Here is a 230,686-nt window from a genome sequence, read left to right as displayed (position 1 = left end):
CCAAACGAGCATATCGCCTTTGCCGGCTGTCAAGGAGGCTTTTCCTTCGTGATTGCTGGTTTTGGTGGCTACGGTATAAAACTCTGCGTAATTGTATATTTTGAATTCGACGAGTGCATTATCCAGGGGAGTACCGTTAGCATCGGTTACTGTAATGGTAGTGGTGGCGGTAGGTGCATAGTTGGCTGTGACGTTGATTTCGGTATAACACTTGGTGGTTTCCATGATCTCTTCGCGACCGTTGTACCTGCCGAATACTTTGGAGTGCATGAGCATTCCCCGTGAGGCGGGTTCGTTGAACCAGGCGAGGTTAAGAATAGGTTCAGGTTCGCAGGCGCCGAAGAAATACCACCCGCCGTTTATCCAGGCTTCTACCCAGGCGTGATTACTGTCGGTATGTGCCCAACGTGGGGTATAGACTTGCCGGGCGGGGATACCAACTGCACGGAGGGCGGCAACGGTAAAGACGGATTCTTCTCCACAACGACCGTAAGCAGTCTTGACGGAGGCCAGCGGAGAGCTGGTACGGGAGTCGGATGGGGTATAGATTACTTTCTCATGGCACCAATGGTTGACTTCGAGTACGGCATCGTATACGGAAAGGTGTTTAACGCGGTCTTTGAGTTCGTTGTAGAATACCATGCGGCTATCGTCAAGGTTTTCGTTGTTGACACGTATGGGAAGAACGAAATGGCGGAAGATGTCTTCGGGGATGCTGTCTCCCCAGGGCATTTCTTGTTTAGCCTGGAAGGAGGAGCGGATATTGTCGAGATGGAATGCACCACTATAGTCGGTAATGTCGCCGATAGGGGAGTAGGCGTAGAGAAAAGTAAGGGCTTCTCTTTCTTTTAAGGTGAGTTCCTGATCGAAGATGTCGAATAGTTCACCGTTAGGCAGTGCTTCTTGTTTAGCAAAGAAGTCTTGCTCTATTTGTTTCCGGGCATCTTTATTGGTGATGAAATGTTCATTGCTTGTACATGCTGCTCCAAGAAGAGCAAGGGAAAGTATGAGTAGTAGATGTTTGGTCTTCATAGGCGGGCGACAATTTGTACAAATGTACAAATTTAATTGAAAGTTGAAAATTGAAAGTTGAAAGTTAACTATGCAGATGGCTTACTTTAGTACCAATTCAACTGCATGATTAACTTTCAACTTTCAATTTTCAACTTTCAACTTTCAACTCTTTTGTAGCTTAGCGCTCCGGATGGGCATTTGTCTATTTGTTCGATGAGTTGCTCGGTGGTTGCATTTGTAGCGGTGATCCATGGACGTTCGCAGGGTTTGTAAACGTTAGGTAGCATCTTTACGCATACGCCGGCGTGGATGCATTTGTCGGGTTGCCAAATGATGGTGAGTTCTCCGTTGGAGTATTCATGTACTTTTTTCATAATTATATGTTTTGAGATTATATGATTGCGATTAGTCTTTTCCACTCGGGGTTCTTACGGATATAGGCGGCAACGAATGGGCAAAGGGGCACGACGTGCATGTTGCTTTCTTCTATATCTGTGAGGGTTTTCTCAACGAGTTGGGAACCAACTCCCTGGCCTCCTAACTCGTAAGGGACTTCGGTATGGGTGAGGTAGACGTTTTCCTCGTGGTTGATGATGTATTCAATCTTAGGAACATAGTCTTCAATGTGAAACTCGTATTGTTTCAATTGTTTGTTGTTGATGAGTTCGTAATTTGCAGTCATAACTTTGGGGTTTAATGTTTATATGTTAAACAGATGAAGTTACTCTTTTGTTTAGTCTACTTTTTCTTTTGGCTTGAACCAAAAGAAAAAGATAGCAAAAAGAAAAGTTCAAGGCTGAATTTGTTACGCTACTCACAGTCAGGGCGAAGCTAAAGGGTCTCAAACTCGCTTCGCTCAAACAGAAGACCCTTTAACGCCTCACCCTGATTGTTCGTTTAACGCTGCACAAATTAGGCCGGAGGCCGTGCGGGGTGGGGCTATAATTTACCCCGACTACTCATTGTTCTGCAAATGAGTGGCCGGGGTACCGTGCGGGGTGATAGGGTAAATCGTTTACTGTAGGGGCGGTTCGCGAACCGCCCAAATGCAAGTGAATTTTGATTTTATTTTTTTGCAGTCGAGCACAGGTGGATTATTTTTCTTCGAGGGTGATGCCGTCCATGCAGAAGTAAGCTGCGGTAAGCATTCCATAATCATTATTATCTGTAGAAGATAAAGAAAAAGTAACTTTAATGGCATCATTAAGTTCACTCATATCAAACCATATCCAATCAGTAATGGGCTTGTCTTCATCGCTTTGGTAATTAGCTAAATAGATTTCGGTACTGCCTGTTTCAACATCGTTTGCTGTATATCCGGTTGCAGTTAATTTAAACCAACTGCCTTTTTTAAATGGTTTAGCAAAGTTATCACCAACGGTCATGCTATTGTATGCCCAAGTACTGTTTGTGACCCATGCACCTTTAATGCGATATACTTGAGGGGCATTAATCGTAAATTGAGCAGGAAGTGCATACATATCAGTATTTACTGTTAGGTATGTGGATCCAGCTTTCCCCTTTTTTGTAATTGCTGCAATACTATTAGATGCGGAATTGTCTGTTTTGTTAGTGTAAGTGAATTGAGAAAATGAATATTCATATCCTGTTCCCCAATTAGCATAACCATGTGGAAAAGTTATTGCACTGTTATTATCTTGAAAAGTAGTGCTGCCGCTTTCATTTAAAGCAAGATCTTCTTTAGCAATAAACTCACTATTTGCTTTAGTTAATTTTCCTTCGAAACTTGTGACTAGTGTAGCTTTATCATCGTCGCTACACCCCACAAATACAAATGCTGTTAGTAATAAAAATAGGATTGATAACTTTTTCATAATTAAATGTTTGAATATTAATATTAGTTGTTAAAATGTAAATCTTCAATGGTTGATATTTCTGTGGATGATTCTCCGAGCCATCCGCAGATTTGATTAACGGCAGTATAGATTTTGACGAAGTCAATACCGTCAAGAGAGACGGGAGTGCCATCACTGTTTACTGCCCAGTCTATTTTGAATTGGGCAAGTTCGGTGTTGTTGGGGTGATTGTCTGCATAGCCCCAGGCGTATGGGTATTGTACCCAGCCAACACCATCCTGATTGGTGGCATTGTCGGGTAGGCGACTGCCTTTGAACGTGATTTGATTATCTGCGATCCATGCCGGATAATATTCGTTGTCGGCATGGAAGGAGTTACGGGGAATGGTACCTTCAGCATTTTGATTGTCTGTCCACTGTATCTCTGATAGTGGGGCGGCGGGGCGGTAGTAGGTAATCTCGTAATTCCGGGTAATATTGTTTGAATGATATTCGCTTCCTGCGAGTTCGTACCATTCATCATCGGGTAGTCCGTTGCCGTTGGTGTCTTTGGATACGAGGACGATGCCGGGTTCGGCACTTCCGGCTTTGGCTCCGGTAAGGCTGCTGTTGTAGCTTGCATTGCCGTAGATTTTGAAATCATAAGCACCGCTGATGTTGGGAATGGTATGGTCGAATCCCAGGATGATGTATCCGCCGAATCCTCCTAAGGTAAGCAGAGAGCGATCTTTGATTTGTTGGGTGGCATAGGCTAGCACTTGTTCGGGGGTGTATCCTTTGCGGTAGGCGCTGGTGGTGGTGTTTATAAACTGTCCGGGAGCCGGTAGGTATTCCAACACGCGGGTGGCGTATGCCGATGGCGCATTCGGATCTTCCGGTTCATCGTCTATGATGCTTTGCGATGCTTTATCGCTGAATACGATGGTGTTTGGGTTGATTCCGATGTTGTTGATACGGAATTGCAGGTGCCCTTGCTGACTAAAACACAGGACATCGCCTCTCACTTTATAATCGTAAGCATCGGAAATATAGATGTTTCCGCTGTATGGATTGACTTTGATGGAGAAGGGGGTGCTGATTTGTGTGCCATCCTTGATGAAGTTCTCTTCTATAATAGATTCGTTGATGAGATCGTAAACTTTAACAGCAGACTGTTTAGTCGTATAACTGTAGCTATACAGGTAAGCAAATTCATTGTGTATGGCAAAATTCATTACCGGCTCATGGATGGTTTGGGAGATTTCATCTGTCTGGCTGTTAATCTGTACGAGATATTGTTGCCCGTCTGAAGATAATGTGCCGCGTACGGCTACGTATATATTTCCGTATCTATCGGGCAGGATCTTGCCGGGGTTATTGCCTATGGTGATCTTTTTAGCTTCTTTGAAGGTAGGAATGTCGATAACAGAAACGGTATTGTCGTAGTTGGGTTGGTCCAGTCCGCCGGAATTGGAGACGTAGAGTTTGTTGTTTTGCACGCAGATACCATCCGGGTTACGCCCTGCGGTGGTATAGGCTTCGATGGTGAGCGAGGTGGTATCTATGCGGGCTACCGTACCGTCGAATGAGCAGACGTAGGCTTTATTTTTGTCGAAGGCGATGGCTCTGGGCTGGCGCGAACTGCCGTTATCGGTTAGGATGGAGATGCGTTTCAGGGATTTTCCGGTGGGCAGGTCAATGACTTCTACCTGGCTGGATACGTTGACAACGATGTAGAGTTTGGAACCATAGATGGCCATGTCGTTGGCGGTATCTCCCAGTCCGCGTTGGTTGACTTTGAGGAAGTAGTCGGGCACGATTTTGTTGTTGCTGAACGTATAGCGTGCCAGGGAACTGTTGTTCAGGTTGAACAGTCCTTCGGAAAGAATGTAGAGTTCGGCGGTTCCGGTTTCGGTGATGTTTTCATTGCCGTCATTCGGAGCAGGAGTGATATCTTCCATATCGTCGCAAGCAGATAGGAGGATTAGAAGAAGGAATAAAAAAACTAACAGCCTCACCCCAGCCCTCTCCAAAGGAGAGGGGGAAGGGGTGTGGGGTATTTGGTTGTATGTACCTATATTTAAACTCATCATGTTGCTCTAGGAGTTTTCGAATGTTATTAAATACTTCAATAACCGTAGACTGCTCTCTTCTCCCTCTCCTTTGGAGAGGGCCGGGGTGAGGCTTTGATTGTAATCGTCGCCCTGACCGACCGTCCCGGCATCGGGAAATTGCGTACAATCTCATAATTCTTGTCCAGTAGGTTAAGCACTTCGACCCGCAAATTGGTCTTTATGTTTTTGATTTGGAAATCACGGTTGGCGGCAATGCTATGGTCGGTGTACTTAGCCAACTGGTTCTCGGACAGGTTTTGCCCCAGTACATAGCGCTTGCCGGAATGTACTATGGTGTAGGAGAGGTTGACCCACGGTGTTTCCATTCCCGCTTGCCCCGAACCGGATACGCGTGGGGTGTAGGCTATTTGCTGGTTGTATGTTTTACCATCGGGATCGGTTACGTCCAGTGCCCGTTGATAGGTGTAGTTTCCGGACAGATTCAGACGGATGTCTTGTAATGGCTCCAGAATGATGTTTGCCGTAGCATCCAGACCTTTGATTTCTACTTCGCCCAGGTTTACCATGCTCCATATAAATATATTCTTGGTTGGGATGGCTATGATTTTATCTTCCACCTTATTATAATAGGCATCCACGGTGGCGGAGATGTAAGGAATGAAACGGTTGATTTCCTTTCCGTAGGTTATTCCCAGGTTGTATTGGGTGGTTTTCTCGGGGCTTAGTCCGGTGTTTCCAACTTCGGTATAATACAGGTCGTTGAAGGTGGGCAGTCTGAATATATCTTTGTAATACCCGCGGATGCGCAGTTCTTCTGTTTTAAAAGGTTTGAATGAGGCGCTGACGTACGGGTTTAGTTTGCGGTGATTGCCGGCTACTGCGCCGAAGTGTGTGTGTTCGTTGATGACCGTAGCCAGTAGCGATACAGAAGCGGTAAGCCATTCGTTGACGTATTTACCGGCCAGGGCAGTGAGCCAGGAGTATCGTTTGGGAGCGGCAAAGTTATCCTGACTGGCGTTCAGGGTTTGCATACTTCCGTCGCTGGCCAATGAGAATGACAGGTTGTCCAACATGCGGTACAGGGCAGAAGCGGAGAGGTAGTACTCTTGGTTGTAGTATTTATTTTCTGTTTTTCCGGTTGATCCTTTATAGTCAGGATCAAGATAGCGCTGGTAATTCCAGTTCCATTTGGCAGATGTCTGGAATACCCATTTCCGGTTGAATTCCTTTTTATACTGGCTTTGTATGAAGGTGTTCTTGTCCCACAGATATTGCGAAGCGTAATCGTAGTACAACGTTGTCGCTCCGGGTAATCCGCGGGATGCCTGGTAATAGTAGGCTTTGAACCTCCATTGTTCCGTGTCGGAGAAATTACCGAACAGTCCGGCTTCGGCGCGCAGGGTTCTGACTTCCGTATTTTTACGTTTCTCTCTTGAGGTGCTGTCGTTCTGGTTTCCGTAGTGCATGGTGTATGGGTATCTTCCATCGGCCGACATCCATTCGGCGTTAGCCGAAAGCGCCCAAGTGTCGTTTATCTTTTGTTCGACCAGCAGGGAAGGGTTAACCAGTCCCCACGATCCGGTTTTGAATGACCCGTTCAGGTTGGTGTTTCTTCCTTTCCTGAACTGCGGAGTAAGCGTTTGTATGTTCAGCACTCCGGCCGAAGCAAACAGTCGGGCGGGTTGGAAGATGTTATCACTTTGTCCGTTGCTGAGGCTCAGGCGGTCTACATTGTCGAGCGAGAAGCGTCCGATATCCACCTGTCCGGTTTGCGAATCGCTTATCGTAATACCATCATAGCTAACGGCGGTATGTTCGGCTCCGAGGCTTCGGAGGGATACGGTTTTAAGTCCGCCAATGCCGCCATAGTCCTTTACCGTGACTCCGGCGAAGTGTTTTACTGCATCGGAAACTTGCAGGACGTTGAGGCTACTGAGTTGTTCTTTGGTGAAGACCTGTATGGGAGCCGTGGCTCTGACTTCCTGGGTTTGGTAGCGTTCGGAAATGGTGACTTCGGGTATATCGTATATACGAATCGTGTCGGGGGCTTGTTGTGCGTAAAGCAGTGCCGGGGTGAGTAGTCCGGCTATCCACACACAAAAAAATACACCAATAAATTTCTTGTTTTTATTACCCATAGCTATTCTTGCTCTTTCCTCGAAAGCAATCGTTTATGAATATCCCGTATGGCAGGTTTTCTGGCTTATCTCCGTTGAAAGCGCCTTCCCGGTTTTATTCAGTGGCTATGGTATATGCTTACAACGCTGAACGAGATTTACAGCAGCGGGACTGCTCAGGTTTTTCACCTGATTCCCTTTTAATCGTCTTCCCGTATAGTCGGAGAAGGGGCGAACCATTACGGCGCAAAGGTAAGGAAGTTATTTGGAAAAAGGCTCTGAAATGGATAAATAAAAACACTAGAGGTATAACCCTTGTTTTGCTAAGCCGTTGGCAGTGTACTGTCAAGCTGTTGGCAGTACACTGCCAACGAATAGGCACAGTACTGCCAACGGCTTGGCAAAACGATGGCAATAGCGTGGTTAGTATAAATTATTGTTAAGATATTGCTCCAGTTGTGTGAATGTAGCATCCTTTAGCAGAACGGTCTTGTTTTTATCTAACAAGTAGATGGACGGTATGGCCTTAAGGTCATACAGGTTTTTGTCGCGCATCACCGTACCCTTGTCATACCCATTAATCCAGTCGGATGGGAAATCGTTCTGGTGTTTTTTCCATTCTTCCAGGTCTTCGTCGGGGTAGACACAAAGAATGGTCATGCGTTTCCCGGAAAGAAGGTATTGTATGATTTGCGAGTTTCTCATGCCTTCGGTTATTTCGCCACAGGCACTGCACCCCGGATTATTGATATACAGCAGCGTATATTCGGTGTTTACACCATACAGTGTGCCTTGTTTTCCCGATTGCATGGTATAGGTAAAATTAAGCGCTTTCGTTCCCAGCCGATTCTTTTGCGCCAGTTGCAGGCGGTAATTTGGGCGCGTTTTCTCCGTATCGTCCAGCAGATTAGTTTCCATCATCTTTTCCAATACCACGATGTAAAGTTCTTCACTGCGGAATGGAGAGTTCGGATCGTATAGATACTTGTCGGAAAGGGAAACGAAATAATCGAATACTTTTTTGTCTTTCTCTGCATGGGTCATCAGGCGCTTCATGCCCTCAAAAGCCGATTCCATTGGAGAGTGGTTGATTACATCCAGAAAGTCTACATAAGCCTGTTCGGTGACTTCCGGCAAGTGTATGTAGCTGGTATCCGTAAAATCGAAATTGTCCCAATAGTGTTTTACCAAAAAGTCGGCCCGTTGCTCAGAGCTTGTATACATGGTGGGAATTTCGGGTAAGGTAATCTTTTTAGGAGTTTCTTGTGTTTCCTCTGTTGCTAATTTTTCTTTTGAAGAATTGCCGCTGTTACACGAAGTGCATATAATCAGGGCGGCTGCTAAATAATAGAATAATTTCATACCAAAATTGTTTGTGAAGTTATGGGCACAAACTTACAAAAAAAATGGAAGAGGCTATGTGAAAACTCTGAAAAAAGAATGTTTCACTTGTAGGAGGGTGTGTCATAATCCTCCCCCTACCCCCTCCGAAGGGGGATAGGCTGCGCTACAAAGCGTTTCTGCAAGGTATCCCCCGCTGGCGGGGGCAGGGGGTGGAGTTATGAAGTGACCCCCAATGCAAAAACAATTCATTTGTCTTTCGCCAACGTAAATATGAATTCCAGTCCACCGCCTTGGTTGCTTTTAGCGGAGATGTTCCCGCCATGTATAAGTACGGCATTTTTTACAATAGCCAGTCCAAGTCCCGTGCCTCCCAGCTTGCGCGACCGTCCCTTGTCTATCCGGTAGAAACGTTCGAACAGGCGTTGCATATGTTCAGACCCCACTCCAACCCCTGTGTCGGCAAAACTGAAATAATACAGACTTTCATCTTCGCGGAAACAGTTGACCGTGATTTGAATATGCGTCCCGGCGTAGGCAATAGAGTTGTCCATCAGGTTGCGGAAGATGGAATAAATCAATGAATAATTACCTCGTATCTGGACATTCTTTTTGATTGAGTTAACAGCCGTAATTTGCTTTTTGTCCAGATCAATCGACACTTCGTTGATAATCTTTTCGACCAGTGCACTGATGTCCACCTTCTCCATCTCGAGCATGTTTACAGCTTCATCCATGCGGGTAAGTACCGAAATATCGCGAAGCAAACGACTCAAACGGTTGCTCTGTTCATAACATCGTTGAAGGAATACACTGGCCTTTTCGGGCGAAATATTCTCATTGGTAACAATCGTTTCCAGATATGCCTGTATACTACTCACAGGAGTTTTCAGCTCGTGAGCGATGTTTTGTGTAAGCTGGCGTTTCAGTTGCCCCTGTTCCTCCTCCTGTGTAACGTCATTGATGGATATCTCAAAGCTAAAGTCCTGGAAGATAATGCATTCTATGGTGAAGTTACGCCCGTCTTTTGTTATCGACCTGGACATGCGCTTTTCCTCCTTTCCCGTAGGGCGGCTTTGTATCTTATTGATAAACTGGGTGATGGATTCGAATTCCGGTATATTGAATATACTTTCGGTTGTTTCCAGATTATAGTCAGAAATAATATTGCTGTACTGTGAGAATAAAGAGTTAACCAGAATCTCTTTTTTATCCCGGGTAAATACTCCCAACCCCTCACGCGACGTTTGAAGATGCGCAATCAGTTTCTCGCGTTCTATATATAACGCTTCTTTGGTTTCGTGGAGCCGCTGATAAATCTGGATAATATGCTGTGATATCTCCCCAAGTTCGTCATTAGAGAACGTTGCCAGGATATTATTATAATCGTAAGGCTCGTTGCGGTCTATATGAATGGCAAATTCCCGCAGATTATTAACCGATATTCCCAGCCTGTTTGTTGCTTTATAAAAGATGAAAATAAGAGCGAGTGCCACCAGAATAGCCAATCCGATATATTCCAGGTCTATTCGGAGTGATTCTTTCAGTTCCGTGTCGTAGGGTAGGGCCGTCCGGATAATATAATCATTGTAGCGCGTTGCAGAATAGAAATAAGTTATACCTGTCGACTCTGATACGCGGCGGACATCATGTCCATATCCATTGTTAATTGCCTGCTCAACTTCCGGTCTGTACAAGTGATTGGCTAACTGCATATTATTCGCCTCAGAGCTATCGTAGATAACATTGCCCTCAAAATCAATCACCGTAACCCGTAGTTCTTTTAAACCAAAGTGCTCAATAGGCAGATGGGAACATTCGGTTCCTTTTTCTTTATGCTCAGTTAAATCCCTGTGTATCCAGTCGTTGCAGTCCTGTAACTTACTGTTCAGTAACTCTACTTTAAACTCTTTTTCTCTTTGATATTGAAAAATGACAAAGATGGCCACGAAAGTTAGAAACAGTAACGTGACTGAAAGAAAGAGTTTACGGCCGAATGAAAAGGGAGAGATTTGCATTAATTTATAATTATGAATTATGAATTTAATTCTGCATAGAAACCTTGCCGCCCGCATGGTCACTTGGGTGCAGCGCCTCGCTGCCGCCTCGGGGCTATCGCGATTCGAAGCAGTAACCGTATCCGAGGCGGGTGACGATACATTTTCCGTATTCTCCGATCTTTTTCCGTAGACGGGTGATATTTACATCTATGGTACGATCCAGTACATATACTTCGTCGCTCCATATCCGGTTCAGGATATCTTCACGCGAGAATACACGCCCTTTATTTTCCAATAATAAGAACAGGATTTCGAATTCTTTTTTGGTCAGCGACACCTCCTGATCGTCAATGCTGACCTTCTTTTGCGGGATATCCAGAACCAATGTTTGATAAACCAGTTTCTCGGGTGCTTTGTCCTGCTTCTCGACCGATGTGCGACGTAATACAGCCTTTACCCGTGCAATAACCTCACGTAGAGAAAATGGTTTGGAGATATAATCGTCCGCTCCCAGGTTAAAACCGGTTACCGTATCATTTTCCGTATCCTTAGCCGTTATAAATATAATAGGTATTCCAGCCGTTTTTTTATCCTTTTTCAGCATGTTGGCCATCTTGAAACCCGAGATCTCGCCCATCATAACATCGAGTAACAACAAATCATAAACAGTGAGGTCCATTTTCAACGCCTCTTCGGCAGAATTGGCTGTATCTACCAAATAGTCTTCATTCTCAAGATTAAACTTAAGGATTTCACAAAGGTCTTCTTCGTCATCAACGATTAAAATGCGGTATTCGTTCATTGTTTCTTCTTATATGTGATACACAAAATTAGTCTTTATTTCTTGTCAGCACAAAGATGAGAAGGATTTGTTACGTGTTAGTGAAACAACTGTTAAGATTCTGTGACAATATATACGGAAGTAGAACCAATTTTAAGATAATTTCTGGAGAATATGAATTATCTTTGTTATATACTTTAGTATGATAATCTTATGGTGAAAAATATATGGATGCATCTTCGAAAGAAAAATGTGGTAGTAATAGGTGCTGCATTGTTTGTTGTACTGTCCGTCATTTTAATTTTGAAGATCGTTTCTCTTCAATCTGATTTTGAAATTACAGACGAGTTGGGAGGAAATATCTTTCCCTCGGCTATCCTATCCGTAGCAACTACCGATACACAAGTTATTGAACCCGCCGACTCCTTATATATAGGTAATCCGAAATCGTGTATTTCCGTTCGCGTAAAATCGACTTCAGCTTATTCCAGGGTACGCATTGAAGTGCTCGAAACCCCTTTCTTTGCTCAATCCATATCTGAATTTATTTTAGAAAAACCCCGTACGGCATACACCATCTATCCGGATATTATCTGGAAATATGATGCATTACGTGATAACAATCAGGCAGTTCCTATTAGTGTGGCCGTAAGTGTGGAACTAAATGGAAAAACGCTGGGGCAGCATGTCCGTACTTTCTCTGTACGTAGCCTGAATGAGTGTTTGCTTGGCTATGTGACCAATGGAAACAAATTTCATGATACAGGTCTTTTCTTTGCCGCTTATGTAAATGAAGAGAACCCTATGATAGATAAACTCCTGCGTGAGGCACTAGACACGCGTATTGTAAACCGCTTTCCGGGTTACCAGGTGACGTCCAGAGATAAAAACTCGGTCGATAAGCAAGTCTATGCCTTATGGAATGTATTGCAGAAACGTAATTTCCGTTACAGTTCGGTTTCGAATTCCAGTTTGTCTAGTAATGTGGTCTTTTCGCAGCGGGTGCGTACGTTTTACGATTCGCTGGAATCGTCGCAGATAAATTGCGTAGATGGAAGTGTACTCTTTGCTTCTCTGCTTCGTGCCATTAATATTGATCCGATTTTGATTCGCACTCCCGGACACATGTTTATAGGTTACTACACTGACTCCTCGCACAAGAATATGGATTTTCTGGAAACAACTATGATTGGCGATGTTGATTTAGATGAGTTCTTTCCTGATGAACAACTGGATTCAACTATGGTAGGAAAGTCGCAGAACCAAATGTCCTTATTAACCTTTGAGAAATCAAAGGAATATGCCCGGAAAAAATACTCCCAGAATGAAGAAGGTATTCATTCCGGGAAATTAAATTATATGTTTCTGGAAATATCCAGAGATGTGCGTCGGAGGATTCAACCGATAGGGAGGTAGTTGAGAGTTGAAAGTTGAAAGTTGAAAGTTGAAAATTACTATGCAGATGACTATTGCGCAGCCAACTTTCAACTTTCAATTTTCAACTTTTTTACAGCTGTTTGCTATAAAGAACTCATTTAGCAGATCAACATAGTTTCCTTGAATAACGATATGGTGATTGCCAAGTGGGTTTTTTAGAAAATATTCCGGTGATGTATTCATTTTGATACGCGCCTGAGTGCGGCACATATTAATATAATTCGGATTCTCTGTAAGTGTGCCAGACCCCAGATAATATTCATCCAGCGATTCGCCGCCACATTTCACTATGGTAACCTCTCCCGTTGGAAGGATACCCTGAATAGCGATACCGATTCCTGTTTCGAAATGACTACGGATAATATATTCTTCTGTTTGTTTGATACCTATCGTACAGTGCGCCAGTATGATTTCATTTGTTCGGGTATTAATCATTGACGGATTCGCCATGAAACCATGTTTACCCGTAAGAGAATGAACAACAAGCATGGTAAAGATAGACTGTAAATCCCCTTCACATCCGGCATAAATACCTTCGTCATTAAGCAATGCCAATGCCAGACATCCGGTCGTCTCCGTATGATCTATCAGTTTAAAGCAACTAACGGTGGTTGCTTGCAGATTTTCTTCTTCACATATCTGTTTGATTGCGCGGTATAGCCGCATGGCCTTTAGAATATCTTCGGGTGATCCTTCACGAATGGCAAGAGCCTTACTTGCAAATTCAGCACAAGCTTCTCCCACCTGGTCGTCGGTGATCTGGTCATACAAATCATGTACGCGATCTAAAGGAATATCTATGTACTCCACTCCCCAACGACGCTTGGCAAGTAGATAATCAACATTGCTGGCGATAAGCCAGGCCGAAGGAGTACCGATTACCCCAATGCGCATGCCTCTTAGCTTGCGTTGTGCCTGAAAGTTATTATAAAGAACTTGTATACGTTTGGCTATATTTACAGGTTCGCCGTGAAGAATTTCGCTTTTTGTTCCTCTTGTGCGTAACCAGGCAGAAACCTCCATTGCCGCAGCTAATGAATTTTGCATTCCATCGGCCAGAATAATGACAGGGCGTGGCAGGGATTCAAAATGTTGCATAACGTATCGCTCAACCCCACCGGTAGCGATAAAAACAATACTGAAATCACTTGGATTCAGCTTGTCAATTTCTTTGTAATCTATAAAATTAAGTGTGTAATAATTCTCCAGCTCACTGAGTACAGGTTCGTGCGCGCTACGCACCATTGAACTTTTGTGTACATTTGAAGCAAAAGTTATCAGATTTATCGTCATTATGGTATTATAATTTGGGTTCTGCACGGCAAATGTATTATTTTTCTTTCTATCTTTGCACCTCCATAACATAATAATTACTAAAATCATGCCAACAATTTCCATTCGCGGGAACGAGATGCCTGCATCTCCAATCAGAAAGCTGGCTCCTTTGGCTGACGCAGCCAAACAAAGAGGGACCCATGTGTTTCACCTGAATATCGGGCAGCCTGACCTGCCGACTCCTCAGGCCGCGATTGACGCGATACGTCATATTGATCGTAAGATATTAGAATATAGTCCTAGTGCCGGAAACAGAAGCTACCGGGAAAAACTTACAAAGTACTACGAAAAATTTAATATCAATCTATCAGCAGATGATATTATCATTACTACCGGAGGATCTGAGGCTGTGTTGTTTTCCTTCATGTCCTGTTTGAATCCGGGTGATGAGATTATCGTACCGGAACCGGCTTATGCCAACTACATGGCTTTTGCTATTTCTGCCGGAGCAGAAATCCGTACGATTGCTACAACAATTGAAGAAGGCTTCTCTTTACCTAAAGTCGAGAAGTTTGAAGAACTGATCAATGAACGTACGAAAGGAATCCTGATTTGTAATCCCAATAATCCGACAGGTTATCTGTATAGCCGTCGTGAGATGAATCAGATTCGTGATCTGGTGAAGAAATATGATTTATTCCTTTTCTCGGATGAGGTGTATCGTGAGTTTATTTATACCGGTTCACCCTATATATCAGCTTGTCACCTGGAAGGCATTGAAGAGAATGTAGTGCTGATTGATTCCGTATCCAAGCGCTATTCCGAGTGTGGAATCCGTATCGGTATGCTTATCACCAAGAATAAAGAAGTACGGAACGCGGTAATGAAATTCTGCCAGGCCCGTTTAAGTCCCCCATTGATTGGACAGATTGCGGCTGAGGCTTCATTGGATGCACCGGAAGAATATACCCGCGAGACTTATGACGAATATGTAGAACGTCGTAAGTGTCTGATTGATGGGCTGAACAGAATCCCAGGTGTTTATTCACCTATACCGATGGGAGCTTTTTATACCGTAGCCAGGTTGCCGGTCGATGATTCGGATAAATTCTGTGCATGGTGCCTGTCGGATTTCGAGTATGAAGGACAAACCGTATTCATGGCTCCTGCTTCAGGGTTTTATACCACTCCGGGTGCCGGTCGCAATGAAGTACGTATCGCTTATGTTCTTAATAAAGAAGATCTCACACGTGCGTTGTTCGTATTGGAAAAAGCACTGGAAGCATATCCGGGAAGAACCATTTAGATTTACAATTTACAATTTACTATTTACCATTTGATGCTCTTGCGTAATATACTCATGGTAATGGTTACAAATTGTAAATGATAAATTGTAAGTGTCAAATGGTAAATTGTAAGTGTCAAATGGTAAATTGTAAGTGTCAAATGGTAAATTGTAAATGGTAAATTGTCTAATTGTAAATGAGTCCTTCTTTTTTTCTTGCTCGTCGTATTTATCGGAATGAAGAGGGTGGGAAACAAGTTTCCCGCCCGGCAGTTCTCATTGCTATGGTTGGAGTAGCTTTGGGATTGGCTGTTATGATTCTATCTTTAGCCGTTGTTATTGGTTTTAAAAAAGAGGTTAGAGGAAAAGTTACAGGTTTTGGCTCGCATATTCAAATAACCAATTTCGAAGGTGTCCGTTCTTACGAGACAAAGCCTATAGCTGCCGGCGATAGTATATTTCATGCTTTATATGCGTATCCTGAGGTTAAGCATGTGCAACGGTTTTCGACCAAGCCGGGAATGATTAAGATGGACGATGCTTTTCAGGGTATGATCCTGAAAGGAGTGGGACAGGAGTTTGATGCTTCTTTTTTTCAAAATCATCTGGTTGAAGGTGAGATCCCGCAATTCTCGGATACTGCTGCGAGTAGTGAAATCCTTATATCCAAATCATTGGCTTCTAAACTAAAACTAAAGTTAGATGATAAGGTTTATACTTATTATATAGAAGGAGAGGTTCGTGCCAGGAGATTTACCATAAAGGGAATTTTTCAAACGAACTTCTCGGAATATGATAATAACTTCTTGTTGACCGATATTTATACAGTCAATCGTTTGAAAGGGTGGAAGCCGGATCAGGTAAGCGGATTAGAACTTCAGGTTAACAACTTTGATCTATTGGATGAGACTACCTATCAAATCGCAATAGATACAGATCGGAAACCTGACCGTTATGGTGAACCCTTTTATGTGCGTAATATAGAAGAACTGAATCCACAGATATTCGGATGGCTTGGCATGCTGGACCTTAATGTATGGGTTATCCTTATTCTGATGATTGGCGTTGCCGGCTTTACTGTTATTTCCGGATTACTTATCATTATCCTTGAACGCACCAATATGATCGGCGTACTTAAAGCTTTGGGAGCTAATAACCTGACCATTCGTAAAGTCTTCCTCTGGCTTTCTGTCTTTTTAATCGGCAAAGGGATGTTGATTGGAAATATACTTGGACTAGCGCTTTATTTTGTGCAGGTTCATTTCGGTATCTTCAAGCTTGACCCAGAAACTTACTTTGTAGATACTGTTCCTATGTCTTTAAATGTGTGGATATATCTTTTATTGAATATCGGTACATTGATCGTGTCCGTACTAATGTTAATTGGCCCATCCTACCTGATTACAAGGATAGAACCGGCCAACTCTATGAGATACGAGTAAAGAGTTGAAAGTTGAAAATTGAAAGTTGAAAGTTATACTATGCAGATGGAATGACTCTTATCGGCATCGTAACTTTCAACTTTCAATTTTCAACTTTCAACTATAATGACCCTATCGGGTCATTATATCCCCCTGCTTTCCTCCAAAAGCCCGGAACATCTTAAACTGCAACGATTGTAATGGTTGAAAGATATCAAATATAGGAAGCGTGAAATAATACCTTCTGTTTTCACCTAATTCTTTTGCTGTTTTATTGGTGATGAGTGCTTGAATGATAAAGCGAATCAGCCAAACTAACCCTCCGATTCCTACCACCAGCCAATGCTTATTCAGAATGCCCAAAGTGATAGTGGCAATAACAACAAGATAAAATAAGATTCGCGTAAGCGTTTCAAACCCCAGCATAAATCGCTGAGAACCTTTAAATCTTTGAGAAGTAGCCATGTAGCTTACTTTCTCTTCTTTCCAGTCCTTTTTATATTGAATGGGCTTCATACGAACCGTAGCATTGACATCGGTTTCTACACGCGTATTTTTGTTTGTAGCTATCTTATTAATGAATAAGTCATCATCTCCTCTTTGCAGATTTAAGTGAGCCGAATAACCTTTTTGTTGGAAAAATAACTCTCTGCGGTATGCCATGTTTCTTCCGATTCCCATAAAAGGCTTTTTGGCAAGTGCATATCCTAAATAACGCATAGAAGTAAATAGTGCATCAAAAGCAATTCTTTTGTGCATCCATCCTTTTCCTCGTTCATAGCCACTGTATCCAAGTACAATGTCTGTGCCTGGGGTGAAATTACGGGCTATCAGCCGTAGCCAATCCTTGCTCACCGGATAGCAGTTTGCTTCGGTGAATACTAACCATTCATGTTTACTGGCCTTGATACCTAAAGTAAGTGCCAACTTCTTATGGCTGATATAACGTGAATTCTCGGGAGTAAAACTATGGTATAAATGTGGGTAGTCTTTTTCCAATGCAGATAGTAATTCCTCACTTTCGTCTGTTGAACCGTCATTGACAACAATGACTTCGAATTCGGGATAATCCTGTTCCAATACTGACGGGAGAAAACTGCGTAGATTTTCGGATTCATTTTTGGCACAGATCACGATGGACAAAGGAGGAAGTGCTTCTGAGAAACTTAACTTGTTCTGTCTTACAGCTTTATTATGCGTATGTATCTGGTTATATAAAGCCAAGAAATAAATAACCTGAATAATAAATAGGACGCCAATAACTGACAATAAAATCAGTTCATGGGTATTCACCTCGATAAATTCCATTTAACAAAAAATTAGTGTTGCAAAAGTAACCAATTAGCTGATATCTTTCAACTACTTCAGGTATTCTTTTTTAAAAATGTTGAAACAGAGGATAAACATCGATAATAGGAGAGGACCAAAGATTATTCCCATGAAGCCAAAAAGAGAAAGGCCGATGACAACTCCGAATATGGTAATCAGCGGATGGATATCCGCCATTTTCTTTTGCAGTATCAAACGGATGAGGTTATCTACTTGTGAAACAACCAGCAGGCCATAGCAAAGTAACCCGATAGCATTAGGCCAGTCGCCTATTATGGCAAGATATACGGCCAGGGGAAGCCAAACCAATCCGGTTCCTACCACCGGAATAACTGTAGCAATACCGGTTAAAAGCCCAAATATCAGCGGAGCCGGAACACCAAATATATAATATCCCACTAATGCAATACCTCCTTGTATGATTCCCAGTAAAGGTATACCTATGGCATTTGAAGTTACAATCATATTAATGTCATGTAGTACTTCTTTTTTATTCTCCTCACTAAATGGCAAGATATCATAGATGTATGTTTCCATTCTTTCCCTGCCAACCAGCATGAAATAGAGTATAAAAATCAGAACAAATATATTTATCATGAAGCTACTGACACCATTCATCAGATATTGTCCTATCCTGGGAATCAAACCAAGCATTGTGGATAGGTTTTCTGTTTTAAGCAGATTGTAACCGGTCTTTTCTTGTATAAAGTTGGATATGTTTTGAATCGGGTCGATTAATTCTTGCGGATTCAGGTTCAAGGTACTGAATTTATCGACAATAATAATAGCCACAACAGTCAGTGGTATAAGAAAAACCAGAATGCTTTCTCCTAAAAGTATAGTTGCAGCCAATCCTTTTTTCATTTTCTTCTTTTCTGTGAGGTACTTCATTTGTCCTCTCAGAAGTATGTATATGGTCATAGCACCGAGTACCCCACTCATAAAAGGAATAGCTTCCAGGAAGATAGCGAGTCCCAGGATGAGTATGATAGCGATAAGCGAGTATTTCTTATATTGTTCTTTAAAGTTCATAGAGTCAATCTGGCAAATTTAGATTATGCGTATATATTAAATTAACAAATATAAAAAATGAAAGTTCGGAATGTTAATAACAATCTTTAAAAGAATGAAAATTTAATTTTTTAGTTTGCCCGACAGGCGTCCGATACTTAAACCCTGTACAATAATGGAGAATACCACAACATAATATGTACCTGCAATCAAAGCATCTCTGTATATATTATCTCCAATTGATAATGCCAAAGCAATGGAAACCCCTCCGCGAAGTCCACCCCATACCAAAATGAAGATGGAGCTTTTCGTGAATTTTTCATGAAAAGGAATAATGGCTGTAGGCAATTTGATAGATATATAGCGTGCAAATAGTACGATGAGAATAGCCAATATACCTACTATCCAATAGTTGCGCAGATCGGGCATAATGAGTAGTTCGAAGCCGATCAGCAAAAACAGGATAGCATTGAATATTTCATCAATTAGCTCCCAGAAAGTTTTGACGAATCCGAAATCCTTATGCTCTTCTTCGCTATATTTTCGTCCCCGGTTACCGATTAAGATTCCTGCCGATACCATGGTGAGTGGTCCTGATATTTCCATTGCTTGCGATATCATATATCCGCTGATCACAACGGAAAGGGTGATTAAAATAGATAGTTTATTGTCTGCTACAGTCCGGATGGCATATAAAGCGATGTATCCAAGTCCTAAACCAACAATAAATGCACCTACCACTTCTTTAATCAATAACCACGAGACTGTTGCAGGAGTAACATCCACAAGTTGTTCCGTTCCTTGTGAAATGCTATATAATAAAGAAAATAAAATAACTGCTACTCCATCATTGAATAGAGCTTCGCCGGTGATCTTTGTTTCTAATGATTTAGATACATTGCTTTTTTTTAGAATACTAAGTACGGCAACGGCATCGGTAGGTGAAATTAATGCTCCAAACAAAAGACAGTAAATTAATGGTGCCTGCATGGTCGATCCGATCAGTGGCAGGAGAATGTTCAGTATGTAATAGAGGGCAAAGCCGACCACAAAAGTAGAAATAATAACGCTTAGCGTTGAGAAAACGATAATGGGCAACTTTTGCTCTTTCAGATCATTAATATTGATTTGTATGGCTCCGGCAAAGAGAAGAAAATAAAGCATACCACCCATAAGGAGTTGGGTAAAGTTGATGTTACGAATAAGTTGGTAAACATCATTGAGTGGTTCTGAATTTATGCTTCCAATGATAACCAGACCTAGAGAAAATATGATTGTGACCACCATTATACCAATGGTAGATGGTAATTTCATAAAGCGTTCATTGATATATGCAAAAACCGTAGCTATAATAATTAATATAGATAACGAATAGAATAATTCCATAGTTGGGATTAAATAAATGATTTTGTAGAAATAACAATGAAACAATGATTTATGTTGCCCATTGATCTCTTTTTTTGAAGTTGCCGGCGTTTGTTTCATTAATGATGTTATCTTTGCGACTTATAAATGTAGTTTTTGATGCAGGAAGAGAAATCATCTAAAGATAAAGTGCTTGTTCGTACGTCTTGGGTCAGTACAATAGGCAATGCATTGTTATCTGCGGCTAAAATTGTTATAGGGCTGGTTTCCGGTAGTTTGGCTGTAGTGAGCGACGGAATTGATTCGGCTACAGATGTGGTAATCTCTATTGTGATGATTTTTACGGCCCGTATTATGAGTAAACCCCCAAGCCCTCAGTATGTTTATGGCTATGAAAAGGCAGAAGGAATTGCTACTAAGGTACTCTCTCTGGTTATTTTTTATGCCGGCGTGCAGATGCTGATTTCTTCGGTTCAGAGTTTGTTCGGTTCAGAAGGAAAAGAACTACCGGGAATTATTGCTATCTATGTTACGGTTTTCTCAATCGTAGGAAAGTTAGGTTTATCCCTTTATCAGTATCGGCAAGGTAAACGCATAAATAGTTCCCTTCTGATTGCCAATGCTAAAAACATGCAGAATGATGTGATCATTTCTGTTGGTGTACTTACCGGTTTATTTTTTACTTTTGTACTGAAACTACCTATTCTGGACTCTGTTACCGGACTAATTATTAGTTTGTTTATTATAAAAACTTCTATTGGAATCTTTATGGATTCGAATGTTGATTTAATGGATGGAGTAAAAGATGTGTCTGTTTATAATAAGATATTCGAAGCTGTCGAGAAGATACCTGGTGCGAGTAATCCGCATCGTGTACGCTCAAGGCAAATTGGTAATATGTATATGATCGCTTTAGATATTGAAGCGGACGGAAATATATCTCTGAATGAAGCCCATAATATAGCTGAGGCTGTGGAGGGCAGTATTAAGGAAACTATAGAGAATGTGTATGATATTGTTGTCCATGTTGAACCAAAAGGAACTCATCATTCAGAAGAAAAATTTGGTGTAAATAAAAAAATGATAAAGTGATATGACTATACAGCAATTAGAATATATCCTTGCTGTCGATAAACATCGGCATTTTGCGAAAGCTGCAGAGTATTGTGGGGTTACCCAACCAACATTGAGTGCAATGATCCAGAAACTGGAAGATGAACTTGGCGTGAAACTCTTTGATCGTCACATACAACCCGTTGCGCCTACTGAGGTAGGGAAGAAGATTATCCGGCAGGCCCGCCTTATCCAGTCACAAGTATCGCAGGTTAAAGAGATTGTGAGTGAGGAGATAAAGTCATATAGTGGAACTTTCCGATTGGGAGTTTTGCCTACCATTGCTCCTTATTTATTGCCTCGCTTCTTTCCCCAACTGATTGAGAAATACCCCGAAATGGATTTGCAGGTCTTTGAACGGAAAACACATGAAATAAAAGCAGATTTGCTTTCCGGTTCTTTAGATGCTGCAATATGGGCCAATGAGCCGGAAGAAGACTGGATTCTTGGCGATACTCTTTTTTATGAAGAGTTTTATGGATATGTATCATCTGGTGAAAAAGTATTCAGGAATGAACTGATTCGTACAAGCGAAATCACCGGAGAGCGTTTATGGCTTCTGGATGAAGGACATTGTTTCCGTGATCAATTGTTACGTTTTTGCCAGTTGGATGCTGTCAAGTTGAATCAGATGGCCTATCGTTTGGGGGGACTGGAAACTTTTATGCGTATGGTTGAGAGTGGACAAGGAATTACATTTATACCGGAACTGGCAGTTGCACAGTTGGGAGAGAAACAAAAAGAGTTGATTCGTCCTTTTGCTATTCCCCGTCCCGCCCGCCCCATTGTGTTGGTAAGGCATAAGAACTTTATCCGGAATACACTTTTAGAACTTCTGATCACTGAAATCAGAGCAGCTGTACCTCAACATATGTTGTCTCTGAAACCCATACAAAGTATGGTATAATTAAACCTATATAGTGGATAAATTTATTATTAATTTAAATGTTTAAAAAATGAGAAAGTACATTGCAGAGATGATTGGAACAATGGTTCTGGTTATGTTAGGTTGCGGAAGCGCAATATTTTTAGGGCATCCGACTGTTGGTGTTGCCGGAATCTTATCGGTAGCATTTGCCTTTGGTTTATCGGTTGTTGCTATGGCTTATGCTATTGGTGGAGTTTCCGGTTGTCATATAAATCCGGCCATTACGTTGGGTGTATTCCTTTCGGGACGTATGTCGGGTAAGGATGCAGGCATGTATATGCTTTTCCAGGTAATCGGAGCGATTATCGGATCAACGATTTTATATGCTTTGGTGCAGGGCTTTCCAACCGTAGGTACAACAACAGGAGCCAATGGATGGGGAGCAGAAGTCTCAATGACGACCGCTTTTCTTGCTGAAGCTGTATTTACTTTCGTTTTTGTATTGGTCGTATTAGGGGTTACCGATTCCAAGAAAGGAAATTCTTCACTGGCAGGCTTAGCTATTGGTCTTTCATTGGTATTGATCCATATTGTATGTATTCCAATTACAGGTACTTCTGTGAATCCGGCTCGTAGCATCGGTCCGGCCATCTTCCAGGGTGGAGAAGCTCTTTCTCAATTGTGGTTGTTCATCGTAGCTCCTTTTGTCGGAGCAGCTTTGAGTGCTTTGGTTTGGAAGTATTTGGGACGTCAAGATGCCGCTGCCTAGGTGGAAAGGTGCCGTTACCATTTAGTACAATATTAAAAATAAAAAGGGTGAGGCCATCGCGGACTCACCCTTTTCTACAATCAAGAGTATTTATTGATATGTGATTCCGGTAATAGTTGTACCCGAACCCGAAGAGAAACTTGTTGCTGTTGTTTCTTCTTCTTTAAAATCAATCTTCGTGTATTTTATGCCATCATATATACTTCTATAACGAATCTTTAATCCTTTCATTTCCTTTTCGGTGAAAGGTCCTTTGAAAGAAACAATTCCATCCAGATCCTCTGCTTCGTAATCTTCGTAGGCATTGTGGCGGAATTCCAGGCTGATATAGCCGGCTTCTTCATTTTCATTAGCACCTTCAATTTCATTACGTACCAGATTAACCATGTGAAGTTTCGATGGGTTGCGGGTTCCTTTAAACTTGAATCTGATATTCAGATAACCATCGCCGAACCATATGCCTGTAATATTGATCTTATCGTCGCCGATACTATCTACAGTCTCTTCATCCATAACGAATAACTCCTTGGTCAGAATCTTCTCGATACCTCTTACTTTAATGTTGTAATCGTATCCACTCACCTTTTCGTCCAGAATATCAAAGTATATATGAACTCTTTGACCATCTTCTAGCGTACTATAAGTGGCATGTTGCGGATACATTGTCTCACCATTATCCAGAACGAAATAGTTGTCGTTATTTTCAGCAGTTCTGAATGTCGCTATTGCCAGATAGTAATCGTCATCATCATCCAGACATGATTGCAAAAATGGTGTAAGAATTAAAGTTAAGGTTAAAGCTAAAAAAGCTGTCTTGAACTTCTTCATAATTATATAAATCTTATTTAAGTGAATAAAAAATGTATCTTTATATCAGGAAAATGCTGTCTGAGAAGGAATATTGCATGCTATATTGTTAAAGAAACAAAAGGAGCAAATTATTATAGATACGATGCAGTATTTTTGTTTCTCATGCATTTAGGAGATAAAGACGTGTCTAAGCGAATGGAAGAATTTGAGTTGTCCGAAAAGTGCAAGCAAGGAAACAACCTTGCTCGCAAGGAACTCTATGAGTTGTACTCAGGGAGGATGCTCGGAGTATGCCTTCGTTATATTGGAGATAGGGATATGGCACAGGACTTACTGCACGATGGTTTCTTAAAGGTCTATGCCTCGTTTGACAAATTCACGTGGCGTGGCGAAGGCTCGCTCAGGGCTTGGATAGAGCGTGTGATGGTGAATACTGTGTTGCAATATCTGCGTAAGAATGATGTATTGAACCGTACAACGGAACTAGACGGTATCCAGGATTCGTATGAAGAGCCTAACCCTTCTGATATTGAAACTATTCCGCAAAAGGTGCTGATGAACTTTATTAGTGAACTACCCGATGGTTATCGTACAGTATTCAATTTATATACGTTTGAAGAGAAATCACATAGAGAAATAGCTCAGATGCTGGGGATTAATGAAAAATCTTCGGCGTCCCAATTGTTTCGTGCGAAAGGGGTGCTGGCTAAAAGAATAAAAGAATATTTAAGAATGAATATATGATGAGACAGGATGAAGAATTGTGGATGAAAAAGATGAGGGAAGCCCTTAAGGACTATTCCGAACCGCCTGCTCCGGAAGGATGGAGTAAGCTGGAGGCGGAGTTGAGTCCGGTGGGGGAGAAGCGCATTCGTCCTTATACGTGGTGGGCTGTTGCTGCTACATTATTATTGGCAGTATCCGGGGTAAGCCTGTTCTTTATGCAGACTCCAACGGCAGATGATATACGTCATACAATGGCTCCTACGCTGGCTGTGACTCCTGATGTAATGCCAGTGACCCAGGAGCCGGAGATACAGATAACTGAAGTGAAACCGGATGATCAATCTGGCCCTAAGCAATATACCTATCTTTCGGATGCAACAAGTATAGAAAAGAAGGTTCAGGAAACAGTCTTGATTATAAGTGAGGATGATGTAAAACAGCGGGAAGAAGAACAGTATGTTGAAAATTCCACTCCTTCGGATAAGAATGAAACTGTTACAAATGAGGTAAAACAAAAAACAGATCAACAATCCAGTGATAAACCTGATGACCGTAGAGTTGTAAAACCTTCGGGGAAAGATAAATTGCACCTACCTGTTGTTTCAGAAAAGAAGCGTTCCTCTGAAGGTAAATGGTCTGTCGGTGCTTCGTTTTCAAATGGTACCAGTGCTTCGACAAGCCAGAGTCAGGATTATCTGTCTATGGCCGATCTTTCTACGTCTCAGAATGGCGGTTTAGCTTCCGGTATGATTTCAATTAATGATAAGAATGAGCTGGTTTTTGATGGTGGAATACCTTATGTGAAACAATCTGCTTCTATTACAGAAATCAAACATAAACAGCCTATAAGCTTCGGACTTTCGGTTCGTAAGAATTTATCGAATGGTTTTTCTGTGGAAACTGGGCTGACCTATACTATGCTTTCTTCGGAAGGAAAGTCTGTAACGAATGCCTCTAATAAGGTGGAACAGAAACTCCATTATGTCGGTATACCTCTTCGTGGAAACTGGAACTTTGTTGAATCTAAACGGTTTACAGTTTATCTTACCGCAGGTGGTATGGTCGAGAAATGTGTATATGGTAAGGTTGCAGGAGAAAAGGAAACGGTTAAACCTTTGCAATTCTCACTGGCAGGAGGAGTTGGTGGACAGTTGAACATAACCGATCGTATTGGGCTTTATGTTGAACCGGGGGTATCTTATTTCTTTGATGATGGGTCGGATGTAGAAACCATACGTAAAGAAAATCCCTTGAACTTTAATCTCCAAGGGGGGATTCGGTTTACTTATTAAATGGAGAATTGAGAATGGAGAATTGCTATGCAGATTTCACAGTTCTGAGTGTTGGTGAAATAACTCTAAGAGTTGTTGGGATAACTTCAAGAGTTATTCGGATAACTTGAGGAGTTATGCAGACAACTCTTAGAGTTATTACTTCAACTTAACTAAAACCTGGAGGCGGCACCTTGCCGCTGCCGCTGGCACGATTAATTAATATATACTGTGTTAAAATGGCGTCTGAATAGCTGAGCGGCCTGCTCTAGTTGTTCAGGCGTATTTTCATTTACTCCTTTCAGCAGATATTCCAGATTCATAGCTTCGTACTTGTGTACTCCGAGCTTATGGTAGGGTAGTATCTCTACACGCCCGATCATGTTATATTTACCTAGCTGTTCGCCCATGGCTTCAATGTCTTCGGCGAAGTCACTGTATCCGGGAACTAACACATAGCGCAGCCAAAAAGGTTTATTGTTTGCTTCTAACCAGGCGGCAGTAAGCAAGGTTTGTTCGTTGCTGTGCTTTGTCAGCGTTTGATGACGGGCCGGATTGAACTCTTTAATATCGAGAAGTACCAGATCGGTGAGTTGAAGCAATTCTTCTACGTCTTTATTCCATATGCTCCCGTTTGTATCCAGGCAAATATGAATTCCTTCCTCTTTAAGTCGGCGAAATAAGGGTAGCAATGCTTTGGCTTGTACGGTAGGTTCACCTCCGGAAAAGGTAATCCCTCCCTTTTTTCCAAAGAAAGCTTTCTGGCTTACTGCCATACGTACAATTTCTTCCGGATCTGTATCTGTTCCTCCTTTATACGCAATAGTGTCCGGATTGGCACAATACAAACAGCGGAAGTTACATCCTTGAAGGAAAACGACGAGTCGGAGACCCGGCCCGTCGTATGTTCCCATTGATTCATAAGAGTGAACTCTTATCAGTTGAAAGTTGAAAGTTGAAAGTTGAAAGTTATTTTGCATTGCTATTTAATGAGTTTTTGGTGGTCTTTACAATACTAGCTAATAATTTTATTAATTCTTTGCAGTCAGTGATTATTGACTCGTAAGAGTCTGGACTAATGTACTCACTGTCTTTTAACAGCCTTAACCAGTATTTTGTTTCATTTGCTTCTTTCAAAGCAATATTCATTTTACTCAGAAAATCAGGTCTGCTTTGTGCATGTTCTGCTTCTTGACATAAAGCACCAATAGCGGTTCCACACCTAAGCAATTGTTTCGCTAATACAAATTCTTTCTTATTCTCAGTGAGAAATTTGTATGCTTTTATGATTCTTAATGCAAATATATAGGATTTTTCTTCAACAATTGCTTTTCCCATCGGTAACATAATTTTCAGCAATAGAAATCTGCATAGTAACTTTCAACTTTCAACTTTCAACTTTCAACTAAGATTTTAAACCTTTGGGTTTAAAATCTTTCGTGGAAGCTTCTTGAAAGAACTTCGAGTTGGTGCTCACGGCTCAGTTTTACGAAGTTTACCGCATATCCGGAAACACGGATAGTCAACTGAGGATATTTCTCAGGATGTTCCATTGCATCTTCCAGCATTTCACGATTCAGTACGTTTACATTCAGGTGGTGTGCTCCTTTGGTGAAGTATCCATCCATCATGGTTACCAGATTTTCAACACGGTCTTCTGCTGTCGGGCCTAAAGATTTAGGAACGATCGAGAAGGTATTACTGATACCGTCTTGTGAGTCGCGGTAACGGATTTTGGCTACTGAATTCAATGAAGCGATAGCTCCTTTTTTATCGCGTCCGTGCATTGGGTTTGCACCTGGAGCGAAGGCAACACCTTTCGCGCGTCCGTCGGGTGTCGCACCAGTTTTCTTTCCATACATAACGTTTGATGTAATGGTAAGTACAGATAGAGTAGGGCGGGCGTTCTTGTAAACAGGAAGTTTTTTAAGTTCTTCGCTGAAGTAGTATACTAAATCTACAGCAAGTTTGTCTGCACGGTCATCGTCATTACCAAAGCAAGGGAATTCACCATCAATATCGAAGCTTTCTGTCAGGCCGATATCATTGCGGCGTGCTTTAACAGTAGCATAACGGATAGCCGAAAGTGAGTCGATAGCGATAGATAATCCGGCAACTCCATACGCCAGGTTGATGCGTGGGTCTGTATCAATAAGAGCCATCTGAGCCTTTTCATAATAGTACTTATCGTGCATATAGTGAATGATATTCATGGATTCATTGTATACACGGGCAATTTCTACCAGTACTTTCTTGTAGTTGGCCATTACCTCTTCGTACTTTAGCTTTTCGCCTGTCAGTACCGGGATGTCTTTTACCATTAGTGTACCTGTGTTTTCGCAGCGTCCACCATTGATTGCAAGTAAAAGCGCTTTCGCCAGATTGGCACGGGCACCGAAGAATTGAATCTGGCGACCTATATCTTGGTAAGAAACGCAACAAGCAATACCGTAGTCGTCAGACTGACGTACTTCGCGCATCAACTCATCATTTTCGTACTGGATAGAACTTGTATCTACAGAAACCTTAGCACAGAAGTCTTTGAAACCTTCGGGAAGTTCGGGACTCCATAGTACGGTTAGGTTTGGTTCGGGAGATGCTCCCAGATTATATAATGTTTGCAGGAAACGGAAACTGGTTTTTGTAACCTTATGACGGCCATCGTTGAAGCGTCCGCCCAGTGCTTCAGTAACCCAGGTTGGGTCTCCGGCGAAGATATCATTGTAAGATTGCATACGCAGGTGGCGAACCATACGCAGTTTAATAACAAACTGGTCGATCAATTCCTGTGCATAGGTTTCGGTAATTGTACCATTGTTCAATTCATATTCTATGTAAATGTCAAGGAATGAAGATACATTACCTAATGACATAGCTGCACCATCTTGTTCTTTTACAGCGGCAAGATATGCCATATATACCCATTGTACAGCTTCTTGTGCAGTGTATGCCGGACGGCTGAGGTCAATTCCGTAATAGTTGCCCATTACTTTCATTTCCTTCAGTGCCTTGATCTGTTCGGTTACTTCTTCACGTAAACGGATACGTGCATCGGTCATTGGTCCTAGCAGATTTTTAAGGTCTTGTTGTTTCGCTTCGATCAGTCGGTCGATACCATACAGAGCTAAACGACGATAGTCACCAATAATACGTCCGCGTGCATAGTTATCTGGCAATCCGGTGATAAAACCGAGTGAACGGAATGAGCGGATTTCGTCTGTGTATGCATCAAATACACCGTCATTGTGAGTTTTGCGGTAGTTTTTGAAGATATCCACCACTTTTTCGTCTATTTCTATTCCGTTTTCCTGGCAAGCACGCGCTACAACATTAATACCTCCATAAGGCTTGATGGCACGACGAAGCAATTCATCGGTCTGCAAACCAACGATCAGTTCGTTTTCTTTGTCAATATAGCCAGCTTTGTGTGAAGATATAGTAGATACGGTTTTGTTGTCCAAAGAACGTACGCCGTTGTTAGCTCTCTCTTCTTCTATGGCCTGGAGGCAGATGCCCCAGATTTTTTTTGTGCGTTCGGTCGGACCTTGTAGAAAAGATGCATCACCATCATAAGGAGTGATGTTCTTGCTAACAAAGTCCTTTACGTTAATTTCACTACTCCATAGACCGTCTTTAAAGGTTTTGTTCAATTCCATAATGTTTATTTTTGGGGTTAGTTTTCCTTTTGCGACTGCAAAATTACTGCCTTTTTTCCATATAAACAGTATAATATTGCAAAAACTTATGTTTTAAAACATAAAAATAGCATAGGTATGTTATGGAGTCATAAGAAGTAGGTATGGATATTATTGGGAATAGATTTTTATATAAAATGAGACTGTCCAAAAAGTTATTTCGTAGTACTTCATTGTGATGTTTACCAATGACAGAATCGATGAGTTGACTTTTTAGACAGCCCCATTAAAAGTTGAGAATTTAAAAGGAAAAATAGTTTATATTATTCTTTCACTTTTCCAGCTAACTTCTTTGTTCCGATAATATTTCCAGTAGAATTATCCTTGAGTATCACTTCGGTGTTTTTGACTGTTACTCCCGTCCACTTACCACCAAGTTTGACAGTTGCACCATATTCACTTCTATATACAGCTTTGTAATTAATGTCCATTTCATATTCTATACCTCTAACAATAATGGCATATGATGTATTAGGAGCTTGAACAAAGGAATATTTATCTGTTATAGCGAATTCCTTAGTTGTTTTCTCGGATGTAGTATAGCTCCAGTTTTTTTCTGTGGAGATAGTTGTTGAAAATTCACCTTGTACTGTAGGTATTCCTGTTTTTATAGTTGCGGTTGTACTGACTCCTAATTTGGTTCCTTCTGTTTTACTAAATTCGGATGAATCTATGTATTTTTCATTAATTGTAAACTCTCTGTTTGAATAAACTGGTAGCTCGTTTATAGAAGGCAAATCTAGGAATGTAACAACTCTTGGATTTTTTACTACTCCAGTGGCAAAGTCATATTCTATGCCTACAAGAGAGAAGCCCTCTAATGGTACAATTTCCCAAGCCTGCCTCTTATAATTTGTGCTATTTTTCGGCTCAAAGCATAGTGCTCCAGAAGTATTATCTACCGCAGATAGATAATAATAAACACCTGATTTTAAAAGACCTATTCTATAGTAATCTGTACCTTCTATATTATGGATATACCATTGTGGAGTACTCCCGGCATAATTGTGTAAGAGTGCTGGGTATTTCCAGTTATCATGTATATATAGATAACTGCCATCCCTAGGTGATGAATTAGTTTTTAAATCAAATGCTCCATTAGAAGAATAACGATCCCCCAATATAAACCATTTCTGCCACTCGTCCTTTCCTTCTTGAGTTAAATTGGCACTATTTGATTTTCTATGAGCAGATAAATATCTCGGTTTTCTGCTTGTATCTGCTAGACGAATATTGATTTCTAAACCACATAAATCTCTTATTTCCGAAGGGTTTGTAGAAGATCGTGTTGTTGGCTCCTGATTAATGTTTTGGATATCAAATTCATCTTTTTGACAAGACATTAGTACCAAAACTGTCATAAATAACAAAAGTTTTTTCATAATTTAATTTTTTTAATAATCAAAAGGGATTATTCCCTGTTGCAAAGGTATATGTTTCTTGTCTCATAAAACAAAGGATTGGGTGGGACAAATTACGTCTGAAATTAATTCATTAATTTGTTGATATATAGCAAACTAGAGTTTTATGGTGTTAAAAAGCGTGGACATGATGAAAAAAATATCATCAATGTTTGAGTGTTATTTCAAATATTGTTGATGTTACAGAGGATAATGAGAGAGTTAAAGTCTCTTTTCGATAAGGAGCATGTATGCAAATTTGCTTGGAGTAATACAATCGTACTCAATAATATCTAGATATTTAAGGAGCTAAAGGAATAGTGGTCGGGACTATTTTAGATGTTTTTTATGAAATTATTTGTTTGTACACATTTGCAAGCTGCCTAGTCAGTTTTTCATCTGTAAATCGCTTGACATACTCCTTTCCGTGTGCAATCATTCTCTCTCTTTTTTCCGGAGATGATAAGATCTCATTGAATGTATTTGCGAGTTCGTTTACATTATCGGGGTCGACATAACTAGATTCCGGTCCTCCCGCTTCTTCAAGGCATGATCCGGTTGCTCCAATTGCGGGTATACCCGAATGCAATGCTTCAATCATAGGTATACCAAAGCCTTCATATCGGGATGGATATACAAAGATTTCTGCTTGCTGATAAATTGCCGGGAGATCTTTAAAAGATACATTGCTATATATGTGTACTCTGTCTTTCAGTTTGTTGGCTTGAATAAAAGAATCTACTTTCTGAGTATAAGGGGTTCGTTTTCCTACAATAACCAAGTGAATGTTTTCAGGCAATTGCTTAAGAGCTTTGACGGCCAAAAGAACATTCTTTCTTTCTTCAATACTGCCCACATTTAATATGTATTTATCTGGTAAGTTATATCTTTCTTTGACCTCTTTCTTTTTTTCGGCGCTCGCTTCTTTATGAAAGCTTTCATCACAACCTTGATATATTACTTCTATTTTATTTTCAGGTATATTGAATAGTCGTATAATATCTCGTTTTGTGCACTCACTTATTGCGATAATCCTGTTTGCATTCTGACAGGCTTTTCTGAATTTATATGTATATATTTTCCTGTCAATAGGCTTGTAGTATTGTGGAAAATGAAGAAAGATCAGATCGTGAATGGTAACCACCGATTTAATCCTGGACTTACGTATGTTAATTGGAAGTTCATTGCTAAGTCCGTGAAAGATCTGGATGCCATCATTTGTAAATCGGGAAGTAACCCTCCATACCCTCCAAAGTGATGATAATTTTCTCCATATATATTGCATGGGGTATACTACCTGAATCTGCTTATATTCTTCAAACAAATGACTCAATTGCTCATTCACCCTTCTTTTAGGAGCAAAAAGAATATATTCATTTTGTGGGTAAAACCGGCAGAGGTTTTTAATGATATACCTACTATAGTTCCCTAATCCGGTGTAATTCTGTACAGCACGTTTCGCGTCAAAGCCTATTCTCATTGTTTAATACGTTTATTGGTGATCGGGGTAATCCCTATATGGAGTATTAAGATCCAGATAATAGAAATTATGTTGTCTTTGTTGATTGCTTTTAGGGATTTCCATATAATTCCCATATTTTTGTTCCAAATATATATGATATTTTTCTACTCCCATAATTTCTTTTCCCTCAAATAACACTGGGGTAGGGCGGCCCAATATCTCTTTATTCATAACTCCCCTTAACCCATCATCATAATCTGCTATAAATGTGCAATCTTCAAAATTGTATTTAGTCAGAATGTTTCTTATTGAACGTTGAACTTTATGTGTTTTAAACAATTTGCGGCATAATAACGGCATCCAGGAATTAACCCCTTTTCCATGTTTATATGGGTCGCGGAAAATAAGATATAATATTTTCTTATAGATGAAATACTTAGCAAAATGGATTCTTTGCAGTATTTTATTGTCAGGTACTCCATCTAGTGGAAATACATCGATGTAAACCCCACCAAGGTATTTTAGACCTATTCTTTCAATCAGTGTTGTATTCGAATCTTGTATTTTTGCAAAAGGTAAAGGGTAGTCCTTGTCGTTTTCCGCGCAAACAATTTCATAAGGAGCCGGAAGCCACTCTTTTGCATTTTTTATAAGGAGATCATAGTCTTTACGTGGCATCCCAATGTCTATATCATCGTCCCAAGGGATAAAACCTTTGTGGCGGATGGCTCCCAGCATGGTTCCTGCCATGATATAATAACGTAGGTTACGTTTTTTGCATACCGTATCTATGCCCAATAATATATTGAGTATGTGCAACTGCAAGGGACGGATATCGTAATTGGCCATTTAGTAAAGATTTGCTGGAATTAAGGCTTGAGCTTGCCGGAAGTCTTCTGCAGTATCAAGTTCTATCGAAAAACAGGTACTTGTGTCTACGGCATAAAAGTAATGCTCTTTTTTTATTAAACGTTCAAAAGCCTGTTCGTAGAAAACATTATCCAATCCTTCTTCTTCAATCATAATCTCCAGTTCATTGAATAATGCATTTATATAATCCTTATGCATTTTCTCAATGCCGATTGATTCGCCCATAGCTTCTTTAATAGAACAAGTCTTGCTGATTTCCAATACTTTCATGTCATTATCGACTATGACTTTAATTTCTTCCTCTCCCAATTCATGACAGTTTACAGCGAGTACGTTTTTGTCTTTTTCTTGTAATAATATGGATATGATTTGGGGATCAAAAACAATATCACTGTCTAACAATAGAACGTCTTCGTTATTGATAGAAGGACGTGTAAGATATAAGGAATATATATTGTTTGTAGTGCTATATTGAGAATTGTATATGAATGTTACAGACAAATCCGGATATTGTTGATTTATAAAATCAACAATCTGTTGTTGTCTGTATCCTGTTACTATGATAAATTCATTGATATTATTCTCAATCAATGCATCTAATGTGCGTTGTAGCAAACTACGTTCTCCTATTTTAAGTAAACACTTAGGTGTGTTATCTGTCAATGGGCGTAGGCGTGAAGAGATGCCTGCTGCTAATATGATGGCTTTCATTTTTGTGCAATGCTTTTTATGGTATCTCTTACTATTTTATTCTGTTCCGGACGTCCCAGAGTTATGCGAAGATGGGTATTGATATTAGGTTCATTCATAAACTTAATAAGATAACCCTCTTCTGCGAATGCTTTTTTAAGTTGATCTTTTAACTCAATCGGATACTTGATCAGAATGAAATTAGCTACGGATTTATATACAGTGAACCCTGGTAACCGGCCGATTTCTTCCTCGTATAATTTCCTATCTTTGTTTATGGCTATGGCTATATTACGATAGTAGTTATCTGATTTTAGTGCAGCAATTGCTATATCCTCTGATATACGATTGTATCCCAGATATTTATTGCTGTATTTAATGAATTTCTCCATGCCTTTGCTTGTAAATCCGAATCCCATCCGTAGTCCCGGCAGGCCATAAAACTTGGATAGTGTCCGTGTAATAATAAGGTTGGGGAAATTATCTACTAATTCTTTTATATACGCAGTGTCCTCCGAAACGTAAGAAGCATAGGCTTCATCTATAATCACAGTGATATTTGGCGATATGCCGGACAGTAGAGAATGTAGTTCATTTGGGGTGATAGCGTTGCCGGTTGGGTTGTTAGGCGAAGCTAATAATAAAATTTTTGGTTCTTCTTTTTGAAGTATTTCCTTCAATTCTTCCAGATTATATTTGAACTCATTTCCGTTTTCATAAAGCGGGTATTCTATTGTTTTTCCATTTACTTCGTCGGCGATGGATTTGTAGTACCACCACGAGTATTGGGGAATTAAGATTTTTTTATTTCCATCTTCTTCTGTCAGAAAGAAGTGCACAGCTTGCTTAAGGATGTCTTCTCCGCCATATCCCAAAAGGACTTGCGATTCGTCTATATTATATAATTGCGATAAGAATACTGAGAAAATACTTTTTTTTCCTTCATCGTATATGCGTGTATAGAAACAAAGTTTTCTTGTATCGAAGTTTTTTATTGCATGTATAACTTCGGGTGATGGTTCGAAATTAAATTCATTTCTATCCAGGAAAATGGTTTCTTTCATATAATTAAAATTGTTACTGAAAAATTTCAGGCGTTGTGAATTTTAGTAATAAACACTGCAAAGATAGTATTTTTATTTAAGGATGGATAAGCCATACTCTTATTGTGTTCTCTTATTGAATATAGGGTGGTAGATTATGGTTATTATTGCTTTATTTTTCTTCTACTGTGTTATCCTTTTATTTATTCTTCAGATGCACATTTCTTTCACATTACTATCTCTTTTTTAGCTATCATCAATATGAATGTGCACAAAGATATTGAATAAAATAATTTTTGCAGTGTTTTTAGAGTAGGAAAATGAGAAATAGCATGTTAGTTGTTTTTCTTTAATATGTCATTTGTGAATATGACATAAGAAAAATGCTGTGAATAAAATCAATTAATATTGGATATTGAGAAATAGAGGAAAAATGTTAACTTTGTCCAATTATATACCTCATTTGTATTAGAAAAGAGTTTTAACTAACCTAGAATTTGAATAATTAATATATAAGTTTTGACTTATATATGTAAAAAGCGCATATTATGATATCGGTAATAATCTGTTCAAAGTATCCAGATATATCAAGAGCATTGCGGAAGAATATACAAGAAACAATTGGCAGTGCTCATGAAATTATTGTCATAGACAATTCGAAAAACAAATATTCAATTTTTGAAGCGTATAATGATGGAGTAAGTAAGGCGGCTTTCGAATATTGTTGTTTTGTACATGAAGATGTATTATTTCATACTACGAATTGGGGAGCAAATCTAATCTCGCATTTTGAAGTTCCTAATGTTGGGCTGATTGGCCTAGCGGGATCTTATTACTTGTTGAATATTCCTAGTCTTTGGTTTAAGGCAAAGCCCTTTGTGAAAAACCTGATTCAATCGAATTTAGAAGGGGAAATGGTGAAAGTTTATAATACGGTTGAAGGAGTGTCGCAGGAAGTTCTTTGTGTGGATGGATTTTGTTTTTTTATTAAAAAGAGTTTGTTTGATAAAATAGCATTTGATACACAGACTTTTGATGGTTTTCATTTTTATGACTTAGATATATGTCTTCAAGTAAAATCTAATGGATATAAGGTTTTGGTTGTCTCGGATATTTTGGTTGAACATTTTTCTGGCGGATCATTAAATCGTGCTTGGTTGGAATCAGCTCTTTGCTTTTATGACAAATGGAATAAAATCTATCCCCTACAGGTAAATAGTAATATAAGGAGGCGTTTTCTTGGTGATACTATTGCGTTTAGAGAATTGTTATTGGTTGCAAGTAAAAATCGGATGGATTCTAAAACTATGAGCAAAATTAGGTCTATTGGGTGGGCACATATTGGTGTATATATATTGGTTGGATATATGTTGTATTATATAAAACGATTAACTAACACTGATAAAAGGTATAGGGGTTCACTCGATGTGTTTTTCTAACATAGGACTTAATCCACTCCATACTTTATCCAAAGTAATTAAGTCCATTTTTTGTTTATATGATAATTTTTTAGATATCGCTTGTTCTGGAGAAATATCCTCAAGTGCAATACCTTGGTAGTGGTCTGAATTGTTCGGTAACCATGTTTTTTTACTTATTCCGGGGGGGTAAATAGCAAATGATGGCACTTCTAGAGCCTGGGATATGTGTCTGGGGCCACCTTCGTTTCCAAAGAAAAAGCTTGAAAGTTTAATCATGCATGCAAGTTCTCTTAAGCTTTTCGCATCAATATTAGAAAATACCCGGAGGTGGTTATTCATTTCTTTATGAAGTTGCTCAGATATATCTTTTTCTTCTTTTCCTGCATAGTTGAAAATAAGCTGTACGTCTTTGTATTGATTAAGAATCTGCAATAATGTGTCTTTCATGAGTTGAAAATCCCACATTTTATGGGGTATTCTGGTTGCTACAGCGCATGTAATAATTGGTTTTTGTATGTTAACTCCTTTACTTACTAAATATTCTGAAAAAAGCGTTTTTTCATCTTCGGTAACATATACTTTGAAATTTCTGTTATATTTTATTTGAAACTTCTTCTCTAAAGGTTGAAGTAATTTTAGGGTTAAACATACCATATCGCTACCATCTCCATTCTTGGTAGTGTAATTTTGAACCAATTTGTTGTATGCTTTTTTACGCCCAACTCTATAAGGTGTTTTTAATGAGAAAAGACTGAACCAAAGAGTTTTGACTGTAGACCTTGTGTCTACAATCATATTGTATTTTCCTTGGTGCATTATATTTCTAATTTTTCTAGTATAATTCCATAAATTAGACATCTCCTTTTCATTAAAAGTGATAATGTTATCTATGTCTGGATGATATTGAAAGAGAGGTGCTATTCCTTCGTTCAGCACGTAATCAATAGATGCTTGTGGAAAAGAGTTTTTTAACGTGGAGCATAAAGCTGTCGAAAGTACAGCATCGCCAACTCGCCTAAATCGAATAACTAATATTCTTTTAACTTCATCGTTTTTTATACTCATTAGATTCAAAATATTATATTTAGTTTTTTGAAGCAGTACTATATTCGCTACAAAAGTATTAAATAAAATTATTCCCGCAATACATCTAACCCGATAATAACGCCTATCTTTGCCGTTATGAAGACAAATCTATTAATATTAACAGTAGCCATGTTATTAGCATCATGTGGTAATTCAGGAGAGGTATCCCGTGCAGAGTATGCGGGAGAGGATATTTCGGGCGTAGCCCGGATCGTTCGTGATAAACAAAGTAAAGCGGCATCATTGTCGATTGAGGTTCCCGGGAAATGGACACTATACGCGGGACCTTCGGTAGAAACTATAGATTTTTCTCGTCCGTTACTGGAAGGAGATGGTGCAGGCACATTCCCATTGGCAGTGTCTGATTCAGTTCGCAGTTATTTCCAATTAATAACAGAAAAAGGTAAAGCCATTCTGGCTGAGAGGCATTTGCCAATGACCGGTGGATACAACTTCCGGGATTTAGGTGGGTTTAAAACTACGGATGGGCGTTATGTAAAATGGGGTAAAATCATCCGTTCGGACGATTTATACCATCTGACAGAAGCGGATTTGACTTATCTGGCTTCTCTGCCTTTAATTTCAGTTGTTGATTTCAGAGCAGAGGCTGAAGTCAGTCAGGCTCCGGATAAACTTCCGGCAACAACAACGGGGCATTATCCATATTCCATAACTCCGGGCAATCTGACCGCTTCCATGGATCTTTCTTCTTTAAGTTCAAACAAAGGAGATAGCGTGATGATGGAGATTAACATCATGCTTGTGTCGGATACTGCGAGCATAAAAAGATATACTGATTACTTTACATTACTACAAAATGAAAAGGATATTCCTTTATTATTCCATTGTTCTGCCGGAAAGGACCGGACCGGGATGGCGGCAGCTTTAACCCTGTTTGCTTTAGGGGTAGACGAAGAAACCATAATGAAGGATTATCTTTCTTCGAATGTTTATCTGGGCGATAAGTATCGCGAATATATTGCAAAATATCCTGCTCTGAGATCCTTGTTCGAGGTGAAAAGTGAATATATCCAGGCGGGGATTGAATGGGTAAAAAAAGAGTACGGAACAGTTGAAAATTATCTGGGAAAAGTGCTCCATGTGGATACGGAGAAGCTAAAAGTAATGTATCTCTATTAATCGGTTAACACTCCAACTTTCTACGTTAACACGGCGACCTGCCGTGCTATACACCACTACTCGTGACGTTAACCCCCGAAGTTGACGTGTTAACGTAGCCAGCCAACGTGTTTAACAGAAAAGTAGCAAGAAAAAATACCCTAATCGGCATATATACAAAAAAACACGGACGGGAATTTCTCCCATCCGTGTTCAACCTTAACTTTAGCTACCTTATAAAAAGACTCTGTTAAAAGCCCGGGTCTATCACTTGACCATCATCGTTGTCACCTCCTCCCGGATTTGTGGCAGTGCTGCCGTTCGTATAGTCTGTGTCGATTGGTGCTACGCGGGTCACTGATACATCGCGAAGGAAATTTTTCAGCATCTTGCCCGGTACAAAATTAATCCGACGACGGTATACGGTTTCTGCGTTTACCGACTTCTCGTCGTCCTGCGCTTTTGCCCGGATGCCGGGACGCAAGATACCGAATTCTCCCAGTTGTACACTGTGGCCCATATCGAGGTTATTTACCAATACGTCCAGCAAGCCTTCCAGAATTAAGTTTGTTGTTCCCCGGTGCGTGCCGCATATTTCAGCAGTTTGCTTGCGTACTTTGTCAAAAGTAAGCATTTCACCTGTAACCGATTTGGCTACGTATTTTACAGTATTGGTTTTATCATAACCAAACACCTGTTTTACAATTTTATATTTCAAACTCATTTAATTTAAATATTTGTGAACATTGTGAGCGGATTCTTTCGCAAGCCGGCCGTGTTGTTACCGAATCTCCCTCACTTTGTTCGGGTTATTAATAAATTTAGTGTTTAACACTATACAAATGTAGATATAGGAAGAAAAAAATGATAAAGAATAGCGCGATTAGATCCGACATTTTGCCAAGAATCGGAAAAGAGGCTTTCTGAGGCTTCTGATAGGGAGCTCAGACCAAATATCCCAAATGGAATTTTGTTTTTTTGTTTATTGGAATGAGCAAATATGACGCTATTTTGTTTAGTCTACTAAACAAAAATGGTTTTTATTATACTTTGCTCCATTTCGCCTTTTGGTCCTATTGTATTAGTATAAAAGAGAGCCATTTTTAATAGAACTTACATGAAAATCGAAGATTTTTATGTAGGTTTGTAGTCATTCACAAACTTAACAATCATTATCATGATACCCAAGCATGTTAAAAATATACCTTATGGACTGACAGACTATGAAGCCATTGTCCGCGACAACTGCTATTATGTAGATAAAACCCACTTTATCCCCCGGATAGAGCAGGCGGCGCGCTTTTTTTTCCTCATTCGCCCACGTAGGTTTGGTAAGAGCCTGCTGCTCAATATGCTTGATTCATACTACGATATCAATAATGCCGAACGCTTCGAGGCGCTTTTCGGCAAACGGTGGATTTACCAGAATGAAACAGACATGCGGGCCAGGTTCCTGGTGATACATTTTAACTTCTCGGCGGTAGACCCCCGTCCCGAACGGTTGGAACCTTCGTTCGAAAGCCATTGTCATATCCAGCTTCTTGGGTTTATCAGACGCTATAAACGTTTCTTTCCGGCCAATTTTGAAGAAGAAGTAATGAAACTCCCGGTCACTGCCGATCGATTGCAATACATCAACAAAATAGCCAGCGATCTGGGGTTGCGTATTTATCTTTTTATCGACGAGTACGACAACTTCACCAATTCCATTCTCGCCACCATAGGACGTGATGCCTATCGCGATGCAACACATGGAGAGGGTTTCTTTCGCTACTTCTTCAACGTACTTAAAATGATGACCACCAGTAGCGGAGCAGCCTTGGAACGGATGTTCATCACAGGGGTAAGCCCTGTCACGCTGGACGATGTGACTTCCGGCTTTAATATTGGCTCCAACTTAACTATTGCACCGCAGTTCAACAACCTGGTAGGATTCTCGGAAAAGGAACTACGCACTATGCTCGACTACTACCATTCGGAGGGGGGATTGACTATGGGTGTCGACGAAATCGTAAACGAAATGAAGCCTTGGTACGATAATTACTGTTTTTCTGAAGAATGCCTGGGCGATAGTATGTACAACTCGGACATGGTGCTCTATTATCTTAACTGGTTGTTACAAACAGGCCGTCCGCCTCGTGAGATGATCGACAAGAACATCCGTACCGACTACGGCAAGCTACGCCATCTCATCAAGGTCGACAAAGGATTAGGGCCTAACTTCTCTGTAATCCGCGAAGTGGTGGAAAAAGGTTGGACCACGGCCAGTTTGAGCGATGCCTTCTCGGTAGAGAATATGCTGGTGCCCGACAATTTCAAGTCGTTACTTTATTACTTCGGCCTGCTAACTATACAGGGTACGGAAGAGGGTGAGGCCGTTCTGGCTATTCCCAACCACACCGTACGCGAACAGATGTACACATACCTCACCGAAAGTTTGGCCGATACAGATGTGTTCCGCGTTCAGCCCTACGAATTGGCACGGTTGATCAAACTCATGGCTTACCGTGGCGAGTGGCAACCGGTATTCGCCTACATCGCCTCCGAGTTGGAAAAACAAAGCCGCGTGCGCGAGTTTATCGACGGCGAAGCACACATCAAAGGCTTTTTACTGGCCTATTTGAATATGACACATCATTATATGGTACTTCCGGAGTATGAACTGGCCAAAGGTTATGCTGATTATTTCTTCCAACCCAACCCACGAATGACGGATATGCCATACGCCTACCTCGTAGAAGTGAAATACATGAAGCGGGGTGAGCCCGACAGTCGCATCCCCGACCTGAAAGCTGATGCCCGGGCGCAACTACTCAAATACTCATCAGATGAAATGATAACCTCCACCATCGGCCAGGCCAAACTCCGACTGCTCACTGTCGTGTTTCGCGGATGGGAACTAGTGGATATGGAAGAGGTAGAGTAGGGAGGAACAAGCAAAACTAACGAGTTAATCTATATAAAAACAAATAACAGATGGTACACACAAACAAAACCCGGTCAGTCATCACACTGCTGGCTCTAATCTTAGCTTTAAGTCTGAATTCCTGCAAGCAAACGAATACTGAAATAGTACCCTCTTCCAAGTTTGCTGCCTATGTAAATGCCTTTACGGGCGGTGTTATATCGCAAACTTCAGCAATTCGTATTGAATTGACCAAAGATTTGCCTGTCGTTGAACTCAACTCCGAGATATCCGGCAAACCTATCACCTTTTCGCCTTCACTTAAAGGAAAAGCCTACTGGGTGAGCAACAACACGATAGAATTTGTACCGGAAGAAGGCGAGTTACAGCCCGGCAAATTATACCAGGCCACATTTAAACTCGGCGACTATATGGAAGTAGAAAAAGAACTCCGTAAGTTCCAATTCACCTTCCGCGTCATGGAACGGAACTTCGCCATTGATATGAAGTCGCTCTTTGTTCATGCGTCTGATCCCGAAGTGATTACAATTAAAGGAGAAATACGCTTCAGTGATGTTATCGACACAAAAAAGATTGATAAGATGATCACTGTCCGAACAAGTGATAAACAAAACCTCACAGTGTCCATAGAAGAAACCGACAGTCCTACCGTATTCGGTTTTACCATTGCCGATGTAAAGAAAGGCAACCAGGACGAAACGGTTTACATCGAAATAAACGGTAAACCACTCGGCATTGATAATGTCATCACCAAAGAAGTCAAAATACCTGCCAAAGACCGCTTTACATTTATGGGTGCCAACCTGATCAAGGAGCCCGAAAACGGTATTCAGGTTATTTTCTCCGAACCCTTGGCAACCCCTCAAAACCTGAAAGGACTTATTGAAGTTGAAGGCGTAAAAACCACCCACCAGATAAGCGATAATGTGGTGAATGTTTATTTTGAAAAGACTCAGAGTGAGCTGAAACTCAATGTATTTACAGGTGTCAAGAGCGCTTCCGGTAAAAAACTGGAAGAAAACTCAAACATGGTTTTCAGTCAGGAAGCCATCAAACCTAAAGTAGAACTGGTAACAAAAGGCACGATATTGCCCGATTCCAAAAACCTGATACTTCCTTTCCGCGCTGTAAGCCTGCGTGCCGTTGATTTAAGTGTGGTTCGTATCTATGAAAGCAATGTACTTTCATTCCTGCAAGTAAACTCGCTCGGATCGTCCTCCGAGTTGCGGCGATCCGGCCGGCTTGTTTGCAAGAAAATGCTTCGGCTGGACGAAGATCCCGGCAAAGATATCACCCGTTGGGAAGACTATTCCGTTGATCTAAGTGAACTGATCCAACAAGAACCCGGAGCTATCTACCGCATCATGTTGTCTTTCAAACAAGAATACTCAGCCTATCCCTGTAGTGGCGAAGCAACAGATGCAAGTTCCGACAATACCTTTATGACCCGGCTCACTCTGGCCGAAGAAGAAGATGAAACTGTTTGGGATACTCCACGCAGCTATTATGAAATGGAATACGACGGTTACGATTGGGAAGAGTACGATTGGGCGGAGAGAGACAACCCATGCGATCCGTCATACTACATGAATACTTCACGGAAAGTAACCTGCAACCTGCTTGCTACCAATATAGGCGTCATTATCAAAAGAAATTCGGCTAATAAACTTTGGGTAGCCGTTAGTAACATTCTCGATACGGCTCCTATGGCTAATGTTGAAATGACCGTCTACAACTACCAACTGCAACCTATCGGAACCGCACGAACGGATCAGGATGGATTTGCTGTGATTGACTCCAAAGGAGTTCCCTTCGTGGTTGTCGCTTCCGATGGCAAACAGAAGACCTACGTAAAGGTGGCCGACGGAACGGAGAACTCCACCAGTCGCTTTGATGTAGGCGGAAAAGAAATAAAGAAAGGTCTGAAAGGATTCATTTACGGAGAGCGTGGCGTTTGGCGTCCCGGCGATACGTTGCATGTTTCTTTCATCCTTGAAGATCACGAAAAGCGTATTCCCGATAAACATCCGGTTTCCATCGAACTGTTCAATCCCCGCGGACAATTTTATGATAAACAAGTCTCTACAAATGGTTTGAATGGCTTTTATGCTTTCCACATTCCGACAAAGCAAGACGATCCTACCGGAACCTGGAATGCTTATGTCAAAGTAGGAGGAACCTCGTTCCATAAGTCATTGCGCATAGAAACCGTTAAGCCCAACCGGTTGAAAATTAATATAGAACTACCGGACAAAACCATCAAAGCCGGAGAGGGCGATGTACAGGCTGTTCTTTCTTCTTCCTGGTTGACCGGCGCCGTGGCATCCAACCTCAAAGCCAAAGTTGAAATGAAGTTAAGCAAAGTCTATACGCAATTCAAGAGCTATGACAACTACATTTTCAATGATCCCGCAACGGACTTTGCCGCAAGCGATATACAAGTGTTCGACGGCACGCTGAACGGCGAAGGGAACGCCAGCCTTACGATTAAGGTACCCGAAGCCTCAAACGCTCCCGGTATGCTTCGGGCTAATATTACCACTCGTGTTTTCGAACCCGGCGGAGATGCCAGTATCAATACCATGAGTGTGCCTTTCTCGCCGTTTGAATCTTATGTAGGTATCAATCTGAATCAACCCAAGAACCGTTATATCGAGACCGACCAGGATCATATCTTCGATATTGTGACTGTAAACACCGATGGTAAGCCGGTTAACCGTACCGACCTGGAATACAAAATCTATCGTGTGAATTGGAGTTGGTGGTGGGACAGAAGAAGTGAATCTTTTAAATCTTACGTCAATAATACATCCATTACTCCTGCGGCGCAGGGTACACTCAAAACCATAAATGGTAAAGCACAATTCTCCTTCCGTATCAATTACCCCGATTGGGGACGCTATCTGGTCTATGTGAAAGATAAAGAAAGCGGTCACGCCACCGGAGGAACGATATACATTGACTGGCCCGAATCGCGCGGACGCTCCAAAAAGACCGATCCAAGTGGTATCACCATGCTTTCTTTCTCTCTGGACAAAGAAACCTATGAAGTAGGAGAGACTGTAACGGCTATTATCCCCGCATCATCGGATGGTAGGGCATTGGTCGCTATCGAAAATGGTTCGTCTGTCATGCATCGCGAATGGATACAGGTTTCTTCCAAAGAAGATACGAAATACCAGTTTACAGTCTCCTCGAAAATGGCGCCCAATGTGTATCTGCATATCAGTCTGTTGCAACCCCATGCGCAAACCATCAATGATTTACCGATTCGCATGTATGGTGTCATGCCGGTCTTTGTAAACAATAAACTGACCATCCTCGAACCTCAGATCAAGATGAACGATGTGCTTCGTCCCGAACAAGAGTTTACGGTAACAGTCAGCGAGAAAAGCGGTCGCCCCATGACGTACACCGTTGCCATTGTAGATGACGGCCTGCTCGACCTGACCAACTTCAAAACTCCCGACCCCTGGAATGAATTCTATGCCCGCGAAGCGCTGGGCATCCGTACCTGGGATATGTTTGACGAAGTAATCGGAGCCTATACCGGTTCATTCGGTTCCTTGTTTAGCACCGGAGGCGACGAAATGCTAAAAGGATCTGATGCCAAAGCCAACCGTTTCCGTCCGGTGGTGAAATACCTCGGGCCTTTCTCTTTAAAGAAAGGGAGCAGCAATACCCATAAAGTCCAACTGCCGATGTATGTCGGGTCTGTGCGTACAATGGTGGTAGCAGGAGAGGACGGAGCGTATGGTAATGCGGAAAAGACAACGCCCGTCCGTTCTCCATTGATGATACTTTCTACACTGCCCCGTGTGATGAGTATCAATGAAGAAATATGGCTGCCGGTCAATGTATTCGCAATGGAGAATTCGGTGAAAGATGTAACCGTATCTGTAGAGACTTCCCAGAACGTGAAACTGGTAGATGGTAATCAGAAGAAAGTGACCTTTACCCAGACGGGCGATAAACTCGTTTATTTTAAAGTGAAAACCGGCTTTACCACCGGAGTAGAAACCATTAAAGTAAAAGCATCGGGAAGTGGACATTCCACTTACGAAACCATTGAGATAGATGTTCGTAATCCGAATCCGGCTGTAACTCTTTCCGATAGTAAAGTACTGACGCCCAATGGCAGTGAAGAGTTAAGTTACAACCTGTCCAATAACTCAAAAGATAATTGGGTGAACTTTGAAGTATCACGTATACCTTCTGTTGACTTTAGTCGCCGGTTCGATTATTTGACTCATTATGAGCATTATTGCACGGAACAAATAACATCTAAAGCCTTCCCATTGTTATTTGTCGCTACTTTTAAGGAAATCGACAAAGTAGAGCAGGACAGAATCAAGAAGAATGTGCAGGAAGCCATTCGCCAGTTGTATTCCCGTCAACAGTCCAACGGTAGTTTTATTTACTGGCCGGGATATTCTTCTATAAACGAGTGGGTGACTACATATGCAGGTACCTTCTTGCTTATGGCACAAGAAAAAGGATACGATGTGAATGAAAACGTAATCTCCAAATGGCGGGCTTACCAACGTTCTGTTGCCCAAAGTTGGACACCCATCAGCCGTACATCGACCTGGTACTACTGGCAGTCCGATTTACAGCAAGCCTACCGTTTATACTCACTCGCTCTTGCCGGAACCCCCGAATTAGGAGCAATGAACCGGATGAAAGAAGTGAAAGACCTTTCAGTACAAGCACTATGGAGATTAGCAGCAGCTTATGCTATAAATGGAAAAACCAATATAGCGAATGAGATTGTGTTCAATGCCCAGACCACAGTTAAACCCTATTCTTCCAATAATAGCGTTTACGGATCATACGATCGTGATGAAGCCATGATCCTCGAAACTCTGGTGCTTTTAGGCAAAGACAAAGAAGCATTGCTACAAGCGAAGAAAGTTTCTGAAAACCTTTCGCGGCAATACTATTTCAGTACCCAATCCACCGCCTACTCTCTGTTGGCTATGGGACGATTGGCCGAGAAGTTCGCAGGTTCTATAGATATAGACTGGTCGCTGAATGGTTCTAAGCAACCTAGCGTGAAATCTGCACGGGTAATGTACCAGACATCCATTCCTACTACGCCGCTTTCCGGCAAAGTATCGGTTAAAAATAATGGTACAGGTGCTATCTATGTTGATCTGATATCCCGAACCAAACTTGTAAACGATACCTTACCCGAAATAGCCAACAACTTACGTATGACCGTGAGGTATACAGATATGAAGGGTGGAAACATCCAGATTGATAAGCTCAAACAAGGCACAGACTTTATGGCTATCCTTAAGATAGAAAACATTAGCGGCGCCTTCGATTATCAGGATATTGCATTGACTCATATTGTTCCTTCCGGCTGGGAAATCTACAACGAAGGATTGTTTGGCGGCAATGCAGGCATGAATGCTTCTACCTACAATTACGATTACAGGGATATCCGCGATGATCGTGTTTTGACTTACTTTAGTCTGAACCGTAACCAGTCGAAAGAATTCAGGGTACGCTTGCAATCTACTTATGCCGGGGCATTTACTTTGCCGGCTATCCATTGTGAGGCGATGTATGAACCAACGGTGCAAGCCAGGACGAAAGCCGGGCATGTAACGGTAGAGAGATAAAACAGAGAATGAACCTACAGCCTCACCCCAACCCTCTCCAAAGGAGAGGGAGAAAAAGCATACGGCATCGGGCTCCCTCTCCTTTGGGGAGGGTTGGGGTGGGGCTGTTTATTCTTCTACTCATTCTTTATCTATTCTGCCTTCCCCGGCAACTTTTTAATGTACCCTATTCTACCGTAGTTGCCGATAAGAGCGGTCAGCTCTTAGGTGCCCGTATTGCAGAAGACGGGCAATGGCGTTTTCCTGCCAAAGGAGAAGTGCCCGATAAACTAAAGCAATGTATCATTGCCTTTGAAGATAAATCCTTTTATTGGCATTGGGGTGTAGATCCTTTGGCTATTGCCAGGGCTACTAAACAGAATCTTTCAATAGGAAAAGTGGTAAGCGGTGGGAGTACTATTACCATGCAGGTTATCCGGCTATCGCGTAATAAACCCCGTACTTTCAAAGAAAAGTTTATCGAAATTATTCTTGCTACCCGTTTGGAATTCAGGTGCTCCAAAGAGGAGATCCTAATGTTATACGCTTCTCACGCTCCCTTCGGAGGCAATGTTGTAGGACTGGAAGCGGCTTCCTGGCGTTATTTTGGTCATGCTTCCCAGGAGCTATCCTGGGCAGAAGCAGCAACACTGGCTGTTCTTCCCAATTCACCTTCCATGATCCATCTTTCTAAAAGTCGTGATGCTTTGCAGAAGAAACGCGATCGCTTACTGAAACGTTTATTTGAAAAGGAAATCATTGATGCCACTACTTATGAACTGGCGTTAAGTGAAATGCTTCCGGATGAACCGCTACCTTTGCCCCGTATTGCTCCACATTTAGTAGAGCAGTTTTATGGAACGCGAAAAGGCGAATACAGTATTTCTACCATCGATAAAGGTATACAGACCCAGGTTGAAGCTTTACTAGATCGTTGGAATAATGAATTTGTGCAAAGTGATATAAAGAATTTGGCGGCATTGGTTATTGATGTGCAAACCAACGAGGTATTGGCTTATTGTGGAAATGTGAAATTCAATGAGGGGCGATCCGGCAATCAGGTAGATATTATTCATTCTCCCCGAAGTACCGGAAGTATTTTGAAACCTTTCCTCTATTATGGTATGTTGCAGGATGGTGACCTGTTACCCCATACATTACTTCCTGATATTCCGATGAATATCAACGGTTTTGCTCCTCAGAACTTTAACCAGCAGTTTGAAGGTGCTGTACCGGCATCGGAAGCTATAGCCCGCTCGTTGAATATACCGAGTGTGTTTATGCTGCGCGAATATGGCGTTCCCAAATTCCATGATCTTCTTAAGCAAACCGGGTTAACTACTTTGAATCATTCTTCCTCTCATTACGGTTTGTCCTTAATTCTCGGTGGGGCAGAGGGTACTTTGTGGGATATAACTATGGGCTACACCCGTATGGCTCGTTCCCTTTCCGGTTTAACAAAAGATGATGTATTTCGACCGGGTGCTGTGTGGCAAACATTTGATGCCATCAAAGAAGTAAACCGCCCGGAAGAAATTGATTGGCGTATCATTCCTTCTATGCAAACGGTAGCCTGGAAAACGGGTACAAGTTATGGTTTCCGTGATGCCTGGGCAGTAGGAGTAACTGCTCGTTTTGTGGTAGGCGTATGGGTGGGCAATGCAACCGGCGAAGGAAAACCCGGATTAGTTGGTGCACGTACGGCTGGCCCGGTTATGTTTGATATCTTTAATATGTTGCCTTCTTCCAAATGGTTTGATATTCCATATCCGGAATTTATTGAAGCTGAAGTATGCAAAAGGTCCGGGCACCTAAAAGGGCGCTTTTGTGAAGAAACCGATACGATATTTGTTCTCCCTGCGGGGATGAAAACCACTTCCTGTCCTTATCATCATATAGTCAACCTGTCTGCTGATGGTAAATTCAGAGTGTACGAGGATTGCATGAATAGTGAACCTGCAGTGCAAAAAACATGGTTTACTCTTCCTCCTGTTTGGGAGTGGTATTATAAACAGTATCATCCGGAGTATAGTCCTTTACCACCGTTTAAGCCAGGCTGCGGTCAGGATTCCCGTTCGCCTATGCAGTTTATTTATCCTCAGATGAATGCACATGTCTACCTTCCAAAACAATTGGACGGCAGTCCGGGGGCGATTACCTTCGAGTTAGTACATAGTAATCGTAAAGCAACGGTATTTTGGCATTTAGATGAAGAGTATGTTACTTCTACGGAAGATTTTCATAAGGTTTCGATGATACCTTCACCCGGGAAACATTCAATAACGGTAGTGGATGACGAAGGGAATACGTTATCGGTTACGGTGTTTGTAGAGTGAATTAGATTATATTAATCTTAGATTATCAGGATTCCTTCGAGCATCTTCAAGTGATATAATAATTATATACTTTTCAGCTATTGTATAATATAAAATATTTAACGGTGTGATTACACATTTTCGTAATCTAGGTTCAGAGTTATCTATACAGAAAGAATATGGGTTATTAATTATAATCCTTAGACAACGGTCTATTTGAGATATGAATTTCTCCTGAACGATTGCGTTCCAATGAATAAAAAGATAATCGGCAGTTTCGGCTATCCTTTGATATGCCTCATCGATAACTATTAATTTGAACATGATGGTTTAGCGATTGCGTTGTTTTAACTTTTCCAGAAATTCCTCCATTTCCAGAAATTCTCCTCTTTCATATTGTTCCATACCAATCCTGAAATCTTCCAGAACATATTCAGGAATAGGTCTATCAGCAAGAGAGTAACTTTTCTTATATACAGGCGATGGTTCATTCAGCATATTTTCCTGTAGTTCTTCTTTTTCTTCTTCCGAGTATCTATTGTCCATTATATTTTGTTTTTGTTTCCGCAAAGTTAAATAAATAATCCAATAAATATAAAATCCCCCTAAGTCTTTTACTCTTAGGAGGATTCTATTTCATCGGCATCGAAACCTGGGTGCGGCACCTTGCCGCTATAGCGGTACGTATTCTACAAATGCCTCCATGGCTTCGTACGATGCTAATCCTAAACTGTCATACAGTGCTGCGGTTGCTCTGTTACGGTCTTCCGAACGTTGCCAGAACAGGCGTTCGTCGTTTCCGAGGAATGGTGCACTCTCCATCTGCGATTGATGCTTAAGGATGGAGTTGCGTTTTGCACGAAGTTCTTCCGGACTGATAGGCACAGCCATCTCGATATTTTCGATTTCCCATTCTGCCCATGCTCCACGATACATCCAGATGCGACAATCTTTGAGCCATTTGGCACCCTCCTCTTTCTCTATATCAATAGCAGCAAATACAGCATCCGTACACACTTTGTGTGTTCCATGTGGATCGGCCAAATCGCCGGCTACGAATATCTGATGAGGCTTCACTTCACGAATCAGTTTGAGAATGATTTCCACATCTGCTTCGCTGATCGGATTCTTCTGGATTTTACCGGTCTCATAGAACGGCATATCCAGGAAGTGGCAACGGGTAAGCGGTATATTGTTGAATGTACAAGCTATACGGGCCTCTCCACGACGAATCAAACCTTTCAGAGTCAATATATCGCGCGAATCCATATCTCCCTCTTTCTTCTCTTTCAGGAACTTACGGATTTCCGAATACTTCTCGTTGATAATTGCATTCTCACCATTATCAAACAGCTGGTTAAATCCATTGATAAAGTGCAGGAAGCGTATTACCTCTTCATCACCTACGGCAATATTACCCGAAGTCTGATATGCCACATGTACTTCATGTTTCTGCTCAACCAAACGGCGAAGTGTTCCTCCCATGGAGATTACATCATCATCCGGGTGAGGGGAGAAGATGATCACGCGTTTTGGATATGGTTTTGCACGTTCCGGACGATGAGTATCATCCGCATTTGGTTTTCCTCCCGGCCATCCGGTGATGGTATGTTGGAAGTCGTTGAATATCTTGATATTCACATTGTATGCAGAACCATAAAGCGCCAATAACTCACTCAGCCCGTTTTCGTTATAATCCTTATTTGTTAGTTTGAGGATGGGTTTTTTAACGATAGAACATAGCCAAACGATAGCGCTACGTATCAACTTGTCGTTCCAGTCACATGATGTAACCAACCAAGGGCGCTGTATACGAGTCAGATTTGATGCTGATGATAAGTCTACATAGATGCGTGCATGGTTGTGTGTTTGTAGATATGATGCCGGAATGGTATCGGTAACATTACCTTCCACACATTCTTTAATCATTTTAGCCTTATTTTCGCCCCATGCCATCAGGTAAATGCGCTTAGCCGAAAGAATAGTAGAAATACCCATGGTAATGGAACTTACCGGGGTGCTCTCTATATTTCCAAACGTATGTGCGGCATCATTTCGTGAATCTGTATCCAACAGAATCAACCGGGTAACTGAGTTTATGCGCGATCCGGGTTCGTTGAATGCAATATTACCTACCCGTCCGATTCCAAGTAGTGCTGCATCGATCCCTCCAAAACTCTCGATGCGTTGCTCATACAGGCGGCAATATTCAATGATGGCATCTTTGGCGATAGTACCATCCGGGCTGAAAATATTCTGTTTATCAATATCCACATGATCCAGTAACATCTCTTTCAGTGAGTTGAGGTTACTGTTAATGGCATCCGGTGCCAGAGGATAGTATTCGTATAAGTTAAATACTACCACATTGCGAAAGCTGAGCTTTTCCTCTTTATGCATACGAACGAGTTCGCTGTATACATTTCGGGGCGAGTTACCGCCGGCTAGCGCCAATATACAAAAACGTCCGTCTCTTTGTTTGTTGCGGATAGCCTGTGCAATTTCTTCAGCAATGTGTTTTGAGCCTTCCTCCCCAGACTCATAGATTTCAGTAGGAATTTTCTCGAATCGGGTCAAAGCCGATAGCTCAAATGCATTCTCAGGGCGGTAGTATCTGGGGGACACCCTATTGAGACTGATTTGAGAAGTTAAGTTCGTTTTCATAATTCTCTTTTTAGATTATATCAATTAAAGTCGTCAACTGTTTTATGAACGACAAAGATACAAAAGAAGTTTAGCATGAAAACTACCTATTAATTGGTATTGTTGCAAAAGAAATATGGTTTTAACATTTGTTTTGAGATGTATGTATGCTTTTAATGCGCAAAGGCTGCCTTTTCTCCGAAGAGTAAGACAGCCTACCACTATTGCACAACCATGTGGATGATTAAAAAGGTGATGATGTGTGCATCTTTAATTTCCGGTACACTTTACGGGTATACTTTGAATTGTATTATAGAGTAAGGTTAGAAATACAATAGCTACAAATATCGTTCTAATGAAAGAGATTTGTACTACGGGAAACCGTAGTTTTGGTGCTAATCTACTTTTTACTGCGCTTACGCCGGAATACAAACCATACCACAAAAGGCAATGATATGATAAGAACGGCAGTCAGATGCTTTCGCAGGTTTTTCCTGAAACGCGCATCTGAGTTTTCTTTATCAGGGGTTTGTTCTTCTGAAAAGAAGCTAGTTAATATCTGCTTTTTCTCACTAATAGCCTCTTTTTGGGCAGTCAGTGCCTTTTGTCTATATTCCGATACCTTTTCCGGTTCCTGCTCTTTTTCATAGCATGCAGCAAGGTTTTCGTATACTTCATAATTCTCGGCTTCGAGCAGGAAATGTCGGGGATTGTTGATATATTGGTCTACATAAAGCTCATAAAGTACAATGGCCTGTTTGTATTGTTCAGACTTCATATATGTATTTCCTTTATGTTTTAAATAAGGTCCTAACGGAAGAATTTCGCTTGCGTTTTCAGTCAACTTATATGCTTTTTCCAGATATTCTGAACAGGCATGCGGAGTTCCATATAAATCAAAAAGTATGGCTGTCTGGATATAATTGTTGTAAAGTGCCTGACGATCATCCATGAACCACTTGCGGTATTCGGATAATTCTTTTGTCCCGATTGTCAGGATATCTATATTCGTTATTTTGCCTCCGGCTAACTGTTCCTGTTCATAGCTTTTGCACCTCAACGCAATGTGGGTATTGAATATACTTTCAAGGGGAACGAAAGCTTGGATATCAAGGCATAGTTGCATGGCTTGATTGTTGTAGTGCAATGCAAAATCATATTTATCACAAGATGCATATAATAGAGCGATCTGGTTCAGGATAAGGCTTTGAAGCATAGCGTTCTTACCTGTTTCATCGTTTGTTTTAAGCGCATTATTAAAGTGGATCATAGCCGGGAGATACTCTTTCTTTTTGCAACATAGAAGTCCCTTGTTAAACAGAACTTTAGTAGTGAAATCTGAGTCCTTGATAGCCAAACTGCCGATAACCTGCTTTTCGGATAGATTTATATAATACTCAGCAGAGTCCAGTTGATTTAGATATATATACGATTTCCCGAGGTTCAGGAATAAGATACCATTATCCTTTCTTTCTTCGGGCACTTCTTTTGACCATTCCAGAGCATCGGTAAAAAGAATGTGTGCGGTAGGAGCATGACCAACAGATAAATATCCATGCCCAAGGCTTGACATAGCTTTTATTTGTAGGGGGATGTTGTTTGCTTCTGTGTAGAGTAGAGAAGCATTTGTATAATTTTCAATGTATTCTTCCCAGCCCATGATGAATAATCCGGCTTCGGCAAGATGCGAGTAAGCGTTACCCTGTTCTAGTTCATTCTTTTCTTTCTTTGCTCTTTCCAGAGCAGTAGCCGAGTATTTAATGAATAGGTTGGGGTAATTATATGGCTTGTTGGTTTGGTATTTTCTTTGGTTATAATAATCGGCTACTTTATTCCAATTCGAGGCTGAGTTTGTTTGCTCGGCCAGTCTGATCAGGTCTTTTATGTCGGTAGCAGTAGAATAGGATGAAAATGTGAACAATAATATAAAGAAAATGATTGGAGAGTGCTTTTTCATCATATCATATTTATAGTATAATGTTGTCTAGCTTTGAATTTCAAACTTATCTGCATCCAGCCATACCGGAAATTTCTGCCGGAAAGCATTCAGCTGATCTAAACTCAAGTCCATTGTAATAATATCTTCCTGGTCGTCTGTTGCCATTGCAATGGCTTTTCCTTTGGGCGAATAGATGGCACTTCCTCCGTTGTAGTTAAGCTTATTGCCATCTGTTCCTACCCGGTTTGCTCCACATACATAGGTCATGTTTTCTATGGCGCGGGCAGCCAGTAGCGTATCCCATACCAGGCGGCGGGCGGTAGGCCAGTTGGCTACGTAGATAAGTAGATCGTATTCGTTTTGAACATTCCTGCTCCATACCGGGAAACGCAATTCATAACATACCAAGAGGCAGATGTTCCATCCCTGATAGGGGATGATGATCTTCTTATCGCCGGCGGAGAAATATTCTTCTTCATGCCCCATGCGGAACAGGTGCTTCTTGTCGTAATAAAATGCTTCGCTATTGGGGGTGAGAAAGAATGCACGGTTATAGTAATGCCCGTTGTCATAAGCGATGTAGCTTCCGACTAAGGCTATTCCATATGCTACTGCTAAGGAACGTAAGGTAGTAATTGTATATCCATCTACAGGTTCGGCCAGCTCTTTGCTTCGCATGGTGAATCCGGTCGAAAACATTTCCGGTAGTATGGCAATGTCTGTTTTGCCACGTAACTCTTCCAGTTTATTGCGGAGCCGGTTCAGGTTATCCTCTTTGTTTTCCCATATTATGTCTGTCTGTAGAATGGATATCCTCATATTGCGAAATTCTCGGGGTGTCTTCCTTTGAAAGCCTGGAAGTAGAGTTTAATCTCCTGCATATCCTTATCTATATCTCCTGAGGGGAATATGGATTTCCCTTTGGTGATTGTTTTCTTGCTGTAATCTATACCAATAAGCACAATAGGCACCTGTGCTTTCTGGGCGATGTGGTAAAAGCCTTTCTTCCAGTTCGGATTTGCTTTGCGCGTGCCTTCGGGAGTGATAGCCAGGTGGAATTTTTTCCTTTTGTTGAATATGGCTACCATTTGGTCTACTAACGAAGTCTTACGACTACGGTCTACCGGTATTCCGCCTGCGGCTTTAAAGAAAAGGCCCAATGGAAAGAAGAACCACTCTTTTTTCATCATAAAGCTTGTTTTTCCACCCGTTGCACCGTAGAATAATTTTCCGATAAAAAGGTCCAGGTTAGAAGTATGAGGGGCGGCACAGATTACGCATTTATCATAATCGGGAACGGTAACTACTGCTTTCCACCCCAGAATCTTAGTATATATGAAATTGTATATGGCTTGTTTAATCTTCATTCTAATTTAATTTCGTGATAGCATCAACAATTTCATCTACTTTCGCATTGAAGTCGCTGCGGAACTTTTTATAGAATCCTTTTACGTTTCCTGGTTCTGTGTGACTGATGCGGCTGATGAACTCGTCTTGCATAACAAGTATCTGAGTCAAGATCTCGTCTGCTTTTTCCTTGTTTGCCTTACTAGTCATGCCGCTTAACAGGCATTCTGCGAATAGTTCTCCTGCAATATAATTTACGTTTTTCTTAAGTTCTCTTCTACTTGCCATGATGTTTGGTTTTAAGTGATTAATAGGTTAGAGTTGCTTCAAAAATAACTAAAGTTAAATGGAATGCAAACTCAAATCGGGGGTAAAGATACAACTTTCGAGGAATGAGTGTGTCATATCTGTGGTAAAAATCTACAAAATGTGGAATAACTCCACAACTCGCTTTATTAACAATTGTGCTATAATTCCGCCGGATTGTCTGCTATTTCGGGAGTTTTAGTGAATAATTCTTAATTACCATATAGAAATCTTATGAAAACTTATCTTTATTCTTTTAGGATTGTTAATTGTTAGTAGACTTCAAGAGTTAAAACCGTTAATTTTATAAATAGGCATGAAACTAGTTTTCCCAAAAGGTGATATCAGGATTAATAAGAAAAGAGCAGCTATTGCTATTGTATTGTTGGCTGCTTTAATAGGAATATACATTTATGTGTCTCGTCCGCGTAAGGCAGCGCCGGAGTTACCGGTTGTTATGGTAGAACGGGTGCTTAATGAAGATGTAGAGATTTTCGGCGAATATGTAGGGCGTATCCGTGCCCAGCAGTTTGTGGAAATCCGTGCGCGGGTAGAAGGTTATTTGCAGAAAATGCATTTTGCCGAGGGTACCTATGTTAATAAGAATCAGCTTTTGTTTGTTATCGACCAGGATCAATATAAAGCGAAAGCCGATAAAGCCAAAGCGCAATTGAATAAAGATAAAGCCCAGGCGTTGAAAGCCGAAAGGGATCTGGAGCGAATCCGTCCTTTGTTTGAGCAGAATGCAGCCAGTCAGCTGGACCTGGATAATGCTGTTGCTGCTTATGAAACGGCTGTGGCCTCTGTTTCGATGAGCGAAGCCGATCTTCGTCAGGCGGAAATGGAACTGGGGTATACTACGGTTCGCTCTCCGCTGGCCGGGCATATCAGTGAACGTAATGTGGATTTAGGTACGTTGGTTGGCCCGAGTAGTGGTAAATCATTGTTGGCTACGGTTGTAAAGAGCGATACGGTGCTGATTGATTTCAGTATGACTGCCCTTGATTATTTGAAGAGTAAGGAACGGAATGTTACGATTGGACAGCAGGATACTGCGCGCTCCTGGCAGCCTAGTGTGACTATTACGCTGGCGGATGGCCGTGTTTATCCGTCGGAAGGTATTGTTGATTTTGCCGATCCGAAGGTAGATCCCGAAACCGGGACGTTCTCGGTGCGTGCCGAGATGCCTAACCCTGAGCATGTACTTCTGCCGGGGCAATTTACTAAGGTGAAGATGCTTCTTGATGTACGTGAGAAGGCGGTGGTTGTTCCTGCTAAGGCGGTTATTATAGAGAAAGGTGGAGCTAATGTGTTTGTTATGCGGAAAGATTCTACCGCAGAAAAGCGCTTTATTGAACTGGGTCCTGAGTTTGGCAACAATATGGTTGTTGAAAGAGGCTTGCTCGCGGGAGAGAATATCATAGTGGAAGGGTATCATAAGTTGACTCCCGGGGCGAAGGTGAGAACGGTGGAGTAGTTTTGAGTTATGAGTTTTGAGTTTTGAGTTGCGATTCAAAACTTACTACCCAAAACCTATTGCTCATAACCCATAACCCATAACCCATTACTCACTACTCATAACTCATAACTCTTAACTCAAAACTCATAACTCAAATGAATGTAAACTTTTTCATAGACAGACCTGTCTTTTCGATCGTAATATCCGTACTGATCGTACTGGTGGGGATCATCGGCTTACAGATGCTCCCTGTGGATCAGTACCCCCAAATAACGCCTCCTGTGGTAAAGATTGGTGCCTCTTATCCCGGTGCCAGTGCGTTGACGGTGTCGCAGGCGGTGGCAACTCCTATTGAGCAACAAATTAATGGTACTCCGGGCATGATATATATGGAGTCCACCAGTTCTAATTCGGGAGGTTTCTCGGCTACGGTAACCTTTGATATTTCTACGGATGTGGATTTAGCCGCAGTTGAAATCCAGAACCGTATCAAGTTGGCCGAGTCTAGTCTGCCGGCGGAGGTGGTACAGAACGGGCTTACCGTTGAAAAGCAAGCACCGGGGCAGTTGCTCACCATTGCTTTGACTTCCAACGACCCGAAGTTTGATGAAATCTACCTGAGCAACTTTGCTACGATCAATATACTCGACGTTATCCGCCGTATCCCCGGCGTAGGTCGTGTGTCGAATGTGGGAAGCCGTTATTACGCCATGCAGATTTGGGCGCAGCCCGATAAACTGGCCAGCTTTGGACTAACAGTTCAGGATTTGCAGAATGCCTTGAAGGATCAGAACCGTGAATCGGCAGCCGGTGAGTTGGGTAAACAGCCCGTTCAGGAGTTGGATATTACGATTCCTATTACTACCCAGGGGCGTTTATCGACCGTGAGTGAGTTTGAGGAAATCGTGGTTCGTGCCAATGAAAACGGCTCGGTTATCCGTTTGCGCGATGTAGCCCGTATATCGTTGGAGGCTTCTTCTTACAATACGGAGAGTGGAATGGATGGTGGAAACGCTGCTATTCTACGAATATTTCTGCTTCCGGGAGCGAATGCGCTTGAGGTTGCCACGAATGTGAAAGACGCCATGCAGTCTATCAGTAAGGATTTCCCCGAGGGGTTGAACTATGAGATACCTTTCGATATGACTACCTATATTTCGGAGTCTATCCACGAGGTGTATAAAACCTTGTTCGAGGCTTTGTTTCTGGTTATTGTCGTGGTGTTTCTGTCTTTGCAAAGCTGGCGTGCCACGCTGATTCCGGTCATCGCCGTGCCTATTTCTTTGATTGGTACTTTCGGCTTTATGCTTATTTTCGGTTTCTCGCTGAACTTGCTTACGCTTTTAGGTCTGGTGTTGGCTATCGGTATTGTAGTGGATGACGCCATTGTGGTGGTCGAGAATGTGGAGCGCATCATGGAAGAAGAGAAACTGGGTGCTTATGAAGCCACGAAAAAAGCAATGAAAGGTCTTTCCAGTGCGCTGATTGCTACTTCGTTGGTGTTGGCAGCGGTGTTTGTTCCGGTAAGTTTCCTTCCCGGAATCACCGGACAGTTGTATCGTCAGTTTACGATAACGATTGTGGTATCTGTGTTGATTTCTACAGTTGTAGCGTTAACCCTTAGTCCGGTGATGTGTTCGTTGATTCTGAAACGTAGTACAGGTAAAAAGAATATCGTTTTCCGTAGAATTAATTATTGGCTGAATCTGGGCAATAACAAATATGTAAAGCAGGTTAATAGGGTAGTCAAGCACCCTAAGCGGGTATTATCTACGTTTGGGCTGATGTTGGTTATCATCTTTATTGTGAATAAGATTATTCCGACGAGCTTCCTTCCGGCCGAAGACCAGGGTTACTTTACCGTAGAGTTGGAACTGCCCGAGGGTGCAACCCTGGAACGGACCCGTGTGGTAACGGAGCGCGCCATGGCTTATCTGGAGCAGAATCCTGATATAGATTATGTGTTGAATGTAATCGGCAGCAGCCCCCGTATCGGAAGTAATCAGGCGCGCTCCGAGCTTACCGTAATCTTAAAGCCGTGGAACGAACGTGAAAGTTCTTCTATTGACGAGATTATGGATGATATCCGGAAGGAGTTAAGCCAATATCCGGAATCGAAGGTTTATATAACTACGCCCCCTGTTATTCCCGGACTCGGTTCTTCCGGTGGATTTGAAATGCAGCTGGAAGCCCGTGGCGATGCTACCTTTGACAATCTGGTTGAGGCTGTAGACACCTTGATGTATTATGCTTCGCAGCGCAAGGAACTTGCTGGTTTATCTTCTTCGCTTCAGGCGGAGATTCCACAACTTTATTTTGACGTGGATCGTGACCGTGCCAAGATGTTGGGCGTGCCGATGGCGGATATATTCTCTACCATGAAAGCCTACACCGGTTCGGTATACGTAAATGACTTTAATATGTTTAACCGTGTATATAAGGTGTATATCCAGGCTGAGGCTCCCTATCGTGAACACAAAGAGAATATCAACCTCTTCTATGTGAAGGCGGCAAACGGTTCGATGATACCGCTGACTTCTTTGGGAAGTTCATCTTATACCACCGGCCCCGGTAGCATTAAGCGATTTAATATGTTTACAGCATCCGTGATTCGTGGCGGGGCTGCCCAAGGGTACAGCTCGGGACAGGCGATGCAGATCATGGAAGACCTGGTACGTGAACATCTGCCCGAAAACATTGTCGTAGAATGGAGCGGTTTATCCTATCAGGAAAAGCAGGCCGGGGGACAAACGGGCATGGTCTTGGCACTTGTGTTCTTGTTCGTGTTCCTCTTCCTGGCGGCACAATATGAAAGCTGGATGGTGCCTATATCCATCTTGTTGTCCTTGCCAGTAGCGGCGCTGGGTGCGTATCTGGGTGTGTGGGCGTGCGGATTGGAGAACGATGTGTATTTCCAGATCGGATTGGTGATGCTGATGGGTATGGCGGCCAAGAATGCAATCCTGATCGTAGAGTTTGCCAAAGAGCAGGCGGATAGGGGAGTAGACTTGGTGAAATCGGCCGTTCATGCGGCACAGCTTCGTTTCCGTCCGATCCTGATGACCTCGCTGGCGTTCATTCTGGGTATGTTGCCGATGGTTATTGCCAGCGGACCGGGCTCGGCCAGCCGTCAGGCTATCGGTACGGGGATATTCTTCGGGATGATATTTGCCGTTGTGTTTGGTATCGTGTTGGTTCCGTTCTTCTTTGTTCTGGTATATAATGCAGCCACAACGTGCCGTAACGCTATTTATAAATATAAACCGATGAAATTGGGTTTCAGGAAATTGAAAACGAAATAGAAATACAGCCTCACCCCGGCCCTCTCCAAAGGAGAGGGGGAAAGGGGGTACAGTTAACGCGCGAATAGCGCAGCCATCCCCCTCTCCTTTGGAGAGGGCCGGGGTGAGGCTATAAATTACAATTATGAAACAAAAGATTACCTATATATCAGCCTTCCTTTGTTGTGCCCTGTTTCTGGGCACGGCATTTACTTCGTGCAAAATCGGGCATAGCTATACACGCCCCGCTATGGAGCTGCCGGATAGCATTTGGACCAAACAAAGCTATTTAAGCATTGCCGACCTGAAATGGTGGGAAATGTACACCGATGGTCCCCTGCGGAACCTCATCGAGAGAACCCTGGAACACAACAAAGACCTGAAAATAGCCGCTGCCCGGGTAAAGGAAATGGCGGCTCAGAAGCGAATAAGCGTAGCGGGATTGCTCCCTCAGGCGGGTGCCGATATCTCCGGCAACCGTGAGTTTGAGAATGACGGGGGAGATAATTCAGTACAAACCAACACTTTTGAAGGTAAACTCGTACTGTCGTGGGAGTTGGACCTTTGGGGCAAGCTTCGTTGGGGCAAGGATGCTGCCGTAGCCGAATACCTGCAATCGGTAGAGGCGCAGCGGGCTTTGCGAATGACGATTATTGCCGAGGTAGCTCAGGCGTATTACGAACTGGTGGCGCTGGACAATGAGTTGTCCATCGTCAGACAAACCCTGAAAGCCCGTGAAGAAGGCGTCCGGATTGCCCGCCTGCGCTTTCATGGCGGATTAACCAATGAAACGGCCTATCAACAGGCGCAGCTCGAAGTGGCCCGTACGGCGACTTTGGTTCCCGACCTGGAACGGAAAATTGCATTGAAGGAAAATGATATTGCTTTCCTGGCGGGAGAATTTCCCAATCAGGTAGAAAGAAGCCATCTGTTGCAGGAATTCAACTATGCAACGATGTTGCCGGTGGGATTATCTTCTGATTTATTGGAACGCCGTCCCGATATCCGCCAGGCAGAGCAAGGACTGATTGCCGCTAATGCCATGGTGGGCGTATCGTACACCAACATGTTTCCAAAACTGTCATTAACCGGGCAGTACGGACTGGAAAGTTCCGAGTTGTCCAGCTTCCTGAAATCTCCTTACGCCTTTATTGAAGGGGCTTTGCTGGCACCTGTATTTTCCGCCGGGAAGAATCGTGCCCAGTGGAAGGCGCAGAAGGCTGTTTACGAACAATCTTATTATGGTTACGAAAAGGCGGTATTGAATGCCTTCCGCGAAGTGCAGAATTCAATCGTCAGTTATAATAAGGTACGCGAGATGTGCGAGTTGCAAGGCCGGTTGGAACGCTCGGCAAAAAGTCACGTAGATATGGCACAACTGCAATACATCAATGGGGTGACCAATTATCTGGATGTGCTTGATGCACAGCGTGGCTCTTTCGATGCGCAGATAGCCTTGAGCAATGCCATTCGCGACGAACTGATCACCGTAGTGCAACTTTATAAAGCACTGGGCGGCGGCTGGTAACCGGCAACCGGCAAGATGCCGGCACCAAGGCCGGGAGAAACCGTGGAACTTTTCTGTAAACATATGGAAGATATTTGCTAAACTTCAAGCAAAGTTTTCAGATAAAAGCTTTATGCATTTTCCGACACCCGGGTGTCAGGCCCTTTCACACCCGGGTGTCAGGTTGCTTCACACCCGGGTCTTAATATCTCTGACACCCGGGTGTGAACAGCCTTGACACCCGGGTGTCAGAAAAACAAAGCTACTTTCGCAGCAAAAGAACCAACCCTCGGAAGGAAAAAAGAACCATGCGCTTGAAGAAAACCAAACGGTATGTTTTTATAAGATCAATGGGTACTCCTTGCTTTTTTCAAGAAAAAACACGAAATTTGCGACGCTTTTAAGTGAGAAACTAACTAACACCTTTAAATAATAAGAAAAATGACGAAAAGTGCATTGCAAATTGCAAGGGCTGCCTATCAGCCTAAACTTCCGAAAGCGCTGAGAGGCTCTGTTAAAGTAAGCGAAGGTAAAGCTACCCAATCTGTTGCCGATCAGGAAGCCATTGGAAAGTTATTCCCAAATACTTACGGAATGCCTCTTATCCAGTTTGTCGAATCAACCGAAGCCATCAACTTCCCGGCTATCAACGTAGGCGTAATCCTTTCAGGCGGACAGGCTCCGGGTGGGCACAACGTAATCTCTGGTATTTTCGATGGTATTAAAACACTGAATCAGGATAGTAAACTGTATGGTTTCATCCTTGGTCCCGGTGGACTGGTAGATCATAACTACATGGAACTAACCAGCGATATTATCGACGAATACCGCAACACCGGTGGTTTCGACATCATCGGGTCGGGACGTACAAAACTTGAAACCAAAGAACAATTCGATAAAGGATACGAAATCCTGAAAGAACTGGGCATCAAAGCATTGGTTATCATCGGTGGCGACGATTCAAATACAAACGCCTGTGTGTTGGCCGAATACTATGCTGCACAAAACAATGGCGTACAAGTAATCGGTTGCCCTAAAACCATCGACGGCGACTTGAAGAACGAAATGATCGAAACATCATTCGGCTTCGATACCGCTTGTAAAGTATACTCTGAGGTAATCGGTAACATCCAACGCGACTGTAACTCGGCTCGTAAATACTGGCACTTCATCAAACTGATGGGACGCTCCGCTTCACACATCGCCCTGGAATGTGCATTGCAGGTACAACCCAACGTTTGTATCGTATCCGAAGAAGTAGAAGCCAACGATATGTCTTTAGACGATGTAGTAACATACATTGCTCAGGCCGTGGCCAACCGTGCTGCCGAAGGCAACAACTTCGGTACCGTATTGATCCCCGAAGGATTGGTAGAATTCATTCCAGCCATGAAGCGGTTGATCGCCGAACTTAACGACTTCCTGGCAACGAATGCAGAAGAATTCTCGCACATTAAGAAATCTCACCAACGCGAATATATCATCTCTAAACTGTCTAAGGTAAACTCTGAAGTGTATGCAAGCCTTCCCGAAGGCGTAGCACGTCAGCTTACCCTCGACCGCGACCCACACGGAAACGTTCAGGTATCCCTGATCGAAACAGAAAAACTGTTGTCCGAAATGGTTGCCAAGAAACTCGACGAGTGGAAAACCGCCGGTAAATTCGTAGGCAAATTCGCTGCTCAACACCACTTCTTCGGTTACGAAGGACGTTGCGCTGCTCCATCTAACTACGATGCCGACTATTGTTACTCGCTGGGCTACACCGCTTCTATGTTGATTGCCAACGGTAAAACCGGATACATGTCGTCTGTGCGTAACACAACCGCTCCTGCCGAAGAATGGATCGCAGGTGGTGTGCCCATCACAATGATGATGAACATGGAACGTCGCCACGGTGAAATGAAACCGGTAATTCAAAAGGCTTTGGTGAAACTGGATGGTGCGCCTTTCAAAGCATTCGCCGCACAACGCGAAGCATGGGCTATCCAAACAGACTATGTATACCCAGGTCCAATCCAATACTTTGGCCCTACTGAAGTGTGCGACCAACCAACTAAAACGTTACAGCTGGAACAGGAATAGTTGAAAGTTGAAAGTTGAAAATTGAAAGTTAGGTTGCACAAGTTAGATGCGGCTGCTTTCGATTTTCAGCTTATAACCTGTAGCTTCTGGTTTCACACTCTAGCTTTGCAGCCCTATCACTTTCAACTTTCAATATTCAACTTTCAACTCTAAACCTAAGTGCCGTTCAAAACAACGAAACCGCGTACGAAAACAAATACTAAACCTGCTCCAAAGAAAACGAAGGAACGGGCAAAGTCATCGAAACCGCATGGAGCCTCGCGGCAGAGCGTTGCCACATCACATGGAATCGGAGATCGACGCAAGTCAAATCTGGCTTCGGCGCCTCGCCGGACTCACCAGATTCGTCGATGGCAGGTTGTTGTCGTTGCTATGGGGATTATTGTTGTTTTTACTACTGCATTCTACTTTTTCTTCATTCGTCCCTACGCCTATCGTTGGCAGCCTTGCTATGGTCAGGAAGGATATGGCGTCTGTCTGCCCTATGGATATAAAGTCCACGGCTTAGATATTTCCCATTACCAGGGCGCGATTGATTGGCATCAACTCACCCAAAGCAGGCTGACGAAGTTTCCCATACATTTTATCTTTATGAAAGCTACGGAGGGAGGCGATCATCTGGACTCTACCTTTACCCGTAACTTTGATAAAGCCTATGAACATGGATTCATTCGTGGCGCCTACCACTTCTACAATCCGAATACCGACCCAATGAAGCAAGCCGACTTCTTTATCCGTACAGTCAATCTTAAGGCGGGCGATCTTCCCCCTGTATTAGATATTGAAGTAAAAGGCCGGAAGGAAACCGAAGAGTTACAAGCCGCATTGAAGGTCTGGCTGCAACGAATTGAGATGCACTATGGCGTAAAGCCCATTATCTATGCCTCCTATAAGTTTAAGATGAAATACTTAAATGATTCCGTATTCAATTCCTACCCTTATTGGATAGCCCATTATTACGTCGATTCGGTACGATATGAAGGCAAATGGGACTTTTGGCAACATTCAGATATCGGGCAAGTGCCGGGCATTAAATCGGATGTAGACCTCAATGTGTATAATGGTGCACTGGAAGAGCTTCTTAAATTGAGAATTGAGAATTGAGAATGGAGAATTAAGTTGCAAACACCACCTGTTGACGCTGCACAGCAATTCTCCATTCTCAATTCTCCATTCTCAATTTAACAACTGCCCAATTATTCTTCTCCTTATAATGACTAAAAGTCAATCCTAGTCTTTCCGCTTCTTCCTTAATCATCGGAATATCCTCTACATAAAACCCGCTCATGTAAAGTTCAGCTCCCGGATTCATACGCGCTACATAATACTTCATATCATTCAGTAGAATATTCCGGTTAATGTTTGCAATCACAACATCAAAAGGACCCCGGTCGCTGATTATCGCCGCATCTCCCAACTCTACCGTGATATCCGACACCTTGTTCAGTGCAATATTCTCTTTGGAATTTTCCACGCACCAGGTATCAATATCAATAGCAGTAATTGGCTTTGCTCCGCGCAAACGTGCCAAAATGGCAAGGATGGAAGTACCACACCCCATATCCAGTACCGATTTATCTGTCAGGTTGCTGTTTAGCAATTCACCAATAATCAGACTCGTTGTTTCGTGATGTCCTGTTCCGAATGCCATTTGCGGATTGATCAGAATATCATACTCCATCTGCGGTATATTATTATGGAAAGTACTATGGATAACACAACGGTCGTCGATAATAATCGGCTGGAAGAAATTCTTTTCCCATTCCTCGTTCCAGTCCTTGTCTTCAGCCTCCTCGTAGGTATAATCTATGACTGTATTCTCTATCGGGAAGTAAGCTATGGCGTTCTTCAATGTCTCTTCATCGAATAATGCCGCCGGGATATACGCTGTAATCCCGCTATTGTTTTCCACAAAGCTATCAAAGCCGACATCGGCCAGCACCGCTGATAAAACATCATTAACGGTTTCCGTACAAGGTTGTGTCCGGAAGTTAAATTCTAAATACTTCAAATCAGTTGAAAGTTGAAAGTTGAAAATTGAAAGTTGGCTGCGCCTTTTGTCTTTTAGTCCAAACAATACGCTTGCTACTTTGTTTCTAAGTTGCAAATATAACCCTTAAAATGCAAAGAATGAAGATAAGAAAGAGAAAATGCTCTTCAAACGATGAATGCGCAACCAACTTTCAATTTTCAACTTTCAACTTTCAACTCTTATAGGGAAATCCCTATTGTTATTTGGGGAAATTCTCCTTAGGATGGTAAATCCCTTGATTATCTTTGTGGTGAGATAAAGTGGATAGTTAAGAACCAGTAAAACCTAGAAGTATGAGAAAGATTGTTTTATTATTGCTCGCTGCCATTAGCCTTCCCCTGGTGACCATGGCGCAAAGCACAGATGATGACCTTTATTATATTCCTAAAAAGGAAAAAAATAAGAAAGAGCAGAAGAAAGAGGTTGTGGTTCCTGTTGAGGAAAAGAAGCAAGAGGTGAGTACCACAATTTATACAGCTCCGGGATCGACCGTGGTAATTCAGGACAGAAAGGGGAACGCACGGGATGTAGATGAATATAATCGCCGTTACGATGCAAAACAAAATGAGTTCGTAATGGAGAATGATACGTTATATATAAAGGAGAAAAACGTTTACGACTTAGACGGTGAATGGGTTGGTGGCGAATTCGAAGGATCACAAGATGATTACGAATATGCCGAACGCATCATCCGTTTCCGTAACCCGAGATATGCAATTCCTATCAGTAGCCCATACTATTGGGATATTGTGTATGGCTTGAATTCATGGGATTGGAACGTATATACTGATGGCATGTATGCCTATGCTTTCCCAACATTCAGTAATCGTCTTTGGTGGGATTGGCGTTGGGGATCATATGGTATGGGCTGGGGTCCCGGTTGGGGCTACGGCGGATATTGGAACTCCGGGTATGGTGGATACTATGGCGGACATTACGGTTGGGGTGGCTATTGGCCCGGTTACTGGTCTGGCGGCTGGGGCTGGGGATGGGGACATCACCATCACCACAATCACTGGCATGGCGGAGGATGGTATCCAGGCGGTGGCGGTGGTAGTCATTGGGCTGGTACGTACAATACAAGTCGCCGTCCAAGTGCCAACCGCGTGAATATAGGCGACCGTCGCCCGACTGCATCCAGTTCAACAACAGGAAACCGTCGTCCAAGCAGTGTAGTTTCGGGAACAACCGGGCGTCGTCCGGCTAGTTCAGTATCCGGAACAACAACTGGTCGCCGTCCTGTAACCCGTGAAAATGGTTCGGTTTCTACCTCAGGCGGTAGTTCAACCCGTAGAGTTGTAGGAACAAGAGAAGGAAGTACTGCACGTCCTTCGAATAGAGGAACTGTTAGCGGTACAGCACCAGCAACCGGACGTGGTTCTGCGTATACCCGTCCTAGCACCACCAATACTTCGCGTGAAGCAGTAGGAAGCGGTGGCTCAAGTGCTAGAAGCTCACGTAGCAGTGCGGTTACACGTCCTTCGTCAAGTAGTTCATCTACAAGTACAAGAGGTTCGTCATATAGCCGTGGAAGTTCTTCTTCATCTTCTTCTTCAAGAAGTTACTCGCCTGGAAATTCGTCTTCCAGCAGTTCACGGAGCTATAGTCCTCCAAGTAGTAGCTCCCGTTCAAGTAGCAGTAGCAGCTATTCATCTGGTAGTAGTTCACGTTCGAGTGGTAGCTCATATTCCGGAGGTGGCGGCAGTAGCAGCAGATCCTCTGGTGGGTCCTCCAGTGGTGGTGGCTCATCTCGCTCAAGTGGAGGTAGAAGATAATAGGAGGATATGTTTTTAGCCTAAAGTAAGAAATTAAATAGTAGTAGAAATATGAAAAAGATAATATCAGTAGCTACTTTAACTCTATTGGTAGCAATGGCTACAGGGTTGAGAGCACAGAATATATATGATGCTGTAAAATTCAATAATAATGAGTTGAATGGAACTGCCCGTTTTGTCGGAATGGGTGGAGCCATGGGAGCTCTGGGTGGAGATATCTCGACAATCAGCACCAACCCTGCAGGTATAGGTATTTATCGCAGTAATGATGTCATGGGTACTATTAGCTTTTCTGCCTTGGAGACTAAAAGCAATTTTAACGGCTTATCAATGAAAGAGGATAAGAATCAATTCAATTTTGATAATATTGGGTTTGTTATATCTAACAAGATTGGTGATTATACGGCATTGCGTTATGTAAATGTAGCTTTTAATTATAAACGGAATAAATCGTTCAACAAATATATGTCCATGGCGGGATCGGTTCCTACCTTTACAGAAAATGGTGAGGACTATGTTGTATCGCAAACTACACAAATGGCCAGACAAGCCAATCTTATGTATGATGCAACCAGAACTGATATTATGGATTATAAAGGTAATCCCTATAATGATCCTAATGTAGGTTGGTTGGCTGCTTTAGGATGGAATGGATTAATGTATGAGTTCTATGAATTTGTCAATGAGTCCGGCCAGACGGATGGATATTATAGAGGCTACATAGACCAACCACCATATAGCCAATTTTATTCTAAAGAAACAGGTGGTATTGATGAATTTACTCTTAATACCTCATTTAACTTCAATGATCGTGTGTATCTGGGACTAACCTTAGGGTTATATGATGTTAACTACAGAAAATATTCCTGGTATGACGAGTCATATGACGATAATTGGGGATATAGCCTAGAGAGTTGGAACAGAACCAAAGGTACAGGTTTTGATGTGAAAATAGGTGCAATTGTTCGTCCGTTCGAATATTCTCCCTTACGCATTGGACTGGCTATACATACACCCACATTCTACACATTGACTAATGAAACAGAAGCACTTCTTGCATACGAAGGTATGGAAGATGGGAACCATCAATATTGGGATGATGAGATATCTACCTACGACGAGTTAGGTGGAAGAGTTGCTTCTACGAAATATAAGTTGCATACTCCATGGAAGTACAACTTTAGTCTAGGCTACACAGTGGGTAGTGCATTAGCACTGGGTGCCGAGTACGAATACCAGGACTATTCTTCCATGAAGTTCCGATATACCGACTATCAGGGTGGTTCAATGTATTGGGAAACCGGCGAGGCTAAAGATAAACTAAAAGGAGTAAGTACGCTCCGTTTGGGTGCCGAGTATAAGTTCGTTCCTGAATTCGCATTCCGGGTAGGATATAACCTCTCTACGGCAGCATTCAAGAAAGAAGCATGGAAACAACTCCCGGATAATAGTATTTTAACAGATACCGATTTTGCTAATACCAAGTCAGTGAGCGATTATACATTCGGGTTCGGCTATCGTGGTAAAAGTTTCTATGCAGATTTAGCTTATAGGCTGCATACGTATAAAGAAGATTTCTATGCATTTGATCATGAATATCTTCAAGCTACGAAAGTAGATAATAACAGACATCAAGTATTGTTGACTCTTGGTGCCAGATTCTAAGAAACTGTTTTTCTATGTAATATAACTTTTTATGTGTGTGAAAAATCCCCGGAGGCTGTGAGGCTTAACCGGGGATTTCTTTTAGTATTCTATCTTATCTTCTTTTTCCGTCCATGCTTCGAAAGCTTTAATGGCTTCATCGTGTAGCAGGATTTCAGATGGTAGTTTCCTATTTTGGGGATCAAGCGCCAGTTCATCATAAATAAAAGAATCATCAAAGCCAATGTTTTTAGCATCGGTTTTATTGTTCCCATAATAAACTTTATCCAGTCTGGCCCAATAAATGGCTCCTAAGCACATAGGGCATGGCTCACAAGAGGTATAAATCTCATATCCACTAAGATTGAATGTATTTAATCCGGATGTAGCTGCACGGATTGCGCTGACTTCTGCATGGGCGGTTGGGTCGCACGAGTCTGTTACTCTGTTCAGGCCTGTTGCCACAATCTCACCATCCTTGGCAATAATAGCAGCGAAAGGGCCACCACCATTCCGAACATTTTCTTTCGAAAGCTCAATGGCTTTCCGCATAATTTCTTCTTTAGTCATATAATAGGCTATTATTAATAGGAGTTGCCACCCACATGGAAACCTGGGTCAAGCGCCTCGCTTGCTAATATACGAAAAAAACTAGGCTTTCTTTATCCAAACGGCAAGATTACGGGCGCTTACAGTGAAATTTCCATTGCCTTTTTCATCTATGGTTACTTCATCTTTGATATTTCCGGTGATTTCATACCATACTTCACCTTTGTGCTCTTCACCGATATTCATCACTTTATTTCCGGCTTCGCCATTCGACATTAGGAAAGCAAGTCCGGAATTCGGGTGTTCTTCATCTCCTTTACGAACAAAACCGACTGTACTTGGATGGTCGAAATACATGTCCATATCACCATATGCATATTTTTTACGGGCGTCCAAAAGAATCTCAATGATAAGCCGGTGGGGTGATTTCTTTCCACTTATTCCATAATAATCTCCATAGAATATGCATGGATATCCATCTTTCATAAGCAGAATAAGTCCATAAGCTAATGGCTTAAACCAATCTTCAATTTGAGACTCGAGCGAGCTTCCACGTTGGGAGTCATGATTATCCACAAAAGTTACGGCCAGGGTAGGGCGGTTGACCGCCAATGCATTATCCAGTATCTTTTGCATATCAAACTCTTTTCCACTTTGGGAAGCGCCAAACATATTATAATGGAGTGGAACATCGAACAGATTGAGTTTGTTTCCTACACTGTCCAGGTAACTATCCAGTGTATCCAGATCACCGTTCCAATACTCTCCGACAGCGTAATAGTCTTCACCTAACTCAGCCCGCAAGGCTTCCAGGAATTGTTTAATGAACTGTGCATCCATATGTTTGATCGCATCCATGCGGATACCATTCAGACCTAGTTCTTTAGCCACCCAGATACCCCATTTATTGAGTTCCTTGATCACTTCCGGATGTTTCAGGTCAATGTCATTACCCAGCAGGAAATCATAGTTTCCGTTTTCGGAGTCTACATTCTCACTCCAGTATTTATTCTCTCCCAGTATGCGATAGATACCGGTTTTACGCTGCGCATCATCCATCTCTGTACCTGAGAAATGATAATAATGCCATTTGAAATCTGAATATGCATCTTTTCTGCCGGGGAAATTATATCCGGTCCATCCTTGTATCTCATAAGGTTCTGTTAGCATGTGATTCCGGTCTTGAGGATCGACCTCCTGTGCCATAAACTTCTCGGTAAAATCTGCACCGGTTTTATGATTGAGAACAGTATCCAGATAAACTGATATCTGATATTTATGCAGTTCTTTAACCATTTCTGTAAGCTCCTTCTTTGTTCCGTATTTGGTACGAACTGTTCCTTTCTGTTCAAATTCGCCCAAATCAAACAAGTCATACGTTGCATAACCCTCATCCTGTTGCTCATCCGCTTTATATGCAGGGGGAATCCATACGGCTGTTACACCTATATCATGTAAATGCTTTGAATCCGCTTTAATTTGCTTCCAGAGATTTCCATCATTTGGCAGATTCCACTCGAAATACTGCATCATTGCACCATTTTCCATATTCATTTAGTTATTAATTTCTTTTTTATAACAAATGAACGGGTGAAATGGTTGGGAAGCCTGGGATAATAAAATCATTTTTAACCGCAGAGTTACGCAGATTAACGCAGAGTTTTTATTTTAAAGTAATTTCTCTGCGTTAATCTGCGTAACTCTGCGGTTTTAAAAAATATAAAGAAATATATTTTCAACTTTATCCTCCGCATGGAACCAACGGTTAGCGTTAGCTAAACCTGGCACTGGTGCCTCGCCGGTTACCAGTGCCACTGGATGCCGAGTGAGAAGGGGTAGAGTTTGGGCCCTTTATCTTTTTCAAAAAGGCTTGCTGTGGCATATCGGCAATAAAATCCCCAATCTCCATATCCTGCCTGAGCTAATAGGTTGACACCTAGTGGACGTACATTCAGGTCCTTGCTTAGTGTATGTTTATCATCATCAATGATTGCTTTGGAACGTACCCAGAAACGGGTCTCTATTTCGGCACCTAACGAAAAGAATATAGGTCCTTTATGGTTGATGCTTTTTTGCCATTCGAATGACACCGGCAATCGAAGATGATAATAGCGTAAGCGGCTACGACGATAATCCACCTCATCAGGTGAAGGATAAATGTCCGTAACGCCATCCCTTTCCTCAAAACCATAATTACCATCCAATCGGAATGAATTATATCCGAAGCCTAATCCGCTGGTCAAGCCCCAGTTGCGGGATAAGCGCACTGCACCTTCGAACAAGTTTATTCCCCATTCCCATGATTTTGAGGCAACCAGGTCGACATCATCTGCCTTGCTGAAGTTCATTCCATCGGCAAACTGGCTATATCCTACATAAACACCCGCTACATGTTTATCAAAATACCCTCTGTATTTCTTCTCTTTCTTCACAAAAGGAATCGTCAGCGAAATACGGCGTTCGGTGCTTCTTCCATCTTTATACACCCCTTCGAATATCTGATCGTTTTGTATCGTATCTCCTTTGGAAGACTCTTCATAGATCTTCACCCGAATATTATCTTCCGTCTCTTTGATCACATATTTGCGATTTCCGACATAAAATGTAGTGTCCTGGTTAGCAGTTTCCTGTGCTATACAAGCCATAGGAGCAAGTATCAGCAATAATACAATGATTCGTTTCATATTGATTGTAGTATTTAGTTATGTTTTTAATCTTTCTTCATGAAGAGGAGAGTGACCAGATCGTCTGCATCCAGAGCGCCTTCCAGATAGATAAGCGTTGCGCTTCCTTTTTTTCCTGTTTTAAACAGGATAAAGCGGTTAATATCCTCTTTGGCTTGTGGAAGTTGATAATAGCCCGATTGAATCTTTCCTTCGGATACTACCTCTTTTACCTTTTTAGCTTTTTTTCGGTCTTCTTCCAGACAATTCAGAATATCCGGCAGAGCGTTTCCAACATCTTTGAATGAAAGGCTTTTATATAATTTCATTTCATATATATCCACCAGTTCATTGGAAAGCTCTACCATCGTAACTCCCTTCTGCTTGCCGTATTTTTGAAATACGGAGGCAATCTTCAAGTCTTGTTGAGCCATTATATGACCACTTAGGCTTAATAGTAGGATTGTTAACGTTATGCGGATCATCTTATTCATCGCTATATCATTTTAATATATTACTCACTAAATAAAGTCTCAAAAATCTCATCTCTGCTAAAACTTACATCATCAAAAGCGGCCTGGGCTTGTTCGCGTGCCAATTGGATATTAGTCGACTTATATCCGTCAATGATAACAAAATTCGCAGGTTGGTTTATTTGTTTTATTCCTGCAATGCTCAGGATAATAAGCAATCCGGCAGCTATGCTACTTAGCGTATAAATAAAGTAGCGCTTTTGCCTGCGGGGGGAATATTGCTTTGCCTCCTCTTCGAAAAAAGCGAAAAGCGGACGATATATCTCAAGTTCTGACGGAACATCCTCTTCTCTGAAGAAACGTTTTATTTCTCTTTCTTCTTCGCAAGTAGTATTTCCATCGAAGTATCTATTTAATAAATCATCTATTTTCATACTTCATTCCTCCTTTTCTTCTCTTGTATTGTTTGAAGGTAAATGTCTCTCACTTTTTTTCGTGCTCTTGACAAATTACTGCGGATAGCTTCAGCACTGCAACCGGTTATTTCCGCAATTTCTGTCGTTTCGTATTCTTCGATATCCCTCATCCTGAGGATGGTTTGCTGAAGCGGTGGCAGAGAATCGACAATTTCGCGCATCAGGCGCATTTCATCTTTCTCTTCCAGAAGACGATCGGGAGTCATTGTCGATTGATTGGTTATGGTAACCTGATCAATGGATATGACTTTCGTTCGTTTCTTCCTCCAGGCATCCATGCATAAGTTGTGGGTTATTTTTACAGCCAGCGCTTCTATGCTACGGTATTCGTGTAGTTGATCACGGATATTCCATAGCTTGAGCATTGCTTCCTGTACCACATCCTCTGCATCGGAGTGATCTTCAGTCAGTCTTTGCGCATAGCCCACAAGCTTATCCCGCAAGGGAAGGATCGTTATTTTAAATTGATTGAGCTCCATTTACATAAACAAGACGCACGAAGAAGAGAAACGTGACATGGTAGCTAAAAAAAATGTGCCGATTGGCACATTCTTAGATTTTTCCGAGTATCTTATCCATCACCCAGTTGGTGGTTGTGGCGCTTTCGCCATCGCAGGTACAAGTAGATTTTCCAAGAAGGTCATCGACCACCGCCTGGATTAAAGGCTGCTGAACGTGTTCAGGGTTTTCAATGATAATTTCTTCCCGTCCTTTTTCAGTATGCAGGGCTATAGGCTCGTAAGTAAATACGGAGAAGCAGATCATTCCTTTATCGCCAATAACTTCAATACGGTCTTCAGTTGCCGATTCGTGGGCGACAAAACACCAGGAGCCCGACCCCACTAAACCATTATCGAACTGGAAACAGCCACTAAGCGTATCTTCCACTTCATAGAGTCCTCCCCGGTTGCTTTTATATCCGCTTGCTTCCAATATGTATCCGAACATACCCTGTAACAAGTCTATTTGGTGAGGAGCGAGATCATAGAAATAGCCTCCTCCTGCAATATCTGCTTGTACACGCCAGGGAAGATTTTCCCGGTTGTAGTCCAGTTCGCGTGGTGGTTGTGCAAAACGTATTTGTACGTTGATTACATTACCGATTGTACCATTTAATGCCAGCTCTTTTACTTTCAGGAAGTAAGGCATATATCTGCGGTAATAGGCTACGAAACATTTGCGGCCCATTTCCTGGGCAATACGGTTAATGCGAGTGCATTCTTCGTATGTCACAGCCATTGGCTTTTCTATATATACATCTTTACCGGCTTTCATGGCCATGATGGCGTAAGTGGCATGAGAGGAAGGAGGGGTAGCAATATATACAGCATTGATATCCGGGTCGTCTACCAATTCCTGAGCATCATCATACCATTTTTTTATGCCTCTTTCTTTGGCATATGCTTTGGCTTTTTCAGGGTCACGGCTCATAACTGCCACAACTTCTGAATTTTCTATTTTCTGGAATGCAGGACCGCTCTTTTGCTTGGTAACATCACCGCATCCAATAAATCCCCATTTAATTGTTTTCATGTTTCAAGTATTAATAGTAGTTAGAAGCTGGTAGCTACTGACCATAATATTTCTGATATATCTTCTTGTACGCAGCCTTTTTTGTAAAGTCATTCAGCCAGGTGTTGAGGCTATCCAACAGTTCCGGCGATTGTTTGCTGACTCCCCAAGAATAAAATAAGGTAAAGCTGATACCCGTATTGATATCCAATTGAGGGAAAGAGTCAATATAAGCTCTGGCAATGGTTTCGTCTGTTACCGCATAGTCAATATCCCCGTGAGCCACCATGGCCATTAATTGTTCTGAACTATATTTCTCTATTTCGCGGGTGTAGATTGTATCTGCAATTTCATTTCCAAGATTCCGGATACGCATGATTGCGGGTGAGCCTTTTACAACATGCAGTGTTTTATGTGCTAAATCCAGTTGACTCTTGATATAGGTTGTACTATCTTGTTCTGCTTTTCTCTGTATAAGTACCTGCTTGGTCAACACAATAGGCTCTGTCAGAAGTAAAGAGTCTTTTAATTGGTTAGTCGTTGGAATATCATAGGCAATAATGTCGTAAGTTCCATCACTCAGACCTTGCAGCCTTTTCTCATAACTCATTTCAGGAGTAACCTCCACTTCCAGTCCTTTGTTACGGGCAAAGGCCTCTATAAGCTCATAGTTGAATCCGGAAACCGTATCACCATCTGCATAAAAACTGATTGCGTTGTATTCGGTAACAGCACGTAGAAGTCCCGAGGCCACAATCTCTTTGTAATCTCTGGGGTGGGAGGCTGTTTCTTTTTTACTGCTTATTCTCGACCATAATGTTGCCAGAAGTACCGCAGTTATACCTATAATAACATACTTGATTATTTTGGATGTAGATAGTTTCATTTCTTTTATTAATCAAAGAAATTCCAGGATAAGCCGAATCGTATCAGTCCCTGGTTGATTGGGTAATGCGGAGCCATGAAGTATTTTGCAGTTCCCATTCCTGCATTTGCATGAGAGTACATCACAAAGAAACGCGTACGTTTCAGATGAAAGTTGGCGTATACATTAACAATGGGGAATCCACCAATATCAATAGCTTCCTCGCCCTGTAGGTGAAACTGCTGAACAGCAGGTGTATAAGTCGGAGCTTTATATTTAGTGAAATATCTGACATCTGCCCCTAATTGCAAACTTAGAACTTTCTTTGCTAGTTTGGCATCCAGATACAAGTTGCTGTATACGGAGAGGTCGGGGAGAGGTAAGATTTCTTCTTTACTTGACTTTTGCCAGGTTACTTCATTGTCCCAACACAAGATACCGACTCTGAAATTCTGGTTTAATGTGGCAGATAATACCTGAATGTTTTCGCCTGATTGAGTGGGATTTGCGGTGGCATCGAGATAGGTATAGTTTTTAATATTCTCTACCCCGGCTTTCAGGTTTGTTCGCCAACGGTTAATGTTCAGTTCACCTTCAATGCGGCTACGGAATTCCTTATCCATTTCATTCTCTCCTGCATAGTCCCACCAAAAATATTTGGAGTGGTAGTGGCGCAGATAGAATGCCGGTAATGTATTGCTAATGGAGGCTCTGGCTATAAAGTTTACTGTATCTTTGAATAGACGGAAGTTTAGGTCAAGATCACCATTTACACGAAATTGCCCTTTAGCTGCTCCGGTAACTCCAACTTCTCCTAATACCCTGTAATGCAGAAAATTTCCTTCTCTTTTTGCAAGTTCACCGCCCACAAAAACCTCATTCTCTTTGTACTTGGCATTTCCTTTACCATCTATACTGTCCATCAGGGTGTATTCGTTATATTTATGCGAGATAAACCCTGTTAGCCCGGCTTTGGCATATTTATTGAACCCTTCGAGCAATGCTACACCAAATGTGTTTTTAATACCTACGTATGTGGTCGTATCCAATGCTTTATAATTTTGTGCATCCGATACATCCAGATATTTGTCAGCATAAGTCACATTATCTTCCGAAATGAATTTATGCCTTGAACGCTCTACTCTGATTGTGTGTATGAAGCTGGTAACGGGAATAAAGGTATCGATCGTATCACCTTCCTTTTTAGGGTCGGGTATCTCTTTGTCGAAACCTAAACTATATCGATGTGTATAGTGCACATAAAAGTTCTTATTATAATTCCATGTTTTAGACAGGTTGGTTGGCATTTCGGTGGACTTATACTCTTTTTTTCCTCCTGACATCTCTTCAGGGTTTGTAATATACCTATCATCTGTAATTCCACCATTTTCCTGCATTTTCATATTAAACATATTATATATGAAATGCGCTTTATATCTATCGCCTGTATAGCTACCAAACAAACCACCTTTCAGGTATGAGGTTGATTGATTCTGATAATATCCTCTTCCATATAAATAGTCGAAATTGAAACCAAAAGCAAGGTTTTTAGTAGCGTTGACAGAGAAATATGCTTTAAACCTGTCTTCTCCATCTTGTTTGTCGAAATTGGTGTAATAGGAGAGATTCGTGTATGGAATATTACTGTTTGTAAAATAGTGTTCCCAAGGTTTTGTTACGAATATAGAGAATGGGTCTAAAAACATAGAAGATGTTGCCTGTGGCCGCTCAAAGAATATACGCGACATACGTGGAGCTCCAAGGTTTCCCAGGTGGTTGTAATGCCCTTTCATTCCTTCCATCAGGTTTGAATTCTGGAATAAATAGGATGCTGTATCTACGGGTACGGGGATAATGGTGCCCAGTTCTTCACTGATTTTCCACATGTGCATCTTTGGGTCCAGACTTATGATTTCCACATTCGAACTATCTTGCATTCCTGTGCGCATAGCAGGGTCTATCTGTGGGTCATCAATATATCCGAATCCGTCGTCACGGCGGTTTGTATTGCCTATTTGCGCGTTCACACCTAATTGGCAAAGAAACAATAATATAAGTAGTAGTTGAATCTTTCTCATAATTAGCGGCAAATATACTATAAAGAATTGAGAATTGAGAATTGAGAATTGAGAATTACCCTGCGAACAAAGGTTAAACTATGCGCAGCTAATTCTCAATTCTTCATTCTCAATTCTCAATTTCCTAAGCTTCTTCAATAAGCTCCATTCCTTTTTCGATGGCAGCTTCATTCATAGGAATTAAATGGTGGTGACGTTCGGGTAATGTTTTTTTCAATCCCTTTAATACGCTGTCTATTGAAACCATTGGAATTAGTTTCAGTAATCCACCTAATACGATCATATTGAATGCTTTCGCATTTTTCATTTCGTTTGCAGCATCCATAGCATCAATACGATAGATCTTAATGTCATTGCGTGTTGGTGGGTTTATGATACCATATCCGTCGTATATCAGTATGCCTCCCGGTTTTACACGGCTCTCGAATTTTTCGAGTGAAGGTTGATTCAGAATAATAGCTGCATCGTATTTACTCAGAATCGGCGAAGAGATTCTTTCATCACTTACAATTACAGTGACATTTGCTGTTCCTCCTCGTTGTTCCGGGCCATACGCGGGCATCCAACTCACTTCTTTGCCTTCCATTAAGCCGGAATAGGCCAGAATCTTTCCCATGGACAATACTCCTTGTCCACCGAAACCTGCTATAATAATTTCCTGTTTCATTATTCTTTGTCTTTTAAATCACCAAGAGGGTAGAAGGGGAACATGTTTTGTTCCATCCATTTGTTTGCTCCGTCCGGAGTCATTTTCCAACCCGAGCTACAGGTTGAAACAATCTCTACCAGATTTGAACCTTTTCCGGCCATTGAGTTCTCGAATGCTTTACGGATTGCTTTTTTAGCTTTACGTATAGCCGGAACCGATTGTACAGATTGGCGGGTTACATAAGCAGTACCTTCCAACTGGGCAGCAATCTCGGTAATTTTTAGTGGATAACCATGGATGTCAACTTCACGTCCGTATGGGCAGGTAGAGGTTTTCATTCCAACCAATGTAGTTGGCGCCATTTGTCCGCCGGTCATTCCATAGATTGCATTGTTGATGAAGATGATGGTGATATTTTCACCGCGGTTCAAGGCATGGATCGTTTCGGCTGTTCCGATACAAGCCAGGTCGCCGTCGCCTTGGTAAGTGAATACCAATCTATCAGGCCATAGACGTTTGATGGCTGTAGCTAATGCCGGCGCACGTCCGTGTGCAGCTTCCTGCCAGTCGATGTCAAGGTAGTTATAGATAAAAACAGCACATCCTACGGGGGATATACCGATTGTTTTTTCTTCCATGCCCATTTCTTCGATCACCTCGGCCACAAGTTTGTGTACCACTCCGTGGCTACACCCTGGGCAGTAGTGCATGGAGTTATTATTCATGAGAGTCGGTTTTTTGTGAACCAGATTCTCGGGTTTGATTATTTCTTCTTTTGTCATAACTTTATTAATTTTGAATTATTAATTTTGAATTTTGAATTAGAAAGCCCATGTGTAGATGCATTTAAAATTCAAAATTCAAAATTCAAAATTGAATTTACCTGTGAGTGAAACGGATAAAGAACTCCATTATTTTCACGAATATGGTAGCACCACATACATAAAGAAATACTTTTTTGTCGTCTACTGCAAAGTAGATAATGATGGAAGCCAGTGCTCCGATCATAAAAAGTATATTTAAGATGTTTCTTATTTTATCGGGATTCATATTAAATCAGTTTTTCTTTGAGGGCAGCTACAATTTCGTCAGGGTCGGGTACAATACCTCCCAGACGTCCAAAGTGTTCCACTTTTACCTTTCCGTTTACAGCCAGGCGAATATCTTCGACCATTTGTCCGGCATTCAACTCGAGTGAGAGCATACCTTTTACCTGATTGGCATATTTGGCGATTGCTTTGGTTGGGAATGGCCACAGGGTGATCGGGCGTAGAATACCTACTTTGATACCACTCTCGCGGGCAATCTCCATTGCTTTCTGTCCGATACGTGCCATTGACCCGAAGGCAACAATCAGGTAATCTGCATCTTCGCAGTTTATTTCTTCGTAGCGAACTTCGTTCTCTTCGATTAGTTTGTATTTAGCCTGGAAGCGTATGTTGTTTTGCTCCATAGCATCGGGTTGAAGTTCCAGTGAAGTAATAATGTTCGGTTTACGGCCGTTTGTTCTTCCTGTACTTGCCCATGGGCATTGTTCAATCAGTTCCTGCTCTGTGCGGCGTGGCTTTTGCGCAGGGAGAACAACCTTTTCCATCATTTGCCCAATCACTCCATCGGCAAGGATAATGGCTGGGTTGCGGTATTTGAATGCCAACTCGAAGCCTAGTTCAACGAAGTCTGCCATTTCCTGTACGGATGCCGGTGCCAGTGCGATTAGTCTGTAGTCGCCATGTCCACCACCTTTTACGGTCTGAAAGTAATCTGCCTGGCTGGGTTGGATCGTTCCAAGTCCCGGACCTCCACGCATTACGTTCACAATAAGACAAGGAAGTTCCGCTCCTGCCAGATAGGAAATTCCTTCTTGCTTCAAGCTCACGCCCGGACTGGATGATGAGGTTAAAACCATCTTACCACTTCCTGCGCCTCCATATACCATATTGATAGCTGCTACTTCGCTTTCGGCTTGTAGTACTACCATTCCGGTTGTTTCCCATGGTTTCAGGTCGGCAAGGGTTTCCAGAACTTCCGATTGGGGAGTAATAGGATAGCCAAAGTACCCGTCGGCACCACAGCGTACTGCGGCGTGGGCAATGGCCTCATTTCCTTTCATTAATACAACTTCTTCCATTATTTGAATTTCTAAGTTTTTAAGTTAAATCAGTTCCGGAGTTGACCGGAACGCTTTTATTTTTCCACTTTTACTTTGTACACCGAGATACATCCGTCGGGACAAACGATCGCACATGAACTACATCCGTTGCAAGTGTCTTCCACGGTTTGTTTCGCATAATTATATCCCTTTACGTTCACTTCTTTGCTCAGAGATATTACATTAAGCGGGCAAGCCACGACACACAGGTTACACCCTTTGCAACGTTCTGTGTCAACAACTATTGCTCCTTTAATTTTTGCCATAATTTCGTATACGTTATTTTAATGATTGTACATATCCTTATTATAAAAATTCATAATCCCTTGTAGTACTTTCCGGGCTTCTACCGCAGGGCTATCCGGATTTTCTTCTATCGCTCTGGTGTAGAAGTCCATGGCTAGATGAAAATCTCCTTTTTTTCTACATGCATTTCCAAGTAAATAATACAGTTCGGATTTATCAGGTCCCGGGCTTATTGTCGCAATTATAAGGCGATTAGCTAAGTTCCGGATAGCACTATCCAATCTCCCCTCCTTTATGTCTCGTCTGATTCTATCTAAATCGTCTTTTTTTTCTTCCTTTGAATCGTCCATTTTTATATATTCTTCATTAAAATGCAATGCAAATATAGCTCTTATTTACGTAAGATGTTCATATACTGTGTGAAAAAAACTAATAGTTCGCCATGTATATTTATCAATATGTCAATGTAATAACAGGTGTGTTGAATAATCTCCCGGAATAATTTTACTTATTGTAGGTGAATCGGTAAATTTGCATTCAATTTGCATGTTTGCCGATTGATTTAATAAATTGTGATGAAAACGATAATTACTACGCTTAATGCGAAATATATACATACTTCTTTGGCTTTACGCTGGCTTTATGTGAGCAATAAAGATGCCTGTGATCTTGATTTCAGAGAATATACGATCAAAGAAAGACTTGAAGCCGTGGCCGATGAATTACTAGCCACAGGTTGTGATGTGTTGGGGATGAGTGTTTATATTTGGAATGTAAGTCATATTGAACAGCTTGTTTCTATACTTAAGCGGCGTAAGCCTGATCTTATTCTTGTTGTTGGTGGTCCGGAAGTGACTTATGAACCGGAACATTTTCTGAATGTCTGGGATATTGACTATGTGATAAGTGGCGAAGGAGAGTTTGTTTTGGGCGAATTGGTGCAATGCCTGGAGAGGGGTGGAATCCCTGATATTCCGGGCATCTCTTCCAGAGGTCATATCAGCAAAGTGGCGGTGAAAGCAGATTTGGATCGTTTAAGTAAGCTACCTTCTCCTTATTTACTGGAAAGAGATAGAGATAATCTGGGAAATCGTTTAGTCTATTTTGAAACATCACGCGGATGTCCTTACCAGTGTCAGTATTGTTTGTCCTCGCGTGAGAAGGGGGTACGATATTTCCCTATGGGGTATATATTAGAGAATCTGGGCGCTTTGATCAAAGCGGGTGCCAGACAGATAAAGTTTCTGGATCGTACGTTTAACCTCAATAAGCTGCATACCCGGGCAATATTTGATTTCCTTATCCAAAATTATAGGCAAGGGTTGAGTTGCCAGTTCGAGATTTATGCAGATTTACTGACTGATGAGATGATTGATTACCTGAACAACAGCTTACCGGAGAATTATTTCCGTTTCGAGATCGGGATTCAGTCTACCTACGAACCGACTAATATAGCAGTAAAACGAAAGCAGGATTTCCCTTTGCTGGCAGATAATATACGGAAATTGATGGATGGCGGGAAGGTTGTACTCCATCTGGACCTGATTGCGGGATTGCCCCACGAAACTTACGCTCGTTTTGTCCGTTCGTTTAATGATGTTTTTGCGCTTGGCGGAAAAGAGGTTCAACTTGGCTTTTTGAAAATGCTTCGGGGTACTAACCTGCGCCGGGAGTCTGAAAAGTATGGATATAGCTATAACGAAGAGGCTCCTTATGAAATTAACTTTAATGCTGATATCTCTTCGGAAGAGCTACATCGCATCCATGAAGCAGAACATGCTTTAGAGAAATATTGGAATAGCGGGCGCTTTACGTTGACTATGCATGAGATTTTTACATTTTATTATAAGGATAGGTATTTTGAGTTCTTTGACGAACTTGGGCAGTACTGCGTTGAACAGCAATTTCCGGCAAGAGGATATCAGCTTGAAGATGTATTTGCTTGCTTGCATCGTTTTTTATTGAATAAAGGCATTGATCTGTTTGAGTCTTTAAGACGGGATTATTATGCAAACTTTACGCTTCGTCCACCAGGTTTCTGGGATGATGCATTGGATAAAAAGACAAAGAAACGGTTACTTTATGATATAGGCCAGGATAAATCTTTTCTTCGAAAACATGGTCTGAATCGCAAGATGATAGAGAAGCAGGCAGCTATAAATCTGATTTCAGGGCCGACTTATTTACTTACGCTTTTTCTGAACGAAGGAGAAAAAACGCTGCGTAAAGAAATTATATATGAGTTTTAGCCTGCTGTAGGGGCGGTTTGCGAACCGCTTGAAAATGGTTTTCTGTACATTCTGTGCATTGGGCGCTTCGCGAAGCGCCCCTACGATGAACTTAATTTTTAACACAAAAGCCAAAACAATCTCTTTTCGGTACTGTTTAACAGTAACAACAAAGAAACAGTATTAACCCTTAAACCCGAAAAGATATGGCGTTACATTTAGTCGACTCCGACAAAAGTGAAAGCATTTTTGACGATTATGCGCAACCGGCCGCAACCCAGGCCATTCCTAAGTATAAATTATGTAATAATTCGAGTGATCCGGAATTGGTTCGGAATCTTCTTCTCGATGAGCTCTTGCTTGATGGTAATGCAAAGCAGAACCTGGCTACTTTCTGTCAGACGGATCTAGATTCCAACATCCATGTATTAATGGATAAGTGTCTGGACAAGAATATGATTGATAAAGATGAATATCCTCAGACGGCAGAGATTGAAAACCGCTGCGTGCATATTCTTGCCGATCTCTGGCATTCTCCACAGAGTGCAACTACCATTGGCTGCTCTACTACAGGTTCCAGCGAGGCTGCCATGTTGGGCGGACTTGCTTTGAAATGGAAGTGGCGCCAAAGAAGAGAAAAAGAGGGTAAACCAACGGATAAGCCTAACATTATAACCGGTCCGGTGCAGATATGCTGGCATAAGTTTGCCCGTTATTTTGATGTGGAAATCCGCGAAATCCCTATGGAGCATGATCGTTTGTTGATGACTCCGGAAGAGGTATTGAAGCGTGTGGATGAGAATACCATTGGTGTTGTCCCTACATTTGGCGTCACCTTTACGCTGGAATATGAAAACGTAAAGGCCATCAGCGAAGCGTTGGATAAACTACAGGAAGAAAAAGGATTGGATATTCCTATCCACGTAGATGCTGCCAGCGGTGGTTTTATCGCTCCGTTTATTCAGGAAGATATTGTGTGGGATTTCCGCCTTCCCCGTGTGAAGTCTATCAATGCTTCCGGACACAAATATGGACTTTCGCCTCTGGGTGTGGGTTGGGTGGTTTGGCGCGAGAAAACCGATTTACCCGAGGATCTTATTTTCCGTGTGAATTATCTGGGTGGCGATATGCCGACCTTTGCGCTTAACTTCTCTCGTCCGGGCGGACAGATCATAGCACAATACTATAACTTTATTCGTCATGGCCGCGAAGGGTACAAACGTATTCAGCAGGCTTGTCTGGATCATGGCATCTACATTGCCGAAGAGGTGAAGAAACTTGGACTGTTCGATTTGCTCTATGATGGTAAGTCGGCACTTCCCGGTGCAGCATGGATGTTGAAGAAGGATGTAAATCCGGGCTTTAACCTATATGATCTTTCAGATCGTATGCGTACCCGCGGATGGCAGATTGCTTCTTATTCGTTGCCGGCTAACTGTGAAGATATGGTTATCCAGCGTGTGTTGATTCGTCATGGATTCAGCCGCGATATGGCCGATCTGCTTATTGAGGACTTGAAACGCTGTATCGATTATTTCCAAAAGAACCCGGTAACTCACGGATTTACCGAAAAAGAAGCTGGTGGGTTCAATCACTCCTAAGATTGCGCAAAACATTAAGTTGATATTAACAGCTTGGCACCGTACTGCCAACGGCTTGGCACTGCACAGCCAAGCTGTTGGCAGTAGCTTGCCAAGCTGTTGGCAGTACAGTGCCAAGCTCCTGACAGTACGGTGCCAAGCCGTTGGCAGCTTAATCTACCAACTTATCGTTGATATACAGGTTCTTAAACGTTACATCCTTTGCACCTGTAATCTGATTCCCGTCTTTTGCTACATTATTAAAATGCGAATCCTCTACACTGATATTATATACGTTATCGTTCGAATCATCCAACCCAATAATCAATACACCGTATTGGCTTTTTTGACTGGTCACATTCTTTAAATGTACATTGCGTACAGTAGGAGTAAACCCGCGTTGGCACTTTTCCCGGTTTTCATATTGCAGATTGATACGTAGTACCGCCTCTTTACATTCGCCTACGGTGATGTTACGTACAAATACATTCTCGATCAGCCCACCGCGACAGGTACTTGTTTTGATACGGATCACACGGTCCAGTAGGGGGCTATCCATCTCGCAATCTTCCACATACAAGTTGCGGTAACCGCCCGAGATTTCGCTTCCGATCACTACGCCGCCATGCCCGTTTTTCATCTGGCATTTGCGGACAATGATATTTTCGCTGGGGATGCCCCATTTGCGCCCGTCGTTGTTACGACCCGATTTGATAGCGATACAATCGTCGCCCGTATCGAACATACAATTCTCTATCAATACGTTCTTGCATGATTCCGGGTCGCATCCGTCGCCATTCGGTCCGCGGTTGAAGATCTGTACACCTCTAACGATAAGGCTTTCGCAGAACAAAGGATGAATTACCCAGAAAGGTGCATTTATTAATGTAACATCTTCAATCAGAACAGTATTACACGAATAGAAATTGATCATTTGCGGACGTAAACCGTCTTCCGGTGTCATTACGCGTTTGTAGATCGGGGTAGAAGTTTCGCCATACATCAACAGCTTTTCGCGTCCGCCGTTGCGTTGAGCTACCATACCTTCTTTCCAGCCATATCTCGGAGCGCCACACATCGGCCACCAGGTTTCGTTAGAACCTTGTCCGTCAATGGTCCCTTTTCCGGTTACGGCAATATTTGTTTCGCCGTACGCATAAATCAGCGGACGGGCGTTATAGCAGTCAATCCCTTCCCAACGGGTAATTACTCCGGGGAAATACAGGCTTTGATCTGTACTGAACTTCAATGTTGCTCCTTCGGAAACATGTAGGTTTACGTTGCTTTTCATTGTAATCGGTCCCGTATAGAACGTTCCTTTAGGAACAACTACCGTACCTCCGCCATTCAGACTACAAGCTACAATGGCCTGATTGATGGCTTCGTGGCAAGGTTCACTTACATGATCCGGTTTGGCACCAAAGTCTGTGATGTTGTATACTGCTTTCGCGAAAGATGTTTTCTTGATTTCTTTTTCAACCTTTGCTGCTTCTTTGAATGCCGCATCAATAGGATTTGCATGCATTATAATAGCAAATGCCAGCATAGGAAGGACTCCTAAAAATCGTTTCATGGTATTTGTTTTTTGAATTTATAGTTTATGCAAAAATATATTCTATATCCTGAATCTAAGGCTATAATTTGTTCGAAACACAGTAATAATTGACACTTTGATGTAGAAATGTACTTAAAATAGCTACCTTTGCATATCTTTTAAACTAAATCATTACTGGCAAATTATATGGAATGGAAGGACACGATTATCGAAAACCTGCAATGGTCGGATGCGATAATCAACCGCGAAGGAAAAGAACGGGTGGCTGCCGAAATCGCAGCAAAAATGAAAGATGGAGATGTAATTGGCATGGGTTCCGGTTCTACGGTTTACGTAGCTGCATTGGCTATGGCCGAGCGGATTAAGAAAGAGAAACTCAATGTACAAGTTATCCCTGCCTCAATGGAATTATCAATGACATGTACACAGCTTGGTATTCCGCAAACGACGCTTTGGGAAAAGAAACCCGACTGGACATTCGATGGCGCCGATGAGGTGGACCCGGAAATGAGCCTTATCAAAGGTCGCGGTGGTGCTATGTTTAAGGAAAAGCTGCTGATTGCCAACAGCAAGGAAACATATATCATTGTCGATCAGTCGAAATTTGTAGACCGTTTAGGTTCTAAATTCCCCGTTCCGGTAGAAGTATTTCCCAATGCATTGCTTTATGTAGAAGAACGTTTAAGAATGCTGGGAGCAACAAAAGTCATATTGCGTATGGCTAAAGGAAAAGATGGTCCTATCTTTACCGAAAACGGTAACTTTGTTCTTGATGCCTGGTTTGATTCTATCCACAGTTCGATGGAAAAAGAGATAAAGAAAATCACAGGGGTGATTGAAAGTGGGCTTTTTATTGGCTATAATATCAAGATATTAAGTATCTAAAGGTTTAACTTAAGATTATTCGGTTTTCCTCGTTTCTGGCTGGGTTTTGATGTAAATGATTAGCTGTAGGGGCGGTTCGCGAACCGTCCGGAAATGGTTTCCTGTGTATTCTGGGCATTGGGCGGTTCGCGAACCGCCCCTACAGTAAATCACTCCTTTCCAATCCGTTTTAACTGAAACACACGCCAGTTAAAGTAAAATGCGTTCTTCATATTACAAAAACTTTCTTCGTCCGTCCTGTCTATATTGAATAAACCAATAACCATATTTATGAACTACATGAAGAAAGTGGTAGCTGCTTTAGGATGTGCAGCTATTTGTTTGCCTTTATTTGCTCAGTATCCTGTTATTCCCGAAGATGTAAAGGCCGAAGGTGCCAGACTCGGTGCTGAGATTGATCGTAAATCCGATCAGGCTTGGGAAAAAGCTCTGCCGGTTGTTATGGAAGAGGCTGCTAAAGGCCGTCCGTATAAACCCTGGGCGGCTAAACCCGAAGACTTGCTGAAAGCTGACATTCCGGCTTTCCCCGGTGCAGAAGGTGGTGGCATGTACACTGCCGGCGGACGTGGAGGCAAAGTCATTGTTGTAACTTCTCTTGAAGACGCAGGTCCCGGTACCCTTCGTGAAGCATGCGAAACCGGTGGCGCCCGTATTGTTGTATTTAACGTAGCAGGTATTATCCGCCTGAAAACTCCGATCAATGTTCGTGCTCCTTACATCACAATTGCCGGACAGACTGCTCCCGGTGATGGAGTTTGTGTAACAGGCGAGAGCTTCCTGATCGATACACACGACGTCATCGTCCGTCATATGCGTTTCCGTCGTGGTGCGCAAGATGTAAATCGCCGGGATGATGCGCTGGGGGGCAACGGAGTAGGCAATATTATGATCGACCACGTTTCGGCTAGCTGGGGATTGGACGAAAATATGTCCATGTACCGCCATGTATATAACCGTCAGGAAGATGGATACGGAATGAAGCTGCCTACTGTGAATATCACAATTCAGAACTCTGCTTTTACCGAAGCGCTGGACTGCTATAACCATGCTTTTGGGGCAACGATCGGGGGACATAACAGTATGTTTGCCCGCAACTTATTCGCATCGAACATCAGCCGTAATGCCTCTGTGGGTATGGATGGGGACTTTAACTTTGTGAATAACATTGCATTTAACTGGTGGAACCGTTCGGTAGATGGTGGCGATGAAAAGAGCTTTTATAACATTATCAACAACTACTTTAAGCCGGGTCCTATCACTCCGAAGGATAAGCCGATTGCTTACCGTATTCTGAAACCCGAATCGAGTCGCGATAAGAATAAGCCCGACACTTTTGGTAAAGCCTATGTGAATGGTAATATCACCGAAGGTTATCCTAATGTAACGAAGAACAACTGGGATGGTGGCGTGCAGGTGTATAACGAACCTAATGCCGGACGTTTCGAAAGCCAGATTCGTGTGGATGAAGCCATGCCTATGGCCCATGTAACGATTATGCCGGCAAAAGAAGCCTATAAATTTGTGTTGGACAATGTAGGGGCAACTTTCCCCAAACGTGATGCTGTGGATGAACGCATCGTGAAAACGGTAAGAACAGGTAAACCTTTCTATGTGGCCAATGCAGCGGATTATGAGTTTGACGCCAAGTATGTGAAGAGAAGACTGCCTGCCGACTCATACAAGCAGGGCATCATTACCGATATCCGTCAGGTAGGCGGACTACCCGAATACACTGGAACTCCGTATGTAGATACCGATGGCGATGGTATGCCCGATGCTTGGGAAACCAAGTATGGTTTGAATCCGAATGATGCTTCGGATGCTGTGCAGGATTGCAATGACGATGGTTATACCAATATCGAGAAGTATATCAATGGGATTGATCCAACTAAAAAAGTAGATTGGAAGGATCTGAAGAATAACTACGATACACTGGCAAAGCGTAAGAGTTTGTTCTAAAAGAATTTGTCGTAGGAGGCTGTCTCATAAGTCTGTAAATCCACTTCGTCATTGGTAACCCTCGCAATGACGTGATGAAAAAGGCTTTTGAGACAGCCTCTTAGCGCCGCCAGGTGTATCATTAGTTTCACCATCCGGCGTCAAGGGCGCACAAGCCCCGCCTCTACAAAAAAAACTGTAAATAATTTCTTCATTTATTATGTATATAGGCGGAATTATTATACTTTTGAAAGCATAATATGCTAATTACCTAAAATGAAGTACCAGGGAATCATTCTACTCTTTATCAGTCTGATACTATCTTGTGCACCTGCATTTGCACAAGAGAAAGTGAAGCCTAAAAATGGCGATGGAGTAAGGAGTCTTTTAATCCGGCACAATCGTCCGGGAGCGGAATATCAGAAGCAGTTTATTGAACTGAATAAGAAAAAGCTGGGAAAAGGTAATTCCCTGTTAATGGGGGTGTCATATACCTTGCCGCCGCTCAGAAAAGGAAGTACCGCTCCGAAAGGGGAAGCCGTGAAGGAAAAACCTCAGGCGACGCCCCAAACCAAACCTACCGGGAAAGATAATTATGCGGTAGGAACCAAAAAGCGGGAACCTTTATTCGGTAAGAAGTTGGCCGGGTACGAAATAAAATCTTCAGAACTGAAAGGAGCAACCTTTTATGTAGTCAGCGGACATGGTGGTCCCGATCCGGGCGCGATAGGGAAGATGGATGGGCACGACCTGCATGAAGATGAGTATGCGTATGATATCGGTTTACGCCTGGCTCGGAACCTCATGATGAAAGGGGCAAAGGTTCATATCATCATTCAGGATGCAGTGGATGGCATACGCGACGAGCGGATATTGAAAAACAGTAAGCGCGAAACATGCATGGGAGCCGCTATCCCTCTGGGCCAGGTGGCACGTTTAAACCAGCGTTCGGCCAAGATAAACGAACTGAACCGGAAAGACGGTAAAGGTTATGCCCGCGGAATATTTATCCATATCGATAGCCGAAGCAAGAGTAAACAAACGGATGTATTTTTCTACCATTCGCCTAAAACCGGAAGCAAACAGCTGGCCAATACCATGAAGAGTACATTTGCCGGAAAATATAATCGTCACCAACCCGGGCGCGGGTTTACCGGAACAGTAAGCGAACGAAGCTTGTATGTATTGAATAATACCGTTCCTGTTTCCGTATTTGTGGAATTGGGAAACATACAACATTCGCTTGATCAGCGTCGCATTGTGATTGATGACAACCGTCAGGCACTGGCAAACTGGATGTGCGAGGCGTTTGTGAAGGACTATACGCAGTATAAGAAGAAAAGGCAGTAAGATAAAATCTGGCAGTCAAAAAAACGACTAATTTTCTTCATCAATAACAACGCTGGTGGTGCCGTCTGACTTTTTAACCAGATAGACATATTTTCTCATTGAAGGTTTTTCAATATTATAAACCTCTACACCATTTACGCTCCATGATATAGTGCTACTGATATAATCTTGTCCACTGTTAACTTTATAATCCTGGTATTGGAAAGTTACGTCCATCCTGTCGGCAACCCCTTTATAATATACATAAAATGTATAATTGCTTTGTCTCGAATCTCCAAAGGCAAAAGTAAAGAAGTTATATAACCCTGTGTATTCATTATACTGAATATGGTTATATTCGTTATTATAGTTATAATGCCTGTCGTACGATTCAATAACAGGCTGGGAGTCCAATTGCTTTAAACTTGTAACCGGTAGCGTGCTGAAATCTTCGGGATTGATCAGATCGTTCCCTTCCTCGTCTACATAATAGAATCTCAATACGCTTCCTGTGTAGAATGGACCGCCATCGGACATACTATCATACCACTTATTGCTGTTATCATCATTGCAACTAACAAAACAGATTGTGCTAAGGAATAATATCAATATTCCGAAAAAAGGTTTGGTTTTCATTTCTATGCTTTTTGAATAGTTTTATGCTACAAATTTATTAATATTTCCATGAAAAGCGTTATTTCTTTATGCGAATTTCGTTCAAATCTGAAACTCAAATTTTAGAAGGATAAATAGAACGTACAAAAGGTGGGGTTATTTGAAGAAAGATTTTACTATTATTTGTTGATAGAGAACTTTTGATGCATCAAAGAAAAACTTTTGATTCGACAAAAAAATATTTTTGATGCATCAAAAATATTTTTTTGTCGAATCGTTTTTTTCTTGATTTTATATCGTTCTTTATCGTGTTAATTATCAGCGACTTATATCTCTCTGCTGAAAAGAATGAAAAACGAGCTAAATCTCTTTTCTTTTTATCCGTTTCTGAAACAAAAAAATCGGCTTATATCTTTACAGACACAAGCCGATTCCTTATTGATAGTATATATCTTATAGCATTGCTTTCACTTGCTTATATACGTTATCGGCAGTGAAACCAAGTTTCTCGTCCAGTACCTTGTATGGTGCAGAGAAACCGAATGATTCCAGACCGAATACTTTTCCGTTGGCACCAGCCAAGCCTTCAAGATTCACAGGAAGTCCGGCAGTCAGACCGAATACTTTAGCTCCGGTAGGAATGATTGATTCCTGGTATTCCTTGCTTTGGCTACGGAACAGCCCTTCGGATGGTACAGAAACGATACGAGTCTTAATGCCATCTTTGTGAAGTAATTCAGCACCGGCAACCAGTGTAGACACCTCAGAACCGGAAGCGATAAGGATAACATCCGGATTAGCATCAGCTCCGGAAACGATGTAAGCACCTTTGGCAGCTTCATTGTAATCAGTTCCTGCAGGAAGTTGAGCAATGTCCTGGCGAGAGAAGATCAATCCTGTAGGAGTTGTTGTATTCTCCATGGCCAGGCGCCAAGCTACCGTTGTTTCATCAGCATCGGCCGGACGAAGAACCAACATAGAATTGTGTCCCTTATGGTTTTTCAGTTTCTCCATCAAGCGGATTTGTGCTTCTTGTTCTACCGGCTCATGAGTAGGACCGTCTTCACCTACGCGGAACGCATCGTGTGTCCAGATGAACTTCACGGGTTGCTCCATGATGGCAGCCATACGTACAGCTGGCTTCATGTAGTCGGAGAATACGAAGAATGTACCGCAGGCAGCGATCACACCACCGTGAAGCGACATACCGATACATGCGCAAGCCATAGTAAGCTCGGATACACCTGCCTGGAAGAATGCACCACTGAAATCACCTTTCTTGAATGCATGCGTTTTCTTCAGGAATCCATCTGTTTTGTCCGAGTTAGACAAGTCGGCCGAAGCAACGATCATATTTTCTACCTGAGTAGCCAATGCGCCAAGAACCGTAGCCGAAGCGTTACGTGTAGCAGCGCCCGGTTTTTGTTCGATAGCCTCCCAGTCTACTTTCGGAGCCTTGCCGGAGAAGAACATCTCCATCTTGGCAGCCAATTCAGGATTTTCTTTTGCCCAGGCCGCTTTTTCGGCATATCTGTCGGCAACGATCAACTTCAACTCGGCAGCACGTGCAGCATACATTTCGGCTACCTCAGGAAAGATAACGAATGGATTTTCTACATCGCCCCCCAGGTTTTTGATTGAATTCTTATAAGCGTCGCCACCCAGAGGAGCACCGTGTGTGGCACAGTTTCTCTCGTAGCTCGATCCGTCTGCTTTCAGAGCGCCTTTACCCATCACGGTTTTACCGATGATCAGCGTAGGACGTTCTGTTTCTTTTTTGGCTTCATTCAACGCATCGCGGATGGATTGTGCATCGTTTCCGTCGATATTGATAATGTGCCATCCCCATGAACGATATTTCATTTCCACATCTTCGCTGGTCACTTCGTCGGTAGTGGTAGAAAGCTGGATGTCGTTAGAGTCGTAGAACATCACCAGGTTGTCCAATCCCAGGTTTCCGGCAATACGTCCGGCACCTTGAGAGATTTCTTCCTGAATACCACCATCCGAGATATAAGCGTAGATGGTTTGGTTCATACGCTCACCGAAACGTGCTTTCAGGAACTTCGCTGCGATGGCTGCTCCAACGGCAAATGTATGCCCCTGTCCCAATGGACCTGAAGTGTTTTCGATGCCACGGGCTACGTTTACTTCCGGGTGTCCGTGTGTTGGGCTTCCCCATTGACGGAACTCCTTCAATTCGTCCATCGTGAACTTGCCAGTCATAGCAAGCACAGAGTAAAGCATAGGCGACATATGTCCCGGGTCGAGGAAGAAGCGGTCGCGACCCTCCCACGTTGGGTTCTCGGGATCGTATACTAAGAACTCGGAGAAGAGTACGTTTACAAAATCAGCACCTCCCATTGCACCTCCCGGGTGACCGGAGTTCGCTTTTTCAACCATTGATGCAGCAAGGATTCTGATATTATCAGCCGCACGGTTCATAAGTTTAAGATCGTTCATAAGAAATAAGTAAGTTAGATTATTTTTTGCAAAGATAGTTATTAAAAGTTGAAAGTTGAAAGTTGAAAGTTGAAAGTTGGCTGCGCAATCATCTGCATAGTTAACTTTCAACTTTCAACTTTCAATTTTCAACTCTTAAGGTTACAATAGACTTGGCAGGGAGCTTCACCTGCAATGTTCCCTTGTTGAGTTTTGCCCCTTTGAACTCCTTGATGTTTACGATATTCGGATTGTCAAACGTGTTGTGATCATCAATGTTCTTAGAAGTCAACACTTCGCCGGTAACTGTTTTAGCCTTCAAATCGGTAAGATTGATGGTAATATCCTGTTCGTTGGCCAGATCAACGTTCGACAAAGAGATGTGTACCACACCGTTTTTGTCTTTAGAAGCCGTAGCGCTCACCATCGGAAGGATGCGGTTATCGCGTACAATCATTTTATCGGCGTTGATATCCAGTGGAATATGCATAGCATCCTGGTGCACGGTGTACATCTTGAATACATGATATGTTGGAGTCAATACCATTTGCCCTTTATCATTGGTCAACACCATAGACTGCAATACGTTAGCAATTTGTGCAATGTTGGCCATCGTCAGACGCTCGGTGTATTTGTGGAAAATATCGAACGACAGCGAAGCTACGAAAGCATCGCGCAACGTGTTTTGTTGGTAAAGGTGCCCGCGGATCGTGCCCGGTTCTTCGTCCCACCAGGTTCCCCACTCGTCGAGTAGCAAGTTAACACGCTTCTGTGGGTCGTGTTTGTCCATGATGGCGATATGCTTTTTCAATACATCTTCTACTTCACGGCACTTGCCAAGCGTCCAGTAGTAATCGTCGTTATCAAATTGAGTAGCTGAGCCTTTGCTTCCGCTCCATCCTTTTACAGTGTAGTAGTGCAGAGAAAGACCATGCATTTGTCTGCGGGCGCGATCCATGAGGACTTCCGTCCAGTTGTAGTCGTAATCGCTGGCGCCACTGGCCACTTTATACAAACGATTGTCGTCGTAGTTACGACAGTACACAGCATAACGGCGGTACAGGTCGGCATAGTATTCCGGACGCATGTCGCCACCGCAACCCCAGCTTTCGTTACCTACACCCAGGTATTTAACCTTCCATGCTTTGTCACGACCATTCTTACGACGAAGGTTAGCCATCGGAGAATCACCATCGGAGGTCATGTATTCCACCCATTTAGCCAATTCTTCTACCGTGCCGCTACCTACGTTGCCGCTGATATAAGGTTCACAGTTCAGCATCTCGCACAGGTTCAGGAACTCGTGTGTGCCGAAGCTGTTGTCTTCAATCGTTCCACCCCAGTTGTTGTTTACCATTTTAGGACGGTTTTCTTTAGGACCGATACCATCCATCCAGTGGTATTCGTCGGCAAAGCAACCACCCGGCCAACGAAGTACAGGGATCTTAAGGTCTTTCAATGCGTTCAGTACATCGGTGCGATAACCATTGGTATTGGGGATGTTAGAATTCTCGCCTACCCAAAGTCCACCATAGATACAGGTTCCGAGATGCTCGGCAAACTGACCGTAGATTTCTTTAGGGATAATTTGTTTGGCATCGCTGATGCTTCCATTGATCGTGGCGCTCTTCTGTGCAGCCGGCAAGGTGCCGATGCCAGGTTCTGCATGCGCAGTCATGACACTAATGGCAATAAGACTGCATGTGATAAAACTTTTCATGATTTGTTTAATTTATATATGTTTAATGGGAATAAATGTGTTCTTATTTCGTATAGATGGCTACGCCACCCAAAGGCTGCATATCAATAACCAGTTGCCCTTTCTTATTAACCGTTGCGGTTTTGAATCCCGCTGTGCGATCTTCGTTATCGTAGATAACAGAAACATCTTGTCCCGTGAGCCAGGGTAACGAAAGAGTTAGCTTCTTGGGTTGATCTTCGGCATTGCTACCGGCAATGTACCATTTGTTGCCATAGCGGCGGGCCACAACAAAGTATTTGCCTGGGTATCCGTCAATGAAGCGGGTTTCGTCCCAAACGGTGGGAACAGTTTTAACAAAATCGAGAACATAACCGGGCTGTTCGTCCAGGTTGTTTGGAGTGATTCCCATGTGTTGGATAGCCGATTGGTAAATAACCGAACTAGCTACCTGGAAAGCATCTGTTGTTTTACGGATAGTGCCGCTGGTTTGATCTTTAGAGTAGCGTTTGTTGAAGAACACTGGTCCAAAGTCCATTCCCGACACCGCATTACGAGTGAATGGCAGGATGGTACTGCTGTACGCTTCCCTGTCTGTCCAATATTGGTTGAAAACGAGATTCTCGGATACGAGGGCAGCTTCGCTGGTGATGTGGTTAGGATACATACGTTCCCATCCGCGAGGAGTGGTTGTACCGTGAAAGTTTACAGAGATACCATATTCGTTGGCATCCGTTAGTATGTCCTCGTATAACTTCATTGTCACTTGTTTGTCGCCTCCAAAGAAGTCTACTTTGATACCTTTAACGCCCAACGATTTCATCCATTTCATTTCTTTATGACGAGCCGGAGCAGTATCCATACGATTATGAGGGCCTTGCGGGGCATCGTTCCATGAACCGTTTGAATTGTACCACAGGATAACATCTACTCCTTTGGACTGTGCATAATGAATGAGTGAAGGCATGTTTTCGTAACCGATTTGCTTATCCCAAAGGGCATCAATCAGGATGTATTCATAACCTAAATCGGCTGCCAGATCAATAAAAGTAACCTGATCCTGATAATTACAGCTGACGTCTTGCCACAGAATCCAACTCCATGTAGACTTTCCTGGTTTATAAACCTGTGAAGGTTCATATAACGGCTTAACAACATCGTAGGCAGAAGTCGTTTCTACGATTGGTTTTAGTGTTTCGCCCACGGTGATTGTTTTCCATGAAGTGAGCAGGGGGAGGCGTGCGGTTACAGTAGCGTCACCTACACCGTGGTTTTCTTCTTTCTCAGGGAAAACGATACTATACCGACCGTCACGGTCGCCTTCGCTGAGTTTGGTGCCGGCATACAGGCTGCTCACCCCGGTTTCGGAGATGAGTACCCAACCATCATTGCCCACATGGAAGAGAGCAGGGAAGGTATAACCTATTCCGTACTTAGATGGGGTACCCATAGGTTCGTCCAGCGTATATTCTTCTTCGTAACTAGGTTTTGTGCGCATCCATCCTTCGCCCCACGGAGCTTGTGGAGTAATGAAGGTAGTGGTGTGCGATGGGAAATCGAATCCGGTAAGTTCTTTATTAATAGTACAATGTGTCTTTTTAGCAGAGTGAATCCGGTAGGCCTGCGATATGTCGTTATTGGCTACGCGGAAGATAATCTGTAAAGTATCGCCTTCGGAATTGGTATAACTACTGATCAATTCGTTCGCTACATAATGAATGCGACTGGCCTTGGCGTGGGGGAGTGTATAGGTTTCGTCAATCTGGTTGACTTCTTCTCCCGTTTTTGTTAATCCTTGGGCAAAGCTGCCAATGCTGGTTTCTAATCCTAGCGGAGACGATTCCAGCATGGTTTTGTTGTTGTAAATAACACTGTAACTGGGCTTACCTTGATTCAACTCTAAATTGACTTTCAGTAAACCGTCCGGGCTTTGTACTTCTTGCGCTACGGCTAGTACCGGTAGCAGAAGGAAAGCGGAGATTAATTTCTTTTTCATGGGTTTTGTGAATTTATAGTTTGTTATGCTTTGACTTTTTTATCTTTTTAACCGCAGAGTTACGCAGATTACCGCAGAGTTTTAAACTCCAATTTATGCCTTTGCGCAACTCTGCGTAACTCTGCGGTTTATTTCAATAACCGGACCTCGTAAACACGGAACGTTTGCCCGCTTTTTTCCGCTGCGAACCTGATGGTTTGCGTACCTACGGCAAGCTTCCCGGGGAGTGGATATATCCAGGTGATGAAGTTTTCGTCCAAATCAGCGACAGTGGGTGAGGCGCTGATCTCTTCATCTCCAACGAATATCTTTGTTTCGGGTTTGTTATCTCCTTTATGAAGAACAAGCATGATCGACGAAGCCTCTTCTTTCACTTTTAGTTCGTAGCTAAACCATCCCTTGGCTAAACGGAAATGACGATTATCACGGGTGCCGGTGCGCGAATCTTCATATTTGATGAAATGATCCGACTCCGGTTGTTGTTCGCCCGGATAGATCAGGTCGATAGTGCGTTCGGCAAGTTCTGCTTTTTGTTGTTCTTTGCGGGTAATCTCTTCTTTAAGTTGTTCCAGTCCGTTAGGAGTAACCTGACGGAAATATACCGCATAGCGTGAATTATGCAGACGGAAGAACGGAATAAAATCCAGCGATTTGAATTTCTCCGGATAAACTTCTCCTGTATAATTGAAGCGGATATCACTGCCCGATGATTTTTTGAAGTAGGAGAGGAGCTGATTGGCTTCTCCAACCATAACCGGCATATCTTGTAACGGGATTTGGTGTCCGTGGGCAATATGTCCGCCGCGACTATCATCGGCATACAGACCTGTCATATCTTCTGTTCCGGTTTTGGTGGCCAAAACGATAGGGCCATAGATAAAGGAATAATAATCGCTTTTATCGGGGAGTTGCTCCATTTTTAGTTTCATGGGGAGAGTTAGTTCAATCTTATCTCCTTTCGCCCATTTACGGTTAAGGGTGATATAACTTCCCGGCTTTCCGTTGATTTGCTGTGGCTTTCCGTTTACGTTTACGGTAAGTTTGCCTTCTTCGACCCAACTTGGATAGCGGAGCCTGAGGTTAAAGGCTTTTTTCTTGCTTTGTTCTATTTGCAGATATACTTTCTCCTCGTCGGGAAAACGGGTTTGCTGAACCAATGTAACTCCTTTGTCTTTCCATTCCAAGCGGGAAGGGATGAAAAGGTTGACATAAATATCATTATCGGAATGAGCATAAATAATCTCACCATATTTGGTGTGGTTTTCGAGGCCGGAGCCTACGCAGCACCACATGCTGGTTTCCGGTTGCGAGTATACGCGATAATGTCCGGAGCGCATGGGGGTAAAGTACACAAATCCGCCTTTCTCAGGTTCTTGCGAAGAAAGTATGTGATTGTAAAGGGCACGTTCGTAGAAATCCATGTAGCGGGTTTCGGCAGTCGTCTGGAAAAACATATTGCTCAGGCGAAGCATGTTGTAAGTGTTACAGGTTTCCGGTCCTTCGATGTCAACCATCATAGGCTCGAAGTTATCGGCAGGGTGGAAGTGCTCGCGTACGCTATTTCCGCCCATGCTAACAGAACGGTTTTGGGTTACGGTTTCCCAGAAGAATTGGGATGCGCGGTCCCACGCCAGGTTGGCGTCTAAGTCGGCAATTCGCTTATAGCCTATCACTTTGGGAATCTGCGTATTGGCATGCAGTCCGGTAAGTTTATCTTCTTTAACTAAAAGCGGGTTAAGAATGGCCAGGTGCGAAAAGCGTTTAGCAAGAGTCAGGTATTTCTCGTCACCGGTGATGGCATATACATCGGCAAATGTTTCGTTGAGGCCACCATGTTCACTGCGGAGCATATCTTGCATTTGTTCGTCAGATAGATTGGATGTAATATCGAGCATCCAGTCTGTGAGCTTGATCAACATGTCGCGGGCAGTGGTGTTGCCTGTGAAGAGGCAGGCATCGCGCAAGCCTGCATAGGTTTTGTGTATATTGTAGAGGGGCACCCATTTACCGTTGAGGTCGAAGCCTCCGGCACGGATGTTTCCTGCTTTGATTTCGTTCCACATGGGGATACTGCCGGGGGTACCGCCAATAAATCCGGTTCCTACGGCATCCTGGCAGCGTTTTAGTTCGTCTACCATATAGTTGAGACGTTGCTTGATCTCGTTGTTTCCGGTAGTGGCTGCCATCATAGAAAGGGCCGAAATGTAGTGTCCACCAATATGCCCATCCAATCCGGTGTTTTCCCAGTTGGTATAGGAAGGGGCTTTCGGGGTGAGTCCGGCTTCCCGCAAATATGGGGCAAGTAATCTGTCCGGCTCCATAGCCAGGATGTATTTTAAATCCGTTTGTTGGGCTTGCAGGAAAGGGCTTTCCAGCAGTTCGACATCTTGAAGGGGGAAAGGGGAAACCTTTTCCAGGGTTTGAGCTTTCCCGGTAAGGAGAAAACAGAAAAAGAGTAAGTAAGTGATGAGGGCTGTTTTCATTTTTTTTGATATAAGGTGTAAGGGCGGTTCGTGAACCGCCCCTACAGTATAATAAGCAGAATGGTTACTTTTTAAACTTCACCGCTGCTTCCTCGATGGGTAATGCTGCTTTGTAGTTTTCGATGTATGTGCTAAAGCCTTCTACATCTTCAACCGAAGGTGAAATCTCAATACCTGCATCTCCGCCAAAGGCATGCTCGTCCAGGAAGTCGGCAAGAGATTGATTCTTTTCATTATTCACCAGGTAGGAAGCCAATAGGCCAATACCCCAGGCACCACCCTCACCGGCTGTTTCCATTACAGAAATGGGTGAGTTTAATGCTGCTGCAAGTATCCGCTGACCTACGTTCTTGGTCTTGAACAAACCTCCATGTCCTGTGATCCGGTCGACTTTGATCTTTTCCTCATTAAACAGGACGTCATTGCCAATCTTAAGAACACCGACAGAAGCATGCAGGTGTGCCCGCATGAAATTCGCAAGGTTGAACTTGTCACTTGCCGAACGAACGAACAAGGGTCTTCCATCGGCAAATCCGGTTATCGGTTCGCCCGAGACGTAGTTGAATGAAAGCAGTCCGCCACAATCTTTATCGGCTGTAAGCGCATGGTTGTAGAGCTTTTCATATATTTCATTCATATCTACAGGTATGCCCAGCAATTCCTGATATTCCTTGAATAAGCTGACCCATTCATTCAGATCGGAAGTACAATTGTTGCAATGCACCATAGCCACCGGACTTCCGTCGGGGGTGGTGACCATATCAATCACTTCGTAGGGCTTGGACAAGTCTTTCTCCAATACAATCATGGAGAATGATGAGGTTCCTGCCGATACGTTTCCAGTGCGTTGCTTAACGGCGTTGGTTGCCACCATACCGGTGCCGGCATCTCCTTCGGGTGGGCAAACAGGTATGCCTGCCTTCAGGTGTCCCGAGACGTCGAGTCTGCTGGCTCCTCCTGCTGTGAGGAATCCGGCATTCTCACCGGCAGACAGTACTTCGGGCAGAATATCGAGTAACTTCCAACCAAATTTCTTGTCTGCAATCAGGTTGTCGAACTTATCTACCATAGCGGTGTAATAGTTCTTGGTGGCCGGGTCAATAGGGAGCATACCCGATGCATCGCCTATGCCCAACACCTTTTTACCTGTCATCTGCCAATGGATGTATCCTGCAAGCGTAGTCAGATAATTAATCTCCGGCACGTGCGCCTCGTTGTTCAGGATGGCTTGATACACGTGAGAAATACTCCATCTTAAAGGGATATTGTATACAAAGAGTTCTGATAACTCTGCTGCTGCCTGCCCTGTATTGGTGTTTCTCCAGGTGCGGAAAGGCACGAGAATTTCTTCTTTCTCATTGAATGCCATATAGCCGTGCATCATGGCACTTACGCCGATGGCAGCCAATGTCTCTATCTCTATGCCGTATGCATCCTTTACATTCGAACGCAGATCGGCATAACAATCCTGCAATCCATGCCAGATGGCATCCATACTGTATGTCCAAAGTCCATCGACCAGCTGGTTCTCCCAAGTGTGACTCCCCTGGGCAATGGGCTTGTTCTCCTGGTCAATCAAAACGGCTTTTATTCGGGTAGAACCGAGTTCTATACCCAGAATGGCTTTGCCTGTTTCGATGGTTGATTTTGCGTCTGGTTTCATAATTAATTCAACGCTTTATTCAACATATAATACACCTCGTTCATGCGAAGTTCTTTCTTGAATTCGGGCATTGTAGTGTTTTCGTCGATAACTACCATTTCGATGCCTGCAATCTCAGCGTAATCTTCCATATATTCTACGGTAAGGTCGTAAGAGAAGCTGGTGTGGTGTGTACCACCTGCCAGAATCCATGCGCCTGCACCTACTTCCAGGTTTGGACGGGGAATCCACAATGCCGAAGCCACAGGAAGTTTTGGAAGGGCTTTGCTCTTGATACAATCTACTTTATTTACGATCATACGGAAACGGTTGCCCAGGTCGACGATAGTGGCAGCGATACCTTCGCCTTCTTTAGACGTAAATACCAGACGGGCAGTTTCGCTGTCAATACCAATGCTCAGGCGGTGTACTTCCAATTTAGGCTTCTCAGCAGAGATTAATGGGCAAATTTCGAGCATATGTGCCTGAAGAATGGCGCTCTTTTCTCCGTCGAAATGCAAGGTGTAGTCTTCCAGGAAGGAGCAACCTTTGGGCAAGCCTTGTCCCATGAACCACATGGTACGGTATAGGGCTGCTGTTTTCCAGTCGCCTTCGCCTCCGAATCCGTAGCCTTCGGCCATCAGGCGTTGGCTGGCAAGACCTGGAATCTGATCCATCAAACCTAAGTCGTTAAAGTTGGAGGTGAATCCTTTCGCTCCGGTGTCTTTCAGTATGCGACGGATAGCGATTTCTGCCTTAGCTGAATTCCATACTTTGGTATATGCTTCGGTGCCTTCTTCTTCCAGTTCAGGAGAGTGGTCGTACATGGTAAAGTATTCTGCTACCATTGCCTTTACGTCTTCGTCTGTAACTGCTTTGTAGTACTCCATCAGATCATTTACGGGGCAGTAGTCTACGTGGTAACCCAGACGCATTTCTGCTTCTACTTTATCACCGTCTGTTACGGCAACGTTGTTCATCTGGTCGCCAAAACGAATGATAAGCATATCCTGAGCATCTGCCCAAGCGGCTGATACGCGCATCCAAACCGCAATCTTATCTTGTGCCGCAGCATCTTGCCAGTGACCTACAACGATTTTGCGGGGTTTACGCAAACGGGCAGTGATATGTCCGAATTCACGGTCGCCATGAGCCGATTGGTTCAGGTTCATGAAGTCCATGTTCATGGTGTCCCAGGGAATTTCTTTGTTGAACTGTGTATGGAAGTGGCACAATGGTTTGTTTAGTGCCTGCAAGCCGTGAATCCACATTTTAGCGGGCGAGAAGGTGTGCATCCAGGTGATAATACCGATACATTTCTCATCATTATTGGCTGCTTTCATAACAGCGGTAACTTCTTTAGATGAGTTTGCTGTGCCTTTATATACTACTTTTACAGGAAGTCTTCCCGAATCGTTCAGTCCTTTAACCATTTCATTAGAGTGTGCATCTACAGCGATTACTGCGTCACCTCCGTACAAGAGCTGTGCTCCTGTTACGAACCATACTTCATAATTTTCAAACATACTATTCGTTATTTTAGTGTTATTATTGGGTTTTGATGTTAATGATTTGCTGTAGGGGCGGGCCTTGTGTCCGCCCTTGACGGGGAATGGTGAAACTAATGATACACCTTGCGGCGTCAGGGCAGACACAAGGCCTGCCCCTACAGGTAAACTATTTCTTTTCTTTGAACGGTAGTGAGAATTAAGTAGTAAGTAGTCGTACAAAATGAGCAGTTTTGGGCAGGTTCCTTACTACTTAATCTTACTACGTTTTATCTGCATAGAAGCCTGGAAGCGGTACCTTACCGCTGTCCGTAATAGGCATTTGGTCCGTGCTTACGGCTAAAATGTTTCTCTATTAAAAGAGGGTTCATGGTCAGGTTTGGATTGGCTGCATAAGCTATGCTTGCCATTTTTGCTACCTGTTCCATCACTACTGCATTGTGAACCGCGTCGTGCGCGTCCTTGCCCCAGGAGAAAGGGCCGTGGTTTTTGACTAATACCCCCGGAGTATGAACGGGGTTCATTCCTTCGAAACGGGCAACGATTACATTGCCGGTTTCCAGTTCATATGCTCCTTCTACTTCCTCTTTGGTCATATCTGCTGTGCAGGGAATGGCATCGTGGAAATAATCGGCATGCGTGGTTCCTATATTAGGTATGTCAAGACCAGCCTGTGCCCATGCCGTAGCATAGGTAGAGTGTGTGTGCACTACACCACCAATTTCGGGAAAGGCTTTATAGAGCACAAGGTGAGTAGCTGTATCTGATGATGGTTTCAGTTTACCTTCCACCACATTACCATCTAAATCTACCACAACCATGTCTTCCGCTTTCATATCATCGTAAGAAACTCCACTCGGTTTGATGACCACCAATCCGGATTCCCGATCGATAGCCGATACGTTTCCCCAGGTGAATATCACCAAGCCATGTTTAACCAGGTCGAGGTTAGCTTTGAATACTTCTTCTTTTAATGCTTCTAACATATAAATTTCGCAGTTGTTATAATTTAAATTTCGGGTCCTTGCGATATGCCTTATTGTTAAATTGGTACAAAGCGGCACCTCGTTTAGAACCTTGTTTATCAATCTTTTCGGTTTTTTCGATATAGTCCATCTCGGCTACGCGTTTACGGAAATTCCGTTTGTCTATTTCTTCACCATAAATGGCTTCGTACAGACTTTGTAGCTGTGATAGGGTGAATAACTTAGGCAGCAGGTTAAACCCGATAGGTTTGGTTGAGGCTTTCTGTTGCATGAGCTTCCGCGCCTTTTCGACCATAATAGAATGGTCGAAAATAAGTGGAGGAAGTTCATTTACGTTAACCCAGAATGCATTGTGCTGTTGCACTAATTTACGGTCGTACTCATCAATGTTGATCAGGGCGTAGTAGGCAATAGATACTACGCGTTCGCCCGGATCGCGACTGACTTCACCAAAAGCGCCGACTTGTTCCATATATACATTGTCCAGCCCTGTCAGGTCGTGGAGAACGCGTTTGGCGGCATCATCTGTGCTTTCGTTCTCTTGAGTAAAACCTCCCATGAGAGACCATTCGCCCATAGCCGGTTGAAAATTACGCTTGAGTAAAAGCAAGTTTAATTCTCCATCGTTGAAACCGAAGATAATACAGTCGATACCAACGTAAAACTTGGGGTGATGGCTATAATAGTTGTTCATATCACCAGAAATAGATGTAGAAGGCGGCTGTGATGCCCAGGATGATTACGGTGTGGATAACATCCCATTTGTTCCAGCTTGCGCGGGTTTCGGCTTTTTGTTCCGGGGTTGCGGTACCGAATACAAGTCCTTGTATTTTTGCTGCCGACGGAGCTTCTGTGGCAAGGCTGACAACGATTACGACAATGATACAGAACAGGAACATCCATCCGCAGAAGAACAACCAGTTCAGATCGTAGAATACATACTTGAACAGCGAGTCGGCAGCTTCAACGTTACTGTAGTAAACTTTAGCTCCCAGGCGGGTCAAACCAATAATCATACCTGAAAGTAAGCCCCACATGCCCCCTTTAGCAGAAGTACGTTTCCAGCAAATACCCAGCAGGAACGCAGCCGCGATGCCCGGAGCAAGTACAGACTGTACGTCTTGCAGGTATGTATAAAGCACATCACCTACGCTACGCATGATAGGAATCCAAAGGATACCAAGAACAACGATTACCACTGTTGCAGCCTGACCGATGCCTACCAGTTTCTTCTCCGGTGTATTTGGTTTGAAGCGTTTGTAGAAGTCGATGGTAAACAGCATAGCCGACGAATTGAATAGCGAAGCCAATGAACTCATCAAAGCGGCAAGGATACCACATACTACCAGACCTTTAACACCAGCCGGAAGCAATTTGGCTACCAGCGTTGGGAAGGCGGCGTCAGCGTTTGCTGTTACACCGTCCGATAGCATTGGAAGGAATCCTCCGGTTTCAAGACCTTTCTGGTGCAATGCGAATGCAATCATACCGGGAATAAGGAACAGGAATACAGGAAGAAGTTTCAGGTATGCACCGAAGATGGTACCCCGGCGGGCTTGAGTCTGATCTTTTCCGGAAAGCACACGCTGTACGATGTATTGGTCGGTACACCAGTACCAGAAACCGATAATAGCCGAACCGATCAAAGCTCCCAACCAAGGGAAGTTAGGGTCGTTGTTGCTACGGATCAGGTTGCTCATGCTGTCGCCATATTCATTCACGGTAACGCCACCACAAATACGGATCATTTCGTCCCAGCCGCCAAGTTCTTTCAAACCTAACACAAGGATGATCAACGAACCTAATAATAGGATAGGGGTTTGCAGAACCGAAGTATAAAGTACCGACTTCATACCACCGAAGATTGTATATACAGCCGTGATTAATACCAGCCCGATTGCGGCGATCCAGAAGAAGTCAATTCCCCAGAGTGTGTCGATACCGAATACTTGTTGGAACACAAGACCACCGGCGTAAACCGTTACGGCAACTTTGGTTAATACATAGCTTACTAAGGAGATAACCGAAAGGATCGTTCTTGATTGTGGATTATAACGTCGCTCAAGGAATTCGGGCATCGTGTACACCATGCTTCGGGTGTAGAAAGGTACGAATACCCAACCCAGAATAAGGATCATCCATCCCTGAATTTCCCAGTGTGCCATAGCCATACCGCTTGATGCGCCGGCGCCGGCAAGTCCGATTAAGTGTTCCGAACCGATATTGGATGCGAAGATAGAAGCACCAATGGCAATCCATGTGGCATCACGTCCGCCTAAGAAATAATCTGCCGAGTCGTTTTGCTTTTGCTTAACTACCCATACTATAATTCCGATAAGAGCCAGGCAAAAGACTCCAATGACAATCCAGTCGAGTGATTGCATAATAAATCAATTTAAGAGTTAATATTATTTTTCTACTGTAAACTTATAGATACATACGCTGTTGTACGTCTGTCCCGGTTCAAGGACTACCGATGGCCAGTCGGGTTTGTTCGGACTGTCGGGGTAGTGCTGGACTTCCAGGCAGATGCCTGTGCGTTGGTTGTATACGATGTCTTTTTTACCTGTAACGGTTCCGTCGAGGAAGTTTCCGGTGTATACCTGGATGCCCGGCTCGTTGGTATAAACTTCGACTGAGATACCGCTTTCGGGCGAGGTTACTTTGGCTGCAAGTTGTTTTGCATCGCCGTTTGTATTCAATACCCAGTTATGGTCGTAGCCATTACCGTTTTTCAGTTGCTCGTAATCGTAGTTATTGATTTCGGCGCCGATTGCCTTAGGCGTAGTGAAGTTCATCGGAGTTTCGGCCACCGAAAGGATTTCGCCTGTCGTCATAAACGTACTGTCTACCGGGGTGAAGTTGTCGGCATTGATGTAAAGGATATCGTCTGTGACGGGTTTTGAAGCATCGCCCGAAAGGTTGAAATAAGAATGGTTGGTCATGTTGATGATCGTTTTCTTATCGGTAGTTGCTTCGTATTTAATCTCAATGGCATTGTCTTCGGTCAGTGTATAGGTCACTGTGGCCACGACATTGCCCGGGTAGTTGGCATCTCCGTCGGGAGAGGTACGGGTCATGGCAATGGCTGTTCCGTTGATGGGCTTGGCTTCGTACACCTGGTATTGCCAGCCCTGGGGACCTCCGTGCAGGCTGTGGCCGAAGTTGTTCTGAGGCAGTTGAATGGTTTCTCCGTCCAGTTCGAACTTACCGTCTTTAATGCGATTGGCGTAACGGCCGATGGCTGCGCCGAAATCGCTGGGTACATTAATATAGTCGTTGATGTTATCAAACCCAAGTACAACGTCTTTCATTTCGCCGTTTCTGTTGGGTACCATAATAGATACGATACGGGCACCGAAGTTGGTGATACATACTTCCATGCCTGCTTTGTTTTTCAATGTGTAGAGACTGACCGGTTGGTTGTTTACTTCGGTTTTAAAATCGGCCGGATTCAAACCGGACAATGTAAGCTCTGCCTGTGGCTTGTTGGCGCATGATGAGAGCATCAGGGCAGCAAATCCAAGTGGTAATAACAGCTTTTTCATGTTTTCCTTGGTTATTGAATAGTTAATGTAAATGAGGTACTTAATTTGATTTGAGTGTAAAAGTAACACTTATTGGTGTAGGTTGTACACTTATCGTGTATGTTGTATAGCATAAAGTATAAAAAAGAGAAGAAGATAAGATGTAAGGGCGGTTCGTGAACCGCCCAATATACAGGAAACCATTTTCGGGCGGTTCGCGAACCGCCCCTACAAGACGGTTTTTTGTTCAATTACCACTTCTTTCCCCAATACGTCTTTGAAGTCGTATATCCGGCATACACAATGGTGTGGGTTCTGGGTTGGGCTTCCCAGTCGACTTCACGTTGCAGACACAATTCCACGCCGTTGGCAGTCAGTATTTGTTTTTCTGCATCGAAGCTCCAGGTTCCCCCTTTCCAGGTACCGGCTGTAATGGTATGATCGGCGGCGAGGGTCATGTTGCTCGATTCCTTCTGCTTTCCATAGGAATAGGACAGGTCGATGTGTTCCCAGTTGCCTACCAGTTCATCTTCCGTAATGGCTACTTTAGGAACAGCTCCGTATCGTTCGGGCATTACGACCGGCCAGCCTTGAGAGTTCCATTGTATGGAGCGTATGTGTCCCATCATCACGGCATTACTGGCATTAATTCCACTGATGTTTTCAGGTAGGCGGCCTTGCGAAGCATAATACCAGTTGCCGTTGCCGTCGTCAAACACAGCGCAATGCGCGATGCCTACCCATCCATAGCTGTTGTTGAATTTATAAGGATGGGTTACTATCGGGAGGATTTCATTGCTGGTGGTAATGTCGGCTCCGTTAATGCCATAATAAGGTCCGGTGATGCTTTCGGCACGGGCAACGCGGGTGTTGTATGGCACAGCCAGTCCGTCGTAAGCCATAAATAAGTAGAAGTATCCGGTTTCCGGGTTGTAAATAACTTCTGGAGCTTCCGAACCTTGCCAGCGGCTGGTGGCTCCGCGTTTGTAGATGAGTTTTCCGTAGGTCGATTCCTCGGTAATATCCCAGGGTACACCTAGTTCGCTAAGTGGCTTACCGGTCGAGGCGTCTAGTTGCAGAGCCGCGATACCACTGTGCCATGAGCCGTAAATGAGCCAATGTTCGTTGTTATTGGTAATAATGTACGAAGGGTCGATGGCGTTCCATTTGAAATATCCGCTCCAGTCGCCTGTCGAAGTACGCGTCCATTCGTTCATGCCTCTGTCTGAGGAAGAACATACTACGAAACCTTTGTCTTCCCAAACGTTACCGGCTGGGTCGCTGGTTTCCATCAGGCCGATAAAGGCGCGTTCGGTCCAGGAGTTATCGAAGTTTGCAGTCGTATTTGTTGCTCCTGTTTTGATATAGTTATCAATAACAACGGAGTAGTACATACGGTATTTTCCGCTGGATACTTTACGGGCTACGGGCGCCCAATAGCCATAACTTGGATTCTCTATCGGATCAAGCCCTTGCGTAGCACGGTATTCATTCAGTTTGGTTTTGATCCAGCTTGGCGTATCGGTCATGGTGCCACCCAGGTATTCCCAGTTTACGAGGTCTTTGGAACGACGGCCGTGGAAATGTCCGTGCCCATCATGAGCGTTTCCGTAAGATGCATCGGTCTGATACATATAATAATAGCCATCGTCGGCTTTCATTACCGAAGGGTCGTGCACGTTGGCCAGGTTCCATTTACTGCGTTGGTCCCAACCGGCAATGCCGGTGTAGTTATCTTCATATGTGGGGGCCACGTAGTTTTCGAGCTGTTCATTAAGGCTTAGGCTTTCTGTAGTTGCCGTGAGCACATCCGAGTAGGTGTAACGGCTGTTACCGTAGGCATAAGCACGGATATAGTATGAGGTGCTGCCCGACAGGCCGGTGATGGTGGCACTGAAATTCTCGTCTGCTTCTACAATGTTGTCTTTGATGGTGGGGGTCTGGGCGTTTACGCTATAGCAGAAACCCTTCATGACTACGTTATTCAGATTGCCGGTGACTGACGAAGTGACGGTCAGTGAGGTGCTGGTAGTTGCGGCCACCTGGGGGGTGGCTACAACTACATCGCTGGTTCTATCGTATTCGATATTGTCCAGCCCATCGGAGCAGGCCGCGAAGGCGAGGACCGTAAATAGGGATATTAAGAGGAATGTTGGTTTCTTCATTGGATTGGTAAGTTTTTAAGTTAATTAAACACCAGATGACAACCATCCACCGTCAATGCGAAGTTCAGGTCGTTGGAATCCACTGTGTTGATACCTAAATAGTACTGCGTAGAGGTGGTACCTGTTGTACCCTCCATCACTGCCTGAACGTCGGCGGTGCCATTGGCGCAGTTGGTTACATAAACTGTGACTTTGGCTCCATTCATACCGGCAAGCCAGGGGGCCCAGTCGCCTTGTGTTCCGTTGGGGAGGCAGGCAGCATATCCGTCGCCCCATCCAAAGTTGTCGGCGCGAACCACTGCATATTCGGCAAGATCGGCTTTGCGGAGAACCACAACAAAGTTGTTCCAGTTGCCGGCCTGACTGCTGTAGTTGGTGAAGGTGATAGACTTTGTTTCGCCCACAGGTACCTTGAAGTCGTCTGAGAAAGCTCCCCACCAGCCCGTTGAGTTATCTGCGGCTCCTACCATATTGGCTGTGTTGGTCACGGCAGAAGCTGTTGACTCGGATACGGCAACGCTTACTGTTGCGGTGACTCCTTCTTCGGCGGTAATGGTAACGGTCTGCTGACCGGTCTTCGCAGGAACGGCAGAGAAGTTGAGTTTCGCGTTATCGAAGGTTCTTGAGCTTCCGCTGGCGTAAGTTGCTGTAACCACCATGCCTGTTGGGTCGAAGGCCATTGTCCGGTCTGCCAAAGTCTGGGTGGCAGCCGAGGTATAATAATAGTACTGCGTGTTCGAGGGTGGGGTAGTCACCTCGATGGATACCATCATTTCCATGACTTCAAAAGTAGCATTAGCCACAACCGGTTGATCGCAATTCTCACCCTTAAAGGTCTTGTTGTAGATGGCTACAAGCGTTTTCACGCCCAGTTGCTCCATGTCGGGGATGGCAGAGAAATAGAGTTCGGAAGCCGGTACGGTTTTGGTCACTCCCTCTTCAAAGGTAACGATGGCGGTGACGTTGGCCATGGCATCCTCGAGCGAAGTACCCAGGCTGACCTGATCGGGCACATCTTGCAGTACCATGGATACCGGATTTTTGTCTTCGGCAGAAGTCAGCCCACCGATAGGAACGATGTTGGTCTGCTGGAAGTTGATGTAAGAACCTTCGGGAACCAGGAAGCAGCGGATGTTGGTGTTGCTCGCATCTGCGTTCAGATTTTCTTCCTTGTAGGGTTGCGCGTAGGTCTTGGTGGCTTCGCTGTTGGTCATCTTTACGTTGAAAGCGCTCGCGCTGGTGCGATCCACGGTGAGGGTTATCTTGCCGCCCAGGCGCTGTATGTTAGCGTCTGCATTATCAACGGGATCGAGAAGCAACGTGCCCGAGATGTATTGGAAGTTGATATGATCGCCCCACTGGGAATTGTAAGTCTCAGGGCTACCGGTGACGTCGAAGCGGATGGCTCCGTATTCGGTATATCCTGTACCGCCACGGTCTACATCGTTGGTGATGATAAGGGCAAAGTTCTTGTAATACGTATTGTCGGCCGGATTGATGTGGAGGTTGAACACCGCATTCCACTTCTCGCCGTCGGGTATAACGTAATACTTGGAGAAGGCAGACCAAAAGCCGGAAGTGTAATCCGTATTTCCGAAGGTGTACACATCTTCCTGCATGCCTTCAAGCTCTTCCTCTTCGGGTGGTTTCTTCGAATCTTCAATTTCCTGTATCTTATCCGAAATCCAGTCGGGGGCGTTTACGTCGTAAATTTCGCCACCCTCGCAGCCTGTCAGTGCCAGCAACCCCAAGGTTACGGTACAGCAAGCGTATGTTATTCTTTTGAGTAATCTCATTGTCTTAAATTTAAAGAGTTATTGTTTTAGTATCTACTGCTTAAATCTACAACCGGACGCACTTTCCAACCGTTGCCGCTGAAATAAGTGGAGTTATCCGTGCTATAGTTAGCGGAATTACCTTTCAGGTTGGGGTTGTTGTTCATCAACTGCTGCACAATGGGCAGGAATTCGTGTCCGGGCAAGAAGGTATCGTACGTGCTCTTCAACTCAGAGTCGGTTGCTACGTCGCTGTAGCTCACCGGATTCTTTGTTCCCTCGGTAGAGCGGCGAACGGTGCCATGCTCCTTAAGCTGTTGCAGGCGACCGCTGTTGTAGAAGAAACCCCAGCGGATGAGGTCGAAGCCCCGGCCGAATTCGCAGCCGAACTCCTTGGGACGTTCCACGTTGGCGATCTGCTCGAAGAGCTTGTCGGCGTTGTTGAAGTCCGCGAGTTCCAGGTCGGCCAGATTGGCGCGGCCTCGCACCTCGTTAATCCAGTCGATAGCCTGCCGTGTGGGGCCGTTGACTTCGTTTTCGCATTCGGCGGCACGCAGCAATACATCGGAATAGCGCATCAGACGCAGGTTGATACCACAGCGCAAACCTGTAACCACGGTACTGTACAGACCGGTACGGAGGTTGGTGAATTTGGCAATGGGCAGACCGCCGTAAATGTTGTTGGTCACGATATTGTCGGTGGCCGTAAGTTTTTGCGTATAAGCTACATTACCATATTCGAAATCTGCCCAGTCGGGTTCGTAGGTTCCGATGGTCCAATACAGACGCGGGTCGAGTGTACCGTTCGTAGTGCGCTCTTCTCTGAAAAGATGATAGAGCCAGGGCGAAGCCGAGATATCTGCCCAACCGCCATAGTTGCCGGGAGCGAAGTTGCTCTCAACGGCCGAACCTTGTGTGGCATTGGGGCTGGTGTTCACCGGCGTCCATTCGTCGTCCGTGCCTTGCGATCCATAGTCGAGGTATTGCACTTCGAAGAGGCTTTCAGCGTTGTTCTCGTAGGCAGAACCTTCGCGGAAGTTATCTCCATAGTTCTTCATCAGGCTGTACGTGCCGTACTTCTTACCGATGATGTCTTTCAATACCGGGAGTGCCTCGCTGAATTTTTGGCGCATCATCAGGGCGCGGGCATAATAGCCTGCCGCAGCACCACAGGTAACACGTCCGCCAGCCCACTCGCCGCCTTCGTCGCGCGAAGGAAGCAGTTCCATCGCTTCTTTGAAATCTTTTTCTACCTGATCCAGTACGTCATCGTAGGTACTGTTTCCCCCGTAAAGCCCTTCGAGCGTGGAGTAGGAGGCGTAATCCGTAATCAGCGGCGGATTCTGGTAATAACCCACCAGGTTGTAGTACGACAGTCCGCGCATGAAAAGCACCTGCCCCTTGATGCGTTTCATCTTTTCCGTGAGCTGGCTGTTATCTTCATCGCAACGCGAAATGGCGAAGTTACACACGTTGATGGTGTAGTACCATTCCCGCCAGGGCCACCACGTAATGTCCGAAGTAACCTCAGCATTCAAATCATCGAAAGGCATATACCATACTTGCGACGAGTTCCAGGCTTCATCTCCACGGCACACGTCGATGGTGTAGCCCACACGGGCGTAAGAACCCTCCATACGGATGTGGTTGTAGGCGGCAATCACCGATTCCTCCAAATCATCGGCATTATAGCCGAAAGTACTTGAGGTTTGCTGGTTGGGATTCAACAAATCCAGCTTGTCGCTGCAAGAAAACAGCGTACTCATTCCCAAAATGAGGGCAAGTGAATATTTATATAGTTTCATAAAATATGTTTTTAGGTATTGACGATTAGAATGTAAAATGAGCGCCACACATGAATGTACGTGCGGTAGGATAAGAACAGAAGTTGTATCCCGGAGTGAACGTTCCTCCCGCATAGTCAACATTATAACCGTGATAGCCGGTGAATGTGTGTAGATTCTGTGCCGACACGTACAGGCGTACATTAGATACGTATTTGCCGAACCACTGGTCGGGGAAGTTGTAGCCCAACTCTATATTGGCAATCTTCCAGTAGGCTGCGTTCTGAATTTTGCGCTCGCTGAAAAGGTCGTTCCAACCCAGGCTGGCACTGTTGGTCACATACGTGCGTGGCACGTTGGAGAGGTAAGTGCTACCGTCCTCGCTCCAGCGGTTGGCATCGAGCATGCCCACCTCTTTGTTTCCCCAGCCGTAGGCAGAGTTAAGCGAGTTGTAGATGTCGTCGCTGACGTGATATTTCAGCGCGCCGAACGTAGCGATGCTCAGGTCGAAACGCTTGTATTCAAAGCGGGCACTGAGGCCGAAATTAATCTTCGGCATACCGCTGCCCAACACCACCTGGTCGTTGGCATCAATTTTACCGTCGGGCACACCGTCCGGTCCGCTTACATCTTTATAAAGACAGTCGCCAATCTGGGCACCCTCTTGCGTGGCATGGCTGTCCAGGTCTGCCTGCGTGCGGGCAATACCCTCATACACCCAGCCGTAGAACTGACCTATTTCCTGGCCCACATTGGTAATGTAAGCCCCGGAGATGTAAGAGTCGGTACCAAAACCTAACGAAGTGACACGGTTGCGCAACGTGCTGAGGTTGCCCGAAATTTCATACTTGAAGGCGTTGTCGCGGTTGCGGTAGGTAGCCGAGAACTCAAAACCGGAGTTGTTCATCGAGGCGGCATTCATTGTAACAGTAGTATTAGACACACCGGCTTGCTCGGGAACAGGAACGGCATACAACAAGTCTTCGCTGCTATTCTTGTACCACTCGGCCGTAAACTCCAGGCGGTTGCGGAACAAGGCGAGGTCGATACCCACATTGTAGGTCTTCTTTTTCTCCCATGCCAGGTTATTGTCTACGAACGTGGAAACGGCAGAACCGGTTACTACGGTACCATTGAAATTGTACGTCATGTTGTTGCGCGACATCACCGCCTGATACATATACTCACCGATATTCTCGTTACCGAGTTCACCATAACTACCGCGAACCTTGAACATATTTACCGTATTGGTATCGAAGGGGAAGAATTTCTCTTTGTCGAAGCGCCATCCGGCAGATACGGAGGGGAAGGTGCCCCAACGGATGCTCCGTGTCAGGCGCGAGCTACCATCGCGGCGCACGGTGGCCGAGAGCAGGTAGCGGTCATCGTAATTATAATTAACGCGCCCAATGAACGACGTGATGGCGTGCTTGTACTCGTAGCTTTCAGAATATGTGCTGGCCGCATTCTGGAGCTGTAGGAAGTAAGGCTCGGTGAAGTTGATACCCCATCCGGTCAGCTCGTCGGTGTTTTCCTCCTGATACGTCTGTCCTGCCACTACGTTGATGTGGTGATTGCCTATCGTACCGTCGTAAGTAAGTACATTCTCAATCAGCGCGTCCGAGTAAGTGCGTGTCTTTTTGGTAAGCCGTTCGTTGCTTTTGGCCAGGTACACACGGTTACTTTGCACCCATGCAGGTATCCAGGTATGGTCCTTGGCGTGGGTTTTGCTGTAAGAGAGGTTCACCTTATAGTTGAGCTTATGATTTTTGCTATCGACGCCAACCATTTTGAGCAGATCCACATCGGCCGAGCCGGTTCCCACGAAGCGGTCCACGCGGGTGTTGCGTTCCAGCAGGTGATTTACCAGCAACGGGTTGGAAGCGGAGATGTCGCCATGTATGGTATCGTAATAAACGCCATAGCCGTAAGCGTCATAATTGTAGTTGTTGGCTATTCCTACCAGGTTATCGAGTACCCATGTTGACTCGTCGTATGCCTTGATGGTGGGCTGCATGAGCAAGGTACCGCGCAATACGTTGGTTACGTCGCCATACAAACCCTGAACGTATTCGGAAGCATTCGACAAGCCCATGTTGTCCTGATTCGAGTGCGAGTAAACCAAGCTCGTCTGGAACTTGATAAATTTCGTATCCATCGTATTGTTCACACGCGCTGTATAACGTTCGTAGTTAGGACCGGCACCTTCGAGCGTCCCTTTCTGGTTGAAATAATCTAATGATACATTATAGGTGTTATTGGCACCCCCTCCGGAGAGGTTCACGTTGTGGTTCTGGCGGATGCCCGTTTTGAACACTTCTTCAAACCAGTTGGTGTTGGTGTCGTCCTGGAATTGATATTTTCCGGTTGCGCTGTTCAATGTATATCCCGATGGCAACGGCGTGTTGGAGTTTGCCGCCGATTGACCGAGGTACTGACTGTATTGGTCGGCATTCATTACATCATAAACGTTACTGGGAATATTATCCACGCCGAAGTATCCAGTGTAGTCTACCTTCAGCGGTTGGTCTTTTTGCCCGCGTTTGGTTGTGATGATAATCACCCCATTCGCCGCGCGCGAACCATAAATAGCAGCCGCCGAAGCATCCTTCAATACCTGGATGGTTTCAATATCGTTCGAAGAGAAATCGCGGATGGTCGTTCCCATCGGCACCCCATCAATCACATACAGCGGAGCGGTGCTGCCGAAAGACCCGACCCCACGGATGCGGACGGTAGGGTCGGCACCGGGCTGCCCGTCGGAGGTGACTTGCACGCCGGGAACCTTACCTTCGAGCATGGTGGAGATGTTGGAGTTTGATGTCTGTTTCAAGGCTTCCGCATCTACTACGGCAACAGAACCGGTTAAGTCGGACTTCTTCTGCGTACCGTAACCCACGACCACCACTTGGTCAAGCATCTTGCTGTCGGATTCCAACTGGATGGTTTCAATGATGGCACGATTGCGAACGGCCACTTCGCGTTCCTTGTACCCCACATAGCTTATCAAAAGAACAGCGTTTCCGGGAACCTCCAATTGGAAGTTTCCGTCCATGTCGGTAATGGTTCCGCCTTGTCCGTCTTTAATTTTAACGGTAGCCCCTATCATGGGTTCGCCTTGTTCGTCGACTACCTGGCCACGAACCTGGACAGTAGGAGATTGTGCCACGGTAGCCATTGCAGGTGTAGAATATACCGCCATGCCGCCGAAGGTACACAGGCTAAGCATTACGGAAAAGAATAAATGTTTCCTCATCTTTAAAAGTATTAAGGTTGTTAATTTGATGGATTAGAATTGTAATTAACCCTACCGGAGATGGTTGGGTTACAGATTTCATAATAGTGATGGCATTTTCTTGTCCTCATAATATAGATTTTATTGGTTAATGAATGATTTAGTGTAAAAACTACACTGCAAATATATGCGTACTGCGTGTTTTGATGGTGGACGTTTGTGTTTTGATAGTGGATAATTGACCATAAGTCAAAAATAGGAGTAAAAACAACCTATAATATAAGGATTCCTTACTCCACTCTAAATCTCCTTCGAAATATCGATTTGCGTTTGCTGCAAACATCAACTTGCGTTTGCTGCAAAGACAACATTGCGTTTGCAGCAAACGCAAGTTGATGTTTGCAGCAAACGTAAAAACCGGCTTCAGAAGCCTTGTGGGGCAGTTATTTTAGTGCCATTTAAGAGATGTTATGCTGTTTGGGTTTGTTTTATATGTATAGAGGTGTTGATAATTTTCCTAAAGGTGTGTGTTTAACCTATTTCACCCTCCATCAAGCTGCTTGGCGGAATATTATATCGCTTAGTAAAGCATCGTGTGAAGTACTTCGGATCATTAAAACCTACCTCGTATGCAATCTCAGAAACATTCATGTTCCGGGTCACCTTGTTCTTCTCAATCAGTTCGCGGGCAATATTCAACCGGTAATTACGGATAAACTGCCCGATGGATTGCCCGGTGAGGCTTTGCATTTTCTTGTTAAGCAAACTTTTACTTACCCCCATGGCCTCAATAAAGTCGCCCGATTCATAGGCGGGGTTCTGGTAGTTAGACTTTATAATATCCAACGCTTTGTTCAGGAACTTTTTATCGCTCGATTCTTCTTCAATGTTCAACGCTTCGACATCCATTTTAACTGCAAACTGCCGCTGGTATCGTTTGCGATTCTCCAGGATATTTGATATGCGGGTGAGTAGTAACTCTTCATTAAACGGTTTCAATAAATACTCGTCCACCCCCGTACGGTAACTCTCAAGGCGTGATTCCTGTGAAGTCTTAGCTGTAAGCATCAGGAAGGGGATATGCGAAATGGCGAAGTTCTCTTTTACCTTGCGCGACAATTCTATGCCATCCATTATAGGCATCATCAGGTCACTAATGATGAAATCGACATTGCAGGTAGACAAAGCCGTCAATGCTTCGGCCCCGTTCTCGGCTTCAAGAATGTTGTATTGTTCCGAAAGTATGGAGCGGATATACCCGCGCATATCTTTATTATCCTCCACAATCAGCATCGTCAGGCGGTTGGGGGAGAAGTGCGAGGGCACAAAGTCCGGCGTATCGGGCAGGATAACCGGGTGTGCAATAGCGGTATCCATAGTCAGGGCAGCCTCTTCACGCGATAGCGGCAGGCTAATACAGAACGAAGCCCCGACTTTACGGTTGTTCCTTACCTTAATCGTTCCGCCATGCAACTGCACGATCCGCTTCGAGAGGTAAAGCCCGATGCCCGTCCCGCTCTGTCCATAAACCGGAAAAGAGCGATTGGCTGCGGCACCTTGCTGCGATTGGTAGAAGCGGTTGAAGATCTTGGCCATATCTTCTTCGGCCACTCCCGATCCGGTGTCTCTTATACTTATATATAACCATTCTTTTGCGGGCGGCACTTCATCGCTCGCCTGCATGGAAACCTGGCTGTGGCACCTTGCCACCGAGGCCACGTATATACTCACCTGTCCACCATCGGGTGTGAATTTAATAGCATTGGACAACAGGTTGGTAACCACCTTTTGCATGGCGTCCTGATCGAAAAGGATTTCGGGCGATGGAAGCCGGTAGTATTTGCTGATCGTAATGTTCCGTTCTTCGGCAAAGACGGTGAATGGGAGAACAATGGAGTCGATGAATTTCAGGAAATCACTCTTCGTTTTATTGATATCCAACTTACCCGATTCTACCTTGCGGAAGTCCATAAGCTGGTTCACCAGCGAGAGCAGGTACTTGGAGTTTCTTTCCACAAAGTTTAGCTGCTCTATCACCTGCGGGTTATAACTGAGTTTCAGCGCTCGTTCAATCGGTCCGATAATCAGGGTGATAGGTGTGCGGAATTCATGGGTAATATTGGTGAAGAACGATAACTTATCAATCGTAAGCTCCTGCACCTTCTTAGACATCTTAACGAGCTGTGTTTTCTGCCTGGTAATCTTATCATTTTGTTGCGTAAGTACCTCATTTTGAAGTGCCAGTTCCTTTGTCCGCTCTTCTACCGTGCGGTGAAGCAACTCTTTTTGCTCCTGCAAGGTTCGGATACGCCTTTTATATATGTATATCGTGGTACAAATAACAAACACGATCATCAGCAGAATAAACCAGGGACGTTTGTAAAAGAACGGGCTTACGATGACCGATAGCTCAGTCACCGGTAAATCTCCTGTCACCCCTTCGGGGATATACATCACCTGGAAAACATAATCTCCGTGTTTCAGATTCGTGTAGTTGGCAAAGCGGCGACTGGATGGTGTTTCAATCCACTCATCGTCAAAGCCCAATAAACGGTATTTGTAGGTTGCCGCCTGCGAACTGTAATTCAGGGCCGAGAATTCCAGGGAGAATGATTTATCGCTTTCGTGCAACTGCAAAACCCGGGCCGTAGAAATATTTGTATCTATATGTTTGCTATCCGGGTAAACCTCCTCATTCATAATGCGGAGTTTGGTAAATCTGACAAGCGACGGAGCGTTTAGTATTTGTTGTTTATTGGCTTCTATGGCAGTTAATCCATTTAATCCCCCGAAATAAAGTAATCCGCTTTTCGAGCGATAATGCGCATTCCAGTAAAACTGATTATTCGATAGCCCATCTTCTTTCGTGTAGTTTATAAAACTATTCGTTGAACCATCAAAACAAGATAGCCCGTTGTTTGTACTTACCCACAGTCTGCCCCGGTCATCTTCCAGTATACCACGAACACCGTTATTGATTAATCCGTGATCCATGGTGTAAGACACAAAGTGATTGTTGTTCTCTTCTTCGATAAACTGATACATGCCATACGCATTACTACCTACCCATATCGTACCATCTTTGGCCTGATAAAAGCAGCTGGCCTTTTCCAGTAACCTGGATTCCGGTTGGTCAAGTTTATATTTAAAATGCTTATATGTAAAGAATCCATCCTTGCGGGAATGCAGGTCAATGACATAAATACCCTCCATTGAACCCATCCAGAGACGACCTTTGGTGTCAATGAGCGCTCCAATACAACCAAAGGCATTTTCCGTACCCTTATCATTAAAAGGAAGCGATATCTGATCGGTTTGCATATCGTAAAAGTAAATGCCGGGATTCGTACCTATCCATACGCCCCGGTTGATGGGATCGTAATGCAATGAGCCAACAAAATCAATCGGAAATCCGGGATAGGTATGCGAAGATATATACTTCATAGCCCGGCGTTCCGGATGGTTGATATCAAGTAAGGTAATGCCGTTTCCCCAACTTCCTATCCATAAACGGTTTTCATGATCCGAAGTCAATGCGCTGACCGAATTGTGTGCTATATACGAAGGAGCATCAGTGGTGTAGTGTGTAAATTGTTCCTGTCCTTTAAGTTTCCGGTTCAATCCACCCTCTACTGTTCCTACCCATAATGTCTCGTTTTTATCCTCATAAATCGCATTAACCGGATTTTGTGAAAGACTAAAAGGATTTTCCTTACTATATGCATAGTTGCGTACAGTTAGGCGTTGCGGGGTCATTTTATTTATGCCTCCGGTTTCACTGCCAATCCATATTATATCTTCATCCGTAAGTATACAGTTCAGGAAATTGGAGTTTAGACTATTGTTTCTGTGCACTGAAGATTTGTCGTTTGTCGAAATACGTTCAAAGTCATCAGTTATCGGATTGTATATGTTTAACCCCCTTAACGTACTAACCAATAGTCGTTTGTCGTGGGTAACAGCCAGGTCGGTAATGTAATCCTGTGATATCGAACGAAGATTATTCCGGTTGTACATGTAGCCTTTTAGCACGTTTTCATTCCGGTTATAGCGGAACAGGCCACTGTTTGTTCCTATCCAAACTTCATTTTCCTTTATAATAAGCGATAAAATAAGTAAGTTTGGTTCGAGCGTTAACCCTTGTGCAGCCTGGGTGCTTCGTAAAGTTCCATCTTCCGCAGCATATAACTTGAGTACCGAACTTCCCCATCCAATCCAGATATTTCCGTCTTCATCAATATCATTCATTGTAATGAACTGTATAGGCGAGGGAGGAATCTGTAGTGAAAGAACCCGGTGTATTTCTCCCCGGGCATCAAACTCGATCTTGTGAATAAGGCCATTGTCGTATAACCATATATTGCCTTTGGAATCTTTAGCTATAGACAGTGCGTTTCCATTTCTTAATACTTCGAATGCTCCTTTATGATCGGTTAGAATGACATGTTCCTGTGTCGAAAGATCCAGAATATCTATGCCTCCTTCAGAAATAACCCATAGTCTGCCGAAGTTGTCTTCGCATACTTTCCGTATGAAATTACTTCTCAGTTTGCTTCGGGTTGTATTGGTATTATGGTGTATAAACTCATAGCCATCATAGCGCGACAACCCCCCTCCGGCAGTGGAAATCCATAGAAAACCCTGTGAGTCTTTGTAAATGTCATCAATGAAATTATGAAGCAATCCATTGTCCATCGTCACATACGTAGTGTTGTAGTGCGTAGAGAATGATTCCTGCGCAAAGAGATACCCGTTTTGGGTACAGTAGTACAGTAGAAAAAGGAATGTGAAGGCTAACTTTTTCATATTACCAGATTAAGATTCAGAACAAAGTTATACCATAATTTATAGAATCCCAAAATCAGGTTAAACTTTTGAACGTAAGGAGACTTTTGTCCACCATTAATGTTCTTTCGTCCACCTGCCGCGTTAAATCAGGGTGTATTTTTGCATCAAATCCAAAAAGTTAATTGAAAGTTAATACCATGAAAGGAAAACTACTAGGCGGAATCTTGCTATTGAGTTGCTTTTTAGCTTGCAACACTTCCGTACCATTCTCCCCCATACCGTCGTCCAACCCCTGGAAAGACGATTATCGTTCGGTATCCAAAATGGAAGATTATAAAAAATGGGGGCCTTACAATGTCCATGATCCGGCTTGCAAGAAATTCGGCGAGTATTACTATATGTATTCAACCGATGCCATATTTGGAGAAAACAAAAAGGAAGCCAAAGAAAAAGGCGTGCCCCTGGGGTATATACAGGTACGGCGTTCCAAAGACCTGGTGAACTGGGAGTTCGTAGGTTGGGCATTCCCTGAGATTCCAAAGGAAGCTGTAGAGTGGGTAAAAAACCATGCCGACGGACATGGAGCAACAAACATCTGGGCGCCTTATATCATTCAACATGAAGATACGTACCGGTTATATTATTGTGTATCCGCTTTCGGACGCAAGACGTCCTACATCGGCCTGGCCGAATCATCCTCGCCCGAAGGTCCCTGGGAACTGAAGGGCTGTGTGGTGAAAACCAATAACGAAAGCGTAATGAATGCCATTGACCCCAGTGTGATTGTAGACCCCGGGAATGGGAAATGGTGGATGCACTACGGTTCATTCTTCGGCGGGTTATTCTGTATGGAACTCAATCCACAGACCGGCCTGGCGCTGACTGATGGTGATCAGGGACATCTCGTTGCCCGCCGTGCCAATTATAAAAAAGACAATCTTGAGGCGCCGGAGATTATTTACAACCCCGAACTGAAACAATACTACCTCTTCGGCTCCTATGACCCATTGATGACTACTTATAATGTACGTGTAGGCCGGTCGGAGTCGCCGGAAGGACCGTTTACCGACTTCTTCGGTCAGGACCTGAAAGATACAATCAACAACTTCCCGATACTGACCGCTCCTTACCGCTTTGATAACCATCCGGGATGGGCAGGAACAGCACATTGTGCCGCTTTGCGCACAGACGACGGAAGGTATTTCATGTTCCACCAGGCAAGGCTTTCTCCGCAAAACATGCTGATGGTATTGCACGTACGTGAAATATATTTCAATCCCGATGGTTGGCCGGTGGTTTCTCCGGAAAGATATGCCGCGACACCCATCCGCAGATTCGTAGAGAAAGATTTAGTGGGAGAGTGGGAGATTATCCGTGTATTGGAACCCCGCCACGAACGCAACCTCGAAGCCGGACAAATTCTTTGGGGAGAAGGTGAACTTGTTGAAGAAGAGTGGAATCGCTCTTTCCATATCACCCTCTCAGAAGGCGGGAAAGTGGGAGTGAACGGAAATTGGTGCTTTTTGACAGAAAATCAATCCTTAAATATGAAAATCAACGAGGAGGAGATAAATGATCTTCTTATTTTTGCAGGACAGGATTGGGAGAATGAAAAAGAGACTATTCTTTTCACCGGACTGGATAAAAATGGACGTTCCGTTTGGGGGAAAAGGATAAGGTAAACGTTATTATACATATATACTATAAATAATAAAATCATGAAAATCCACAAAACACTCATTGCCTCATTGGCTCTGTCTGCTGGAATGACCTTAAGTGCGCAGACCAATGAAATGGTGATTCAAACCAAGAAACCGGGAGCTGAAATACAACCAACCATGTATGGGTTGTTTTTCGAAGATATTAACTACGGAGCCGATGGCGGACTCTATGCCGAACTGGTAAAGAACCGCTCATTTGAGTTCCCACAAAACCTGATGGGTTGGAAAACCTTTGGTAAGGTGACACTGCAAAACGACGGTCCCTTTGAACGTAACCCACACTATGTTCGTCTGACAGAACCCGGTCATGCCCACAAACGTACCGGCCTGGAGAATGAAGGTTTCTTTGGAATCGGTATAAAGAGTGGTGAAGAATACCGCTTCTCCGTATGGGCACGCCTACCACAGGGAGGTACTTCATCTAAAATCCGTGTCGAACTGGTAAAACCCAACAGCATGGGCGAACAACACGCTTTTGCTTCGCAAGACCTCGTAATCGACTCTAAGGACTGGAAAAAATACCAGGTTATCCTGAAGGGCGGAATAACCGAACCCAAGTCTATTCTTCGCATCTTCCTGTCTTCTACAACAACCGTTGATTTGGAGCACGTTTCTCTTTTCCCTGTAGATACATGGAAAGGACGTGAAAACGGACTTCGTAAAGATCTGGCTCAGGACCTGGCGGATATCAAACCCGGTGTATTCCGTTTTCCCGGCGGATGTATTGTTGAAGGCACCGACCTGGACACCCGCTACGATTGGAAAAAGACCGTAGGTCCGGTAGAAAACCGTCCGTTGAACGAAAACCGTTGGCATTATACCTTCCCACACCGCTTCTATCCCGATTATTATCAGAGTTACGGCATGGGGTTCTATGAATTCTTCCTTCTATCCGAAGAAATCGGTGCCGAACCTCTTCCTGTACTTAGTTGCGGCCTGGCTTGTCAGTTCCAAAACAACGATGCAGAAGCACACGTGGCGGTTTGCGACCTGGATAGCTATGTACAAGATGCACTCGACCTGATCGAGTTCGCTAATGGTGATGTAAATACGACTTGGGGGAAAGTACGTGCCGATATGGGACATCCTGCTCCATTCAACCTGAAATTCATCGGAATCGGCAACGAACAGTGGGGACCTGAATATCCCGAACATCTTGCACCATTCATTACCGCTATCCGCAAAGCCTATCCGGAAATGAAGATTATCGGTAGCTCAGGCCCGGGTTCCGAAGGAAAAGACTTCGATTACTTATGGCCGGAAATGAAACGCCTTAAAGTTGACTTGGTAGATGAACATTTTTATCGTCCCGAAAGCTGGTTCCTTAGCCAAGGCGCCCGTTATGACAACTATGACCGTAAAGGTCCTAAAGTATTTGCCGGTGAATATGCTTGCCACGGCAAAGGAAAGAAATGGAATCATTTCCATGCTGCATTGCTCGAAGCTGCATTTATGACGGGTATGGAACGCAATGCGGATATTGTCCACATGGCTACTTATGCTCCTTTGTTCGCCCATGTAGAGGGTTGGCAATGGCGTCCGGATATGATCTGGTTTGATAATATGAGTAGTGTCCGTACAGCTAGCTACCTTGTTCAGCAACTTTTTGCATTGAACAAAGGAAGCAATGTACTCTCATTAACCATGGATAAAAAGAATGTGACCGGTGCCGAAGGACAAAACGGTCTTTTTGCCAGTGCTGTTTGGGAGCAGCGTGATAACACCATTATTGTAAAGGTGGTAAACACTTCCGATAAAGCTCAACCTGTTACATTGAACTTCGCCGGATTGAAGAAACAGGATGTGTTAAGTGATGGTGTTTGCATTAAACTTCGTTCGTTAAATATTGATGCAGACAACACCCTCGAGAATCCTACGGCTATTCAGCCTCAGGAATCGCCAGTGAGTATTGAAGGTAATATCTTAAATGCTGAACTGGAACCTTATACATTCGCTCTTTATAAGTTCAAAAAGAAATAAATATGAATATATTGAAAGGTATTAATTATAGGTTAGGTTTGTTTTCAGTTGCGTTAGTAGCCTCTGGCGGGCTACTTGCGCAAAGTGACACGACATTTGTAGCTACGGGTAATCCTATTGTTAAGTATAAGTATACCGCCGATCCGGCAGCCATGGTGCATAACGATAAAGTATATCTTTACGCCGGGAACGATGAATGTCCTCCGGGCAGTGAACATTATCTGATCAATAACTGGTGTGTATTCTCATCGCCCGACCTGAAAACATGGACAGAACACCCTGTGCCTCTTAAAGCAAAAGACTTTAGCTGGGCAAAAGGTGAGGCTTGGGCTAGCCAGGTGATTGAACGTAATGGTAAATTCTATTGGTATGTAACGGTCGAACACGGCACAATCCCCGGTAAGTCTATCGGCGTTGCCGTTGCCGATTCTCCTATCGGTCCTTTTGTTGATGCAAGGGGAAGTGCTTTAATCACCAATAACATGACGACAGAATATACAAACATTTTCTGGGATGATATTGATCCCACTGTGTTTATCGACGATGACGGACAGGCTTATCTCTATTGGGGAAACACCCAGTGCTATTATGCCAGGCTGAAAGAAAATATGATAGACCTGGATGGTCCCATCGTTGCAGTTGAACTTCCACGCTTCACGGAAGCTCCCTGGATACATAAACGTGGCGACTGGTACTACCTGTCTTATGCTTCCGAATTCCCGGAAAAGATTTGTTATGCTATGAGTCGTAACATCACAGGTCCATGGGAGTATAAAGGAATACTTAATGAAATAGCGGGTAATTCCAATACAAACCATCAGGCCATTATCGAATTTAAAGGTGATTGGTATTTTGTTTATCATAACGGCAGTATCAATCCGCATGGTGGTAGTTTCCGCCGTTCAACTTGTATTGACAGATTATATTATAATGCAGATGGCACAATAAAACGTATTCAGATGACTACAGAAGGAGTACAGTAATAGGGTTTTTCATAAGTTAATTATTTGTTACGAATGAGTCCCGGAGAGTATGAGATATACTTTTCGGGACTCTTTATTAGTTATGCATTAGTCTCTTTTCCAACTCAAATACTTGTACTTTTTGTTTGTTTATATTAAATAAATTGTTATATTTATCCAAAGATTTACTTTAGCTTAGATATAACCTATTTGTTTTATAATAATTTTGCACCATGAAGAAGGGAATCATTTCTCAGATTTGTGCGGCTAGCATAGCTTCTATGTTCTTTGTTTTTGCCGCATGTCAGGATAAAGATTACTATGAACCGATCCCAGAACCTATCGATAGCGACGAGCCTTCGCTGCTTGATTATTCTACCAGTAAAGATGTGAAACTAAGTGCGACGTATGATGTACAGAAAGGGGTGATTTCGATCTTCGATGTGTACACTACAGATCCGTTGACAAGGAATGCCGATGGTACATATAACCTTAAAAGCAATCTGGAACCGATTGCCGGAGGTATATGTGTGGATGGTAAGATCAACCTGACTAAGGTAATTCCTGCATCTGTTACGGAATTATACCTCTACTCTCCAAGCCTTTTTGTTCCCCGGTTGATGTATGCCAGGATCGAGGCCGGTATGGCCAACTTTAGTGTAGTCGACCTGAATACGGCGATCAGAACAGGGAAAACGGTTACCCGTACGTTGGGAGATGGAGAAATTGATGGGTACTTGTCTCAAACCGGTGTAAGCAGCTCTCCGGATATTAATGAGCAAACTTACAGGCCGAATTATATTGTTGATACGAAAGAGGTTCCTTCCAAATACCTCAATCGCATCACAAGTGCATTTCCTGATGGTACGGCCGTAACTAATCCGGATTATTATAAAGATGCGGTTTTATATTTGCATGAGTCTGCCGAGCTTAAACTGGCTATGGTGCATGGTGATGCTGCAAATAACAACGCATTGAGTTATTTCTTCTACGAAGGAACGCCGGCTGATATTAGTACGGTAGATCAGTCGAAAATCAGAGAGATAGTGGCACTTCCTTATGCAAAACTGAATAAGGGGTTGAATGCCGGCGATATGGTACAATTAATGTATTATGATAATGAGGCTGGCGAGTACGTGAAGGAGTTCCCTAAGGGAGTGACCGTTGGTTTTATATTGCGTTCGAATGCTTTTTATCTGGATGATGAAGGTAAACCGGGTGTTAGTACAGAGACGGATGCTTTTTATTCCATAAAATCGCTGAATAGTGATAACTTCCAGCATACTATTTTCTTTGATGCTGCTTTGGCATCGGAAGATGATTCATTCTATTGCTTCGGGTTCGAAGACCAGAAGTACGGGGGTGATAAGGATTGTAACGATGTGATGTTCTACATTGATGTAAATCCGGCTACTGCAATTGAGGAACCCGAACCACTACCTGAAGTCGGTTATGTTACATACACTCAAAAGGCTAAAGGCTTCCTGGCTTTTGAAGATAGCTGGCCATACAAACGTGACTATGACCTGAATGATGTTGTGGTGAACTATTCTTCAAAAACTACTTTCAGACAAAAAACTGAGGATGGTGTACCGGTAACTGACGTCCTTCTGCAAACGATAGAAGATAAGATCACATTAGTACATTCGGGTGGGGACTTCACTTCCGGATTTGCATACAAGGTGAATATTAATCCTTCATTGGTAGAGAAGATTACGATTGATGATGTTCCTTATACTAGAGTGTCCGATGGTAACGGGTTTATCATAAAGATTTGCGATAATGTGGCACACGAAGTTCAGGTAAATAAACCAAGTGCGCATGTATATATAAGTACTCCGAAGACGTTTGATGTAAAAATAGTCTTTAAAGAAGAAAATAGCGTTAATCAGGATTACTTTAGTAATAATAAACTTGGCGCTCCGTATAATCCATATATTATCCCGATCAATGAGTATGGAAAGGTTGAGGTACACTTGCCGTTTTATCCTCCAACTGATGGTGCTAACATCACTCATCTCTTTGGCACTGTGGATGACAAGTCTATTCCTGGAGATAAAATCTGGTATGTGGGTAGCACAGATAACCCTTATCCGTTTGCCGTACATCTATTCAATGCAGACTATTTCAAACTACCAGTGGAAGCCAAAACCATTGATTATACCTACCCGCGATTTACCGACTGGGTAGAAAGCAAATTCGCAGAATGGCAGAACTGGTTCGAATATCCCGCAGATGTAGACTAGCGGCAAGGTGCCGCTGCCAAGTGCGGCAAGCCGCATTTTAAACATAAAAGATAGGGAGTACCAAATTGATACTCCCTATTCTATTTTATACCTACCAATAACGCGCCGAAGGCGCCACTGGCCGCCCCGCCTCGGGGCCGGGGCCTAGGCTAGTTTTCTTGAACCGTCGGAAATGACTACATCGTATACTTTTGGGCTTCTGCCGAATTTAGCAGTAAATGCTTCTTTAGCTTTAGCGATGAAGTTATCATATAGTTCATCTTTTACCAGGTTGATGGTACATCCACCGAAACCGCCACCCATTACGCGTGAACCGGTTACGCCACATTCTTTAGCAACGTCATTCAGGAAGTCCAGCTCTTCACAGCTCACTTCATAAAGCTTGCTCATACCGTGGTGAGTTTCATACATCTTCTGGCCTACAGTTTCGTAATCGGCAATTTCCAATGCATCGCAAACATCAAGTACGCGTTGGATCTCTTCAATTACATATTCGGCACGCATATAGTCTTCGGCGCTTACGTCATTCTTCACTTCTTCAAGCATAGACAGGTTAGCATCGCGAAGGAACTCTACATGAGGGTGGTTTTTCTGCATAGCAGCTACCACTGTTTCACATGATTGACGACGCTTGTTATAAGCAGAAGAAGCCAACTCATGTTTAACCACCGAATCAACCAATACCAAACGGTATCCTTTCGGATCAAATGGGAAGTATTGATATTCCAGAGAACGGCAATCCAGACGGATCAGGCTACCTGCTTTTCCGAATACAGAAGCAAACTGGTCCATGATACCACAATTTACGCCTACATAGTTGTGCTCTGTAGCCTGGCCTACTTTAGCCAATTCGAATTTATCTATTTTGTTATCACCAAAAAGTTCGTTCAATGCAAAAGCATATGTGCTTTCCAATGCAGCAGATGAAGACATTCCTGCTCCGAGAGGAACATCGCCGGCAAATGCAGTATCAAAACCTTTCACGTCAACACCACGTTTGATCATTTCACGGCACACACCGAAGATATATTTAGCCCAGCTTGTGCGTGGTTTATCTTCTTCGTTCAATCCGAATTCTACCCAATCTTTCAGGTCGATAGAATACGCACGAACTTTATCTGTTCCGTTAGGCTTGATTTCTGCCATAATACCTTTGTCTACTGCGCCCGGGAAAACAAATCCGCCGTTATAATCGGTGTGCTCACCAATGAGATTCACACGGCCTGGTGATGCGTATACGTATCCTGTTGCACCATCAAAATGTTTTGCAAAGCGACTTCTTACATGATTAATGTCCATAGTTATCCTTTCTTAATTAATATTGATATTTAATAGAGAGTTGGTTCTCAACTCTCTATGCTTAGATTATACAACTGGAATGTCTTTGTTTACGTTCTTGCTACCAATCAATGCGTAGTACAATAAGTATCCAAGACATGCAATGATTACCCAGTAGCTTGTCATATAAGTACTCATGTCGGCTACCCAATTTTGTACCAACGGAAGGATACCTCCACCAACTACCATCATCATAAAAATGCCCGATCCGGCAGCGGTGTATTTACCTAAACCTTCAACGGCAAGGTTGAATATGCCACCCCACATGATGGATGTACAAAGTCCGCAAAGAACCAGCAACAAAGCAGCCAGCGGAACCTGAACCATCTCAAATGAAGCACCGGTAAATACAGGCATTGATGTCTGAACGGTGTTTGGCAGCATGATTGCAATAAGCACAAATACGATGCCCAAGCCAGATGCAGCCATAAGCATCATTTTACTTGAAACTTTACCTCCGATCATACTTCCCAGGAAGCGGCCGATCAACATCAGGAACCAATAAGTTCCGGCTACGAATCCACCGATTGAAGCAGCGCTTGCAGGGTCCAGTCCGGCTCCCTTATCTGATATGTCGGACAGGAAGAAGTTTAATGTTCCCGGTATACCGATTTCTATACCTACGTATATAAAGATACCTATCGCACCAAGTACGAAGTGGCGGAAGTTCCATGGGCTGTGTTCATATGTAACGGTTCCTGTTTTCTTACCATGATCGGGATCGCTGATAGGAATGAACAGAAGAATGATGAATGCTGCTGCAAATACACCCATTGCAATGAAGAGTACAGGGTTAACATCGGTAATTGCAGTATCCTTTGTGATCTGTCCGATTAATGCACCTACAAACATAGGAGTCAACGTACCGGCAAGAGAGTTGAAAGTACCACCTATCTGGATGTATTGGTTGCCTTTGTTTCCGCCGCCACCAAGAAGGTTTAGCATTGGGTTTACTACGGTGTTAAGCATACACACAGAGAATCCGGCTACGAATGCACCAAACAGATATACGAAGAAGTTGGTTGGAAGACCGCCGATTGTGGCGCCGACACCTAAAATTCCCGATAAATATTGAATAAATACCCCAAGTAATCCTACTGCAATAGCTACAAGGGCTGTTTTTTTGTATCCAATTTTAGTAAGAAGTTTACCGGCAGGAATACCCATAAACAAATAAGCAAGGAAGTTCATCATATTCCCCATCATACCGAGGAAGTTAGAGCCTTCAATTCCTGGCTGGTTCTTCCATATTACACCGATTGGTGCTGCCAGGTTTGTTACGAATGAGATCATACCGAACAGGAATATCATTGTGATAATCGCAATGATATTTCCATTTTGTTTTTTTTGTTCCATGATGTTTAAAGTGGTTAGTTTATTAAAAGGTTAATAGTATTTAGTTTTATTTATAATACTCCGAACTCGTAAATGGTGGTTTGGGTGTATTCCTGACCTGGGTCTAAAATAGACGTTGGGAAGTAGGACACGTTTGGTGAATTCGGAAATACTTGTGCTTCGAAGCAAATGCCGCTTCGTGCCGGGAAGGTGGCTCCATGTGCTCCGGCGAATCCTCCCAACCAGTTGCCGGTATAGAGTTGTACACCTGGTTCGGTAGTATACACTTCCATTACGCGTCCGCTTTCCGGGTCAGAGTAAGTTGCTGCATGCGCTAACTCTCCTTCTTCTTCCTTGGCAATGACATAACAGTGGTCATATCCGGCTCCGTTAACGAGTTGCTGGAATTTATCATTGATGTCCTGTCCGATACGTTTTTCCAGACGGAAGTCCATTGGTGTTCCTCCTACGCTTAGGATTTCTCCTGTTGGAATTGAATTATTGTCAATAGGAATATAATAGTCTGCTGCAATAAATAGCATTTGATTTTCTACAGAAGGGGTTGGTTTGCTGATGCCGGCCAGGTTGAAGAATGCATGGTTAGTGAGGTTAACCGGCGTTGCTTTATCAGTCGTAGCTTCATATTCGATGTAAAGTGCTTCTCTGTCATCTTCCGATTCCAGACGATAGGTCATGTGTATGGTCAATGTTCCGGGGAATCCTTCTTCACCATCGGGCGAGGTATATGTAAATTCAATGCTGTTTTCAGTTTGGTTTACTACATCCCAAACTCTGGCGTGGTATCCCGTTGGTCCGCCATGCAGGGAATTAGGTCCGTTGTTTATGGTTAGGTTGTAGTCTTTTCCATCCAGTGTGAATACTCCTTCGCAGATGCGGTTTCCATAGCGTCCGATCACTGTATTCAGGAATGGTTCCGGGCTGTTTATTACATGGTCGATGCTGTCGTGTCCTAAAACTACATTGGCATATTTTCCGTTTTTGTCGGGCATCATAATGGAGAGAATAGCGCATCCATAGTTGGTTACAGCCACTTCGGCTCCTGTTTTGCTCTTTAAAATAAAGAGGTCTGTTTCTTTGCCATTTACTGTTTTTTGAAAATCTTTTCTATCCAAACCTGATAGATTACCTTGTGTAGGGTATGTATTATTCATGGTTTTTTGATTTAAATTCCCTGCAAATAAAGATAATTTCTTCCTTTCTCACAAATAGTTTGATGTAATATTTGATAATTTTCGTATGTTTGTTCCTGAATTGTTAAATCAATTATTTTAATCTAAATTTAAATATAAAAATGTATCCGCTAAAATTTGCTCCTATATTGAAGCAGACGCTTTGGGGAGGGGATAAAATTGTTCCGTTCAAACACTTGGATAGTGAAGTGAAGGGAGTAGGAGAGAGTTGGGAAATATCTGACGTAGAGGGCGATGAGTCCGTTGTTGTTAATGGTCCGGATAAGGGTTCTACCTTGACCGAGATGGTGCGCAGGTATCGTGAAGAGTTGGTTGGTGAGGAGAATTACCACCGTTTCGGAAACAAATTTCCTTTGTTGATCAAGTTTATAGATGCTAAGCAGGATTTATCTATTCAGGTGCATCCAAATGATCAGTTGGCTAAGAAGCGCCATAACTCTTTCGGGAAAACCGAAATGTGGTATGTGGTAGATGCCGATAAGGGGGCAAAGCTGCGTTCGGGCTTTTCGCAAGAGATCACTCCTAAAGAGTATAAAGAACGTGTTCATAATGATACTATCACTGATGTGTTGCAGGAATATGAGATTAATCCCGGAGATGTATTCTTTTTACCTGCCGGACGTATACACAGCATTGGTGCCGGTGCTTTTATAGCCGAAATACAGCAAACTTCTGATATTACTTATCGTATTTACGATTTTAACCGGAAAGATGCAAACGGCAAAACGCGTGAGTTGCATACGGATTTGGCTCGCGAAGCCATCGACTATGAAGTGCTGGACGATTACCGTACGGATTATGAGGCGGTAAAAGATGAGCCGGTAGAGCTGGTTGCTTGTCCTTACTTCACCACTTCTTTGTATGATATGACAGAAGAAATCAACTGCGACTATTCGGAACTGGACTCTTTTGTAATCCTGATCTGTGTAGAAGGTTCGTGTAAGTTGATTGATGATGAAAAGAATGAAATAACGCTAAGAGCAGGAGAAACTGTGCTTCTTCCGGCTGTTACTCAGGAAGTAACGATTGTTCCTGATGGTGCGGTGAAATTCCTTGAGACTTACGTTTAAATGAATTGATAACTCTAACTTAAAAGAAGAGGAGGGTGTCATAAGTAGAAAAAGTGTTGTACTGTAGGGGCGGTTCGCGAACCGCCCGAATATGGTTCACATGCATTCTGTGGGCGGTTCGCGAACCGCCCCTACAGTAAACCATTCACTTTAGATTACCCCATTCCTCGGTTTATCCCACTTTTCAACTTCTCTTTGTTTACCTGTACTATATCTCCATCTTTAACCCTGTGTTTCTTTAATGAATGGCTATGTGGTATAGAGATTACCCCTGCTTCAATCAATTTGTCTAATTGATTTGCCGACAGTTTTAAACATGTTCTGATAATAGACGATAGTCTGGCATTAAATTCAAAGTCACATTTAATCCTGAATGTGATGATTTCGCCATCAAGGTTTACTATATCTTCGACCGAAATACCATCATGTTGTATGTCGTATTCGACGCTGCCGAAATCAATATTCATGTTATTCTTTCTTCTGATTTCAGGAGAGAAGGCATACTTCCAGGCTGTCCCGGTATTATTCTCTGAAAACTGATTATACAAATCTTTGTTTATTAACTCCGGTTTAGTGCGCGACAGTATTGTTATATTGTATGTATTATCGCATTTTGCACATCTGTAGATTAACCAGACGTCAATGTTCCTTTTTTGAGAATTCATTCTAAACTTTTCGCTACAATAAAATCTGTCACTGTCGCAATGGCTGCATTTTTTTATTAATAGGGGGGTATTTTTAACTTTTATATCCCATATATACTCTTCTTCCATGATTTATAATGGTGCTTAATACTCTTTATTGAAATTTTCAATATTATCCGCGACATTATAACTCATTGAGCAATAAGGTATTTTTGAATACAGCAATAGCAGATACCCTTGCTGTTAGAAGCAATGTAGCGGATAATGATATAATAAAATGAAAACCTGGCTTGAGTAGGATTACTCAAACGAAAGAATAATTAGCCTGTGGTTTATGAGGCTAATATTAAGCGAATATAAATTTAAGAGTTACTCTCAAAATGTGGTTATTTAGAATTTCGGCACAAAAATAATTGTTTTTGTTTGATATTTAAGATTTTGATGTTTTAAATATTTGCTAATCTTAAAATCGTTTATATATTTGCGGATACATATAATGAATACTAACCCCAAATATCAGAGAAAGGGTATTGTAATGTTGGTTGAGAGATAAAATACGCGCACACCGAAACTAATGGGTTTGTCATCCTGATAAATCCAGGTTATCTGCATCTTCAATGTAAAATCAGTATGGCGGTGTGTCATAAGTGGGTTGAATACACTTCGTCATTGTGAACGTAGTGAAGCATCCAGCTTATACGCTTTGTGAGCTGGATTGCTTCGGGTAAACCCTCGCAATGACGTAACGAAATATGCTTATGACACACCCTCCTCAAAACCAATTTCAAACTGAAGATAACCAATTAGTTTTATAATCAAACTTATCTTATTTATAGTCAATTTATAAGCATAGAACAATGATTTCTATGTTCTCAAAATTTGTATATTATGTTTGCCAGAAGAACAGCTACAAGAATAAAAAAAGGAACTGCACAGAAAAAGAACAGGCATGAGAGAACTCCTAACTATTGGAATACTCGTCAGGATATCATCCAGATAGATGTGGAAAATCCGGGGAAAGGGTATAAGCACTTCCTGAAGAAAAGGGATGTTAAGCAGTTTTTGGAAATACTTCCTAACCGCGAAGAAATAGATATAGAATTTGATGCTATTGTATTGGAACATGGAGATTTTTATCGTGACGGGAGATATCGTGACGGCGTAATTTGTATTACTGCATGGAGAAAAGAAATGACGATGGAATATGGACTGGGGTACTTCTATGCGCATAAAAGTCTTTTTGATAAACTTGGTGTTAGGTATACACTGAAAGAGGATTATGTAATATGTGATTTTACAGAAAATCAGATAAAAGCATATCAGCTTCTGCATATTTTGTTGCATGAGTTGGGGCATCACCATGATCGGATAAACTCCAAATCTAAAAGAAGATGTGGTAGGGGTGAGAAGTATGCTGAAAGTTATGCCTTTAAATATGAGGAAATTATCTGGAACAGGTACTTTGAATATTTCTCGTTTTAAAGAAGAAGGAGAGGGTGTGTCATAAGTCGGTAAACCCCACCCTCTCTTTACTTCTAATAAGGCTATTCAAAAAGGAGTTCTCAATTTACATTTTGTCAGTTCTGTATCCAAACGTTTAAAATTGCCCACCTTTATCCGTGAACTGAAAAATGCTCCGTATTTGTAGTTTGCTAAATTCAAAACGATAGCATATTGAACTCTTGTTTTCTTAATTGCTTGATTTTGCTTTAATTTTATTTTATTTAGTAAATCGATTTCCTGCTTTCCTGCCAATATGCTTGTTTTGGATTTTTTATGAAAACGATTGAAATAGGAAATATAACTTTAAAATTTACTCTTCTTCCCGATTCTTTCATCTTTTCATATTCGAAAAACTGGAATCAAAACCTTTTTGGTCTTCTTGTTAAACACACTGACTTGCTACGTTAACACGTCAACTTTCTACAGTAGCGCGGTGAGCAGTCACACTTAACACGGCCTCTGGTATTTATTAATGCCAGAGTTGATCTGTTATACAAGAGGCTCGATTTGTTAAACACAAAATAAAGAGAGAACTATCAAGATATTCCGCCTTTTTATCAGCAAATTAGCCTGTTTGAGTAGAAAAAACACTTTTCCTTCTCTTTTTTAGCTGAAATTCTTCTTTTGGATAATAAATAAATCGGCTTTATACTCCTCCTGGAGCATATCTTACATTTTAAATGAGTGAAAATCGGTGTTGGAAGGTTACTAGAAAGAAAGTGAAAGGGTGAAAAACGAATCAATTTGATTGTTATCTTTGCAAATATGGATCAGTTAGATATTTTTTTAACTACACCTATCTGCCTCTTTTGAAGAACTTCCGGATACTCTTAAATATTTTCATCCCCACCATGACACCATCGAAAATGGCCATGCCGGTATTGAACTTTTTGATTAAAGCTGTTTGATCCAGCTTAGGAGAGGGGAGGATCGGGGCAAATATAGCCTGCGTTGTTTCAGCAATAATCTGATGTTGAATCTGAATATCCTGTAACACTTCTTGCTTGCGCTGTATGATATCTTCTAATGTATATTTTTGATTCGTCCGGGCATTCATGGCTTATTGCTTTGAGTTGTTGTTTAGAAACAGATTAGCAAGAAAATTCGCTAAAGGATTAACAATGAGTTTTTTGCGGAATACTACGACAAGAATCACGAATAGAAAAATGATTCCGGCAACAATGGCATAGCTGGCAGGTAGGCCACCTACGTAAGGTTCCAGCAAGTATGCAAACGAAAAAGAAAGGTAGAACAGAACCACCATGCCCAATAAGATAAGCACTGTAGCAAATATCATGGTGGAAAAGAGAATGGTTAACTTCTCTGTCAATTCCAGTCTGGTATACTCTTTTTGCATCTCGACGTATGCTTTCAACTCTCTGACGAGTTGACGGATGCTCTGAATGCTGTTATCGTCTATAAACATGAGGATTCTGTTCTAATTTTTTCTTTATTCACCTTTAATTTCCGCTGCGATTTCGTCCACCAACGTGTCTAAATCGTCACTGTGAAGTTTAATTCCTTTCTTGCGAAGTATCTCGGCAATTCTGGAACGGGTGTCTTCTCCTTTTTCCGGAGCGAATAAAATTCCTAACGTTGCGCCTACTACTGCGCCACCAAGGAATGCTGCTAATACATCAAGACCTTTCATAATAATTTTTGTTTTAGAGTTGATACTACAAAGCTAACGTTTTTGACGGTAAATTGTTTTTTTATTGACATTTTTTTAAGAAAGAAATATGTTCTCTTTCATCTATAAATTGGGATTACCGTCGGTTTTTAATCTTATTTAACCCGTTTGGTACGTTGTAGAATAAGATTATATAATAAGTTTGCTAAATCTTAAATAAAAAACAAATGAGAAATAAAATTGTTTTTATAACAGGAGCAAGCAGCGGAATAGGTGAAGCCTGTGCGCATAAGTTTGCTTCGCAGGGAGCCAGCCTTATTCTGAATGCCCGGAATATGTCGAAACTGGTAGAGCTGAAAAATGAATTGACAGATAAGTATAATATTCAGGTTCATTTATTGCCCTTTGATGTACGCGACAGGAATGTGGTTACGAATGCTATTCAATCTCTGCCCGATGAATGGAAAAACATAGATATACTGATTAACAATGCCGGACTCGTGATCGGAGTGGACAAAGAATTCGAAGGCAACCTCGATGAATGGGACATTGTGATTGATACCAATATAAAAGGACTGCTGGCGGTGACTCGCCTGGTGGTTCCGGGTATGATAAAAAGAGGGAGCGGACATATTATTAATATAGGTTCTATAGCCGGCGAAGCAGCCTATCCGGGCGGCAGTGTGTATTGCGCAACAAAAGCTGCTGTACGTATGCTATCCGATGGATTACGGATTGACCTGGTCGATACACCCCTGCGGGTAACCAACGTCAAGCCAGGCATGGTGGAAACCAATTTCTCTGTAGTACGCTACCGGGGAGACAAGGAGACGGCCGATAACTTTTATAAAGGTATACGACCGCTCAGCGGAGATGATGTGGCAGAGTCTGTTTATTTTGCAGCTGCGGCTCCACCACACGTACAAATAGCCGAGATACTTGTTATGCCCACAAATCAGGCAACAGGAACAATCTCGTTTAAAAAAACTGTGGAATAAACGAGGAATTGTGTATCTTTGGCACGTCAAATTGAATTATTAATTTAATAAATACCGATAGTGATGAAAAAACTAATGATTTTAGGTATGGGCGTATGCGTTGCATTAGCTTTTACTTCATGTAAATCAAGCGAGAGCGCTTATAAAAAAGCATACGAAAAAGCAAAACAACAAGAACTGGCAAGCGATCAGACAACTGCTCCGGTAGAAACAACTCCGGTAGTAACTGCTCCCGTAGTAACAGCCCCGGTAGTTGTGGAGAGAACTCCCGTTGCTCCCGAAGCTGGTGTGCGCCAGGAAAAAGTAACGTCGATTTCGGGCGACGAATTGAAAGACTACAGTGTAGTATGTGGTAGTTTCGGACTGAAAGCAAACGCAGAAGGATTGAGAGATTATCTGGTGGCACAAGGCTATAAACCAATTATTGCATTTAACGCAGAAGCTGCAACTTACCGTGTAATTGTTGCTACCTATCCGGATAGAACCCAGGCTGCTGCCGCCCGCGACTTGTTCAAGGAAAGATATCCTAATAATAAGGATTTCCAAGGCGCTTGGTTGTTATACAGACTTTACTAATATAATTGAGAATTGAAAATTGAGAGTTGAGAGTTACGATACCGTAGGGTATAATAACTCTTAACTCTCATTTTTAATAAGTTCATACTAACTTTTCAATTCTCAATACTCAATTCTCAATTAGAATGATATCAGGAAAAAAGTTTATTTCTCCGGGAGCCTGGTTCTCTATGGTCTATCCTGCCAACTGGAGCGAGTTTGAAGATTCGGAAGACACTTTCCTTTTTTATGACCCGGCGAATTGGAACGGCAATTTTAGAATTTCGGCATACCGCAAAGAAGCGAAATTCTCAGATGCCGCGTATTTTGGAAAAGATACGGTGCGCCAGGAGTTAAAAACGAATGAAACCGCTTCTCTGGTAAAAGTAGGTAAGTACGACTGTGCATACAGTAAGGAGATGTTTCAAGAGGAAGGAGCATACTATGTAAGCCACATCTGGATAGTAGATGCCGGGAATGTAGCTTTCGAATGTAGCTTCACCGTGCCCAAAGGCGGAAGCGTTACCGATGCACAAGGAATCATAGAGGGCTTGGAAGTCAGAAAAGAAGGACAGAAATATCCGGCAGAAATTATTCCTATACGCGTGTCTGAAATCAGCCAGGTGAATGAAGCATATGAGTGGACGGTATCTATTGTAAAGAAACAACTAAAGAAAGATTTTCAAGGCGTTGAAGATGATTTGTCGAAAATACAAACCGTGATCGAAAGCGGTAACTTTACTCCCAAGCAAAAAGAAGCATGGCTGGCTCTTGGCATTACCATCTGCGTAATCCTGACCAACGAAATTGAAGGGTTTGAATGGATGTCACTTATTGACGGAAACAGAGAGGCACCAGTATTGCAATACCTTCCTACCGGGCAGGTTATCGACCCGATGCGCCTGGTTTGGAGTAAAGTAAAGGCGGGTGAACACTGCAATGGATTTGAAGAATATAAAAACATCATAGAGAACTTATAATCAATGGCTGTTAGCTACTTACAGGTTGAGAACCTGACGAAATCTTTTGGCGATCTTGTGCTCTTTCAGGATATATCTTTTGGTATTGCCGAGGGGCAACGCGTTGGATTGATTGCTAAAAACGGAGCCGGGAAAACCACCTTATTAAATATCATAGCAGGTAAAGAAGGATATGACGGTGGAAAAATTACATTCCGACGCGATTTGCGTGTGGGATATCTTCCACAAGACCCGGAATACCCCGAAGAACTGACGGTACTGGAAGCGTGTTTTTATCATGGAAACAGTATTGTTGAGTTGATAAAGGAATACGAACTCTGCATGGAAACAGAGGGAAATCCCGGGCTGGAAGATATTCTGGCCCGTATGGAACATGAAAAGGCATGGGATTACGAACGAAAAGCCAAACAAATTCTGACCCAACTCAAAATTTGTGATTTCAATCAACAAATAAAGCATCTTTCCGGTGGACAATTGAAAAGAGTAGCACTGGCAAACACATTGATCACCGAACCGGACCTGTTGATTCTTGATGAGCCTACCAACCATCTGGACTTGGATATGATCGAATGGCTGGAAGATTATCTGCAACGCTCCACACTGAGTTTACTGATGGTTACCCACGACCGTTATTTCCTGGACCGGGTTTGTTCTGAAATCCTTGAAATAGATAACCGCCAAATATACTTATATAAAGGTAGTTATAGTTACTACCTGGAAAAACGGGAAGAGCGTATTGCCGCTACCAATACAGAGATTGCCCGTGCAAATAACCTATATCGTACAGAGTTGGAGTGGATGCGGCGGATGCCTCAGGCCCGTGGACATAAAGCCCGTTATCGGGAAGAAGCATTTTATGATCTGGAAAAGGTAGCCAAACAACGTATTGACAACTCGAATGTAAAGCTGGAAGTGAAAGCTTCGTATATTGGCTCCAAAATATTCGATGCGGAACACCTTTATAAAAGCTACGGTGACTTGAAGATCCTGGATGATTTCTCGTACGTCTTTTCCCGTTATGAGAAGATGGGAATTGTGGGAAACAATGGAACAGGAAAGTCGACTTTCATCAAAATCTTGTTAGGAGAGGTGAAGCCGGACAGCGGTACGGTAGATATCGGCGAAACAGTGCGTTTCGGATATTACTCACAGGAGGGACTGAACTTTGATGAACAAATGAAAGTCATTGATGTGGTTCAGGATATCGCAGAAGTGATAGAGTTGGGAAATGGAAAGCAACTGACTGCCTCGCAATTTCTTCAACACTTCTTGTTTACTCCCGAAACCCAACATAGCTATGTGTATAAGTTGAGTGGGGGCGAGAAACGCAGATTATATCTATGTACAGTGCTGATGCGTAATCCGAACTTCCTGATCCTCGATGAGCCTACCAACGACTTGGATATTGTCACCCTGAATGTGCTGGAAGAATATCTGAAAGGCTTTAAGGGATGCGTTATCGTAGTGTCGCACGACCGCTACTTCATGGATAAGGTAGTGGATCACCTACTTGTATTCAATGGTCAGGGAGATATCCGCGACTTCCCCGGTAATTACAGCGATTACCGCGATTGGAAAGCTGTTCGCGCAGAGAAAGAAAAAGAAGTTGAGAAGCCACAGGAAGAGAAAACTTCCCGTGTCCGCCTGAATGAAAAGCGGAAAATGACTTTCAAAGAAAAACAGGAATTTGAACGCCTGGAAACAGAAATCGCTGATCTGGAAGACGAGAAAAAGCAAATTGAAGAAGGTTTATGTAGCGGAACTCTATCCGTTGATGAACTTACCGAAAAATCAAAACGTTTACCCCTTCTTAACGACGAATTGGACGAAAAGACCATGCGCTGGCTTGAACTTAGCGAAATATCTTAAGAGTTGAAAATTGAAAGTTGAAAGTTGAAAGTTACCATGCCGCATGGTAACTTTCAACTTTCAACTTTCAATTTTCAACTTATTCTGCTTACCTTTGTAAGCAGATATGCGGATACTAGCTATAGACTATGGAAAGAAGCGTACGGGAATTGCCGTAACAGACACGATGCAGATTATTGCAAGCGGTCTTACCACTGTGCCTACACACGAACTGTTGGCTTTTATTCTTAATTATGTGAAGGAAGAGCCGGTAGAGCGTATCATTATCGGGATGCCAAAACAAATGAATAATGAAGATTCGGAAAATGCTAAACGTGTGAGGCCTTTCGCGAACACGCTTAAAAAACAATTGCCGGATATTCCTATTGAATTTGTAGATGAGCGGTTTACATCGGTCTTGGCGCATCGCACAATGCTGGAAGCCGGATTGAAAAAGAAAGACCGGCAGAATAAAGCGCTGGTCGACGAAGTAAGTGCAACGATCATTTTGCAATCCTACATGGAAAGCAAGAGATTTTAATATAGATCAAAATTGAATTTTAAAATATGATTTTACCTGTTTATGTATATGGTCAACCAGTATTGAGAAAGGTTGCCGAAGATATAACTCCGGACTATCCGGGATTGAAAGAACTGATACAAAATATGTTCGATACCATGGCGCATGCCGATGGGGTAGGGCTGGCTGCACCACAAGTCGGATTGCCTATTCGTGTGGTAGTAATCGACCTGGATGTTTTTGCGGACGAAAAGCCGGAATTTAAGGATTTACGGAAAGTATTTATTAACCCCCATATCCTTGAAGCCGATGGCGAAGAGATCGCTATGGAAGAAGGCTGTCTGAGCCTGCCCGGAATCCATGAATCGGTGAAAAGAATGAACCGCATTCATGTGAAATATCTGGATGAAAACTTTGTAGAGCATGACGAAGTGGTAGAAGGGTATCTGGCGCGGGTAATGCAACATGAATTTGATCACCTCGACGGAAAGATGTTTATTGACCATATTTCTCCACTGCGCAAGCAAATGATTAAAGGTAAACTGAATGCTATGCTGAAAGGGCAGGCACGTTGTCACTATAAAGTGAAAACTGTGAAATAAGAATTACTTCCGAATCTTATAGCACCTTGGCAGTCGCACCTTGCCGCCTCAAGGTGTGTCCAAAAGGATTTTCCATTTGCTGTAGGGGCGGTTCGTGAACCGCCCAAGCCGAAGAAAATCGCTTTCAATGTGTTATCGGGCGGTTCACGAACCGCCCCTACAGTGAACAATTGGCTTTTTGTCCCCTCAGTTCTATAAGAATTCTAAAAAATACACGGGTTGTCGGTCTTTATGATCTAAAAGTATTATTTTTGCTATCTTCAAAATATACTGTAAATCAGATGATGAAAAAAATATCATTTTTCCTGTTACTGTTTCCGACTGTACTGTTTGCACAAATAAATACAGACCGGGTGATGGCTATTGCACGTAATGCTCTTTATTTTGAAGATTATGTGCTTTCCATACAGTATTTCAACCAGGTGATCAATGCAAAACCCTACCTGTATGAACCCTATTTTTACAGAGGACTGGCAAAAATACAACTTGACGATTTTCAGGGGGCAGAGAATGACTGTGATGAAGCCATTCAGAGAAATCCTTTTGTAGTAGGTGCTTATCAGATACGTGGATTGGCACGGATCAGGCAAAATAAATACGATGAAGCCATTGATGATTACAAGATTGCTTTAAAATATGCACCCGAAAATATAACCTTATGGCATAACCTGACGCTTTGCCATCTGCAAAAGAAAGATTATGAAGGGGCGGAGGATGATCTGGGGAAACTCTTGGCCATTGCACCAAGGTATACACGCGGATACCTGATGCGTGGAGAAGTAGCTTTAAGGCAACAAGATACGATCAGGGCATTGAAAGACTTTGATAAAGCCATTGAACTGGATCGCTATGATGCAGATACCTGGGCGTCAAGAGCGATGGTGCGTTTACAGCAAGGACAATATGCAGAGGCTGAAACTGATCTGGATCGTGCAACCCATCTGAATAATAAAAATGCAGCTCATTATATTAACCGCGCATTGGCCAGATTCCATCAGAATAATCTGAGAGGAGCGATGACTGATTATGATATTGCCCTGGAAGTAGAACCAAATAACTTTATCGGGCACTACAACCGCGGATTACTTAGGGCGCAGGTGGGTGATGATAATCGTGCGATTGAGGACTTTGATTTTGTGCTAAAGATCGAACCGGATAATATGATGGCAACCTTCAATCGTGGATTATTGAAAGCCCAGACGGGCGATTACCGGGGGGCAGTAAGCGATTATACCACGGTTATTAACGAATATCCGAACTTCCTGGCAGGTTATTATCATCGTGCGGATGCAAGACGGAAAATGGGCGACCGAAGGGGAGCTGATGCCGATGAATTGACTGTGATGAACATTCAGCTGGATAAACGCGCCGGAGTAAGTACGAATACAAGTTCCACAAACAAAGACCTGGCTGATAATACGGACGATGAAGAAACGGATGAAGACGGAAAGACCCGTAAAAAGTCCGATAAGAATATGAATAACTATCGAAAGATAGTGATTGCCGACAGTTCGGAAGCAGAACAGCGCTATACCAGCGATTATCGTGGAAGGGTGCAGGATCGCAATGTCAATGTAAAACTGGAACCGATGTATGTGCTCAGCTATTACGAAAAACTCAGCGATGTGAAGCGTATAGTACATTATCATAAATATATTGATGATCTGAATCGCTCCAGAGCCTTACCGGAACGCCTACGTATAACCAATGCCGAATCACCGCTGACAGAAGAGCAAGTGCAGAAGCATTTTGCTATGATTGATACGCACTCGGGCGCTATTGTTACCGACGAAAGAAATGCTGTAAAGCGCTTTGCCCGTGCACTGGATTTCTATTTAGTACAAGATTTTAGCAGTTCAGTGGATGATTTGACTCAGGTAATTTTGTTGGATGATACCTTCTATCCTGCTTATTTTATGCGGGCATTGGTGCGCTGCAAACAACTGGAATACCAACGTGCAGAAGAATTACAGAATACAACGGCAACAATTGGAGGGGCTACCAAAACGGAAGTCAACGCAATGGATTATGATATTGTGAAGAGTGACCTGAATAAAGTAATTAACCTGGCACCGGACTTTGTGTATGCGTATTACAACCGGGGTAATCTGTTGACGATGTTGAAGGATTACCGGGCGGCTATTGTAGACTATGATAAAGCTATTCAGCTAAATCCTGATTTTGCAGAAGCATATTTTAACCGGGGACTTACACATATCTACCTGGGGAATAATAAACAAGGAATTACCGATTTAAGTAAAGCCGGCGAGTTAGGCATCGTTTCAGCCTACAATATCATCAAACGTTTCACGGAGCAATGATTTTTGAATTATGAATTATGGTTATGAATTATGAATGAGGCTGCGTATCATGGCTTTGCTTGTTCGTTTGCCCTCTGTATTTTCATTCATAATTCATAATTCATAATTCATAATTTTTATGTAGTTTTGCATTCAAAAATAAAAAATACAATATATAATATGATGATAAAGATTACTTTTCCCGATGGCTCTGTTCGTGAATACGAAAAAGGAGTTACCGGATTACAGATCGCAGAGAGCATCAGTTCTCGTTTGGCGCAGGATGTTCTGGCCTGTGGCGTGAATGATGAAATCTATGATCTGGGCCGTCCGATCAATGAGGACGCGTCCATTAAACTATATAAATGGGACGACAAAGAAGGTAAACATGCTTTCTGGCATACAAGTGCCCACTTGTTGGCCGAAGCCCTACAAGAACTTTATCCGGGTATACAGTTCGGTATCGGACCAGCCATTGAAAATGGGTTCTATTATGATGTGGACCCGGGTGAAGTAGCGATCAAAGAATCGGACTTGCCTAAAATTGAGGCAAAGATGGCTGAATTGGTGGCTAAAAAAGAAGCTGTAGTAAGAGCAGATATTGCTAAAACAGATGCAATGAATCTGTTTGGCAATCGCGGCGAAACATATAAAACCGAACTGATCTCCGAATTGGAAGACGGTCACATTACTACTTATACACAAGGAGCATTTACCGATCTTTGCCGTGGACCTCACTTGATGACTACTGCGCCGATCAAGGCTATTAAGCTGACTTCGGTAGCCGGAGCTTACTGGCGTGGACAGGAAGACCGTAAGATGCTAACCCGTATCTATGGTATCACCTTTCCGAAAAAGAAAATGCTGGATGAGTACCTGGTGATGGTAGAAGAAGCCAAGAAACGCGACCACCGTAAGATTGGTAAGGAGATGGAGCTCTTCATGTTCTCCGAAGCGGTAGGAAAGGGTTTACCTATGTGGTTGCCTAAAGGAACTGCACTTCGCCTGCGTTTGGAAGACTTCCTGAAGAAGATTCAAAAGCGTTTCGGTTACCAGCAGGTAATGACTCCACATATCGGTAGCAAGCACCTGTACGTAACATCCGGACACTATGCAAAATACGGAAAGGATTCTTTCCAACCGATCCATACACCGGAAGAAGGTGAAGAATATCTGTTGAAACCAATGAACTGCCCTCACCACTGTGAGATTTACAAATGGCAGCCACATTCATATAAAGAACTTCCATTGCGCCTGGCAGAATTCGGTACGGTTTACCGTTACGAACAGAGTGGTGAACTTCATGGGTTGACACGTGTACGTGGCTTTACCCAGGATGATGCACACATCTTCTGTCGCCCGGATCAGGTGAAAGAAGAGTTTCTGAGTGTAATGGATATTATCTTTATCATTTTCAAAGCGCTTGATTTTGAGAATTTTGAAGCACAGATTTCTCTACGCGATAAAGTAAACCGTGATAAATATATCGGTAGCGAAGAGAACTGGGAGAAAGCGGAAATGGCCATCATTGAAGCTTGCGAAGAAAAAGGATTAAAAGCCAATATCGAATATGGTGAAGCTGCATTCTACGGACCTAAACTCGACTTTATGGTTCGCGATGCGCTGGGACGTAAATGGCAGTTGGGAACTATCCAGGTAGACTATAGTTTGCCGGAACGCTTCCAATTGGAATATACCGGAGCTGACAATATGAAGCATCGTCCGGTTATGATTCATCGTGCACCATTCGGTTCAATGGAGCGTTTTGTTGCTGTATTGATTGAACATACGGCTGGTAAGTTCCCATTGTGGCTGGCTCCTGATCAGGTAGCTATCCTTCCGATCAGTGAAAAGTTCAATGATTATGCCGAGCAACTCAGAAAGTACTTTGATACAATCGATATTCGTGCTATTGTTGACGATAGAAATGAAAAGATCGGCCGTAAGATTCGCGATAACGAAATGAAGCGCATTCCTTACATGCTTATTGTCGGAGAAAAAGAAGCCGAAAATGGCGAAGTTTCTGTACGTAAGCAGGGTGAGGGAGATAAGGGAACCATGAAATTTGAAGAATTTGGTAAAATTTTGAACGAAGAAGTTCAGAATATGATAAATAAGTGGTAAATTTGCGCGCGATTGTAAAGCATAGCTTCAATTAGCATCCTGAAAATAACTTTAACTTAAAATAATAAATTAATTTGGTAGTAAATAAAAAACAAACTGGTAATCGTTTCCAAGCAAAGAACGATTTAAAAGGGCAATACAGAATCAACGAACAGATTCGTGCCAAGGAAGTCCGTATAGTAGGCGATGATAACGTCGAAGCACAGGTCTTACCAATTTTTCAAGCTTTAAAGATGGCTGAAGAACGGGAGTTGGACCTCGTGGAAATTTCACCGAATGCTCAGCCTCCTGTTTGTCGTATTATAGATTACTCTAAATTTCTTTATCAACAAAAGAAACGCCAGAAGGAACAGAAGGCAAAACAGGTTAAGGTTAACGTAAAGGAAATACGTTTTGGGCCACAAACAGATGACCATGACTACAACTTTAAGCTGAAACATGCGAAAGGTTTCCTGGAAGATGGTGATAAAGTGAAGGCTTATGTATTCTTCAAAGGACGTTCAATCCTGTTTAAGGAACAAGGTGAAGTTTTGTTGCTTCGCTTTGCAAATGATCTGGAAGACTTTGCCAAGGTAGATCAGATGCCGGTACTTGAAGGAAAGCGTATGACTATCTTCCTTTCTCCTAAGAAGAAAGAGGCGCCTAAGAAGCCGAAACCAGTAGAGGCTAAGCCTAGAACGGAAGAAGCACCGGAAAAGGGCGAGGAATAAAGAAAAGTGCGTAACGCGCGGGTATAGTGCGTTACCATTATATATTTTAATAATTAAACAGAAAATTAAAATGCCAAAGATGAAGACTAACTCCGGTTCTAAAAAAAGGTTTACCCTTACCGGAACAGGTAAAATCAAAAGAAAGCACGCTTTTCATAGTCATATCCTGACTAAGAAATCGACAAAGAGAAAAAGAAACCTGTGCTACTCAACTACAGTTGCTGCTGTTGATGAAAATCAGGTAAGAGAACTCTTAGCGATGAAATAATCGAAGAGCGTAAAAACATTATTAAAGTAGTTATTAACCGAATGCATTAGCCTGAAGTTCGTTACGTGAAGTAACGGCGCTAACATTCAAAAAAAGCAAAACTATGCCAAGATCAGTAAATCATGTTGCTTCAAAAGCAAGAAGAAAGAAAATTTTGAAATTGACCAGAGGTTACTTTGGTGCAAGAAAAAACGTGTGGACCGTAGCTAAGAATACCTGGGAAAAAGGGTTGACTTACGCTTACCGTGACCGTAAAAACAAGAAAAGAAACTTCCGCGCTCTTTGGATACAACGTATCAATGCTGCTGCTCGTTTAGAAGGTATTTCATACTCTAAACTAATGGGTGGCTTGCACAAAGCCGGTATCGAAATAAACCGTAAGGTTTTAGCTGACTTAGCGATGAACCATCCTGAAGCTTTCAAAGCTGTGGTGGCAAAAGCTAAAGCTGCTTAAGTTTCAGCCGATTACGATTTACAAAGTGTCAGATGCCTTACGACATCTGGCACTTTTAATTTATCCCCTTATGGGATTCTTTATTTATTTGAAATATTAAGGTGAACAAATAGTCTATTTCTCTTGTTTATATGGCAGAAAGTAGTTATATTTGTTATATAAAAATTAGCCGCATCGGTTAGATAGGGAAACTCACTAATTAAACTGAAAACCGAGACAAGCTTCGCTTCTCAATGGCGGGCCACATCCTTAGGGACAGCTTTATGCCGGTGGATTACAAAGAGGACGAGCACTCAAATCATGTCATTCGGAGTTTCATCACATCATCGATGCGGCTTTTTTATGTCAAAAAATCTCCCATTTTTACATGCAGGTACGAGTTAACAAATACATTAGTGAAAGTGGCTATTGCTCACGCAGGGAAGCTGATAAATATATTGAGCAAGGCCATGTAACCATTGATGGGAAAAAGGCCGAAGTCGGTAGCCAGGTTTCTCCGGGACAGGTGGTGAAGGTGTTTGGTGAAACGATCAGTAATAAAACCCAGTCTGTTATTATAGCTTATAATAAACCGGTAGGTGTGGTGAGTACGACCGACCCGGGTGAACGCGATAATATAGTAAATGCTGTTGGATACACTGAACGTATTTTCCCAATTGGTAGACTGGATAAGGATTCGCAAGGACTTATACTCCTGACCAATGACGGGGATATAGTGAATAAGATTCTGCGTGCCAATAACAATCATGATAAAGAGTATTTTGTAACGGTGAATAAGTCGATTAACGCTGAGTTTGTTCAACGTATGCAGGGCGGGATACCTATTTTGGGAGTAGTAACACGTAAATGCGAGGTTACCCAACAAGGTGCTAACTCTTTTACTATTGTTTTGCGTCAGGGGTTAAATAGGCAGATTCGCCGGATGTGTGAGTATCTGGGCTATACGGTTACTAAGTTGCAACGCACACGGATTATGCATATCCATTTGGGAAATCTGAAAATGGGGCAATACCGTAGTTTAACAGAGGCGGAATCAGCTATGCTTTATAAGAAGATAGAGGGATCGGTTGGTACGGCATCGGAAAAGAAGCAAGGAGCGAAGAAACGCTCTATGCCATCAATAGCAAAGTCTCCGGAAGGAAAATCACCCACTAAGTCATCAGCAGGAAAAGTACGAGTTAAAAGTGTTGCTGGTGGACGAACAACTGCTTCGGGAACTTCTAAAGGCGGTTCTAAAACGGCTAAACCGTCGGGTAGAAATGATTCTTTTAAACCCAGAGGAAAAGGTACGAAACGCTCTGGTAGAATGTAGGGGCGGTTCGCGAACCGCCCCTACGAAACTACTTCCCTAACCGATATGCAAAGGCAACCCCTAACTTGTAAGGTAACCATTCGCCACTACCGTTTTTATCAACATACATCTCTCCGGTAGACTTCACATATCCTTTATATTCGGAATGTTGCCAGCCGTAGCCAGCATAGAGATCCAGTCCCCAGCGGTCGCTAATTTTGAATTGATAACCTAAGGTTGCTCCGAAAGAAATACCATCGCCTTTCTGGTACTTACCTTCATTGATGTAATTCCATTTAGTGAATTTGAACATCTTGTGGTAACCGGCATAAGCTCCGGCATAGAAACCTTTAAAAGCCCCTTTAGGGTAATATCTGCCTTCTGCGATTAATTGCCCGAATTTCATAGGATTGCCATCCAGACTTTCCCAAGGTGAGTATACGACATCTCCATTGAGTGTCCATTTATCTGCAAGTTTAGTTTCTGCCGACATGTTAATTACGCCAGCTGCCCAATACAAAGCATTCCATTTAAGTTGAGTCTGAGCCTGAACAGCGGACAAAGATACGGCCAGAATGGCCAGCAATAGTAGTTTTTTCTTCATGACGAAGCGGATTAGATGAATAACTAGTTAAAGTTCGATTAATTGTCTTAGTGGGGACAAAATTATAAAAAAGCAATGAAGCTTAATCTGTTCACTGCCTTTTTTTACTTAATTTATTTATTATCTCTTAAATCCCTTAACCGGACGGCCTTTCCCTCGCTTTGGGGTAAAGAGCCTTTTTTAACGAGTTTTAGTTTCGGAGTAATCAGTATTTCGTCTTTAAGCTGGCGTGTAATATCTTTCCGAAGGTTCTCCAATTGGATGTAATTATCGGTCGATAGGTCGCTGAGTTCGACTTCCACCACCATTTCGTCCTGATTGTCGCGTGTGGTAAGTGTGATCAGGTAATTGCTTCCTAGTTCGGGAAACTGTACCAGTATCTTTTCTACCTGCATAGGGAAGATGTTTACCCCTTTGATGATAAACATATCATCGCTACGGCCTTTGATGCGGTCTATGCGGATATGCGTACGTCCGCAGGGGCATTCTCCCGGAATGATACGCGTAAGGTCACGGGTACGGTAACGAAGAAGCGGCATCATATCCCGGTCGAGTGTGGTGAGTACCAGTTCTCCGATTTCTCCTGCGGGAACAGGCTCTTCTGTATCCGGGTCGATAATCTCTACGAAGAAGCAATCTTCCCAGAAGTGCATACCGTTTTGTTCGGTACACTCGAATGCCACACCGGGGCCGTTCATCTCCGACATACCAAAGCTGTTGTATGCTTTAACGCCTAACATTTTTTCAATCTTCTTACGTTGTTCGTCGGTATGAGGTTCGGCACCAATAACCAGAGTGGTCAGGCTGGTGTTCTGTGGATCAATACCTTCTTCCTGGAATACTTCGGCCAGACGGATGGCATAACTTGGAATGGCGTGTAGAGCAGTCGTTCCAAAGTCGGTAATAAACTTGATTTGTCTTTTACTGTTTCCGGCGGCGGCAGGTACAGTGAGAGCACCTAAACGTTCGGCTCCGTATTGGAATCCAAGCCCTCCGGTAAACATGCCGTAACCCGAGCTGTTTTGAAAAACATCCGTGTTGCGAAGCCCAACCATATAAAGGCAACGGGCTACAAGGTTTGCCCATGAATCCAGGTCATGTTGCGAGTGGAAGATCACAGTCGGATTTCCCGTTGTTCCACTGGATGAGTGCAAACGTACCGCATTCTTCAGCTCACCCGAAACTAATCCGTAGGGATAGTTATCGCGCATTTGCGCCTTGGTGGTAAAAGGGATCTTCTTTAAATCCTCCAACGTCCGGATGGAGTCGGGGGTAATTCTGTTTTCTTCGAATACTTTTTTGTAGAATGGAGAATGAGCAGCAATGGCTACGGTTTTCTTGAGCCGTTCGAGTTGCAGGTTTTGTAACTTCTCCCGACTTGCAATCTCTATCTCTTCTTCCCAGTATTTTGTATTCATGGCTTCTTATTTGATTAATCCCTGTGCAATTTCTCTTCCTGCATTCAGGGCTTTCAGGTTCATTTCTACGATTTCTTCTCCCTTACGTGCGAATATATCACGGATACTATCCTGGATTTTTGTATAATCAATTCCCAGGAATGGGGTGGTAGCGCCCAGCAGTACGATATTTGCTACGCGTGCCGTTCCAATCTCTTTGGCTACCTTATCCACATTTAAGATTACTTTGTGGGGTAGTTTATTGATTTCCGCCATAATATCTGCTTCGTCCGGATAATTTGGAATGTTGATAAACGGTGTATCGTTCGTTACCAACCAGCCATCTGAGTTTAAGTATGGTAAATAGCGTAAACCTTCCATCGGTTCCAGGGAAATAATTAGGTCGCATTGTCCTGATGGGATCAGGTCGGATGCGATGGGCTGGTCGCTGATACGCAGGTTGGATTGTACATCTCCGCCGCGCTGACTCATTCCGTGTACTTCGGCTTGTTTCATGTAAAGCCCGTCTTTCAAGGCTGCTTGTCCGATAACTGTTGCGATAGACAAGATGCCTTGTCCACCAACGCCTGATAGTATGATGTCTTTCTTCATTATTTTCTTTTTTTGCGTTTCAACGTCTGGATACATTCTCTGCGAGGTATGATTACCGATACGCCTTTGTGGTTGATCTCGTCACGGATGATCTGTGCCATTTCTTCGTGGTTCTTCTTCAACGGGATGATTACACGAATATGAGCTGGGTCAACACCTAGACCGATACAGATAGATTCGATCTTTCCGGTTCCGGCAGAATCCTGTCCGCCGGTCATGGCAGTGGTTTCATTGTCGGAAATAACGATGGTTACATTGCTGTTTTCGTTTACACAATCCAGCAGCCCGGTCATTCCGGAGTGGGTAAAGGTTGAATCGCCGATTACGGCTACGGCAGGATATAAACCACCGTCGGCAGCTCCTTTAGCCATGGTGATCGAAGCTCCCATGTCTACACACGAGTTGATAGCGTTGAATGGGGCATTGGCTCCCAGCGTATAGCAACCGATATCGCTGAATACTTTATGGGATGGGTATTCTTCTTTCAGTACTTGGGTCAGTACGGTATATACATCACGGTGTCCGCAACCATCGCAGAGTGCAGGTGGACGCATCGTTACCAGGTCGGGAGTGGTGAAAGTCGATTTATTTTCTTTGCCTAAAGCGCGAGCTACATTGTCGGGGGTTAACTCGCCGTCTTGCGACAGAGTACCATCTAAGCGTCCTACAACTTTAATACCCATACCCAGATAGCCTTTTAGTTGCTTTTCAACGAAAGGTTGTCCGTCTTCCAATACAAGAATCTCATCGCATGAATCAACCAGTTGTTGAAGCTGCTTTTTAGGCAATGGATATTGTCCGATCTTCAATACCGGATGTTCGCATCCCTCAGGATAGCTTTCCATCAGATAATTGTAACCGATACCACAAGCTATGATACCCCGTTTCTTGTTCGGACCGTCTATGTATTTATTGTATGGAGATTCTTCCGAAGCTTTAATGAAAGCGTCTTGTTGCGCCAACAGTGCTTTGTAGCGTTTGCGGGCATTCCCTGGAAGCAGGATAAACTGACGTGGATCATCACTGAAGGAAATCTCATTTTGTGGTTTTTGCGGTTGGCGTTCCACACCCGAACGTGAGTGTGCCAGGCGGGTAACGATACGCATCAGAATGGGTTCACCGGTTTTTTCTGAAAACTCAAAACCATTGTACACCATATCATACGCTTCCTGCTGATTGCTGGGCTCGTACATGGGGATAAGTGCAAAGTCTCCGTAGAAACGGCTGTCCTGCTCATTCTGCGAGGAGTGCATGCTTGGATCGTCTGCTGCCAGTACGATCAATCCGCCTTTTACTCCGGTTACGGCAGAGTTAACGAAGCAGTCGGCTGCAACGTTCATTCCAACGTGTTTCATACAAACGAGGGCGCGTTTACCCACAAAGGACATGCCCAAGGCAGCTTCCATGGCTGTTTTCTCGTTAGATGCCCAACGGCTGTGAATATTTTCCTGAGCTGTTATAGGTGCCGACTGGATGTATTCTGTGATTTCAGTCGATGGTGTACCGGGGTAGGCATACACACCCGATAGTCCGGCATCCAATGCCGCTTGTGCAATGGCTTCATCGCCAAGGAGGAGTTGTTTGCTCATATTGTAGTTTCCTGTATTAAGTAATGTTTCTTAAATTAAACTTCGCAGCGGCACGTTGCCGCTTGCCGCAATATTCTTGCAAAGATACACTTTTTGGCATCAGTTTATCACCAAATTACTGATAAATCTTTCTATCGTTAAGTGCTTTCCAGTATTTTCTGGCATTTATCATATGCTCGGCAAGTGTAGTGGCAAAGTTGTGCGTACCCGAGAAGTCTTCTTTGGCGCACATGTACAGATAATTATGTTTGGAGTAGTTCAATACGCTATCAATTGCCTTTAATGATGGAATACGGATCGGTCCCGGAGGAAGACCTGCATTCTTATAGGTGTTATATGGAGAATTGACCTCTAGATGAACGTTGGTTATTCGTCTCAGTTCGAAGTTTTGCAGAGCGAACTTAACTGTCGGATCAGCTTGTAACGGCATGTTTATGCGTAGCCGGTTCATGTATAGTCCGGCAACGGTTGGCTTTTCTGCGCTATTATTTGTTTCTTCATCGACAATGGATGCTAGTGTACAGATTTGCCGGGGAGTCATTCCAATTTCTTTGGCTTTGGCCAGTCGTTCTTCATTCCAAAACCTGTCGTGCTCTTTTCTCATGCGGTCGAAGAAATCGTTTGCACTCATGTTCCAATATACTTCATATGTATTGGGGATGAAGAAGCAATACAGGCTTTCTTTATCATATCCGAGGGAGCCGATAAAATTCGGGTCGTTTAGCTTGTTTGCTATTTCCGTTGAATCAATCATCAGTTGATTGCCAACGTTACGGGCCAGGCGATCGAACGTACGTACACTGCCAATAGTCAGGTTAACCGGGGTTTGGAAACCACCTGCAAGACGTTGATATAGGTGGTATACATCATCACCGGGTTTGATTACGTATCGTCCGGTACGGATATGGTCACTGTATTTCTTATATTCGGCCAGCCAGTGGAATCCTTCAAATTTATTTGGATTTCCGGCAGCTTTCACCTTATTATATATAGAATCTATCGTATCATCACGATCAATGTAGATATAGGCTTTTTGTTCGGGATGAAACTGGGGGGAGAACAGGTAATAGTAGGCTGTTCCTCCTATGCCTAAACCGATAAGTATGCCTATGCCTAAGCAAATTAAGAAAATCTTTAATACTTTATTGCGGCCAGGTGCCGCTGTCTTTTTTTTCATGCAGTTAATTTATCTTGGAGTTTATGTGATGCCAAAAATACAGAAAATTCTTGAGATAACTATGTGAACATATTATAAACCCCAATATGCCGTATCAACATAAGCTTCCAATAGGTCCTCAACTTCGTCGGGCAGCGGAGAGAAAAAGTCCAGTCCGGTTACTACTTCTACACTATCGATAGATACAACATGCGAATGCAATGGTGCAGTACAGTGCTCATTGTCAAAGATAAACCCAATGGCTTTAGGAGACTCTTTAAACGGTGACAGGATAACTTTAAAGAAACCATGAGGTACGGCAACCTTGTTGATGCCAATACATTTAGGAGAGTTATTAACGATAGGTCCACAGATCACAATAATTGCACTATCGGCAATGGCCCACTCTCGGACTTTATTTTCAAGATCCTTCCACCTGCGTTGGTTTAGTTTAGGGTGTTGCGGACAAATATTGCTCAGATAGAATGATTCTTTCATACTGGCATTGCTCCATTTCAGATCGGCAGCGGGAGCCATATGTCCTCTGTCATAACCAGAGTTCCGATAATCGCCGGTAGTGACCGTTCCTTCTTTAATAAAAGGATCGGGTATAAACTTATCGTGACGCTTTTCTTCCCCCATTGTTTCGTCGATGGTTAACTCATACGATACCCAATTCGGAATTTTCCAGTTTTTGTTATAAGAAACGGTATGCCCGGTGTGAAAGATAATCTGTTCGGGTTGAGAAGAATAAGATACCGGATACTCCAGGTCTGTATAATCAATGATCCGGGGTATGGAAGGAGCAGCTTTTGCAGGTGTTTTCTTTTCCTGTGGCTTTGGTCTGGACTTCCCGGCAGGTTTGTCAGGAATAGTAGATTTTTCTGTTTGTTGTTGTGCAACTACAGGTTTCTTTTTTTCTTGCTCATGTTGATAGAAATAGTAGATAGTGGCTACTAATAGTATCCCTATCACAATGATAAAGAAAGCACCTGTGTTGAGGTGCTTCCTTTTCTTTTTGGATTTATACGATTTTCTCTTAGTAGTTTTTCTCTTTGTACGCGACATAAGATATTTCTAAACCTTATTTCTTCTTTTTTGTAACTTCTTTTTTGATCAGGTCTTCCAACCTGCTTAATCGTTCTTCCAAATCTTTACTTTTCTGCTGCTCATGTGCAAGCAGCCGTTCCATGAGTTCAATGATCTTATCCATTGGGTTGTAAACATTTTGTTTGTCTTGTTCTATATGACATCCAATGCCAATGTTATCGTTATCCCCAAAGGTATTATTCTCAATAATGAAAGTTGTATTATCATCTTCCAGATTCTGTAGTACATCTTCAGGCACATTGAGTGCTGATGCAATTCTTTTCAGTACCTCAGGATTAACCACTTTCTGTTGTTCATGGTGGGACATTGTTTGCTGCGTGACGCCGATCATATCGGCCAGTGCCTCTTGTTTCAGCCCCCTTAAATGGCGGAACCGCGTAATGTTATGCCCCACATGAATGTTTTTATTTGTAGCACTATTTTCATCCATCGTTGTTATGTTTATCGAGCGCAAATATAGGTTAAATCATCTCTTTGGCCACAAATGTAATGGAAAAACTTGTAATGTCTGTATTTTACCGACTTAAAATCTGTATAATACAGAATAGATAATTGTCTATCATTGAAAGAATTATATTTTCTTTGTACTGTTAGATACTAATGGGGACAGGAAACTGTGAAGTTTTCTGTCCTTTTGAGATTTGTTTATATTGAATGCAATCATTTTTATACTTTTGAAGTGAGAAAAGTAATCTTGGTACACTTAATATTGTTATGCCCCTGGCTAGCGAGCCTTTTGTAGATTTAAGTCTATTATTAATATGTGCCAGGATGAGGTCGGAAGTAGTAATGATTGCAACAATAGAGCGCCCTTATATATTAATGTGTAAGGGCGTTTTTTGTTTTTTGTTCGTGTCCGGCTACGGATAAAACCTTTATTTGTGTTATTTTTGCCTTAAACAATTCATGAAATGATACGTATTCTACATACTGCCGACTGGCATTTGGGACAAAATTTCTTTGGATATGACCGTACGCAGGAGCAGGAGCATTTTCTGGACTGGTTGTCGGACCAGGTCAAAGCACGTGATGTTGATGCTCTGATTATTGCTGGAGATGTTTTTGATGTGTCTAATCCGTCGGCTGCTTCGCAACATATGTTCTATCGCTTTATTCGCAGGGTAACGGTGGAGTCTCCTCATTTGCAGATGGTCGTTGTGGCCGGGAATCATGACTCGGCAGCACGCCTGGAAGCCCCTATACCCTTATTGTACGAACTCAATACCACGATTAAAGGGCTTGTTCGTAAGTCTGGTGGTGAGATTGACTATGAAAATTTGGTTATAGAGTTGAGAAACAAAGCGGGGCAAGTGGAAGCCCTTTGCCTGAGCGTGCCTTATCTTCGCCAGGGAGACTATCCGGCAGTGGAGACGGAAGGTAATCCTTATGCAGAGGGTGTAAAAGAGTTGTACCGTCGGTTGACAGCGCATGCTTTGGAGCGTAAGACACCGGAACAAGCCCTTGTCGCTGTTGGGCATTTGCAGGCTACCGGTTCGGAGATTGCGGAAAAGGATTATAGCGAACGGACCATTATTGGTGGTTTGGAATGTGTATCGCCCGACTCGTTTTCATCGGAAATTGCTTATACGGCTTTAGGTCACATTCATAAAGCCCAGCGGGTTTCGGGCAGGGAAAACGTACGCTATGCAGGTAGTCCGCTTTCGATGTCATTTGCAGAAAAGCATTATCGACACGGAGTTGTAGAGGTGGTGCTGGATGGTGGAAAATTGCAATCTGTTGATAAAGTAGAATATACGCCTCTGGTTGGTATGTTGTCTGTTCCGGCAATGCATTCGGCAAGCTCTGAAGAGGTTCTGGAATTGTTGGAAGAGTTGCCCTTAAAGACGGAAGAAAATGAAGGTGAACTGGCTCCCTATCTGGAAATCAAGGTGCTTCTGGATGAGCCTGAACCGATGCTTCGTCTGGAAATAGAAGAAGTCCTGGCTAACAAACACGTACGCCTGGCACGTATTGTTTCCGCATATCGGGCTGCCAGTCAAACGATTACCGAAGAAGAGATTATGGCGGTTGGCTTACAGGAGATGACTCCGTTGCAGATTGTACAATCAACGTTTGAAAAGACCTTTCAAACAGAAATGCCCGAAGAACTCGTTAGATTGTTCCGCGAAGCGGAACAATCCATTGAAAATTGAAAGTTGCAATATTCATTTGAACCGCAGAGTTGCGCAGGGTTGCGCAGAGGCATAAACTAGAGTTTAAAACTCTGTGTAAATCTGCACAACTCTGCGGTTCAAAAGGCAACCGGATATAATAAACTAATTTTCTCAACTTTCAACTAAAATGAAGATTCTCTCTATACGACTTAAGAACCTGGCCTCTATCGAGGGGTATTTTGATATTGATTTTACGACTGAACCTTTAGCTTCTGCCGGAATATTTGCAATATCCGGACCTACCGGGGCGGGTAAATCAACGATACTGGATGCACTATGCCTGGCGCTTTATGATAAAACTCCCCGTTTTACGGCTTCAAATGAAAGTTTGTACTTGCAAGATGTAGGCGATAGCCAGATCAATCAGTCGGATGTAAAGAATGTGTTGCGCCGTGGAGCAGGAGAGGGCTTTGCCGAAGTCGTTTTTCTTGGTGTTGACGGGCATCGTTACCAGTCGCGTTGGACGGTTCGCCGGGCACGCGGGAAATCTACCGGTTCATTGCAGGCACAAGCTATGCAGGTTGTGGATTTGGAAACGGATAAGGAGTTGCAGGGCACAAAAACGGAAATCTTAAATCAGTTGGTCATACTCGTAGGTTTGACTTATGAGCAATTTACCCGTACCGTTTTGTTGGCTCAGAATGATTTTGCCACTTTCCTGAAATCCCGTGAGTCGGCAAAAGCGGAGCTGCTGGAAAAACTTACCGGAACGGAGATTTACTCACAGATTTCGCGTACGGTTTTCGCCCGTAGCAAGCAGGCTATGGAAGAGTATAATCAATTAAAAAATAGCATTAACCTGATTGAGTTGCTTCCGGAAGAAGAGGTTGAGCAGTTGCAGAAAGATAAATTGCAGCAAAGCGAAGAGCGGGCTGTTGCAGTGAAACTGCTAGCTTCACTGAATGAAAAGCTGAAAGTCATAACTTCCTTGAAAGCACAACAACAACTATTGGAGAATAAACGAAAGGAAGAGTTTACGGCTGCCGGACAATTAAAGAACTCTCAGAGCGAACACGCTGAAAGGGCTGAGAAATTAGCAGTCTTCAAGCAACAATGTGAAGCATTGCAACCGGAATTGCGAAAGGCCCGGGAGTTGGATACGCTGATACAAGGTGTTCGGGCTAACTATGTGCAGGCAGAGCAACGTTTCCAGGCTTCGCAAAAGAAGAAAGAAGAAGCCATCCGGTTACTGGAAAGTCAGGAGAAGACGTTAAGTAAAGAATTGCAGAAACTAAATGTAAGCCATACGGATACTTTTGCCTCTTTGTCTCATGAAGCAAAGCTAGAGCAGGCTACTCTTTTGCTGTCTGAGCATGAACATAAGCTAACTATTGCTCAGAAAGCGAACGATGAACGGGTAGTACAACTCAATGCCTTCGGCATACGGTCTTTGGGCGAGGAGCAAGGCAGGCTTCTGGAAGAACAAAAACGATTACAGGCAGCTCGTCAGTTTACTGCTGATTGGATAAAACAATGCAAAGAGGTAGAGCGGATAGCGCAGGAACTGGCAGAGCGGAGTAAATCTAAAGACCAAACGGAAAAGGAGTTGATCGTTCTCAAAGAGCAACTTAAGGCTAAAAACGAGCAGGTGCAGTCTTTACAACGTTTGTATGATAATGCCCGCGTAGCCATGAGTCAGGATGTAGAAGCGATTCGCCACAATTTGAATCCGGGAGAGGCTTGCCCTGTTTGTGGTGCAACAGAGCATCCATATACATTGGGCGAGACGGTAGTTGATTCCATATACCATAATATAGAAAAGGAGTATAAGGCTGTTGCTGACGACTATCAGCAGTTAAATAATCGGAGTATTGCTGCGGAGCAGAATTCCCGGCTTTTGATAGAACAATGCACCTTATTGTCTATTCAACTGGAAACATTACAGAAAGATATAAAACAGAAAACTCCTGAGAGGCCGGAAGAGCGAACAGTAGCTTATTTCGATTTGCAACTGGAACATCTGCAACAACAATTGAATGAGTTGGCCGGAAAACTAAAGTCCTACCAGCAGCTTTATGAAGAATGGCAATGGCATGATAACGAAATAAAGAAACTACGCCGGCAGACTGATGCTTTGCGCGAGGCTATCTCTTCTTGCCGGTTAATCCTTCAGCAGGTTGCTTCGGGTAAGGAGCAGGTTGCTTCGGCGGAAACAAATACGGCAGAGGAACAATCTCGTTTCGCGAAAGTCAGGGACGAACTGGAATGTTTGCGCAAAGAACGCTCGGCGTTATTAAAAGGAAAAACTGCCGACGATGCAGAGTCGGCAATTCAACGGCATGAGAAAGAACTCAATGAACTGCTGGAGGTTGCCCGCCGGCAGCTGGACCAGCAAACAGCCCGTATCTCCGGTCTACAAGGAGAGATTAAGCAATTGGCTTCCGTGGTTGATGATTTAATCCGGGAACAACAACAGATTGAATCGCCGGAAAAACTACCCGAAATGATTGCTGCCCGCCAAGAAGCAAATCAGGAAATAGAACGCAAACTCTCTTTGCTGGAAGCCCGGTTGCTTCAACAAGAACAAAACCGTATCAAGTTAAAAGATATAGAGAAAGAACTGAAATCCAAACAAGCTACCGCCGGGCAGTGGGAAAAACTGAATAAACTGGTAGGCAGCGCAGACGGAACTAAATTCAAGATCATAGCACAAAGCTATACGCTGAACCTACTGCTGATGCATGCCAATAAGCATTTGTCTTACCTCTCGAAACGCTACAAGTTACAACAGGTTCCCGATACGCTGGCCTTGCAGGTAATTGACTGCGATATGTGTAATGAGATTCGCACGGTAAACTCCCTTTCGGGTGGCGAGTCATTTCTGGTTTCATTGGCTTTGGCTTTAGGGCTGTCTTCATTGTCCAGCAATAATCTGAGAGTAGAATCTCTGTTTATCGACGAAGGGTTCGGTTCACTCGATGCCGAAAGCCTGCGCACAGCAATGGAAGCACTGGAACAACTACAGATACAGGGCCGTAAAATCGGAGTGATATCGCATGTACAAGAGATGAGCGAACGCATCTCCGTGCAGATACAAGTAAACAAAGCGGTGAATGGCAGGAGCAGCATTGATGTCGTTGCAGTTTAAAATCATGAAGAATCTAAAAAACTTTCCCCCTTTCTGTGATTTTCATAATTAGTTTGCGACTAACTAAGAAAAAAGTAATTAAACGAAGTATATGAGAGATCATACAGAACAGCAGTTCTTGTCGATCATCAAGGAGTATGAACGGGTAATCTATAAGGTGTGCTATTTATATGCCACCAAGAATGCTCCCTTGAATGACCTTTATCAGGAAGTCGTTCTAAATATATGGAAAGCATTTGGTAAGTTCAGAGGTGAGAGCAAAATCTCGACCTGGATTTATCGTATTGCGTTGAATACTTGTATCAGCTTTATCCGTAAAGAAAAGAATATTCCGGAAGTGGTTACCCTGACACAGGAAGCCAACTGGATGACCGACGATCAGGATGAACTGCAAGTTATGCTTAAAGAGTTGCACCTGCTTATAAACCAACTGGGGCAACTCGATAAGTCTATCATATTACTTTATCTCGAAGAGAAAAGTTACGAAGAAATCTCTGAGATTACCGGGCTGACTGTGACCAACGTGGCTACAAAGCTAAGCCGTATCAAAGAGAGGCTAAGAAAAATGAATGTAGAAAATAATAAAAGATAGATATGGAACTGGATGATTTGAAAAAGTCGTGGAATGTACTCGACAAACAACTACAAAAAGAAACCATTGTTGATGAGAAGCAAATTGCCGAACTCATTACCAAATATCAGGAGAATGCAGCAAAAGGATTGAGTGAAGTTACCCGTTTTCAGAAAAAATCCCTGATCGTGGCCATTCCTTTGATTCTGCTTATGGTTTTCATTATACTGTACGATACAGCTTTCCTGAGCAACCTGAAAATAACCGCCAAGGTGGTATCTATGTTTATTTATGCTGTATTGACTCTTATCCTGGGCTTTTGGTGGGATTTGAAAACCTATCGGTTTAGCCGGAATACGAAAATAGCCGAGATGTCTACCGTAGAAGCTATGGAGCGGATGAATACATTCAGAAAATGGATGAGCATAGAATTTAAGATTATTCCCGTTTGGTCGGTCGGCTTTTTTGCATTGTATTACTGGTTGAGAGATTACCATACACAACCTTTAATGGTTCAGGTCGTTTTTGGTGCTTTCTCCGCAGTTGCCGTTGCATGCATCATGCTGTTTGTGCATAAGAAATTATTCAAACACCTGAATGAGGTTAAGAAGAATCTGGATGAAATAAAAGAACTGGAAGGTGAAAATAAATAGCTTAAACCCAATATAATTCTCTTTGAAACTTTAACAAATGAAAGCGTTGTTTACGGGAAGTAAGCAACGCCTTTTTTTATTATTAATCTGGTTGTCGATCTGCGAAGTCACAAGAATGAGCAAAGTCGGATCAAAAAGATAGCATTTGCTCCATTCTGATTACATGCAAACTTTTCAAAAACCTTCAATGAGATGTTAAAATCAGGTTTTAGGCTTGCTTATGCAGTGTATTATTGATATTTGGAAGTGCCCCAACGCAATAATTTCTACACTTGAGCCGCGTACTGCCGACAGTCAAGCGCTCAAGTATCAACAGTCAAGCGCTCAAGTATTGATAGTTAAGCGCTCAAGTATCGATAGTCAAGCGCTCAAGTGTTCAGCGTGTTTCGTTTTATAGATTTTTATTCTCTGGTTGGTCTGTTTCAAGCGAAATGTTTGAAGTGTGTATTTGCTTTGTTTGTTTTCATCTGTGTGGCTATTTGTAGTTTATTCTATTGTATTTGGGGCATTTGGGTAGTTTGTTTTATGATTTTCAATCTTATTGATTTTTGCAAACATGATTCTTTTGCCATTTTTCTTTTCCTTTCTGCCCCAAGCCCGGAATTTGCGATTACTGCTCCATTCTATTATCAAAATGTCATTTTGTCTATACTTTGCTATTTCCAGCAAAACCCTACAAAAAGGGATCAAGAAGAAAAGTTGGTTGAACCGTTAAATTGTTATAGACTTTATTGAAGGATTGGCGTATAACGGGATGGAAATGAATTAATTCTATACTGTGCCAAATCCACCCCCTGCCCCCGCCAGCGGGGGATACCTTGCGGAGACACTGTGTAGCGCAGCCTATCCCCCGCTGGCGGGGGCAGGGGGTGGACGGTTGAAATAACGTAAAACCAACCCCAAATACTCAAAACCAATCAAAAAGGAGTGAAACTCTATTAAGATATTGTTTATACAATGATTAGCAACCTACTTTTCTGCTTGATCTCAGGCATTCATCCTTAGTTACAGATTCCCCGCCAGAAACTTCTTCATCGTTTCAACCGGCATACCTCTGCGCCCGGCATAATCTTTCAGTTGATCTTCGCCAATTTTTCCTATTGCAAAATACCGTGCTGATGGGTGTGCCAGCATTAATCCGGACACCGATGCATGTGGGTGCATGGCACCATTTTCAGTCAAAGTAATGCCTATCTGTTGCATATCCAGAAGATCGTTCAGAATGAAGTTTATCGACTGGTCGGGTAGGGAAGGATAGCCCACAGCGGGACGGATGCCTTGAAAATTCTCTGCCAAGAGTTCTTTCATCGTGAGGCTTTCCTCTTTGGCATAACCCCAGACTTCCTTTCGTACATATTGGTGCATCTTTTCGGTAGCAGCTTCGGCCAGCCTGTCGGCCAGGGTTTGAACCAATAGATGTTTGTAAGGGTCCTGTTCATATATGCGTTCCAGATCTGCATCTACCGTGGATGCAAAAACACCCACCGTATCCGTAATCCCCGAAGAAAGAGGGCGCACAAAATCGCTTAAACACAAAAAAGGATCATCGGCATGCCTTTGTGTTTGCTGGCGAAGCAGGGGCAGGACAGTACCATCCAATAATATATTGTCGCCATCGGCATTGGCTTTGCACAACCGGAATGTAGTTTTTACGTTGAAATCCTCATCCAGTAAGTTCAGCATTCGGTTGGCCTCTTTCAACAACTGCATGGCTTCGGATGCTTTGGGGCGGTCGGCTTCTTCAAACGTGGTTAACCACGAAGCACGGCAAACGTCACAGCCGTGAATATCGGCTATGGCGGCAAACCTGGGCTGAAAGCCCCACGCATGGAAGAAATAGATCCAGTTGATGTACGGAGCTACCTGATGTATAGAGTAAGTGAGTGTCATCTGAAACGCAGAGCCTGTCCCCGGTACGTGTCGTCCACTTCGTTATTATTGAATACCAGGTTTCCGTTGACAAATGTCTTATCCACTTTCCATTGGAACGAATCGCCTTCGCGCGGACTCCATTCGCATTTACTGCGAATAATATCGGTGGTTACAGTCCACGGGCTATCAGGCTTAACCAACACCAGGTCGGCCTGGTATCCCGGACGGATATATCCGCGATTATTAATCTGATAAATCTCTGCCGGAGCATGGCACATTTTCTCTACCACCTTTTCGATGGAAAGTACACCTTCTGTTGCAAGTTCGAGCATGCTAACCAGCGAGAATTGTATCATGGGCATGCCAGACATGGCCTTCAGCGCGCCTCCTTCCTTCTCGCTAAGCAGGTGTGGAGCATGGTCGGTGGCAATAACATCAATTTTGTTTGTGTTAATGGCCCCGCGTAATATCGTACGGTTGGGTTCGTCTTTTATTGCCGGATTGCATTTTATCTTTCCGCCCAATCTGCCGTAATCGGCACTGCTATACAACAAATGGGGCACGCAGACTTCTGCCGTAATCTTCTTTTCGGCAAGTGGCTTATCGCCATCGAAAAGCTCCAACTCTTTAGCCGTAGTAATATGCAATACATGCAGTCGGGCACCGGCCTCTTTAGCCAACTGAATGGCAAGTGCCGACGATTTATAACAAGCCTCTTCCGAACGGATTTGCGGATGAAGGCGTATGTCTAAATCACCATCTTTCATCCAGCGGCTTGTCTTATAAATGGCTGTGTTTTTAGTAATGATATCCTGATCTTCGCAATGCGTTGCAATGAGCAGGTCTGTTGAACTGAATATGCTTTGCAGGCTACTCATTCTTTCTACCAGCATATTGCCGGTGCTGGAACCCATGAACAACTTGATTCCACATACACGATGCGGGTCCAGTTCGCCGAACTTGATATAATTCGTATTGGTTGCCCCGAAATAACACGAGTAGTTCACTAACGATTTTTCTGCCATCAACTCCATCTTACTCTCCCATGCCTCCAGCGTTGTGGTTGGCGGGTTGGTGTTTGGCATATCCATAATCGATGTAACTCCTCCCGCAGCAGCGGCCTGACTTTCAGTGTATATATCGGCCTTATGCGTCAGTCCCGGATCGCGGAAATGTATATGATCATCAATCACTCCCGGCAACAGATAACACCCTGTGGCATCAATAACCGTTTCACAAGGCGCGCCTGGTTGTTGCCCCCCGGCTAAGACTTCGACTATTTTCTCGCCTTCAATAACGACCGAGCCTTGCACTTGTTGCCCTTCGTTAACAATCGTGGCATGCTGTATAAGTGTACGTTTCATTTCTTTTGTGGGTATTTATGGAACCAGCTATTTATCTTCATACTGATAACTCCGAACATAGCTTCTCCGAAGATACTTGAATTCATTTTAGAAGTTCCCAGTTCCCGGTTGATAAAGATAACCGGTACTTCGATTATTTTGAATCCGCTTTTATAGGCGGTAAATTTCATTTCAATCTGGAAAGCGTATCCCTTGAAACGGATATTGTCCAGATCGATCTTTTCCAATACTTCACGGCGATAGCATACAAATCCGGCAGTGGTGTCGTGCACAGGAATGCGGGTAATGAACCGCACGTATTTGGAAGCGCACCATGACATCAGTACCCGTCCCATAGGCCAGTTTACTACATTAACCCCGCTAACGTAGCGCGATCCTACGGCTACGTCGCCACCTTTTGCTGTGCATGCTTCATAAAGCCTGGGAAGATCATTCGGATTGTGCGAAAAGTCGGCATCCATTTCGAATATATACTCATACTCATGTTGCAGTGCCCATTTGAACCCCGCAATGTATGCCGTGCCTAATCCTGATTTCTCTTTCCTTTCAACCATAAACAGGCTATCCGGAAATTCTTTTTGCAATGCTTTCACAATAGCAGCCGTACCGTCGGGGGAGTTATCTTCTATAACAAGAATATGAAATTGCTTTTCTAACCCGAGTACCGCCCGGATAATATTTTCAATATTCTCCTTCTCGTTGTATGTTGGGATAATGACTAAACTATTAGATGATTGCATTGTATCTCGATTAGCTTATTTGGTGTATTATTGGCAGGCAAATGTAGTGCTTTTCTGTTACTTACGAAATGATACCCTATATAAAGTAAGTGAAAATTCGTACTTTTGCATTTCGAAAGCGGCAACGTGCCGTTGATGAGTTTTGTGTTTGAATAGAAACGATAATATAATGACCATATCCGAATTGCAACACCGGTACTCCGGACACCCAAATATCGGTGCTTTAAATAGCCTATTAAAAGATCCCGATGTTAATCATATCTTCTGTAGCGGACTGAATGCTTCTGCTGCACCTTTATTCTTTTCCACTTTGGCTGCCTCTTCCGAGTCGCCCTTTGTGTTTATCCTCCGCGACCTGGAAGAAGCCGGATACTTTTATCACGACCTGAGCCAGATTCTGGGAACGAACAATATACTCTTCTTTCCTTCTTCCTTTCGCCGTGCCGTAAAGTACGGCCAGAAAGACCCGGCCAATGAAGTCCTGCGCACCGAGGTGTTGAGCCGCATTCAAAAACCTGAAAAAGGATTGTGTGTAGTCACCTACCCGGATGCCCTTGCAGAGAAAGTCATATCCAAACAAGAACTGGACGATAACACACTCAAAATACACGTAGGCGAACATCTGGATATCGATTTTATCATGGAAGTGCTATGCAGTAACGGCTTCCAATATGTAGATTATGTATACGAACCGGGGCAATATGCCGTGCGTGGTAGCATCGTCGACGTATTTGCTTTCTCCTCTGAACTCCCTTTCCGTATCGACTTCTTTGGAGATGAAGTAGATAGTATCCGCACATTCGAAATCGAATCACAACTTTCCAGAGACAAACGGGAAAGCATTGTCATTGTACCGGATTTAAGTGTAATCGGCAATAATAATATCTCCTTCCTCGACTTTATACCTGCCGACACCACGCTGGCTATGCGCGATTTCTTCTGGGTAAGTGAACGTATTGAAGCCATTTATAGTGAAGTCATCCATAGTACCACCCAGTACGATGTGAATGAAATAGACGAATTGGCGGTTCAGGGCGAGAAACTTCGCAGTATGTTGCTCGATGGTAGCGACTTTAACGCACGCGCGTTAGCGTTCCGCCGACTTGAATTTGGACATAAACCTACCGGAACACCTTCGGCTACATTCAAGTTCGATACCTCTATTCAGCCCATTTATCACAAGAATTTTGATCTGGTAGCCGCTTCCTTAAAAGAATATCTGCACAACGGCTATACCTTATATATATGTAGTGACAGCCGGAAGCAGATCGACCGTATCCGTTCCATATTCGAGGATCGCGGTGATCAGATAACCTTCACAGATGTAGAACGTACCCTGCATGAAGGATTTGCGGATAACAACCTAAAGATGTGTATATTCACTGATCATCAAATCTTTGACCGTTTCCATAAATATAACCTCAAAAGTGATAAAGCCCGCTCGGGTAAAGTCGCCCTTTCGCTGAAAGAACTGACTTCATTTACATTAGGCGACTATGTGGTACATACCGATCATGGGGTAGGAAAGTTTGCCGGGTTGGTGCGTTTACCACAAGGAGATTCTACCCAAGAGGTAATCAAGTTGATTTATCAGAATGAAGATGCTGTTTTCGTTTCCATCCATTCGCTGCATAAAGTATCCAAATACAGAGGTAAAGAAGGCGATCCTCCCCGTCTGAATAAACTAGGCACCGGAGCATGGGAAAAACTAAAAGAGCGCACTAAAAGCAAGATCAAAGATATTGCCCGCGACCTGATTAAACTATACGCCAAGCGTCGTGAAGAAAAAGGGTTCGCTTTTACTCCCGATACATTCCTGCAAAACGAACTGGAAGCCAGCTTTATCTACGAAGATACCCCCGATCAGAGTAAAGCAACAGCCGATGTGAAACACGATATGGAACGCAATGTTCCTATGGACCGTCTGGTTTGCGGCGATGTAGGTTTCGGTAAAACGGAGGTTGCCATACGTGCTGCATTCAAAGCCGTATCCGACAATAAACAAGTCGCTGTCCTGGTGCCTACTACTGTATTGGCCTATCAACATTTCCAAACCTTCCATGAGCGTTTGAAAGATTTCCCTTGCCGGGTCGATTACCTGAGCCGTGCCCGTACAACTAAACAGAAAATGAAAGTTCTTAAAGGATTGGAAAGTGGCGATGTGAACATCCTGATAGGAACACATCGTATATTGAGTAAAGACGTCAGGTTTAAAGATCTGGGACTTCTTATCATTGATGAGGAGCAGAAGTTCGGAGTAGGGGTAAAGGAAAAACTACGCCAATTGAAAGTCAATGTAGATACGTTGACCATGACTGCAACCCCAATTCCAAGAACCCTGCAATTCTCCTTAATGGGCGCCCGCGACCTGAGTGTAATCTCTACTCCTCCGCCTAACCGTTATCCGATACAAACGGAACTACACACCTTTAATGAAGAGGTGATTACAGATGCTATTAACTTTGAAATGAGTCGCAACGGACAGGTGTTCTTTGTGAATAACCGTATTGGTAATCTACAGGAACTGAAAGCTTTGATCCTTCGCCATATACCCGATGCCCGTATCGCTATTGGACATGGACAAATGGAACCTACTGAACTGGAAAAGATTATTTTCGGCTTTGTGAATTATGATTATGATGTATTGATCGCCACTTCGATCATTGAAAGCGGTATTGATATACCCAATGCCAACACAATCATAGTTAACCAGGCCCAAAACTTCGGGTTAAGTGATTTGCACCAGTTGCGTGGACGTGTAGGGCGTAGCAATAAAAAAGCATTCTGCTACTTACTTTCTCCACCATTAACCAGTCTGACAGCCGATGCCCGTCGCCGTTTGCAGGCTATTGAAAACTTTAGTGATTTGGGTAGTGGCATTCATATTGCCATGCAAGACCTTGACATTCGTGGGGCAGGTAATATGCTGGGAGCCGAACAAAGTGGATTTATCGCCGACCTGGGATATGAAACTTACCAGAAGATCCTTACCGAAGCGGTAGAAGAACTAAAAACCGGTGAGTTTGCCGATTTGTATGCTGAAGAAGTTCAGGGAGATGGTACCATCAGCGGTGAACAATTCGTGAAAGACACGGTATTGGAAAGTGATATGGAACTGCTTCTGCCGGCTAATTATGTAACAGGTGCCAGCGAACGTATGTTGTTATACCGTGAGCTGGATGGGCTTGTCCTGGATGCCGATGTAGACGCTTTTCGTGTTCGTCTTGAAGACCGGTTCGGTCCATTGCCCCGCGAAACCGAGGAATTGTTGCGGATTGTACCGTTACGCCGTATCGCTGCCCGGTTAGGAGTAGAAAAGATAACGCTTAAAGGTGGCCGTATGCTGTTGTATTTAGTCTCTAATGGAGATAGTCCATATTATCAGAGTACAGCATTTGGTAAGTTAATCAGTTATATGATGAAATATACCCGCCGTTGCGATCTGCGCGATCAGAATGGAAAACGCTCTATGGTTGTGAAGCAGGTGCCTAATGTAGAAGAAGCCGTATCGGTTCTTCAGGAAATGGTAGCGATGGAGAGTAATTGACCTTGTAGGGGCGGTTCGCGAACCGCCTAATATGCAGAATACACAGGAAGCCATTATCGGGCGGTTCGCGAACCGCCCCTACAAGGTATTATAATACTTTCTTGTATAAATCCAGTATAATCTCCTTATTCACCTCCCTTGGATTCCCCGGTGTGCAAACATCTGCGGCAGCCGATTCGGCAAGTTTCTCCAAATCGCTTTCCTTAATACCCAGTTCCGATAGATGTTGTGGAATACCCAGGCGAATAGAAAGTTCCCGTACTGCTTTTACAGCGGCATCGGCAGCTTCTTCTTTAGTCATGCCTGTTGAATACACATCCATCGCTTTTGCTATTAATACATACTTATCCAGTGCGGCAGGCGCGTTGAACTCCATAATGGTGGGTAGCAATAAAGCATTGGCAACACCGTGAGGTATGTCGAATATAGCACCCAGCGGATGCGCCATTCCGTGCACAACTCCCAAACCTACGTTAGAGAATGCCATACCTGCAATGTATTGGGCAACAGCCATACCGTTACGCGCTTCTGCATTATCAGGTTCATTGGTTGCGGTTTCCAGGTAACGGGCAATCATTTCGATGGCTTTGATCTCGAACATATCACTCATTTCCCATGCACCTTTGGTTATCAATCCTTCGATGGCATGCGTCAGGGCGTCCAGTCCGGTTGAGGCGGTCAGGCTTCTTGGCAGCGTGTACATTAATTCAGCATCTACGATAGCGATGGCCGGTATATCGTTTGGGTCTACACATACCATTTTCTTCTCGTTCACTTCGTCGGTGATTACGTAATTGATGGTCACTTCTGCTGCGGTTCCCGCTGTGGTAGGCAGTGCAATGATGGGTACGGATTTCTTTTTGGTTGGTGCAACGCCTTCCAGTGATACGACATCACTGAATTCTGGGTTGTTAGTGATAATACCGATAGCCTTGGCTGTGTCGATAGATGACCCACCGCCGATAGCCAGGATAAAGTCGGCTTTGGAATCGGCAAATGCTTTTACGCCTGCTTTTACATTACTTACAGTAGGGTTGGGTTTAATTTCGCTGAATACTTCATAAGGAATACCAGCCTTTTTCAGTACATCGAGTACTTTATCGGCCACACCGAATTTAATCAGATCTTTGTCTGTAGCAACAAAAGCTTTAGATAGTCCCAGGCGGGTTATTTCCTGAGGTAGAACTTCGCGAGCTCCCGGACCGAAGTACGAAACCTCGTTCAAAATAAATCTGTTAATCATAATTTTAGCGACAACGTGCCGCAACGTGTTTAAAGAGTTAATATTAAGCCTCACCCCAGCCCTCTCCAAAGGAGAGGGGGTGGCAACGTGCCGTTGCGAAGTTCCGCATGGTTTCTGCCCCCTCTCCTTTGGAGAGGGCTGGGGTGAGGCTCCTTTTAAATATCCGGCAAAATTACACTCTCCCAAACACTCACGTCATGCGAGGAATGACTGAAATCTTAATGTATTTGTTCTAATTCGCCGCTATTGGCGGGCAGTTGTTCTAAGTCTGGTTTCTCCTTGTTCTCCATTTCTCGTTTTACGTTTTCGCTGGCCGAAATAATAAACATCCAGATATACATAAGCTCTTGGGCCTTGTCATCGGCAATCATTGCTTTTTCGGCACATTCAAAGCTTTTCTCTATTTCGTTCATACAAGCATAGCTGTATGCCATTTCAAAATAGATCACCATAGATTCGGGGCAGACGCTTAAACCGTTTTGGTAGCACTCTACCGCATTCTCGAAGCATCCCAGTTCGCGCAGTTCCGTTCCTTTTCTGACCAATCGGTCAATGTAGTCTTCTTGGGATATAACCGGAAGCATGAAAGAAGACAAAAGGAAACAAATAATTAACCGTTTCATAGTTCTTCTACATAAGGTTACTACTTCAAATATAGTGAAAAAATATGAATTATAAGCATTTCGAGTAAAATTAATTATTGGACATAGAGACACAGAGAAAAAATAAAAAACGCTGTGTCTCTGCGACTCTGTGTTTCATACAATCTGTTAATCTAAACTTTGATTTTTGATGAGTAATGATGTGTTATGGAACTATTTTCTCATTAAAAAACCTAAATTCATAAGCAATCTGTTGTTTTTCACAATCATAAGAATTATCTTTCGTTGTTTAATAATAACCTGTATGAGAAACATAGATTCCGCTGAAGTCCTCCTTTGGGCTAAAGATTTCCTAACTAAAGCCGAGAAAGAGCTCTCGGCAGCCGAAGTCAAAGAGCAACGTATGTTTGCCTCTTTAGTTACCGACCCTAAGAATAAGGTTATTCTCACTAAGCTGTTGGATGAGTCATCGCAGATACGCGATACCCGGAAACTTTCGCGCCGTATGAAGAAGATATTTACTGAATACGGGGTGCCGGATTTCTTTGGAAAAACCTATGAGTACCTGGGCTATGTGTTCCGGGATTTTGGTTATTTATTCGACTTTGTTGCCGTTCCTGTATTCAAGAGTGTTTTGCGTATGGAAACGAGCAAGATTATTATTAAAGAAGAGCGTCCTGCGCTGACCCGGCATCTGGGCAATCGTTGGAAGGATAATATCGGACAGAATGTAAACCTGCTGGGCGAGGTTGTGTTGGGAGATGGGGAAGCTGAACATCGCTACCATCACTACCTTGAAGCGTTAAGGGAACCTGATATCAATTATATCTCGATTAAGATATCGGGTATCTATGCCCAACTGCATCCATTGAGCTATGACAAAAGTAAGGAAGAACTCTGCAAGCGTATCGCAACGATATTTCAGGAAGCCATGAGTCATCCTTATGTAGAGAAAGACGGAACGAAGAGCGCCAAGTTCGTTAACCTGGATATGGAGGAATATAAAGACAGTGAGCTTACGCTTGATGTGTTTACCACCGTTATGGCGATGCCTCAGTTTCAGAATTATACAGCCGGCATTGTGGTGCAGGCTTATCTGCCCGATGCTATTTCCTTCTATGAACGGTTGTTGGAATTTGCCAAAGAAAGAGTCGCCGCTGGTGGTGCACCTATTAAGGTGCGTTTGGTGAAAGGGGCTAACCTGCAAATGGAAACCATTGCGTCTTCTCTTAAAGGTTGGCCGAATCCGATATTGCCAACTAAAGTAGATGTGGATGCCAATTATATGCGAATACTAGATCTGGCTTTTCAGCCCGAAAACATGAAAGCTGTACATATGGGGGTAGCTTCGCACAACTTCTTTACCATTGGTTATGCCTATTTGTTAAGCCAGGCGAATGGGGTACAAGATTATGTAACCTTCGAAATGCTTGAAGGTATGGCCAACCATCTGCCCCGTGTGATGCGCGGATTGGATAAGCAAATCATTCTTTATACCCCGGTGGTGAAGCAAGAGCATTTCCTGAATGCGGTATCTTACCTGGTGCGCCGGTTGGACGAGAACACAGGAAAAGATAACTTCCTGACTTATTCATTCAACCTGAAAATCCATAGCGATGAATGGAACTTCCTGGAAGAGCAATTCCTGGCTGCTTATGCGAAGAAAGATGATGTAAAACCTACCGTCTTCCGCACGCAGGACAGAACTAAAAAGGCTGTTCCCGATACGGATATTCATACTTTCCATAATGAACCGGATACCGACCTTGACCTGAAACAGAACCGGGAGTGGGCATTGGCGGCATTGGATAAATGGGAGAACGTGCGCGCCGAAGAATATATTATTCCCGTGCAGGTTGGAGATAAGGAAGTAATAACCGATAAGAAAAAGAAATACTACGACCGTAGCCGGAATGACGAAGTTTGTTTCTGCGAAGTCAACATGTCGACTCAGGAACAAATAGAGGAAATTGTTGCTATAGCAGAGAAGGATGCTTCGGGCTGGCGTAAGACCACTCTTGAAGCCCGCAATAAAATACTGCATGCTACTGCCGAACGGATTGGTGAGAATCGCGGTGACTTGATTGCCTGCATGTCGGCTATTACAGGTAAGACGTTTATGGAGGGTGATGTGGAAGTATCCGAGGGAATAGACTTCTGCCGTTTCTATCCGATCTCTATGCAGGTTTTTGAGAATCTTGATGATATCTCTTATCGACCGAAAGGAATCATTTTAGTTATTCCGCCCTGGAATTTCCCGTTTGCCATACCTGTGGGTGGGGTAGCATCGGCATTGGCTGGTGGTAATACGGTGATTCTGAAACCTGCTACGGTTGCTTTCCCTATTGCATGGGAGTTTGCCAAGTGTTTCTGGGAGGCGGGAGTGCCTAAAGATGCATTGCAGGTGATTTGTCCGGGCGACAGAAGTTCATTGAACTATCTTTCGGCTCATCCGTCGGTAAAGCATATTATCCTGACCGGAGGAACGGATACCGCTTTCAGATTGCTTGAAAATAGTCCGCGTACTCCGCTTTCTGCTGAGACAGGGGGTAAGAATGCGATAATTGTAACAGCGGCGGCCGACCAGGATCATGCCATTCTGAATGTGGTTTCGTCGGCTTTCGGTAATGCAGGACAGAAATGCTCGGCTTGCTCTTTATTGTTGCTGGATAAGAAGACGTATAATGACGAGACTTTCAAATCTAAACTGAAAGATGCTGTATCTAGTATGCATACAGGCAGTGTGTGGGATACTGATAATATCATTGGTCCGATGATAACCAATGATAATGATAAATTGCTTCATGCCATTGAGCATCTGGAAGAGGGTGAATCGTGGTTGGTTCCGCCGGTATTTATAGATGAAAAGAAATATATTCTTAAACCATGTGTTAAGTGGGGTGTCAAGCCGGGTAATTATACCTTTAAGACAGAGCTTTTTGCACCGCTTTTATCTGTGGTTTGTATTAATGACCTGGAAGAAGGATTGCGGTTTGCTAACTCTACCGAATATGGGCTTACCTCGGGCTTGCAAAGTCTGGACGAAACAGAGATTGCTCTTTGGAAGGATCAAATGGAAGCCGGAAACTTGTATATAAATCGGGGGATTACGGGAGCTATTGTACGCCGTCAGCCTTTCGGAGGAATGAAGCGCTCGGCATTTGGTGCCGGAATCAAGGCGGGCGGACCGAATTATGTGTCTTGCTTTGTGGAGTTTACGGATAAAAGGAAGTCTCAGATTGCCGACCGGAATGAGCTTTTCCGTCAGGCACGCCGGAGTTTTGCCAAGGCTTGGGAGGAAGAGTTTAGTGTTGAGCGGGATGTAAGTCATATTGTGGGTGAATTGAATACGTTCCGTTATCTGCCTGTGAAGTCGCTGGTTATTCGTGTGCAGGATCAAGACCCGCTTATTGATGTGCTTTTGGCATTCTTTGGGGCAGCAGCAGTTGTTGACCAGGTAGTGATTAGTGCTACGGAAGCGTATCCGGACTTGGATATATTGAAGAAGGAAACTACCGATTATGGCAAGAAACTGGTATTGCAAACGGAAGAACAGTTCGTTGCCGAAATGGAGAAATACGAACGTATACGTACTTGTTCGGCAGATTTATCGGATGCTATTTATGGCAAAGCTGCTAAATTAGGTTTGTATATTGCTACGGCAACACCTGTAACGGAAGGACGGGTAGAGTTGCTGCATTATTTGAAGGAACAAAGTATTTCGTACGAGTATCACCGGTATGGAAGTATAATTGAGTCACCGCTTATATAACTTATCTATCAAATCACTTCTACCTATACGGCGTAATTCAGCAATGATATTACGCCTTTCTTCCGGTTTGTACCAGAAGAAGAACTGGCGTTGTGCCAACTTATCCCGTTGAGACTTTGCACTGAATATCGGTTCCAGTGTATATGGATGATACCCGGTGTAGAAAGCTTCGGTAGCTACGGTCATTGGAGTGGGGGTGAAGTCCTGCACTTGTTCCAGGTGGAAGTCCAATCGTTTGGTGATGACGGCCAGTTCTGCCATATCTTCCTCTTTGCATCCGGGGTGACTACTGATGAAGTAAGGAATAAGCTGTTGTCGCATGTTCTGTTCGCGATTGATGCGGTCGAATATCTTCTTGAACGCTTCGAACTGATTGAATGACGGTTTGCGCATAACGTCCAGTACCCTATCGCTGGTATGCTCCGGGGCAACCTTTAAGCGTCCGCTTACATGATTAATAATCAGCTCGCGGGTATATTCGTTTGCACTGCGGTTCGTTGCATCGTCTTTGCTTTGGTGCAGAAGCAGGTCATAGCGCACACCGCTTCCGATAAAGCTTTTCTTTATTCCTTTAATGGCGTCTACAGAACGATAAATATCGAGTAACGGGCGATGGTCTGTATTTAAATTGGGGCAAACCTTGGGATGAATGCACGACGGACGTTTGCAGCGTTTACATACCGCCTCGTCCTTTCCTTTCATCATATACATATTGGCAGAAGGGCCACCCAGGTCGCTCAGGTATCCTTTGAAGTCGGGCAATTCCATGACTTCCTTCACCTCTCTGAGTATGCTTTGTTTGCTACGGCTTACAATAAACTTGCCTTGATGTGCGGATATGGTGCAGAACGCGCAACCCCCGAAACATCCGCGGTGAATGTTGACCGAGAACTTGATCATATCATAGGCGGGAATGCGTTTGTTCTTATATTTCGGGTGAGGCAGGCGGGTATAAGGAAACTCAAACGAGCGGTCCAGATCGGCTTGCTCCATGGGCGGGTAAGGCGGGTTGACTACTACCGTAGCATTGTCTACCCGTTGCAGGATACGTGCAGCTTCGTACTTATTACTCTCTTCTTCGATGTGCCGGAAGTTGGATGCTTGTTTCTTTTTGTCTTTCAGACATTCTTCGTGCGAATACAGTTCAATATCGTTCGGCTGTTTCTCTACATTGGGAGTAAGATAAACGGTTTGTGGAAGATCGTGTGGAATCTCAGGCTTTTCCTGCATCCGTCTGACCAGGTCTACGATGGGCTTTTCGCCCATACCATAAATCAACAGATCGGCTCCGCTATCGCACAGGATACTTTTTCTGAGTTTATCCTGCCAATAGTCGTAATGGGTCAGGCGACGTAAGGATGCTTCGATGCTTCCCAGAACAACGGGAACGTCGGGGTATAGCTTTTTAAGTATCTGCGTATAAACAATCGAAGGGTATTCGGGGCGCATGTCGGGGCGCCCATCCGGCGTGTAGGCGTCTTCGCTGCGTAGTCTTTTATTGGCGGTGTACTTATTGACCATGCTATCCATGCAACCTGCGCTGATGCCGAAAAACAAGCGGGGGCGTCCCAGCTTTTTAAAGTCGCGCAAGTCGTCACGCCAGTTGGGTTGGGGAATAATGGCTACGCGTAAGCCCTCAGCTTCCAGTATACGGCCTATCACAGCAGCGCCAAAAGACGGATGGTCTACATAGGCATCGCCGCTGAATAGTATGACATCCAACTCATCCCATCCCCTTAATTCTACTTCTTTTTTGGTTGTAGGCAACCAAGCTGTTAGCTGATACGCTTTCATGGGTGCAAAGATACAACAACTTAACGGAAAACAAATAGAACTAAATCAGTGCACTCACAAAAACATAGATGAACCAGCCGCATACGATGAACTTCAACACCGTGCCTACCATAAATCCGATAAATGCGCCTAGTCCGGCTTTGAGTGCTTCTTGTGTTTCTTTTCCTCCCAGGAGTTCGCCGATAAATGCGCCGAGGAACGGACCAAGTATGACACCCCAGGGTGCAAAGAAGATGAGGCCGAGGAACGTTCCGAAGAAACATCCCCAGACTCCCCAGCGGGTGCCGCCCAGCTTTTTAGTTCCCAGCGTGGGGACAAAGTAATCAATGAGTTGTACTACAACGACCACCAGCAGCCATACGATGAATTGGGTGAGGGTGAATTGTACCTTGTCGGTAAAATGTAATAATATGAGCGCAACATATGCGATGGGTGGTCCGGGAAGCATAGGGACAATGCACCCTATTAAGCCTACAAGCAAACAGATGCTTCCAAGTACAATGAGTAATATATCCATGGTTTATCCTATTCGTTTAATAATAGCAATGAATTCTTCGTTTGTCATGCCGAAATCCTGTTCGCGGTAGTTCACGAAATCTTCGAGATATTCGCTGGCAATGTCGTCCATGATGCCTTTGCCGTTCAATCCCTCTTCGTCGAGCATGAAACGTATCATGCCCTGGTATGCCCGTATGGTTCGCAGGCGTTGGTCGGCTGCGGGGACTGCGGTCATTTCACACTGGTGTGCATTTCGTGCAATCAGATAAACGGTGGCATAGAACTTGTCTACCGTGCCGTAGGTTTCTTTTATTTTATCAGTGGTTGATTTGGGTAATTTTTTCAGTTGTTTACGTATTTCACTCATCGTTTATTTGTTGTAAATTGAAGCGTCATGTAATCCTGATCGTATATCTCGCGAAACCCCACGTTGTGCTCGGAGAGATATTCCTTCAGGTTGTCGAACGCTTCTTTATTGTCCATAATGATTTGCATCTGCCGTCCGGCGGCGGATAGGCAAATGGCTTCCATAGCGGGTATAAGCGGATGGTACTTCTTTTCTCCGCGGGTATCAACAGTAATCATATCGGGCGATTATTCTTCGCCGTCGACTTGCTTGTTCAACCAGGTCAGGTAAAGCTTAATGAGCTGCTGCAAACCGAATGCTTTCATGTTGTTGTGGTAGATCACATCAATGCATAGGTCGAGCAAATCTTTGCTGTCTTCTTCCTGGGCAGCAATCAACGAACGAATGTTCAACTTCAGTTTATCTAATACCGCTTCGTCTACAATGCCGTTACTATCAATGAGTTGGCGGAATAAAGCGTATTTCTCGATCGTTCTTAAGTTTTCTTCTGATACCTCAATACTGCGTGTACCCGAGGTGTTGGCTTGTATAGTGTACATAGGCTTTTTGTTATTGGTTGGTGTAAATATACAAAATTTGGAAGAAGGTGTATATGAAATCGACTTTTTATTTATTGGAGCAATTAAATAGATAAACGGATATCTTTACCGGATTCCCATTCATCTATTTGCAAAATGAATAACATTTGAGTATCTTTGATTATTCAATTAGTTCGTCCCACAGATGCGGGACGAATAGCCCTCAATTGTGGGACGAATAGCCCGCAGATGGAAACCGAATAGCCTGCATCTGCGGGATGAACTAATTGAACTTTAAAACCAGGTTAAAGCCTTTTTATTTGTATTTAAACAGATAAAGATAATAACTAAATAACAACGCAAAAAATGAAAGCAAGGTATACGTATAGAGAGAATCCTAACCCTTCGGGAGATGGCGAGAAACAAGGGCTTCATCCGCGGATTGTATCAAACGGTACGATCAGCACGGAAAAGATATTTAAAGAAATAGCTCAGGCTTCTACCTACACCGTGCCCGATCTGGAGGGGATGCTGTCGGCCATAACCCGAAGAATTTCCCATTATCTGGTCGAAGGTTATCATGTAGAGTTGAAAGGTATCGGTTATTTCTCGGCTAGTCTGAAATCCCGTCCGGTGTCGGATAAAAAGGAAATCCGTGCCAATTCTATTTATTTCGATAATATCAATTTCAGGGCTGCTGCCAGCTTCCGTAAGCAAACGCGGGGATTTGTGGAGAGTGCAGGAAAGCAAGGTTTTAAAGCTTCCAGCTCGTTGAGTATGGAAGAGTGCGAAAAGCGGTTGAATGATTTCCTGGATCAAAAGGGATACATCACCCGGATTAATTATTCGAATATTACCGGGCGACTGAAAAACCGTGCATTGCTCGACCTGAAAGCGTTTGAAGAACAGGGCGTTATTGTTCGCGAGGGAAGAGGGAACCGTATTTTTTTCGTTCGTCCCCGGACGGAAGAAGGGGAGAGGTTTTAGAAAAGCCAATCTTGTAGGGGTGGTTCGCGAACCGCCCCTACAGCCAATCATTGACTTCTTGGTTGGTCGCCAGCAAGGGAGAAAAGGGTCTTTATTGAACTTATAATCCCTATTTTGCCATTGCTCTTGCTTTCATATCCGCCGGCATTTTCTCTATGGCATACCTTAATGATGTACGTGGCATGCGATCTTTTCGCTCCATTACGAACTCAAACACCTCCTCCTGATGTGCTTCACTGGCGGCTTTCAGCATCCAGCCATAGCCTTTTTGTACCATGTCGTCCGGGTCCATCAGCATAATATCGGCTATTTCGAAGATATCTTTAAGGAAAAGACCTTTCCGCGCGGGGATGATCAGGGTTACGGCCGCCGCACGTTTCATCCAACGATTATCCGATTTTGCCCATCTCTTAAGTTCATCAACAAACTGCGGATACATTTCTACAAACTCTCCAACCGTATGATTGCATAACGAATCGCATGAAGCCCAGTTGTTGACATAGCTGGCCACCCACCTTTCAAAGCGCTTAAAATCTTCCGGTTGATAGCTTTTTTGCACAAAATACGACCAATCGCAGGCTACGTTTATCTCCTCCATTATGTCCGATTTCCACAGTTCCTCGCAGAGCGCAAAGACTTTTTCTTTTGAAAGATGATTAATCTCTTTAAAGCCTTCTTTAGCAATTTTATGAACCAGGTTTGCTTTTACACCATAAACATATATTTCTTCACCTTCTTTAAAGAAACGTGAGGAGGTATTTTTTGTTTTCTCGTCTGCACTATCCTGTAAGGCCGCACGCACATCGTTAAGAATAAGAACTGTATTCATACAATTTGAACAAAATGTTTAAAATATTTGTTTCGACAGTCTATGAGCTTACTCATTGTGTATAAATTGATTGTCGGGTTACAAACTTAAAAAAAAATATAGATATAACTATCTGCTTATCATCAATAAAGTCTGTGATAATTTTGTTTAATGCAGCTTTTGCGTCGATTGGTAGTTTTATTTCATATAAAATCTTATTTTTGTGACTGCTAACATTAGATAGCCTAAACTGTATTTAACCTAAGTCATAAATGGCTGACAAATTTAAAGGACACGAGAATGATGGAAAAACTTTTGAGTATCTCTGTTATAGCACTCTTTCTAGCTATACAGGATGTGAACTGCAATGAAAGCAGAACGGAATTGATGAACGTGAACGAAGAGGCTAGAGTGGCTAATCGTTGTGTAAAGCATCAGACGGATGCAAACTATTTTAGAGCTCATGGAGCGGGAGCCGGCAGGCATCAGAACACGGCAAAGGTTAAGGCTAAAATGGCTGCAAATTCTGAATTATCCAATACTATTCAATATTGGATGAGTGAATTCATGAGTAAATATGTAGGAGATCTTGGTCAAAATGCAGAAGAGTATATACTACATTTTGAAGCAAACAGCAAGGAGGCTATTGAAAGGATTATTTCCGAAAATGCCGTTGTTGCTTGCGATGAAGTGGAGTATGTAAAGGAAGATGGAATGTATAACGTCTCCCTGATGATTGAGATTAAGCGTAAAAAAGTATTCGAGGCTTTTAATCGCATTCTTAGTACTGATTATAAATGGAAAGATATTTATAATCAACAAAAGCTGGAAGATTTATTTAAAACCGGAATAGCGGAAGTTAAAAGGGGTAAGTGAGCGGCTTGCCGCACCTGGCCGCCCCGCCTCGGGTCCGGCCATAAAAAAAGGGATCACGCCTGACCCCAACCTTTGTTAACCTTAAATCTAATACTATGAAAAACACATTGCAAAAATACGGGCTTTAATTAAACTAGCAAATTATCCAAGCAAAATAATGTGTTTTATAACACAGTTTAAGAATTGCATTTCTCTATTCTTAATTATTTTAAGAATTTAGTCCTTTATATCCTGATACATGAAGCGCTTGATGCTCTTTTTGGCTGTTTTCTCGAACTCCTCAAAGTGTATCTTCACTTTCGCAATCTGGGCATACTTCGGAAGTATCTGATTCAGTTCAATCCGGTTATCTTCCATTACCTTATCAATATCCTGCTGTTGCAAGCCACGGGCAAATGCTTCATCGAAATCCGGATAGATCAGTGCTACCAGTTTATCATTCTGTTGTACGATCAGCGATTCGGCCACATACAACATGTTATTCAATTTACTTTCGATCTCTTCCGGATAAATGTTTTGTCCGCTGGCATTCATCAGTACACTCTTCATACGTCCGCGGATAGTGATGTGCTTATTGCTGTCCATCGTTGCCATATCTCCCGTGTGCAACCATCCGTCTTTATCGACAGCCTGGGCTGTTGCTTCCGGATTCTTGTAGTAACCCATCATCAGGTTATCGCCTTTGCAGATAATCTCTCCGGGAATATTCTCCGGATCGGGCGAGTCAATAGCTACGATCATGCGGCTGGCAGGCGTGCCACAAGAGAATAATTTGTGGTCCGTCCAACGTGAAGAGCTGATCAGCGGACCACACTCGGTCATACCATAACCTACAGTATAAGGGAATCCGATCTTTCTAAGGAATTCTTCTACTTCTTTATTCAGCGGTGCACCACCAACAATGATCTCGTAAAAATTACCCCCAAAGATTTCAATGGCAGCCTGGCGGGCAGCAGTTTTAATCTTATCGTTGATAATAGGTACACGCAATAGTAGCTTACCTATTGTGCTATCCAGTTTTGGAAGTATATCTTTTTTGATGATCTTCTCTACCACAAGCGGAACACAGCAAATCAGGTTGGGCTTGATCTCTGCACAAGCCTGCGCTATCACCTTTGGAGAAGGAATACGAGTCAGGAAGTGGATGTGTACGCCCGAGAATATGCCAAACAGAAAATCGTAAGTCATACCAAACACATGCCCCATAGGAAGAATCGCAATCGTCTTATCTCCGGGTTTCAATGGAGACATTTCCTCACAGTAAAGCACATTAGATAGTATGTTGCGATAAGATAACATAACCCCTTTGGAGTATCCCGTTGTTCCCGAAGTGTAGTTGATTAGCATCAGCTCTTCCGGTTGATTCCGGCGGTACAATACATCCTGCGGACGGAAACTCATCGGATATTTCTTTCCATAAATCTCATTCCGGTGTCCATGACCATACGTGAGTGCTTCAGAACGCGATACAAGCAATGAAAAGTCAAATAAAGACACGATTCCCATCAGTAGGGGCATGGCACTCTCGTCCAGGTTCTCCCATATCTGATCGCCAACAAACAGCAATTTAGCCTCCGAATGGTTTACAATGTTGTGAATGTTATCCGCTTTAAACTCGTGAAGAATAGGAACAACAACCGCACCATAAGTAACTGCTGCAAGGAAAGTCGTTCCCCAGTATGCACCATTTCTTCCACAAACCGCAATTTTATCACCCGGTTGAATACCCGCTTCCTCCATAGCAATATGAAATTTAGCTATTTTGCGGGCTATATCTTTATATTGAAGAGTTATTCCGTTATAATCAGTCAGCGCATTGAGGTTCCAGTTTTTAACAATGCTTTCCTCAATGTATTCTATGAACTGTTTTTCTTGTTCCATTTTTGCACAATCTAATAAAAACTGCGCAAAAGTAACATTTTCCTATTAATCAAAAAGATTTATTCAACGGTTTTTTTCTCTCCCTCTGATATTAGGAGTAATTTGTCGCCAACATGAAGTTTCAGGCTACCGTTTGGAATAAGGAATTCCTCTTCACGTTTCACGATCATAACAAGTGTTCCTTTCGGCAGGTCCATGTCTTTCAGGGTATCGGCTTCGTCCAGCATTTCTTGTGTAATAGTCATGTCAGACAAGTTGCTGTCAATCTCTTCGGGAAGTTCCACACCGAAGTCATTTCCTGTTTTTTCCATTGGTGTAGACAGGTTGAGGAGTTTTGCCACAAATGGAATAGTTGTTCCTTGTATGATGAGCGAAAGGATGGTGATAAAGAACACAATATTGAAAATGATATTTGCTCCTTCGATGCCCGATACAACCGGATAAGTGGCAAATATAATCGGTACTGCTCCTCTAAGCCCCACCCAGGATACAAAGAGTTTGGAGCGTAGGTTTATCTTTTTAAACGGCAACAAGCTGATGAATACACTCAACGGACGACCGATGATAATCATAAATATACCGATAAGCGAGGCTACCAAGGCAACATCCAGCAATTCATGTGGGTTAACCAGCAGACCTAATGACAGGAACATCACGATCTGGCATAGCCAACTAAGCCCGTCCATCATCATGGCTGTATCTTTACGGAAAGGAATTTTATTGTTTCCTACCATAATACCTGCAATATACACGGCAAGATAACCGTTACCATGAATTCTGTCTGTAAATGAAAAAGTGAAGAATACAAATGCAAGCAAGAGGATAGGGTATAGTGCCTGATTATCTATTTCCAACTTATTCAGCATTTTAATAGCCAGTTTTCCCAAAATATATCCGGCTCCTGCTCCGACAACAAACTGAACAAGGAAGGATACGAAGATCGTTCCCAGATGCATACCCGAGGTCTGGATAACCTGTATCAGTACGATGGTCATCATATAGGCCATAGGGTCATTACTACCACTTTCCAACTCCAACATGGGACGAAGGTTATGTTTGAGGTTCATCTTTTGCGAGCGAAGGATGGCAAATACCGAAGCAGAATCGGTGGAAGACATCGTAGCAGCCAGCAATAAAGAAGTAAGTATAGGAAGCTGGATATTGGTAAAACTCATTCCGGTAATGAACCAGATAAATAACCCTGTAAAGATGGCTGTCAGGAAAACCCCCAACGTGGAGAGTACAATACCAGGAGCTAATATCGGTTTAATCTCAGCAAATTTGGTGTCCATACCACCGGAAAACAAGATAACACTCAAAGCAACCATACCGATGAACTGTGCTTCGGATGCGTTATTGAATTGTAATCCTAAACCATCACTACCGAAAAACATACCTACCACAAGGAACAATAACAGGGCGGGCACTCCAAAACGATAACCGGTTTTACTAACTACGATACTGGCAAATAATAATACTGAACCAACCAGAAGGATATTTTCTGCTGAAAATGACATAGGCTATATTGTTATAAATGAAATAAAATTGGAGAGTGATCAAAAATCACCTCGCGAAGTTACACATTTTTAATAACAAATTAATATCTATGTTTGGTTCATTTTGGATTAAAAAAGTGTAAAAGGGATTGGAAAGGAATTGATTATTGTAGGGGCGGTTCGCGAACCGCCCAATGCACAGAATATACAGAAAACCATTTTCGGGCGGTTCGCGAACCGCCCCTACAGTAAATCATTTACATCAAAACTATTCAAAACTACATAAACTGAAGTATAAACGTTGTTTCAGGTGATTGATGTACAGGTTTTAATGTAATGCTCCCGCCCGACTGTCTCATGATTTGTCGTGAAAGACTTAAACCTATTCCATTTCCATCGGATTTTGTGGTAAAGAAAGGCACAAATATTTCTTCTGCTACATCTGTTGGAATTTGTGGACCATTATTGCTGATCTCAATAAATATTTCCTCCGCTTCATTGCAATAAGCGGAAATGCTGATATAGCTATCCGTCTGCTGTCCGATGGCCTGTACAGCATTCTTGAGCAGATTGATGACAACTTGCGAAATGAGACTTTCGTCGGCATACAAGATAAGGTCATTAGGGGTGATATTTATATGGAATGTTATATGATCGCATGGATTTTGATGTTTAGTTAGTTCAACCATTCGTTCAACGAAGGGTTTTACATAGAACAAGGTAGGCTCAGGCGTAGGGATGCGAGTGAATTTGCGATACGAATCAACAAAGGAAAGTAGCCCTTTTCCTGTACTGCTGATTGTTTGCAACCCCCGGCGGATTTCCCCATCTGCATTTTCTGTGATGGAAAGTAATGTATCGCTCAAGGAAGTAATAGGAGTAACCGAATTCATGATTTCGTGAGTAAGTACGCGTATCAACCGAATCCAGGAATCCAGTTCCTTCTCGTCCAACTCGCTATTGATATCGTTTAAAGCAAATATACGCAAATGTTCATCCCGGATTGTGATATCGGATACACGAACAGATAAATTAATATTTCCCCGCTCGTTACTGAATTGCACATGAAATTTGTCACCGGATTGGGCATTCTCTAACCTTTCCATCAACAATGAATCAACCTTGTTTAGCTGGCGCACATGGGTAAAAACGGCAAGTCCCAGCAATCTTAATAGCTCATTGTTCTTTTGAATAACGGTTCCTTTATTATTCAATACCAGAATACCTGTGTTTATAAAACTCAGAATCAGTTCGTAATACTTTTCTTGCCGTACGGTTTCGGCCCTCGCTTCCTGTAAGATCTGGGCTACCCGGTTCAATAGCTGGTTTATGGTACGATTATCCTGATTACCTGCTTGCTCGGGGAAGCGGATTGCATTATCATTATTTTCCAGTGCATCTAACAGGAATATGACCTTTTTTACCTGATGTGTATGTAGTTTGATAATCCATATTATACATCCAATGAGTGCTAAAAGAAGAAAAATAGCCCATACCCATTGTCCTGTAAATGCAGTATATGTCATACCGATAGCAACTAATATCGCGGTTATTATGCGAAATAACATATGTGAAGTGATACGGTTGGTTGCTTTCATTATAATCCGAACTTTTTCATCTTATTATATAATGTTTGCCGGGTGATGCCTAACTGTGCGGCTACTGCCGATAAGTTTCCATTGCAACTTTCCAGTGTTTTCTGGATCATCTTCAGTTCCATCTCTTCCAATGTGGATGCCACTTGTTCCGGCATTTCAGTTTTTCGGGGTAATGGAAATAATTCAGCAGGAATTCGTCCGTCATCACTGATAATGACAGCCTTCTCGATAGCATGCTCCAATTCGCGTATGTTACCGTACCAGGGATGGCGGCTTAACCGTTCGCAGGCATCAGAGGTAAGTGTGATTCCTCCTTTATCATATTGCTTGCAAAAACGTTCGATGAATTTTTCGGCGAGTGGTACAATATCTTCTTTCCGTTCCCGTAAGGGCGGTATCTCTACATGAATCGTGTTGATGCGGTATAGTAAATCTTCACGGAAAAGGTCCTTGTCAACCATCTCCTGTAGGTTGCGGTTCGTTGCAGTAATCAGTCGTATGTTGACGGGAATCTGTTCATTGCTCCCTACGCGTACGATGCTACGGCGTTGAAGGACGGTCAGTAATTTGGCTTGCAGGTGGTAAGACATGTTGCCGATCTCATCCAGAAATAATGTTCCGTTATTGGCTGCTTCGAATTTTCCTTCACGGTCGGCATGTGCATCGGTAAATGAGCCCTTGATATGGCCAAACAACTCACTTTCAAATAATGATTCAGTGATAGCTCCCATATCTACTGCGATCATCATTTCTTTATTACGGGAGGAGAGAGCATGAATTTCTCTTGCCAGCATTTCTTTTCCGGTTCCGTTTTCGCCCGTAATTAATATATTGGCATCTGTAATGGCTACTTTTTCAATCAGCATACGAAGTTGTTGCATCGCGGGGCTATTTCCCCAATACATAATAGATGCAGGTTGACTGGGAGTAGTTGTTTTTTTCTTACCCGATTTTCCTTGTGAGGCAGCCGTTTGTAGTACTTCTACCAGCTTTTGATTATCCCACGGTTTGACGATAAAATCGATTGCTCCTTCCTTGATTCCTCTTACTGCCAGTTCAATATCTGCATAGGCTGTGAATAGAACAACAGGCAGCAAAGGTTTTATCTTTTTTATTTCATGCAACCAGAACAGCCCTTCATTTCCACTATTAATCCCTGCTGTGAAGTTCATATCGAGCAGTACGACTTGTGGGTCCTCTTGCCGAAGCGCAGCAGGAAGCGAATTGGGAGTGGAAAGGGTAATTACTTTTACGAAATAGCTTTTGAGGAGCAGGTCAACGGCAGCGAGCACTCCTTTATTATCGTCTACAATGATTATAGTTCCTTGTTTACTCATCTTTATGTGGCAAAATTGAAGATTCAAAGATAAAAGTTCTGCAAACAAACTCCTAGTAACTGTCTAATAATTAGACAGTCGTGTCTAATAATTGGACAGCCGTGTAAAAGACGTAAAATGTAATTGATTGATTGCTAGTTGTTTCTGCTCCTGGCACGCTTTCTGCATTTATAGGAATGAAGGTGAATGCCATGCAGTTCAAAAAAGAACCTGGCAGCGGAACCTTTCCGCAGAAATTAATTAAATTTGTGATTATATGAGACAACTGTACTACACTTTTCGAACATTGATCCGTGGACGAGGATCGAATATTATAAAAACAATTTCCCTAACCTTGGGCTTATTTGTCGGCATTCTATTGTTTGCCAAAATAGCGTTTGAGCTAAATTATAATACAGATTACAAAGAATCGGAGAATCTGTATATAATTATGGCAAACTATACGATAAATGGAATGAAGAATGAACCGATGGGTGTTGTTATGGGGCCGGTTCCTCAAACCATTAAAGATTCTTTTTCGGATGAAATAGAGTATGCAACTATTTATGATAGAGGAGGGGTCAATGATTATTATATTGGAGAGAATAGATATGATTATGAATCATTATATGGCGATACTCTATTTTTCCAAACGATGGGGATAACTGTATTGCAAGGAAATGTGAAAGACCTGGCTAATCCGAATATGGTATTCATTTCCGATGAGTTTGCACGGAAAGCATTTGGAAGTGAAAATCCTGTGGGAAAAACAATTATACAGAATAAAACCCGGGAATTGATAGTCAGAGGAGTCTTTAAACAAATCTCCGAAAATAACAGTGTTCGTCCGGATGCAGTTATCTCATTTCAGAACGCATTAGAAGGCAATAGGTATTTCGGATGGTTTGGAGGTGATGGTTTTGTTGGATATGTCCGTGTATATCCCGGGGCTGATTTGGAAAAAATAAATGCACGTATGGACGCTGCTATTGAACCTTATATGGAATTTAATCCTGAAAAAAATGGCTGGGGAGTACAATATAGCTTATGGAATAGCAAGGATGCCTATCTGCAAAACCCGCAGCTTAAAATGAAACTGGTAATGATGGGGGTATTAGCCATAGCTCTGTTGCTGATAGCGGCTCTGAACTATGTACTTATTTCGATTTCCTCATTGACCATACGTGCTAAGGGTATAGGGGTACATAAGTGCAATGGTGCTACGACCGGCAATGTTTTTGCCATGTTCTTATGGGAGACTTTCATCATTATAGGTATATCTTTATTGTTAGTATGTGCGCTGGTCTTTTCTTTTAAAGAACTGATTGAGGAATTATTGGAAGCATCTGTTGCCGGTATGTTTACCTGGAAAGCGCTTTGGGTTCCTCTGTTCGTTGTTGTCTTCCTGTTTATTGTATCTGGTGTGTTGCCCGGTCGTATGTTTTCGAGGATTCCGGTAACCCAGGTGTTTCGTCACTACACGGAAGGCAAACAAGGCTGGAAACGCCCGCTCTTATTCGTACAATTTTCTGGGGTGAGTTTTATTTTTGGTCTTCTATGCGTGATTGTTATACAATACCGGCAGATAACGACCTATGATCTGGGATATCAGACAGAGGGGCTGGCAACAGGCCGGCAGTATTTTCAGAATAAAGATGTGGCTGAGGCCACTATAGCCAACTTTCCTATGGTTGAAGGCGTTGCTTTTTCCTGGCAGGATATAGGTACCGGATTATCAGGAGACTTTGTGGGCAGCCAGGATAAAATGTTGTTTTCTACCCGCTTTAATTTTTGTAGCTATGACTATGCATCTTTGCTTGGAATTAAAATCAAGGAAGGTAAAAATATAGATGGTCCGGATCAGGTATTGGTCAATGAAGAGTATGTACGATTAATGCGTTGGACAGATAGTCCGATCGGTAAGCGACCGGAAGCAGCATGCGCACGGGAGTCGGTTGTTGTTGGAGTAATGGAGGACTTTGTAAACAATAGTCTTTTTATTGATACGGAACCGGTCTTATTTGTTGGCGATAATACCGCGCAAGGATGTATTACTGTTCGGCTTAAAGCTCCTTATAAAGAAAGCCTGAAAGCGCTGAATGAGGCGGTGAAAGAAGCATTCCCTACAAGTAATCTCGATTTTGTTTATATGCCCGATCGTATGAAACTAAAATATGACTCAACGCGCCGGTTCCGGGATATGGTAATAATTGCTTTCGTATCCATCTTGTTGATCACCTTAATGGGGCTTTTCGGGTATGTAAATGATGAAGTACGCCGCCGCAGTAAAGAGATCGCTATACGCAAAGTGAATGGTGCGGAAGCTACAGACATCTTGGGTATGTTATCAAAAGGTATGGCGTGGATTGCTTTACCGGCAGTTACCCTCGGCACAATCTGCTCTTATTTTGTAGGCAAAGAATGGTTGATGCAGTTTGCGCGCTCTAAAATGTCATTAGATATCTTTTTATTCATATTCATAGCACTCTTTGTCTTGATTCTGATCTTTGGCACAGTCATTCTGAAGTCCTGGTATATTGCCAATGATGACCCCGTAAACAGCATCAAAAATGAGTAATTTCAATCGTAAATCGTAAATTGTAAAATAGTAAATATTATGATTCATATAGAAAATCTTAGCAAAGTGTTCCGTACTTCTGAAATAGAAACTGTAGCGTTGAACCATATTAATCTTGAAATAAAAGAAGGCGAGTTTGTAGCCGTAATGGGTCCATCCGGTTGTGGTAAGTCTACATTACTGAATATATTAGGCTTGTTGGACAGTCCATCCGAGGGTTCTTATAAACTTATTGATGAAGAAATGGGGGCTTTAAAAGAAAAGGAGCGTACACAGAAACGTAAGGGTAAACTAGGCTTTGTGTTCCAAAGCTTCAACTTAATTGATGAACTGAATGTATACGAAAATGTAGAATTACCTTTAACTTACCTGGGGTATAAAGCCTCGGAACGAAAGGATATGGTAGAAGATATTCTGAAGAGAATGAATCTGAGTCATCGGGCAAAACATTTTCCACAGCAATTGTCGGGTGGACAGCAGCAGCGCGTCGCCATTGCCCGTGCTGTGGTGACCAATCCAAAGTTGATTCTTGCCGATGAGCCTACTGGTAACCTCGACTCGAAGAATGGTACGGAAGTAATGAACCTCTTGACCGAGTTAAATAATGAAGGAACAACGATTATCATGGTAACCCACTCGCAGCATGATGCAAGCTATGCCCACCGTATAATACATCTATTTGATGGTAGCGTAGTAGCTAGTGTCAAGAGTTAATAGCGAAAAGAATACCTGCTTTATATATTTTAATAGATTCTTGCAATATGAGATGTAATTCTTCCCTAATCCGGATTTCTCGTCCTATCTTTGCAGAAAATTTAAAATATACATTATGAAATCAGCAGAGAGAATGGCCGCCTTATTCGATTTTGATGGTGTAATCATGGATACGGAAGGTCAATATTCCATTTTCTGGGATGAACAAGGAAAGAAATATTTGAATGAGGATGACTTTGGACGCCGCATCAAGGGACAGACTTTACAGCAAATCTATGATAAACATTTCGTGGGAATGGATAAGATCCAACAGCAAATAACAGTAGACCTTAACCGTTTCGAGAGCCAAATGAATTACGATTATCTTCCCGGCGTGGAGGACTTTTTGAAAGATTTAAGGCAACACGGAGTGAAAATAGCTCTTGTAACCAGCTCCAATGAGCAGAAAATGTCGGCTGTCTATAACGTCCATCCCGAACTTCGCGAATATTTTGACCGCATTCTTACCGCCAATGACTTTACCCGTTCTAAACCCGATCCGGAATGTTTTCTGCTAGGGATGGAGGCGTTCGGAACCACTCCTGAAAACACATTTGTATTCGAAGATTCTTTTCATGGATTGCAAGCCGGAATGAGTTCCGGAGCAACTGTGGTTGGAGTAACCACTACAAACTCTCGCGAGGCGATTGGTCAAAAGGCACATCACATCATTGATGACTTTAGCGGTATGACATTTGAACGTGTATTTCATAAAGAGTTTTGAAACGCAGATTTACACAGATTCACGCAGATTATTTATTTAATTATTTTTATAATCTGCGTGAATCTGTGTGAATCTGTGTGAATCTGCGTTTCAACAATAATCTTATTATATTCTCGAAATTCTTGCTTTGTATTTGTTTTATATTATAACTTTGCGCCTTATTTGCAATACTCCTTGACCGGGGGTTTAGAGTTAATTATTTGATAAACAGAAACTTAAAACAGAAACTTATGACCGGTTATATCTCAAATGACACCAGGAAGGTGACGACTCATCGCTTAATAGAGATGAAACAAAGAGGTGAAAAAATATCTATGCTTACTACATACGACTATACCATGGCTAAGATTGTAGATGGAGCAGGAATGGATGTTATTCTAGTGGGCGACTCTGCATCGAATGTAATGGCTGGAAACGTAACTACGCTTCCCATGACACTTGACCAGATGATCTATCACGCCCAATCTGTAGAACGTGGTGTAAGTAGGGCAATGTTGGTGGTCGATATGCCTTTTGGCTCTTATCAGGGCAATTCGAAAGAAGGATTGGCATCGGCTATCCGTATTATGAAAGAAGGTAATGCCGATGCGTTGAAACTGGAAGGTGGTGAAGAAATCATCGAAACGGTAAAACGTATTCTTAGTGCCGGAATTCCTATCATGGGACATCTGGGATTAATGCCTCAATCAATCAATAAGTATGGTACCTATACCGTACGCGCTAAGGATGAGGAAGAAGCAGAAAAGCTGGTCAGAGATGCACATTTGCTCGAAGAAGCCGGATGTTTTGCTATTGTGCTGGAAAAGATACCGGCGAAGTTGGCAGCCCGCGTTGCAAGCGAACTGACTATTCCGATTATCGGTATTGGTGCCGGTGGACAGGTAGATGGCCAGGTACTGGTCATTCAGGATATGCTGGGAATGAGCCAGGGATTCAGCCCACGCTTCTTGCGTCGCTATGCCGATTTGCATACCATCATGACTAATGCTATCGGACAATATATAGCCGATGTAAAGAGTAGCGACTTCCCTAACGAGAAGGAACAATATTAATTCAGTTGAAAGTTGAAAGTTGAAAATTGAAAGTTACGATGCCGTATGGGCGTTTATGATTTTCAACTTTCAACTTTCAACTTTCAACTTTCAACTTTCAACTTTTTAATTATGAAGGTTAATTTCAGGAAAATATGTTTGGGTAATCTGCTGATGTTTATCTCTCAGTATATGCTTATCCCCATACTTCCTGTAATCATGGCCGAAGAGTTGAATTTATCTATTGCAACTACCGGTATCATGTTTCTGGTTACGGTGCTGGGAATGATCCTTGTCGGGCCTTTTTATAGCTATCTGATGGATGCGTACAAGCGAAAATCGCTTTGTATCTTTACCTTTGCTATTGTATTCATTGCTACGATTGGCTATACTCTTGTTCACAGGCCATTAGAATTATTATTGCTTTGTTTGGTTCAGGGATTTGCATTTGGAATAGCCAATTCTTCTATTATCACATTAGGTATTGATGTGAATATCTCCGACAACCGCAGCAAAGGGAACGTTATATTAGGATGGTTTACCCGGCTGGGAATGATTCTTGGGGTAGGGTTGGGAAGTACCGTATATCTGAACTATAACTTTGAAACCCTGATCACTGCTTCTGTTCTTGTAGGGTGTGTCGGCCTACTGTTTATAGCCGCTCTGCACATACCTTTTCGTGCTCCAATAGGAATGCCGGTATGTTCTTTGGATCGTTTTTTCCTTCCGCACACTTTTCTTTTTGTCCTGAACATGATTCTTATTGCTTTTGTGCCGGGCGTTTTATTTCCTCTTATTCACTTCAAAATGGGAGATACATTCTTGCTGGACGAATGGACGGTTCCTTATTTTGCTATTGCCGGAGGTGCTTTCCTGCTGTCCGTATTCTTAGTACAGGCGCTGAAAAAACAAAGCCTTCTGATACAAGCGCTACTGGGCATGACTACGATGCTGTGTGCGATTTGTTCACTTATTCTTTTCGATTCTATTGCAGGGCAGCTTCTGTCGGCCATACTGTTAGGTATTGGCTTAAGTATCATTACTCCTGCATTTTTATTCTTCTTTATCAATCTTTCCAGCCATTGCCAACGGAGCACAGCCAATACAACACATCTGTTGTCCTGGAAAATAGGAGTGTCTTTAGGAGTGGCCACATCTTGCTATCTAACCGTGAACGAGTCTTCGGGTGCTGCTTTCCGCACCGCTTTATATGCTTCTGCATTAGCCATTATATTCTTTATCGTAATCTCTTATCCATACTACCAGAAGAAAAAAGTGCGATAATAAGGTATAAAACAAACTTTTGTGCTAATTTTGCAATTTAAGACTTACTTCAAAAACATGATTAAGAAAATAGTAATAGGGCTGTGGATACTCTTTGCAGTTGCTGTATTAGCTATCGCAGGGGTTTTTATTGCCATTTCTAATGGATGGATTGGTTACATGCCACCTGTGGAAGAACTGGAAAATCCATCCTACAAATTCGCGACAGAAGTCTACTCGGAAGACGGTAAAGTATTAGGTACGTGGTCAGCTGAAAAGGAAAACCGCGTATATGTTAGCTATAATGAACTATCTCCTTATGTTATTAATGCGCTGATTGCTACTGAGGATATCCGTTTTGCAGAGCACTCCGGTATTGATGCTAAGGCATTGGGACGTGCAGTAGTGAAACGTGGATTCCTGATGCAGGCAGAAGCAGGGGGGGGGAGTACCATTACACAGCAGTTATCTAAACTGTTATATTCGCCTCGTGCGAGGAACTTTATGGAACGTGTTTTACAGAAGCCTATTGAATGGGTGATTGCTGTAAAACTGGAACGTTATTATACCAAAGAAGAGATACTGTCTTTATATCTCAATAAGTTCGATTTCCTGAATAACTCCGTGGGTATTAAAACAGCTTCATTTACCTATTTTGGTGTTGAGCCGAAAGACTTGAAGGTAGAAGAGGCGGCAACTCTTATTGGAATGTGTAAAAACCCATCACTTTATAACCCTGTACGTTATAATGAAAGAGTAAAAGGGCGGAGAAATGTAGTGCTTCACCAAATGCTTAAAGCCAAATATATCACAGAACAGGAGTATGATTCGCTGAAGAACCTTCCTTTGACGCTGAAATATAACCGGGTGGACCATAAAGAGGGTCCGGCAGCTTATCTTCGCGAATATCTGCGTGGGGTAATCACCGCAAAAAAACCGGATAGGAAAGATTACCGCGGATGGCAGCAACAGAAATTCTATGAAGATTCTGTGGCATGGGCAACCAATCCTCTCTACGGATGGTGTGCTAAAAACAGAAAAAGAGACGGTTCCAACTACAATATCTATACAGACGGATTGAAGATTTACACAACCATCAATTCTCGTATGCAAACCTATGCAGAGGAAGCGGTTACAGAACATTTAGGCGGACATCTGCAAGATCGCTTCTTTGCCGAAGCGGCGAAGAAGAAAAATGCTCCTTATTCCTGGCGTTTACAAGAAAGTAAAAGAGACGAAATGTTGGAGCGTGCCGTGAAGCAGAGTGAAAGATATCGCACAATGAAAGCTGCCGGAGCATCGGAAGCTGCGATAAAGAAAGCCTTCAATACGAAAGAAGAAATGTCCGTATACAGTTGGAAGGGTATGAAAGATACCATCATGACTCCTATGGACTCCATAAAATACTACAAGCACTTCCTGCGTACCGGCTTTATGTCGATGGACCCCATCACGGGACATGTAAAGGCGTATGTTGGCGGACCTAATTATACTCATTTCCAGTATGATATGGCTATGGTGGGCCGCCGTCAGATTGGTTCGACCGTGAAACCGTTTGTGTATGCATTGGCTATGGAGAATGGCTATACGCCTTGCGATGAAATCCGTAAGGTAGAACAGACCATTATAGCCGAAAATGGCGAACCGTGGAGTCCGAGAACCAGTGATCCAAAGAAAAGATATGGCGAAATGGTTACATTGAGATGGGGGTTGGCTAACTCTGATAACTGGATTACGGCTAACCTGATGAGTAAACTGAATCCATACAACCTGGTAAAACTGATACATAACTTCGGGGTTATGAATCAACAGATTGATCCGGTGATCTCACTTTGTCTCGGACCTTGCGAAATCTCGGTAGGAGAGATGGTGAGTGCCTATACAGCATTTGCTAATAAAGGTATCCGCGTAGCGCCGTTGTTTGTAACCCGTATTGAAGACAATGATGGCAATGTGCTGGCAACATTTACTCCACAAGTGGAAGAAGTAATCAGTGCATCGGGCACCTATAAGATGTTAACCATGCTTCGTGCGGTGATCAATGAAGGAACCGGAGGACGCGTAAGACGCAACTATGGCATAACCGTTGATATGGGTGGTAAAACCGGTACAACCAACTACAATGCCGACGGATGGTTTATGGGCTTTACTCCTTCACTCGTGTCCGGTTGCTGGGTCGGTGGAGAAGAACCGGATATTCATTTCGATACAATGGCCGATGGACAGGGGGCTTCAATGGCGCTTCCGATCTGGGGGTTGTACATGAAAAAAGTGTTTGCCGATAAAACACTGGGATATGAGCAAACGGAAACATTCCAGTTCCCTAAAGACTTCAATCCTTGTGGAGATAAGCAGGAAGAGAATACTTCAACCAATCGACCGGAACTTGATGATTTGTTTAATTAGCACATTCTATGCCTACATATACCATATGCATAGGAAGTAATTATAACAGGGAAGAGAATCTTCTCTTGGCGCGAAATCAATTAACGGCTTTGTTTCCCTCTATTCGTTTTGCGGATGAGGAGGAAACGGAGCCGTTTCTTCTTTCCAATCCGGCTCTTTTCACTAACCAGGTTGCCCGGTTTCAAACGAATGAGGGACCTGAACAAGTAAAAGCACAACTCAAAACAATAGAGCAAATGGCAGGCCGGTTACCGGAACACAAGGCAGTTGAGAAAGTTGTTCTGGATATTGATCTCTTAATGTGCGATCATGTAATATTAAAAGCTAAAGATATTGAACACAATTATATCATGAAAGGAATTTCACAATTAAACGCGGCGGAACGCCGTAACCCGGAAGCGGCACCTTGCCGCCGTCGTTTTCTAGCCATTATTCCGGCTCGTTATGCATCTACCCGTTTTCCGGCTAAACCATTGGCTATATTGGGTGGAAAACCTGTTATTCAAAGAGTGTATGAGCAGGTTGCCGGTATTTTCGATGATGCATATGTAGCTACTGACGATACACGTATTGAAGAAGTGGTTAAGGCATTTGGCGGGAAAGTAGTAATGACCTCTGTCAATCATAATAGTGGTACAGACCGTTGTTACGAGGCTTATACTAAAGTCGGAGGGGGATATGATGTTATTGTAAATATACAGGGCGATGAACCCTTTATTCAACCTTCCCAACTTCATACGATTAAGGCTTGCTTTGAGGATGAAGGTACGCATATTGCTACACTTGTTAAACCATTTACTGTGGATGACTCTTTTGATGCATTGGAGAATGCAAATTCTCCTAAGGTCGTAATCAATAAGAATATGAATGCACTTTATTTTAGCCGGTCTATTATTCCATATCAACGGAATGCAGATAAAAAAGATTGGTTGAAGAATCACATATACTATAAACATATCGGGCTTTACGCTTATCGTGCAAATGTTCTTAAAGAAATCACTTCCCTTCCACAATCTTCTTTAGAGCTGTCGGAATCATTAGAACAACTACGCTGGCTGGAGAATGGATATACCATAAAAGTCGGTATAACAGAAGTGGAAACCATTGGGATTGATACTCCCGAAGATCTGGAAAGGGCCGAAGAATTCTTAAATAAACAAACGTTATAATGCTAGACAGAACTATTCAACCGAAAATTCGCCAACTAGATAAAATTGATATTCCTCGTCCTTTGCATCAGATTTTACCTAACGGTACGCCACTGAATGTTATAAATGCCGGAGAGCAGGATGTTGTTCGTATGGATATCCTCTTTAAAGCAGGCTCATGGCGTCAATCTCAAAAGTTGCAGGCGCTTTTTACCCATCGTATGTTGCGAGAGGGAAGCCGTAAATATTCATCTTCCGATATTGCAGAAAAGTTAGATTATTATGGTGCATGGCTTGAATTATCCAATTCATTAGAATATGCCTACCTCACTCTATACTCACTGAATAAATATTTTGCGGAGACTCTTGAGATCATTGAGTCTATAGTAAAAGACCCCGTTTTTCCGGAAAAGGAACTAGACACAGTTATTGAAAGCAACGTACAACAGTATCTGGTAAATCGTTCAAAAGTTGATTTTATAGCACATCGGGCTATCATTTCCGGTCTGTTTGGAGAGCAGAATCCATGTGGACAATTTGCTGTTGAGGAAGACTATCGTAAGATTACCCCAGAGGTGCTTCGTTCTTTTTATAAAGAATACTACCATACCGGAAATTATTCGATTTATCTTTCAGGGAAAGTTACGGATGATATTATCCATCGGGTAGAACTTGTATTTGGAAAAGATACTTTTGGAGAAAAACTGCCGATGGTGCCGGAACGTGTATTTCCAATCTCAGTTATTCCTGAAAAGAGAATATTTGTAGAACGTGATGATGCTTTACAGAGTGCAGTAAAACTGGGTGGGTTTACTATATTGCGCTCTCATCCCGATTACCTGAAACTTCGTGTGTTGATTACTCTTTTAGGTGGTTATTTTGGTAGCCGTTTAATGTCTAATATTCGTGAAGATAAAGGATATACGTATGGTATTTCCATGAATACGATCCAATATCCGGAAACCGGGATAATTATGGTCACTACCGAAACTGCCAATGAGAATGTTGAACCACTTATCCGGGAAGTATATAAAGAGATCGATAAGTTGCACAGTGATCTTGTTGGTCAGGATGAATTGACGACAGTCAAAAATTATATGATTGGTGAGATGAGCCGTGCCTATGAATCAGCTTTCTCTTTGTCAGACGCCTGGATGTTTATTCAAACCGCCGGACTGGATGATAATTATTATGAACGTTCGCTCGATGCTGTCAAAACCGTAACGGTAGAGGAATTGCGTGAGTTGGCGCAGCGCTATATATGTAAAGAGAGTTTAAAAGAGGTGATTGCAGGTAAAAAGATGTCATAAAATACCTTTCGTCCCAATAGTTTTATTCGATAAATTGTACCTTTGCCCCTATGAGATATCTATATACAGTTATAATTTGCCTTCTGCTTTTACAACCCGAATGTGCTGCTCAGAGCAACGGAGGAATCTTTGGTAAAGTGAAGGACACTTTTTCTAGTGGAATAAAAATCGGAACCTATACATTTAAAGATGGTTCGGTGTATACCGGAGAAATGAAAAGTCGCAAACCTCATGGACGTGGAAAGACCATGTTCAAAAATGGTGATGTGTACGAAGGAGAATATGATAAGGGTAAGCGCCAGGGGTATGGAGTTTACTCTATGCCTGAGGGTGAGAGATACGAAGGTGAATGGTCGCAGGATGAACGTCATGGAAAAGGCATTTATTACTTCCTGAATAATAATCGTTATGATGGAAACTGGAATAATGGTTATCAACAAGGGCAGGGTGTGATGTATTATCATAATGGCGATGTATATGATGGTCAGTGGGCTTCCAATAAACGTGATGGTCAGGGTACATATACCTGGAGAAACGGTGCGCGGTATTCCGGCAACTGGCGGGATGATAAGAAGAACGGGCAGGGCATAATGTACTGGGATGACAATTCACGTTATGACGGCCAGTGGAAAGATGATGCGCGTCAGGGGAAAGGTACCTTTGAATATGTCAACGGTGATAAATATGTTGGCGATTGGGTAAATGATGTTCAACAGGGAAAGGGAATTTATTTCTTCCATACAGGTGATCGTTATGAAGGCTCTTATCTGGATGGTGAACGCACCGGAGCGGGTATTTATATTCATGCGAATGGCGATAAATATGTTGGTGAATTCCATAAAGGTATGCAGGAAGGCAAAGGTATATTTACCTGGGCAAATGGCACTGAATATGATGGTCAATGGAAGGATAATAAACGAAACGGTAACGGTATTTATCGTTGGAGCAATGGCGATATTTATGACGGCGAATGGAAAGACAACCAGCCCAATGGTCAGGGTACACTTACCATGGCCAACGGCAATCGCTATAAAGGTGGGTTCCTGAATGGACTTAAAAACGGTAATTTTGTAGAGACAGATTCTACCGGAGTCGAAATACGCCGTGGCACTTATAAAGAAGACAAATTGCAATGAAATATTACCCACTGGAAGCTTTTTGACCGGGCTTGATTTTCTTTAAAGTTTTGCATGCAATTATTTCCTTTTTTACATGCAAAACTTTAAATTTTTGCAGCAACGATATTCGAATGTGTTGCTTGCCTATTTCTTAATTACCATTTTCCAGGTACCATTTTTCTTAACCATATCATAGTTGGCATTTTCAGTATCTCCATTTCCGTAGGTTTGTTGTAGGATTACTTTCGCATTGTTTCCATCTGCGTCAATTACTTCAGAAACGATATCAATACTTTTAAGTCCATCTTTCTCATCTATTGTTTTTTGACCTTTCTCCTGAAGGAGGGCAAGTAGCATGTCCTTTTGCTGTTTTATTTGCTCGGACGTTGCACTTTCATCGAATGCAATAGCATCTACAAACTTGTCGAATTTACCATCGGCTACGTACTGTGCATATTTCTTTGCAGCTTCGCCTGGGCTTTCTGATGAAGAACAGGCGGCAAATATACCAAGAGTTAACACGAACAAACTAAAATAAATCACTTTTTTCATAAGCTTTTGTTTTTAATGAGTATTAAGTTAGAAATAGTATATCATGCAAAGGTTTTGACTTTGCAGTATGTCGCTGGGTAAAAGATAATCTCCACTCATGCCGGGAATGTTAACCCGGCTGATTCTGCCTTCCGAAAGATCAATGCCTTGTTGTTTGTAGACATAATCAATCAATTCGGTGCAGTACATCTGTGAGGTATCGTTCAGGTTATACTGATGATCAAATAGTATATGAGATTGATATAATCGAACAGCGTGGTGTGCAGCCTGATAGCACAATGCAGAATCAACAGATGGTCGCATTAATGCGCCGGTTTTGGCGCGTTCTTTACTGAAAAAGAAAGCAATGTCTTCCATCTTTATCCGATCAGGATCTCCCTTAAAGTCTGGCTCGCCGGGAACGGCGTGAACCACTTTCCACGTATTGCCTTCTTTTACGACGATACCTATATGAGAGTATCCTCCGTCTTTATCTACTGCGAGTACAGCCTGACTAACAATTCCGGTCCCCCGGCGGAAGACCAAGTCACCATCACGTAACGAATCGTACAGAAAACCTGTAGATATACTGGTGTCTTTCTCTTTCTTACATCCTGACAAAGGAAGTAAAAAGAGGATTAAAAGAGAAACCTGGAGCTTCAATAGCATTAATATTTAATAATAAAACGAATATAAGTATTTATTGGGAGAAATTAAGCCTTTTGGTTAAAAAGATTGTAGAAAAGGGAAAGCTTGGTATTACAATGCCCCCGAACGAACACGACTTAATGTTTCAGGAGTCATAAGCAGATAGGAGGCTATATGAGAGAGTGGGGCTCTTTTTATGACCTCGGGATGTGTTCTTAATAAGCGATTATAGCGCTCCTTGGCAGTTTCAAACCTCCAGGAGTCGGCCTTTTCCTGAGAATTAATTAAAGAGAATTCCAATATCCGTTGATAGAATATATTAACTTCCCTGGACATATCCATGAGAAGATGCAACTTATCTATTGGAAGGAGGTATACAATGGATGGTTCTAGGGCCTCGGCAATAAGATGGCTAGGCACTTTTCGAAACAAACTTTCAATGCACATCATAATACATCCCTCATATGAGAAATGCTCGGTGACGTCTTTTCCGTTTTTGAAGTAAAACTGGCGTATCATGCCTTTAGCTACAAAAACAAAGTGCCGACTAATTTCCCCTTCATCAATCAAGCGCTCGCCTTTGGCAACTTCTTTTCTAATCAATATACCTTCCAGCATCAATTGCCCTTCCGCTGTCATCTCCGGATAACGGGAATTAACAACAGCATTTATTGTTTGTTTCAGTAATTCTTCCATCAGCATTATTATCTATTACGCCACATATGCTGCACTCTTACCGCGCAGCGCGGCTTGCCGCCATCGGCCGGGGTCCCTGACCCCCGCGGCTTGCCGCCATTGGCCGGGGTCCCTGACCCCCCGCCTCGGGGCCTAGCCTTTGGCTTCTTGGTATAGGAAGCGTTTGATGCTTTTTTTGGGGGTTTTCTCGAATTCTTCGGGGTATACTTTCATTTTGGAGATTTGGCTGTATGTTGGAAGGGTAGCGTTGAGTAGTACGCGGTTTTCTTCCATTACGCGTTCCATATCTTCGGGTTTTAACCCGTTTGCGAATGCATCGTCGAAGTCCGGATATACCAACCCTACCAGTTTATCGTTTTGTTGAACGACGATACTTTCGGCAACGTAAGGTAGGTTGTTTAGCTTATCTTCGATCTCTTCCGGATAGATATTCTGTCCGCTTGCTCCCAATAACAAGTTCTTGCTCCGGCCTTTGATGGTGACATTACCCTCTTCATCCATTATCGCAAGATCTCCTGTATGCAGCCAGCCATCTTTATCAATAACTTCCGCTGTAGCCTCTTCGTTTTTGTAGTAGCCCAGCATAACATTCGGTCCTTTGCAAACAACCTCGCCAACCCTGTGTGCAGGATCGGGCGACAGTACTTTTACCTCCATACCCAATGCCGCTTTTCCACAAGACCCCGGTTTGAAGCGCTTCCAGTCCTCATAACAAATGATCGGTCCACACTCTGTCATACCATAACCTACGGTATAAGGAAAGTCTATCATTTTCAGGAACTGTTCTACTTCCTGGTTAAATGCAGCACCTCCTACAATAACAGCAGTGAAGTTTCCTCCGAAAGCATTGATTACCTGCTCGCGTACGGCCGCTTTGATCTTATCATTGATGATAGGTACTTTCAGTAAGATCTTCATTGTCGGTGTTTGCAGCTTAGGCAATACGTTCTTCTTGATAATCTTTTCGATAATCAGTGGGACAGCCACAACCAGGTTAGGCTTAACTTCGGCGAAAGCCTGGAAGATGATCTTTGGACTTGGCATACGCGTCAGGAAATAAATCTGGCAGCCTACCGAGAACTCGTATAAGAATTCGAAAGAAAGTCCATACATATGTGCCATTGGCAACATAGACACCACCTTGTTGCCCGGTTCCAGATGAAGGACATCAAAAGCGAACCGCATATTCGACCATAAACTACGGTAAGGCAACATCACCCCTTTAGAGTAGCTGGTTGTTCCCGAAGTATAGTTGATTACTGCCAGTTCCTCCGGTTGGTCCTTGTGGTAACTGATATGTTCGGTACGGAAATTCTTAGGATATTTTTTGCCGAAGAGTTCGTTCAGATGCTCGCGGGCATGCGTGAGCATTTTGCTTCTTGAAACCAAAACAGAGAAATCGTGTACCGCTACAACCCCTTCTAACAGAGGCATTGCTGCTTCATTAAGGTTTTCCCAGACAATATCTCCAACAAAAAGAAGCTTGGCTTCGGAGTGGTTTACTATATTATGAACATTATCGGCTTTGAATTCATGTAAGATGGGTACAGCTACTGCACCGTAGGTAAGGGTAGCAAGGAAAGCGACTCCCCAATGAGAACTGTTGCGCCCGCATATAGCAATTTTATCTCCCTTTTTTATCCCGCTTTCTTCAAAGATGATGTGGATTTTCTCGATTTTCCGGGCAACATCCTTATATTGCAAAGTAGCACCGTTATAATCAGTTAATGCGTTTAAATCCCAGTTATTCTTGATGCTATTTTCTATATAAGCAATAAAACTTTGTTCCATACGTTTTTTGCACATTTAGTATTAAACTGCGCAAATATATGGTTTTATCTGTGCATAACAATATTTTTGATCCAAAAATATTTTATTTACGATTAGACAATTTAAATCTATTTACAATTGGACTATTTACTATTTACTATTTACGATTGAAGTATGTTGGTGGTTGATAACCCATAAGGCATGAATAAAAATAAGGATTATAATAAATAATGTAATTTCAATCGTAAATCGTAAATAGTCTAATCGTAAATTCTTTATCTTTGTCCATTATGCGTGTTTTATTAAGAATAACTATACCTTTTATAATCTTTCCTCTTTTGTTCTCGTGCGTTGGAATAGCGCCGATAAAGGAAACACGCCTTATAGATTCATTAAATCAAATAGCTTATTATCAGCATTACAAAGATCTGGATTTATCATATCAAGCTGCCAGAACAGCTTACGAGTCGGCAACTCTGTATTTGTCCGGTAAAGCAGAGGCATGTAATAACCTGGGCTTTTATTCATTCATGCGAATGGATTTTGATACGGCAGAACGATACTTTAATGAAGTCTACGATTTAACACAGAATGAACTGGAACTACTTATTGCAGATGTGGGAATGATGAAGATTTACCAGCGAACTGCGATGAACAAAGAGTTTTATGATTACCGGAATACTGCTATACGACGAATACGGCGAATAGATGAAGATAAAAGCTTATTCGTAGATAAGAATGAAAAGATACGTTTAAATTACGCGTATACCGAGTTCTCTATCGTATCTGCAATTTATTATTATTACTTGCAGCAGCTACCGGAAGCCAGAGTTTCTATTGCTGAGATCAAACCGGAGCTTGAGCTGGCAGGAGATACAGCCCAGTTGTTATATTATCATTATATAAAAGGATCGGCTTCTTTATCTGATGGGGATACCCCTGAACGCCGAAAACTGAATGAGTTTGATGAACTCTATTTAACCTGGCAACTTTCGGCGGCTAACTATTATCCTTATTTTGAGGGAAATAGTTTGCAGGGGCTGGCCAATCTCCTTATATCTTCCGATAATTTTGAGTTATTTCAAAGCAGGCGTTCGCATGCATTGATGCAATTCGGATTTCCTGTCGATCGGTCATTACCGTTAAAGTTGGCTCAAAAAGCTTTGGGGAAATTCCGCGAATATGATGATATTTATCAGATAGCGGGCGCATATGTATCTATTGGACGGTATCTGAATGAACATGGGCATTATGCAGAAGCATTGGATACACTGTCTAAAGCGTTAGATTGTGTGAACCTGCATCATCAGATGTATTATTCGGATGTGGATAATAGGATAGATATCCTGGAACCTTATGTAGAACGGGATACCGTTTATACGGAGGTGCAATGGATAAATAGTATGGAAGGCAACCATAAGAATGTAAAGACTGTGCCCGAGTGGATATCAAGAATCCGGGAGCAACTTTGTGTATCTTACTCCGGACTGGGGATGAAGTTTCAGTCGGACTATAACCGGAATATCTATTTAGACATTCTGAAATATACCCGTCAGGATAAAGAACTTGAAAGTCGTTATCTGGTGCTGCAAGAGGAGTCAAAGCAACTGAATGCGATATTGCTCTTTATTATTCTGGGGTTAATCGTTTTGTTTATTTTATTTTGGGTGTTTAACAGGCGCTCCAAAGTACGTAACCGGATACATACTGAGCGTTTACAGTTGGTGCTGGATATATGTCAGAAGGTAACGGCGTCTATTCCATCCGACATTGCTATTGAAGATGATATTATTCACGCAATAACGACCTCTATTCTTCCTGAGATGCAGCGGCTGGTTGGCGCTGTGGAGTTATCTATTCGTCTGTATGATGAAAATGGAGTACTTGCAGAGTCGGCGGCGTCTGAAACTCAATGTTCAGGGATCGTATCTACTTTTAACCTGAATGTGCCTGATAAGGAATTGCCTATCGGCGAGTTTACAATCTGTACTTCTCACCGTTTATCAAAAGATGATCTGACCTTATTAAATGTGATTACTCCCTATATCGCCTGGGCGATAGATAATGGAATGACCTTTATCTCTCTGGGCGATGAGCGCGAACGTTTGGATAAGCAACGCTATGTTTTTGAACAGCATATTGCCCGTGGAAAGCGCGAAAACCTGATCAAGAAATCCTGCCTGGCTATTGTAAATGGCATCATCCCCTATATTGACCGCATTATAAATGAGGTTTATAAGCTAAAAGAAAAAGGCTTTATCCATAACAAAGATATAAAAACTGCGAAGTATCAATATATTGAGGAATTGGTGACGAAAATCAATGAATATAATGATATTCTGGCTCTTTGGATAAAGATGAAACAAGGTACGTTGAGTCTTAATATTGAGAACTTCGAACTGAATGAACTGTTTGAACTGGTCAAGAAGGGGCGGAAGACCTTCGAAATGAGGCAGCAGGAATTTGATGTTGAATCAACTGATGTTGTTGTTAAGGCCGACCGGGCTTTGACCCTCTTTATGATTAATACATTAACAGAGAATGCCCGTAAATACACCCAGGCCGGAGGAACGATAAATGTCTATGCCCGGCGCACAGATGAATATGTGGAAATCTCAGTAGAAGATAACGGCAGAGGGTTGTCGCCTGAGGATGTAGCTCTTATTCAGGATGAGAAAGTATACGATTCCCGCATGATCGGGATGAAAGAAAATAATGAGACGGAAGAGCTGAAACGGATGAAAGGTAGCGGTTTTGGCTTGATGAACTGCAAAGGTATCATCGAAAAGTATAGAAAAACGAACCCTTTGTTCCATGTTTGTATGTTCAGTGTGGATAGTAAACTGGGAAAAGGAAGTCGTTTCTACTTCAGATTACCTCTCGGCGTTCGGAAAACTTTAGGGATTATACTTTGCCTGTTGCTGCCTTTAGGAATGATGTCGTGTAAACCCTCAGTAAATTCTTCTGTTGATAACAAAGCGTCTGCCACTCTTGATTTTGACAGGCATGAAGAATTGTTGGAGAAAGCATCTGCCTTTACGGATACGGCATATTATTGTAATATCATTGAAAACTATGAATTGGCTCTGCAATATGTTGACTCTGCCATGACTTATCTGAATATTCATTATCAGAAAACAGCTCGCAATCCGCATGTTTATCTTACATTGGATGGGGATGAAACCCCGGCTGAATTGATCTGGCGGGAAGAAATGTTCTATACCGATTATCCCGTTATAATGGATATCCGTAATGGTGCAGCAGTTTCGTTATTGGCTTTGAAACGTTGGGATGCATATTCATATAATAATAAGGCGTTTACCGCATTGTATAAATTAACCAGCGAGGACCAGTCTCTGGAAGCCTATTGCCGCGAGTTGGAAGGGTCTACTACAAATAAAATAGTAGGTATCATCCTATGCTTTCTGTTATTGCTTTCTTATATGATTATTTATTATATCCTGCATGTACGGAAGAGATTGAATAATCGCTGGAATCTGGAACAGGTATTGGATATCAATAAGAATATATTCTCATCTTCTTTAGTTCGTACGGAAGAGTCTATGGAGGCGCTGCAACGGGAAGAAAATACTTTACGGGAGATTCCCAGACGGGTTATAGCGGAAGCGTTTGAGGGTATTAATGAATTGTTGGATATTGAAAGCCTGAGTCTGGCTGTGTATAACGAAATGCATAACCGATTGGAATTTGCTTCAACTGCGGCGATTGATGCATTGCCCGAAATGGTACAACAAAGTTATGACCATCAAACATATCTGGCAGATGGAAAAAGTGAAGCTTTTCCTTTAATTGTTGAAGTAGGAGAGAAACTGCAATGTGTAGGTGTATTATACCTTGAGCGACCGGAAGGAGTTCAGCAAGAAGATAACCATTTGCTGTTGGAACTTATTGCGCGTTATGTGGCTATTGTTGTTTTTAACGCTGTGGTGAAGTTGGCTGTACGCTACCGGGATATTGAATCTGCATATGAGGATACGCACCGGGCTTCGTGGGAGGATAGTATGTTGCATGTACAAAACATGGTATTAGACAACTGCCTTTCTACCATTAAGCACGAAACGATTTACTATCCGAATAAAATCAAACTGATCATTGAGAAACTAACATCAAAGTCTCTGACGCTGGCAGAAGAAAAAGAAAACGTAGATGCTATCGGTGAGTTGATTGAATACTATAAGGGTATTTTTACGATTCTGAGTTCATGTGCTGCACGTCAGTTAGAGGAAGTAACTTTTAGACGGACTACGATTAATGTTTCGGTTTTATTGGAATATGCACAGAAATATTTCAGGAAGAATAATAAGGAATATAAGGGAAAGCTTGAATTGGTTACAGAAAACTTATCTGGTGACGTTCGGGTGTTGGGTGATGTGAATCAACTATATTTCCTTTTCGAGAACCTGATAGATGAGGCTTTGCAAGTAAAAGAGGAAGGGATACTTCGTTTGCAAACAATACCCGATGGGCAATTTGTACGATTCTTATTGACAGATACCCGGAGAGAGAAAAGTGTAGAGGAACTAAATCAATTGTTTTATCCTAGCCTTCAACGAATGACAGCAGGAGAGAAGGGTGTATTACGAGGTACTGAATATCTGGTTTGCAAACAGATTATCAGAGATCATGATGAATATGCCGGACGAAGAGGGTGCCGCATTAATGCAGAACCTGCACCGGAGGGGGGATATATTGTATACTTCACTATAGCGGCGGGAGGCGGTAACATGCCGCAACGAGGTTTAGTGTGAGGCTTAAGAATATGTAGATAATTAATATATTGTAACCGTTATGGAAGACAAGAAATTTAAAGTAATCATTGTAGAGGACGTTAAGCTGGAATTAAAAGGTACGGAAGAAATCTTTCGCCATGAAATTCCTAATGCCGAAGTGATAGGAACGGCTATGACCGAAAAAGAGTTCTGGACGCTAATAGAAGCACAAGTGCCGGATATGGTTTTGCTTGACTTGGGTTTAGGTGGTTCCACTACGATTGGGGTTGATATTTGCCGTAATATAACTAAGAATTATAAAGACGTTCGCGTGTTGATATTCACCGGTGAGATTCTGAATGAAAAACTATGGGTAGATGTACTGGATGCCGGTGCCGATGGAATCATTCTGAAAACGGGTGAACTATTAACGAAGACCGATGTACAGGCAGTTATGGATGGGAAGAAGCTGGTCTTTAACTATCCGATCTTAGAGAAAATCGTTGAACGCTTTAAAAAATCGGTAGAGAATGATGCCCGTCGGCAGGAAGCTATCATTAGCTATGATATTGATGAATATGACGAACGTTTCTTGCGTCATTTGGCATTGGGGTATACGAAAGATATGATCGCTAATCTGAAAGGAATGCCTTTTGGAGTGAAATCTTTGGAGAAGCGGCAGAATGATTTGATCAATCGTCTGTTCCCTGTGGGCGATCGGGTAGGGGTGAATGCTACTCGCCTGGTGGTACGTGCCCTTGAACTGCGTATTATAGATATAGACAATCTGGAAGCTGATGAAGAATAACTGGCGAATACTCCATCCGGCTACGATGTTTTTTCTGCTCACGTTGGCAGTCATCTTCTTGTCGTGGATATGTAATGTTTACAGGTTAAATGTTGTGCATCCGCAAACGGGAGAGATTATCTATGTGCAGAATCTACTTAGCCCGGAAGGAATTCGTTGGATTTTACGTAACGTCATCACTAATTTTACGGGATTTGCCCCGTTGGGTTTGGTTATTGTGGCCATGTTCGGGCTTGGTGTAGCGGAACATTCGGGCTTCATAACCGCTTGTATACGAGGAGGTGTAAAAGGACGGCAGAATAAATGTAGTATAATACTTTGGGTTATCGCCCTGGGAATTCTGTCGAATATTGTAGGTGATGCGGGATATATTATTCTGCTTCCTATCGCCGCAACTTTATTCCATTCAGTAGGGTTACATCCGGTGGGTGGAATCATAACGGCCTATGTGTCTGTGGCTTGTGGGTATAGTGCGAATATCATGCTGACGACATTGGATCAGATGATTTCAAGTACCACTCAAGATGCAGCTATTGCTGCCGGTATATATCAAAGTAATACGGGGCCTCTATCCAATTATTATTTCATGCTTTTCTCAACTTTCCTGATCGCTGCTATCATCTATTTTATTACGAAAAAGAAGCTGTTGCCTTCATTAGGTGAGTATGATGGTGAGGTACGTTTTGAAGGTTATAAACCATTATCCCGAAGAGAGCGGAGAGCTAAAGGACTGGCGCTCATTATTGGAGCCGTTTATTTAATCATTATTCTATGGGCCACATTCTCATCCTGGGGATTGCTGCGTGGGGTGAATGGCGGATTGATACGTTCTCCTTTTATTGTAGGCATATTATTCCTGCTATCGTTGGGAGCGGGACTTATGGGGATGGTTTATGGTTTCATGTCAGGACGCTATCGCACGGATACCGATGTGGTGGAAGGGTTGACTCAACCAATGAAACTGTTGGGCGTTTATTTTGTTATTGCGTTTTTTGCTGCACAGATGTTTGCCAGTTTTGAATATTCCCGACTGGATAAATGTTTGGCCATTATGGGGGCCGATTTACTTTCGTCTGTTGAGATGCATAGTTTATGGATACTTCTGCTTTTTATCCTGTTTACGGCTTGCATTAATCTGATTATGGTGTCGGCTACGGCGAAGTGGGCGTTTATGGCTTTTATTTTTGTCCCTGTATTTGCAAAACTGGGCATATCGCCGGATGTAACTCAATGTGCTTTCCGAATCGGGGATAGCGCAACAAATGCTATAACTCCTTTTTTGTTTTATGCTCCCCTGGTTTTAACCTATATGCAGCAGTATAACCATCAAACTACTTATCTTTCTTTATTAAAATATACCTGGAGATATTCGGTGTACATCTTGTTGATCTGGACATTGTTGTTTGTTGTATGGTATCTAACCGGCTTACCATTAGGGTTGTAGCTTTGCTCTGATTATTTTTTATAGAAAAAAGAGGAGAAACTTTTTCTTAATTCAATGAAAATCCCTACATTTGCACCGCAATTAAGGATGGTTCCGTAGCTCAGCTGGATAGAGCAACGCCCTTCTAAGGCGTGGGTCAAGCGTTCGAATCGCTTCGGAATCACTTAGTTAATGCGCTGAAAATCAACTGGTTTTAGCGCATTTTTTTCTTTGAAATCATTGCTGATGTTTTAAAAAAAAGGATAAACGGTCCAGTTCTGGGCTAAAAAACGAATCCAAAACGAATCCTAAATTTTTGAAACGTTATGGCAACATTAAAATTAGCAGTCGTTCCGGCAAAAGTGGCAAAAGATGGAACGCATAAAATTAGAGTCGCAGTTGGCCACAAGCAAGAAACTCGATACATCGTTACCCGATTCAAGATCGAATCATTATCACACTTCAAAAATGGGCAGGTAGTTGGTTTTCCGGATGCTTCGTTGTACAATGTTAAACTCCGCAATATATTAAATGATTACCAGGACCGGCTAGATTCTATTAAGTTCCCGGAATTGTATGATTGTGGGCAAATACGAGACATAATCACTCATTCTGACTCTATATCTTCAGATAGAACTTTTAAAGCTGTCGCGGATCGCTATGTCAGAGAACTCATAGAAGACTCAAGAAGCAACTATGCTACTTTGATAGAAAGGAACTGCCGGTATTTTTGTGAGTTCACAAAACGAGAGATTTTGTTGTCAGAAATCAACCCTACAATAATAAACAACTATTCTAGGTTCCTAAGAAACACTAAGAATCTCAGCGAAACAACCATTGGCATGATGATGTCTCGTACACGCACCATTATAAATAAAGCGAAAAGGGAGCAACTTGTTAAGTATGATGTGGACCCATTCGAGTTTTATTCTATTCCATCCGCTCTGGAAAGAGAGTTAGATATTAGTGTGGCGGAGTTGAAGATAATAAGAGATTCAGAACCAAAACGAAAAATACATGTCATATCCCGAGATTTAATAATGCTGTCGTACTACCTTGGTGGGATTAATCTTATTGACCTTCTCAAAATAGATTTTAGAAAAACTGATTCTATAGAGTACATTCGGACGAAGTCTAGAAATACCAAGCAGGGTGAGAAAAGAATTAGTTTATCAATACCAGAAGAAGCGATTCCTATTATAATGAGATGGAGAAATAAAAATACGGGCAAGCTTGACTTTAAATATAATTTCTCTTATTCGAATTTTAATAGATATCTGAATCGGGGTATAGTTTCATTAGCCAAAGATTTAGGGATTAAATCTAAAGTAGTGTATTATTCTGCTCGCAAGTCCTTTGTGCAGCACGGATTTGAATTGGGTGTTCCTCTGGAAGTATTAGAATACTGTATAGGACAGTCCATGAAATCCAACCGGCCTATATTTAGTTATTTGAAAATAATGAGAAAACATGCGGATGTTGCAATCAGAAAAATATTAGATAGTTTGAAATAATTTGGATTTATTGTTGCAAGATAAAAAGTTATTGTTTATGTTTGCAGCACGATTGAATTAAGCTGGTCTCTGAAAAGAGGCTGGCTTTTGTTGTTTCTACTCACTTTTTCTACTGAAAACACTCTCATTTCTGTGATATGCGCCACAAAATGACGCATTATGAATATTACAGTTTCAAAAAACGAACTTCTTTCAAAACTCAAACTTGTAGGTAAGATTATACAGCCCAACAAGACTAATCCTGAATTAGACAATTTTTTGTTTAAAATTGATAGTGATAAACTATCAGTGACCGGAGCCGACGAACAGGGCTCAATAACAACCACCATCGAATGCACGATAGATCCTGAGGGTGGCACTCTGAATCAATTTACTGCAAATGCTAAAACTCTGCTCGACGCTCTGAAAGAATTGTCGGAACAACCTCTAACTTTTAAACTCTCTGTGAAAGATATGTATGTGGAGATTACGGCTCAATACATAAACGGTAAGTTTGAAATTGTTGGAGGCAAAGGTGATCTGTTCCCGACAGTTAATCCAACCGGTGACCCGTTACAGATTCCAATGAGTTCTATGCAATTCACCCATGGACTAAAAAGAACATATTTTCGGGCAGCAGATGATGAGTTGCGCCCTGTGATGAACGGAGTCTATATAGACCAGCAAGAGGAGGTACTAACATTTGTAGGCTCGGACGGTAGCACTCTTGCCATGATGGAGTATATAAGCAATAATCAGAATCGTTGTTCATTTATACTTCCATCTAAAATCGCAAAGATCCTGGTTGATATCATACCGGCAGATGAGGATAACTTCTCTATTCATGTTTTTAGCAAACATGTTCAGTTTGTCCATTCAGGTTTTACTATCCTTTACCGTATGATTGAAGGTAAATATCCCAATTACCGTTCTGTGATACCTTCCTCTAATAATCTAATCTGTAGAGGTTCAAAGCTCGATGTTATCGCAGCATTAAAACGAGTATCTATTTTCTGTAACCGTAACACTTCACTTCTCAAGGTTACATTATTCAATAATAAAATGATGCTTGCCGCCCAGGATTTAGATTATTCGATCTCGGCAGATGAAGAGATTCCGGTTGAGTACACCAGCGAGAAAGTTAGCATAGGCTTTAAAGCAACTTTTCTACTTGATATACTTTCCAATCTTCCGTATGACGAATTCACTTTGCATATCGCTGATCCAAGCCGTGCTGCATTGATTAAGGGCGCGGAACAGTCCGACAGTGAGAATCTTACTTATCTGATTATGCCATTGATGCTTAACTATTAAAACCAAAAATACCATGTTTACAAAATTTGCTTCTATGCTTTGTGAGGGAGATACATTGAGCATAACAATAACCAAAAGAGGTAACAGCTTAGTTACAAGTATTATGCCCACAAAGGCAGGTCTGAAAGATAGTGCAAAGGAAAGAATTACGCCTTTGGTTGTATCGGGAACACCCGAGGAACTTGACGAAGGTTTTATTGAAGCTGTTTCTTCACCCATCCAAAAGGCTACCGGTATTCTTACCAACATACACAACTTTGAGAAAGCGGCTGAGGATGCCGAGAAAAATAGCAAAGCCGTAAAGGCAGGAGCTGACAAGGCAAAAAAAGAGGCCGAAGAGAAGAAAAAGAAATATGATAAACTAATCAAGAAGGCGGACGAGTTCGAGAAAGAAAAGAAGCCACTTAATGCCATCGCCTGCCTTAAACAAGCTAAAGAGTTTGCTGTGGGCAATAAAAGCGTGGTAGAGGGCCGCATTCAAAAACTCGAAAAGCAACTTAGTGCTAATTCTTTATTCGGTGAAATGGATACCGAGGAACCGGTACAGGACAGCTATTTGGATGATGAGGATGAAGCACCAGCTTCTGATGAGAGTGAGGAAACAGATGATAACGATAAAGAAGAGGAGGAATAAATATGGCATTAAATGTAACAGGACTTGAGCGTGTTTTCAAGCATAAAGATAAAACGCTGTCGGACCCCGACGCGCAAATGATACCCGATGAGGTGATGAGTTTCTACTCCAACACATATCCGGAGTTGACTACGAGTAATCTGCATGGTCCCAAGATTGAGGAAGATAAAGCGATTTATGAATTCAAAAGTGTTGTCGGAACAAAAGGCTAATCTAATGACAAAAAAGAAATGCAAGAAACAAAACGAAAAACAAGAACTCGAACAATTGCACCGGAAAGTCGGCACCATTCTCTTACAAGAAACAGGCGCGAGGCTGCAAATGGCAGGAGTCGTAGAACGAAAGAAACGGATCATTCCTGGGCAAAATGCCCAGCGAATGGTTTTCTAAACCAAGAGATAAAGAAAGTCTGGCTTGCTGATTCTGATCCGATGTTTCGCGAAGAGAATTATCGTTACCTATATGAGAGTGCCAGGAACTATGCAGGATTGCTTGAGAAAGAGTTTAAGGTGAAGTATGAACCGAGAGAGTTTCGTAAACTATTTGAAGGTTTGGACGAAATTATACCATACCATTTGCAGATAAACAATGCAGATGATAAACTGTATTTCTCCGCTTATAAGACATGCCATAGTCAGCAGTTGTTTTATCTCCCATGTAGGATATTAGAAAACACCAGTGGGAGAGTTAATCACATCTTGTTGGAATTCTTTCGTATTCTAAAGTGGTCTCAAAAACTGCAGGCCATGAAAGATAGCTATCACGTAGATGGGTTATTTCAGGAACTAGACATATATCGTGAAGAGGGTGCAGCCGATGAGTATATAGAATTACTCCAAAGCTATCAAGATGGTGACATTGGCATATTGCTTGACCAGGTGAATGAGCATCCGGCATACAATCCATCTGAACTACTCAATGTTATTTCCGGATATACGCCAAGCACAGAAAAAGAAAAAGAATTGCTTGAGGTTCTCGCTGAAGGCCTGAGTCTAATGCGCACGGAAACATCAATATTGAAGTTCTCAAGGGCCTTTGACTTCGATCCGGAATCAGACTATTCCGAAACGCCCATGGGAGCGGAGGAGTTAATTATGATTGTGTATGATGATGACTACATAGTAGAACAAATGATTGAGTCAGTAAATATGTCATGTGAAAGTTGTGAGTCGGAGTTGTTTTGTGCGGGTGAGATTGACCTTACCCCGGGATCAGACCAGCTTATGGAAATCAACAATTACGTAATCGAATTCTTAGATTATCTAATACGGCTAAGCCAAAAACTATATGAGTATGACAAGTAGTAGTATTATAAATAAAGCAGAAAGTGCATTGGATCCCGAAATGGCTATCATTGTTTATCGAAATAACCAAAATACTTCTTCTTATTACCTCGAGAGTAGAAGGATACGGAAAGGGAAGATGCTTGAAGGTGTTCCACTTACTGAGAAATGCCTTAGTAATATTGTGAATGCTATATCCGAAAGTAAAGCAGATATTCCACATGGGCGACTGCCTGGGAACATGCTTTTTGCTGATTCCCGCTTAGGAGTAGAGAAATACGTTTGGTATAGAGCACCCGAGAAAAGACGGTTTTATTTTACCAAGGGCTTGAACATTCCGGAGGGAGAAATACTGATCCCCGGTATTATATACGTTGTTAGTTCAGGTGTGCTTAGTGTGTACGCATTTATCGGCAATAAACCCAAGCGAAAGCTCTATAAAGCACCTTTCTTTAATATCTATGAGGGTGGTAATGTCTGTCTTGGTAGTGCAAAAGTTGCAAAGCCAAAGAATATGAGTTATCAGGGTGTTATTGATTATTGGGAAAAGATGTTTTGGCAGTCTGAGTTCGCAAACTTACTCGGGGGCAATCCCATAAAAGGGAATCTTGCTACAATAACGAAACAATGTATAGAAACTGGAGTCAAGTTCCCTTTATCAGAATTAACACCTATAAAAAAGACTCTGGAGGATTTACTATGAAGAAAATACATTTTGCACATCCATATATGATCAACCCTACGCATCAACTCACCGTAAACCTTATTGGTGTAGGAGGTACCGGTTCTCAGGTATTATCAGCATTGGGGCGTATCGACCATGCATTGTATAAGTTGGGGCATCCCGGAATACAGGTCCAAGCGCACGATCCAGATATTGTTACTGAAGCGAATATTGGCCGGCAGTTGTTTTGTGAGTCGGATTTAGGATTAAACAAGGCGGTCGTACTAATAACGCGTATAAATCAGTTCTATGGAGTAAATTGGTTGGCATCTCCGGAAGAATTCTCTAACGAAGATGGGAGTGCTAATATAACAATTAGCTGTGTTGATTCAGTAAAGTCCAGATTGGATATAGAGAAGCAGCTACAAAAAGCAAAGCGTGGAATGGATCATTCTAACCTGCATTACTGGCTCGATTTTGGTAATACTACAAGCTCCGGCCAGGTAGTCCTCGGCACGCCATTGGATATAAAACAACCGGATTCAAAGAAATTTGAAACGGTTTCCAAGCTTCCCCTTGTAACCGAGATGTTCAACCTTAAAAAGGTGAAAGAGAAAGATTCCGGGCCAAGCTGTTCACTTGCTGAAGCTCTCCGTAAACAAGATCTGTTCATTAACTCATCGCTGGCACAATTAGGATGTGCTTTACTCTGGAAGTTATTAAGTACGGGTAGCGTGGATTACAGAGGGTTATATCTGAATCTTGAGACAATGAATGTTAATCCAATAAAACTTTAAACTATGTCTCAGCTAGGTTTTACATTTTATCCCAAAGATTGGTGGACGAGTGATTCGTTCTATACTTTGAATCCATTCGAAAGATACATTTACCTTGAGTTATTATTTATGATGTATGATAACGAGGGAAGTATAAAAAACGATAGGGTTAAAGTTGAACGTCGCTTATGTACCACAATCAAGGAAGATGTTTGGTCAAAGATTACCGATTTAATGGTCAAAGATGGTGACCAATTGACCCATAATAGCGTAAATAAGAGATTGAAGAAAACATTGGTAAATCGCGAAAATGGAAAGAAAGGAGGGCGACCGAAAAGCAATGAAGAAAAACCCAAAAAACCCAAAACAGAAACCCAAGTAAAAACCCAAGAAAACCCACCTTTTAAAAGAGAAAGAGAAAGGGAAATAGAAAGTGAAAAAGAAATAGAATTAGAAATAGAAAATAATTCTATTCCCCCCATACCCCCCAAGGGGGAATCTGAGAGAATAGATTATTCTGCTTTCATGGATTATTTCAATGAAACATTTAAGGGGAAATTGTCTGCCGTCACTAAAATGACCGAAAAAAGAAAGAAAGCCGTAAAGGCTCGAATTTCCGAACACGGAAAAGAAAGTGTTCGAACGGTTTACAGCAACATTGTTTCTTCTTCGTTTCTGCTCGGGGGAAGTAACAGTAATTGGACATGCGATTTCGACTGGATTTTTAAACCATCGAACTACATCAAAATTTTAGAAGGAAACTACAATGGAAAATCAAATAACTCAATACAAGGCACAGGAGATAATTCCTTTAGAGGAACTCCCGAAAACAAAATTGCAAGCCGTGACGCTCTTGAAGAGCTCGCCGATGCTATATTGGGACAGCATTAGGCCTAAAACGGTATTAGATGTTTTTAAGTCTCCTCAGGTTTCGATTGTCGAATTAAAAACTCAAAACGGAGAAATTTGGCTACAAGCACTTATGGTGAAATGGATGAATAGTTTTCTTAGATTCTATTCTGTGAATGGAACCATGAATGCCATACAGGTTGCCGATACGATTAATTTGATAATCGAAACTTATCCTCATTACACTCAGGAAGATTTCAAACTATTTTTCAATATGGCTAAGAAAGGTCTATTTGGACAAATTTTTGGAAGAGTTGATGGAGAAGTAATTATGAGTTGGCTTACCAAGTATGACATTCACAGAGATACAAAAGCACAGGATCTAAGCATAAAAGAGGCTGAGGTTTGGAAAAAACTACATCCAGCCGAAGCTACTAAAGGCGTTTTCTTTCATGAGTACATGGAAATTAAGAAACGTGCTGATGCAGGTGATTTAGAGGCTATTGAACTATTAAAACCACCGAGGCTATGATTAGTTTAGATCAAATACGTATGGCGTTAAAAGCGCAAGGATTAGTTCTGGTTCATTCGTCTGTACATCGAGACCGGCAAAGGCTGGCCGTTGAGTTAATGGATTTAGGTATTGAGGGTACAAGTCATATCACGGTAATGGGAGTAAGGTTTGAATTCATATCTGCTCGTAAGTCGCTCCTGATATATGAGTGTGTATTCGCAAATGAAGTTCTTCAGGGTAGCATCCATGTAGGTTTTGAGTGTTCAAAATAAAAGGCGATTGGTACACCACTACCAACCGCCCGCATAAGCCATAGAAGCCTATAATTCTTACACCACAAAGATATTAAAAACTCTGATTTCTATGGCAAGTGAGGCAGTAAATAAATATATAACCCTAAGATATGACAGGTGGCTGGAACACTCACGATATCATTGTAGACTGGCCGGCATTCCAGAAGAGGGTCTTGATGTTCTAAATGAGGTACTGTGTTCATTATTGGCAAAAGATGATAGGTTGTTGATTCGATTACTTCAGGCAAAAAAGAACGGATATACCGAGTTAGACTTCTTTGTGCTGCGGATGATAAAGCTGAATGCAACTTCTCCTACTTCTCCGTATCGGAATCGATACAAGGCAATTCCGGCCGATTATAATGCAGATTATACTAGGTTAGAAATTGAGGATATCTATGATGAACCTGAAGATAATACAGAAACTCTACTTACTCAGTTTCATCTAGTCCGGGAAGTGTTCGAGGAACTTGATTTGTCGCCGTTAGCACGAAAGGTGTTTGAATACCGGTTCTTCAATGATCAAAACTTCTCTGATTGGACTGGATCGGAATCGTTAAAAGAATTGTATGAGGTTTACAACGGAGTACAAGAACTTATACGTAAGAAAATAAAGGGTGAAAGCCTATTTTAATAACAAATTGTTCGGGATTTCCGAACGCGTAAAACTAACTAAAAATGAGCAAACAAGAAAAACCAAAACCTCGTAAGGTAATGATAACCTTTGAGGAATACCAAGCCATCCAGCTCGGTTTATCTGAAATAGAGGGTTCAATCGGTTACGGAGACTTACCAGAGAGTGAAATAGAAAGATACAAGGCATGCGAAAAATCTCTTCGCACTCTTTTAGCAAAAATCATTAAAGTATAACTAACACAGTATGGAGGATATATTTAAAGACATAGAAGTCACAGACGAACAGCAAGCCATACTTGATAAAGCTATGGAACTGTTAAAGCCTTATGATAAAGAAGAAACAACGAATTGCATGTGCTACTTCACTGACAAAGATGGTCATGAGTTCAGTTCTGAATATGATTGTTGCAGTGATGAGAAGTGCATTGAAAAGGCGAAAAAGGAGATTAGGCGCAACCATGGTAATAGGACAATTATCGAAGAGAATATAACCGACACATCATCCGATCATGAAAGTTTTGATAGATGTTGCATTTGTTATTGCTACTTCAATGAATACTTAACATGGATACACCAGGAGTTTTCTCATCATGAAGAATACTCCGTAACTGCCGATGATTTAAAGAGTTCAAACACTGCATTTGAATTAAGAGGTATTTATTATTCGCTATACTGGAGCTGTGATCACCAGATATCCCAATATAGCAAACACCAATACCATTTAGGCAATGAGAAGCCTCTAAATGATGCGCTAGACAGGCAAAAGGATTTGATCAATAGAGTGGTCAAACATGCTTCACTTGTCATAGGAATATTGAGTAAATAATTAACGAATAACGATATAAATATGATTAAGAATAAAACGAAGCATTTTACAGAAGTCTCCGTTTCCGGAGGGTGTTTAGTTCGAATATGCAATAGAACTAAAGGAAACCTTGTATTTTCAGGAAACCCGCAACTTCAAATTGAAGACGAAGATGGGTTTGAGCAGTACGTTAATTTGTCTAATGAGCAGATTGATGAAATAATTGAAGCGTTACAGCTTGCAAAACAGTTAGTTGAATAATTTGAAACTAGATAGAAATGATGGAATTAAAATTCGACCCTCGTAATTACCGTATTCATACGGATAAGAATAAGCGACTCATCCGCAAGAGTCTGGAAGATTGTGGAGCCGGCCGATCAATCCTTTTCGATAAGGATGATTGCATTATTGCTGGCAATGGTGTGTATGAACAGGCGAAGGAGCTTGGGCTTCCGGTTCGTATAATTGAATCTGACGGAACCGAACTAATTGCAATAAAGCGCACAGACTTATCAACTGAAGATTCACGCCGGAAAGCGCTGGCTCTTGCTGATAACTATACCACTGACACCTCTATCTTTGACGTTGAGGCTATCCTTGAAGATTTCTCCGCAGGTGAACTTGATGCTTGGGAATTTACTATTGGTGATATTGATCTTCCGGAAATAGAGATCAAAGCTGATAGCTCACGCGCCGGCAGTGTACAAGATAAGTTTATTATCCCGCCATTCTCTATTCTTGATTCCAGGCAGGGACGTTGGCAGGATAGGAAGAAAGCCTGGATTGATCTTGGTATTAAAAGTGAAGTAGGCAGGGGAGAAGAATTAACATTCGCCCGTTCGGCACAACCTCCTCGAGTGTATGAAGCACGCAATTCCCTGCGTGATAAATTGGGGTACGATCCATCTTGGGATGAATTGATTACCTATTGTAAGGAGCACGATATACTGTTAATGGATGGAACCTCTATTTTCGATCCTGTGCTTTGTGAGCTTGCATACCGTTGGTTTAATATTTACGATGGTGTTATACTTGATCCATTCGCCGGCGGTTCAGTCCGTGGTGTAGTTGCATCAAAATTACTCATGCAATATTATGGTATTGATTTACGGAAGGAACAAATTGAGGCGAACTATAAAAACGCAGAAGATATTCTTTTGTCAGACGAGCCGAAACCGTATTGGGTATGTGATGATAGCATGAATGTCAAAGAACTGTTCTATAAAGATAAATTCGATTTGTTATTTACCTGTCCTCCATACGCTGACCTTGAAGTTTACTCCGATGATCCGCGCGACCTTTCGAATATGGAGTACCGGGAATTTCTTGTAAATTATCGAACGATTATCCAACGTTCATGTGATCTTCTTAACGAAAATCGCTTCGCTGTAATTGTTGTTGGTGAAGTCCGTGGGAAAGATGGTACATATTACAACTTTGTTCAGGATACAATTGAAGCCTTCAAAGACGCAGGACTTCATTATTACAATGAAATGATACTCGTGACATCAATCGGAAGCCTGGCACTGCGGGTTACTAAGCAATTTAATAATAGCCGGAAGATAGGTAAGACTCACCAAAATGTACTTGTTTTCTACAAAGGTGATCCTAAACGGATAAAAGATAATTTTCCGGAATTAGATTTCTCGGATGATGCCTTATTTGAAAATGAATAATAACTTTGCCGCTAGAACTTAAAAAACTGCTGGCATGAAAGAAACCCCACTTATGATATACAAGAAAGTTTTAGAGAATCGCCTTTCACGTAAGAAGGAAGAGCTTGCAGAAATTGAGAAACAACCCGAGGGATTGGCTACTCCTGTTGATAAACGTAAATACATCGAACTGAAAGCAATAGTCAACGAATTAGAGAACTACATTGATATTGCAGATTCGATGGTGAAAATGGAAGAATAATAATATAAACTATTTCTATTTAAGGCGTGATTCCGAAAGGTTTCACGCTTTTTTCGATCGCCGTAAAGATTCAACCTATTTTATATTTTAAACAAAAACCTTTATGGCAAAGTATAGCAAAAGAATTGTTGAACATATCTGCGAGCTAATCAGCGCGGACAGTTATACTATTGCTGAAGTGTGTAAATCCGTAGGTATATCTGAACGTACATATTATGACTGGTTATCTAAAAATGCAGATTTTGCAGATGCTATAAAAAAGGCCAAAGATAAGTTCATTGATGATATGCTTGTTGAGTGTGAAAAATCTCTATCTAAACTGATAAAGGGATATACTGCTCATGAGAAGAGAACTGTAACAGTAGATACTGGGAAGAAAGACGACAACGGGAAAGCTATTGTTAAGGTCAAAGAGCATGTTGTCACAGAGAAACACTTTGCCCCCAGTCTTGGTGCTATCATTCATTTTCAAACCAATCGTGATCCCGACAACTGGAAGAATCGTCAGGAGAATAAAATAGAGGCAGAAATAAAGGAGAAAGGTTCCGTGCCTATAAAAGAGTGGCTTAAGAAATTCGGGGAAAAAGAATGATCAATGTACAGCCGGCTTATGAACCATTATATGAGAATGAAGATAAATTTATAATCTTAGTTACCGGAGGCCGCGGTAGTGCTAAGTCTTTTAATGTATCTACATTCCTGGAGAGGCTCTCATTTGAAGAAGGGCATAAGATCTTATTTTGCCGGTACACAATGACTTCAGCCGAACTCTCTGTTATTCCTGAGTTTAATGAAAAGATAGAACTTGATGAATCTGAAGAGTATTTCTATATTTCCAAGAAAGAAATAGTCAATAAATACTCCGGGAGTGAAATCTTATTCCGTGGTATTAAAACAAGTTCCGGGAAACAAACAGCAAACCTTAAATCAATACAAGGGATCACCACATTCGTATGCGATGAAGCTGAGGAGTGGGTTGACGAAAAGGACTTTGATAAAATAGTCCTTTCTATTCGTAAGATAGGCATTCAATTACGGGTAATCATTGTAATGAACCCTCCTGATATCAATCACTTCATTTATCAAAGATACATTCAGAATACCCATAAGATAGTTGAGATAGACGGTGTAGACGTTCAGATAAGTACGCATCCCAACGTACTCCATATCCATACAACCTACTTAGATAATGTTGATAACCTGAATGAAACCTTTCTACAGGAGACGGAAGACATAAAAAAGAAGTCTATTGCCCAGGCGACAAAAGCAGATGGTACCATTGACAAGCATAAACTAAACAACTCTAAATATGCCCATACAATTATCGGCCGGTGGGCAGAGATATCCGAAGGGGTTATATTCAAAAGCTATGAAATAGTAAATGAAATACCTGATTGGGTAAAGAAACGGGGTATAGGCATGGACTTTGGATTTACCAATGATCCAACGGCCATAATCGACATCGGATATATAGACGGAGATTTGTATGTAGATGAACTCTGTTATAAAACACACATGCTAACAAAGGATATCATTAAAGAGCTAAAACCTCATGTTGCCAAGAGAATCATATCCGAAAGCGCTGATCCCAGATTGGTGACCGAAATAAGGAACGCCGGTTATAAAGTTAAGCCTGTTGATAAGTACCAGGGCTCGGTTAAGGCCGGTATAGATAAAATGCTTGAATTGAACTTGAAGATAACAAAGCGGTCCTATAACATCCTTGCCGAAAGAAGGCAATACACCTGGGATCAAGATAATGATGGAAAGTATATCAATGAGCCGATTGATGATTTTAACCATGCTTTTGATGCTATCCGGTACTGGGTCTTGGAAGAGTTGCTTGGAAAACGAGAAACAAAACAGAATATATCTGAAATATTCGGCCGATAAAACATAATTCACTTTATATATTAGATTAAATGGCCGGATAGACATAGAGCCAGCATATATAGATGCGTGAGGGTTGAAATCCCTCTCCGGTCGCAAAACATTTGAGAGAAGGGTGGCGTGAAAGCAGGTATTGTTTGAGTCGCGAATTGAACTTGTCTGTTTCGTAGTTGCAAATACGATAGCGCCACCCATGGATATGATAGTGAGCAGCACTACTAAACTGCATGGATAATCAGACGAAATGTCCCAGAGAATACACTTTGGGACATTTTATTTTCAAGCCTATAAAATTAGAATGCTCTTATATTTTAAGAGAAAAGTATAAGTATGACACTAGAGGAAGTTTTAAATATTGAGGATAAAGGCAGGCGTATTGAATACCTTAAAAAAGGCAGGCGTACGCCACTGCCTGATGTGGTCAGACTTTATAATGACTGGAACCCCAATAAGCATGAAATAATTACGGATAAAGAGAAGTATCCGCAGATAAAGGTTGTTACAAAAAAGGGGGAATCAGTTTATTGTGAAACGACTAAACAAATGGTCGTTACAGACGATACGGTTGAATATAAAGATCCAAATCGAATTTCTCTTCCATTAGAACAAGATATAGTCAATATCCAAACGGCCTTTACTGTTGGCACAGAACCGGCCATGAACTGTGATACAGAAGATGAGGATGAAAAGTCTTTGTTATCTGCAATAAAACAAGTCCTGAAGAAAAATAAAATTAAATACCAGAATAAAAAGATCGTTCGTTCATGGCTCTCAGAGACAGAGGTGGCAGAATACTGGTATGCTGTAAAAGATGATGGGTTCTGGTCTATTCTCAAGAGAAAGATTGCTTCCATATTCGGTAAATCTGTGCCGGAATATCGCTTAAAATCAACTATCTGGTCTCCATTTCGTGGAGATACACTTTATCCTTTCTTTGATGATTCAGGAGATATGGTTGCGTTCTCCAGAGAATATAAACGTAAGGAACTGGATGGGACTGAGACAACAGTCTTCATGACATTGACAGATAATTTGATCTATACATGGAAGGTAGGAGACGATAGTAAAGGAGAAGTTATTAAACATGGGTTTCCAAAGCTTCCGCTTATATATGCACCAAGAAAACATGCCTATTGCGATATTATCAGACCGATTCGAATCCGGATTGAGAAACTATTATCCGGTTACGCCGATTGTATTGATTACCACTTCTTCCCAATATTGAAGTTATTCGGTGATGTTACAAATTTCTCAGGCAATACCCGCAACAGAGTAGTCCAATTGCAAGGTGAGAAGGCTGATGCAGCATATTTAACCTGGCAACAGGCGGCTGATCCTATAAAGCTAGAACTGGAAACGCTCTTTAGTCGTGCCTATTCAATGACAAATACACCTCAGATATCATTCGAGAACCTCAAAGGTACCGGTAATGCTTTATCTGGTAGTGCATTCAGGTATGTATTCATGGGTGCACATATGGCAGTAGAGAATCATGCTGAAGATATCGGCTTATTTATGCAAAGGCGTGTTAATTTCCTTATTTATGCTTTAGGTGCTCAGAACTCACGGCTTGCAGCTCCGGCAAAGACTATTGATGTAGATGTGGAGATAGTTCCTTATATGATCGATAACATAGATGATAAGGTAAATACTGCTGTAATGGCTGTATCTGGTGGTATCTGGTCACGCAAGGAAGGTATTATGTTTGCAGGTAATGTGGATCGTATCGATGAAGAACTTAAAGAGATAGAGGAAGATAAACGTAAAGAGGCTGAGCGTAGTAATATGGTTGGCATGACAATGGGAGGATATTGATATGAAAAAGATAATAGCTAAAATAACAGAACATTTACGGAGTTTATATAATCACTCTCATGAATCGAGGCCAGTAAGAAGATATAAGGCCGGTAAACGAAGTAAGCTTTGATCTGATGTCCTCGTTATCCTTTCACGATAAGCAACATGTCTTACGGCTATTACAGCAACAAGGACAGGTAAAGCGTATTTTCGATGATTTTACACGTCGATCAGGTTTGATATTGACCAAGTGGACAGAAAAGAGCCCGGATAATGTTTGGGTACGTAATTCAACCCTGGAAAAGCAGATAGATACTTTGCTTCAAGAATTACATGATAATCTCCTGGCAAATATTGATGCGCATACTATTGACGCCTGGGAAGCTGCCAACATTAAATCTGACGATCTGATAAAATCATATATAAAAGATTTATCTATATCTGAGATAGTAGGGAAGAGCAGGTATGAAGAACTAGAGAAAGGCATGTTTGCCCGTAATATGGAAGCGCTCAAAGGTTTTCAGCAGAGAAAGATTAATGGCTTTACAGTTTCTGATACCGTTTGGAAGTCTGTTCAAGGCGCTAAAGAGAACCTTGAATATTATCTTTCCTCCGGGATATCAACAGGCCGGCCAGCCGCTTCTATCGCAGTAGACATACGGCAACTGTTAGAGGGTCCGGAAAAGAGATTCAGACGCATAAGAAATGAAGAGGGTAAGTTGGTCTTGTCTCAACCCATGAAAGACTATCACCCAGGGCAAGGCCGATACAGAAGTAGTTATATGAATGCTCTCCGTATCGCTGTTACTGAAACGAATATGGCTTATCATACGGCTGATCATGAACGTTGGAAAAATCAAGGCTTTGTCTTAGGAATAGAAGTTCACCGCTCAAAATCGAATAAAGGACCTTGCTCAATTTGTGATCCTATGGTTGGGCGTTATCCAAAAGACTTTAAATTCACAACCTGGCACCCGTTTTGTATATGTTTTGCAGTTCCTGTAATGTTGGAGGGAGAAGAGTTTATTGATTATTTACTAACCAGTGAGGTGCCAGAAGATAAGCTTATTAAAACAGTTCCTCAATCTGCCATTGACTATATAAACGCAAAAGAAGCAAATCAAAAACAATGGTTTGTTAAGGAGAACGCAAAATATTTATTGATACCAAATAGTGGCCAGTCAAAGGATTATGTGCTCAATGTAAATAAATTAAAAGATCGAGGCTTTTATGTGTCAGGAGTCGACACTAAAGGTTATAAAAAACTCATGGGAAATTTTAATATAGAAGAATTGGACCGTGATATAATGAAGTTGACTTCCCAATATAACATTCAAGTCGAAACAAAGGAGTTATCATCTTATTTCGGGGAAACAAAACTCGAATATGTAGGTAAGGATAATTTTAGGTTAACTCGTTCTTTTTTTGATAATGTTGTATATCATGATACGTTTACTCTTCCGACTGATAAACAGGGAAAAGGATTTGCAAAAGAGTTATTTAGATCACTATACACCCAATACAAGAATGCTGGTATAAGTGAAATACAAATAGTTGCGAATATGGATATCGGTGGATATGCTTGGGCCAAATATGGATTTAAAGCTAAAGCGGATAGATATGATGATCTTATGTCATGGGCTCGATTCCAAAGAGATGAGAGTATGATATCAAAAAATGATTTTTCAAATTTTCAGGAATGGATAAAGAGCTACGAGGGTAAGGATATCCCAATGTATGAGATTGCTGGAAGAAAGTATGGAAAAAAACTACTTCAGGGTTCTGTATGGAAAGGTTATATTAACCTAAATGATAAAGAACAAATGACTGTATTTGAGGCTTATTTAAGCAAATCAAAGTAAGATTGCTTATACTTCTCTATATCATCCATACTTAAATCGTATTGATCGATCAATTCATTCACTGTTTTATTTTGGTTCTTACAAGAGGACAGAATAGACCAGACGCGGTGTTTTAAATCTGTTTCTGCATCTACTGTGAATTCTGAGTGCATAGCAGTCGTTAATTCTTCTTTTAGTTCCTTTTCTTGCTTCATAAGACATCAAATATACTCTAAAATATTAATCTCTGGAAATATTCCTGCCGTTTATATTTTAAGATAAACTGAATTTTAAAATTAAGTGTATGAAGAAAAAAATCTTTGAAGCGCTCCAAACCAAATACCAGGGGGTGGATGCTCAAATTCTTGACCGGATAGCCACTAAAAAGGCAGAAGGCATTACGGACGAAAGTCAAATACCTACCATCGTGGAGGGAGTTAGCTTTCAGGACGTGTTATCAAGTTATGGTGATTTCCGTGCAGGGGATGCAACTTACTCCGCAGTTAAAAACTATGAGAAGAAGCATAACCTTAAAGACGGTAAAGTTGTCGAAACTAAACAGGAAGAAAAGAAAGAGGAAAAAACAGATGAAGTACCGGCTTGGGCACAAGCTCTTATTGATTCTAATAAAACTCTTTCTGAAAAACTCGCAGGCTACGAACAGCAGACATCGGCAGAAAAACGAAATGCTAATATCCTCTCAAAAGCTAAAGAGTATGGTATTCCTGAATCTCAGGCCAAAAGATATGCTATTCCTGAAGATGCAGACTTAGATGAGTACTTCAAGGATGCAAAGCAGGAGTTGTCTAATCTTGGGTTTAAAGATGCCAAGGCACCTGATAGCCCGGAAGTGGAGATTAAAAAGGAGGGTGAGGCGATTGCTGCTGCTATCGATACCCAAACTAAAGAGATTGTAGAACAAACTAAAAAGTAAATTATGTCAGCAGGATTTAAGTATAACTTAGAACCCGAACCATCTATCGAGGAAAGATATGATGTAAGTACGGGCGTTCGCCGTAGAGGGCCTTATAAGCTTGATACGACGAATCTGAATGTAGGTGATAATCTACCTTCATTTATTCCTATTGCCGCCGACTTGAAGTACAAGACGTGCAAGGTAGTGAGAAATGTGAGTGTAGTGGAAGCCTATACATCCGGGGCAACGAGCCTTAAAGTCAAGAAAGGTTCTTTTGCTTATGTGGGTATGTTTTTAGGTAACGGTACCAAGGGTACTACCATATCGGCCATTGACAAGTCTAACAAAAGTTATGATGTGTTGACGATTGCTGACTTCGGGGCTAACATCGACAACGGTGCAGTTCTTTTCGAAGCATTGGCCGTAGATGGTGCAGCACCCAAAAACGTGGCGAACTCCGCTCTTTATGAGAGCCGGAAAGTAGAGGATGGTATTAATCTGGTTGCACTGTTATCAGTGGCGCGTGAGATTGAACCGGATAAACTCATTGTTCCTTTCTCTGTAAAGGACAAAGAGAAACTAGGTAGTGATTTTCAATTTAACGAGTAAGGAGGATAAGATATGATGTTGACAATAGAAACCCTATTTAATGATGCGAATATTATTTCCGCCATCATTAGACGTGTCACCCAGACTCGTTTAGATACGATTTACTGGATGCAGTATCTTGACTTCCGCAGAACTACCACCCGTGTGTTCAAAGATTACATCGGTACCGTTACAGGTGTGATGGCCGGTTCGATCAACTCCCGTTATGGTGAGAAACCTATTCGTGAGCGTAGGAATATTGGTTCCGGCTATGGTGAAATTGCTTATCTGGGAGATCGCTACCAGATTTCAATCGATCGCCTTTCAGAACTTCAGGATCTGGTTGATAAGTACAATGCAGCTAAGCCATCTGAACAGATTGCTGCGCTTAATGAGATTGTGAACTTTATCTATGATGATTTCCGCCAGGTATTGTTGGCTGCTCACAAGCGTATGGACCTGGTTGTAGGATCATTGATCATGACAGGTAAGGCTAATGTGAAGAACAAAGATAATCGTACGGATACAAATGCTCCGGACTTATTGGAAATTGACCTTCCATTTAAGTTTATCGCACCTGAAGCTGCTGTTGCTGATAAGTTCATTTCTTATCTGCAAGCACAGATCAACGACTTGAAAGTCGATTATGGAACATTCTCCAAAATGATCATGACCCGCGGTACATTCGTTAGAAATATCGTTGGTAGCCCTGAACTTGGCGACAAGTTTAAGATGATTCTCGGTCAGCGTGAAGTATTGGCGAGTGCCTCGTTGGTAACCTCCGATCTCGCATCGCAGGTATTCACAGGTATTGGCCTACCTGCTATTGAGATCAAGGAAGACTATGTGAAAGATCAGACCGGAAAGAATCAACCGGTTTATGCAGATGGACGTATCACCCTGTTACAACAGGATAAGATCGGTCACATGCGTTTCCATACTCCGTATGAATCAGTCGACCCGATCCCCGGACGTACATATAGTCGTTCAGAGGGTGATATGCTAATCTCCCAGGTGAGAGACAACAACGGCCGCTATCTTGAATATACGGCAGAGTGGATTCCTCAAATCAGCAATCCTACTCAAATTGTGAATATTGATTTATCAACCATTAATGCTATCCAGCAAGGATAAGGAGGTTTGTATGAAAGTAATAGTGACAAGTGTTTTTCGTGACAAGTTTACCAAGGAACTTTACCAGGTTGGCCAAGAGCTAAGCTTAGAAGATGAATCCCGCGTTAAGGATTTAGTTTCTCGCGAATTGGTAGAGGTTACCGAAGAGAAAAAGGTGGAGGAGAAGAATACTCTTTCTCTCTTTGACAAGGAGTTTGAAAAGAAAACCGTAGTTGACAAACTGAAGGCTATTGGCGAAAAAGCAACTATGAACATGAAAGAGGAAACTCTGATTGCCAATGTTGCTGCTCTGGATGAAGAGAAGACCGCTAAATTGAAAGAATCACTTGGCGTTGAAGCATGATAATCTCAGAGTACATAACAAAGAAGTTTCAGACCTTCGGCATTGATTTGTCGGAGGCTGATCTCCTGGATATATCTCTAGGCAATGATTTAAATATGGAGGTGGTGGTTACCAGAGATAATCATATTGCAATCAATGTCTCAATCGTGAAGTATATCCCGAACCTATTGCTCCGTGCATCTTCGTTTACAGAGAATAAACTGTCTATGTCCTGGGATATTAAAGGAATGAAAGATTTTTATTCTGTGAAGTGTGCTGAGT

Annotated in this window: 186 protein-coding genes, 1 tRNA gene, 1 pseudogene and 1 riboswitch (2 of these 189 cut by a window edge); of the genes and pseudogenes, 90 read left to right on the top strand and 98 right to left on the bottom strand. The window is 42.6% G+C overall.

The window, feature by feature from the left end; genetic code table 11:
* The 9 genes from D0T87_RS05860 to D0T87_RS05820 form a co-directional block, all read right to left on the bottom strand.
* On the bottom strand, window positions 1-1,032 hold the 5' portion of the coding sequence (locus D0T87_RS05860; RefSeq protein ID WP_163173735.1) for a transglutaminase domain-containing protein. Its footprint begins 1,590 nt before the window's first position; only the first 1,032 of its 2,622 coding nucleotides appear in the window; its start codon is at window positions 1,030-1,032; its stop codon lies off the left edge, out of view.
* Window positions 1,033-1,169: 137 nt separating this feature from the next.
* Window positions 1,170-1,388: a (4Fe-4S)-binding protein gene (locus tag D0T87_RS05855; protein WP_163173733.1), complete on the bottom strand. Its 219-nt coding sequence runs from the start codon at window positions 1,386-1,388 to the stop codon at window positions 1,170-1,172.
* 17 nt (window positions 1,389-1,405) lie between these two features.
* Window positions 1,406-1,696 carry a GNAT family N-acetyltransferase gene (locus tag D0T87_RS05850; protein WP_163173731.1) on the bottom strand — a complete coding sequence of 97 codons (291 nt, stop codon included), beginning with the start codon at window positions 1,694-1,696 and terminating at the stop codon, window positions 1,406-1,408.
* A 412-nt stretch (window positions 1,697-2,108) separates the two neighbouring features.
* Window positions 2,109-2,849 (bottom strand): DUF4465 domain-containing protein, encoded by a 741-nt coding sequence (locus tag D0T87_RS05845; RefSeq protein ID WP_163173729.1) that lies wholly within the window; start codon window positions 2,847-2,849, stop codon window positions 2,109-2,111.
* Between the two features lie 23 nt (window positions 2,850-2,872).
* Complete coding sequence (locus D0T87_RS05840; protein ID WP_239063491.1) at window positions 2,873-4,903, bottom strand: YncE family protein; 2,031 nt, start codon at window positions 4,901-4,903, stop codon at window positions 2,873-2,875.
* Between the two features lie 35 nt (window positions 4,904-4,938).
* Window positions 4,939-7,023, bottom strand: coding sequence for a TonB-dependent siderophore receptor (locus D0T87_RS05835; protein ID WP_163173727.1), 2,085 nt, complete (start codon window positions 7,021-7,023; stop codon window positions 4,939-4,941).
* 32 nt (window positions 7,024-7,055) lie between these two features.
* A riboswitch (cobalamin riboswitch) is annotated at window positions 7,056-7,258 on the bottom strand.
* Between the two features lie 167 nt (window positions 7,259-7,425).
* Complete coding sequence (locus D0T87_RS05830; RefSeq protein ID WP_163173725.1) at window positions 7,426-8,364, bottom strand: DUF5106 domain-containing protein; 939 nt, start codon at window positions 8,362-8,364, stop codon at window positions 7,426-7,428.
* Window positions 8,365-8,591: 227 nt separating this feature from the next.
* On the bottom strand, window positions 8,592-10,361 hold the full coding sequence (locus D0T87_RS05825; RefSeq protein WP_163173723.1) for a cell wall metabolism sensor histidine kinase WalK: 1,770 nt from the start codon (window positions 10,359-10,361) through the stop codon (window positions 8,592-8,594).
* 94 nt (window positions 10,362-10,455) lie between these two features.
* Complete coding sequence (locus tag D0T87_RS05820) at window positions 10,456-11,145, bottom strand: response regulator transcription factor (RefSeq protein WP_163173721.1); 690 nt, start codon at window positions 11,143-11,145, stop codon at window positions 10,456-10,458.
* A 192-nt stretch (window positions 11,146-11,337) separates the two neighbouring features.
* Here D0T87_RS05820 and D0T87_RS05815 point away from each other — a divergent pair, with 192 nt between their 5' ends.
* Window positions 11,338-12,540, top strand: coding sequence for a hypothetical protein (locus D0T87_RS05815; RefSeq protein ID WP_163173719.1), 1,203 nt, complete (start codon window positions 11,338-11,340; stop codon window positions 12,538-12,540).
* Window positions 12,541-12,615: 75 nt separating this feature from the next.
* Here D0T87_RS05815 and D0T87_RS05810 read toward each other — a convergent pair whose 3' ends face one another.
* Window positions 12,616-13,854: a fucose isomerase gene (locus D0T87_RS05810; RefSeq protein ID WP_163173717.1), complete on the bottom strand. Its 1,239-nt coding sequence runs from the start codon at window positions 13,852-13,854 to the stop codon at window positions 12,616-12,618.
* 88 nt (window positions 13,855-13,942) lie between these two features.
* On the opposite strand from D0T87_RS05810, the gene D0T87_RS05805 reads away from it, so the two are divergent.
* Both D0T87_RS05805 and D0T87_RS05800 read left to right on the top strand, forming a co-directional pair.
* Entirely contained in the window at window positions 13,943-15,142 is a 1,200-nt protein-coding gene (locus D0T87_RS05805) for a pyridoxal phosphate-dependent aminotransferase (RefSeq protein WP_163173715.1), read from the top strand.
* Window positions 15,143-15,318: 176 nt separating this feature from the next.
* A complete protein-coding gene (locus D0T87_RS05800; RefSeq protein WP_163173713.1) occupies window positions 15,319-16,563 on the top strand; it encodes an FtsX-like permease family protein in 1,245 nt (414 codons plus the stop codon).
* A 111-nt stretch (window positions 16,564-16,674) separates the two neighbouring features.
* On the opposite strand, the gene D0T87_RS05795 is transcribed toward D0T87_RS05800, so the two are convergent.
* The 3 genes from D0T87_RS05795 to D0T87_RS05785 all read right to left on the bottom strand — a co-directional run bounded on the left by D0T87_RS05795 (window position 16,675) and on the right by D0T87_RS05785 (window position 20,268).
* Complete coding sequence (locus tag D0T87_RS05795; protein WP_163173710.1) at window positions 16,675-17,850, bottom strand: glycosyltransferase; 1,176 nt, start codon at window positions 17,848-17,850, stop codon at window positions 16,675-16,677.
* Window positions 17,851-17,901: 51 nt separating this feature from the next.
* Window positions 17,902-18,903: an AI-2E family transporter gene (locus tag D0T87_RS05790; RefSeq protein ID WP_163173708.1), complete on the bottom strand. Its 1,002-nt coding sequence runs from the start codon at window positions 18,901-18,903 to the stop codon at window positions 17,902-17,904.
* 102 nt (window positions 18,904-19,005) lie between these two features.
* Window positions 19,006-20,268 carry a sodium:proton antiporter gene (locus D0T87_RS05785; protein WP_163173706.1) on the bottom strand — a complete coding sequence of 421 codons (1,263 nt, stop codon included), beginning with the start codon at window positions 20,266-20,268 and terminating at the stop codon, window positions 19,006-19,008.
* 138 nt (window positions 20,269-20,406) lie between these two features.
* Here D0T87_RS05785 and D0T87_RS05780 point away from each other — a divergent pair, with 138 nt between their 5' ends.
* From D0T87_RS05780 to D0T87_RS05770, 3 genes are read left to right on the top strand one after another with little or no spacing between them, the layout of a single operon-like run.
* Complete coding sequence (locus D0T87_RS05780) at window positions 20,407-21,339, top strand: cation diffusion facilitator family transporter (RefSeq protein ID WP_163173704.1); 933 nt, start codon at window positions 20,407-20,409, stop codon at window positions 21,337-21,339.
* A 1-nt stretch (window position 21,340) separates the two neighbouring features.
* Window positions 21,341-22,267 (top strand): hydrogen peroxide-inducible genes activator, encoded by a 927-nt coding sequence (locus tag D0T87_RS05775; RefSeq protein WP_163173702.1) that lies wholly within the window; start codon window positions 21,341-21,343, stop codon window positions 22,265-22,267.
* 49 nt (window positions 22,268-22,316) lie between these two features.
* Window positions 22,317-22,997, top strand: coding sequence for an MIP family channel protein (locus D0T87_RS05770; protein WP_163173701.1), 681 nt, complete (start codon window positions 22,317-22,319; stop codon window positions 22,995-22,997).
* A gap of 90 nt (window positions 22,998-23,087) precedes the next feature.
* On the opposite strand, the gene D0T87_RS05765 is transcribed toward D0T87_RS05770, so the two are convergent.
* The gene (locus D0T87_RS05765) at window positions 23,088-23,825 is read right to left on the bottom strand and encodes a NigD-like protein (RefSeq protein WP_163173700.1); all 738 of its coding nucleotides are present in this window, start codon (window positions 23,823-23,825) and stop codon (window positions 23,088-23,090) included.
* Window positions 23,826-24,002: 177 nt separating this feature from the next.
* On the opposite strand from D0T87_RS05765, the gene D0T87_RS05760 reads away from it, so the two are divergent.
* Both D0T87_RS05760 and D0T87_RS05755 read left to right on the top strand, forming a co-directional pair.
* Window positions 24,003-24,551 carry an RNA polymerase sigma factor gene (locus D0T87_RS05760; protein ID WP_163173699.1) on the top strand — a complete coding sequence of 183 codons (549 nt, stop codon included), beginning with the start codon at window positions 24,003-24,005 and terminating at the stop codon, window positions 24,549-24,551.
* On the top strand, window positions 24,548-25,825 hold the full coding sequence (locus tag D0T87_RS05755) for a porin family protein (RefSeq protein WP_239063487.1): 1,278 nt from the start codon (window positions 24,548-24,550) through the stop codon (window positions 25,823-25,825). Before D0T87_RS05760 ends, D0T87_RS05755 begins: the two co-directional genes overlap by 4 nt.
* A gap of 194 nt (window positions 25,826-26,019) precedes the next feature.
* Here the strand turns inward: D0T87_RS05755 and pflA are convergent, their stop codons facing one another.
* From pflA to D0T87_RS05715, 8 genes are all read right to left on the bottom strand, one after another.
* The gene (pflA, locus tag D0T87_RS05750) at window positions 26,020-26,745 is read right to left on the bottom strand and encodes a pyruvate formate-lyase-activating protein (RefSeq protein WP_163173785.1); all 726 of its coding nucleotides are present in this window, start codon (window positions 26,743-26,745) and stop codon (window positions 26,020-26,022) included.
* Window positions 26,746-26,773: 28 nt separating this feature from the next.
* A complete protein-coding gene (locus D0T87_RS05745) occupies window positions 26,774-27,142 on the bottom strand; it encodes a four helix bundle protein (RefSeq protein WP_163173698.1) in 369 nt (122 codons plus the stop codon).
* A gap of 89 nt (window positions 27,143-27,231) precedes the next feature.
* On the bottom strand, window positions 27,232-29,460 hold the full coding sequence (gene pflB / locus D0T87_RS05740; protein ID WP_163173697.1) for a formate C-acetyltransferase: 2,229 nt from the start codon (window positions 29,458-29,460) through the stop codon (window positions 27,232-27,234).
* Window positions 29,461-29,762: 302 nt separating this feature from the next.
* The gene (locus D0T87_RS05735; protein WP_163173696.1) at window positions 29,763-30,881 is read right to left on the bottom strand and encodes a hypothetical protein; all 1,119 of its coding nucleotides are present in this window, start codon (window positions 30,879-30,881) and stop codon (window positions 29,763-29,765) included.
* A 364-nt stretch (window positions 30,882-31,245) separates the two neighbouring features.
* The gene (locus D0T87_RS05730; RefSeq protein ID WP_163173695.1) at window positions 31,246-32,379 is read right to left on the bottom strand and encodes a glycosyltransferase family 1 protein; all 1,134 of its coding nucleotides are present in this window, start codon (window positions 32,377-32,379) and stop codon (window positions 31,246-31,248) included.
* 12 nt (window positions 32,380-32,391) lie between these two features.
* Window positions 32,392-33,210: a phosphorylcholine transferase LicD gene (locus D0T87_RS05725; RefSeq protein WP_163173694.1), complete on the bottom strand. Its 819-nt coding sequence runs from the start codon at window positions 33,208-33,210 to the stop codon at window positions 32,392-32,394.
* On the bottom strand, window positions 33,211-33,942 hold the full coding sequence (locus tag D0T87_RS05720; protein WP_163173692.1) for a sugar phosphate nucleotidyltransferase: 732 nt from the start codon (window positions 33,940-33,942) through the stop codon (window positions 33,211-33,213).
* Entirely contained in the window at window positions 33,939-34,985 is a 1,047-nt protein-coding gene (locus D0T87_RS05715; RefSeq protein ID WP_163173690.1) for a histidinol-phosphate transaminase, read from the bottom strand. The genes D0T87_RS05720 and D0T87_RS05715 overlap by 4 nt, the downstream gene beginning before the upstream one ends.
* A 527-nt stretch (window positions 34,986-35,512) precedes the next feature.
* Here D0T87_RS05715 and D0T87_RS05710 point away from each other — a divergent pair.
* The gene (locus tag D0T87_RS05710) at window positions 35,513-36,403 is read left to right on the top strand and encodes a glycosyltransferase (RefSeq protein ID WP_163173688.1); all 891 of its coding nucleotides are present in this window, start codon (window positions 35,513-35,515) and stop codon (window positions 36,401-36,403) included.
* Here the strand turns inward: D0T87_RS05710 and D0T87_RS05705 are convergent.
* Window positions 36,383-37,450 carry a glycosyltransferase family 9 protein gene (locus tag D0T87_RS05705; RefSeq protein WP_163173686.1) on the bottom strand — a complete coding sequence of 356 codons (1,068 nt, stop codon included), beginning with the start codon at window positions 37,448-37,450 and terminating at the stop codon, window positions 36,383-36,385. The two genes, D0T87_RS05710 and D0T87_RS05705, sit on opposite strands and share 21 nt — an antisense overlap.
* A gap of 117 nt (window positions 37,451-37,567) precedes the next feature.
* On the opposite strand from D0T87_RS05705, the gene D0T87_RS05700 reads away from it, so the two are divergent.
* The gene (locus D0T87_RS05700) at window positions 37,568-38,611 is read left to right on the top strand and encodes a tyrosine-protein phosphatase (RefSeq protein ID WP_163173684.1); all 1,044 of its coding nucleotides are present in this window, start codon (window positions 37,568-37,570) and stop codon (window positions 38,609-38,611) included.
* Window positions 38,612-38,840: 229 nt separating this feature from the next.
* Here the strand turns inward: D0T87_RS05700 and D0T87_RS05695 are convergent, their stop codons facing one another.
* Complete coding sequence (locus tag D0T87_RS05695; protein ID WP_163173682.1) at window positions 38,841-39,308, bottom strand: DNA-binding protein; 468 nt, start codon at window positions 39,306-39,308, stop codon at window positions 38,841-38,843.
* A gap of 459 nt (window positions 39,309-39,767) precedes the next feature.
* Here D0T87_RS05695 and D0T87_RS05690 point away from each other — a divergent pair, with 459 nt between their 5' ends.
* From D0T87_RS05690 to pbpC, 3 genes are read left to right on the top strand one after another with little or no spacing between them, the layout of a single operon-like run.
* Window positions 39,768-41,516 (top strand): ATP-binding protein, encoded by a 1,749-nt coding sequence (locus D0T87_RS05690; protein ID WP_163173680.1) that lies wholly within the window; start codon window positions 39,768-39,770, stop codon window positions 41,514-41,516.
* A gap of 50 nt (window positions 41,517-41,566) precedes the next feature.
* On the top strand, window positions 41,567-47,146 hold the full coding sequence (locus tag D0T87_RS05685) for an alpha-2-macroglobulin (RefSeq protein ID WP_163173678.1): 5,580 nt from the start codon (window positions 41,567-41,569) through the stop codon (window positions 47,144-47,146).
* A gap of 8 nt (window positions 47,147-47,154) precedes the next feature.
* Window positions 47,155-49,461, top strand: coding sequence for a penicillin-binding protein 1C (gene pbpC / locus D0T87_RS05680; RefSeq protein ID WP_163173676.1), 2,307 nt, complete (start codon window positions 47,155-47,157; stop codon window positions 49,459-49,461).
* Between the two features lie 6 nt (window positions 49,462-49,467).
* On the opposite strand, the gene D0T87_RS25050 is transcribed toward pbpC, so the two are convergent.
* From D0T87_RS25050 to D0T87_RS05645, 7 genes are all read right to left on the bottom strand, one after another.
* Window positions 49,468-49,764: a type II toxin-antitoxin system RelE/ParE family toxin gene (locus D0T87_RS25050; RefSeq protein ID WP_163173674.1), complete on the bottom strand. Its 297-nt coding sequence runs from the start codon at window positions 49,762-49,764 to the stop codon at window positions 49,468-49,470.
* A 6-nt stretch (window positions 49,765-49,770) separates the two neighbouring features.
* Window positions 49,771-49,986 (bottom strand): hypothetical protein, encoded by a 216-nt coding sequence (locus tag D0T87_RS05670; protein WP_163173672.1) that lies wholly within the window; start codon window positions 49,984-49,986, stop codon window positions 49,771-49,773.
* A gap of 126 nt (window positions 49,987-50,112) precedes the next feature.
* A complete protein-coding gene (locus D0T87_RS05665) occupies window positions 50,113-52,104 on the bottom strand; it encodes a glucosamine-6-phosphate deaminase (RefSeq protein WP_163173670.1) in 1,992 nt (663 codons plus the stop codon).
* Window positions 52,105-52,483: 379 nt separating this feature from the next.
* The gene (locus D0T87_RS05660) at window positions 52,484-54,043 is read right to left on the bottom strand and encodes a hypothetical protein (RefSeq protein WP_163173668.1); all 1,560 of its coding nucleotides are present in this window, start codon (window positions 54,041-54,043) and stop codon (window positions 52,484-52,486) included.
* A 24-nt stretch (window positions 54,044-54,067) separates the two neighbouring features.
* On the bottom strand, window positions 54,068-54,841 hold the full coding sequence (locus tag D0T87_RS05655; protein WP_163173666.1) for an amidohydrolase: 774 nt from the start codon (window positions 54,839-54,841) through the stop codon (window positions 54,068-54,070).
* Window positions 54,838-55,383 carry a lysophospholipid acyltransferase family protein gene (locus tag D0T87_RS05650; RefSeq protein ID WP_163173783.1) on the bottom strand — a complete coding sequence of 182 codons (546 nt, stop codon included), beginning with the start codon at window positions 55,381-55,383 and terminating at the stop codon, window positions 54,838-54,840. The genes D0T87_RS05655 and D0T87_RS05650 overlap by 4 nt, the downstream gene beginning before the upstream one ends.
* Window positions 55,384-55,390: 7 nt before the next feature.
* Complete coding sequence (locus tag D0T87_RS05645; RefSeq protein ID WP_163173664.1) at window positions 55,391-55,657, bottom strand: hypothetical protein; 267 nt, start codon at window positions 55,655-55,657, stop codon at window positions 55,391-55,393.
* Between the two features lie 334 nt (window positions 55,658-55,991).
* Between D0T87_RS05645 and D0T87_RS05640 the strand changes: the two genes are divergently transcribed.
* From D0T87_RS05640 to D0T87_RS05620, 5 genes are all read left to right on the top strand, one after another.
* Entirely contained in the window at window positions 55,992-57,152 is a 1,161-nt protein-coding gene (locus D0T87_RS05640; protein WP_163173662.1) for an efflux RND transporter periplasmic adaptor subunit, read from the top strand.
* A 137-nt stretch (window positions 57,153-57,289) separates the two neighbouring features.
* Window positions 57,290-60,436, top strand: coding sequence for an efflux RND transporter permease subunit (locus tag D0T87_RS05635; protein WP_163173660.1), 3,147 nt, complete (start codon window positions 57,290-57,292; stop codon window positions 60,434-60,436).
* A gap of 124 nt (window positions 60,437-60,560) precedes the next feature.
* Window positions 60,561-61,943, top strand: a complete 1,383-nt coding sequence (locus D0T87_RS05630; RefSeq protein WP_163173658.1) for an efflux transporter outer membrane subunit — start codon at window positions 60,561-60,563, stop codon at window positions 61,941-61,943.
* A 420-nt stretch (window positions 61,944-62,363) separates the two neighbouring features.
* A complete protein-coding gene (locus D0T87_RS05625) occupies window positions 62,364-64,007 on the top strand; it encodes a diphosphate--fructose-6-phosphate 1-phosphotransferase (protein ID WP_163173656.1) in 1,644 nt (547 codons plus the stop codon).
* 372 nt (window positions 64,008-64,379) lie between these two features.
* Window positions 64,380-65,111 (top strand): glycoside hydrolase family 25 protein, encoded by a 732-nt coding sequence (locus D0T87_RS05620; RefSeq protein WP_163173781.1) that lies wholly within the window; start codon window positions 64,380-64,382, stop codon window positions 65,109-65,111.
* Between the two features lie 58 nt (window positions 65,112-65,169).
* On the opposite strand, the gene prmA is transcribed toward D0T87_RS05620, so the two are convergent.
* Entirely contained in the window at window positions 65,170-66,018 is an 849-nt protein-coding gene (gene prmA, locus D0T87_RS05615; protein WP_163173654.1) for a 50S ribosomal protein L11 methyltransferase, read from the bottom strand.
* A 314-nt stretch (window positions 66,019-66,332) separates the two neighbouring features.
* Between prmA and D0T87_RS05610 the strand changes: the two genes are divergently transcribed.
* Entirely contained in the window at window positions 66,333-67,814 is a 1,482-nt protein-coding gene (locus tag D0T87_RS05610; protein WP_163173652.1) for a hypothetical protein, read from the top strand.
* A 51-nt stretch (window positions 67,815-67,865) separates the two neighbouring features.
* A complete protein-coding gene (locus tag D0T87_RS05605) occupies window positions 67,866-69,479 on the top strand; it encodes a TonB-dependent receptor (protein ID WP_163173650.1) in 1,614 nt (537 codons plus the stop codon).
* 81 nt (window positions 69,480-69,560) lie between these two features.
* On the opposite strand, the gene D0T87_RS05600 is transcribed toward D0T87_RS05605, so the two are convergent.
* From D0T87_RS05600 to D0T87_RS05535, 15 genes are all read right to left on the bottom strand, one after another.
* Entirely contained in the window at window positions 69,561-70,028 is a 468-nt protein-coding gene (locus tag D0T87_RS05600; protein WP_163173648.1) for a nucleoside deaminase, read from the bottom strand.
* Window positions 70,029-70,109: 81 nt separating this feature from the next.
* The gene (locus tag D0T87_RS05595; protein ID WP_163173779.1) at window positions 70,110-71,555 is read right to left on the bottom strand and encodes an alpha-amylase; all 1,446 of its coding nucleotides are present in this window, start codon (window positions 71,553-71,555) and stop codon (window positions 70,110-70,112) included.
* 254 nt (window positions 71,556-71,809) lie between these two features.
* On the bottom strand, window positions 71,810-72,691 hold the full coding sequence (locus D0T87_RS05590; protein WP_163173647.1) for a hypothetical protein: 882 nt from the start codon (window positions 72,689-72,691) through the stop codon (window positions 71,810-71,812).
* Window positions 72,692-72,717: 26 nt separating this feature from the next.
* Window positions 72,718-73,164 carry a hypothetical protein gene (locus D0T87_RS05585; protein ID WP_163173645.1) on the bottom strand — a complete coding sequence of 149 codons (447 nt, stop codon included), beginning with the start codon at window positions 73,162-73,164 and terminating at the stop codon, window positions 72,718-72,720.
* A gap of 20 nt (window positions 73,165-73,184) precedes the next feature.
* Window positions 73,185-73,577 (bottom strand): hypothetical protein, encoded by a 393-nt coding sequence (locus D0T87_RS05580; RefSeq protein WP_163173643.1) that lies wholly within the window; start codon window positions 73,575-73,577, stop codon window positions 73,185-73,187.
* On the bottom strand, window positions 73,574-74,098 hold the full coding sequence (locus D0T87_RS05575; protein WP_163173641.1) for an RNA polymerase sigma factor: 525 nt from the start codon (window positions 74,096-74,098) through the stop codon (window positions 73,574-73,576). Before D0T87_RS05575 ends, D0T87_RS05580 begins: the two co-directional genes overlap by 4 nt.
* A gap of 73 nt (window positions 74,099-74,171) precedes the next feature.
* Entirely contained in the window at window positions 74,172-75,152 is a 981-nt protein-coding gene (locus tag D0T87_RS05570; protein WP_163173639.1) for a Gfo/Idh/MocA family protein, read from the bottom strand.
* 34 nt (window positions 75,153-75,186) lie between these two features.
* The gene (locus tag D0T87_RS05565; RefSeq protein WP_163173637.1) at window positions 75,187-76,017 is read right to left on the bottom strand and encodes a transporter substrate-binding domain-containing protein; all 831 of its coding nucleotides are present in this window, start codon (window positions 76,015-76,017) and stop codon (window positions 75,187-75,189) included.
* 8 nt (window positions 76,018-76,025) lie between these two features.
* The gene (locus D0T87_RS05560) at window positions 76,026-78,074 is read right to left on the bottom strand and encodes a putative porin (RefSeq protein WP_163173635.1); all 2,049 of its coding nucleotides are present in this window, start codon (window positions 78,072-78,074) and stop codon (window positions 76,026-76,028) included.
* Window positions 78,075-78,198: 124 nt separating this feature from the next.
* Complete coding sequence (locus D0T87_RS05555; protein ID WP_163173633.1) at window positions 78,199-78,741, bottom strand: 2-oxoacid:acceptor oxidoreductase family protein; 543 nt, start codon at window positions 78,739-78,741, stop codon at window positions 78,199-78,201.
* Complete coding sequence (locus D0T87_RS05550; RefSeq protein WP_163173631.1) at window positions 78,741-79,505, bottom strand: thiamine pyrophosphate-dependent enzyme; 765 nt, start codon at window positions 79,503-79,505, stop codon at window positions 78,741-78,743. Before D0T87_RS05550 ends, D0T87_RS05555 begins: the two co-directional genes overlap by 1 nt.
* Before the next feature lie 97 nt (window positions 79,506-79,602).
* On the bottom strand, window positions 79,603-79,773 hold the full coding sequence (locus tag D0T87_RS24170; protein ID WP_203558617.1) for a hypothetical protein: 171 nt from the start codon (window positions 79,771-79,773) through the stop codon (window positions 79,603-79,605).
* Window position 79,774: 1 nt separating this feature from the next.
* Window positions 79,775-80,854, bottom strand: coding sequence for a 3-methyl-2-oxobutanoate dehydrogenase subunit VorB (locus tag D0T87_RS05545; protein WP_163173777.1), 1,080 nt, complete (start codon window positions 80,852-80,854; stop codon window positions 79,775-79,777).
* Between the two features lie 53 nt (window positions 80,855-80,907).
* Window positions 80,908-81,138: a ferredoxin family protein gene (locus D0T87_RS05540; RefSeq protein WP_163173629.1), complete on the bottom strand. Its 231-nt coding sequence runs from the start codon at window positions 81,136-81,138 to the stop codon at window positions 80,908-80,910.
* 18 nt (window positions 81,139-81,156) lie between these two features.
* Complete coding sequence (locus D0T87_RS05535; RefSeq protein WP_163173627.1) at window positions 81,157-81,468, bottom strand: tetratricopeptide repeat protein; 312 nt, start codon at window positions 81,466-81,468, stop codon at window positions 81,157-81,159.
* A 225-nt stretch (window positions 81,469-81,693) separates the two neighbouring features.
* Here D0T87_RS05535 and D0T87_RS05530 point away from each other — a divergent pair, with 225 nt between their 5' ends.
* The gene (locus tag D0T87_RS05530; protein WP_163173625.1) at window positions 81,694-83,367 is read left to right on the top strand and encodes a B12-binding domain-containing radical SAM protein; all 1,674 of its coding nucleotides are present in this window, start codon (window positions 81,694-81,696) and stop codon (window positions 83,365-83,367) included.
* A gap of 185 nt (window positions 83,368-83,552) precedes the next feature.
* Window positions 83,553-84,947, top strand: a complete 1,395-nt coding sequence (locus D0T87_RS05525) for a glutamate decarboxylase (protein WP_163173623.1) — start codon at window positions 83,553-83,555, stop codon at window positions 84,945-84,947.
* 151 nt (window positions 84,948-85,098) lie between these two features.
* Here the strand turns inward: D0T87_RS05525 and D0T87_RS05520 are convergent, their stop codons facing one another.
* Entirely contained in the window at window positions 85,099-86,499 is a 1,401-nt protein-coding gene (locus D0T87_RS05520; protein ID WP_163173621.1) for a glycoside hydrolase family 28 protein, read from the bottom strand.
* A 168-nt stretch (window positions 86,500-86,667) separates the two neighbouring features.
* Between D0T87_RS05520 and rpiA the strand changes: the two genes are divergently transcribed.
* From rpiA to D0T87_RS05505, 3 genes are all read left to right on the top strand, one after another.
* Window positions 86,668-87,366, top strand: a complete 699-nt coding sequence (gene rpiA / locus D0T87_RS05515; RefSeq protein WP_163173619.1) for a ribose 5-phosphate isomerase A — start codon at window positions 86,668-86,670, stop codon at window positions 87,364-87,366.
* A gap of 270 nt (window positions 87,367-87,636) precedes the next feature.
* Window positions 87,637-89,325 (top strand): polysaccharide lyase, encoded by a 1,689-nt coding sequence (locus D0T87_RS05510; RefSeq protein WP_163173617.1) that lies wholly within the window; start codon window positions 87,637-87,639, stop codon window positions 89,323-89,325.
* Window positions 89,326-89,580: 255 nt separating this feature from the next.
* Window positions 89,581-90,654, top strand: a complete 1,074-nt coding sequence (locus tag D0T87_RS05505; RefSeq protein ID WP_163173615.1) for an N-acetylmuramoyl-L-alanine amidase — start codon at window positions 89,581-89,583, stop codon at window positions 90,652-90,654.
* Window positions 90,655-90,681: 27 nt separating this feature from the next.
* On the opposite strand, the gene D0T87_RS05500 is transcribed toward D0T87_RS05505, so the two are convergent.
* The 16 genes from D0T87_RS05500 to D0T87_RS05425 form a co-directional block, all read right to left on the bottom strand.
* On the bottom strand, window positions 90,682-91,269 hold the full coding sequence (locus D0T87_RS05500; protein ID WP_163173276.1) for a hypothetical protein: 588 nt from the start codon (window positions 91,267-91,269) through the stop codon (window positions 90,682-90,684).
* Window positions 91,270-91,701: 432 nt separating this feature from the next.
* Window positions 91,702-93,711 carry a transketolase gene (locus D0T87_RS05495; RefSeq protein ID WP_163173613.1) on the bottom strand — a complete coding sequence of 670 codons (2,010 nt, stop codon included), beginning with the start codon at window positions 93,709-93,711 and terminating at the stop codon, window positions 91,702-91,704.
* A gap of 121 nt (window positions 93,712-93,832) precedes the next feature.
* On the bottom strand, window positions 93,833-95,368 hold the full coding sequence (locus D0T87_RS05490; protein ID WP_239063504.1) for an alpha-N-arabinofuranosidase: 1,536 nt from the start codon (window positions 95,366-95,368) through the stop codon (window positions 93,833-93,835).
* Window positions 95,369-95,453: 85 nt separating this feature from the next.
* Window positions 95,454-97,385: a glycoside hydrolase family 97 protein gene (locus D0T87_RS05485; protein WP_163173609.1), complete on the bottom strand. Its 1,932-nt coding sequence runs from the start codon at window positions 97,383-97,385 to the stop codon at window positions 95,454-95,456.
* Between the two features lie 128 nt (window positions 97,386-97,513).
* On the bottom strand, window positions 97,514-99,868 hold the full coding sequence (locus D0T87_RS05480) for a glycoside hydrolase family 127 protein (protein ID WP_163173607.1): 2,355 nt from the start codon (window positions 99,866-99,868) through the stop codon (window positions 97,514-97,516).
* A gap of 64 nt (window positions 99,869-99,932) precedes the next feature.
* Window positions 99,933-101,531, bottom strand: coding sequence for a xylulokinase (locus tag D0T87_RS05475; protein ID WP_163173605.1), 1,599 nt, complete (start codon window positions 101,529-101,531; stop codon window positions 99,933-99,935).
* Between the two features lie 2 nt (window positions 101,532-101,533).
* On the bottom strand, window positions 101,534-103,036 hold the full coding sequence (gene araA / locus D0T87_RS05470) for an L-arabinose isomerase (RefSeq protein ID WP_163173603.1): 1,503 nt from the start codon (window positions 103,034-103,036) through the stop codon (window positions 101,534-101,536).
* Window positions 103,037-103,317: 281 nt separating this feature from the next.
* Window positions 103,318-104,004 carry an L-ribulose-5-phosphate 4-epimerase gene (locus D0T87_RS05465; protein WP_163173601.1) on the bottom strand — a complete coding sequence of 229 codons (687 nt, stop codon included), beginning with the start codon at window positions 104,002-104,004 and terminating at the stop codon, window positions 103,318-103,320.
* Between the two features lie 16 nt (window positions 104,005-104,020).
* Window positions 104,021-104,698, bottom strand: a complete 678-nt coding sequence (locus D0T87_RS05460) for an NUDIX domain-containing protein (RefSeq protein WP_163173599.1) — start codon at window positions 104,696-104,698, stop codon at window positions 104,021-104,023.
* Between the two features lies 1 nt (window position 104,699).
* Window positions 104,700-106,388, bottom strand: coding sequence for a sodium:solute symporter (locus D0T87_RS05455; protein ID WP_163173597.1), 1,689 nt, complete (start codon window positions 106,386-106,388; stop codon window positions 104,700-104,702).
* Between the two features lie 24 nt (window positions 106,389-106,412).
* Window positions 106,413-107,552, bottom strand: a complete 1,140-nt coding sequence (locus tag D0T87_RS05450; RefSeq protein WP_163173595.1) for an aldose epimerase family protein — start codon at window positions 107,550-107,552, stop codon at window positions 106,413-106,415.
* Between the two features lie 230 nt (window positions 107,553-107,782).
* Entirely contained in the window at window positions 107,783-109,696 is a 1,914-nt protein-coding gene (locus D0T87_RS05445) for an arabinan endo-1,5-alpha-L-arabinosidase (protein ID WP_163173593.1), read from the bottom strand.
* Between the two features lie 20 nt (window positions 109,697-109,716).
* Window positions 109,717-111,492, bottom strand: coding sequence for a bacterial Ig-like domain-containing protein (locus D0T87_RS05440; protein WP_163173591.1), 1,776 nt, complete (start codon window positions 111,490-111,492; stop codon window positions 109,717-109,719).
* 26 nt (window positions 111,493-111,518) lie between these two features.
* The gene (locus tag D0T87_RS05435; protein WP_163173589.1) at window positions 111,519-113,276 is read right to left on the bottom strand and encodes a RagB/SusD family nutrient uptake outer membrane protein; all 1,758 of its coding nucleotides are present in this window, start codon (window positions 113,274-113,276) and stop codon (window positions 111,519-111,521) included.
* A gap of 25 nt (window positions 113,277-113,301) precedes the next feature.
* Entirely contained in the window at window positions 113,302-116,511 is a 3,210-nt protein-coding gene (locus D0T87_RS05430; RefSeq protein ID WP_163173588.1) for a TonB-dependent receptor, read from the bottom strand.
* Between the two features lie 510 nt (window positions 116,512-117,021).
* Entirely contained in the window at window positions 117,022-121,296 is a 4,275-nt protein-coding gene (locus D0T87_RS05425) for a two-component regulator propeller domain-containing protein (protein WP_163173585.1), read from the bottom strand.
* 179 nt (window positions 121,297-121,475) lie between these two features.
* Here D0T87_RS05425 and D0T87_RS05420 point away from each other — a divergent pair, with 179 nt between their 5' ends.
* The 4 genes from D0T87_RS05420 (at window position 121,476) to D0T87_RS05405 (ending at window position 128,187) form a co-directional block, all read left to right on the top strand.
* Window positions 121,476-122,960 carry an arabinan endo-1,5-alpha-L-arabinosidase gene (locus D0T87_RS05420; RefSeq protein ID WP_163173583.1) on the top strand — a complete coding sequence of 495 codons (1,485 nt, stop codon included), beginning with the start codon at window positions 121,476-121,478 and terminating at the stop codon, window positions 122,958-122,960.
* A 36-nt stretch (window positions 122,961-122,996) separates the two neighbouring features.
* Entirely contained in the window at window positions 122,997-124,979 is a 1,983-nt protein-coding gene (locus D0T87_RS05415; protein WP_163173581.1) for an alpha-L-arabinofuranosidase C-terminal domain-containing protein, read from the top strand.
* A gap of 2 nt (window positions 124,980-124,981) precedes the next feature.
* Window positions 124,982-125,962 carry a glycoside hydrolase family 43 protein gene (locus tag D0T87_RS05410; protein WP_163173579.1) on the top strand — a complete coding sequence of 327 codons (981 nt, stop codon included), beginning with the start codon at window positions 124,982-124,984 and terminating at the stop codon, window positions 125,960-125,962.
* Window positions 125,963-126,174: 212 nt separating this feature from the next.
* Window positions 126,175-128,187, top strand: a complete 2,013-nt coding sequence (locus D0T87_RS05405; protein ID WP_163173577.1) for an LruC domain-containing protein — start codon at window positions 126,175-126,177, stop codon at window positions 128,185-128,187.
* Between the two features lie 144 nt (window positions 128,188-128,331).
* Here the strand turns inward: D0T87_RS05405 and galK are convergent, their stop codons facing one another.
* From galK to D0T87_RS05390, 3 genes are all read right to left on the bottom strand, one after another.
* Window positions 128,332-129,486: a galactokinase gene (gene galK, locus D0T87_RS05400; RefSeq protein ID WP_163173575.1), complete on the bottom strand. Its 1,155-nt coding sequence runs from the start codon at window positions 129,484-129,486 to the stop codon at window positions 128,332-128,334.
* Between the two features lie 66 nt (window positions 129,487-129,552).
* Window positions 129,553-130,881, bottom strand: coding sequence for an MFS transporter (locus tag D0T87_RS05395; RefSeq protein ID WP_163173573.1), 1,329 nt, complete (start codon window positions 130,879-130,881; stop codon window positions 129,553-129,555).
* A 50-nt stretch (window positions 130,882-130,931) separates the two neighbouring features.
* On the bottom strand, window positions 130,932-132,032 hold the full coding sequence (locus D0T87_RS05390; RefSeq protein WP_163173571.1) for an aldose epimerase family protein: 1,101 nt from the start codon (window positions 132,030-132,032) through the stop codon (window positions 130,932-130,934).
* Between the two features lie 140 nt (window positions 132,033-132,172).
* Here D0T87_RS05390 and D0T87_RS05385 point away from each other — a divergent pair, with 140 nt between their 5' ends.
* The gene (locus D0T87_RS05385; protein WP_163173570.1) at window positions 132,173-133,141 is read left to right on the top strand and encodes a type I phosphomannose isomerase catalytic subunit; all 969 of its coding nucleotides are present in this window, start codon (window positions 132,173-132,175) and stop codon (window positions 133,139-133,141) included.
* 155 nt (window positions 133,142-133,296) lie between these two features.
* On the opposite strand, the gene D0T87_RS05380 is transcribed toward D0T87_RS05385, so the two are convergent.
* The gene (locus D0T87_RS05380; protein ID WP_163173568.1) at window positions 133,297-133,914 is read right to left on the bottom strand and encodes a DUF1062 domain-containing protein; all 618 of its coding nucleotides are present in this window, start codon (window positions 133,912-133,914) and stop codon (window positions 133,297-133,299) included.
* A 759-nt stretch (window positions 133,915-134,673) separates the two neighbouring features.
* Here D0T87_RS05380 and D0T87_RS05375 point away from each other — a divergent pair.
* A complete protein-coding gene (locus tag D0T87_RS05375) occupies window positions 134,674-135,267 on the top strand; it encodes a hypothetical protein (RefSeq protein ID WP_163173561.1) in 594 nt (197 codons plus the stop codon).
* 817 nt (window positions 135,268-136,084) lie between these two features.
* Here the strand turns inward: D0T87_RS05375 and D0T87_RS05370 are convergent.
* The 3 genes from D0T87_RS05370 to D0T87_RS05360 are packed head-to-tail and all read right to left on the bottom strand — an operon-like array spanning window position 136,085 to window position 136,939.
* Complete coding sequence (locus tag D0T87_RS05370; protein WP_163173558.1) at window positions 136,085-136,345, bottom strand: hypothetical protein; 261 nt, start codon at window positions 136,343-136,345, stop codon at window positions 136,085-136,087.
* 3 nt (window positions 136,346-136,348) lie between these two features.
* Window positions 136,349-136,714, bottom strand: a complete 366-nt coding sequence (locus D0T87_RS05365) for a phage holin family protein (RefSeq protein ID WP_163173556.1) — start codon at window positions 136,712-136,714, stop codon at window positions 136,349-136,351.
* Between the two features lie 24 nt (window positions 136,715-136,738).
* Window positions 136,739-136,939: a YtxH domain-containing protein gene (locus D0T87_RS05360; RefSeq protein WP_163173554.1), complete on the bottom strand. Its 201-nt coding sequence runs from the start codon at window positions 136,937-136,939 to the stop codon at window positions 136,739-136,741.
* A gap of 206 nt (window positions 136,940-137,145) precedes the next feature.
* Here D0T87_RS05360 and D0T87_RS05355 point away from each other — a divergent pair, with 206 nt between their 5' ends.
* From D0T87_RS05355 to rluF, 12 genes are all read left to right on the top strand, one after another.
* Entirely contained in the window at window positions 137,146-137,916 is a 771-nt protein-coding gene (locus D0T87_RS05355) for an SDR family NAD(P)-dependent oxidoreductase (protein ID WP_163173552.1), read from the top strand.
* 63 nt (window positions 137,917-137,979) lie between these two features.
* Window positions 137,980-138,492 carry an SPOR domain-containing protein gene (locus tag D0T87_RS05350; protein ID WP_163173550.1) on the top strand — a complete coding sequence of 171 codons (513 nt, stop codon included), beginning with the start codon at window positions 137,980-137,982 and terminating at the stop codon, window positions 138,490-138,492.
* Between the two features lie 125 nt (window positions 138,493-138,617).
* The gene (locus tag D0T87_RS05345) at window positions 138,618-139,451 is read left to right on the top strand and encodes a DUF3805 domain-containing protein (RefSeq protein ID WP_163173548.1); all 834 of its coding nucleotides are present in this window, start codon (window positions 138,618-138,620) and stop codon (window positions 139,449-139,451) included.
* A gap of 3 nt (window positions 139,452-139,454) precedes the next feature.
* Entirely contained in the window at window positions 139,455-141,320 is a 1,866-nt protein-coding gene (locus D0T87_RS05340; protein ID WP_163173546.1) for an ABC-F family ATP-binding cassette domain-containing protein, read from the top strand.
* A 106-nt stretch (window positions 141,321-141,426) separates the two neighbouring features.
* Complete coding sequence (ruvX, locus tag D0T87_RS05335) at window positions 141,427-141,840, top strand: Holliday junction resolvase RuvX (protein WP_163173544.1); 414 nt, start codon at window positions 141,427-141,429, stop codon at window positions 141,838-141,840.
* Window positions 141,841-141,866: 26 nt separating this feature from the next.
* On the top strand, window positions 141,867-142,421 hold the full coding sequence (gene def / locus D0T87_RS05330; protein WP_163173542.1) for a peptide deformylase: 555 nt from the start codon (window positions 141,867-141,869) through the stop codon (window positions 142,419-142,421).
* 281 nt (window positions 142,422-142,702) lie between these two features.
* The gene (locus tag D0T87_RS05325; protein WP_163173540.1) at window positions 142,703-144,742 is read left to right on the top strand and encodes a tetratricopeptide repeat protein; all 2,040 of its coding nucleotides are present in this window, start codon (window positions 142,703-142,705) and stop codon (window positions 144,740-144,742) included.
* 162 nt (window positions 144,743-144,904) lie between these two features.
* Window positions 144,905-146,845, top strand: a complete 1,941-nt coding sequence (thrS, locus tag D0T87_RS05320; RefSeq protein ID WP_163173775.1) for a threonine--tRNA ligase — start codon at window positions 144,905-144,907, stop codon at window positions 146,843-146,845.
* A 74-nt stretch (window positions 146,846-146,919) separates the two neighbouring features.
* On the top strand, window positions 146,920-147,555 hold the full coding sequence (gene infC, locus D0T87_RS05315) for a translation initiation factor IF-3 (protein ID WP_163173538.1): 636 nt from the start codon (window positions 146,920-146,922) through the stop codon (window positions 147,553-147,555).
* A 70-nt stretch (window positions 147,556-147,625) separates the two neighbouring features.
* A complete protein-coding gene (gene rpmI, locus D0T87_RS05310) occupies window positions 147,626-147,823 on the top strand; it encodes a 50S ribosomal protein L35 (protein WP_163173536.1) in 198 nt (65 codons plus the stop codon).
* 103 nt (window positions 147,824-147,926) lie between these two features.
* Window positions 147,927-148,277: a 50S ribosomal protein L20 gene (rplT, locus tag D0T87_RS05305; RefSeq protein WP_163173534.1), complete on the top strand. Its 351-nt coding sequence runs from the start codon at window positions 147,927-147,929 to the stop codon at window positions 148,275-148,277.
* Window positions 148,278-148,644: 367 nt separating this feature from the next.
* Entirely contained in the window at window positions 148,645-149,589 is a 945-nt protein-coding gene (gene rluF, locus D0T87_RS05300; protein ID WP_163173532.1) for a 23S rRNA pseudouridine(2604) synthase RluF, read from the top strand.
* Between the two features lie 28 nt (window positions 149,590-149,617).
* Here the strand turns inward: rluF and D0T87_RS05295 are convergent, their stop codons facing one another.
* From D0T87_RS05295 to D0T87_RS05265, 7 genes are all read right to left on the bottom strand, one after another.
* Window positions 149,618-150,172, bottom strand: coding sequence for a DUF3575 domain-containing protein (locus D0T87_RS05295; protein WP_163173530.1), 555 nt, complete (start codon window positions 150,170-150,172; stop codon window positions 149,618-149,620).
* 113 nt (window positions 150,173-150,285) lie between these two features.
* The gene (locus D0T87_RS05290; RefSeq protein WP_163173528.1) at window positions 150,286-151,590 is read right to left on the bottom strand and encodes a phenylacetate--CoA ligase family protein; all 1,305 of its coding nucleotides are present in this window, start codon (window positions 151,588-151,590) and stop codon (window positions 150,286-150,288) included.
* Between the two features lie 6 nt (window positions 151,591-151,596).
* On the bottom strand, window positions 151,597-152,181 hold the full coding sequence (locus tag D0T87_RS05285) for an indolepyruvate oxidoreductase subunit beta (protein WP_163173526.1): 585 nt from the start codon (window positions 152,179-152,181) through the stop codon (window positions 151,597-151,599).
* A complete protein-coding gene (locus D0T87_RS05280) occupies window positions 152,181-153,770 on the bottom strand; it encodes a thiamine pyrophosphate-dependent enzyme (RefSeq protein WP_163173524.1) in 1,590 nt (529 codons plus the stop codon). Before D0T87_RS05280 ends, D0T87_RS05285 begins: the two co-directional genes overlap by 1 nt.
* Window positions 153,771-153,885: 115 nt before the next feature.
* Entirely contained in the window at window positions 153,886-154,947 is a 1,062-nt protein-coding gene (gene mltG / locus D0T87_RS05275) for an endolytic transglycosylase MltG (RefSeq protein ID WP_163173522.1), read from the bottom strand.
* A 72-nt stretch (window positions 154,948-155,019) separates the two neighbouring features.
* The gene (locus tag D0T87_RS05270) at window positions 155,020-155,994 is read right to left on the bottom strand and encodes a DNA/RNA non-specific endonuclease (RefSeq protein WP_163173520.1); all 975 of its coding nucleotides are present in this window, start codon (window positions 155,992-155,994) and stop codon (window positions 155,020-155,022) included.
* A gap of 16 nt (window positions 155,995-156,010) precedes the next feature.
* Window positions 156,011-156,466, bottom strand: a complete 456-nt coding sequence (locus D0T87_RS05265) for a helix-turn-helix domain-containing protein (RefSeq protein WP_163173518.1) — start codon at window positions 156,464-156,466, stop codon at window positions 156,011-156,013.
* A 481-nt stretch (window positions 156,467-156,947) separates the two neighbouring features.
* Between D0T87_RS05265 and D0T87_RS05260 the strand changes: the two genes are divergently transcribed.
* The 4 genes from D0T87_RS05260 to D0T87_RS05245 all read left to right on the top strand — a co-directional run bounded on the left by D0T87_RS05260 (window position 156,948) and on the right by D0T87_RS05245 (window position 162,522).
* Window positions 156,948-158,189: an exonuclease SbcCD subunit D C-terminal domain-containing protein gene (locus tag D0T87_RS05260; protein ID WP_163173516.1), complete on the top strand. Its 1,242-nt coding sequence runs from the start codon at window positions 156,948-156,950 to the stop codon at window positions 158,187-158,189.
* Between the two features lie 148 nt (window positions 158,190-158,337).
* A complete protein-coding gene (locus tag D0T87_RS05255) occupies window positions 158,338-161,298 on the top strand; it encodes an AAA family ATPase (RefSeq protein ID WP_163173514.1) in 2,961 nt (986 codons plus the stop codon).
* Window positions 161,299-161,389: 91 nt separating this feature from the next.
* Window positions 161,390-161,890, top strand: a complete 501-nt coding sequence (locus D0T87_RS05250) for an RNA polymerase sigma factor (protein WP_163173512.1) — start codon at window positions 161,390-161,392, stop codon at window positions 161,888-161,890.
* Window positions 161,891-161,892: 2 nt separating this feature from the next.
* Window positions 161,893-162,522, top strand: a complete 630-nt coding sequence (locus D0T87_RS05245; protein WP_163173510.1) for a hypothetical protein — start codon at window positions 161,893-161,895, stop codon at window positions 162,520-162,522.
* A 1,005-nt stretch (window positions 162,523-163,527) separates the two neighbouring features.
* On the opposite strand, the gene D0T87_RS05240 is transcribed toward D0T87_RS05245, so the two are convergent.
* Genes D0T87_RS05240 through D0T87_RS05230 form a run of 3 tightly spaced genes read right to left on the bottom strand, consistent with a single transcriptional unit; the run spans window position 163,528 to window position 166,498 of the window.
* Window positions 163,528-164,412 (bottom strand): vitamin B12 dependent-methionine synthase activation domain-containing protein, encoded by an 885-nt coding sequence (locus D0T87_RS05240; protein ID WP_163173508.1) that lies wholly within the window; start codon window positions 164,410-164,412, stop codon window positions 163,528-163,530.
* On the bottom strand, window positions 164,409-165,758 hold the full coding sequence (locus D0T87_RS05235; RefSeq protein WP_163173506.1) for a dihydroorotase: 1,350 nt from the start codon (window positions 165,756-165,758) through the stop codon (window positions 164,409-164,411). The genes D0T87_RS05240 and D0T87_RS05235 overlap by 4 nt, the downstream gene beginning before the upstream one ends.
* A complete protein-coding gene (locus tag D0T87_RS05230) occupies window positions 165,755-166,498 on the bottom strand; it encodes a polyprenol monophosphomannose synthase (protein ID WP_163173504.1) in 744 nt (247 codons plus the stop codon). The genes D0T87_RS05235 and D0T87_RS05230 overlap by 4 nt, the downstream gene beginning before the upstream one ends.
* 169 nt (window positions 166,499-166,667) lie before the next feature.
* Here D0T87_RS05230 and mfd point away from each other — a divergent pair, with 169 nt between their 5' ends.
* On the top strand, window positions 166,668-170,045 hold the full coding sequence (gene mfd, locus D0T87_RS05225; RefSeq protein WP_163173502.1) for a transcription-repair coupling factor: 3,378 nt from the start codon (window positions 166,668-166,670) through the stop codon (window positions 170,043-170,045).
* 88 nt (window positions 170,046-170,133) lie between these two features.
* Here mfd and fucO read toward each other — a convergent pair whose 3' ends face one another.
* Window positions 170,134-171,288, bottom strand: a complete 1,155-nt coding sequence (gene fucO / locus D0T87_RS05220) for a lactaldehyde reductase (RefSeq protein ID WP_163173500.1) — start codon at window positions 171,286-171,288, stop codon at window positions 170,134-170,136.
* Window positions 171,289-171,506: 218 nt separating this feature from the next.
* Entirely contained in the window at window positions 171,507-171,911 is a 405-nt protein-coding gene (locus tag D0T87_RS05215; protein ID WP_163173498.1) for a hypothetical protein, read from the bottom strand.
* 283 nt (window positions 171,912-172,194) lie between these two features.
* Here D0T87_RS05215 and D0T87_RS05210 point away from each other — a divergent pair, with 283 nt between their 5' ends.
* Complete coding sequence (locus D0T87_RS05210) at window positions 172,195-175,662, top strand: bifunctional proline dehydrogenase/L-glutamate gamma-semialdehyde dehydrogenase (RefSeq protein WP_163173496.1); 3,468 nt, start codon at window positions 172,195-172,197, stop codon at window positions 175,660-175,662.
* Here D0T87_RS05210 and D0T87_RS05205 read toward each other — a convergent pair.
* From D0T87_RS05205 to D0T87_RS05185, 5 genes are read right to left on the bottom strand one after another with little or no spacing between them, the layout of a single operon-like run.
* A complete protein-coding gene (locus tag D0T87_RS05205; RefSeq protein WP_163173494.1) occupies window positions 175,648-177,456 on the bottom strand; it encodes a YgiQ family radical SAM protein in 1,809 nt (602 codons plus the stop codon). The two genes, D0T87_RS05210 and D0T87_RS05205, sit on opposite strands and share 15 nt — an antisense overlap.
* Before the next feature lie 40 nt (window positions 177,457-177,496).
* A complete protein-coding gene (locus D0T87_RS05200) occupies window positions 177,497-177,973 on the bottom strand; it encodes a DUF456 domain-containing protein (RefSeq protein ID WP_163173492.1) in 477 nt (158 codons plus the stop codon).
* Between the two features lie 3 nt (window positions 177,974-177,976).
* A complete protein-coding gene (locus D0T87_RS05195; RefSeq protein WP_163173490.1) occupies window positions 177,977-178,321 on the bottom strand; it encodes a hypothetical protein in 345 nt (114 codons plus the stop codon).
* Entirely contained in the window at window positions 178,318-178,539 is a 222-nt protein-coding gene (locus D0T87_RS05190) for a sulfurtransferase TusA family protein (RefSeq protein WP_163173488.1), read from the bottom strand. The genes D0T87_RS05195 and D0T87_RS05190 overlap by 4 nt, the downstream gene beginning before the upstream one ends.
* Window positions 178,540-178,548: 9 nt before the next feature.
* The gene (locus D0T87_RS05185; RefSeq protein WP_163173486.1) at window positions 178,549-178,860 is read right to left on the bottom strand and encodes a hypothetical protein; all 312 of its coding nucleotides are present in this window, start codon (window positions 178,858-178,860) and stop codon (window positions 178,549-178,551) included.
* A gap of 345 nt (window positions 178,861-179,205) precedes the next feature.
* Here D0T87_RS05185 and D0T87_RS05180 point away from each other — a divergent pair, with 345 nt between their 5' ends.
* Window positions 179,206-179,826, top strand: a complete 621-nt coding sequence (locus tag D0T87_RS05180; RefSeq protein ID WP_163173484.1) for an HU family DNA-binding protein — start codon at window positions 179,206-179,208, stop codon at window positions 179,824-179,826.
* Between the two features lie 109 nt (window positions 179,827-179,935).
* Here the strand turns inward: D0T87_RS05180 and D0T87_RS05175 are convergent, their stop codons facing one another.
* Window positions 179,936-180,655, bottom strand: a complete 720-nt coding sequence (locus D0T87_RS05175) for a DNA alkylation repair protein (protein ID WP_163173482.1) — start codon at window positions 180,653-180,655, stop codon at window positions 179,936-179,938.
* 279 nt (window positions 180,656-180,934) lie between these two features.
* On the opposite strand from D0T87_RS05175, the gene D0T87_RS05170 reads away from it, so the two are divergent.
* Window positions 180,935-181,510: a hypothetical protein gene (locus D0T87_RS05170; protein WP_163173480.1), complete on the top strand. Its 576-nt coding sequence runs from the start codon at window positions 180,935-180,937 to the stop codon at window positions 181,508-181,510.
* A 216-nt stretch (window positions 181,511-181,726) separates the two neighbouring features.
* Here the strand turns inward: D0T87_RS05170 and D0T87_RS05165 are convergent, their stop codons facing one another.
* From D0T87_RS05165 to D0T87_RS05150, 4 genes are all read right to left on the bottom strand, one after another.
* A complete protein-coding gene (locus D0T87_RS05165) occupies window positions 181,727-183,391 on the bottom strand; it encodes a long-chain fatty acid--CoA ligase (RefSeq protein WP_163173478.1) in 1,665 nt (554 codons plus the stop codon).
* A 59-nt stretch (window positions 183,392-183,450) separates the two neighbouring features.
* Window positions 183,451-184,908 (bottom strand): potassium/proton antiporter, encoded by a 1,458-nt coding sequence (locus tag D0T87_RS05160; protein WP_163173476.1) that lies wholly within the window; start codon window positions 184,906-184,908, stop codon window positions 183,451-183,453.
* 257 nt (window positions 184,909-185,165) lie between these two features.
* Window positions 185,166-186,485 (bottom strand): ATP-binding protein, encoded by a 1,320-nt coding sequence (locus tag D0T87_RS05155; protein WP_163173474.1) that lies wholly within the window; start codon window positions 186,483-186,485, stop codon window positions 185,166-185,168.
* Complete coding sequence (locus D0T87_RS05150; protein WP_163173472.1) at window positions 186,485-187,822, bottom strand: sigma-54 dependent transcriptional regulator; 1,338 nt, start codon at window positions 187,820-187,822, stop codon at window positions 186,485-186,487. The genes D0T87_RS05155 and D0T87_RS05150 overlap by 1 nt, the downstream gene beginning before the upstream one ends.
* A gap of 256 nt (window positions 187,823-188,078) precedes the next feature.
* Here D0T87_RS05150 and D0T87_RS05145 point away from each other — a divergent pair, with 256 nt between their 5' ends.
* From D0T87_RS05145 to D0T87_RS05105, 10 genes and pseudogenes are all read left to right on the top strand, one after another.
* Window positions 188,079-190,379, top strand: a complete 2,301-nt coding sequence (locus D0T87_RS05145; protein WP_163173470.1) for an FtsX-like permease family protein — start codon at window positions 188,079-188,081, stop codon at window positions 190,377-190,379.
* 39 nt (window positions 190,380-190,418) lie between these two features.
* The gene (locus D0T87_RS05140; RefSeq protein WP_163173468.1) at window positions 190,419-191,093 is read left to right on the top strand and encodes an ABC transporter ATP-binding protein; all 675 of its coding nucleotides are present in this window, start codon (window positions 190,419-190,421) and stop codon (window positions 191,091-191,093) included.
* A 115-nt stretch (window positions 191,094-191,208) separates the two neighbouring features.
* Window positions 191,209-191,856 carry an HAD family phosphatase gene (locus tag D0T87_RS05135; RefSeq protein WP_163173466.1) on the top strand — a complete coding sequence of 216 codons (648 nt, stop codon included), beginning with the start codon at window positions 191,209-191,211 and terminating at the stop codon, window positions 191,854-191,856.
* Window positions 191,857-192,086: 230 nt separating this feature from the next.
* On the top strand, window positions 192,087-192,908 hold the full coding sequence (gene panB / locus D0T87_RS05130; RefSeq protein WP_163173464.1) for a 3-methyl-2-oxobutanoate hydroxymethyltransferase: 822 nt from the start codon (window positions 192,087-192,089) through the stop codon (window positions 192,906-192,908).
* Between the two features lie 111 nt (window positions 192,909-193,019).
* On the top strand, window positions 193,020-194,171 hold the full coding sequence (locus D0T87_RS05125) for an MFS transporter (protein WP_163173462.1): 1,152 nt from the start codon (window positions 193,020-193,022) through the stop codon (window positions 194,169-194,171).
* 57 nt (window positions 194,172-194,228) lie between these two features.
* Complete coding sequence (locus D0T87_RS05120; RefSeq protein WP_163173460.1) at window positions 194,229-196,556, top strand: transglycosylase domain-containing protein; 2,328 nt, start codon at window positions 194,229-194,231, stop codon at window positions 196,554-196,556.
* A gap of 8 nt (window positions 196,557-196,564) precedes the next feature.
* A pseudogene (locus D0T87_RS24520) lies at window positions 196,565-196,906 on the top strand (2-amino-4-hydroxy-6-hydroxymethyldihydropteridine diphosphokinase); the annotation flags it as partial.
* A gap of 9 nt (window positions 196,907-196,915) precedes the next feature.
* On the top strand, window positions 196,916-197,725 hold the full coding sequence (gene kdsB, locus D0T87_RS24515) for a 3-deoxy-manno-octulosonate cytidylyltransferase (protein WP_370526820.1): 810 nt from the start codon (window positions 196,916-196,918) through the stop codon (window positions 197,723-197,725).
* Window positions 197,725-199,014 carry a pitrilysin family protein gene (locus tag D0T87_RS05110; RefSeq protein ID WP_163173456.1) on the top strand — a complete coding sequence of 430 codons (1,290 nt, stop codon included), beginning with the start codon at window positions 197,725-197,727 and terminating at the stop codon, window positions 199,012-199,014. The genes kdsB and D0T87_RS05110 overlap by 1 nt, the downstream gene beginning before the upstream one ends.
* A 50-nt stretch (window positions 199,015-199,064) precedes the next feature.
* The gene (locus D0T87_RS05105) at window positions 199,065-200,150 is read left to right on the top strand and encodes an MORN repeat-containing protein (protein WP_163173454.1); all 1,086 of its coding nucleotides are present in this window, start codon (window positions 199,065-199,067) and stop codon (window positions 200,148-200,150) included.
* Between the two features lie 126 nt (window positions 200,151-200,276).
* On the opposite strand, the gene D0T87_RS05100 is transcribed toward D0T87_RS05105, so the two are convergent.
* The 4 genes from D0T87_RS05100 to D0T87_RS05085 all read right to left on the bottom strand — a co-directional run bounded on the left by D0T87_RS05100 (window position 200,277) and on the right by D0T87_RS05085 (window position 203,798).
* A complete protein-coding gene (locus tag D0T87_RS05100) occupies window positions 200,277-200,684 on the bottom strand; it encodes a DUF4878 domain-containing protein (protein WP_163173452.1) in 408 nt (135 codons plus the stop codon).
* Between the two features lie 27 nt (window positions 200,685-200,711).
* The gene (locus D0T87_RS05095) at window positions 200,712-201,332 is read right to left on the bottom strand and encodes a YiiX/YebB-like N1pC/P60 family cysteine hydrolase (RefSeq protein ID WP_163173450.1); all 621 of its coding nucleotides are present in this window, start codon (window positions 201,330-201,332) and stop codon (window positions 200,712-200,714) included.
* Window positions 201,333-201,422: 90 nt separating this feature from the next.
* Window positions 201,423-202,007 carry a Crp/Fnr family transcriptional regulator gene (locus D0T87_RS05090; protein WP_163173448.1) on the bottom strand — a complete coding sequence of 195 codons (585 nt, stop codon included), beginning with the start codon at window positions 202,005-202,007 and terminating at the stop codon, window positions 201,423-201,425.
* Window positions 202,008-202,139: 132 nt separating this feature from the next.
* The gene (locus D0T87_RS05085; protein ID WP_163173446.1) at window positions 202,140-203,798 is read right to left on the bottom strand and encodes an AMP-binding protein; all 1,659 of its coding nucleotides are present in this window, start codon (window positions 203,796-203,798) and stop codon (window positions 202,140-202,142) included.
* Window positions 203,799-204,067: 269 nt separating this feature from the next.
* Between D0T87_RS05085 and D0T87_RS05080 the strand changes: the two genes are divergently transcribed.
* From D0T87_RS05080 to D0T87_RS04965, 24 genes are all read left to right on the top strand, one after another.
* Window positions 204,068-208,546, top strand: coding sequence for a DUF5113 domain-containing protein (locus tag D0T87_RS05080; RefSeq protein ID WP_163173444.1), 4,479 nt, complete (start codon window positions 204,068-204,070; stop codon window positions 208,544-208,546).
* 40 nt (window positions 208,547-208,586) lie between these two features.
* Window positions 208,587-209,315: a DUF5932 domain-containing protein gene (locus D0T87_RS05075; RefSeq protein ID WP_163173442.1), complete on the top strand. Its 729-nt coding sequence runs from the start codon at window positions 208,587-208,589 to the stop codon at window positions 209,313-209,315.
* The gene (locus D0T87_RS05070) at window positions 209,305-210,759 is read left to right on the top strand and encodes an AbgT family transporter (protein ID WP_163173440.1); all 1,455 of its coding nucleotides are present in this window, start codon (window positions 209,305-209,307) and stop codon (window positions 210,757-210,759) included. Before D0T87_RS05075 ends, D0T87_RS05070 begins: the two co-directional genes overlap by 11 nt.
* An 89-nt stretch (window positions 210,760-210,848) precedes the next feature.
* Window positions 210,849-210,922, top strand: a tRNA-Arg gene (locus tag D0T87_RS05065).
* A gap of 142 nt (window positions 210,923-211,064) precedes the next feature.
* A complete protein-coding gene (locus D0T87_RS05060) occupies window positions 211,065-212,252 on the top strand; it encodes a site-specific integrase (RefSeq protein WP_163173438.1) in 1,188 nt (395 codons plus the stop codon).
* Window positions 212,253-212,411: 159 nt separating this feature from the next.
* A complete protein-coding gene (gene dnaN, locus D0T87_RS05055) occupies window positions 212,412-213,545 on the top strand; it encodes a DNA polymerase III subunit beta (RefSeq protein WP_163173436.1) in 1,134 nt (377 codons plus the stop codon).
* A 13-nt stretch (window positions 213,546-213,558) separates the two neighbouring features.
* Window positions 213,559-214,179: a PRTRC system protein E gene (locus tag D0T87_RS05050; protein ID WP_163173434.1), complete on the top strand. Its 621-nt coding sequence runs from the start codon at window positions 213,559-213,561 to the stop codon at window positions 214,177-214,179.
* 2 nt (window positions 214,180-214,181) lie between these two features.
* Window positions 214,182-214,391 carry a PRTRC system protein C gene (locus D0T87_RS05045; protein WP_163173432.1) on the top strand — a complete coding sequence of 70 codons (210 nt, stop codon included), beginning with the start codon at window positions 214,182-214,184 and terminating at the stop codon, window positions 214,389-214,391.
* Window positions 214,392-214,395: 4 nt separating this feature from the next.
* The gene (locus tag D0T87_RS05040) at window positions 214,396-214,569 is read left to right on the top strand and encodes a hypothetical protein (protein WP_163173430.1); all 174 of its coding nucleotides are present in this window, start codon (window positions 214,396-214,398) and stop codon (window positions 214,567-214,569) included.
* A 41-nt stretch (window positions 214,570-214,610) separates the two neighbouring features.
* Window positions 214,611-215,483, top strand: coding sequence for a hypothetical protein (locus D0T87_RS05035; protein WP_163173428.1), 873 nt, complete (start codon window positions 214,611-214,613; stop codon window positions 215,481-215,483).
* The gene (locus D0T87_RS05030; protein ID WP_163173426.1) at window positions 215,473-216,165 is read left to right on the top strand and encodes a PRTRC system protein B; all 693 of its coding nucleotides are present in this window, start codon (window positions 215,473-215,475) and stop codon (window positions 216,163-216,165) included. The genes D0T87_RS05035 and D0T87_RS05030 overlap by 11 nt, the downstream gene beginning before the upstream one ends.
* Window positions 216,162-216,923 carry a PRTRC system ThiF family protein gene (locus tag D0T87_RS05025; RefSeq protein WP_163173424.1) on the top strand — a complete coding sequence of 254 codons (762 nt, stop codon included), beginning with the start codon at window positions 216,162-216,164 and terminating at the stop codon, window positions 216,921-216,923. The genes D0T87_RS05030 and D0T87_RS05025 overlap by 4 nt, the downstream gene beginning before the upstream one ends.
* A gap of 3 nt (window positions 216,924-216,926) precedes the next feature.
* A complete protein-coding gene (locus D0T87_RS05020) occupies window positions 216,927-217,793 on the top strand; it encodes a DUF1376 domain-containing protein (protein ID WP_163173422.1) in 867 nt (288 codons plus the stop codon).
* Entirely contained in the window at window positions 217,771-218,283 is a 513-nt protein-coding gene (locus D0T87_RS05015) for a DUF6633 family protein (RefSeq protein ID WP_163173421.1), read from the top strand. Before D0T87_RS05020 ends, D0T87_RS05015 begins: the two co-directional genes overlap by 23 nt.
* A 345-nt stretch (window positions 218,284-218,628) precedes the next feature.
* A complete protein-coding gene (locus D0T87_RS05010; RefSeq protein WP_163173420.1) occupies window positions 218,629-219,192 on the top strand; it encodes a hypothetical protein in 564 nt (187 codons plus the stop codon).
* Window positions 219,193-219,236: 44 nt separating this feature from the next.
* The gene (locus D0T87_RS05005; protein WP_163173419.1) at window positions 219,237-219,428 is read left to right on the top strand and encodes a hypothetical protein; all 192 of its coding nucleotides are present in this window, start codon (window positions 219,237-219,239) and stop codon (window positions 219,426-219,428) included.
* A gap of 10 nt (window positions 219,429-219,438) precedes the next feature.
* The gene (locus tag D0T87_RS05000) at window positions 219,439-220,020 is read left to right on the top strand and encodes a hypothetical protein (RefSeq protein WP_163173418.1); all 582 of its coding nucleotides are present in this window, start codon (window positions 219,439-219,441) and stop codon (window positions 220,018-220,020) included.
* A 21-nt stretch (window positions 220,021-220,041) separates the two neighbouring features.
* A complete protein-coding gene (locus D0T87_RS04995; RefSeq protein WP_163173417.1) occupies window positions 220,042-220,260 on the top strand; it encodes a hypothetical protein in 219 nt (72 codons plus the stop codon).
* Window positions 220,261-220,277: 17 nt separating this feature from the next.
* Complete coding sequence (locus D0T87_RS24510) at window positions 220,278-221,675, top strand: DNA modification methylase (protein WP_163173416.1); 1,398 nt, start codon at window positions 220,278-220,280, stop codon at window positions 221,673-221,675.
* 34 nt (window positions 221,676-221,709) lie between these two features.
* Window positions 221,710-221,916, top strand: coding sequence for a hypothetical protein (locus tag D0T87_RS04985; protein ID WP_163173414.1), 207 nt, complete (start codon window positions 221,710-221,712; stop codon window positions 221,914-221,916).
* Window positions 221,917-222,019: 103 nt separating this feature from the next.
* Window positions 222,020-222,508, top strand: a complete 489-nt coding sequence (locus D0T87_RS04980) for a phBC6A51 family helix-turn-helix protein (protein ID WP_163173412.1) — start codon at window positions 222,020-222,022, stop codon at window positions 222,506-222,508.
* Entirely contained in the window at window positions 222,505-223,809 is a 1,305-nt protein-coding gene (locus D0T87_RS04975) for a PBSX family phage terminase large subunit (protein ID WP_163173410.1), read from the top strand. Before D0T87_RS04980 ends, D0T87_RS04975 begins: the two co-directional genes overlap by 4 nt.
* A gap of 327 nt (window positions 223,810-224,136) precedes the next feature.
* Window positions 224,137-225,621, top strand: a complete 1,485-nt coding sequence (locus D0T87_RS04970; protein ID WP_163173408.1) for a phage portal protein — start codon at window positions 224,137-224,139, stop codon at window positions 225,619-225,621.
* Between the two features lie 116 nt (window positions 225,622-225,737).
* On the top strand, window positions 225,738-227,465 hold the full coding sequence (locus tag D0T87_RS04965; RefSeq protein WP_163173406.1) for a hypothetical protein: 1,728 nt from the start codon (window positions 225,738-225,740) through the stop codon (window positions 227,463-227,465).
* Here the strand turns inward: D0T87_RS04965 and D0T87_RS04960 are convergent.
* A complete protein-coding gene (locus tag D0T87_RS04960) occupies window positions 227,444-227,659 on the bottom strand; it encodes a hypothetical protein (RefSeq protein WP_163173404.1) in 216 nt (71 codons plus the stop codon). The two genes, D0T87_RS04965 and D0T87_RS04960, sit on opposite strands and share 22 nt — an antisense overlap.
* Window positions 227,660-227,748: 89 nt before the next feature.
* On the opposite strand from D0T87_RS04960, the gene D0T87_RS04955 reads away from it, so the two are divergent.
* The 5 genes in view from D0T87_RS04955 to D0T87_RS04935 are tightly spaced (at most 12 nt apart) and all read left to right on the top strand, a layout consistent with a single transcriptional unit that may run on beyond the window.
* The gene (locus D0T87_RS04955) at window positions 227,749-228,378 is read left to right on the top strand and encodes a hypothetical protein (RefSeq protein WP_163173402.1); all 630 of its coding nucleotides are present in this window, start codon (window positions 227,749-227,751) and stop codon (window positions 228,376-228,378) included.
* Window positions 228,379-228,381: 3 nt separating this feature from the next.
* Entirely contained in the window at window positions 228,382-228,969 is a 588-nt protein-coding gene (locus D0T87_RS04950) for a head fiber protein (protein WP_163173400.1), read from the top strand.
* A gap of 12 nt (window positions 228,970-228,981) precedes the next feature.
* Entirely contained in the window at window positions 228,982-230,082 is a 1,101-nt protein-coding gene (locus tag D0T87_RS04945) for a hypothetical protein (RefSeq protein ID WP_163173398.1), read from the top strand.
* 10 nt (window positions 230,083-230,092) lie between these two features.
* Complete coding sequence (locus D0T87_RS04940; protein WP_163173396.1) at window positions 230,093-230,425, top strand: hypothetical protein; 333 nt, start codon at window positions 230,093-230,095, stop codon at window positions 230,423-230,425.
* Window positions 230,422-230,686, top strand: partial view of a DUF6706 family protein gene (locus D0T87_RS04935; protein ID WP_163173394.1) — the 5' portion only. Its footprint extends 53 nt past the window's final position; only the first 265 of its 318 coding nucleotides appear in the window; it begins with the start codon at window positions 230,422-230,424; the stop codon falls past the right edge of the window. Before D0T87_RS04940 ends, D0T87_RS04935 begins: the two co-directional genes overlap by 4 nt.

The organism is Bacteroides sp. 51 (assembly GCF_010500965.1).
Lineage (GTDB): Bacteria > Bacteroidota > Bacteroidia > Bacteroidales > Bacteroidaceae > Bacteroides.
This window is presented reverse-complemented; position numbering and strand designations above follow the sequence as displayed.

What these genes read in the sequence shown, in the direction of transcription:
- D0T87_RS05625 (WP_163173656.1), top strand. Translation starts at nt 62,364, where the DNA reads ATGACGAAAAGTGCATTGCAAATTGCAAGGGCTGCCTATCAGCCTAAA.
- D0T87_RS04975 (WP_163173410.1), top strand. Translation starts at nt 222,505, where the DNA reads ATGATCAATGTACAGCCGGCTTATGAACCATTATATGAGAATGAAGAT.
- D0T87_RS05660 (WP_163173668.1), bottom strand. Translation starts at nt 54,043, where the DNA reads ATGATGAAAAAGCACTCTCCAATCATTTTCTTTATATTATTGTTCACA.
- thrS (WP_163173775.1), top strand. Translation starts at nt 144,905, where the DNA reads ATGATAAAGATTACTTTTCCCGATGGCTCTGTTCGTGAATACGAAAAA.
- D0T87_RS05235 (WP_163173506.1), bottom strand. Translation starts at nt 165,758, where the DNA reads ATGAAACGTACACTTATACAGCATGCCACGATTGTTAACGAAGGGCAA.
- D0T87_RS05375 (WP_163173561.1), top strand. Translation starts at nt 134,674, where the DNA reads ATGTTTGCCAGAAGAACAGCTACAAGAATAAAAAAAGGAACTGCACAG.
- araA (WP_163173603.1), bottom strand. Translation starts at nt 103,036, where the DNA reads ATGTTTGAAAATTATGAAGTATGGTTCGTAACAGGAGCACAGCTCTTG.
- D0T87_RS05110 (WP_163173456.1), top strand. Translation starts at nt 197,725, where the DNA reads ATGCTAGACAGAACTATTCAACCGAAAATTCGCCAACTAGATAAAATT.
- D0T87_RS05265 (WP_163173518.1), bottom strand. Translation starts at nt 156,466, where the DNA reads ATGGATGAAAATAGTGCTACAAATAAAAACATTCATGTGGGGCATAAC.
- D0T87_RS05630 (WP_163173658.1), top strand. Translation starts at nt 60,561, where the DNA reads ATGAAACAAAAGATTACCTATATATCAGCCTTCCTTTGTTGTGCCCTG.
- D0T87_RS05635 (WP_163173660.1), top strand. Translation starts at nt 57,290, where the DNA reads ATGAATGTAAACTTTTTCATAGACAGACCTGTCTTTTCGATCGTAATA.
- D0T87_RS05270 (WP_163173520.1), bottom strand. Translation starts at nt 155,994, where the DNA reads ATGTCGCGTACAAAGAGAAAAACTACTAAGAGAAAATCGTATAAATCC.
- D0T87_RS04940 (WP_163173396.1), top strand. Translation starts at nt 230,093, where the DNA reads ATGAAAGTAATAGTGACAAGTGTTTTTCGTGACAAGTTTACCAAGGAA.
- D0T87_RS05050 (WP_163173434.1), top strand. Translation starts at nt 213,559, where the DNA reads ATGTTTACAAAATTTGCTTCTATGCTTTGTGAGGGAGATACATTGAGC.
- D0T87_RS05550 (WP_163173631.1), bottom strand. Translation starts at nt 79,505, where the DNA reads ATGACAAAAGAAGAAATAATCAAACCCGAGAATCTGGTTCACAAAAAA.
- D0T87_RS05380 (WP_163173568.1), bottom strand. Translation starts at nt 133,914, where the DNA reads ATGGAAGAAGAGTATATATGGGATATAAAAGTTAAAAATACCCCCCTA.
- D0T87_RS05600 (WP_163173648.1), bottom strand. Translation starts at nt 70,028, where the DNA reads ATGACTAAAGAAGAAATTATGCGGAAAGCCATTGAGCTTTCGAAAGAA.
- D0T87_RS05175 (WP_163173482.1), bottom strand. Translation starts at nt 180,655, where the DNA reads ATGAATACAGTTCTTATTCTTAACGATGTGCGTGCGGCCTTACAGGAT.
- D0T87_RS05385 (WP_163173570.1), top strand. Translation starts at nt 132,173, where the DNA reads ATGTATCCGCTAAAATTTGCTCCTATATTGAAGCAGACGCTTTGGGGA.
- D0T87_RS05155 (WP_163173474.1), bottom strand. Translation starts at nt 186,485, where the DNA reads ATGAAAGCAACCAACCGTATCACTTCACATATGTTATTTCGCATAATA.
- D0T87_RS05135 (WP_163173466.1), top strand. Translation starts at nt 191,209, where the DNA reads ATGAAATCAGCAGAGAGAATGGCCGCCTTATTCGATTTTGATGGTGTA.
- D0T87_RS05640 (WP_163173662.1), top strand. Translation starts at nt 55,992, where the DNA reads ATGAAACTAGTTTTCCCAAAAGGTGATATCAGGATTAATAAGAAAAGA.
- D0T87_RS05035 (WP_163173428.1), top strand. Translation starts at nt 214,611, where the DNA reads ATGTTTCGCGAAGAGAATTATCGTTACCTATATGAGAGTGCCAGGAAC.
- D0T87_RS04995 (WP_163173417.1), top strand. Translation starts at nt 220,042, where the DNA reads ATGATTAAGAATAAAACGAAGCATTTTACAGAAGTCTCCGTTTCCGGA.
- D0T87_RS05080 (WP_163173444.1), top strand. Translation starts at nt 204,068, where the DNA reads ATGCGTGTTTTATTAAGAATAACTATACCTTTTATAATCTTTCCTCTT.
- D0T87_RS05185 (WP_163173486.1), bottom strand. Translation starts at nt 178,860, where the DNA reads ATGTACACTATACAAGCCAACACCTCGGGTACACGCAGTATTGAGGTA.
- D0T87_RS05395 (WP_163173573.1), bottom strand. Translation starts at nt 130,881, where the DNA reads ATGGAACAAAAAAAACAAAATGGAAATATCATTGCGATTATCACAATG.
- D0T87_RS05565 (WP_163173637.1), bottom strand. Translation starts at nt 76,017, where the DNA reads ATGAAACTATCTACATCCAAAATAATCAAGTATGTTATTATAGGTATA.
- D0T87_RS05475 (WP_163173605.1), bottom strand. Translation starts at nt 101,531, where the DNA reads ATGAAACCAGACGCAAAATCAACCATCGAAACAGGCAAAGCCATTCTG.
- D0T87_RS04960 (WP_163173404.1), bottom strand. Translation starts at nt 227,659, where the DNA reads ATGAAGCAAGAAAAGGAACTAAAAGAAGAATTAACGACTGCTATGCAC.
- D0T87_RS05440 (WP_163173591.1), bottom strand. Translation starts at nt 111,492, where the DNA reads ATGAGATTACTCAAAAGAATAACATACGCTTGCTGTACCGTAACCTTG.
- D0T87_RS05025 (WP_163173424.1), top strand. Translation starts at nt 216,162, where the DNA reads ATGAAGAAAATACATTTTGCACATCCATATATGATCAACCCTACGCAT.
- D0T87_RS05070 (WP_163173440.1), top strand. Translation starts at nt 209,305, where the DNA reads ATGAAGAATAACTGGCGAATACTCCATCCGGCTACGATGTTTTTTCTG.
- D0T87_RS05790 (WP_163173708.1), bottom strand. Translation starts at nt 18,903, where the DNA reads ATGAACTTTAAAGAACAATATAAGAAATACTCGCTTATCGCTATCATA.
- D0T87_RS05840 (WP_239063491.1), bottom strand. Translation starts at nt 4,903, where the DNA reads ATGATGAGTTTAAATATAGGTACATACAACCAAATACCCCACACCCCT.
- D0T87_RS05140 (WP_163173468.1), top strand. Translation starts at nt 190,419, where the DNA reads ATGATTCATATAGAAAATCTTAGCAAAGTGTTCCGTACTTCTGAAATA.
- D0T87_RS05490 (WP_239063504.1), bottom strand. Translation starts at nt 95,368, where the DNA reads ATGACTGCGCATGCAGAACCTGGCATCGGCACCTTGCCGGCTGCACAG.
- D0T87_RS05700 (WP_163173684.1), top strand. Translation starts at nt 37,568, where the DNA reads ATGAAGACAAATCTATTAATATTAACAGTAGCCATGTTATTAGCATCA.
- D0T87_RS05005 (WP_163173419.1), top strand. Translation starts at nt 219,237, where the DNA reads ATGAGCAAACAAGAAAAACCAAAACCTCGTAAGGTAATGATAACCTTT.
- D0T87_RS05350 (WP_163173550.1), top strand. Translation starts at nt 137,980, where the DNA reads ATGAAAAAACTAATGATTTTAGGTATGGGCGTATGCGTTGCATTAGCT.
- D0T87_RS05450 (WP_163173595.1), bottom strand. Translation starts at nt 107,552, where the DNA reads ATGAAAAAGCTGTTATTACCACTTGGATTTGCTGCCCTGATGCTCTCA.
- D0T87_RS05200 (WP_163173492.1), bottom strand. Translation starts at nt 177,973, where the DNA reads ATGGATATATTACTCATTGTACTTGGAAGCATCTGTTTGCTTGTAGGC.
- D0T87_RS05465 (WP_163173601.1), bottom strand. Translation starts at nt 104,004, where the DNA reads ATGTTAGAAGCATTAAAAGAAGAAGTATTCAAAGCTAACCTCGACCTG.
- D0T87_RS05670 (WP_163173672.1), bottom strand. Translation starts at nt 49,986, where the DNA reads ATGGACAATAGATACTCGGAAGAAGAAAAAGAAGAACTACAGGAAAAT.
- D0T87_RS05010 (WP_163173420.1), top strand. Translation starts at nt 218,629, where the DNA reads ATGGCAAGTGAGGCAGTAAATAAATATATAACCCTAAGATATGACAGG.
- D0T87_RS05105 (WP_163173454.1), top strand. Translation starts at nt 199,065, where the DNA reads ATGAGATATCTATATACAGTTATAATTTGCCTTCTGCTTTTACAACCC.
- D0T87_RS05835 (WP_163173727.1), bottom strand. Translation starts at nt 7,023, where the DNA reads ATGGGTAATAAAAACAAGAAATTTATTGGTGTATTTTTTTGTGTGTGG.
- D0T87_RS05500 (WP_163173276.1), bottom strand. Translation starts at nt 91,269, where the DNA reads ATGAAAACCAAACCTTTTTTCGGAATATTGATATTATTCCTTAGCACA.
- dnaN (WP_163173436.1), top strand. Translation starts at nt 212,412, where the DNA reads ATGAATATTACAGTTTCAAAAAACGAACTTCTTTCAAAACTCAAACTT.
- D0T87_RS24510 (WP_163173416.1), top strand. Translation starts at nt 220,278, where the DNA reads ATGATGGAATTAAAATTCGACCCTCGTAATTACCGTATTCATACGGAT.
- D0T87_RS05295 (WP_163173530.1), bottom strand. Translation starts at nt 150,172, where the DNA reads ATGAAGAAAAAACTACTATTGCTGGCCATTCTGGCCGTATCTTTGTCC.
- D0T87_RS04985 (WP_163173414.1), top strand. Translation starts at nt 221,710, where the DNA reads ATGAAAGAAACCCCACTTATGATATACAAGAAAGTTTTAGAGAATCGC.
- D0T87_RS05230 (WP_163173504.1), bottom strand. Translation starts at nt 166,498, where the DNA reads ATGCAATCATCTAATAGTTTAGTCATTATCCCAACATACAACGAGAAG.
- D0T87_RS05810 (WP_163173717.1), bottom strand. Translation starts at nt 13,854, where the DNA reads ATGACGATAAATCTGATAACTTTTGCTTCAAATGTACACAAAAGTTCA.
- D0T87_RS05455 (WP_163173597.1), bottom strand. Translation starts at nt 106,388, where the DNA reads ATGCAATCACTCGACTGGATTGTCATTGGAGTCTTTTGCCTGGCTCTT.
- D0T87_RS05150 (WP_163173472.1), bottom strand. Translation starts at nt 187,822, where the DNA reads ATGAGTAAACAAGGAACTATAATCATTGTAGACGATAATAAAGGAGTG.
- D0T87_RS05530 (WP_163173625.1), top strand. Translation starts at nt 81,694, where the DNA reads ATGAAAACGATAATTACTACGCTTAATGCGAAATATATACATACTTCT.
- D0T87_RS05085 (WP_163173446.1), bottom strand. Translation starts at nt 203,798, where the DNA reads ATGGAACAAAGTTTTATTGCTTATATAGAAAATAGCATCAAGAATAAC.
- D0T87_RS05190 (WP_163173488.1), bottom strand. Translation starts at nt 178,539, where the DNA reads ATGATTACTGTTGATACCCGCGGAGAAAAGAAGTACCATCCGCTTATA.
- D0T87_RS25050 (WP_163173674.1), bottom strand. Translation starts at nt 49,764, where the DNA reads ATGTTCAAATTAATAGTTATCGATGAGGCATATCAAAGGATAGCCGAA.
- D0T87_RS05285 (WP_163173526.1), bottom strand. Translation starts at nt 152,181, where the DNA reads ATGAAGAAAGACATCATACTATCAGGCGTTGGTGGACAAGGCATCTTG.
- D0T87_RS05830 (WP_163173725.1), bottom strand. Translation starts at nt 8,364, where the DNA reads ATGAAATTATTCTATTATTTAGCAGCCGCCCTGATTATATGCACTTCG.
- D0T87_RS05540 (WP_163173629.1), bottom strand. Translation starts at nt 81,138, where the DNA reads ATGGCAAAAATTAAAGGAGCAATAGTTGTTGACACAGAACGTTGCAAA.
- D0T87_RS05710 (WP_163173688.1), top strand. Translation starts at nt 35,513, where the DNA reads ATGATATCGGTAATAATCTGTTCAAAGTATCCAGATATATCAAGAGCA.
- D0T87_RS05805 (WP_163173715.1), top strand. Translation starts at nt 13,943, where the DNA reads ATGCCAACAATTTCCATTCGCGGGAACGAGATGCCTGCATCTCCAATC.
- mltG (WP_163173522.1), bottom strand. Translation starts at nt 154,947, where the DNA reads ATGAAAAAAAAGACAGCGGCACCTGGCCGCAATAAAGTATTAAAGATT.
- ruvX (WP_163173544.1), top strand. Translation starts at nt 141,427, where the DNA reads ATGCGGATACTAGCTATAGACTATGGAAAGAAGCGTACGGGAATTGCC.
- panB (WP_163173464.1), top strand. Translation starts at nt 192,087, where the DNA reads ATGACCGGTTATATCTCAAATGACACCAGGAAGGTGACGACTCATCGC.
- D0T87_RS05390 (WP_163173571.1), bottom strand. Translation starts at nt 132,032, where the DNA reads ATGAATAATACATACCCTACACAAGGTAATCTATCAGGTTTGGATAGA.
- D0T87_RS04955 (WP_163173402.1), top strand. Translation starts at nt 227,749, where the DNA reads ATGAAGAAAAAAATCTTTGAAGCGCTCCAAACCAAATACCAGGGGGTG.
- D0T87_RS05420 (WP_163173583.1), top strand. Translation starts at nt 121,476, where the DNA reads ATGAAAGGAAAACTACTAGGCGGAATCTTGCTATTGAGTTGCTTTTTA.
- fucO (WP_163173500.1), bottom strand. Translation starts at nt 171,288, where the DNA reads ATGATTAACAGATTTATTTTGAACGAGGTTTCGTACTTCGGTCCGGGA.
- D0T87_RS04950 (WP_163173400.1), top strand. Translation starts at nt 228,382, where the DNA reads ATGTCAGCAGGATTTAAGTATAACTTAGAACCCGAACCATCTATCGAG.
- D0T87_RS05715 (WP_163173690.1), bottom strand. Translation starts at nt 34,985, where the DNA reads ATGAAAGAAACCATTTTCCTGGATAGAAATGAATTTAATTTCGAACCA.
- D0T87_RS05095 (WP_163173450.1), bottom strand. Translation starts at nt 201,332, where the DNA reads ATGCTATTGAAGCTCCAGGTTTCTCTTTTAATCCTCTTTTTACTTCCT.
- D0T87_RS05760 (WP_163173699.1), top strand. Translation starts at nt 24,003, where the DNA reads ATGGAAGAATTTGAGTTGTCCGAAAAGTGCAAGCAAGGAAACAACCTT.
- D0T87_RS05560 (WP_163173635.1), bottom strand. Translation starts at nt 78,074, where the DNA reads ATGAGAAAGATTCAACTACTACTTATATTATTGTTTCTTTGCCAATTA.
- D0T87_RS05535 (WP_163173627.1), bottom strand. Translation starts at nt 81,468, where the DNA reads ATGGACGATTCAAAGGAAGAAAAAAAAGACGATTTAGATAGAATCAGA.
- D0T87_RS05825 (WP_163173723.1), bottom strand. Translation starts at nt 10,361, where the DNA reads ATGCAAATCTCTCCCTTTTCATTCGGCCGTAAACTCTTTCTTTCAGTC.
- D0T87_RS05145 (WP_163173470.1), top strand. Translation starts at nt 188,079, where the DNA reads ATGAGACAACTGTACTACACTTTTCGAACATTGATCCGTGGACGAGGA.
- D0T87_RS05125 (WP_163173462.1), top strand. Translation starts at nt 193,020, where the DNA reads ATGAAGGTTAATTTCAGGAAAATATGTTTGGGTAATCTGCTGATGTTT.
- D0T87_RS05745 (WP_163173698.1), bottom strand. Translation starts at nt 27,142, where the DNA reads ATGGGAAAAGCAATTGTTGAAGAAAAATCCTATATATTTGCATTAAGA.
- D0T87_RS05170 (WP_163173480.1), top strand. Translation starts at nt 180,935, where the DNA reads ATGATGGAAAAACTTTTGAGTATCTCTGTTATAGCACTCTTTCTAGCT.
- rpmI (WP_163173536.1), top strand. Translation starts at nt 147,626, where the DNA reads ATGCCAAAGATGAAGACTAACTCCGGTTCTAAAAAAAGGTTTACCCTT.
- D0T87_RS05775 (WP_163173702.1), top strand. Translation starts at nt 21,341, where the DNA reads ATGACTATACAGCAATTAGAATATATCCTTGCTGTCGATAAACATCGG.
- D0T87_RS05705 (WP_163173686.1), bottom strand. Translation starts at nt 37,450, where the DNA reads ATGAGTATAAAAAACGATGAAGTTAAAAGAATATTAGTTATTCGATTT.
- D0T87_RS05045 (WP_163173432.1), top strand. Translation starts at nt 214,182, where the DNA reads ATGGCATTAAATGTAACAGGACTTGAGCGTGTTTTCAAGCATAAAGAT.
- D0T87_RS05075 (WP_163173442.1), top strand. Translation starts at nt 208,587, where the DNA reads ATGGAAGACAAGAAATTTAAAGTAATCATTGTAGAGGACGTTAAGCTG.
- D0T87_RS05505 (WP_163173615.1), top strand. Translation starts at nt 89,581, where the DNA reads ATGAAGTACCAGGGAATCATTCTACTCTTTATCAGTCTGATACTATCT.
- D0T87_RS05785 (WP_163173706.1), bottom strand. Translation starts at nt 20,268, where the DNA reads ATGGAATTATTCTATTCGTTATCTATATTAATTATTATAGCTACGGTT.
- mfd (WP_163173502.1), top strand. Translation starts at nt 166,668, where the DNA reads ATGACCATATCCGAATTGCAACACCGGTACTCCGGACACCCAAATATC.
- D0T87_RS05520 (WP_163173621.1), bottom strand. Translation starts at nt 86,499, where the DNA reads ATGAAACGATTTTTAGGAGTCCTTCCTATGCTGGCATTTGCTATTATA.
- D0T87_RS05485 (WP_163173609.1), bottom strand. Translation starts at nt 97,385, where the DNA reads ATGAAAAAGAAATTAATCTCCGCTTTCCTTCTGCTACCGGTACTAGCC.
- D0T87_RS05195 (WP_163173490.1), bottom strand. Translation starts at nt 178,321, where the DNA reads ATGAGTGAAATACGTAAACAACTGAAAAAATTACCCAAATCAACCACT.
- D0T87_RS05605 (WP_163173650.1), top strand. Translation starts at nt 67,866, where the DNA reads ATGAAAAAGATAATATCAGTAGCTACTTTAACTCTATTGGTAGCAATG.
- D0T87_RS05370 (WP_163173558.1), bottom strand. Translation starts at nt 136,345, where the DNA reads ATGAATGCCCGGACGAATCAAAAATATACATTAGAAGATATCATACAG.
- D0T87_RS05260 (WP_163173516.1), top strand. Translation starts at nt 156,948, where the DNA reads ATGATACGTATTCTACATACTGCCGACTGGCATTTGGGACAAAATTTC.
- D0T87_RS05850 (WP_163173731.1), bottom strand. Translation starts at nt 1,696, where the DNA reads ATGACTGCAAATTACGAACTCATCAACAACAAACAATTGAAACAATAC.
- D0T87_RS05325 (WP_163173540.1), top strand. Translation starts at nt 142,703, where the DNA reads ATGATGAAAAAAATATCATTTTTCCTGTTACTGTTTCCGACTGTACTG.
- pflB (WP_163173697.1), bottom strand. Translation starts at nt 29,460, where the DNA reads ATGGAATTGAACAAAACCTTTAAAGACGGTCTATGGAGTAGTGAAATT.
- D0T87_RS05290 (WP_163173528.1), bottom strand. Translation starts at nt 151,590, where the DNA reads ATGAATACAAAATACTGGGAAGAAGAGATAGAGATTGCAAGTCGGGAG.
- D0T87_RS05165 (WP_163173478.1), bottom strand. Translation starts at nt 183,391, where the DNA reads ATGGAACAAGAAAAACAGTTCATAGAATACATTGAGGAAAGCATTGTT.
- rpiA (WP_163173619.1), top strand. Translation starts at nt 86,668, where the DNA reads ATGGAATGGAAGGACACGATTATCGAAAACCTGCAATGGTCGGATGCG.
- D0T87_RS05730 (WP_163173695.1), bottom strand. Translation starts at nt 32,379, where the DNA reads ATGAGAATAGGCTTTGACGCGAAACGTGCTGTACAGAATTACACCGGA.
- D0T87_RS05480 (WP_163173607.1), bottom strand. Translation starts at nt 99,868, where the DNA reads ATGAAAACAGCCCTCATCACTTACTTACTCTTTTTCTGTTTTCTCCTT.
- D0T87_RS05250 (WP_163173512.1), top strand. Translation starts at nt 161,390, where the DNA reads ATGAGAGATCATACAGAACAGCAGTTCTTGTCGATCATCAAGGAGTAT.
- D0T87_RS05645 (WP_163173664.1), bottom strand. Translation starts at nt 55,657, where the DNA reads ATGGCAAGTAGAAGAGAACTTAAGAAAAACGTAAATTATATTGCAGGA.
- D0T87_RS05245 (WP_163173510.1), top strand. Translation starts at nt 161,893, where the DNA reads ATGGAACTGGATGATTTGAAAAAGTCGTGGAATGTACTCGACAAACAA.
- D0T87_RS04965 (WP_163173406.1), top strand. Translation starts at nt 225,738, where the DNA reads ATGTCCTCGTTATCCTTTCACGATAAGCAACATGTCTTACGGCTATTA.
- D0T87_RS05345 (WP_163173548.1), top strand. Translation starts at nt 138,618, where the DNA reads ATGATATCAGGAAAAAAGTTTATTTCTCCGGGAGCCTGGTTCTCTATG.
- D0T87_RS05595 (WP_163173779.1), bottom strand. Translation starts at nt 71,555, where the DNA reads ATGGAAAATGGTGCAATGATGCAGTATTTCGAGTGGAATCTGCCAAAT.
- D0T87_RS05030 (WP_163173426.1), top strand. Translation starts at nt 215,473, where the DNA reads ATGACAAGTAGTAGTATTATAAATAAAGCAGAAAGTGCATTGGATCCC.
- D0T87_RS05720 (WP_163173692.1), bottom strand. Translation starts at nt 33,942, where the DNA reads ATGAAAGCCATCATATTAGCAGCAGGCATCTCTTCACGCCTACGCCCA.
- D0T87_RS05430 (WP_163173588.1), bottom strand. Translation starts at nt 116,511, where the DNA reads ATGAGGAAACATTTATTCTTTTCCGTAATGCTTAGCCTGTGTACCTTC.
- D0T87_RS05445 (WP_163173593.1), bottom strand. Translation starts at nt 109,696, where the DNA reads ATGAAGAAACCAACATTCCTCTTAATATCCCTATTTACGGTCCTCGCC.
- D0T87_RS05815 (WP_163173719.1), top strand. Translation starts at nt 11,338, where the DNA reads ATGGTGAAAAATATATGGATGCATCTTCGAAAGAAAAATGTGGTAGTA.
- D0T87_RS05160 (WP_163173476.1), bottom strand. Translation starts at nt 184,908, where the DNA reads ATGTCATTTTCAGCAGAAAATATCCTTCTGGTTGGTTCAGTATTATTA.
- D0T87_RS05020 (WP_163173422.1), top strand. Translation starts at nt 216,927, where the DNA reads ATGTCTCAGCTAGGTTTTACATTTTATCCCAAAGATTGGTGGACGAGT.
- D0T87_RS05585 (WP_163173645.1), bottom strand. Translation starts at nt 73,164, where the DNA reads ATGAATAAGATGATCCGCATAACGTTAACAATCCTACTATTAAGCCTA.
- D0T87_RS05365 (WP_163173556.1), bottom strand. Translation starts at nt 136,714, where the DNA reads ATGTTTATAGACGATAACAGCATTCAGAGCATCCGTCAACTCGTCAGA.
- D0T87_RS05800 (WP_163173713.1), top strand. Translation starts at nt 15,319, where the DNA reads ATGAGTCCTTCTTTTTTTCTTGCTCGTCGTATTTATCGGAATGAAGAG.
- def (WP_163173542.1), top strand. Translation starts at nt 141,867, where the DNA reads ATGATTTTACCTGTTTATGTATATGGTCAACCAGTATTGAGAAAGGTT.
- D0T87_RS05435 (WP_163173589.1), bottom strand. Translation starts at nt 113,276, where the DNA reads ATGAAACTATATAAATATTCACTTGCCCTCATTTTGGGAATGAGTACG.
- D0T87_RS05765 (WP_163173700.1), bottom strand. Translation starts at nt 23,825, where the DNA reads ATGAAGAAGTTCAAGACAGCTTTTTTAGCTTTAACCTTAACTTTAATT.
- D0T87_RS04980 (WP_163173412.1), top strand. Translation starts at nt 222,020, where the DNA reads ATGGCAAAGTATAGCAAAAGAATTGTTGAACATATCTGCGAGCTAATC.
- D0T87_RS05770 (WP_163173701.1), top strand. Translation starts at nt 22,317, where the DNA reads ATGAGAAAGTACATTGCAGAGATGATTGGAACAATGGTTCTGGTTATG.
- D0T87_RS05780 (WP_163173704.1), top strand. Translation starts at nt 20,407, where the DNA reads ATGCAGGAAGAGAAATCATCTAAAGATAAAGTGCTTGTTCGTACGTCT.
- galK (WP_163173575.1), bottom strand. Translation starts at nt 129,486, where the DNA reads ATGGACATTAATCATGTAAGAAGTCGCTTTGCAAAACATTTTGATGGT.
- rplT (WP_163173534.1), top strand. Translation starts at nt 147,927, where the DNA reads ATGCCAAGATCAGTAAATCATGTTGCTTCAAAAGCAAGAAGAAAGAAA.
- D0T87_RS05060 (WP_163173438.1), top strand. Translation starts at nt 211,065, where the DNA reads ATGGCAACATTAAAATTAGCAGTCGTTCCGGCAAAAGTGGCAAAAGAT.
- D0T87_RS05590 (WP_163173647.1), bottom strand. Translation starts at nt 72,691, where the DNA reads ATGAAACGAATCATTGTATTATTGCTGATACTTGCTCCTATGGCTTGT.
- D0T87_RS05820 (WP_163173721.1), bottom strand. Translation starts at nt 11,145, where the DNA reads ATGAACGAATACCGCATTTTAATCGTTGATGACGAAGAAGACCTTTGT.
- D0T87_RS04945 (WP_163173398.1), top strand. Translation starts at nt 228,982, where the DNA reads ATGATGTTGACAATAGAAACCCTATTTAATGATGCGAATATTATTTCC.
- D0T87_RS05620 (WP_163173781.1), top strand. Translation starts at nt 64,380, where the DNA reads ATGGGGATTATTGTTGTTTTTACTACTGCATTCTACTTTTTCTTCATT.
- D0T87_RS05510 (WP_163173617.1), top strand. Translation starts at nt 87,637, where the DNA reads ATGAACTACATGAAGAAAGTGGTAGCTGCTTTAGGATGTGCAGCTATT.
- D0T87_RS05255 (WP_163173514.1), top strand. Translation starts at nt 158,338, where the DNA reads ATGAAGATTCTCTCTATACGACTTAAGAACCTGGCCTCTATCGAGGGG.
- D0T87_RS05655 (WP_163173666.1), bottom strand. Translation starts at nt 54,841, where the DNA reads ATGAGGATATCCATTCTACAGACAGACATAATATGGGAAAACAAAGAG.
- D0T87_RS05205 (WP_163173494.1), bottom strand. Translation starts at nt 177,456, where the DNA reads ATGAAAGCGTATCAGCTAACAGCTTGGTTGCCTACAACCAAAAAAGAA.
- D0T87_RS05100 (WP_163173452.1), bottom strand. Translation starts at nt 200,684, where the DNA reads ATGAAAAAAGTGATTTATTTTAGTTTGTTCGTGTTAACTCTTGGTATA.
- D0T87_RS05460 (WP_163173599.1), bottom strand. Translation starts at nt 104,698, where the DNA reads ATGAACAACTATTATAGCCATCACCCCAAGTTTTACGTTGGTATCGAC.
- D0T87_RS05410 (WP_163173579.1), top strand. Translation starts at nt 124,982, where the DNA reads ATGAATATATTGAAAGGTATTAATTATAGGTTAGGTTTGTTTTCAGTT.
- D0T87_RS05690 (WP_163173680.1), top strand. Translation starts at nt 39,768, where the DNA reads ATGATACCCAAGCATGTTAAAAATATACCTTATGGACTGACAGACTAT.
- D0T87_RS05665 (WP_163173670.1), bottom strand. Translation starts at nt 52,104, where the DNA reads ATGAAAACGAACTTAACTTCTCAAATCAGTCTCAATAGGGTGTCCCCC.
- D0T87_RS05755 (WP_239063487.1), top strand. Translation starts at nt 24,548, where the DNA reads ATGATGAGACAGGATGAAGAATTGTGGATGAAAAAGATGAGGGAAGCC.
- D0T87_RS05845 (WP_163173729.1), bottom strand. Translation starts at nt 2,849, where the DNA reads ATGAAAAAGTTATCAATCCTATTTTTATTACTAACAGCATTTGTATTT.
- D0T87_RS05000 (WP_163173418.1), top strand. Translation starts at nt 219,439, where the DNA reads ATGGAGGATATATTTAAAGACATAGAAGTCACAGACGAACAGCAAGCC.
- D0T87_RS05040 (WP_163173430.1), top strand. Translation starts at nt 214,396, where the DNA reads ATGACAAAAAAGAAATGCAAGAAACAAAACGAAAAACAAGAACTCGAA.
- D0T87_RS24170 (WP_203558617.1), bottom strand. Translation starts at nt 79,773, where the DNA reads ATGAATCCCGATAAAATAAGAAACATCTTAAATATACTTTTTATGATC.
- D0T87_RS05425 (WP_163173585.1), bottom strand. Translation starts at nt 121,296, where the DNA reads ATGAAAAAGTTAGCCTTCACATTCCTTTTTCTACTGTACTACTGTACC.
- D0T87_RS05405 (WP_163173577.1), top strand. Translation starts at nt 126,175, where the DNA reads ATGAAGAAGGGAATCATTTCTCAGATTTGTGCGGCTAGCATAGCTTCT.
- D0T87_RS05280 (WP_163173524.1), bottom strand. Translation starts at nt 153,770, where the DNA reads ATGAGCAAACAACTCCTCCTTGGCGATGAAGCCATTGCACAAGCGGCA.
- D0T87_RS05180 (WP_163173484.1), top strand. Translation starts at nt 179,206, where the DNA reads ATGAAAGCAAGGTATACGTATAGAGAGAATCCTAACCCTTCGGGAGAT.
- D0T87_RS05735 (WP_163173696.1), bottom strand. Translation starts at nt 30,881, where the DNA reads ATGAAAAAACTTTTGTTATTTATGACAGTTTTGGTACTAATGTCTTGT.
- D0T87_RS05725 (WP_163173694.1), bottom strand. Translation starts at nt 33,210, where the DNA reads ATGGCCAATTACGATATCCGTCCCTTGCAGTTGCACATACTCAATATA.
- D0T87_RS05610 (WP_163173652.1), top strand. Translation starts at nt 66,333, where the DNA reads ATGAGAAAGATTGTTTTATTATTGCTCGCTGCCATTAGCCTTCCCCTG.
- D0T87_RS05015 (WP_163173421.1), top strand. Translation starts at nt 217,771, where the DNA reads ATGCTATATTGGGACAGCATTAGGCCTAAAACGGTATTAGATGTTTTT.
- D0T87_RS05685 (WP_163173678.1), top strand. Translation starts at nt 41,567, where the DNA reads ATGGTACACACAAACAAAACCCGGTCAGTCATCACACTGCTGGCTCTA.
- D0T87_RS05555 (WP_163173633.1), bottom strand. Translation starts at nt 78,741, where the DNA reads ATGAAACAGGAAATTATTATAGCAGGTTTCGGTGGACAAGGAGTATTG.
- D0T87_RS05570 (WP_163173639.1), bottom strand. Translation starts at nt 75,152, where the DNA reads ATGAAAACAATTAAATGGGGATTTATTGGATGCGGTGATGTTACCAAG.
- D0T87_RS05495 (WP_163173613.1), bottom strand. Translation starts at nt 93,711, where the DNA reads ATGAACGATCTTAAACTTATGAACCGTGCGGCTGATAATATCAGAATC.
- D0T87_RS05360 (WP_163173554.1), bottom strand. Translation starts at nt 136,939, where the DNA reads ATGAAAGGTCTTGATGTATTAGCAGCATTCCTTGGTGGCGCAGTAGTA.
- D0T87_RS05355 (WP_163173552.1), top strand. Translation starts at nt 137,146, where the DNA reads ATGAGAAATAAAATTGTTTTTATAACAGGAGCAAGCAGCGGAATAGGT.
- D0T87_RS05120 (WP_163173460.1), top strand. Translation starts at nt 194,229, where the DNA reads ATGATTAAGAAAATAGTAATAGGGCTGTGGATACTCTTTGCAGTTGCT.
- D0T87_RS05855 (WP_163173733.1), bottom strand. Translation starts at nt 1,388, where the DNA reads ATGAAAAAAGTACATGAATACTCCAACGGAGAACTCACCATCATTTGG.
- pbpC (WP_163173676.1), top strand. Translation starts at nt 47,155, where the DNA reads ATGAACCTACAGCCTCACCCCAACCCTCTCCAAAGGAGAGGGAGAAAA.
- D0T87_RS05215 (WP_163173498.1), bottom strand. Translation starts at nt 171,911, where the DNA reads ATGAAACGGTTAATTATTTGTTTCCTTTTGTCTTCTTTCATGCTTCCG.
- D0T87_RS05580 (WP_163173643.1), bottom strand. Translation starts at nt 73,577, where the DNA reads ATGAAAATAGATGATTTATTAAATAGATACTTCGATGGAAATACTACT.
- D0T87_RS05240 (WP_163173508.1), bottom strand. Translation starts at nt 164,412, where the DNA reads ATGACACTCACTTACTCTATACATCAGGTAGCTCCGTACATCAACTGG.
- D0T87_RS05210 (WP_163173496.1), top strand. Translation starts at nt 172,195, where the DNA reads ATGAGAAACATAGATTCCGCTGAAGTCCTCCTTTGGGCTAAAGATTTC.
- D0T87_RS05795 (WP_163173710.1), bottom strand. Translation starts at nt 17,850, where the DNA reads ATGGAATTTATCGAGGTGAATACCCATGAACTGATTTTATTGTCAGTT.
- D0T87_RS05090 (WP_163173448.1), bottom strand. Translation starts at nt 202,007, where the DNA reads ATGGAAGAATTACTGAAACAAACAATAAATGCTGTTGTTAATTCCCGT.
- D0T87_RS05525 (WP_163173623.1), top strand. Translation starts at nt 83,553, where the DNA reads ATGGCGTTACATTTAGTCGACTCCGACAAAAGTGAAAGCATTTTTGAC.
- D0T87_RS05415 (WP_163173581.1), top strand. Translation starts at nt 122,997, where the DNA reads ATGAAAATCCACAAAACACTCATTGCCTCATTGGCTCTGTCTGCTGGA.
- rluF (WP_163173532.1), top strand. Translation starts at nt 148,645, where the DNA reads ATGCAGGTACGAGTTAACAAATACATTAGTGAAAGTGGCTATTGCTCA.
- D0T87_RS05575 (WP_163173641.1), bottom strand. Translation starts at nt 74,098, where the DNA reads ATGGAGCTCAATCAATTTAAAATAACGATCCTTCCCTTGCGGGATAAG.
- D0T87_RS05340 (WP_163173546.1), top strand. Translation starts at nt 139,455, where the DNA reads ATGGCTGTTAGCTACTTACAGGTTGAGAACCTGACGAAATCTTTTGGC.
- D0T87_RS04970 (WP_163173408.1), top strand. Translation starts at nt 224,137, where the DNA reads ATGACACTAGAGGAAGTTTTAAATATTGAGGATAAAGGCAGGCGTATT.